This window comes from Ottowia sp. (assembly GCF_016703145.1).
In the GTDB taxonomy this organism is placed as follows: domain Bacteria; phylum Pseudomonadota; class Gammaproteobacteria; order Burkholderiales; family Burkholderiaceae_C; genus Ottowia.
In genome coordinates this window covers 511203-734577 of record NZ_JADJCO010000003.1, presented here as the reverse complement: position 1 = coordinate 734577, position 223375 = coordinate 511203, and the positions used below count along the sequence as shown (strand labels likewise).

Genomic DNA, 223375 nt, shown 5'->3' with positions numbered 1-223375 from the left:
GAAGGTGGCCGGGGGCGTGGTGCACCTGGACAGCGGCGAACTCGCCACCCACGCCACCGACCTGCCGCGCCCGGTCGCCGGGCCGTGCGCGGAAAGCGCGGCCCGATGACGGAAACCCGATCCACCTGCCCCTACTGCGGCGTGGGCTGCGGCGTGGTCATCCAGTCGCAGGGCGGCCGGATCACCGGCGTGCGCGGCGACCCCGACCACCCGGCCAACTTCGGACGGCTGTGCACCAAGGGCTCGACGCTGCACCTCACGGCCACGGCCGAGATCGCGCGCCAGACGCGGTTGCTGCAGCCCCTGCGCCGCGCCGCGCGCGGCGACACGCCGCGGCCGCTGGCGTGGGACGCGGCGCTGGACCTGGCCGCCGACAAGTTCACCCAGGTCGTCCGCGACCACGGCCCCGACGCGGTGGGCTTCTACGTCTCGGGCCAGTTGCTCACCGAGGACTACTACGTCTTCAACAAGCTGGCCAAGGGCCTCATCGGCACCAACAACATCGACACCAACTCGCGCCTGTGCATGAGCAGCGCGGTGGCCGGCTACAAGCAGACGCTGGGCGCCGACGCACCGCCCGCCTGCTACGACGACGTGAACCACACCGACTGCCTGTTCATCATCGGCAGCAACACCGCCTGGGCGCACCCCATCCTGTTCCGCCGCATCGAGGACGCCAAGCGCGCCCGGCCCGGCATGAAGATCATCGTCGTCGATCCGCGCCGCACCGACACCTGCGAGATCGCCGACCTGCACCTGCCGCTGCAGCCCGGCACCGACGTGATGCTGCTCAACGGCATGCTGCACGTGATGCTGCGGGACGGCTGGACACGGCCCGACTACATCGCCGCCCACACCACGGGCTTCGACGCGCTCGCCGCCCGCGTGCGCGACTGCACGCCCGAGCGCGTGGCGCAGGTGTGCGGGCTGCGGGCGTCCGACGTGGTCGAGGCCGCGCGGCTGTTCGCGCGCTCGCCGGCCACGCTCAGCCTGTACTGCATGGGCATGAACCAGTCCTCGCACGGCACGGCCAAGAACGCCGCGCTGATCAACCTGCACCTGGCCACGGCGCAGATCGGCCGCCCGGGCGCCGGGCCGTTCTCGCTCACCGGCCAGCCCAACGCCATGGGCGGGCGCGAGGTGGGCGGCCTGTCGAACCTGCTGCCCGCGCACCGTGACCTGGCCAACCCCGCGCACCGTGCCGAGGTGGCTGCGTTCTGGGGCGTGCCGCAGGTGCCCGCCACGCCCGGCAAAAGCGCCATCGAGATGTTCCGCGCCGCCGCCGACGGCGAGATCAAGGCGCTGTGGATCGCCTGCACCAACCCGGCCCAGTCCATGCCCGACCAGGCCACCGTGCGCCGCGCGCTGCAGCGCGCCGAGCTGGTGGTGGTGCAGGAAGCCTTCGCCACCGCCGCCACTTGCGACTTCGCCGACCTGCTGCTGCCCGCCACCACCTGGGGCGAGAAGGAAGGCACCGTGACCAACAGCGAGCGCCGCATCTCGCGCGTGCGCCCGGCCGTGCCGGCGCCGGGCGAGGCGCGCAACGACTGGGCCATCGGCGTGGCTTTCGCGCGCCGCATGGAAGCTCGGCTCGCCCCCGGCGCGGCCACGCTGTTCTCCTACGCCCACCCCGAGCAGGTGTGGAACGAGCACCGCGCCACCACGCGCGGGCGCGACCTGGACATCACCGGCATGAGCTACGCGATGCTTGAATCCGCCCCCCGGCAATGGCCGCTGCCCGCAGGCGAGGCCACCGGCCGCGCGCGCCTGTACGAAGACGGCGTGTTCCCCACCGCCGACGGCCGCGCCCGCTTCATCGACACGCCGTACGCGCCCGTGGCGGAGCCGCTCGAGCCGCGCTACCCCTTCTCGCTGAACACCGGCCGCCTGCGCGACCAGTGGCACGGCATGAGCCGCACCGGCACGCTGGGCCGCTTGTTCGGCCACGTGCCCGAGCCGGCGGTGCAGATGCACCCGCGGGACATGGCCAGCCGCCAACTGCGCGAGGGCGACCTGGTGCACGTCACCTCGCGCCACGGCAGCCTGATCATCCCCGTCGCGCCGGGCGCGGACCTGGGCCCGTCGCAAGCCTTCATCGCGATGCACTGGGGCCCGGAATTCCTGGGCGGACGCACCAGCACCGGCACGCCCGTGGCGGGCGTGAACGCGCTCACCACGCCCGCGCACTGCCCCGTCTCCAAGCAGCCGGAACTCAAGCATGTGCCCATCAAGATCCTCAAGGCCGAGCTGCCCTGGTCGCTGCTGGCCATGGCCTGGCTGCCCGCCGGCACCGCGCTGGCGCTGCGCGCCGCGCTGCGCCAGCGCGTGGAGGGCCTGCCCTTCGTGAGCTGCGTGCCCTTCGGCGGCGGCGCCGACCCCGTGGGCGTGCTGCTGCGCGCCGCCGCCTACGACCGCCCCGACGACGCGCTGCTGATCGACCTGGAGCGCATGCTGGGCCTGGCCGGCGCCGACACCCTGCGCTACGCCGACGCCCGGCGCGGCCAGCGGCGCACGGTGCGGCTGGAGCGCGACGGCGGCAACGCCACCATCGCGGGCATCCTGATGGCCGGCGACACCCGCGCCGAAAGCTGGATCAAGACCCTGCTGCAGGACCGGCTGCCGGCGCAGAGCTACGGCCGCCGGCTGCTGTCCCCGCAGGCCGCGGCGCCGGCGGGCGTGGCGGCGCGCGGCAAGGTGGTGTGCAGCTGCTTCGGGGTCGGCGAAGCCGCCATCGCCGGCCAGTTGGCCCGCTGCACCGGCGACGGCGGCGAGCGCCTGGCGCAATTGCAGGCGTCCCTGAAATGCGGCACCAACTGCGGCTCGTGCGTGCCCGAACTCAAGCGGCTGGTGCGGACGACCCTGGCCGGGCAGCCGGCCTGATTCCGAGTGTTTTTGGCCTCCAGCCCGCGTCGATAAAAGACTTTTAGCTACATTTTATGTAGCTAAAAGTCCGACGGCCTTCAGCCCAGCACCCGCCGCCGCGCGAAGCGCACCACCGTCACGCCCTCGCGCGCCTGGCGCGTGGAGGGCATCACCAGCACGCAGTCGTCGTAGGGCGTGACCACGGGGTCGCCCTGGCCGGGACCGTCGTGGTGGCCGATGACGGTGCCGGCCTTGTCGATCACTTCCAGCCCGGTGAAGGGCTCGGTGAAGGCCAGCCGCGCGCTGCGCGCGACGGCGGCGCCTTCCACCGTCAGCGCCCACTGGCGCGGCGCGTCGGGCAGGCGCCAGCCGGGCAGCGTGGCGGCCAGCGCGGCGGCGTCCAGGGAGCCGGCCTGCTCCAGGAAGCGCAGGCACATGTCCTGCGCCACGGCGCGGCTGGCCGGGTCGCCGTGGAAGCCGCATTCGAGCAGCAGCGAGCGCACGTCGCCCGCCGCATCGTCGGGCAGGCCGAAGCGGCCGAAGTCGCGCATGCGCACGCCGTCCTGGTGGCCGGCGTCGATGACGACGTGCTCGGGCGTGCGCAGCGCGCGCGCCAGTTCGAGGTTGCGCGGCTGCACGCCGGTCAGCAGCAGCGGGGCCGAGGGCTCGTGCATGGAGTGCAGGTCGAGCAGCCAGTCGGCCTGCTCGACGAAGGGGCGCAGCGCGGCGGCGCGGCGGCGCTCCAGCGAGTCGCCGCTGTCCATGCGCTCCACGCTCCACTGGCGGTTCAGGTCTTGCTCGACGAAGCGCGCGGCGTCGTGGCTGGCGGCGTCGAAGCGGTCGAACGCGGCCAGGTTGCAGAAGGCCAGCGTCAGGCCGCCGGCGGCCGGGCGCAGGCCGGCGTCCAGCAGGCCCTTGAGCGCCCAGGCGCCGCACAGCTCGTTGCCGTGGATCAGCGCGCTGATCATCACGTGGCGGCCGGGCCGGCCCGAGTCGAAGCGCCACACGCCCTCGGTCCCGGTGTTGCCGCCGCGCCAGGCGGCGATGTCGGGCAAGGGCAATTCGAAGGTCAGGGTGTTGTTCATTGCTCGATCTTCGCGAATTGCACGATCTTCTGGTATTTGGCGACCTCGGACTGCAGGAAGCGGGCCAGATCCACGCCCCCGCCGGCCTGCGCCACGACGGAGCCGGAGTCCTCCATCTTCTTGCGGAACTCGGGCGACTTCAGCACCTCGGCCAGCGCGGTCTTGAGCCGGGCGGCGACGGGTTCGGGCAGCTTGGCCGGGCCCAGCAGCGCGAACCAGATGCCGATGTCCATGCCCTTGAGGCGCGGGTCCTCGCCCAGCGCGGGGATGTCGGGCGTCATCGGCGAGCGCTTGGCCTCGGTGGTGCCCAGGGCCACCACCTTGCCGCTCTTGATGTGCGGCAGGCCGCTGGAGAGCACGAAGAGGCCGTACTCCAGGTTGTTGCCCACCAGGTCGGTGGTGAGCGGCGCCACGCCGCGGTAGGGGATGTGGGTCATGAACAGGCCGGCGCGCTCCTTGATCGTCTCGCCGGCCAGGTGCAGCGCGGTGCCGATGCCGGAGCTGCCGTAGCTGTACTTGCCGGGCGCGGCCTTGGCCTTGGCGATGAACTGGTCGACGTTCTTCACGCCCGACGCGGCGGAGGTCACCAGCACCATGGGCTGCGTGGCGATCAGGCCGATGGGGGTGAAGTCCTGGACGTTGTACTTCACGGTCTTGTTGATCAGCCGGGCGATGGCGACCTCGTTGCTGGCGCCGACGAACAGCGTGTAGCCGTCCGGCGCGGCGCTGACGGCCTTCTGCGCGCCGATGGCGCCGCCGGCGCCGCCCACGTTCTCGATCACCACCGGCACGCCGAGCTGCCTGGCCAGCGCCTCGCCCAGCGTGCGGCCGGTGAGGTCGGTGCTGCCGCCGGCCGGGTAGCCGACGATGAGGGAGATGGGCCGGTTGGGGTACGGCGCCTGGGCGTGGGCGGGGGCGGCGCAAAAGGCCAGGGCCATGCCGGCGGCGGCACAGGCCGTGCGGAAGGTGGACGAAGTCATGTCGGTTGGGCTCCTAAAAAAAGACAGTGCGAATGGCGGTGGCAGCGTGATGCAAAGGCCGTGCCACGTCAGCCGCGCGCCGCCTGCAGCGCCGCCCGCGTGGCTTCGGCCGCCGCCCGCGCGGCCTGGGCGAAGTCCGCGCCGCTGCTGGCGTACAGGATGGCGCGCGAGCTGTTGACGATGATGGGACCGCTGTCCGCGCCGGGCAGGCCGGCCTTCACGGTGGCCGCCGCGTCGCCGCCCTGCGCGCCCACGCCGGGGATCAGCAGCGGCAGCGTGGGCGCCAGTTGGCGCACGCGCTCGATCTCCTGCGGGTAGGTGGCGCCCACCACCAGGCCGAGCTGGCCGTTCAGGTTCCACGGCCCCTGCGCCAGGCGGGCGACGTGCTCGTACAGCAGCGGCTGGCCGGGCACGCTGGCCAGGCGCTGGTTCTGCAGGTCGTCGCCGCCGGGGTTGGAGGTGCGGCACAGCAAAAAGGCGCCCTTGCCCTCGTACTGCAGGTAGGGCGCGACCGAATCGAAGCCCATGAAGGGCGACAGCGTGACGGCATCGGCGCCGTAGCGCTCGAAGGCCTCCTTGGCGTATTGCTCGGCAGTCGACCCGATGTCGCCGCGCTTGGCATCCAGGATGATGGGCACGCCGGGCGCCACGGCGCGCATGTGGGCCATCAGCTTTTCCAGCTCGGCCTCGGCGCGGTGGGCGGCGAAGTAGGCGATCTGCGGCTTGAAGGCGATCACCAGGTCGGCCGTGGCCTCGACGATGCGGGCGCAGAAGTCGTGGATGCCAGCGGCATCGCGCGCGATGCCGGCGGGAAAGCGCGCCGGCTCCGGGTCCAGCCCCACGCACAGCATGGAGGCGTTGGCCGCCTCGGCGGCGCGCAGTCGTTCGATGAAAGTCATGGCGGCGATTTTAGGGCGGGCGCCAGCGGCTTTAAGCGTTTTTGGCCCTTTGCCAGCATGGATCAAGCGCAGACAGCTATCAATATAGTAGCGATCCACAACCCTCGGTTGACCGACGCCGCCGTGCGCCCCACCAGCGCCCGGCCGAACCGGGCTTGTGGCGACTCCATCTAGGACGCCGTGGCCGCCTCGGCCTCGCGCGCGGCCGGGTCAGCCGCCAGCTCGGCCGGCAGCCCGGCGAAGGCGCGCAGGGCCTGCGCCATGCGCGAGCGCGCCTCGTTGGCCGTCACGATCATGTCCACCATGGTGTAGGAGGCGTGCATCTGGCCGCGCCCCTGCCACAGCTCCACCGGCACCCCCGCGGCCTCCAGCGCCTGGGCGTAGGCCTGGCCCTCGTCGCGCAGCGGGTCGAACTCGGCGGTGGCGATGAAGGCCGGCGGCAGGCCCTGCAGCTGGCCGCGCAAGGGCGACGCGCGCGGGTCGCCGCGCTGCTCAGGCGGGCAGTAGCTGTCCCAGAACCAGTGCATGAGGGGGCTGGTGAGGAAGTAGCCGTCGGCGTTCTGCGCGTAGGACGGGCGGCTGAAGTCGCCGTCGGTCACCGGGCACGCCAGCAGCTGCCCGGCGATGGCGGGACCGCCGCGGTCGCGCGCCAGCTGGCAGGTGACGGCGGCGACGTTGCCGCCCGCGCTCCAGCCGGCCACCAGCAGCGGGCCGGGGCGCCCGCCCAGCTCGGCCAGGTGCCCGGCGATCCAGCGCGTGGCGGCATGGCCGTCCTCGGCGGCGGCGGGGAACGGGTGCTCCGGCGCGTGGCGGTAGCCCACGCTGACGACCACCATGTCGGCGCGGCGGCACAGGTCGTGGCAGAACGGGTCGTCCGACGCCTCGTCGCCCAGCACCCAGCCGCCGCCGTGGAAGTACACCACCACCGGGTGCGGCCCCGGGGTGGCGGGCCGGTAGAGCCGGTAGCGCAGCGGGCCGTCGGCGCCGGCCAGGCTGCCATCGACCACTTCGCCGATGGGCCGCCCGGCGGGGCGGCCCTGGTTGAGCTGGGCCAGCACGGCGCGCGCGCCGGCGGCGCCCAGGGTCTCCAGCGGCGGCAGGCCGGCTTGCGCCAGCAGGCTCAGCACCATCTGCGCGTCGGGCTGCAGGCGCGCGATCTCGCCGTCGTGGCACTGCTCGGGCCGGCCGGGGCCGGTGAGGCGAAAGCCCAGCAGGCCGTGCTCGACCACCGCGTTGCACAGGCCCCGGTACAGCCCGACGCCGCCGGTGTAGGGCATCACGCCCTGGACCTTGCCGGCCACGTTGGCGCCGGTGTACCAGGTGCCGGCCAGGTGGTGCAGGGTGAGGCCGGTGCATTCGTGCAGGTGGCGCGCCCAGCCGGCCTGCGCGGTGCCGGTGGCCTCACCCAGGTAGCTGCGCGGGCCCTCGGCCCACTCGCCGGCCAGCGTCCGGCCGCCGCGCCCGGTGATGGGGTGCACCGCCAGCATGGCGCCGGTCATGGCGTCGAAGCCGGTGGCGAACACGATGGCGTCCACCTCGACGTGGCGCGCGGCGGTCTGGATGCCGGTGGCGGTGATGCGCTGGATGGGCTCCTGGCTCAGGCTGACCAGCGTGACGTGGGGAAGGTTATAGGTGGCGTAGTAGTGGGTGTCCAGGCACGGGCGCTTGGCGCCGAAGGGCAGGTTCTTGGGCGTCAGGGCGGCGGCGGTGGCCGGGTCTTGCACCGTGGCGCGAATTTTTTCAGCCACCAGTTCGCCCACCAGTGCATTGCCCTCGACATCAAAAACCTGGTCGGCCCACAGCTGGGTGACGTAGCCGACCAGGTCGCCCGCTTCCCACGCCTGCTCGAAGCGCGCGCGGCGCTCGGCGTCGCTCAGCTGCCAGCTGGCGACCGTGAGCGGCGGGTACGGCACGCCGGCCAGCGACCAGCGCGCCTGCTCGCAGTAGGCGTCGCGGCTCTGCTGGCGCGCGGCCAGGCGGCCGGGGTCGGGCGCGCCGTTGCGCGCCGGCAGCGCGTAGCTGGCCGTGCGCTGGAACACCGTCAGCTGCGCGGCCTGCTCGGCGATCAGCGGGATGGCCTGGATGCCCGACGAGCCGGTGCCGATGACGGCCACGCGCTGGCCGCTGAAGTCCACGCCCTCGTGCGGCCAGCGCCCGGTGACGTAGGTAGCGCCCTGGAAGTCGGCCGCGCCGTCGATCTCGGGCGGCTTGGGCGAGGACAGGCAGCCCGTGGCCATGATGTAGTAGCGGCACGAGAGCGGTCCGGCGCTGGTGGCCAGCTGCCAGCGCTCCGCGCCCTCGTCCCAGTGCGCGGCGGTCACGCTGGTGTTGAAGCGGATGCCGGAGCGCAGGTCGTAGCGGTCGGCGACGAAGTTCAGGTAGCGCAGGATCTCGGGCTGCGCGGCGTACTTTTCGGACCATTGCCAGGCGCGGTCCAGCTCGGGGTCGAAGGTGTAGCTGTAGTCCATGGTCTGGATGTCGCAGCGCGCGCCGGGGTAGCGGTTCCAGTACCAGGTGCCGCCCACGCCGTCCGCCGTGTCCACCACCAGGGTGGAGAAGCCCGCCTGCCGCAGCCGGTGCAGCAGGTACAGACCGGAAAAACCGGCACCGACGACGACGACGTCGAACGACGCGCCCGTTTCATTCGCTTCAGCCATGTGTTGTCTCCTTATATCTTTCAAATAATTCAAACTTCAGTGGTCGAAGTGCAGGCAAGCACGTCGATCAGTGAACGGGTTGACTCGCCATTGCGCAGCCTGGGTCTCCTGCGAGCCCGAGCTCGAACCACAGCACAGGGCGCGCGGTGGTGGTCTTTTTGTTCTGCTGCATCCCGAATGGTTGATCGAACACATTTCGTATTCATAAGGCTGGGAGCCGGAGAACTGCTATGAGTGAACCTGTCTACGTGGGTATCGATGTCGCCAAGGCCAGCTTCGAGGTGGCTGCCAGCGGCGAGGCGCAAACCTTGAGTCTGGGCAACGACGAGGCGGGCCACGCCGAGTTGTGCCAGGTGCTGGTACCGCTGGCACCGCGCCTGATCCTGCTGGAGGCCACGGGCGGCCATGAGCGACTGCTGGCGCTTGCGCTGGCTGCGGCGGGCCTGCGCGTTTCGGTCATCAACCCGCGCCAGGCACGCGACTTCGCCCGCTGCACGGGCAAGCTGGCCAAGACCGATCGCATCGACGCGCAGGTGTTGCGCGGCTTCGCCGCCTTGCTGGACGCGCAGGGTCATGAGCCGCGTGCGCTGCTCGATGCGCAGCAGCGCGAACTCACCGCGCTGGTGACGCGCCGACGTCAGTTGGTCGCCATGCTGGTGGCCGAGCGCCAGCGCCTGGCGCTGGCCCATCCGAAGGCCAAGGCCAGCATCCTGGCGATCATGGATGCGATCGCCGCCCAGCTCCACGACGTGGACGGGCAGCTGCGCGAACACGTGCGGGCTCACCACGCTGACCTGGCCAAACTGCTGACCTCCGTCAAAGGCGTTGGCCCCACGACAGCCAGCACGCTCCTGGCGCAGCTGCCTGAACTCGGTCACCTCAACCGCAGGCAGATCACCTCGCTGGTGGGCTTGGCCCCGATGAACCGCGACTCGGGCACCTTGCGCGGGCAGCGTCATATCTTCGGCGGGCGCTCCGACGTGCGTCGCGTGCTCTACGTGGCCGCGCTCGTCGGTACACGCTTCAATCCAGTGCTCAAAGCCTTCTACGCAAAGCTGCTGGTGGCGGGCAAACCCAAGAAGGTCGCCCTCGTGGCCTGCATGCACAAACTGCTGATCATCCTGAACGCCATCGCTCGCACCAAGTCGCCTTGGCGCAACGAGATCGCAGGGATAGCTTGAGTTAGTCATTCAAGATGGTTGCTGTGTTTTTTGCGCGCCATGGCGCGCTGTGTGGAACGCCCGAGGGGCCCCGCCAAGCTATCAGAAGCGCGGCCTCCGCACAACTGCGGCGCGGCCCCGCGCCAGCGCCGGGCCGGCCGCGGGCGACCGAGCGCGGGATAACGGCCCGACAGGCTCCTAAAATGGCCGGCTCCCTTCTCACGCCACCGCCATGCAGCGCCCTACCCTCAAACCCCAGGTTCCCAATTTCTCTTCCGGCCCCTGCGCCAAGCGGCCGGGCTACGACGTCGCCGGGCTCGACTTGTCCGCCCTCGGCCGCTCGCACCGCTCGGCGCTGGGCAAGAAGCTGCTGGGCGCCTGCTGCACCGAGACGGCGCGCCTGCTCGGCCTGCCCGCCGGCTACCGCGTGGCGGTGGTGCCGGCGTCGGACACCGGCGCGGTGGAGATGGCGATGTGGTCGCTGCTGGGCGCGCGCGGCGTGGACATGCTGGCGTGGGAATCGTTCGGCGCCGGCTGGGTGACCGACGTGATGAAGCAGCTCAAGCTGCCGAACGCGCGCAAGCTGGAGGCCGGCTATGGCGAGATCGTCGATTTCAGCCAGGTCAACTTCGACCACGACGTGGTCTTCACCTGGAACGGCACCACCAGCGGCGTGCGCGTGCCCGATGGCGACTGGATCCCCGACGACCGCGCCGGCCTCACCATCTGCGACGCCACCAGCGCCGTCTTCGCCATGGAACTGCCGTGGCACAAGCTGGACGTCATCACCTTCTCGTGGCAGAAGGTGCTGGGCGGCGAAGGCGGCCAGGGCATGCTGATCCTGGGCCCCCGCGCGGTCGAGCGGCTGGAAAGCTACAGCCCGCCCTGGCCGCTGCCCAAGATCTTCCGCATGACCTCGGGCGGCAAGCTGAGCGAGAGCCTGTTCAAGGGCGACACCATCAACACCCCCAGCATGCTGTGCGTGGCCGACTACCTGGACGCGCTGGCCTGGTGCGACGGCCTGGGCGGCGTGCCGGCGCTGATCGCGCGCAGCACGGCCAACCTGAAGGTGATCGAGGACTTCGTCGCCGCCCACCCGTGGATCCACTTCCTGGCCAAGACCGAGGCCACGCGCTCCAACACCAGCGTGTGCCTGACGCTCGACCTGCCCGAGGACAAGGTCAAGGCCCTGGCCAAGCTGCTGGAGAGCGAGGGCGTGGCCCTTGACATCGGCGCCTACAAGGACGCGCCGCCCGGACTGCGCATCTGGTGCGGCGCCACGGTCGAGCAGAGCGACCTGCAGGCGCTGATGCCCTGGCTGGCCTGGGCTTACGAACAAATCAGGGCCTAGCCAGCGCCAACATTGCGCGAGCAGCTATGAAAACAGGAGAGACAAGCGCATGTTCAGGATCAAGACCTACAACCAGATCTCCGTCAAGGGGCTGGAGCGCTTCGCCCGCGACCGCTACGAGGTGGGCAGCGACATCGGCCACCCCGACGCCGTGCTGCTGCGCAGCCACAAGCTGCAGGGCGCGCCGGTGCCGCAGTCGCTGCTGGCCGTGGCGCGCGCCGGTGCCGGCGTCAACAACATCCCGGTGGACGACTACGGCAAGCAGGGCATCGTGGTCTTCAACACGCCCGGCGCCAACGCCAACGCGGTGAAGGAGTTGGTGCTGGCCGGCATGCTGCTGGCCACGCGCGGCATCCTGCCCGGCATCGCCTACGCGCAATCGCTGGCCGGCATGAGCGACTCGGCCGCCATGCACGCGCTGCTCGAAAAAGAAAAAGCGCGCTTCGCCGGCGGCGAACTGCGTGGCAAGACGCTGGGCATCGTCGGCCTGGGCGCCATCGGCTCCATGGTGGCCGACATGGCGCTGGCCATGGGCATGAAGGTGCTGGGCTTCGACCCGGCGCTGTCGATCGACGCTGCCTGGCGCCTGTCCAACGCCGTGCAGCGCATGGAGAACCTGCCCGCCCTGCTGGCGCGCTCCGACTACGTGAGCCTGCACGTGCCCGCGCTGGACGCCACGCGCCACCTCGTCAACGCCGCCGCGCTGGCCGGCATCAAGCCCGGCGCCGTGCTGCTCAACTTCGCGCGCGAGACCATCGTGGACCCCGCCGCCATCGCCCAGGCGCTGGACGGCGGGCGGCTGGGACGCTACGTGTGCGACTTCCCCGAGCCCGGGCTGGCCGCGCACCCCAAGGTCATCGCCACGCCGCACATCGGCGCCAGCACCGAGGAGTCGGAGGAGAACTGCGCCGTGATGGCGGCCGAGCAGCTGATCGACTTCCTGGAGCACGGCCACATCGCCAACAGCGTGAACTACCCCGCCATCCGCATGGACCGCACCCCCGGCGCCGCGCGCATCACCATCGCCAACGACAACGTGGCCGGCGTGCTGGGCCATGTGCTGTCGGTGCTGGCCGAGGCCCAGCTCAACGTCATCGACATGACCAACCGCAGCCGCGGCGAGCTGGCCTTCAACATCATCGACGTGGCCAGCGCGCCGGCGCCCGAGGCGATCGCGGCCATCGCGGGGGTGGCGCATGTGATTCGGGTGCGGGTGGTGTGAGGTGCCTTCTAAAGCCCGTGTCACAAAGAATTGTGATCTGACCCCAATTTTCCTTAACCGGCTTTAGCCGCGAACAGCGCCAGCCTATCATGCAGCCTTTTCTCGCCCATTTCCTTGTAGGAGCCCCCGTGACACCACACCGCGCTGCGCTGCGTCGCCACCTGAGCACCCTGGCCCTGGCCGCCGCGGCCGTGGTGGCTCCCGGCGCGGCCCACGCCGCCACCTTCAGCTACAGCAGCAGCGGCAGCGACCCAGTCGTCCCCATTCCCGATGGAGGAGCAGGATCGAACACACCCGGCACCCAGGTCAGCGCGCCCATCACGGTATCGGGCTTGCCCGGCAACGTGAGTGCCTTGACCGTGAGCATTGACGGCAGCGCTTGCACGGCCAACGAAAACGCCACCACGGTGGGCATTGACCACTCCTGGATAGGCGATCTGGTGATCCAACTGCGTTCGCCAGACGGAACCGTGGTTCCGCTGATCAGCCGGCTTGGCCGCACCGGTGAAGACTTCGGCTACGACGCCAACAACTTCTGCGGGCTGACCCTGGACGATGCCGCCGCCACATCCATTCAATCGGCCCCCGAGGTGGAGCCCATCACAGGCCCCTGGCGGCCCAACTCACCCCTGAGCGCCTTTATGGGCGAAACCGCCAACGGCCAGTGGGAATTGCTGGCACAAGATTTCTCGCGCGGAGACACAGGCAACATCCGTGCCTGGTCCATCCACCTGGATGCAGCCGCACCCGAAGCCGACCTGTCCATCCTCCAATCGCCCACGACCGCCACGGCCACGGTCGGCGGCACGGTGACGTACACGCTGATGGCCCACAACGCTGGCCCGTCCGCCGCCACCGGCGCCACCGTGGCCGACACGCTGCCGGCCGGCTTGACGAACGCCACTTGGACCTGCGCGGGCTCGGGCGGCGGCACCTGCACCGCGTCGGGCAGCGGCGCCGTGGCCGATACGGTGAACCTGCCGGCTGGCGCATCGGTCGTCTACACCGTGACGGCCACCGTGAACGCCACCGGCGCCCTGAGCAACACCGCCACCGTGGCCGCCCCCGCTGGCGTGGTCGATCCGACCCCCGCCAACAACAGCACCGGCGGCACGGTGACGGCCTCGGCCGCCGCGCCACGGCCCGTTCCCTCTCTGTCGGCAGGCGCGCTGGGCCTGCTCGCGGGCCTGCTGATGCTGGGCGCACGGCGCCGCCGCGTGCATTGATGCGTCCAGATCAACGGAAATTTTGATCTGACCCCATTTCTGTCACCATTTCTGTCATCTCGTGGCCAATCCGCGCCTCACGAGACTGCGGTGGGCGCGGTTGAAATCAAGTGATGTTTTTAAAGTTACTCAACATTAGTAATTTAACAAACAACGCTATAATTTTCGCATGAACCCCATTCGCAACCCGTTCGCCCCCGGCGCTGGCACGCCGCCACCGGAACTCGCGGGCCGCGATGCCTTGCGCGAATCGCTGCATGTCGCGCTGGAGCGCGCCCGCCTGGGCCGCCCCGCCAAGAGCGCCATGCTGGTCGGCCTGCGCGGCGTCGGCAAGACCGTGCTGCTGGACCGGGTTCGGGATGATGCGGAAGCCGCCGGCATCCACAGCGTTCGCATTGAAGCGCCCGAAGGCCGCTCACTGCCGGCCCTGCTCGCACCGCAACTCAGGCAGGCGCTGCTGCGGCTGAGCCAAATGGAAGCCGCCAAGGCCTATGCCATCCGCGGGCTGCGCGCGCTGGCGGGCTTCGTGGGCAAACTGAAGCTCACCTACAACGACATCGAGGTGGGTCTGGACTACGACGCCGAACCTGGCCTGGCAGACAACGGCGATCTGGAGCACGACCTGCAAGCACTGATGGAGCAGGTCGGGCTGGCGGCCAAGGCGGCCGGCACGGCGCTGGCCTTGTTCATCGACGAACTCCAGTACGTCGAGGAGGATCAGCTCGCGGCGCTGATCACTTCGCTGCACAGAACCGAACAGCGGCAGTTGCCCGTGGTCTTGGTCGGTGCCGGGCTACCGCAGCTGCGCGGGCGCATGGGCAATGCCAAGTCCTATGCCGAGCGGCTGTTCAGCTTCCCGGAGATCGGCCCGCTCACCGCCGACGCAGCGCGCCTGGCCATCAGTAAGCCGCTGAACGATGAAGGCGTGCGGATCACGGACGAGGCCTTGGCCGAAATCCTGCGGGTGACCCAAGGCTATGCCTATTTCCTGCAAGCCTGGGGCAGCCATACCTGGCTGGCGGCGGCAGGCTCGCCCATCGGGCTCGCGGACGTGCAGTCGGCCTCCACGACCGCCGTTGCCGCACTGGATGAAAGCTTCTTTCGCGTCCGCTTCGACCGCTGCACGCCCAAGGAGAAGAAGTACCTGCGCGCCATGGCGGAACTGGGAGAAGGCCCCCACCGCTCCGGCGACATCGCCGCATGCATGAACGCCAAAGTCTCTTCGCTGGCGCCGACGCGCAGCTCGCTGATCGCCAAAGGCATGGTGTGGAGCCCCAACCATGGCGACACCGCTTTCACGGTACCCATGTTCGATGCATTCATGAAGCGCATCATGCCCGGCGATGACTGGCGATGACGGGCTGGGCCAGTAGGCGCTTGTCACGCGGGCCTTGGAGAAATTTTTATCCGATCCCGTTTCCACTGCCAACCCAAGAAATGTTCTCCGACCTCAATTGCCCCACCAATTTCCCCAGTTCAGGACGAAGCCATGCAGGCAAGGCGCGGGCTGTGGAGCGAAGGGCGTGCGGTGGCACCCTGGGCCTGGCGCAGGGTGCCCGCTGATGATTCCAACCCTGCGCATAAAGAAGATCGACCAGGGCGAGCACCACGGCCAGATCATGGATGACCGCGAGTTGCTGGGTGAAGTTTCAAACAAATAGACAAAAGGAGAGCCCGTGCAAATCTTCGTCAAAACCCTCACAGGCAAGACCATCACCCTAGAGGTTGAGTCAGGCGACACAATCGAGCAGGTCAAGCAGAAGATCCAGGACAAGGAAGGCATCCCGCCAGATCAGCAACATCTCATCTTTGCAGGAAAGCAGCTGGAAGACGGCAGGTCATTATCCGACTACAACATCCAGAAAGAGAGCACCCTGCACTTGGTGCTGCGACTGCCGCCTCCAGAGGCCGCGCCAGAAGCAACGCTAGCACCCGTGCCAGCCATATCACCTATGGGATTGGCCTCGACTGCCCTACTGATTGGGGTTGTGGCCGTGCTGAGGCGTAGGCGGTCTCGCGGGGGCTAGGTTGGTCAGGACGAGAAATGGGGTCAGATGAAATTTCCTCCATGACAGCCAACCTTCACGCCTCTGCAGCCGACTACCGCCAGTGTGGAAATGGTGGAAATGGTGGTGAAAATGGGGTCAGATGAAAATTTTCACCCCTTTGCTTGCTTTACTCATCACGCTGGCGGCAGCGCTTGAGAAGCGGCGCGTCACGCCTTGCACTCGGCCACCCATTGCGCGGGCGTGCGGATCGGCCCTGGCGCGTCGTTGGCGGCGAGCAGGAGGGCATCGCCGGTGACCAGGGTCGATCCGGGGCAGGCGGCCAGGAGATCCCACAGCATTTGATCCTTGGGGTCGGGGGCCTGCCGCGCGCCCGGGGCAGCTTCGACGACGATGGCGTGCTGGGCCAGGTCGGTCAGGATGAGGTCGATATCGGCCTCGGCCAGGCGGTGCCGTGCGCTGATGCGCGGACGCAGCAGCACCGCACGGTATTCGGCCAGCAGCGGTTCGGACAGGGCGAAGGGAAACCGGGCCAGCAGCATGCCATCGAGTACGCGCGCCACGGGCGACTGGTGTGCCTGCGTCAGCAGGGCGGCCACGACGACGTTGGTGTCAACGATGTCGCAGCGCGCGCTCACTGCGCGCGTCGGCGCGCGCGCACCGCATGCTGCTCGTGCAGCGCCAGTTCGACGGCCGGCGCATCGTCCAGCGCGCTGGCGGCGCGCGCGCGCTGCACCAGGGCGATGGCCTGTTCGCGCGGCTTGATGCCGTAGTGATCGAGTGCCGCGTCGATCAGCCGCCCGATGCTGCTGCCGCGTTGGGCCGCGGCTTGCTTGAGCGCGCAGTAGCGCTCCTCGGAGAGGGTGATGGTCAGGCGGCTCATGCGGATGCGGGGTGGAATGATGAATGATGCGATCTTGCACCAAAGCACCATGTCACACAAGCGCCGTGCCGTTGAGGGGGACATGGGGGTCAGATGAAATCTTATTCCCCGCGTGCTTGGCCTGCCGCTGGGTCGCCGGACTGGTGGAAGTCGGCGACGGCGGCGGCTGACGGCAATCACGCCATCCGCTTGCCCCAGGCGGCCATCTGCCGCTGCCAGGCGCGCAGGGCCGGCGCCGGGTGGGCGGCGGTGCTGGCCATCAGCTGGGCCAGCAGGGCCTGCTGTTCGGCGCTGGGCGATTCCGGGAAGACGGGGCGCACGAACACGATCTGGTCAGGCCGCGCGCCCTGGTGGCCACGGGCGGCAAAGCCCAGGCCGGCCAGGGTGTATTGCAGGCAGCCCTGGCGCAGCGCCAGCGGGCGCGGGCCAGCCAGGGTGGGCACGGGCACTTCGTGGCCGGCGATCCAGGCAAAGCCGTCCACCGGCAGTTCGCAGCGCAGGGTGCCGTCGGCATCGACGTGGAAGAAAGGGTGCGCCAGCCATTCGACGTGGATGTCCAGGTCGGCCGGCGGCGCGGCGGCGCCGACGCGCGTACGCGCCACATGCAAGCGCTCGCCGGGGCGCAGGCCGGGCGGAATGCGTACCTGCACGCGCCAGGCGTGCGCGCGGCTGCCACTGCCGGCGCAGGCGGGGCACTCGTGGCGCACCCGGCCGCTGCCGTCGCAGGCGGCGCAAGCCACGATTTCGCCCAGCCAGCCGAAGAAGTTGCGCCGCGTCTGGCGCCCGCTGCCGCCGCAGTGCCGGCAGCGCGCGGGCGTGCCATGCAGGCCGCTGCCGCCGCAATCAGCGCAGCCCAGCGAGGCGCGGCCGCGCAAGGTTTTGACGCAGCCAGCGGCGGCTTCTTCGAGCGTGAGCCGCACGCGCCGGCTGATGGGGCGGTGCGGTGTTTCGGGGCTGGGCCGGGCCGCTGGCGCGGGAGCGGGGGCCTCGGCTTCGGGCGGCGCCGGCGCGGCAAAGGGCTCCCAGTCCACCGGCGGGGCAAAGCCGGCGTCGCGGATGGCGCCGAAGGCGCGGTTGATGCGCTGCATGCGCAGCACCGCCTCGGCGCTGGGGTTGCGGTCGGGGTGCCACTGCGAGGCCAGGCGCCGCCAGGCGGCGCGCACTTCGCGCTCGGTGGCGGCATCGGGCAGGCCCAGTTCGGCGAAGGCGGTGGTCATGGGAGGGGCGTTTGCAAGAACTGAAGTCGGGCGGCAGGTGGAATTGTCCCTGACCTGGCGCCTGCCCCTGGCGGTTGAGAGGAAATATGATCTGACCCCAATTTTCCCTTAATTTCCCCAGCCGTGGTAGTGCAACACGTCCGGTCCACAACGGGGAGATCGGCATTCACATCGGCTAGGTAGATTCGTGAAAATTTTTCTGCCACCTCTCTACTACCGAGAGGTGGACAGACCATTATCTATTCACTTATTGAAAGCTTCTTGCAGGTCCGCCTTACTCGTCACTCCGTTTTGCAACAGCAGCATCAGTAGTATGCGTGCTTTGGGTGCCTTCAAGTCGTCAGCCATCACGGCTCCTGCATCGTAGGTAGTTTTTCCGCCACCTGCGTAGCCGTAGTTCGCCATCACCCGGCCATTCGGAACCCTGGTCGATACAACCACCGGGACGCCCTTTGAAATCGCATATTTGACAGCCTCATACAGGGATTCGTTCATGTTGCCCATGCCTGCGCCTTGAACAACAATTCCCTTGACTCCCCTGTCCACAGCGTTGCGTAGGGCAACGCCATCCGCTCCGCCGTACATGGGGACGATTTCGACGTCAGGCATCTTCTCTGTCCTGATCGGCACATGCTGGCGGCGCACTGGCGCATTTGCGTACATCACCCTGTCCGGGTAAACCTCGCCCAAGAAGCCAAATTCACCTGAATTAAAAGTTTCGACGTTGGCTGTATGAGTCTTGGTGACGTATCTTGCCGAATTGATTTGATTGTTCATTGCCAGCATGACACCTTTGCCCTTCGATGATGGGTCAATCACGATTCGAGTGGCATTCAGCAGGTTCCGCGGCCCATCAAAATCCGGAGCAGACGCGTTGCGCTGAGCACCGATGAGAACGACTGGCTTTTTCACATCGAGCGTGACGTCCAACCAGTATGCTGTTTCCTCCAGCGTGTCCGTTCCATGAGACACGATTACGCCAGACACATCGGCTCTGTCCAGTGCGGTCTGAACCACTTTTGTCAATTGAACCCATCGAGTTGGATTCATGTAGTCCGACGGAACATTGGAGATATTATTCACCTCTATCGTGGCGTATTTGCCAATATCAGGCACAGTAGCCAAAAGGTCATCGCCATTGATCGCTGGCACAGGAGCGTTCTTAATGGGGTCAATTTTCATGGCGATCGTTCCGCCGGTAGCAACGAACGCCACTATAGGCTTTGACTGAGCCCAAACACTTATTGAGCTGATGAGAAGTGCCGTAAAGAGAGTAAGTTGAACGGGTTTGTTGGACATACGTCAGACCTTAAAAATGGTAAAGGGCTGCGCATGATTTATACGCAGTTGGTTGGACCGGTACAACCGGTTGTACCGGTCTCTAAAATGTATCAGGAAATGAGGCGGCTCGAAGGACCAGAATCAAGCAATGGGAAATGGAGGGAAATGGAGGGAAATGGGGTCAGATGAAATATTATTCCTCACGGCATTCCGACAGCCGACTTCCCTCTTCACAGAATGCCTCACACCGAAGGCCCGGCTTGTTTGAAGGAGCGTACCGATGGAAACACAGCAACCGCGCTCCGATAATTATCGAACTGCATTTGTCTTCATCTAACCCCATTTCTCTCCATTTTTCCCCGCGATAGCACACGACCCTCATGGAAGACACCCTCCATCCTGCCGGCCGTAAAGCATCCTCCCCTGGCTTCATCCAGATGGGCGAAGCGCTCCTCACCGACACCAAGCCCCAGCACGCCTCCATCGGCAAGCTGGTGAAGATGTGCCAGGCCTCTCTCCGTGGGGAAAACCTCAGGGTCAGATTAAATTTCCCGCTGGCGTTCATCGAGCGGCAGCGGTAGTCGAGCGGTTGTCCCGGTGTACGCCACCGTCTGCCACCGCGCCCATCTGCATGACCCCGTCCTCGGCATGACTTCAGCAGTCAAAAGTGCCTCAGGCCGGTGCCAGACAAGCGCCAGTAGCTATCAAACTAAAAGCAAAAGACCGAGCGGCGCTGTCGGCGCCGCTACGGACGCTTCGGCAGCGCGAAGGCCATGACGTAGTCGCCGGCCTCCTTGGCGCGGGCGGCGCCGCCGACCGAGACGACGACGTATTGCCGCTGGTCGACGGGGGAGATGTAGCTCATCGGCGTGGCGCTGGAGCCGACGGGCAGCGCGTACTTCCACAGCTCCTCGCCGGTCTCGGCGTCGTAGGCGCGCAGGTAGAAGTCCTGGAAGCCGGCGAAGAACACCAGGCCGCCGGCGGTGGTGGACGTGCCGGCGTAGGTGGGCATGCCCATGACCATGGGCAGGCGGAACTTGATGCCCAGCGGGCCGAGTTCCTTGGCGGTGCCGGCGGGCACTTGCCAGGCGATCTGGCGGCTGTCGAGGTCGATGGCGGTGACGGTGCCCAGGGGCGGCTGCTGGCAGGGCACGCCGAGCGCGGAATACCACACGCCGGTCAGCACGCCGTAGGGCGTGCCTTCCATGGCCGCCAGGCCGTGGCCGTCCGGCGTGGGCGGGCGCACCTTGGCGATGGCCTCGTATTCCGCGCGCGGGATGATGCGGCGCGTGTTCACCAGGCGGATGTCGTTGACGAACAGCCGGCGGTTCTCGGGGTCGTACGAGGCGCTGCCCCAGTTCATGCCGCCCAGGGCGCCGGGGCTGGAGATGCTCCAGTCCAGGCCGGGCTGCGTGAAGTCGCCGTCATAGCGCATCTGCTTGAAGCTGATGCGGCACATCAATTGGTCGAACATCGTCATGCCCCAGGACGAGGCCTCGCTCAGGCGGCCGGCGCCGATGTTGGGCAGGCTGGAATAGGGCTGCGTCGGCGACACGGTGTTCTCCGGGATGGCGCCGTTGGTGGGCACGGGGCGCTCGTCCACCTTGGCGATGGGCTCGCCGCTGCGGCGGTCCAGCGCGAAGATCTGGCCGCGCTTGGTGAAGACCAGCACCGCCGGCACCATCTGCCCCTGGTCGTTCTTCATGTCGAGCAGCGCGGGCTGCGCCGGAATGTCGTAGTCCCACAGGTCGTGGTGGGTGGTCTGGAACGCCCACTTGGGCTTGCCGGTGCCAGCGTCGAGGGCCACCAGCGCGGCGTTGTACTTCAGCGATTCCTTCGGGCGGCCGGCGTTGTAATAGTCGGTGCCGGCGTTGCCCATGGGCGCGTAGATGGTGTCCAGGGCGGGGTCGTAGGCGGCGTGGGTCCACATGTTCGGGGTGCCCAGGGTGTAGCTGTTGCCGTTCACGGGGTCCTTGCCGACCGCGGCGTTGCCCGGGTCCCAGGCCCAGACCAGCGCGCCGCTGCGCACGTCGAAGGCGCGCACCGCGCCGGCGGGCTCGCCGAGCTTCTGGTTGTCGGAGATCCAGCCGCCCACCACGATCTTGTCGCCCGCGACCAGCGGCGCCGAGGTCTGGTAGTAGTAGCCCGGCCCGATCGGGCCCATCTTGTCGCGCAGGTTCACCACGCCCTGGTGGCCGAAGCCGGGGCACAGGGCGCCGGTCTTGGCGTCCAGCGCGAACAGGCGGCCGTCCACGGTGTTGCCGATGATGCGGGCGGCGCAGGCCTGGCCGGCCGGCGCCTGGGCGTCGCGGTGGTAGCCCAGGCCGCGGCAGCGCGCCCAGGCGTAGGTGGTGGCCTTGGCCTCGAACAGCCACTCGCGCTGGCCGGTGGTGGCGTTGATGGCGTGCACCGCGTTCTGGGGCGTGCACGAATACAGCGTGTTGCCGATCTGCAGCGGGGTGTTCTGGTCGGCTGAGTTAGGAATGGTCAGGTCGCGCTCGGTCCTGTAGGTCCAGGCCGGTTGCAGGTCCTTCACGTTGTCGCGGCTGATCTGGGTGAAGGGCGAATACCGCACGCCCAGGGTGTCGCGGCCGTAGGCCGTCCAGTCGAGCGGGGTGTTGTCGGACTTGGCGATCTTGTAGTCGGCGCTTTTCTGATGGGACACCTCGGGCACCGCCATGAAAGCGCGCGCGAAGAAGCCGACGAACGCGACGAGGCCGACGAGGGCCCACACCCCCATGGGTTTCACGGAGGCAAACAGGAGCGCCCCGACGAAGAACAGTCCCAGCGGCACCAGCAGCCGAGGGAAGAGCCCCCAATACGCGGTCCCGACCTCGTGGAAGGACCACGCGATGGTGGCCAGCAACGCCAGCCCCAGCAGGTGGACGGCACGGGTGCTGCTCTTCCACATCGCGATGGCCGACGCGGCATAAACCAGGCCGATCAGCGCGTAATAGAGCGAGCCGCCCATGAGCAGGAGCCGGGCCCCCATCGCAATGAGAAAAATCGCGATGACGGCCAGCACCACGGAAAAGAACTTCCTGGCGAGCATGTTGTTGTCCTTCTATGAAATCCAGCGGTGAATGAGGCGAGACGCTTCGGGCAAGCCCAGCGGCTTCTTGACGCAAGTCAAGCCGAAGCCCCCCGCGATTCTGCCGCGATGGCGAATTTTCGCCAGGCCCCCTACATCCGCCGTCGGATTTCGAATGAAATAGGGGCTTTGATCCGCTCCTGCATTGCGCAGACAGCTATCTTATTTGAAGCGTCAACCCAGCAGGCGCTGCATCGCCTCGCCGTACTTGGCGGCGGTCTGCTCGATCACCTCGGCGGGCAGTGTGGAAATGGTGGTGGAAATGGGGTCGGATGAGACTTGATTCCCATGGCCTGCCGACAGCCGGCTCCCCTCTTCATGGAATGCTCCCACCAAAGGCCCCGGCCTGTTTGAGAAGGAGCGTACAGATGCGAGCATGGAAATGCGGCGCAACTTAGTCAGACGTTGGCGGTTGTCAAGGGGGTGCGGCCACTTCAATGCTTGATACACTTCCTTGCATTCAACACACGGAGATGAAGATGAGGAAGCTGATTGCTGCGGCTGGGGTGGCTGCTTTGCTGGCCGGGTGCACCACTACGACGGGCGTTGTAGATCTGGGTGATGGCGCCTACATGCTGGGCACCCACGGCGGCGTAGGCTGGTCTGGCAGTTCCGTGAAAGCCGATCTCATCAAGGAAGCCCAGGATCGCTGCGCCAAGGAAGGCAAGAAGTTCAGGCTTCTCTCCGACCAGAGTGTGGATGCCTCGATGTCGGTGTACGCGAGCGCGGAAATCAAGTTTCGCTGCGACTGACGCTCAGATGATGACGGCGCCAGCCACGGTGCCAATAGCGCCAATGCCAGCGCCGATCCCTCCCATTTCGCTCGCGTTCGCCGCTGCCTGTTGCTGCGCGATGCTCCCGTAGATATTCCCCGCGCTGGCGTACCCCTGCCGCGCGCCGCCGTAGGCCGCGTCCATCCCGGCGTTGCCGCTGTTGGAAGCACAGCAACTGCACCTTCGCCGCCTCATCGACCACGTCCAGCTCGTGGTACGCGACCTGCCCGCCAGCCCGGGGTTCTACCAGGCGGTGTTCAATGTCCTGGGCATCGAGCTGGGCGGGCAGGAGGACAGCTACTTCTGGGCCGACGAGCTGTTCGTCTCCAGCGCCGACAGCCCCGCCGCCGCGGGCCAGCTCACGGGACGCCACCACCTGGCTTTCCAGGCCCGGGACCGCGCCATGGTGGATGCGTTCCACCAGGCCGCGCTCGCGCATGGCGGCCGCGACAACGGCGCGCCGGGGGAGCGCCCCTACCACCCCGGCTACTACGCGGCCTTCGTCCTCGACCCGGACGGCAACAACATCGAGGCCGTGTTCCACGGCGAGGCACGGCGCAGCGCCGCCTCGGTGGTCGTCACTTTCTGAAGGGCCTCGGCTCGCTGATCGCCAAAGGCATGGCGTGGAGCCCAGCCGTGGCGTTCGATGCGCTCATGAAGCGCCTCGTGCCCGACCTGCCCGATGGCCTCGCCGAACGCAACGCCCCACGCGGGATGAATTCCAGGCCGGCATCGCGGCGCACCGACATCTGCGCAGTGATTTCGAATCAAATCCGCCTTTAGCCAGCGCCAATATTGCATTTTTAGCTATCTTATAAATAGCAAAATGAGGCTGACAAACGGAGGCTGATGAAATCTTCACCCAGCGCATCATCCCCTTGGCCTGCTCAGGTCCGCGCAAAATCGGGGATCCGAAATCGCTTGCCGTAGGCACCCGGGGCCATGCCGGTGGTGCGCTTGAACAGGCGGCGGAAGAACGCCGCTTCCTCGTCGCCCACGCGCCAGCCAATCTCGTCGACAGGGTCGTCGGTGCGCTCCAGCCGGCGCTTGGCATCCTCGACGCGCAACCGTTGGACGTAGGCAATGGGCGCGATGCCTGTGGCCGCGGTGAAGCGCCTGAAGGTGCGCTCGGCGAGCGCTGACCGCCTGATCATCTCGTCCACCGGGCGGGCCACCGAGAAATACGTGGCAAGCCACCGCCGCGCCGCCTCGATCTCGGCGTCGCCATGGTCGCTCTTGCCCTCGAAGGTGATGTAGGGCGCCAGGCCGTCCTGGTGCCACTGCAGCGCGAACAGGCGGACCAGCGCCTGCGCGTCGGTGGCGCCGGCATGGCGCGCGATCAGGTACAGCACCATGTCGTGCCAGGTGGTCGAGGCGCCCGAACTCACCAGGTCCTCGCGCGGGCCCGCGATCACCAGCACCCGCTTGGGATGGATCGTGACGGCCGGGTGGGCCGCCATGAACTGCCGCGCGTAGGCGAAGTGCACGGTGGCATCCTTGCCGTCGAACAAGCCGGTTTCGGCGAGCAGGAAGATGCCGGAGCAGGCCGAGCACAGGACCGCACCGTGATCGTGCATGCGCCGCAGCCACGCCACCAGGCGCGGGTAGCGGCCAGCGTAAGCGCGCGCCCAGACCCTCCGCCAACCCGCCCGCCATCGGCGTGCATCCGCTGGCAAGCGATCTGCCGGTGGCGGCCTCGGCCCTGACACGCGCCAAGGTGCGTGCCCAGGCGATCGCGAACCCGCCCTCGGAAGGCGAGGGTCGGAACCCTATCCGTGGCTCCTGAGCTGAAACTCCGTTTCCCGGCGCCCTCGCCCCGTCCGCGCGAACCACGCCAGCCAGTCGCTGGCCTCGATCACCGGCGTGCCGCGCACGGCGCGCGGCAGCGCCTCGTAGACCAGCACCCGCAACGCCTGCGTGCCGCCGCTGGCCAGGGCGACGGGCGGGGTGAGCAGGCGCTTGGCGTATTCGCTCACGTCCTGGGGCCACAGCCCTTCGATGCCGTCCAGCGCCTGCTCCAGCGCCGGGGTCAGCGCATACACCTCGGCCAGCACGGGCTGCGTGCCATGCAGGCACAGGCCGGGGTACCAGCCCAGGTCGTGCAGGGTGCCGGTCAGCACCGTGGTGCCGACGGGGGCGATGCCGGGCTGCAGGCGGGCGATGTCGTTGACGCCGCCCGCGCGCAGCGTGCCGTAGACGGCCACCCAGCGCGCGCCGCAGGGCTGCCAGGCGGGTGCGGGGCCATCAGGGGCTGTGGTCATGTGCCTGGTGCGCCCGCGGGACGGCGATTGCAAGCAAAAAATGCCGTTTGTCGGCGTGGATATTGCGCAGTCAGCTACACAATAAATAGCATCAGGCCACCAGCCGCTGCATCGCTTCGCGGTACTTGGCCGCCGTCCGGGCGATGACCTCGGCGGGCAGCGCGGGCGCGGGCGGGGTCTTGGGCCAAGCACGGCCAGCCACCTGCGCCTGCTCCAGCCAGTCGCGCAGGAACTGCTTGTCGAAGCTGGGCGGGTTCTGTCCCTCCACGTAGCTTTCGGCCGGCCAGTAGCGCGACGAGTCGGGCGTGAGCACTTCGTCCATCAGCACCAATTGGCCCGCGTCGTCCAGGCCGAACTCGAACTTGGTGTCGGCGATGAGGATGCCCTTGGCGGCGGCGATGGCGGCGGCGCGGGTGTAGAGGGCAACCGCGGTGTCGCGGATCTGCGCGGCCAGCTGCGGGCCGACCAGCTCGACCGTGCGGGCGTAGGTGATGTTCTCGTCGTGCGCGCCGAACTCGGCCTTGGCGGCCGGCGTGTAGATGGGCTGCGGCAGTTTGCTGGCGTTGCGCAGGCCGGCGGGCAGCGGCACCCCGCACACGGATTGGCTTTCCTGGTATTCCTTCCAGCCGCTGCCGGCCAGATAGCCGCGCACCACGGCCTCGATCAGCACCGGCTTGAGGCGCTTGACCAGCATGCTGCGGCCCCTGACCTGCGCCACTTCATCGGGCTGCACCACGCGCTCGGGCGCATCGCCGGTGAGGTGGTTGGGGCAGATGTCCTTCAGTTGCTCGAACCACCACAGCGCCATTTGCGTCAGGATTTCGCCCTTGCCCGGGATGGGTTCGCCCATGATGACGTCGAAGGCGCTGATGCGGTCGCTGGCGACCATCAGCAGGCGGTCGGTGCCCACGGCGTAATTGTCGCGCACCTTGCCGCGCGCGAGCAGCGGCAGGCTGTGCAGGGCCGAGGTGTGGAGGGCGGCGGCGCTCACGGGCGGGCTCAGGTGATGGAGGCCTGGTAGATCGACTCGATCGCCTGGTCGAGCGCGGCGTTGAACTCGGCGTCGCTCTGCTGGGCCGTCAGCCCCTCGGTCAGCGCGCGGCTGAAGCTGGCGATGACGCCGGGATTCTGGGCCAGCAGCGCGTTGGACTCGTCGCGGCTGTAGCCGCCCGACAGCGCCACCACGCGCAGCACGCGCGGGTGCCGCACCAGTTCGGCGTAGAAGCCGGGCACGCTGGGGATGGTGAGCTTGAGCATCACCTTCTGGTCGCCCGTCAGCGCGTCGAGCTGCTTGAGGATGCTGGCTTTCAGCAGCGCCTCGATCGCGGCCTTGTCGGCGGCCTTGATGTTGACCTCGGGCTCGATGATGGGCATCAGGCCGGCGGCCAGGATCTGCTGGCCGACGGCGAACTGCTGCGCCACCACGGCATCGACGCCCTGGGCATTGGCGGCGTTGATGACCGAGCGCATCTTGGTGCCGAAGATGCCCTTGGCCGCGGCGCGCGCCAGCAGCGCGTCCAGTTCGGGCATGGGCTTCATCAGCTGCACGCCGTCGGCCTCGTCGGCCAGGCCCTTGTCCACCTTCAGGAAGGGCACCACCTGCTTCTTCTGCCACAGGTAGTCGGCGGCGGGCAGGCCGTCGAAGGCGCGGTCCATGGTCATCTCGAACAGGATGGCGCCCAGCACGCGGCGGCCGTCGAAGGCCGGGCTGGCGACGATGCGCTGGCGCATGGCGTGCACCAGATCGAACATCTGCGCGTCGCCGCTGTAGGCGGATTCCTCGATGCCGTACAGGCGCAGCGCTTTGGGCGTGCTGCCGCCGCTCTGGTCCAGCGCGGCGATGAAGCCCTGGCCCTGGGCGACCTTGTCCAGTTGTTGCTGATTCACGGGGGGATCCTTTTGTTCGTTGAATGGGGGCCTTGCGCCGGCGCGCGGCGCTTGAAAATCAACCCGTGATTGTAGGATTCGCGGGGCGCCCGGGCGCTGGCGCTCAAGAAACAAAACCGAAGACGGCTGAGCTCATGCGGCCGTCTCCACGGGATTGCGCCCGAAGCCCCAGGCTGGTTTGGCACATGTCGTTCCCGCAGTAACATGCGGCGATTCGTCGTCATTGCCGTGCATGGCCTGCGAGGCTGGGCCCCCGCGGCCGCACCTGTTTTCGCATGATCCGCCGCTTCAGCCCTGCCGTGATTGCCGCGATTTTCCTCGCGGGCACGGTCTCGCACGCGGCAACCCTCATCGTCAACGACCCCACCGACACGGCGACGACCGTCTCGCTGCGCATGGCGATCCAGAGTGTCATGCAGGGCAGCGACGCGAATGCCGCGATCACCGCCAGCCGCAGCGGCGACTATGGCGATGAAGACACCATTCTGTTCTCCGGCATATCGACACTCAGCGTCGACAGCGAACTTCCTGTCCTGCGACGCCCGGTGACCATCGATGGCGGCGTGGGGGTCACCCTGCAAGGCACGGGTAACGGGCGGCTCCTGGCCGTCATCGACCTGCGAGGCACGGCCGCGCGCCCGGTGTCGGTGACGCTCGCCAACCTGGTCCTGCGCGATGGCGGCGCGATCGGCGGCGACGGCGGCGGCGCGGCGGTGCCGGGCGGCGGCGGGCTGGGCGCGGGCGGCGCCTTGTACGTGCACGAGGCCGCCACGGCGGTGTTGCGCAACGTCGTGATGGCCGGCAACCGGGCACGGGGAGGCGCGGGCGGCAACGGCGTGTTCAACGGACGGCCGTTCACCGTGGGCGGCGGCGGCGGGATGGGCGGGCGCGGCGGCGAAGGCATTGCCATCGGCATTTTCGACACCATGACCGGTGGCGGCGGCGGTTTTGGCCGCACGGCGGCAGGAGGCTCGCCGCCGTTCACTGCGGAAGGCAGGCCGGGCCTGCTGCCCGAGGCCTCTGCGGGCGGTACCGGCGCGATGGGCAGTGCGGGCAGCGCCGCCGCCGGCGGTGGCGGCGTCGGCAATCATCTCGGCGGCTCGGGGTATGCGCCTGGCGGTGGTGGAGGAGGTGCCGGCGGCGGCGATGGCAGCTACGAGAGCGAGCTGGATTTCGGCACGGGGGAGCCGGTGGTTTCGGCGGCGGCGGTGGAGGCGGCGACCGGGGCGGTGCCGGCGGCTTCGGTGGCGGTGCCGGCGGCACACTCGGCTTCGGCGGTGCCGGCGGCTTCGGCGGCGGCGCGGGAGCCAGTTGCTCGCGGCCCGGCTTCGGCGGCGGCAGTTCCGGCGGCTTCGGCGCCTCCAGCTGCTCCCCGAGCGGCGCGGGGGGCGGCGCGGGCCTGGGCGGCGGCGTCTTCGTGCACGCCGGCGGTCACCTTCGCGTCGAAGGCTCGCTGGCGGTCTCATCGAACGCGGCGGTGGGCGGCCCGGGAGGCACGTTCACGACCAGCAATTCCGACCCAATCTCTGGGCCTGGCGGCGCCGGCAGCGGGTTCGGCGCCGGATTCTTCCTGCACGGCCCGGTGGGCGCTGGCGCGATCACCTTCGCCCCGGGCCCAGGCGAGGTCCAGGTCGTGGGCGACGTCATTGCCGATCAGGCGGGCTCCGGCGGCATCGGGGACGACGCGCGCGCGTCTGGCATCACCAAGTCGGGCATGGGCACACTCACCTTGACCGCGGACAACACCTACACCGGCGCCACCGATGTGGACGGCGGCACACTGATGGTGATGGGCGCTCAACCGGCTTCGAGCGTGCACCTGACAGGGGGCGCCACACTCGGCGGCACCGGCCGCACTGGCGCCGTGACGGTCGGCGGCGGGGCGACGCTCGCGCCCGGCGCCCCGGAGGGCACGCTGCGCGTCGCGGCGGTGGCACTCGCCGCGGGCACGACGTTCGCCGCCACGCTGGGCGCGACGCCGGCCGCGTCAAGCAAGCTCGCGGCCAGCGGCACGGTAGCGCTCGGCAGCGCGGCTTTGCAACTCATGGGAAGCGGCGGACTGCCGGTCGGCAGTGAGCGCACCCTGATCGAGCAGGGCGGCGCGGATGCCGTGACTGGCACGTTCGCGGGCTTGCCCGAAGGCGCCTCCATCGCGCTCGGCAACCGGCGCTGGCGCGTGAGCTATGCGGGCGGCGACGGCAACGACGTGACGTTGACGGCTGTCGAGGCGGCAGGCACCTCCACGGCCATCGTCTCGCATGCGCCCGATCCCGTGGCGCTGGGCGCCAGCGTCACCGTGGGTGTTTCGGTCTCCCCCATGCAGGCGGACGTCGATACGCCCTCGGGCACGGTCACGGTGAGCGATGGCGAGGCCTCCTGCGCGATCGCTCTGCCCGCCACGTCGTGCGCATTGACGCCCGCCAGCGCGGGCGGGCGCACGCTGGTCGCCACGTACTCCGGCGACGGCCGTTTCGCGGCGAGCACATCGGCTGGCGAGCCCTTGGAGGTGATCGCGGTGGAGCGCGTCTTCAGCGGCACCACGGCCACCGGCACCGGCACCGGCGTTTTCACGGCCAGCTTCACCGGCGGCGGCATGTTCTGCACGCTCGCGTCCGCGGCGCTCCTGCCGGCGCCCCCCGGTGCCGCGCCCGTGCCACCCACCGCGCCCGAGCAGCAGGTCTTCGCGCATGGACTGTTCACGTTCCGCCTCGAAGGCTGCGATGAAGGGGCGAGCGTTGACGTGACGCTCCACTATCCGTCAGTGCTCGCCGCAGGCACGCGCTACTGGAAATACGGCCCGAGCGATGAAGATGCCGCGCCGCATTGGCACGTGTACCCGGCCACCATCGAAGGCAGGACGGTGACGTTCACGGTGCGGGACGGCGGCGCGGGCGACGGCGACGGCATCGCCGACGGAACGATCACCGACCCCGGTGGACCCGCGGTGCCGGCCGGCGGCACGGGCAGCACCGTGCCGGTGCCGGCGCTCGAATCCTGGGTATTGGCGCTGCTCGCGCTGATGATGGCGATGCTCGGCTTGACGAGCGCCCGGCGCGGCCGCCCATAGCGGCTGGTTCCGTTCACCGCGCCTTCGCCGGCAGAGGCTACTCCACCCGGCAGATCTTCAGCATGTTGGTCCCGCCGGGCGCGCCCATGGGTTCGCCGCAGGTAATGGCATAGACGTCGCCCTTGTCCACGATGCCCTGGCGCTTGAGGTGGCCTTCGGCTTGTGTCAGGGCTTCGTCCCGGTGGGCGCTGGTGTCCATGAGCATGGGGCGCACGTTGCGGTACAGCGCCATCTTGCGCTGGGTGCCAATCTTGGGCGTGAGGGCGTAGATGGGGATGCGCACACGATGCCGGCTCATCCAGAGCGCGGTGGAGCCGGAATCGGTGAGCGCCACGATGGCCTTGGCGCCCAGGTGGTAGGCGGTGAAGAGGGCGCCCATGGCGATGGACTGGTCGATGCGCCCGAAGGTCTTGCCGCTGAAGTCGGCGTCCAGCTCGGCCGGGTCGTGCTCCTCGGCGGCCTCGCAGATGGAGGCCATCTCGCGCACGGTCTCCAGCGGGTACTTGCCGGCGGCGGTCTCGGCGCTCAGCATCACGGCGTCGGTGCCGTCGAGCACGGCGTTGGCCACGTCGCTGACCTCGGCGCGGGTGGGCACGGGGTTGGCGATCATGCTTTCCATCATCTGCGTGGCGGTGATGACGACCTTGTCCATGTCGCGCGCCATGCGGATCATCTTCTTCTGCAGCGCGGGCACGGCGGCGTTGCCCACCTCCACCGCCAAGTCGCCGCGGGCGACCATGATGCCGTCGCTGGCGGCCAGGATCCCGGCCAGATTGGGGATGGCCTCGGCGCGCTCGATCTTGGCGATCAGGTAGGGCTTGTGGCGGTGCTCGGAGCCGGCCACGTTGCACAGCTGGCGCGCCATCTCCATGTCGGTGGCGGTCTTCGGAAAGCTCACCGCCACGTAGTCGGCCCGCAGCGCCATGGCGGTCTTGATGTCCTCCATGTCCTTGGCGGTCAGCGCGGGCGCCGTCAGGCCGCCGCCCTGCTTGTTGATGCCCTTGTTGTTGGACAGCTCGCCGCCCACCTTGACGGTGGTGTGCACCGCCTCGCCGCGCACCTGCTGCACGGTGAGCACGATCAGCCCGTCGTTGAGCAGCAGCACGTCGCCCGGCTTCACGTCGCGCGGCAGCTCCTTGTAGTCCAGCCCCACGGCCTGCGCGTCGCCCGGCTCCTGGCGCGCGGCGTCCAGCACGAAGGGCGCGCCGGGCTGCAACTGGACCTTGCCGTCGGCGAACTTGCCGACGCGGATCTTGGGCCCCTGCAGGTCGGCCATGATGGCCACCTCGCGCCCGGCACGCTCGGCCACCTCGCGCACCATGCGCGCGCGCTCGGTGTGGTCGCTGGCCTGGCCGTGGCTGAAGTTCAGCCGCACCACGTTGACGCCGGCGCGCACCATCTCCTCCAGCAGCGCGGGGTCGCTGGAGGCGGGGCCGAGGGTGGCGACGATCTTGGTGGCGCGGTGATTCATGAGGGAGTCCTGGAAGGCGAAACGTTGCGGGGCGGGCGAAAGCCCATTCTGTCACGCCGGCATGCCATCGCCGTGACGGCGGCGCCCGATCACCGGTTTTGAATGAAATCAACCGTTGGCCCGCGCGGATATTTCGTCAGAAGCTATGTTTTTAATAGCATCCTGGGTGCAGCCCGGCGCGTGGCTAGCCGGCCGCCGCGCGCTTTTCAAGGATCTCGAAGGCCGGTAGCGTCTTGCCTTCCAGCACCTCCAGGAAGGCGCCGCCGCCGGTGGAGATGTAGCCCACGTCCTTCTCGATCCCGTACTTGGCGATCGCCGCCAGCGTGTCGCCGCCGCCGGCGATGCTGAAGGCGGGCGACTCGGCGATGGCGCGCGCGATGGTCTCGGTGCCGTGCGCGAAGGCTTCGAACTCGAACACGCCCACCGGCCCGTTCCAGACGATGGTGCCGGCGGCCTTGAGCTGCGCGGCCAGGCGCGCGGCCGTCTCGGGGCCGATGTCCAGGATCAGGTCGTCGGCGGCCACGTCGCCCGCCGCTTTCACCGTGGCGAGCGCGTCGGCCTTGAAGGCCTTGGCCGTCACCACGTCGGTGGGGATGGGCACCTCGGCACCACGCGCCTTCATGGCCTCGATCACCGCCCGGGCCTCGCCCACCAGGCCGGGCTCGGCCAGGCTCTGGCCGATGGGCAGGCCGGCGGCCAGCAGGAAGGTGTTGGCGATGCCGCCACCGACGATGAGTTGATCGACGTTCTTCGCCAAAGACTGCAGGATGGTGAGTTTTGTGCTCACCTTGCTGCCGGCCACGATGGCCACCAGCGGCCGCCTGGGCTGCGCCAGCGCCTGGGTGATGGCGTCGATCTCGGCCGCGAGCAGCGGGCCGGCGCAGGCGATGGGAGCGAACTGCGCGATGCCGTAGGTCGTGCCCTCGGCACGGTGCGCGGTGCCGAAGGCATCGTTCACGTAGATGTCGCAAAGCGCGGCCATCTTGCGCGAAAGCGCTTCATCGCACTTCTTCTCGCCCTTGTTGACGCGGCAGTTCTCCAACAGCACGACCTGGCCGCGCCGCACCTGAACGCCGTCCACCCAGTCCTGCACCAGAGGCACCTCGCACCCCAGCAGCTCGCCGAGGCGACGGGCCACGGGCGCGAGCGAGTCGGCGGGCTTGAACTCGCCTTCCTTGGGGCGGCCCAGATGGCTGGTGACCATGACGGCCGCTCCGGCATCGAGCGCCATGCGGATGCACGGCACGCTGGCGCGGATGCGGGTGTCCTCGGTGATGCGGCCGGCGTCGTCCCGCGGCACGTTGAGGTCGGCGCGGATGAAGACGCGCTGGCCCTGGGCAGCGCCTCGCGCGCACAGGTCGGAAAAGCGGATGACGTTCATGGCAAAAAGACGTGAATTGGCGGAAGAAGCAGCCGGCGGATTGTAGAAGCGCCCTACCAGTTCCAGACCAGGCGCAGCGGCAGGTACACCGCCATGCCGGCGGCGATCGACAGCGGCAGCACCAGGCCGTCGTGCCGGCGCCAGAAGTAGCAGGCCCCGGCCGCCAGCGCGCCCCACGCGCGCGCATCGCGCCAGGGCGCTTCGACCGCGCCGCCGGTGAGCACGATGTCGGGCGCGATCACCGCCGCCAGCGCGGCGATGGGCGCGTACCGCAGGCCGCGCTGCGCCCAGCCGGGCAGGCGCCATTCGCGCTCGGAGATAAAGAAGAAGCCCCGCGTGACGACGCTGATGGCCGTCAGGCCGGCGATGGCCAGCAGCGTCCCGAAGTCGGTTTCATTCATGCATGGCGTCCTTCGGCGGGCTCGCCGTGCCGCCGCTCCAGCATCAGGCACGCGGCGACGGCGATGGTGATGGCGGCGACGATGTTGAGGCGGTACGGCAGCCCGAACACGGCCACCGCCGCGCCGGCGGCGATCAGCGCCGACAGCGCGCGCAGCCGCGTGGTGGCCAGCGAGCAGGCCATGGCCAGCAGGGCCAGCGTGCCGGCGAATTCGAGCCCCCAGCGCGCCGGCAGCGCCGCGCCCATGAAGATGCCCAGCATGCTGAGCGACTGCCACATCACCCAGTTGGCGCAGTTGCCGCCCCACAGGTAGGCCATCTGGGCGCGGCGCTGGTTCTCGGTCTCGGCCGGCCGGGGAAAGCGGCGGGTGTAGAGCACGTAGGTCACGTCGCCCGTGAGGTAGCCGAGGACCAGCCGGCGCGCGCGCGGCAGGAACATGAAGTACTCGCGCAGGTGCAGGCTGAACACGACGAAGCGCAGGTTGACGCAGAAGGCCGTGGCCCAGATGACCCACAGCGGCGCGCCGGCGGCGATGAGCGGGATGGCCGCCAGCTGCGCGCTGCCGGCGAAGACCAGCAGCGACATCAGCACCGCCTCGGTGATGCTCATGCCCGACTTGACCATGGCCACGCCGGTCATGAAGGCCCAGGCGGTGAGGCCGACGGACACGCCCGCCATCTCGCGCGCGCCGACCCAGAACAGCGGGTGGCGCGCGGTGCGGGCGATGGCGTCCACGCGGCGCCCCAGCCACGCGCCGGCGCGGCCGCCCGGCGCCAGGTCGCGCGGCGGCTGGGGCAGGGGCATGTTCATGGCCCGGCTTCCGGCAAGCCCAGGCGCTGGCCGGGCGCGAGCGCGAAGCCGGCCAGGAACTCGCGCGCCGGCAACCGCTTGCCGCCGGGGCGCTGCAGCTCGGTCAGGCGCAGCGCGCCGTCGCCGCAGGACACCAGGACGCCTTGGTCGTCTACAAGCAAAATATGGCCTGAGCCCTTACCAGTATTGCATTGGAAGCTATCAATTTTGGAGAACCAGATCTTGATCACGGTGTCGCCGAGCAGGGTGCTGGCGCCGGGAAAGGGGTCGAAGGCGCGCACGCGCCGCTCGATCACCTGGACCGGCAGCGTCCAGTCGATCACCGCCTCGTGCTTCTCGATCTTGTGCGCGTAGGTCACGCCCTCGGCGGGCTGGGGCGTGGCGGTCAAGGCGCCGCGCGCGGCTCCGGCCAAGGCCTCCACGATCAAGCGCCCGCCCAGCGCGGCCAGCTCGTCGTGCAGCGCGGCGGTGGTGGCGCGCGGGCCGATCGGAAGGCGTTCGGCCAGCAGCATGTCGCCGGTGTCCAGGCCGGCATCCATCTGCATGATGGTCACGCCGGTCGCCGCGTCGCCCGCCTCGATGGCGCGGTGGATGGGCGCGGCGCCGCGCCAGCGCGGCAGCAGGCTGGCGTGGATGTTCAGGCAGCCCAGGCGCGGTAGCGACAGCACCCACTGCGGCAGGATCAGGCCGTAGGCGGCCACCACCATCACGTCGGGCGCGGCGGCTTGCAGCGCGGCCTGGGCGGCGGCCGCGTCCTCGGGATACTTGCCGTCCAGCCGCAGGCTGCGCGGCTGCGCCACGGCGACGCCGCGCGCCTGGGCCAGCTGCTTGACGGGCGAGGCCTGCAGCTTCAGGCCCCGGCCGGCGGGGCGGTCGGGCTGGGTGAGCACCAGCGGGATCTCGTGGCCGGCGTCCAGCAGCGCCTGCAGCGCGGCGCGGGCGAACTCGGGCGTGCCGGCAAAGGCGACTTTCATGGCGGACACAGGAAGAAGAGCGCGTCAGCGCCCGTCGGGTGGATCGGGCGGGTACTCGTCGCCGCTGGAATAGCGCTGCACGACGCCGGCGCGGTCGATGTCGATGTAGAGCAGGCGCGGGTAGGGGCCGTCGAGGTAGCGCCAGACCCAGATCACGCCGTCGAAGCTGTGCACGGCGATGACCTGCGCGGGCCTGCCGTACTCGCGCAGCACGTCCTCGCGCGTCCAGCGGCCGGGCTGGATGCGCCGGGGGAACAGCCCCTCGTTCAGCGCCTGCTCGGCGCGCGCCACGCGCCCCTGGGCGTCGAGGTCGATGTTGACGACGCTCTGGCCGGCCGGCTGCGTCGAGTACTGCAACCGCTCGCCCGCGCTGGCGGCGGCGGAGTAGCGCGCGGTGGGCGTGCCCAGTTGCTGCCGCACCTCGGCCGCGGGCGTGCCGGGGGCGATGCGCTCGGGGTTGACGAAGGCGCAGCCAGCCAGGACGAGGGCGCCGGCAAGGGTGGCCAGGACGGTCCGGACCACTAGGCGCGCTCCCGCTCGCGTTCCTGCACGTCCTGGCGCTCGGCCTTGAGCAGCTTGGTCTTGATGCGGCCGCGCTTGAGCGGCGAAAGGTACTCGACGAACACCTTGCCCATCAGGTGGTCCATCTCGTGCTGGATGCACACGGCCAGCAGGCCGTCGGCGGCGATCTCGCGCGCCTGGCCGTGCTCGTCGAGCGCGCGCACGCGCACCTGGGCGGCGCGCTCCACGCCGTCGTAGATGCCGGGCACCGACAGGCAGCCCTCGTCGCCCTTGACGCGCTCATCGCTGGTCCACAGCAGCTCGGGGTTGACCAGCACCATCGGCGCGTCGCGCTTCTCGGACACGTCGATCACGATCACGCGCTCGTGCACGTCCACCTGCGTGGCGGCCAGGCCGATGCCCTCGGCCTGGCGCATGGTCTGCAGCATGTCGGCCGCCAGCGCGCGGATGCGCTCGTCCACCACCCGCACGGGCTGGGCCACCTTGTGCAGGCGCGGATCGGGATAGCGAAGAATGGGAAGCAAGGCCATGGGCAACGTTGGAAAGATGTGGCTATTTTCGCCATTTTTCGCTGGCGGCGTGGCCAGCCGGGGCCAATAGCGTTGCCGGATCAAGGACTTGAAAGCAGAATACCCGTGCTTTGTCAAGGACGCCGACGCCACGCAGCAAAACAATGAAACGGTTTTTTCCTGGTGCCGCGCGCACCCTGGTCCTGCCCCTCCGCCTGCTGGCCGCCGCCCTGGCCAGCCTGCCCGCGCAGGCGCAGCAGGGCGTCCACAGCCCCGTCACGGCCGAGCAACACGCCACCGCGCAGCAGGTGGCCGAAGCCGGCGTGCCGCTGTCGGCCCTGGCACCCGACGCGCCCGACGGCTACACCGTGCGCCGCGGCGACACCCTGTGGGGCATCTCGGGCCGGTTCCTGCGCTCGCCCTGGCGCTGGCCCGAGCTGTGGGGCATGAACCTGCGGGACATCCGCAACCCGCACCTGATCTACCCCGGCCAGCAGCTCTACCTGGAGCGCGTGGGCGGTCGCGTCTTCCTGCGCGCGCGCCGCGCGGTGGAGGGGCAGCCGGTCGACACCGTGCGCGTGTCGCCGCGCAACCGCGCCGAGGTACTGGGCGCCGGCCCGCTGCCGACGCTGCAGCCGCACCTGATCGAGCCCTTCCTGACCGAGCCACTGGTGGTGGACGACGACACCTTCCAGCGCGCCCCGCGCATCGTGGCCCTGGGCAACCAGGACCGCGTGCTGGCGGTCAAGGGCGACCGCGCCTACGCGCGCGGCCCGGCCGATGCGCCGCTGCTGTCCGGGCCAGGGCGGCCGACCGATTTCCGCGTGTTCCGCACCGCCAAGGCGCTGAAGGACCCGGTGAGCGGCGACATCCTGGGCTACGAGGGTCAGTACGTCGGCCAGGCCTCGTTGGCGCGCGGCGAGAGCGAGTCGGAAGAGGTGGTGGACCAGCGCTTCACCCCGCCGCGCCTGCCAGCCGCCGGCGAGGGGACGCTCAGGCGCCTGCCCGTGCCCGCCACGGTCGACATCGTCGGCAGCAAGGAAGAGGTGCGCGCCGGCGACCGCCTGCTGCCCGAGCCGCCGCGCGAGTACCGCGGCTACGTGCCCCACGCGCCCGAGCAGCCGGTGGACGCGCGCGTGGTCTCGGTGCATGGCAACTCGGTGCGCTACGCCGGCCAGAACCAGGTGGTGGTCATCAACAAGGGGCTGCGCGACGGCGTCCAGAGCGGCCACGTGCTGGCGCTGCTGTCCACCGGCCCGCGCTTGCTAGACAAGACCGGCGAGAAGCGCGAGCTGATCAAGCTCCCCGACGAGCGCAACGGCCTGGCCATGGTGTTCCGGCCCTTCGACCGCGTGTCCTACGTGCTGGTGATGGAAATCACCAATCCCGTCCAGGTGGGCGACAAGCTGGTGAGCCCACGCTGAGGGGCTGGAGGCGCCGCAAGCCATGGAACGCGATGAACTGGCCGCCTGGCTGCGGCTGACCCTGACGCCGGGCGTCGGCAACGACACGGCGCGGCGCCTGCTGGCGGCCTTCGGGTTGCCGCAGGCCATCTTCCAGCAAGGCGGCGCCGCGCTGCGCCAGGTGGTCACCTCCGCCCAGGCCGACGCCCTGGCGCGGGAGCCCGAGGGCCTGCCGGCGCTGCTGCAGGCCACCGGCGACTGGCTGGCGGCGGCCGAAGGCGGACTGGCGCGCCGCATCGCCACCCTGGGCGACAGCGCCTACCCAGCCAGCCTGCTGGCCATCGAGGATCCGCCGCTGATGCTGTACCTGCTGGGACAGGTACAGCTCATCGATTCCGAATCAAATCGGCCTCAAGCCAGCACCAATATTGCGCTGACAGCTATCAATCATGAAGCGAACGGTTGGCCGGCCCGGGCGCTGGCCCTGGTCGGCAGCCGCAGCCCCACGCCGCAAGGACGGCAGAACGCGCAGCAGTTCGCGCAGGCCCTGGGCGCCACGGGGCTGAGCATCGTCTCCGGCCTGGCGCTGGGCGTGGACGGCGCCGCGCACGAGGGCGCGCTGCAGGCCGTCGATGAAGCCGCGCCGCCGCGGCGGCTGGCCACCATCGCCGTGATCGGCACCGGCATCGACCGGGTGTATCCGCGCCAGCACCGCGAACTGGCGCACCGCATCGCGCGCCACGGCCTGATCGTCAGCGAATACCCGCTGGGCACGCCGCCGCTGCCGGCCAACTTCCCCAAGCGCAACCGCCTGATCGCCGGGCTGGCTCAGGGCACGCTGGTGGTCGAGGCGGCGCCGCAGTCCGGCTCGCTCATCACCGCGCGGCTGGCGGCCGAGCAGGGCAAGGAGGTGTTCGCCATCCCTGGCTCCATCCACAACCCGCAATCGCGCGGCTGCCACCAGCTCATCCGCCAGGGCGCCAAGCTGGTGGAAACGGCGCAGGACGTGCTGGAAGAGCTGCGTTGGCCAGCAAAGGTCGCTCCTGAATCAATAGCTGAAAGCGCTTACCCGACGCCGGCTGAGCCCCCAGACGGTCCCCAAACCGCCTTGCTGGAGGCCCTGGGCGCCGATCCCGTGGGGCTGGACGCGCTGATGGCCCGCACCGGCCTGGACACGGCCACGCTGCAGGCCCGGCTGCTGGAGCTGGAGCTGGACGGCCATGTTGGCCGCCTGCCGGGCGGGCTGTTCCAACGGCTGGGACGGGCCTGACTGGCGCGCTGACAAGGGAGCGCTCCGCCATCGGCATGCGCTATATTGACCCCATGTATGAAGTGCTCGTGTATGTCTACGAGAACTATTGGGGCGGTGACCACTGCCCCGGCCGGGAGCAGTTGGCCCACCGGCTCGGCAGCGCCGGCTTCGGCCGCGAGGAGATCCAGCAGGCGCTCACCTGGCTGGACGGCCTGCACAAAGCGGCCCACGGCGTGCGCCTGGAGCCGGTCGTCGGCCCTCCGCACCTGGCACCCGAACAGTTCCCCGCCTGGCCCGCCGCGCCGAACAGCCTGCGCGTGTACCGCCCGGCGGAACTGGAGCACCTGGGCCCGCACGGCATCGCCTGCCTGCGCTTCCTGGAAGACGCGGGCGCGCTGCCGGCCGGGCTGCGCGAGCTGGTGATCGACCGTGCCCTGGTCGTGCCCGAGCCGCCGCTGGCGCTGGACGACCTGAAGATCCTCATCATGATGGTCTACTGGCGCGTGGGCGCCAGCCCGGACCTGCTGGTGCTGGACGAGCTGTGCGACGACGCGGGCCGCCGCGTGGCCCACTGACGGCTACCGCGGCCGCCGCCCCGGCTCGGCGCGCACCCCTCCCTGCCGGACCGCGCCCACCTACACCATCGCGCCAGCGTTGGGATCGTTCGGGTCGCCCTCTTCCCTGCGGCTGGGCTTGACCAGATCCTCGCGCTTGACGCCCAGCCACATCGCGATGGCGGCGGCCACGAACACGGAGGAGTAGATGCCGAACAGGATGCCGATGGTCAACGCCATGGCGAAGTAGTGCAGCGTCTCGCCGCCGAACAGCAGCATCGACACCACCATGATCTGCGTCGAGCCGTGGGTGATGATGGTGCGGCTGATGTTGGCGGTGATGGCGTTGTTGATGATCTCCACCGTGCTCATCTTGCGGTAGCGCCGGAAGTTCTCGCGGATCCGGTCGAAGATCACCACCGACTCGTTCACCGAATAGCCCAGCACCGCCAGCACCGCCGCCAGCACGGAGAGCGAGAACTCCCACTGGAAGAAGGCGAAGAAGCCCAGGATGATCACCACGTCGTGCAGGTTGGCGATGATGCCGGCGACGGCGTACTTCCACTCGAAGCGCATCGACAGGTAGATCATGATGCCGATGATGACGAAGGCCAGGGCCTTCAGCCCGTCGACGGCCAGTTCCTGCCCGACCTGCGGGCCGACGAACTCGGTGCGGCGCAGTGCCACGTCCGCGCTGGCCGTCTTGAGCGCCTGCAGCACGCGCTCGCTCTGCTGGGCCGAGGTCTGCCCCTTCTGCACCGGCAGGCGGATCATCACGTCGCGCGAGGTGCCGAAGTTCTGCACCTGCACGTCGCTGTAGCCCAGCGATGCGATGGTGCCGCGCACCTTGCCGAGGTCGGCCGGCTGGCTGTAGGCCACCTCCATCACCGTACCACCGGTGAACTCCACCGACAGGTGCAGGCCGCGCGTGACGAGGAAGAACACCGCCAGCGCGAAAGTCAGGAACGACACGACATTGAGAATCAGCGCGTGCCGCATGAACGGGATGTCGCGCCGGATCTTGAAGAATTCCATCTTTGGATGCTCCCTTTCAGCGCACGCGGCCGGCGTCGGGCGCCAGGGCCTTCCCGGCCTCCGGCTTCCACACGGTGCCGATCGACACCGACTTGAGTTTCTTCTGGCGTCCGTACCAGAAGTTGACGATGCCGCGGGCGAAGAACACGGCCGAGAACATCGAGGTCAGGATGCCGATGCAGTGCACCACCGCGAAGCCGCGCACCGGCCCCGAGCCGAAGGCCAGCAGCGCCAGGCCGGCGATCAGCGAGGTGACGTTGGAGTCCAGGATGGTCGCCCACGCGCGGTCGAAGCCGGCATGGATGGCGGCTTGCGGCGAAGCACCGCCGCGCAGCTCCTCGCGGATGCGCTCGTTGATCAGCACGTTGGCGTCGATGGCCATGCCCAGCGTCAGTGCCACCGCCGCCATGCCCGGCAGGGTCAGCGTGGCCTGCAGCATCGACAGGATGGCCACCAGCATCAGCAGGTTGAAGGTCAGCGCGATGGCGGAGAACACGCCGAACAGCATGTAGTACAGGCACATGAACGCCGCGATGACCAGGAAGCCCCACATCACGCTGTGGAAACCCTTGTCGATGTTCTCGGCGCCCAGGCTGGGGCCGATGGTGCGCTCCTCGATGATCTCCATCGGCGCCGCCAGCGAGCCGGCGCGCAGCAGCAGCGCCAGGTCGTTGGCCTCGTTCACCGTCATGGAGCCGGAAATCTGGAAGCGCGTGCCCAACTCGGCCTGGATCACGGGGGCGGTCAGCGCCTCGCCCTTGCCCTTCTCGAACAGGATGATGGCCATCCGCTTCTTCAAGTTCTCGCGGCTCGTGTCGCGCATGATGCGGCCGCCCTTGCTGTCCACGGTCAGGTCCACCTTGGGCTGCTGGGTCTGCTGGTCGAAGCCGGGCTGCGCGTCGGTCAGGCTGTCGCCGGTCAGGATGACCTGGCGCTTGACGATGACCGGCGAGCCGTCGCGCAACAGGAATTTCTCGGAGCCGAAAGGCACCGTGCCGCCGCTCATCTCGGCGGCGCGGCCCTCGGCGCTCTCGTCGACCAGACGCATCTCCAGCGTGGCGGTGCGGCCCAGGATGTCCTTGGCCTTGGCCGTGTCCTGCACGCCGGGCAGTTGCACGACCACGCGGTCGGCGCCCTGCTGCTGGATCACCGGCTCGGCCACGCCCAGCTCGTTGACGCGGTTGTGCAGGGTGGTGATGTTCTGCTTGACGGCGTTGTCCTGCACGCGGCGCAGCGCCTCGGGCTTGAAGGTCAGCACCAGGCGATCGCCGGCGCTCTGGCCGGGATTGACCTGCAGGTCGGCGAACTTGTCGGCGACGACGCCGCGTGCCGCCTCCAGCGTGGCCGGGTCGCCGGCGCGGATCTCGATGGCCTGTCCCTCGCGGGCAATGCCGCCGTGGCGCACGTTCTTGTCGCGCAGCGCGACGCGCAGGTCGCCCACCTGCGTGTCCAGGTTCTTGGTCAGCGCCGCGCGCATGTCCACCTGCAGCAGGAAGTGCACGCCACCGCGCAGGTCCAGCCCCAGGTACATGGGCTTGGCGTGCAGCGCGGTCAGCCAGGCGGGCGAGCGCGACACGAGGTTCAGCGCCACGATGTAGCCCGGCTCGGCCGGATCGGGGTTGAGCGCCCGCTCGACCGCGTCCTTGGCCTTGAGCTGGATGTCGGTGGTGTCGAAGCGCGCCCGCACCGAGCCGGCCTCCAGGCCGAGCTGGGTGGGCGTCACGCCGGCGGCCCGCAGCGCCTCCTCCACCCGCGACAGGGTGCCCGCATCGACCCGGGTGGTCACCTTGCCGGCGGACACCTGCACCGCCGGCGCCTCGCCGAAGAAATTGGGCAGGGTGTACATCAGTCCCACCACCAGCGTGATGAGGATGATCGCGTACTTCCAGAGCGGGTAGCGGTTCATGGGGAGGTGCGGGATCGGAGGCGGACGCCGGCCCGGGGACGGGCCGGCGCGGAGGACGGCAGGGCGCGCGGTGCCGGTGCGAGTCGCCGGCTTACTTGATGGTTCCCTTGGGCAGCACCTGCGCCACGGCGCTGCGCTGCACCTGCACCTCGACGCCGGGCGCGATCTGCAGGCCCAGTTGGCCCTCGGACAGCGCGGTCACCCGGCCCAGCAGGCCGCCGGCGGTGACGATCTCGTCGCCCTTGGCCAGGGCGTCGATCATGGTGCGGTGCTGCTTCTGCTTTCTCATCTGCGGGCGGATCATGATGAAGTACAGCACCACGAACATCAGCACCAGCGGCAGCATGCCCATGATCGAGGAGGAGATATCGCCGCCCGCGGCGGCGGCCGGGGCGGTCTGGGCGAAAGCGTTGGAGATGAACACGACGGGACTCCTGAGGAAGGGATGGCGGCAGGCACGCGGCACGCGGCGGGCGCCCGGGCGGGAAGGCGCGCCCGCGATCAGCGGGCACGCGAGGCAACCGCGTATTGTAGTAAGCTGCGGGGCTTCGCCGATTGCTACATATTTAATAGCTGCTGACGCTTACCGGGTGGGCTCTGAAGTTCGATATGACCCCTAAAACCCCGTGCTTGCCCGCTTCGCTGTGGCTGCCGACGTCAAGCAACGGGTGCGCCGTGCGCGGTCATGGCGGCCTCCAGCAGGGGAGCACCGCCCGTGGCCGGCCGGTGCGTTCGGTATTGCATCATTTGTGACTCCCTTGATACAATGCATCAAGCGAGGCTATGTTGCTGACATGGCACGAATTCTCGCCCTCCGTGTCTTTGCGCATCCTGCCGAAAGAGGTCGCCCTCATGCCCATGATCGTTCGCCTGTTCGCGTTTCTCTGCTTGGCGCTGCCAGGCATCACCCTCGCCCAGACGTCCTTCGTCGAGACCCACTCCGGCAATATCGCCAGCGATCCCCAGTATGACCTGTACACCGTTCCGATAACGGCGGGTACCAGTGTCACCAGCACCCTCGTCTGCGACCTGGATGGCGTCTCACGGCCGCTCGATCCGATCCTGTCCGTGTTCTTTCCGGGCAGCGACGCCAGCGACATCGCCAACGCCGATGTCTACGACGACGACGGCTTTGGCACCGACGACAATCCGCTTGGCGTCGATTGCGATGCCTTCGAAAGTTCGCGCGTGATATTCGTCGCCCCGGTCACCGGCAGCTACGTGTTCCGCGCCGACGGTTTCGGATCATCGACGGGGCCGTACACGCTGACCATTCGCGGCACCCCGCCGGCCCCGGCCCCGGTGCCGGCGCTCGGCGTGCCCGCGCTGGTTCTGCTCGCCGCCGGTGTTGGCCTGCTCGCCCGGCGCCGACGCAGGCCTGGCGCCTGACGGCCTCCGCAGCTGCCCCAGCCGCAGTCACCGGCCAGTTCCAAGGCACAACACGATCAAACTGAGCAAACGCCAGGCTCTCGGCTACCGCGATGCCGACTGCTTCTTCCTGAAGATCAAGGCAGCCTTCCGCAGGAATCCGCGGAGCACCTAAATCAGGCCGCCTGCCGGACCACGGGCGCGCCGCCCGGCTGGCGCCACTGGGCCATCAGCGCCTCCCAGCGTTCGCGCGCCGCCTTCAGGTTGCGCTCCTTCACGTGGCCGTAGCCCTTGATCTGCTCCGGGATGCGGGCGACCTCGACGGCAGCCGCGTGGTTGTCGGCCGACAGCGACTTCAGCACTTCCTCCAGGCTGGCGCGGTACTGCTGGATCAGCGCGCGCTCGGCGCGGCGCTCCTCGGTGCGGCCGAAGAAGTCCAGCGGCCCGCCGCGCAGGCCCTTGAGCCGAGCCAGCCACCGGAAGGCGGTCAGCATGCCCGGGCCGTACTTCTTCTTGACCAATTCGCCCTTCTCGTTGCGCTTGGCCGCAAGGGGCGGCGCCAAGTGGTAATTGAGCTTGTACTCGCCCTCGAACTGGGCGCCGATGCGGGCCAGGAAGGCCGGATCGCTGTGCAGCCGGGCCACCTCGTACTCGTCCTTGTAGGCCATCAGCTTGTACAGGTAACGCGCCACCGCCTCGCTCAGACTGGTGCGGCCCAGCCGGCTCTCGGCCTGCTGCACCTGCTCGACGAAGGTCTTGTACTGCTGCGCGTAGGCGGCGTTCTGGTAGGCGGTGAGGAACTCCACGCGGCGGCCGAGCAGCATGTCCAGCGTCTCACGCTTCCTGAACTCGATCACCTGCGCGCCGCCGCTGCCGGCCAGCGCCCCTTTCAGCGCGTTTTCCACGCGCGAGAAGTCGTGCGCCGCCTGGCGGCCCCACTCGAAGGCAGCCTTGTTGTTGTCGACCTGCACGTTGTTCAGCTCCATGGCGCGCAGCAGCGACTCGCGCGCCAGCGGCACCCAGCCTTTCTGCCAGGCGTAGCCCAGCAGCATCGGGTTGACGTAGAGCGTGTCACCCATCAGCCGGCCGGCGACGGCGTCGGCGTCGAAGCTGGCCAGGCCGCGCGGGCCGACGGCGCGCGCGATGTCGGCGGCGCAGCGCTCGGCCGGGTTCTGCCAGCCGCCGTCCGTGACGAAGGCGGCCGTGGGCGTGCCGTGCGAATTGAGCGCCACGTGCGTGCGCCCCTCGCGCATGCGCAGCACCGTCTCCTTGTTGGCGGCGACGATGGGGTCGCAGCCGATGACCAGGTCGGCCGCGGCCATGCTCACGCGCGTGGTGCGGATGTCGTCCTGCGTGGCGCCGATCAGCACGTGGCTCCAGGTCGCGCCGCCCTTCTGCGCCAGGCCGGCGGCGTCCTGCGTGACGATGCCCTTGCCCTCCATGTGCGCGGCCACGCCCAGCAACTGGCCGATGGTGATGACGCCGGTGCCGCCCACGCCCGCCACCACGATGCCCCAGGCGCCGCCGGCCTCGGGCGTGGGCAGCGCGGGCTCGGGCAGCGCGCCCAGCTCGAAGGGCGACACGCCGGACCTGGCCTTGGCCTTCTTCCTGAGCTGCCCGCCCTCCACGGTGATGAAGCTGGGGCAGAAGCCCTTGAGGCAGGACATGTCCTTGTTGCAGCTGCTCTGGTTGATGGTGCGCTTGCGGCCGAACTCGGTCTCCAGCGGCTCCACGGAGAGGCAGTTGCTCTGCACGCTGCAGTCGCCGCAGCCCTCGCACACCAGGTCGTTGATGAGCACGCGCACCGCCGGGTCCGCCATCGTGCCGCGCTTGCGGCGGCGGCGCTTCTCGGTGGCGCAGGTCTGGTCGTAGATGATGACGGTGGTGCCCTTGATCTCGCGGAACGCGCGCTGCACGGCGTCCAGCCGGTCGCGGTGGTGAATCTCGATGCCGTCCGGCAGCCCTTCCTTGCGCGCCTGGTCGTATTTCTCGGGCTCATCGGTAACGATGGTGATCTTGGCCGCGCCCTCGGCGCGCATGTTCTGCGCGATCTGGATCACCGACAGGCCGTCCGGCCGCTCGCCGATGGGCTGGCCGCCGGTCATGGCCACGGCGTCGTTGTAGAGGATCTTGTAGGTGATGTCGGCGCCGGCGGCGATGGCTTGGCGGACCGCCAGCGTGCCGCTGTGGTAGTAGGTGCCGTCGCCCAGGTTGGCGAACACGTGCTTCTCGTGGCTGAAGGGTTGCTGGCCGACCCAGGGCACGCCCTCGCCGCCCATCTGGGTGAAGCCGACCGTGTCGCGGTCCATCCAGATGCTCATGAAGTGGCAGCCGATGCCGGCCATGGCGCGTGAGCCCTCGGGCACGCGGGTGCTGGTGTTGTGCGGGCAGCCGGAGCAGAACCAGGGCATGCGGTCGGCGCCCGAGCCGCTGACATGCAGCGACTGCATGGCGCGGTCGGTGGCGTCCAGCACCGCCAACTGGCGGTCGATGCGCGCCTGCATGCCGCTGTCGATGCCCAGCTTCTTGAGCCGCTGCGCGATGGCGCGCGCGATCAGGGCCGGCGACAGGTCGGCGTTGGCGCGCAGCAGCACGTTGGCCGTGGGGTTGCCCCGCGACCATTCACCACCGGTGTGGTCCGACTCGTCGCCCTCGTGGTACTTGCCCAGCACATTGGGGCGCACATCGGCGCGCCAGTTGTACAGCTCCTCCTTGAGCTGGTATTCGATGACCTGGCGCTTCTCCTCCACCACCAGGATCTCGCGCAGGCCGGTGGCGAACTGGCGCGTGATCTGCGCCTCCAGCGGCCACACCACGTTCACCTTGTGCAGGCGGATGCCGAGCTGGCGGCAGGTGGCGTCGTCCAGGCCCAGGTCCAGCAGCGCCTGGCGGGTGTCGTTGAACGCCTTGCCGCTGGCGATGATGCCGAAGCGGTCGTCGGGCCCGGCGATCACGTTGTAGTTGAGCCGGTTGGCGCGCACGTAGGCCAGCGCCGCGTACCACTTGGTATTGAACAGGCGCTCCTCCTGCGGCAGCGCGGCGTCCGGCCAGCGGATGTGCACGCCGCCCGGCGGCATTTCGAAGTCGGTGGGCAGCGCGATGCGCACCCGCTCGGGGTCGATCAGGGCCGTGGCGCTGGACTCGACGATCTCCTGGATCGTCTTCATGCCCGCCCACACGCCGGCGTAGCGGCTCATGGCGAAGGCGTGCAGGCCCAGGTCCAGGATCTCCTGCACCGTCGAGGGGAAGAACACCGGCAGACCGCAGGCCTTGAAGATGTGGTCGCTCTGGTGCGCGGCGGTGGAGCTCTTGGCCACGTGGTCGTCGCCGGCCACGGCGATCACGCCGCCCCAGGGCGTGGTGCCCGCCATGTTGGCGTGCTTGAAGACGTCGGCCGTGCGGTCCACCCCCGGCCCCTTGCCGTACCAGATGCCGAACACGCCGTCGAATTTGTTGCTGCCCGGCGGCGCGAAGCCGAGCTGCTGCGTGCCCCACAGGGCGGTGGCCGCCAGTTCTTCGTTGACGCCAGGCTGGAACACGATGTTCTGCGCCTGTAGGTACTTCTTGGCCGCCCACAGCGCCTGGTCGTAGCCGCCCAGCGGCGAGCCGCGGTAGCCGCTGACGAAGCCGGCGGTGTTCTTGCCCGCCAGTTGGTCGCGCTGGCGCTGCAGCATGGGCAGCTTGACCAGCGCCTGGATGCCGCTCATGAAGGCGCGGCCGTACTCCAGGCTGTATTTGTCGTCGAGCGTGACGGTTTCGAGCGCCTTGCGGATGTGCTCGGGCAGGGGGGCGTTCATCGTGCGTGTCTCCTGGAAGTTACCGCCTCGTGAGCGGACCAGTGGGGCGGCCCCGCCGGGTGGGCGATGCCGATTCAAGTGTATGCCGCATTCGCGGCACGGGTGGCCGGCGTGGCCCCCGGGCCGCCGGGCCGAGATGTCAAGAAAGCGTCACGCCGCCGTCACGACAGCGCCATGTTCGGCCTCCAGGATGCCGGGGTTCGACCCGTCCATTCAACAAATCGGAACCCACGAGCGATGAACCCCACCCCCGCGTCCGAATACGACGACAACGAGATCCTCAACCCCTCTTCCAACCCGCACATCGACGGCATCCTGGCCGTGCGCCTGAGCCGGCGCGGCGCGCTGCGTGGCGGCGTCGGCGCCGCCACGGCCGCGCTGCTCGGCGGCGCGGGCCTCTCCGCCTGCGGCGGCAGCGACGGCGGCGACGCTTCTCCGCCCGCGCCGGCCCCGGCCGGCTTCAATTTCGCCGCGGTGGCCAAAACCAACGCCGACCAGGTGACCGTGCCCGAGGGCTACCAGATCAGCATCCTGCACGCGCTAGGCGACCCGATGCAGTTCGGCGACGCCTCGTGGCGGGACGACGGCTCGGAGACGGCCGAGTCCTACCAGCGCCGCATCGGCGACGGCCACGACGGCATGGTCTTCTTCGGCCTGGCCGACGACGGCACGTTCGACGCCGCCCGCTCCAACCGCGGGCTGCTGTGCGTCAACCACGAGTACGTGGTCGCCCCCTACGGCCTGCACCCGGCCGGCTCCACCAGGGTGGGCGGCAAGCGCCCCGCCGGCGAGGTGGACAAGGAAATCTTCGCCCACGGCGCCAGCGTGGTGGAAGTGCGCCGCAAGGCCGGCGGCAACGACATGGAGATGGTGCGCGGCTCGCGCTACAACCGCCGCGTGCACTCGGCCACGCCGATGGACGTGGGCGGCCCCGCCGCCGGCAGCGCCCGGCTGGTCACCCGGCTCTCGCCCGACGGCCGCGAAGCCTTCGGCATGAACAACAACTGCGCCTGCGGCTACACGCCCTGGGGCACCTACCTGACCTGCGAGGAAAACTACCTGAACGTGCTCGGCCGCGCGGCGGGCGATGACGCCCGCCGCGGCGCCGAGGACATCGCGGCCTTCAAGCGCTACGGCTTGCCAGAGGGCCGCGCCAACCCCTACGGCTGGGACACGCCCGAGGGCGAGCCCTACCCGCGCTGGAACAGCCAGGCCAGCGGTGCCGCGCCCGCCGACGACTACCGCAACATCTTCAACAGCTTCGGCTGGGTGGTCGAGATCGATCCGTTCCGCCCCGACAGCAAGCCCGTCAAGCGCTCGGCGCTGGGCCGCTTCAACCACGAGGGTGCGTGGCCCGCGCCCGCCCGGGCCGGCGAGCCGATCGTCATCTACTCGGGCGACGACGCCCGCAACGAGTACGTCTACAAGTTCGTGTCCGACGCCCAGTGGGACCCGCGGGACATCAACGGCGGCACGGCCGCGGGCGCCAAGTACCTGGACCAGGGCACGCTCTACGTCGCCAAATTCAACGACGACGGCACCGGCGAATGGCTGGAGCTGGCCCACGGCCAGCACGGGCTGGACGCCTCCAACCCCGTGTACCCGTTCGCCGACCAGGCCGACGTGGTGATGTTCTGCCGCTTGGCCGCCGACTTCCGTGGCGCCACCAAGATGGACCGGCCGGAATGGGGCGGCGTGAACCCGCTGAACCACGAGGTCTACATGACCATGACCAACAACTCGCAGCGCACCGCCGCCAGCCTCGACGCCGCCAATCCGCGCGTGGGCAACGCCAACGGCCACATCGTGCGCTGGCGCGAGGACGGCAGCCAGGCCGCCACCAAGTTCCACTGGGACGTGTTCCTGTTCGGCGCCCGCGAGGACGGCGCGCAAAGCGAGAACCTCTCCGGCCTGACGGCCGCGAACGACTTCTCCAGCCCCGACGGCCTGTACTTCGACCAGCGCAGCGCCGGCGGCGGCCTGCTGTGGATCCAGACCGACGACGGCGCCTACACCGACGTCACCAACTGCATGATGCTGGCCGCCCTCCCCGGCCAGGTGGGCGACGGCGGCACGCTGACCACCAAGGACGGCCAGCCCACCCGCATGGGCGCCAAGCCCACGGATGCCACGGTGCGCCGCTTCCTGGTCGGCCCGTTCGACTGCGAGATCACCGGCGTGACCGTCACGCCGGACGGCAAGACGCTGTTCTTCAACGTGCAGCACCCGGGCGAGGACACGGCCGATTTCGCCACCAGCACCTTCACCAGCCACTGGCCCGGCAGCCAGGCGCCCGCCGGCGACACGGCCCACGCCGGCCACAAGCGCCCGCGCTCGGCCACGGTGGTGGTCACGCGCGCGGACGGCGGCACCATCGGCATCTGACCGCCTTGCGGCGCAGGCCTCGTCACTTCAATATTGATAGCTATCAGCGCAATATCCGCGCCAGCAAAGGCCCGAAAACACTGAAATTCCCGTCCTGACCCGCCGCCCGTCCCGCCCTACACTCGGCCTCCATGCGAAGCATGTGGCGATCGATCGGCCTGAGCGCCGCCGGGCTGGGATGGGCGTGGGGCGCGGCGGCGCAGGCGCTGCCGCCGGAGGTGGCGCAGGCGCTGGCGCGCGCCGGCATTCCCGAAGCCAGCGTGGCCATGGTGGTGGCGCCGCTGCCGCCGCCGCCCGGCGCCGTCGGCCGGGCGGCGGCCCATATCGGCGGCGAGCGCAACCCGGCGCGCCTGTCCTGGCAGGCCGACGCGCCGATGAACCCGGCCTCGGTGATGAAGCTCGTCACCACCTACGCCGCGCTGGATCTGCTGGGGCCGGGCCATTTCTGGAAGACGCGCGTCTTCACCCAGGGCTACGTCGCCCGCGGCGTGCTGCACGGCGACCTGCTGATCAAGGGCAGCGGCGACCCCAAGCTGGTGCGCGAGCGCCTGGCCGACCTGATCGCGGCCATCCGCGACAAGGGCGTGCGCGCCATCGACGGCGACATTCTGCTGGACAACAGCGTGTTCCGCCTGCCGCCGCACGACGCCGCCGCCTTCGACGACGACCCGCTGCGGCCCTACAACGTCGGGCCGGACGGGCTGCTGGTCAACTTCAAGGCGCTGGTCTTCCGCTTCGTGCCCGACGCCGCGCGGCGCCGCGTGCGGGTGGAGAGCGAGCCGCCGATCGCCGGCGTCGAGATTCCCGCCGAGGTGGACGCCGCCACCGGCGCCTGCGGCGACTGGCGCGCGCGCCTGGCGGCCGACTTCAGCGACCCCGGCCGCGTCACCTTCGGCGGCCGCTACGCCCTCGGCTGCGGCGAGCAGCAGTGGGCCGTCGCCCACGTCGATCCGGCCAGCCACGCGCCGCGCGTGATCGAGGCCATGTGGCGCGGCGCCGGCGGCTTTCTGACCGGCCAGGTGAAGTGGCTGGACCGCCCCGCCACCGGCCAGCCGCTGGTGACTGGCTACTCGCTGCCGCTGGCCGACATCGTGGCCGACATCAACAAGCTCTCCAACAACGTGATGGCGCAGCAGCTCTTCCTGACCCTGTCGTCCAGCGGCGACGGGCGCGGCAGCTTCGCCGAGTCGGGCAACGCCCTGCGGCGCTGGTGGCGCCAGCGCTTCGGGCTGCGCGCCACGCCGGTGGTGGACAACGGCTCGGGCCTGTCGCGCGACGGGCGCGCCACCGCCGCGTCGCTGGCCGCGCTGCTGCAGCAGGCGGCGGAGGACCCGCATGCCGCCGTGTTCGAGCAGTCGCTGCCGATCGCCGGCGTGGACGGCACGGCGCGGCGCCTGGCGGCGCGCAGCCCGGAGTCCGAGGCCATCGGCAACGCGCGCCTGAAGACCGGCACGCTGCGCGACGTGGCGGCGGTGGCCGGCTACGCCTGGGGCCGCTCGGGCCAGAAGTACGCCGTGGTCGGCCTCGTCAACCACCCCAACGCGGGCGCCGCGCGGCCGGCGCTGGATCGGCTGATCGAGTGGGCGGTGCGGGACCAGCCTTGAGAAAACGCGAGTTTCAAGCCTTTTTGGCCTGAATCCCGTATGAATACTGCGCTGGTAGCTATATTTTTTGAAGCGAATTGGCCAACTCCACGGCCGACTTCACGTCCATCTTCTCGAACACGCGGGCGCGGTGCACCTCCACCGTGCGCACGCTGATGCCCAGCTCCTCGGCGATCAGCTTGTTAGGCCGACCCTCGGCGATCAGGCGCATCACGTCGCGCTCGCGCTCGGTCAGCTCCCGCACCCGCGCGCGCAGCGCGCGTTGGGCGGCGCGCTGGGCCACGCGCTCGCGCGACAGCGCCAGTGCCTGCTCCACGCGGTCGACCAGGGCGTTGTCGGAGAAGGGCTTCTCGCAGAAGTCGAAGGCGCAGCGCTTGACCGTGTCCACGGCCGTCGGCACGTCGGCGTGGCCGGTGAGGAAGATCACCGGCCACGCCGAGGCGATGCCGCGCTCCAGCAGGCGGTCGAACAGCGCCAACCCGCTCAGGCCGGGCATGCGCACGTCCAGCAGGATGCAGCCGGGGGTGTCGGGCTCGGTCTCGCCCAGCGCCTGCTCGAACGCCGCCGCGCCGGCATAGGCCTCCGACAGCAGCCGGCGCGAGCGCAACAGCCAGGCCATCGCCTCGCGCACGCTGGCGTCGTCGTCGATGATGTAGACGGTGGCATCGCCGCAAGGGGACATGCAGACGATTCTAGAGGCAGGGGCGCGCGGGTACGATGGCAAAATGGCCCGTCCATTCGACCGTGCGGGCCAGCGTCCCCTTGGACAGCCCGGGCGGATGGGTCGCGTTTGTCACCACGCCTTCCAGGAGTTCGAACCGTGCCGCCACCCCCCGTTTGCCCCGCGCCGCGCCGCCCGCTGCTGGCCACGCTGACCTTGAGTCTGATGCTGGCCGCTTGCGGCGGCGGCGATGACGAAGACACACCCGGCCCCACGCCCGCACCGCCGCCCGTCAATACACCCGAGCCTGCTCCCGCGCCTCCGCCCGTCAACACGCCCGAGCCTGCTCCCGCGCCGCCGCCGGTGAACGCGCCCGAACCTGCTCCCGCGCCCCCCGCGCCACCGCCCGTCACTGAACCAGAGCCCGAACCCGACATCGGACCCGGCAGCCTGACGTCGAGCGCCACCGTCAACACCATCAAGGCCAGCGAGATCACCGAAGCCCTGCATTCGCCCGAGAGCAAGGTGCGGGAGGGCATCGCGCCGCGCTACGACGTGACCTCCTACCGCCTGACCTACATGACCACCGACAAGAACGGCATGCCGGTGAAGGCTTCCGGACTGGTCAGCGTGCCCATCAAGCCCGTCGTGGTGGCCAGCCCGGTGCTGAGCTACCAGCACGCCACGACCTTCCACGACGACCAGGCGCCATCCCGCAAGGTCGAGGCGGTGGAGCCGCCGCTGGTGCTGGCCTCGCTGGGCTACATCGTGGTATCGCCCGACTACGTGGGCTTCGGCGCGTCCAAGGGCGTGGAACACCCGTACCTGACCGCCACCCCGGCGGCACGGGCGGTCATCGACATGCTCGCCGCCGCTCAGAAATGGCGGCTGCGGGAAGGCGTGGCCGACAACGGACAGCTCTTCCTGGCCGGCTATTCGGAAGGCGGCTACGCCACCATGGCGGAGCACCGCGTCATTCAGCAGGAAGGCGGCGCGCTGGCGACGCAACTGCAGGCCGCCGTGCCCGGTGGCGGTCCCTACGACGTGCAGGAGACGCTGGACGAGCAATTGAGACGTTTGCCATCTTCCCTGCGCCGATTGCTGGACCCTGGCAATCTGAGCAAGCTCCCCGGCTCGGTGCGTGACGAACTGCGCCGCCTGCTGCTGCGCCAGATGGTGCCGGAAGACGCCGACGTGACCTACCAGACGCTGTTCCTCGACCGCTATCTGGCCGATGACAAGGAAAGCATCGCGCGGGACCACAGCGTGCACCTGGGCTGGGCGCCCGCCGTGCCGGTGTACATGTTCCACGGCCGGGAGGACAAGACGGTGCCTTACTCCGCCGCCCTGTCGGCGCTGCGCAGTTTCGAGGCGGCCGGCGCACGCGGCCATGTGACGCTGACCGACTGCACCACGCCCGAACTCGGCCACCTGGACTGCGTGCCGGAGTACTTCCGCTTCGCCGTGGACCGGATGGGCCGGCTGGCTCAGGGCCTGTAGCGCGCACCACCCCATCCCACGCCGAGGCCAAGGCCCCGCGGAGCGCGCGCTACACCCGCTTCACGCCGGCGGCGCGGACGGCTCCGAGCGTCGGGTAGCCGTTGACCGCCATCAGCAGGTCGGCCTCGGCCAGGATGCACTTCAGCACGTGCGCCGCGCCGTCGGCGCCGTCGAGCACCAGCCCGTAGGCGAAAGGCCGCCCGATCCCGACGGCGCGCGCGCCCAGCGCCAGCGCCTTCACCACGTCGGTGCCGGAGCGCACGCCGGAATCGAACAGCACCGGCACGTCCCCCGCCGCCTGCACGACGTCCGCCAGCATGTCGATCGCCGCGATGCCGCCATTGGCCTGGCGGCCGCCGTGGTTGGAGCAGAAGATGCCGTCCGCGCCGGCATCGACCGCCCGCCGCGCGTCGTCCGGATGGCAGATGCCCTTCAGCACGATGGGCAGGCGGGTGATCGACTTGAGCCAGGCCATGTCGTCCCAGGTCAGCACCTTGCCGAACAGCCGCGCCCACAGGCCGACCGCTTCGGCCAGGTTCTCGGCGACCGGCTTGCCGAGCAGCTTGCGGAAGACGGGGTCGCGGAAGTAGTTGGTCAGTACATGGCCGCGCAACTGCGGGAAGTTGCCCGCGTTCAGGTCACGCGGACGCCAGCCGGTGACCCAGGTGTCGAGCGTGACGACGATGGCCTTGTAGCCCGCCGCCTCGGCGCGGCGGACCAGGCTCTCGGCGAGGTCCTTGTCGCGCGGCGTGTAAAGCTGGAACATCGCGGGCGTGTCGCCCACGGCCTTGGCCACCTCTTCCAGCGGGTCGTTGGCCAGGGTCGAGACCATCATCGGCACGCCGGTGGCGGCCGAGGCCCGCGCCGCGTGCATGTCACCATGGCCGTCGGGGGTGCAGAGGCCGGTGACGCCGATCGGGCTCATGAAAATCGGCGAAGGCAGGCGCAGGCCGAACAGGTCGATGGACAGGTCGCGCTCGCTCGCGTCCACCATCATCCGGGGCACCATGCCCCAGTGCTGGAAGGCGGTCGAATTCGATCGCTGCGTGTGCTCGTCACCGCATCCGCCCTGGACGTAGTCGCGCAAGTAGGGCGGCATGGCGGCGATCGCGCGCTCCTCCAGCAGGGCCGCGTTGACCGGCACCTTGGGCACGATCCCGCGCAGGCCCAAGCCGTAGATCTCGTTCTGATAGTCGCCGTAATGGGGCATGGCGGGTCTCCTTCGGGCGCGGCGGTGCAGTCCGCCGCTTGTCGTTGATGGGTCGGGTGATTCCGATGCCGGCCCGTTTCCCCGGGCGGCCGGGCATCATGATGCCCGAACCGGCGCTGGCCTCGCCCTGCGCGCGGAGCGAGGTCGGGTCAGGGATGGCGGCCGCCCGTCACCGGCTGCTCGGGAAGCTGAACACCGCCCCCTCGCGCACGCCGGCCGAGGGCCAGCGCTGGGTGATGGTCTTGCGCTTGGTGTAGAAGCGCACGGCGTCGGGACCGTAGGCGTGCAGGTCGCCGAACAGGCTGCGCTTCCAGCCGCCGAACGAGTGGTAGGCCACGGGCACAGGCAGGGGCACGTTCACGCCCACCATGCCGACCTGGATGTGGTCGGTAAAGTAGCGTGCGGCTTCGCCGTCGCGGGTGAAGATGCAGGTGCCGTTGCCGTATTCGTGGTCGTCGATGAGCTGCATGCCGTCCTGCAGCGTCGGCACGCGCACGATGCCCAGCACCGGGCCGAAGATTTCCTCCTGGTAGATCGCCATGCCGGGCTTCACGCCGTCGAACAGGCAGGGGCCCAGGAAGTAGCCGCCCTCGTGGCCCGCCACCTTCAGCGCGCGGCCGTCCACCAGCAGCCGGGCGCCCTCGGCCACGCCCTGGTCCACGTAGCCCTTCACCTTGTCGAAATGCGGCTGCGTCACCAGCGGCCCCATGTCGTTGGCGTTGTCGGTGCCGGGGCCGACCTTCATCCTGGCGATCTCGGTCTTCAGGCCGGCGATCATGGCGTCGGCCGTGTCGTCGCCCACGCACACGATCAGCGGCACCGCCATGCAGCGCTCGCCGCACGAGCCGTAGGCCGCGCCCATCATGGCGCTGACGGCGCCCGCGATGTCGGCGTCGGGCATCACGATGGCGTGGTTCTTGGCGCCGCCCAGCGCCTGCACGCGTTTGCCGTGCTTGCAGCCTTCGGCGTAGATGTATTCGGCGATCGGCGTGGAGCCGACGAAGCTCACGGCCTTCACGCGCGGGTCGTGCAGCAGCGTGTCCACCGCCTCCTTGTCGCCGTTGACCACGTTCAGCACGCCCGGCGGCAGGCCGGCCTGCTGCGCCAGCTCGGCGATGAACAGGGCGCTGCTGGGGTCGCGCTCGGACGGCTTCAGGACGAAGGTGTTGCCGCAGGCCACGGCCATCGGCCACATCCACAGCGGCACCATGGCCGGGAAGTTGAACGGCGTGATGCCCGCCGTCACGCCCAGGGCCTGGAACTCGCTCCACGAGTCGATGCCGGGGCCGACGTTGCGGCTGTGTTCGCCCTTGAGCAGCTCGGGCGCGTAGCTGGCGTATTCGACGTTCTCGATGCCGCGCTGCAGCTCGCCGTGCGCGTCGGCCAGCACCTTGCCGTGCTCGGCGGTGATGAGGGCGGCGATCTCGTCGGCGTGCTGCTCCAGCAGCACCTTGAGCTGGCTCATGACACGTGCGCGCTTGAGCGGCGGCGTGGCACGCCAGGCCGGGAAGGCTTTCTCGGCCGACGCGATGGCCTGCTCCACCGTCGCCTTGCCGGCCAGCGCCACGTGCGCGCTGACCTGGCCGGTGGCGGGGTTGAACAGGGCTTGAGTGCGCGCGGTGTCGGCGACGGTCCGGCCGTCGATCAGGTGGCCGACGGTGTGGGTGACGGGTTTGTCGTTCTGCATGGTGTCTTTCAAGAAAAAACAGACTCTAGCCGGCGTGGGTATTGCGGTAATAGCTATCAATAAAATAGCTTACTGAAACTCAGGCCGTCTCCGCCAGCGCGTCGCCCAGCGCGCTCGTCAGGCGGTCGATCTCGGCCGGCTCGGCGGTGAAGGGCGGCGCGAGCTGGATGGTGTCGCCGCCGTAGCGCACGTAGAAGCCCTTCTTCCAGCAGGCCATGGCGATCTCGTAGGGGCGCCGGGCGGCCTCGCCCGGCAGCGGGTCGATGGTGATGCCAGCGGCCAGGCCGTAGCTGCGGATGTCCAGCACGTGCCGCGCGCCTTTCAGCCCGTGCACGGCGGCCTCGAAGTGCGGCGCCAGGGCGCGGGCGCGGCCCACGCCGTCCTCGCGCTGCAGCAGGTCCAGCGCGGCCAGGCCGGCGGCGCAGGCCACGGGGTGGGCGGAGTAGGTGTAGCCGTGCGCGAACTCCAGCATGTAGTCCGGGCCGCCAGCGTCCATGAAGGTGTCGTGGATGGCCTGGCCGGCGATCACCCCGCCCAGTGGCTGCGCGCCGTTGGTGACCTGCTTGGCGAAGGTCATGATGTCGGGCGTGACGCCGAAGGCGTCGGCCCCGGTCATGGCGCCGCAGCGGCCGAAGGCGGTGATGACTTCGTCGAAGATCAGCAGGATGCCGTGTTGGGTGCAGATCTCGCGCAGGCGCTGCAGGTAGCCCACGGGCGGGATCACCACGCCGCCGGAGCCGGAGAACGGCTCGACGATGACGGCGGCGATGCTGCTGGCGTCGTGCAGGGCGATCAGCTCCAGCAGCCGATCGGCGAGCAGCCGGCCGCCCTCGGCCGGCTGGCCCCTGACGAAGCTGCCCAGCGCCGGCTGGGTGTGCGGCAGGTGGTCGGCCTCGATGCCCTGCCCGTACAGCTTGCGGTTGGCCGGCATGCCGCCGACCGAGATGCCGCCGTAGTTGACGCCGTGGTAGCCCTTCTCGCGCCCGATCAGGCGCGTCTTGCCGCCCTGGCCCTTCAGGCGCCAGTAGGCGCGCGCCATCTTCAGCGCGGTGTCGGCGGCCTCGGAGCCGCTGGCGGTGAAGAACACGTAGTCCAGCCCCTGGGGCGTCAGCGCCTTCAGCCGGTTGGCCAACTCGAACGACAGCGGGTGGCCGAACTGGAAGCCGGGCGAGTAGTCGAGCCGGGCGATCTGGCGGCTCACCGCCTCGGTGATCTCGCGCCGGCCGTGGCCCAGGCCGGTGCACCACAGGCCCGAGAGGCCGTCGAAGATCTTGCGGCCCTCGGCGTCGGTGTAGTAGCAGCCGCTGGCCTCCACGATCAGGCGCGGTTCGCGCTTGAACTGGCGGTTGCCGGTGAAGGGCATCCAGTGCGCGTCGAGCCAGGCGGCGTCCTGGCGCGCGGGCTGGTCGGCGGTGTCGGGGACGGCGGTCGCGCTCATGAGGGTCTCCTGCGGTTCCATTCGGAAGAATCCACGATTGTCGGCACCCGCGTTAACCGGTTAAATAAGCAAATATCCAAGTTTGGTTGCCGAATCGTGAAAGCAAGGACCACCCCCCGCCAGCCGCGCGCCCGCGCCGTGCTGGGCCAGCTCAGCGACATGGACCTGCGCCTGCTGCAGGTCTTCAAGGCGGTGGCCGACTGCGGCGGCATGGCGGCGGCGGAGCTGGAGCTGAACATCGGCACCAGCACCGTCAGCCGCCACGTGAAGGACCTGGAGACGCGCCTGGGCCTGGTGCTGTGCCGGCGCGGGCGCGCCGGCTTCGCCCTGACGCCCGAGGGCCAGCGCGTGTACGACGAGACGCTGCGCCTGCTGGCGGCGGTGGACGCCTTCCGCGCCGGGGTGGACGACATCCACGAGCGCATGGGCGGCCGGCTGGCGGTGGCGCTGTTCGACAAGACGGCCAGCAACCCGCGGGCGCGCATCCACCAGGCCATCGCCGGCTTCGGCGAGCAGGCGCCGGACGTGACGCTGGAACTGCACGTGGGCTCGATCCAGGCCATCGAGCGCGGGGTGATGGACGGCAGCTTCGCCGTCGGCGTGATCCCGGCGCACCGCGCCTCGGCCAGCCTGCGCTACGACCGGCTGTTCGGCGAGACCATGCACCTGTACTGCGGCGCCACGCACCCGCTGTTCGGCGCTCCGGGCACGGCGCTGGACTGGGACGGCCTGCGCCGGCGCGGCGACTTCGCCGGGCTGGGCTACCACTCGCCCAACATGGCGCTGGCCCACGCCGAGCGCTTGCCGCGCAAGGCCACGGCGTTCGACCAGGAGGCGATTGCCACGCTGATCCTGTCGGGGCGCTTCCTGGGCTTCCTGCCCGACCACTATGCCGAGCCCTTCGTGCAGCGCGGCCGGATGCAGGCCGTGCAGCCGTCGCGCCTGCGCTACGAATGCGACTTCGTCAGCGTGCTGCGCCGCTCGCCCCAGCCGCCGCGCGCGGCGCTGGCCTTCCACCGCGCACTGTTGCTGGCGCACGGCGCGGGGAAGTGAACCACACGAATTCATGGTCAAAACAGCCTTCAACCAGCGACCGTACTGCGCAAGTAGCTATAAATATTGAAGCTATTTCGCTGCTTCTGGTACCCCGGCTCCCTCCGCGGCGCCCCCCAACAGCAAAAAAAGTCTCACAACAAGCGGCCCCGTCGGGGTTCCCTCGCCTTTGGAGTGTTGACTCTAGGGAAAACCCCTAATATGCAGCCCATGGACACTCAAAACACCTCCCGCCCCGCAGCCCCTGCGCAGGCCGTGAGCCTGCCCGTGGCCTCCTTCACCAACAAATCGACGGCCATCGTGCCGATCCGCGAGATCGGGGCGCGCTACCGCCCGCAGATCGCGCGCCACCTGCTCGACCTCGACGAGCGCGACCGCTACCTGCGCTTCGGCTACCCCGCCACGGACCAGCAGATCAACCGGTACGTGAACTCGCTCAATTTCGAGCGCGACCAAGTCTTCGGCATTTTCAACCGTCAGCTGGAGCTGGTCGCCATGGCCCACCTGGCCTACCCGGCCAACTTCACGCAGGCCGGCTTCGCTGAGTTCGGCGTGTCGGTGTCCAAGCACGTGCGCGGCCGCGGCTACGGCTCGCGCCTGTTCGAGCGCGCCGCCATCCACGCCGTCAACGACGGCATCGCCACGCTCTACATCCACGCGCTGAGCGAGAACACCGCCATGCTGCGCATCGCGCGCGGCGCTGGCGCGGTGATCGAGCGCTCGGGCAGCGAGAGCGACGCCCACGTGAGCCTGCCCGAAGCCACCTTCAAGACCCTGCTGGACGAGCTGCTGGCCGACCAGGTGGGCGAGGTGGACTACTGGATCAAGAGCGAAGCCTCGATGATGCGCAACTTCCTGGCCACCGTGCAGGAAGTGCGCGAGAGCGTGCGCGCCGGAGACCACCGCTCAGGCACTTGAGCCCCCCCTGAGGCGCTGCGCGCCTTCCCCCGAGGGGGACGGCGCCGACGGCCCCTGCTGGCGGGGCTTGCTCCGCAGCCTTTCGACTCTTTTTGATTTGGGCGCGTCATGGCGATGGCGGAGGGAAGTTCCGCTATCCTTGGCAACGCCTGTAACAACCCACGCACATCCCGCGCGTTTTCACCTTGCCTGACCCCCACCCTGCTCGCGCCGGCGAGCGCGAAGACAAGCGCAGCCTGTTCCAGAAGCTGGTCGAATTCATCAAGCCCGGCCCCGACTCGACCGACGAGCTGATCGAAACCCTGGCCGAGGCCGAGGACAAGGCCCTGATCGACGCCGAGAGCCGCGTCATGCTCGAAGGCGTGCTGCGCCTGTCGGACCAGACCGCCGGCGACGCCATGGTCGCCGCCCCGCGCATGGACCTGCTGGACATCGACGCGCCCTATGACGAGCTGCTGCACCAGGTCATCGGCACCGCGCATTCGCGCTTCCCGGTGTACGAGGGCGAGCGCGAAAACATCATCGGCATCCTGCTGGCGAAGGACCTGCTCAAGCTGCAGCGCGCGCCCGAGCTGAACTTCCGCACCCTGCTGCGCCCGGCGGTGTTCATCCCCGAGAGCAAGGGCCTGAACCACCTGCTGCGCGAGTTCCGCGCCACCCGCAACCACCTGGCCATCGTGGTGGACGAGTTCGGCCGCACGGCGGGGCTCATCACCATCGAGGACGTGCTGGAGCAGATCGTCGGCGAAATCGAGGACGAATTCGACATCGAAGCCGACGACGGCGACATCTTCGCCCTGCCCGACCACACCTGGCGCGTGGCCGGCGACACGCCGCTGGAGCGCGTGAACGAATCCTTCGGCGTACAACTGGGCGCCGACCCGGACGGCGACCTGGACGTGGAGTTCGACACCATCGGCGGCCTGATCGCCCACGAGATGGGCCACGTGCCCAGCCGCGGCGAGCGCCACCGCATGGGCGGGCTCGACTTCCAGGTGCTGCACACCAGGGGCGGCGCCGTGCGCTGGTTCAAGGTGTCCCCCTTCCCGCCCGGCGGGGATTGACCGGTCGCGGCAGAACATGGGCCTCGCCCGCTGGCTCGCCTCCCCCCTGACGGCCCTGGCGGCCGGCGTCGCGCAGGCGCTGGCCATCGCCGACCCATGGACCGGCCAGCCGCACGGCTGGCTGCAGGTGCTGAGCCTGGCCGTCCTGGTGGCGCAACTGGTGCAACGCACGCGACGCGAGGTGTCGTGGAGCGCCAGCACCTGGGCCCGCCCCGAGAAGACCGGCACCGCCTGGCGGCGCGGCCTGCTGCTGGGCTGGCTGTTCGGGCTGGGCTGGCTGGCGGGCAGCTTCTGGTGGTTGTTCATCTCCATGCACACCTATGGCGGCCTGAACGCGGCGCTGGCCGTGGCCGCCGTGCTGGCGCTGGCGGGCTTTCTGTCGCTCTACTACGCGCTGGCCTGCGCCGCCTTCATGGCACTGGCGCCGGCGCGCGTGCTGGCCGCCCGCCCCGGCGCGGCGGCGCTGCTGTTCGCGGCCCTGTGGACGCTGGCCGAGCTGGCGCGCGGCAGTTGGTCCACGGGCTTTCCGTGGGGCGCGGGCGGCTACGCGCACGTGGACGGGCCGCTGGCCGCGTATGCCCGCCTGGCCGGTGTCTACGGCGTCGGCTTGCTGGCCGCGTGGCTGGCGGGCGGCCTGGCCCTGCTGCCCCGGCTGATCGAGCGCCGGCGCTGGCTGGCCGTGGGCGCGGCCGCCCTGGCCATGGCCTGGGGCACCGCCGCCCCGCTGATCGCGCCTCAAGGCGACGCGCCGGGCGCACGCATGGACGTGGCGCTGCTGCAGGGCAACATCCCGCAGGACCAGAAGTTCATCCCCGGCACCGGCGTGGCCGACTCGCTGCGCTGGTACGGCGAGCAGTGGCAGGCCAGCCAGGCCACCCTGGTCGTGGCCCCCGAGACCGCCCTGCCCCTGCTCCCCCGCCAGTTGCCCGACGGCTACTGGTCCGCGCTGGCCGGCCGCTTCACCCACGGCGGCCAGGCAGCGCTGCTGGGCGTGCCGCTGGGCGACATGGAGGCGGGCTACACCAATTCCGTCGTCGGCCTGGCGCCCGGCCAGGCAGAACCCTACCGCTACGACAAGCACCACCTGGTGCCCTTCGGCGAATTCATCCCGCCCTTCTTCAGGTGGTTCACGCGGATGATGAACATCCCCCTGGGCGACTTCGCGCGCGGCGCCGTCGGCCAGCCCTCGTTCGCGTGGCAGGGGCAGCGGCTGGCGCCCAACGTTTGCTACGAGGACTTGTTCGGCGAGGAGCTGGCCGCCCGCTTCGCCAACCCGGCCACGGCGCCCACGGCCTTCGTCAACGTCAGCAACATCGCCTGGTTCGGCGACTCGGTGGCCATCGACCAGCACCTCGCGATCAGCCGCATGCGCGCGCTGGAGTTCGAGCGCCCCATGCTGCGCGCCACCAACACCGGCGCCACGGCCATCATCGACCACCGGGGTCGGGTCACCCACCAGCAGCCGCGCCTGACGCGCGGCGTGCTGCTGGGCAGCTTCGAGGGGCGCACCGGCGTGACGCCGTATGCATGGTGGGCGTCGAGGCTGGGGCTGTGGCCGCTGTGGATCCTGGTGGCCGCCGTCGTGCTGGTCTTGGGAGGCATCGTCGCGCCCCGCGCCGCGGCCAAGGATTGACGAAAAAGCAAGGATCGGTCATGCGGGCCAAAGACAAGAACATCGACCTCGAATTCCTGCGCGCCGCTGCGCTGCTGATGATCCTGTTCCAGCACGCCGAGGTCCTCGTGTCCAGCAGCCACCAGCTTTACTGGGACATTCGCCATCATCTCAACCTCTGGGGCAGCGTCGATCTGTTCTTCTGCGTCTCCGGCTTCATCATCACGCGCGGGCTCATCCAGACCTTTCCGCCCGGCCCGGGCGAAGACCGGTATCTGATCTCGCGCCGGCTCGGCTGGAAGAACACGGCCCTGGCCTTTTGGGTCCGACGCGCCTGGCGTCTCTGGCCCTCGGCCTGGCTGTGGATCCTGCTGTCACTGGGCTGTGCCGTCCTGCTGAATCGCTCGGGCGTGTTCGGCAATGTCGGACGCATGGCCTGGGACGCCCTGGCGGCCTTCTTCCACCTGGCCAACTTCCACTGGGCGGGCTGCTACATGCAGGAGTTGGCCACATGCAACATGATGCCCGCGACGTTGTTCGAGGCCCATCTGCCGACCGGCTGGAACCTGGCCGTGTACTGGTCCCTGTCGCTGGAGGAGCAGTTTTACTTCCTGGTGCCGCTGCTGCTGTTCTTCATCCCGAAGCGCTGGATCGCCGCCGCCATCGGGCTCGCTCTGCTGGCCCTGGCCCCGCTCAGCCGGGATCCGCTGGGACTGCTCTGGTTCGTCCGCGTCGATGCCATTCTGGTCGGCATGGCCATCGGTTGGGCCACGCACGTGCTGGAGCAGCGCGGCCGGCGCGCCATGCCCCCTGCGTGGCTGCGCGGGAAATGGCTGATCCAGTTGCTGGCCCTCGGCGTGCTGCTGGCCATCGGTTGGCTGGGCGCGGGAGAACGCGGCGGGCGTGCGGGCACGATCACCGCGATCGCCGCATGCAGCGGGCTGCTGGTGTGGATCGCCAGCTACGACCGGGACCTGCTGATTCCCTCCAACCGCATCGCGCGCGCCTTCTTCGTGTGGATGGGCAACCGCTCGTACTGCCTGTACCTGGTGCACATGGTGGCGTACTTCCTGACCATCGAACTCTGGTTTCGCGCCGGTGGTGCACGTGGCCCCTGGCAGCAGGTGGCCTATTTCGCGACGGCCGCCGTGCTGGTCTCCGCTTTCGCCGAAATCACGGCGCGCTGGGTCGAGACGCCGCTGCGCCGCAAAGGGCATGCGCGCGCTCAACCATGGCTTGCAAGGCGCGGCTCCCAGCCCGATCAGATCCTGCACGCGTGAAGGGCCAGCAGTTTTCCAGCGGATGCGAACGCTGAGGCGAAGCCTCAGCCGGCCTTGCGCCGACGCTGCCGCAGGGCGCCCAGGCCGGCCAGCAGCGCGCTCAGGCCCGCCAGCGCCCAGGACGCATCCACGGGCACGGGAGCCGGCGGCGGCGCCACGCGGCAAGTGGCCGTCAGCGCGAACGTGGCATACAGGCCCATGGGGTCCAACGGGATCTGCTGCGTCCCCTCGTTGCGCACCTGGAAGGCCACGCTGTTCGAGCCTGGCTGAAAGCCCAGGCCGCTGGTGAAGCTGAAGGGCGTCAACCCGCCATACCCTGCGCCAAACGACCCGGCGGCATGCGACACGCCGGTCTGGCCACTGGGCCGAATGACGAGGGCATCCCAGAAGTTGTCCGCGGCCACCTGCCCGTCGATGCGGATGCTGGCGGGATCCACCACGCTGGTGTCCACGAGGATGTTGGCGTTCGACGTGTAGGTGAAGGGCGACGAGGTGTCCGTGTCCATGGGCGGGGAGATCCACTCGCCGACCATGCTGTTGGCCGCCGGATTGAACCAAAAGGCATGAACGACCCCGGTCACGATCCCCACGGCGGGATTGTTTCCTCAGCGCCCTGCGCGGCACGCCGCTTCGACGCCGCGCGCGCTCTCGTAAAATTCGCCGCTTGGCATGGGCGCCGCCGATGCCGTTCATGAATCCCCCGGGCTCCGTCACCCGGTCCCGCGACGGCGCGTTCCCTATGCTCACCTTCCAACAAATCATCCTCCAACTGCAGTCCTACTGGGACGCCCAGGGCTGCGCGCTCTTGCAGCCTTACGACATGGAAGTCGGCGCTGGCACTTCGCATACAGCTACATTTTTGAGAGCAATCGGCCCCGAGCCCTGGAAGGCCGCCTACGTGCAGCCCAGCCGCCGCCCCAAGGACGGCCGCTATGGCGAGAACCCCAACCGCCTGCAGCACTACTACCAGTACCAGGTGGTCCTGAAGCCCGCGCCGGCCAACATCCTGGAGCTGTACCTGGGCTCGCTCGAAGCGCTGGGGTTCGACCTCAAGAAGAACGACATCCGATTTGTCGAAGACGACTGGGAGAACCCCACGCTGGGCGCCTGGGGCCTGGGCTGGGAGGTGTGGCTCAACGGCATGGAGGTGACGCAGTTCACCTACTTCCAGCAGGTCGGCGGCATCGACTGCAAGCCGGCCACGGGCGAAATCACCTACGGCCTGGAGCGGCTGGCGATGTACCTGCAGGGCGTGGACAACGTCTATAACCTGCAGTGGACGGAGAGCTTGACTTATGGCGACGTTTACAAGCAAAACGAAGTGGAGCAGTCCACCTACAACTTCGAGCACAGCGACGCGGACTTCCTCTTCACCGCCTTCAACGCGCACGAGAGGCAGGCCAAATACCTCATGGAACAGCAGCTCGCGCTGCCCGCCTATGAGCAGGTGCTCAAGGCCGCGCACAGCTTCAACCTGCTGGACGCGCGCGGCGCCATCAGCGTGACCGAGCGCGCGGCCTACATCGGCCGCATCCGCAACCTGGCGCGCGCCGTGGCGCAAAGCTACTACGACAGCCGCGAGCGGCTGGGCTTTCCGATGGCGCCGCGCGAGTGGGTGGCCGAGGTCGAGAAGAAAGCGGCGTGAGATCGCCGGACACCATGAGCACACAGAACCTTCTCGTCGAACTGTTCGTCGAAGAGCTGCCGCCCAAGGCGCTGAAGAAGCTGGGCGAGGCCTTCGCCCAGGGCCTGGCCGAGGGCCTGAAGGCCCAGGGCCTGGCGGCGCCCGGGTCGCAGGTCACGCCCTACGCCAGCCCGCGCCGCCTGGCCGCGCACCTCACCCAGGTGGCCAGCCAGGCGGCCGACAAGGCCGTGCGGCACAAGCTGATGCCCGTCAGCGTGGGCCTGGACGCGCAGGGCCAGCCCACGCCCGCGCTGCTCAAGAAGCTGCAGGCCCTGGGCGTCGATGCCGCCGCCGTGCCCCGGCTCACCCGCGCCATGGACGGCAAGGCCGAGGCGCTGTTCCACGACAGCGTGGTGCCCGGCGCCACGCTGGCCGCCGGGCTGCAGAAGGCGCTGCACGACGCCATCGCCAGGCTGCCCATCCCCAAGGTCATGCAATACCAGTTGTTCGAGGGCTGCGCGCTGCCCGGCTGGAGCAGCGTGCAGTTCGTGCGCCCCGCGCACGGGCTGGTGGCCCTGCATGGTGCCGAGGTGGTGAAGGTGGAGGCGCTGGGCCTGACGGCCGGCCGCGCCACGCACGGCCATCGCTTCGAGGCCCGGCAGGACCCGATCCAGATCGCCGACGCCGACGCCTACGCCGGCACGCTGCGCGAGCAGGGCGCGGTGATCGCCAGCTTCGCGGAGCGCCGCGCGGCCATCGAATCTCAGCTAAAAATGGCCGCAGCCCGTTCTGGTACTGGGTTGAAAGCTATCAAAGACGAAGCGCTTCTGGACGAGGTGACGGCCCTGGTCGAGCGCCCCAACGTGCTGGTGTGCGCCTTCGAGCGCGAGTTCCTCGACGTGCCGCAGGAATGTCTGATCCTGACGATGAAGGCCAACCAGAAGTACTTCCCGCTGCTGGACGGCCAGGGCAAGCTGACCCACCAGTTCCTCGTCGTCAGCAACATCAGCCCCGACGACCCCGGCGCCATCGTCACCGGCAACGAGCGCGTGGTGCGCCCGCGCCTGGCCGACGCCAAGTTCTTCTTCGACCAGGACCGCAGGAAGACGCTGGAAAGCCGCGTGCCGCAGTTGGACAAGGTGGTCTATCACAACAAGCTGGGCACGCAGGGCGAGCGCGTGCAGCGCGTGCGCGCCATCGCCAAGGCCATCGCCACCCAACTGGGCGTGGATGCCGCGCAAGTCGATCAAGCCGCGCTGCTGGCCAAGACCGACCTGGTGACCGACATGGTGGGCGAGTTCCCCGAGCTGCAAGGCACCATGGGCCGGTACTACGCCCTGAATGACGGCCTGCCCGAGCCCGTGGCCGACGCCATCGAAGACCACTACAAGCCCCGCTTCGCCGGCGACGAGCTGCCGCGCGGCGACGTGGGCGTGGTGGCGGCGCTGGCCGACAAGCTCGAAACCCTGGTCGGCATGTTCGGCATCGGCAACCTGCCCACCGGCGACAGGGACCCGTTCGCGCTGCGGCGGCATGCGCTGGGGGTGATCCGCATGCTGATCGAAAAGGCGCTGCCGCTCGATCTGCCGGCCATCGTGGCGCAGGCCGCCCAGGCGTTCGGCCCCCTGCTGCCCGACGCCGCGCAATCCAACGCGCAGCTGCTCGCCTTCATCTACGAGCGCGTGGCCGGCAACCTGCGCGAAGGCGGCTACAGCGCCCAAGAGGCCGACGCCGTGATCACCGCCCGCCTGCCCTGGGGCGACATGCCCAAGGCGTTGCATGCCGTGCGCGCCTTCGCGCAACTGCCCGAAGCCCCCGCCCTGGCCGCCGCCAACAAACGCATCGGCAATATCCTCAAGAAGGCCGGCGACGAGGCCCCCGCCACCGATGCCGCCGTGAACCCCGCGCTGCTGCAAGAACCGGCCGAGCAGGCCCTGTACGCCGCCGTGCAAGACGTGGTGCCCCAGGCCAACACCCAATTCGACGCCGGCGACTACACCGCGTCGCTGCAAACCCTGGCCCAGCTGCGCGCGCCGGTGGACGCCTTCTTCGACAGCGTGATGGTCAACGCCGACGACGCAGCCCTCAAGGCCAACCGCCTGGCGCTGCTGTCGCAACTGCACCAGGCCATGAACCGCGTGGCCGACCTGTCGCGCCTGGCGGCCTGACCACCGCCAGCAGGCACCATGGCGCTCGACCACACCCGCATGAAGCTCGTCATCGTCGACCGCGACGGCACGGTCTGCGTCGAGCGCGAGGGCTACCTGCAGACCCCCGACGACTGGGAGCCGCTGCCCGGCGCGCTGGACGCCATCGCCCGGCTCAACCACGCGGGCTGCCATGTGGTCATCGCCGCCAACATGCCGGGCCTGGGGCGCGGGCTGTTCGACGTGGCGGCGCTCAACGCCATCCACGCCAGGATGAACAAGCAGCTGGCCGCCGTCGGCGGCCGGGTCGAGGCGGTGTTCTACTGCCCGCACGCGCCGGACGAGGGCTGCGCCTGCCGCAAGCCGCGGCCGGGGCTGTTCCGCCAGATCGGCGAGCGCTACAAGGTCGACCTGACCCACGTGCACGCCGTGGGCAACAGCCTGCACGACGTGCAGGCCGCCATCGCCGCCGGCTGCGTGCCGCACCTGGTGCTGACCGGGCGCGGCGCGCCGGCCTCGACCGACCCGCTGCCGCCCGAGTTTCCGCCCGGCACGCGGGTGCACGCCGACCTGGCCGCCTTCGCCACCACCTTCATCGCCGAGCTGGAGGCGCAGGCCGAGAACCCGGCGCCCAGCGCCGGCCCCCCGGCTCCGGCGTCACGCTGACCCCCGTCCCTCACGCGCATCCCTTCCCGCCATGAACCTGATCCGCTCCGTGCTGCACCTGCTGTGGATGGGCATCACCGTCATTCCTTGGGCCACCGCGGTGCTCGTCGCCTCGCCCTTCGCCAGCAGCACGCGCCTGTACTGGATGTGCGCCCACTGGCTGGGCGTGGCGGTGGCCGGCGGCAAAGTGCTGCTGGGTATCCGCAACCGCGTCACCGGCATGGAGAACCTGCCCACCGGCGAGAAGGCATCGGCCGTGCTGCTGGTCAAGCACCAGTCCACCTGGGAGACCTTCGCGCTGCCGACGCTGATGCCCCACCCGCTGGCCTACGTGTTCAAGAAGGAGCTGCTGCGCGTGCCCTTCTTCGGCTGGGCCATGGGCCGGCTGGACATGATCCACATCGACCGCGAGCACCGCACCGAGGCGCTGCGCAAGGTGACCGAGCAGGGCCGGCGCCTGCTGGGCCAGGGCGTGTGGGTCATCATGTTTCCCGAAGGCACGCGCATTCCACGCGGCGAGAAGGGCAGCTACCAGAGCAGCGGCGCGCGCCTGGCCATCGACTGCGGCGTGCCGGTGATCCCGATCGCCGTCACCTCGGCGCGCTGCTGGCCGCGCAAGGCCTTCGTCAAGCGGCCGGGCATCGTGGACATCTCGATCGGCCCGCCGCTGGCCACCACCGGCCGCAAGGCGCACGAGGTCACGCGCGAGGTCGAGGCCTGGATCGAGGCCGAGATGCTGCGGCTCGACCCCGAGGCGTACCCGGACGGTCAGGCGCACCGCTCCCGGCTGCGGCCCGGCGGCTGACGCGCCCTGCGGGAAACCGGCGTGCTGCAGCAGCTGCTCGACCTGCTCGGCGGCGGCGCGGCGCCCACCGCCCCCGCCCGGCCTGATTTCAAGCCAAAGCGGCCTCCAGCCGGCACCGGTATTGCGCAGACAGCTCCCAAATTAATAGCTCACGATCCTCCCCTGCCGCTGGCCGACGCACTGGCGCCCGCGCACTTCGCGCACCCGCGCGCCAACCGCCGGATCGCCCTGGGCGGCGTGCACGTGGCCTACGAACTGCGGCGCGGGCGCCGCCGCACCATCGGCTTCACGGTGGGCGCCGACGGCCTGACGGTGAGCGCCCCGCCCTGGGCCGCCGTGCCCGAGGTCGAGGCCGCGCTGCGCCAGAAGGGGCGCTGGGTCGTCGCCAAGCTGGGCGATGCGCGCGAGCGGCAGGCGCGGCTGCAGGCCACCCGCATTGACTGGCGCGACGGCGCCGCCCTGCCCTACCTGGGCCAGCCGCTGGTGCTGCGGATCGACCCGCGCCAGCACCACGGCCCGGCCGGCGCCGTGCTGGCGCCGGACGCGGACGGCAGGCCCGCGCTGCACCTGGGCCTGCCGCACGGCGCCGCGCCCGAGCAACTGCGCGACGTGACCCAGGCCTGGCTGATGCGCCAGGCGCGGCGCCTGTTCACCGAGCGGCTCGACCACTTCGCGCCGCAACTGGGCGTGCGCTGGCAGCGCCTGGGGCTGTCGTCGGCCGGCACGCGCTGGGGCAGCGCCTCGGCCGACGGCTCGATCCGGCTGAACTGGCGGCTGATCCACTTCCGCCAGCCGGTCATCGACTACGTGGTGGTGCACGAACTGGCCCACCTGCGCGAGATGAACCACGGCCCGCGCTTCTGGCAGCACGTGCAGGACGTGCTGCCCGACTACGCCGAGCGGCGCGCCGCGCTCAAGAACGAGCCGGTGCCGCGCTGGTGACGCGGCGCGTTCAGCGCCCCCAGGCCGTGCCGCCGTCCACCACCAAGGTCGAGCCGACCACATAGTCGCCGGCGCGCGAGGCCAGGAAGATGGCCGCGCCGGCCATGTCCTCCAGCTCGCCGATGCGGCCCAGCGGCACGCGTTCGGCGACCTCGTCGGCGTGGTCGCGCGCGCTCTTGTTCATCTCCGACGCGAAGGGGCCGGGGGCGATGGCGCTGACGACGATGCGCTCGGGCGCGAGGTGCAGCGCCATGCGCTTGGTGAGATGGATCAGGCCGGCCTTGCTGGCGGCGTAGGAGTAGGTCTCCCAGGGGTTCACCGAGATGCCGTCGATCGACGCGATGTTGATCACCTTGGCCAGGTGGTCGGTGGCGGCCTTCTTCAGCAGGGGCGTGAGCGCCTGCGTCAGGAAGAAGGGGGTCTTCATGTTCAGGTCGGCGACCTTGTCCCAGCCGCTCTCGGGGAACTCGTCGTAGGGCGCGCCCCAGGCGGCGCCGGCGTTGTTGACCAGGATGTCCAGGCTTGACTCAAGCTGCTGGTAGTCCGCCACCAGTTTCCGGATGCCGTCCAGCGTGGACACGTCGGCCGGCAGCGAGACGCAGGGGCCGATGGCCGACAGCTCCTGGGCCGTGGCGTCGCAGGCCTCGGCCTTGCGCGCGGAGATGTACACGCGCGCGCCGGCGCGCAGGTAGCCCTCGGCGATCATGCGGCCGATGCCGCGCGAGCCGCCGGTGACCAGGGCGGTGCGGCCCTGGAGAGAGAAGAGTTGGCTGATGTTCATGGGGAGCAATCTCCTTGCTACTGAGTTGATAGCTTTTGACGCAACAGGGGTGCGGGTTCTCGGCCTATTTGACTGTGAATCGTTCAGACGGCGCCGAAGCGCCAGACGCCGTCCTCGCCGCGCTCGCGCTTCAGTTGCCCGGCGTACCACAGCCGATGCAGGTGGGCGACGGATTCGCCCAGGGCGAAGGTGGTCTGGTGCAGGTCGAGCGGCCGCTTGAAGAGCACGGGCAGCATGTCGTGGGCCGAGACGGGCCGCGGGCGCGCCGCTTCCAGCACCTCGGCCAGGCGGTCGCGGTGGTGGTCGTGCAGTTGCTGGATGCGCGTGTGCAGGCCGACGAAGGGCTTGCCGTGCGAGGGCAGCACCAGCACGTCGGCCGGCAGGGGCGCGAAGCGGTCGATGGAGTCGAGGAACAGCGTCAGCGCGTCGGCCTCGGGCTCCATCTCGTAGACGCTGACGTTGGTGGAAATGCGCGGCAGCACCATGTCGCCGCTGATCAGGATGTTGCGCGCCTCGCAATGCAGCGCCATGTGCTCGGGCGCGTGGCCGTAGCCGGCGATGCAGCGCCAGGCGTGGCCGCCGATGGCGACCCGCTTGCCGTCCAGCAGGCGCGCGTAGGGACTTGGGCACGGCCGGCACCAGGCCGCGGTAGTAGGCCTTGCGGTTGCGGATCTGCTCCAGCTCGCCCGCGTCCAGCATGCCGTGGCTGTGGAAGTAGTCGGCCAGCCGCTCGCCGCCGAAGCTGTTGACGACTTCGCAGGCGTAGCGGGCGGCCTGGTAGTCGGTGCCGCTGATCCACAGCGGCGCGTCCCAGCGCTCGCACAGCCAGTGCGCCAGGCCGATGTGGTCGGGGTGCATGTGGGTGACGATGACGCGCAGCACGGGCAGGCCGTCCAGCTCGCGGGCGAACACCTGCTCCCACTGGGCGCGCGACTCGGGGCGGTCGATGCAGCAATCCACCACCGTCCAGCCCTCGCGGCCCTGGAAGCGGTCGCGCAGCAGCCACAGGTTGATGTGGTCCAGCGCGAAGGGCAGCGACATGCGCAGCCACTTGACGCCGGGCGCCAGCTCGATGGCGCCTCCGGGGGCGGGCAACTGGTCGCCGCGCGGGTAGTGCAGGGCGCGTTCGAGTTCGGCGGAAAGCGACATGGGCGGGTGCGTGGAAAAGGTGCGATAGGATGGCGCGGTTGACGTGAACGTCAAGCCGCCACGCATTCTAGAGAGGCGGCGCGGTTCGCGCACAGCACCTCTGCGACATCGCCCCATGGCCACCACCACCTACAGCATCAGCGACCTGGCGCGCGAGTTCGACCTCACGCCGCGCGCCATGCGTTTCTACGAGGACATGGGCCTGCTGCAGCCCGCGCGCTCGGGCCCTGGCGGGCGCCAGCGCGTGTACAGCGCGCGCGACCGCGCGCGGCTGAAGCTGACGCTTCGCGCCAAGCGGCTGGGCCTGTCGCTGCACGAGGCCAAGGGGCTGATCGACATGTACGACAGCCCTCGCGACACCGGCCCGCAGTTGCGCCGGTTCCTGCAGGTGCTGGGCCAGCACCGCGCCCAATTGGAGGCGCAGATGGCCGAGCTGCAGGCCACGCTGGGCGAGGTGGCCGGGCACGAGACGGAGGCGCGCGTGCTGCTGGCGCGCATCGAGCGCGCGCCCGCGCGGGCCCTGCAGCCCTGATCGACGTTGCCTGCCATGACCACCACTTCCGACGAATCCGCCCACGACCGCGTGGCCGCCAGCCTGGCGCGCCAGGGCCTGATGCGGCACCTGGGAGCGCAATTGCGGCGCGTGGAGCCCGGGCTGGTCGAGATCTGGCTGCCCTACTCCGACAAGGTGACGCAGCAGCAGGAGGGCTTTCACGGCGGCGCCATGGGCGCGCTGGCCGACATCGCCGGCGGCTACGCCGGGCTGACGGTGGCGCCGACCGGCATGGAGGTGGTCACGGCCGAGTACAAGATCAACTTCCTCGGCAGCCACCAGGGCGGCATGCTGCGGGCCGTGGGACGCGTGGCCAAGCCGGGACGGCGGATCATCGTGACCACGGCCGAGGTCATGCACGTGGACGAAGCCGGCCGCGAGTCGCCCTGCGCGCTGATGCAGCAGACGCTGGTGCCGGTGCCCAGGACCTATTGATTCCGATCCCCCAAGGAGACACGACATGAGCAGCCTGCCGGGCCTGAACTTCCACCTGGGCGAGGACATCGACGCGCTGCGCGAGGCCGTGCGCGCCTTCGCGCAGGCCGAGATCTCGCCGCGCGCGGCCGAGATCGACAAAACCGACCAGTTCCCCATGGACCTGTGGCCCCGGCTGGGCGAGCTGGGCGTGCTGGGCATCACCGCGCCCGAAGCGTACGGCGGCGCCGGCATGGGTTACCTGGCGCACATGATCGCCATGGAGGAGATCAGCCGCGCCAGCGCCTCCGTCGGCCTGTCCTACGGCGCGCACTCCAACCTGTGCGTCAACCAGATCAAGCGCAACGGCAGCGAGGCGCAGAAGACGAGGTACCTGCCCCGGCTGATCAGCGGCGAGCACGTGGGCGCGCTGGCCATGAGCGAGCCAGGGGCGGGCTCCGACGTCATGGGCATGAAGCTCAAGGCGGAGGACAAGGGCGGCTGCTACCTGCTGAACGGCACCAAGATGTGGATCACCAACGGCCCCGACGCCGACACCATGGTGGTCTACGCCAAGACCGAGCCCGAACTGGGCGCGCGCGGCGTCACCGCCTTCATCGTCGAGAAGGGCATGAAGGGCTTTTCCACCGCGCAGAAGCTCGACAAGCTGGGCATGCGCGGCAGCCACACCGGCGAGATGGTGTTCGACGACGTCGAGGTGCCGGCCGAGAACATCCTGGGCGGGCTGAACAACGGCGCCCGGGTGCTGATGAGCGGCCTGGACTACGAGCGCGCCGTGCTGGCCGCCGGCCCCGTCGGCATCATGCAGGCGGTGATGGACGAGGTGGTGCCCTACATCCACGACCGCCGGCAGTTCGGCCAGAGCATCGGCGAGTTCCAGCTCGTCCAGGGCAAGGTGGCCGACATGTACACCGTGCTGCAGGCCGGCCGCGCCTTCCTCTACACCATCGGCAAGAACCTGGACCAACTGGGCGCGGAGCATGTGCGGCAGGTGCGCAAGGACTGCGCCAGCGTCATCCTCTGGTGCGCCGAGCAGGCCACGCGCATGGCCAGCGACGGCATCCAGCTCTTCGGCGGCAACGGCTACATCAACGACTACCCGCTGGGGCGCCTGTGGCGCGACGCCAAGCTGTACGAGATCGGCGCCGGCACCAGCGAGATCCGCCGCATGCTGATCGGGCGTGAACTGTTCGCCGAGACCATGTGACGGCCGGCACGGGCGGGCATGACACGCTCTAATATCGCGCCATGCCTTCCGCCCTCCAGCACCTCATCGACAACAACCGCGTCTGGGCCGACCGGGTGTGGCGGGAGAACCCCGAATTCTTCACCACCCTGGCGCAGCAGCAGTTCCCCAAGTACCTGTGGATCGGCTGCTCCGACAGCCGCGTGCCCGCCAACCAGGTGATCGGTCTGGCGCCGGGCGAGGTGTTCGTGCATCGCAACGTGGCCAACGTGGTGGTGCACTCGGACCTGAACGCGTTGTCGGTCATCCAGTACGCGGTCGATCACCTCCACATCGAGCACATCATGGTCGTCGGCCACTACGGCTGCGGCGGCGTGCTGGCCGCGCTGCACGGCACGCGCGTGGGCCTGGCCGACAACTGGCTGCGCCACGTGCACGACGTGAAGATGCGCCACCGCGGGCGCCTGATGCACCTGTGCCGTCACGATCAGGAAGACGTGCTGTGCGAGATGAACGTGATCGAGCAGGTCGGCAACATCGCCCAGACCACCGTCGTGCAGGATGCCTGGGCGCGCGGCCAGCCGCTGGCCCTGCACGGCTGGTGCTACGGCCTGAGGGACGGGCTGGTCAAGGACCTGGGCGTGACCGTGTCGCAGCCCCACGACGTGGTGGACGTGTACCGCGAGGCCATCAAGCGCTATCCGCGCGAGGGCGCGGGGCCCAACGAGAGATGAGTTGACGGCCATGCCGCTGCGGGCGCTCGACTCCTCCCTGGCCCACGCCATCGCGCAGGCCATGATCGACGGCTTCAACCGCCACTACCGGCTGTTCCGCACCGAGTCGGCGCGCGGCAAGCACCGCTTCGAGACCTGCGACTGGCACGGCCAGCAGCGCGCGCAGCGCGAGCGCATCGAGTTCTACGACCTGCGGGTGCGCGAATGCACGCGGCGGCTGGAGCGCGAGTTCAAGGCCGGCGAGCAGCCGATGGCGGTGTGGCAGCAGGTCAAGCTGCTCTACATCGGCATGCTGGTCGAGCACCAGCAGCCCGAGTTGGCCGAGACCTTCTTCAACTCGGTCACCACCAAGATCCTGCACCGCAGCTACTTCCACAACGACTTCATCTTCGTGCGCCCGGCCATCAGCACCGAGTACATGGAGACCGCCGACCCGCGCGCGCGCCCCACCTTCCGCGCCTTCTACCCCACGCTGGCGGGCCTGGAGGACAGCGTGCGCGAGGTGATCGAGTACTTCGACCTGCGCTGCCGCTTCGAGGACATCGGCCGCGACGCCCGGCGCGTGGCCGACGCCCTGCGGCGCGAGCTGCGGGACACCCGCGAGCGCCCCAACTTCCAGATCCAGGTGCTCTCCAGCCTGTTCTACCGCAACAAGGGCGCGTACCTGGTGGGCAAGATCATCAACGGCTTCCGCGAGGTGCCCTTCGCCCTGCCCATCGTGCACCGCGAGCCGGGCCTGCTGCACGTCGACGCGGTGCTGTTCGGCGAGGAGGACCTGCTGATCCTGTTCTCCTTCTCGCGCGCCTACTTCATGGTGGACATGGCCATCCCCTCGGCCTACGTGCAGTTCCTGCGCAGCCTGATGCCGCGCAAGCCCCGCGCCGAGATCTACAACACCCTGGGCCTGGCCAAGCAGGGCAAGAACCTGTTCTACCGCGACTTCCTGTGGCACCTGCGGCACTCCACCGACCAGTTCCGCATCGCGCCCGGCATCAAGGGCATGGTGATGCTGGTGTTCGACCTGCCGAGCTTTCCCTTCGTCTTCAAGGTCATCAAGGACTTCTACCCCCCGGCCAAGGACACCACGCGCGAGCAGATCCGCGGCAAGTACCAGCTCGTCAAGCACCACGACCGCGTGGGCCGCATGGCCGACACGATGGAGTTCTCCGAGCTGGCCTTCCCGCGCGCGCGCTTCGAGGACGAGCTGGTGGCCGAGATCGAGAAGTTCGCCCCCAGCCAGCTCGAAATCTCCGACCGCGACGGCGACGGCCAGATCGAGGTCATCATCAAGCACGCCTACATCGAGCGGCGCATGACCCCGCTCAACATCTACCTGCAGGAAGCCTTCGACGCCGGCCCCCACGACGCCGCCGCCGCGGCGCAGCTCGAACACGCCGTCATCGAGTACGGCAACGCCATCAAGGACCTGGTGGCCGCCAACATCTTTCCCGGCGACATGCTGTGGAAGAACTTCGGCGTCACGCGCCACGGCAAGGTGGTGTTCTACGACTACGACGAGATCGAGTACGTCACAGACTGCAACTTCCGCCGCGTGCCGCCGCCGCGCAACGAGGAGGACGAGATGTCGGGCGAGATCTGGTATGCGGTCGCCAGAAACGACGTCTTCCCCGAGACCTTCGGCCCCTTCCTGCTGGGCAACCCGCGCGTGCGCGAGGCCTTCATGCGCCACCACGCCGACCTGCTGGACCCGGGGTTCTGGCAGCAGAACAAGGCGCGCATCCAGCGCGGCGAGGTGATCGACTTCTTTCCCTACGGCGTCAACCGGCGCTTCGACGTCAACGGCGGCGTGCGGGGCGCGTCCGAGCTGGTGGACCCGGCCGCCGCCAGCGCCGAGACCCCGGCCGACCTGCCCGACACGCTGGCACCCGCCACCGAGGGCGAGCCGCCGGAGTGATTGCTCCCATTTCAATAGCTTCAGGCGATTATTTGACGCCGGCTACAGCCCTCTTTTACCTGAAACAAGGGAATCCGCCATGACCGACCCCATCGTCATCGTTTCCGCCGCCCGCACCCCCATGGGCAGCTTCCAGGGCGACTTCAGCGCGCTGGCCGCGCACGACCTGGGCGGCGCGGCCATCAAGGCAGCGGTGGAGCGCGCGGGCATCGACCCCGCACGGGTCACCGAAGTGCTGTTCGGCAACTGCCTGATGGCCGGCCAAGGCCAGGCGCCCGCGCGGCAGGCGGCCTTCAAGGGCGGGCTGCCGCAGAGCGCCGGCGCCGTCACCCTCAGCAAGATGTGCGGCTCGGGCATGCGCGCGGCCATGTTCGCGCACGACATGCTCATCGCCGGCAGCCACGACGTGCTGGTGGCCGGCGGCATGGAGAGCATGACGAACGCGCCCTACCTGCTGCAGAAGGCGCGCGGCGGCTACCGGCTGGGCCACGACCGCATCTTCGACCACATGATGCTCGACGGCCTGGAAGACGCCTACGAGGCCGGCCGCAGCATGGGCACCTTCGGCGAGGACTGCGCGGCCAAGTACGGCTTTACCCGCTCCAGCCAAGACGATTTCGCCGTGGCCAGCGTCCAGCGTGCGCAGGCCGCTATCAAGAATGGCGCCTTCAAGGCCGAGATCACCCCCGTCACCGTGAAGGACCGCAAGGGCGAGCGCGTGGTGGACACCGACGAGGGCCCCGGCAAGATCAACGTGGACAAGATTCCCGGCCTCAAGCCCGCCTTCAAGAAGGACGGCACCGTGACCGCCGCCAGCAGCTCCAGCATCAACGACGGCGCCGCCGCGATGGTGCTGATGCGCGCCAGCACGGCGAAAGCGCTGGGCTGCCAGCCGCTGGCGCGCATCGCCAGCCACGCCACGCACGCGCACGCGCCCGAGTGGTTCAGCACCGCCCCCATCGGGACCAGCCAGAAGGCGCTGCACAAAGCCGGCTGGCAGGCGGCCGACGTGGACCTGTGGGAGATCAACGAAGCCTTCGCCGTGGTGCCGATGGCGCTGATGCAAGACCTGAACGTGCCGCACGAAAAGGTCAACGTCAATGGCGGCGCCTGCGCGCTGGGCCATCCGATCGGCGCCAGCGGCGCGCGCATCATGGTCACGCTGATGCATGCGCTGCAGGCGCGCGGCCTGAAGAAAGGGCTGGCCACGCTGTGCATCGGCGGCGGCGAGGCGACGGCGGTGGCGCTGGAAATACTCTGATCAAAAAATTGTTATCTGGCCCCAGTTGTCCTTTCAGGCCGACAGCGAGCCGACGGCGCTTCGCGCCGTCGGTTGGCGGGGCGGTTGAGCTTATGCAAGAGGTTCTCGGGCGGCGACAATCTCTTGGACTGAATGTCGGTTCTCGTGCACCATTACCCCCCGGTCCACAGGGCCAACATCAGGAGACGAGTCATGATCAAGGTCAGTGTGATGTACCCAAACAAGCCTGGCGCCCGCTTCGACCATGCCTACTATCGAGACAAGCACATGCCGCTCGTCAAGGCGCGCATGGGTGACAGCTGCAAGTACTACACGGTGGACAAAGGCTTGGCCGGTGGTGGCCCTGGAGATCCCGCCACGTACATCGGGATGTGCCATATCTTTTGCGACTCTGTCGAGACCTTCCAAGCAGGAATGGGGCCTCATATGCCGGAGATCATGGCCGACATTCCGAACTACACGGACCAGTCACCGATCGTGCAGATCAGCGAGGTTGTCGTCGGTCAGCCTTGAAAGCATGGGAAGGCCCGCGCCCCTGAGTGAAGCCTACCCCCTCGCTCAATCGGAGCGCCACCAGCAGGCCACCAGGCCCGGGCCTGGCGTTCTGCCGTCGTCTCGCCCGGTTAGCTTCGTTAGCCGCAGAGGGGTCGCTTCGTTGGCGTCCCAAGCACAAGTCCCACCTGGAACCGATGATGAGTTGGTCAGATCTCGACCTACTCTCTGGGTAATTGGGGTCAGATGTGAGGTATCCCACGAATTTCCCCCACCCTGCAGCGCGCTGCGAATGCGGTCAAGACAAAGGCGCATGCATGGTGCAATCTTCACGGTGACCAAACCAACGAAGACTGCGGGGATCCATGCATGCCGATCAAGTATTGTGAAATTTTCATCTGACCCCAATTTGCCCTGCTCTTGTACGGCCCCTTCATCGTCGACGGCGAAGCACTGGCGCCGAGCAATGCGGCCTTCGACGCCGATCTGCGCCAGCGCAATGCCGCCTGGGGTCTGCGCACACTGTGCGCGGTCGTCACCGCTGCCGAAGCCGCGGGGCTGCACTGGGTCGATCGCGCACCGATGCCGGCCAACAATCTGTTCTTGCGGCTGCAAGCGCACGCGTAGGGCAACGCCGAATACGTCCAAACGAGGTGGCGCGCCCAGCCTGGGGATGGGATGCGCCGTCCGTCGTCGCACGAGGCGAAGCCGCAGGCTTCCGGCATCTACATGAACGACGCGATGCTGGCGAACGTCTGCAAGCACAGCGTCACGCGATTTCCCTACGAGATCTCCTGGTCAAGGTGATCTCGTGAACACACGCGTCATCGCCGCAAGACATCGGCTGCGGCGGCGCCTTCCAGTCCGGCCGCAATGCGCAGAAAGGTCGTCGCGCGGTGCCGCTTGACCGCATCGGCATGCGGCCATAGCCGTCCTTGCAGCCGCTCGTCGAGCAGTTCCGGCGCGAGGCCGCGCAGGATCGCGATTTCCTCGGCCGCCCGCTCGATCTCGCCGCAGCCGACCCAAGCCAACGTGATGCACCAGTGCGACGGCGGGAAGCGCGGCGCATCGACGATCGAACGCTGTGCGGCATCCACCGCTGCCTGATAGTCGCCGGCGTGGAAGTGTGCCCAGCCGACGCAGCCCAGGTACAGGTGGCGTTCCGGGTCGCGAGGGCTGCGCCGGATCGCTTCGGCCGCGTAGCGCAGGCCGAGCGCCGGATCGCCCGCTCCCGCCTCGTACAACCCGAGCAGGGCCAGCACGAACGAATCGTTGGGGTTCAGTTCGTGCGCGCGCCGGACGTCCGCCAGACCCTCGTGCTGCCGGTCACTGTGCAGCAGCAGCATGCCGCGGTAGAGGTACGCCAGATGGTCGCCTCGGTCGATGGCGATCGCACGCTGCGCCGCGTCCAGACAGCCGGCATGCTCCTGGGCAATCGACGGGGCCGTGTGATTGTAGACCCGGAGCATCTGCGCCATGGCGACGGCCGTCCAGGCCAGCCCACACCGCGAATCGATCGCCAACGCCTCTTTCGCCAACCGAACTCCCTCGGCAAAGCCCGCCGGATCAGTGTCCCGGCCCGCCATCGTCACGTGCCTGTGCGCCCGCAACGCAAGTTCGTAGGCGCCGAGGTGCTGCGTCCGTGCCCTGTGCAGGCGCTCCCACTCGAACGCTTCGAGATGCGGCCAGATCGCGGCGACGATGCTCCGCGTCAATTCCTCCTGCAAGGCGAAGGTGTCGCCGAACGTGCGGTCGTACTTTTCGGCCCAGACATGATTGCCGCTCGACGCGTCGATCAACTGCGCCGTCACCCAAATGCGCTGGCCGGCGCGACGGATGCTGCCCTCGAGCACGTAGCGCACGCCGAGCTCGCGCGCGACGCAACGCACATCGACTGCGTTGCCCCGGTAGGTGAACGAGCTGTTGCGGGCGATCACGAACAGCTGGCGGAAGCGCGACAGCTCGGTGATGATGTCTTCGGTGATGCCGTCGGTGAAGAACTCCTGCTCGGCGTCGCCGCTCAGGTTGGCGAACGGCAAGACAGCGATCGACGGCCGGTCCGGCAGCGGCAACTCGGTGGCCGGCGCCAAGGCTCCCGGCTGCGCAGGCGCGACGGTCGAGGAACCGGCGTTCGCCTCGGCCACGTCCACCGTCAGTCGATACCCGCGTCCGCCGACTGTGGCGACCGCTTCCGGCCCGAGCAGCCTGCGCAGCGCCGACACCTGGACGTTGAGATTGTTGTCCTCGACCACCACGCCGGGCCAGACCTGCCCGATCAGTTCCTGCCGCGAGACGAGCCGGTCGCGACGCTCGATCAGGCACAGCAGCAGGTCGAAGGCCCGCGCGCCGAGCGCGACGGCGTCGGCGCCAGCGAGCACCCGACGCTCGTCGGGGCGAACTTCGAACGGACCGATGACGTAGCAGCGCCCCAAGTTCCCTCCGCTGGCGCCAAAAGAGCCGTCACGCGCCAACCGAAACGGCTCACAAAGATTTATAACAATTCATGCGCGCTTAGACGCGGCTGAGGACAGCGCGCTGCGCCGAGTGTGATAGTAGCATCGTCATCGACGCCGTCGATGCATCGACCGAAAGGACCGTCGCGATGAGCACCTTCACGCTTTCACACGCCGAGCCGGCCCGCCGTCCGGCGCTGCGCCGCCTGGGCCGATCGATCGCCGCGCTCGGCTTTGCTTTTGCATCGCTGGCGCAGGCGCAGACCGAGACCGTGCGCATCGCCGACTACCCCGGCATCGGCAACTTCCTCGCCCGAATCGCGGTGGCACACAAGCTCTGCGACAAGCACGGCATCCGCTGCGAGCCGCGCACGTTTCCCAGCGCTCCGGTGGCCATGCAAACCTTGCTCGCCGGCGACATCGAAGTCGCGTGGACTCCACCCGAGGTGTTCCTGCAGGCCGTGGCGAAGGGCGCGTCGCTGAAGGTCATCGGCAGCGGTGCCACGAGCCCCGTCTTCTTCCTGCTTGCCGGCAACCACCTCGAGACGCCCAACGCCGCCAAGGGCTACCCGGCGGTCATGCGCGACCTCGCCGGCAAGAAGGTCGGCGTGGTGGCACGCGGCTCCAGCTCCGAGTTTCAGCTCATCACCCTGCTGCAGGGCGCCGGCATGAAGGCCGACGACGTGACGATCGTCGCCGTAGGCGCGCCGAACACGGCGCTGCCCGCGCTCACCGGCAAGCAGGTCGACGCAATGATGCTGTTCCAGCCGATGCCCGCGTTCTGCGAGGTATTGAAGGTATGCCGCCTGCTCGTCGATCCGGGCAACGGCGAGGGCCCGCCCGACATCGTCAAGTTGTCGGGCGCCGCGGTGGCGCTGGTCGTGCGCGGCGACTACGCGCAGAAGAAGGCGGCGGCGCTGGACGCGCTCGGCAAGGCCATGCGCGAGGCCGACCAGTGGGCGCACGACCCGGCCAACCTCGAAGCCGTGCGCAAGCTGGCCAACGAGACGTTCAACATCGACGTCCCTCAGGCTGCGGCGGTGGTCGACGCGATGCTCACGCCCAGCCTGCCGAACTACCGCTTCAGCCTCGACCCGAAGGCGCTGCAGCACGCCGCCGAATACCTGCACCGCAGCGGGCAGATCGATCGCGTCGTGGACACGTCCACGCTGCTGGATCTGCGCTGAGCGCGCGACGCCGAAACGTCATGAACCTGACCGAGGTGCGCGCCGCGATCGAAGTCGAGCGAGTGCACCTCGCCTTCGAGGCCGGTGCGGCCGTGCTGTCCGACGTGTCGCTGTCCGTCGACGAAGGCGAGTTCGTGGCGCTCATCGGGCCGAGCGGTTGCGGCAAGACGACGCTGCTCAACCTCTGCGCGGGCCTGCTCACGGCTCCCGCGCGCGGCACGATCCGCGTCGCAGGCGTCGCGCCGCGCGAAGGCAACCCGCAGGTGGCCTACATGCTCGCGCGCGACAGTCTGCTGCCGTGGCTCGACGCCCTCGCCAACGCCGCGTTCGGCATGCGCGTGCGCGGCGCGACGAAGGTCGAAAGCGAACGCCGCGCCCACGCATTGCTCGCCGAAGTGGGCCTTGCCGGCTACGAGCGCCACTACCCGAAGGCGCTGTCGCACGGAATGCGCCAGCGCACCGCGCTGGCGCGCACATTCGCGATCGGCGCGCCGCTGCTGCTCATGGACGAACCCTTCGGCGCGCTCGACGCTCAGACGCGACTGCAATTGCAGGACCTGCTGCTGCGCCTGTGCGAACAGCGTGGGCAGGCAGTGCTCTTCGTCACCCACGATCTCGCCGAGGCCGTGGCGCTGTCGGACCGCGTGCTGGTGATGTCGTCGCGGCCGGGCCGCATCATGGCTGACGTCGCGATCGACCTGCCGCGCCCGCGCTCGATCCGATTGCTGCACAAGGATGCGCGGTTCCACGCGCTGTACGCCTCGCTGTGGTCGCACCTCGAAGCGGGATGGGCGTCATGAAGAGCGATTCCGACGCGAACGCCTTGCCGGCGTTCGACTTTCGTTCTCGCGCAGCCCGGCGTGCTGCGCGCCCGGGCGGCTTGCGCCTCGACGCGCTGTTGCCGCACGCCATCTTCGTCGCGGCGCTGCTCGGCGCCTGGGAGTTGGCCGCTGCGCGCGGGTGGTTCGATCCGATCTTCTTCGGCCGGCCGAGCGGCGTGGCGCGCTACCTTTGGGAGCACGTGCCGACGGCGCGATTCTGGATCGATCTCGGCTGGACGATGGCGGCCGCGCTGATCTCGTTCGTGCTCGGCAGCGCGCTCGCGTTCGGCGTCGGCCTTGCGTTCGTCGCGTGGCCGGCGCTGGAGCGCTTCGCCGAACCCTACTTCAGCGCGCTCAATGCGATGCCGCGCATCGCGCTTGCGCCGCTGTTCATTCTGTGGTTCGGACTCGGGCCCGGCAGCAAGATCGCGGTCGGGTTCTCGGTGGTCTTCTTCGTCGTCGTCTCCAGCACCGTCGCCGGCATCCGTGGCGTGAACGACGATCATCTGACCTTGTGCCGCACGCTCGGCGCGCGCCCGGCCACGGTGTTCTTCCGGGTCACGCTGCCAGGGGCCGTGCCAGTGATCTTCTCCGGTCTGCGGCTGGCACTGGTGTATGCGCTGCTCGTCGTGATCGCCGCCGAGATCATCGCCTCGGACCGCGGCATCGGGCAGAAACTGGCTTACCTGGGCGCGACCTTCAACGTCAACGGCGTCATAGCGCTGGTGCTGGTGCTGGCCGCGCTCGGCGTTGCGATCGTGCGCGTCATGACCTGGCTCGAGCGGCGGTTGCTGCATTGGCAATGAGGATCCTGCCATGGACTATCGGCATATCCGCGTCGAGCCGCTGACGCCGACCGCCGGCGCGCTGATCGGCGGCGTCGAGCTGGCGAGCGAGCGCCGTGACGCGGTCTACGACGAGATCAAGCAGGCGTTGTGGCGCCACGGCGTCGTGTTCATGCGCAGGCAGTCGCTCGACCACGAGAGCTTTGTGCGCCTCGGCGCGGTGTTCGGCGAGATGGAGCAGCACGAGTTCTTTCCGCACGTGCCGGGGTATCCGTGCATTCAGCGCGTCTCGAACCAGGGTGAGGACGAGCCGGGCACCGCCCGCTGGCACACCGACGTGAGCTTTCGCGCCAGGCCCAACCTGGTGTCGATTCTGCGACTCACCGACGTGCCGCCGACGGGCGGCGACACGCTGTGGATGCACGCAGGCGCCGCCTTCGATGCATTGGGGCCCGCGATGCAGCAGATGCTTGCGAGCCTGCAGGCCGAGCACGACCTGCCGTGGCACTTCCGCCGCGTCGGCGCGTACGATCGCCGCGTGCGGGGCGAGGCCGAAGCGGCGGCGCGCGAAGGCCTTGCTGCGCCAAGAATCTCCGCCGCCGGCTACGAGCAGCGCATGATCGAGCAGAGCCCGGCGGTCGTGCACCCGGTGGTGATCACGCACCCGGTGACCGGGCGGCGCGTCCTGTACGTCAACTCGATCTGGACCAAGCGGCTCGTCGGTCTGCACATGGATCTGTCCGAGCACCTGCTGCAGATGCTGTTCGCCTGGCTGCAGCGACCGGAGTTCGCGGTTCGCTTCCGCTGGGAGAAGGACTCGCTCGCGCTGTGGGACAACTGCGCGATGCAACACTACGCGGTGTTCGACTACGCGCCGCACCATCGCGCGGGAGAGCGCCTGACATGCGGCAGCTTCGCGCCCGATTGCGTGCTATAGCCGAAGGCGCCGGCCTGGAGGCCGAGGATTATGAGACATCTGTCAAGCGGAAAATTCTCCTTATTTTCCAATCACTTAGCAAATCACCCAGGCCGCTAGTACATTGACACGTAATTAACGAAACATGAATAGACTCCATTCGTTGCCACTTGGCTCACGAAGGAGTTGTCATGCGCCAGACCGAACTGCACTTGAGCGAGGAGGATCGCTCGGTCATCGAGGAAATTCGCAGCAAGGGTGTTCATTCTTCGCGGGAGGTCAATCGCGCTCATGTGCTGTCATGCCTGGATCGGGGCATCCCGGAGGCCCGGATCATGGCCGTGCTGGGCATCGGTCGCACCGCCGTGTGGCGCACCCGCGCGGCGTATCTGCAAGGTGGGGTCGACCTGGCGGTGTTCGACGTGGCGCGCTCGGGTCGACCTCCGCGGTATGACACCGACGCCCAAGCGCGGGTGACGGCACTGGCCTGCTCGGCGCCTCCCAAGGGCCGGCAGCGCTGGACGATGGTCGAACTCGAACGTGCTGCCCGCCAGGAGCCCGGTCTGGGCACGGTGAGTCGGGAAACCGTGCGACGCATGCTCAAAAAACGACCTCAAGCCCTGGCGCCGACTGATGTGGTGCATCGGGGCGTTGACCGAGGAGTACCGCGCGCGCATGTACAACCTGCTCGAGCTGTATGCGCGGCCGGTGTCCAAGGCCGAACCCGTGATCTGCATCGACGAGAAGAGCTTGCAACTCCTCGGTCACGGTCGCGAGGCGCTGCCCATGGCCTCGCACAGCCCGCTCAAACAGGACTACGAGTACAAGCGCCACGGCACCACCAATCTGTTCGTGGCCGTGGAACCCAAGGCCGGCCAGCGCATCGTCTCGGTCACCGCGCACCGGGGCAAGGTTGACTTCGTGGCCTTCATCGGCGAGCTTCTCACCGGCGCATACGCCCAGGCACGCCGTGTTCATCTGGTGCTGGACAACCTGAACACTCACTTCAGAAAGTGCTTCGACGATGTGCTGGGCCGGCGCGCGGCCGCAAGGCTCTTGCGTCGCGTGCAGTTCCACCACACACCCAAGCACGCGAGTTGGCTGAACATGGCGGAGATCGAGATCGGCATCTTGAGTCGTCAATGCCTGGACCGGCGAATCCCCAACCGCGACCTGCTGCGATCCGAGGTTGATGCTTGGCAGCAGGCGCGCAACGACCAGCGACGAACCATCGAATGGCGGTTCACTCGACAGGATGCGGATCAGAAACTCGCTACGCATTTCGTTCCGAAATTTGCGTGTTGATGTACTAGTGCGCCGACACGGAGATATCGGAACATGAAGCCGCGTCTTTGCGCCCAGGGCGGCGTTGCAAATCCTCGCGATACCGCCCGGTATCGCTGCGGTTTTCGCCTTGCCCTGAACGCAAATCCATCGGTTTCATTTCGTTCCGATATCTCCGTGCCGGCGTACTAGGCTCAATGCGATCCCGCCCGGCCAGCCGCGGGAACAGCCTGAACCACGCCAGCGCCACCAATACCGTGCCCACGCCGCCGGCCACCACCGAGCCCACGGGCCCCAGCAGTGCGGCCGTGGCGCCGGACTCGAACTCGCCCAGCTGGTTGCTGGCGCCGATGAAGATGGAGTTGACGGCGCTCACGCGGCCGCGCATGGCGTCGGGCGTTTCCAGCTGCACCAGGGTCTGGCGGATCACCACGTTCACCATGTCGGCCGCGCCGGACACCGCCAGCGCGCCGCGCAGCAGGCCCAGGCCCCACGGGCCGGCGTGCAGGATCTCCTTGGCGTACAGGGGCAGCAGCGCCACCGCGCCGCCCAGCAGCACGGCGAACAGATCGAGCGACACGGCCCCCAGCACAGGCTTGCGCTGCCAGATGAAGCGCACGCCGGCCAGCAGCGTGGCGGCGGTGACCGGCTCGCGCGGCGGCGTAGCGCAAGCGGGCCGCGAGCAGCGCCGCCACCCCGAACAGCCCCAGGCTGGCGGCGTACACCACGCCCATGCCGGCCACGAACAGCAGGCCGCCTAGCGCCGGGCCGCCGATGATGGCCGCCTGCTGGCCGGCCGAGCTGAAGGCCATCGCGCGCGGCAGCAGCGCGGTGGGCACCAGCAGGGGCGTGAGCGACTGCTGCGCCGGCATCTGGAACGCCCGCACCGCCCCCAGCACCAGCGACAGCCCCAGCAGCAGGGCGCGCGCATCGTGCCCGCCCAGGTGTGCCGCCAGCAGCGCCAGCGCCACCGCGCCCTGCGCCGCCAGGCAGGCGGCCAGGATGCGGCCGCGATGGTGCTGGTCGACCACGTGGCCCGCGTACAGCGCCAGCACCAGCGCGGGCACGGACTGGAACAGCCCCACCAGCCCCAGGTCCCAGGCGCTGGCGGTGAGGTCGTACATGTGCCAGCCGGATGGCCACCATCAGCATCTGCTGCGCCGCCGTGCCCAGCACGCGCGCGCCCCACAGCCGCATGAAGGCGCGTTCGCCGGTGAGGTCGGAAAGACGGCGCGGTGGCTGCGTCATGGGGCGCCCTACCCCACGCGCCGCGTCAACCCGGCCAGCAGCAGCGTGAGGCCGAACGCCGGCAGCGCCGCGCCCCACTGCGGCGCCCATTGCGCGGCGGCGTGGTAGGTGGCGATGCCCAGCAGCCAGATGCCCACGCACGTCCACTGCACCGGCGGCGCCCGCGCCAGCAGCGCGGCGGCATCGCGCCGGCCTGCCAGGCGGCCGACGATGACGCCGAACAGCGGCGTGCACACCGAGCTGAGCAGGATCAGGAACGCCTCCAGGCCGTGCATGGGCAGCACCAGCGCCATGGCGGTGCAGGCCAGCGCGATGCCCACCGCCCAGCGGCCCGGCGGCTGGCGCGGCCGCAGGCTGTGCGCGCCCAGCGCGGCGGAGTAGACGTCGCCGTAGGCGTTGTCCACCTCGTCCAGCAAAATCAACGCCAGCGTCAGCAGGCCGCCCTGCACCAGCAGCACGGCGGCCATCATCTCGGTGCCCGGCATCAGCAGCGCCACCAGCACGCCCAGGCCGTAGCACCAGGCGTTGGCGAGCGCGAAGCCGGCCCAGGTGCCCCAGAAGGCGCCGCGCGCGCCGCGGCCGTGGCGCGCGTAGTCGGCCACCAGCGGCAGCCACGACACGGGCATGGCCACCACCAGGTCCAGCGCCGCCAGCGGCCCCATGCTGCCGTCGCCCGGCCGCGCCCACAGCACGCCCCAGCCCTGCGCGCCGGCCGTGCCCAGCAGCTGCCAGGTCAGCCACAGCAGCGCCAGCGCCACCAGCGGCAGCGCCACGCGCGCGATCAGCCGGCGCACCGTCTGCACCATGGGCAGCAGCATCAGCGCCGCCAGCAGGCCGCCCCAGGCCAGCGTGGCCACGGCCGGCAGCGCGGCCGACGCCCCTGCCCAGCCCAGCCGCTGCACGATGGCGACGGTGGCCTCGCGCATCACCACCAGTTCGAACGCGCCCCAGCCCAGCAGCTGCACGATGTTGAGCAGCACCGGCAGGCGCGCGAAGCGCCCGCCCATCGCGGCGTGCATCAGCCCCGCGCTGGCCAGGCCGCTGGCGCAGCCGATGTAGGCCACCCAGCCCAGCAGCGCCGCGCCCAGCAGCGAGCCGGCGCCGGTCACCCACAGCGCGCCGGCCAGGCCCAGCGCGGGGGCGATCAGCGCGCCCATCTGCAGCACCAGCAGGCCCACGCCCAGGCTGAACCACAGCGCGGCGTGGTTGTGCCAGCCGAACACGCGCTCGGCGGCGGCCACGGGGCGCAGCGCCTGGTTGGTGGTGGGGGTGGTAAGTGCCATCGGCCGGCTCCAGCTGGGAGTGCAAAAGCCACCGGCGGCGGTGGCGCGGCGATTGTACGGACCGCCCGGCGCCGTCCGGCCGGCGCCATGGGCACGGCCGGTTACTACTAATTCAATAGCTTCCGATCCAATATCGACGCTGGACCAAGGCCATTTTTATGCATAACCGGGGCGCCCGCATCCGTCTGCGCGCCCGTCGGGCCGCCCGCAGGCAACCCTGGCTGCTTGCCGATCCCGGGGCGTTCCAGCTTCAGAACGACTCCTTGACCAGCATCAGCCGGATCTTCTCGATGGCACGCGACGGTGCCAGGCCCTTCGGGCAGACCTCGGTGCAATTCATGATCGTGCGGCAGCGAAACAGCCGGTAGGCGCCCTTCAGGTCGTCGAGCCTGTCCCGCGTGGCCCGGTCGCGGCTGTCGGCGATGAAGCGCTCCGCCTGCAGCAGCCCCGCGGGTCCGACGAATTTCTCTGGATTCCACCAGGACGACGGGCATTGGCTGGTGCAGCAGCCGCACAGGATGCACTCGTACAGGCCGTCGAGCTTGTCGCGGTCCTCCGGCGACTGCAGGCGCTCCTTCTCGGGCGCTGGCTCGGCGTTGATGCAGGTACGGCTTGATCGAGTGGTACTGCTTGAAGAAGCGGGTCATGTCCACCACCAGGTCGCGAATGACCGGGAAGCTCGGCAGCGGCCGCAGCCGCACCGGCTCTTTCAAGCCGCGCACCGGCGTGATGCACGCCAGCCCGTTGCGACCGTTGATGTTCATCGCATCGGAGCCGCACACGCCTTCGCGGCAGGACTTGCGAAACGTCAGCGTGTTGTCCATCGCCTTGATGCGCAGGATGACGTCCAGCAGCATGATCTCGCCAGGCTGCGGCTCGATCTCGTAGTCCTGCATGCACGGCTTCTCGTCGTGTTCGGGATTGAAGCGGAAGATCGAGAATTTCATGAAGAACCTCTCAGCCGTGACCCAACCAGACGATGCGGATAAACCAGACGCCGAGCGTCGCCAGGGCCAAGGCGAGCAGCCCGAGCAGGGACAAGCGAAGGGCGGCCGGCCGGACGTAGTCCAGGATCACGTCCCGAAGCCCCACCCACGCATGCGCCAGCAGCGCGGCGCCAAAGACCGAGGCGCTGACGCCGATGGCGGGGCTCATCACCCAGTCGCGCCACGCCGCGTAGGAGCGCGGCGGATCGACCAGAAAGTGCGCGAGCAGGAACACGATGAAGAACAGCATGTAGACCGCGCTGACGCGCTGGACCATCCACGCGCGCAAGCCGCTCATGCCTCGACTCCCAGCAGCACCCCCGCGGCCAGCAGCGCGACCGCAAGCCCGGCGCCGTTCACGGCCCATGCGCTGCGCCGAGCGACCGGGAGGCGCGAGCCCAGGTCGATGTCGCTCAGCAGGTGCCGCACGCCAGCCAGCAGGTGATGCGTCAGTGCCCACACGAACACAATCGCGCCGGCCTTGATCATTGGCTCGGCCAACAGGTTTTGCGCCCGCGCGTACGACGACGGATCTCGCAGCGAGAGCGCTAGGAGGTAGATGCTGAAGGGAATGCCGAGCGCCAGGAGAACGCCGCTGATTCGATGCGCAATCGACGTCACCGCACCCACCGGCATCCCGATCCGGGCCAGATTGAAGAAGACGGCGCGCCGCATGGCGAACGAACTCGGGCGGCTACGCGCCGTGCAGAAGGACGGTCACGAGCACCGAGGCGTCTTCGATGGCTTCGAGCGCGTGGAGCACGCCGCCCGCCAGGCAAACCAGATCGCCTGCGCGCATCGTCTGGACCTTGTCCGCGGTGAAAGCGATGCAACCTTCCAGGCATTGCACCGTGACTTCACCGTCCACGCGGTGCGCGGGCATGGCCTTGCCGGCCGGCAGGATCATCCGAAAGACTTCCAGATGCTCTGACTTGTAGAGCGTCCGTGTCGTCGTGGCCGCAAGCTTGCCGCCGAGTGGACGAACGTCGATCAGCTCGCCCGACAGTGCGTGGTGAATGGCCATGATTCCTCCATCGATGCAGGCATTCGTCTGGCATCACTGGCCCAGCGTAGAGGCGACCTGGCAATGGGTCTGTCTGATACCGCACAGACCTCGGGTTGCCATCGATTTCGGCTCAGGCCGCCATGCGCCGGCAGCGGCCCCAGGGTACTCAGGCGCTCACTGCTTGCCGATCTCGGTCAGCAGCCGTGTGATGAGGTACAGCCACGGAAATTTGCGGCAATTGGGGTCAGATGGTCGGCAATTAGGGGCAGATGATAGTTTTATTCGACCACCCCGCCCTCGCCGCGCCCGCCGCGCCCACCGTCCTCGTGCCGCCGGTGCGGGGATGACCCCTGCGTGCGCGGGCAGGGATGGCGGGCCGGGTGCTGATCGTCAGGTGCTTTCCTTGACCACGCGCCCGTTGAGCGGCTGCAGCGGCCGCGCATTGGCGTTGTACAACTGGCGGAACGCCTTGATCTGCTGCGCGCCCAGCTTCACGGGCTCCTTGAGCACCATCCACTGCACGCCTTCGGAGCATGGCGGCGTGGTCAGCGACCCGGCAAAGCTGTAGTAGCCCTTGCTGGCGGGCAGCAAGGCGCTGGCGTCCACGGCTAGGCCATCGACCGTCAGCTTCTCGCCGGGGCGCGGCAGGTGCGCAAAGATGGGCGCCCACGCGGCATGGGTCTTGCCGGGCTGGATCAGCACCGCCACCACGCCCGTCCCACCGTCCTCGCCCTTGTGCACGAAGTGCGCCACCATGGCCGCGCGCTTGCCGCCAATGGCTTCTTCGCTGGGGGTGTGTAAGTGGAACTGCTGCAGTTCCATGGCCTTGCCATTGACCACCAGCTTGCTGCCGGCCGGCATGCTGACCTGCACCGTGTGGCCGTTGTTGATCAGCGTGGGCGCCCCAGGCGTGTACTGGAACTCCAGCGCGGGCAGGGCTTCCTTCACGGTCTTGCGGATGTCGATGGGGCTTTGCGCCGCGCCGCGCGCGCACGCTTCAAAGCCCGCCTCCAGCTCGCCCCAATGCGCGGCGCCGTGCTGGCCCTTGTAGCCCCAGTGCGGGTGGGCTTCTTGCGCGCCCACGCCGGTGACGGCGCACAGCGCCAGGGCGGCCAGGGCGGTGTGTCGAATCAATGGTTGGTGTTTCATGGCTTGATTGAATAAAGACAGTTGAGGAACGAGGCCCCCCAATTCTGATCAAGCGGACCGCCACGCGGCAAAAAAATCGCGCAAGGGCCTGGCGCCGTATCGAGCCAGCCACGGTGCCCATGTGCAGGATTGAGGCCCCGCGTCGTGGTGGCCGACAGCTTCGAGATCGGCACCGCGCCCGCGCAGCGCGCCTTCGCGCACGCGCGATGGCGCCTGCTGGCGGGCCGCGCGCCCGGGGCGAAATATGGATCGGCCGTCCTGCGTGAAGGAACGGCTCTGAAGAAGTAGCCGCCCTACGCGCATCGGCGGGGGCGGCGCGGCGTGCTTACTGCTTGCCGATCTCGGTCAGCAGCCGCGTGACGAGGTACAGCCGCGGCACGATGGTGTCGACCGCCACGTATTCGTCCTTGGCGTGCGCGCCCCAGCCGCCGAAGCCCAGGCTCTCCAGGACCACGGCGCGGCCCGAGCGCGCGGCGTAGGCCGCGTCGGTGCCGCCGCCGACCATCGGGGTCAGGCCCAGCTCGCGGTCGATCTCCTTGTAGATCGCCTGCGCCTTCGCCGCCAGCGCGCGGCCCTTCTCGTTGGCCACGAAGGGCGGGCGGTTGGTCACCAGCGTGAAGGTGGTTTCGGTGTCGGGGATGAGCCGGCCGCTTTTGATCTTCTGCTGCACCGCTGCCTCCAGCAGCTTGTCGGCGCCGGGCTTCGTGATGCGCACGTCGCCGGTGGCGGTGGCCTTGGCGGGAATCTGGTTGAAGGGGCCGCTGGCGCTCGCGTTGGTCCAATTGAGCGTGACGCCGGGGATGTCCTTGGCCAGGTCCTTGGTCTGCAGCATCTGGTGCGACAGCTCGTACAGCGCGTTGCGGCCCTCGTCGGGGGCATTGCCGGCGTGCGAGGCGCGGCCTTTCACCTCCATCTTCGGCTCGGCGATGCCGGCGGTGCCCATCGTCAGCGGCTCGCCCTTGAGGATCGAGCTGTCGGCGGTGAACTCGAACGACAGCGCGTAGTCCTGCTGGTCGCCCAGGGCGGCGATGATTTCGCCCGAGCCCTGCGAGCCGGCCTCTTCGTCGGGGTTGACCATGACGGTGAGGGTGTCGTAGTCGCGCCAGCCGGCGTCCTTGAGGATCTGCAGCGACATCAGCATGCACTCCAGCCCGCCCTTGTCGTCGATGATCCCGGGACCGTAGACGCGGTTGCCCTCGATCTTGAACGGCTGCGTGGCCAGGATGCCGGGCAGGTACACGGTGTCCATGTGCCCCTGCAGCATGATCTTGCGCTTGCCGGTGCCCTTGAGCGTGCCGATCAGGATGTCGGCGCCGGTGCCGGACGTGGCCTTGCGCCGTTCGGTCTTGAAGCCCAGCGCGTGCAGGCGCTTTTCCAGCAGGTCGGCCATCTTCAGCAGCCCGTCAATCTGCGTGCCGCCCGATTCGATGAGCACCATCTCCTTGAGGTGCTCGATCACCGCCGGCTGCGCCTTCTGGGCGGCCGCGAGCAGCTTGGCGTCGGGGGCGGCCTGCGCCGCGCCCCCGGCGAACGCCAGGCCACAGGCCAGCGCGAGAGGGCGAATCAGGCCAAGGCGGCGGAAAGAAGAGGTACGCATTCAATGTCTCCTGGGTGGTTGTGGAAGGGATCGGCGCCCAGCATAGCGTCTGCCGATGGCACCGGACTGGCGGTTCGGCGACAAGCACATCAGCCCCCCAGCGAAATCGCGCACCCTGGAGAGGCCTCGAGCACGTGCCCAACGGCCCGCTCCGGGGTCCACTGCCCGCCGACACGGGCCTTGTGGCAAGCTAGCGCCTGTTCAGCGCCATCGCGCCGGAGATCACCATGAACACCGTCCTGCTCCTCGGCGCCTCGCGCGGCATCGGCCTGGAACTGGCGCGGCAGTACGCGGCCAGCGGCGACCGCGTGATCGCCACCGCGCGCGCGCCCGAAGGCATGTCGCGCCTGGAGGCGCTGGGCGCCCAGGCGCTGCGCCTGGACGTGACCGAGCCGGCCAGCGTCGGCGCGCTGGCCGGGCAGCTCGATGGCCAAAGGATCGACATCGCCATCTACGTGGCCGGCGTCACCAGCCGTGGCGATGCCAGCGCGCCGCCTGCGCGGCCGGCCTTCGATGCGGTCATGCACGCCAACGTGCTGGGCGCCATGCAGGTCATTGCCCACCTGGGGCCGGCCGTGGCCGCCGCGGGCGGGCGCATGGGCTTCGTCTCCAGCGCCATGGGCCGCATCGCCACGGCGGACGACAGCCACGCCTGGGTGTACCGGGCGAGCAAGGCGGCGCTGAACATGGCGGTGGTGGCGGCGCAGTCCACCTACCCCGGCGCCATCATGGTGTGCCTGCACCCCGGCTGGGTGCAAACCGGCATGGGCGGGGCGCGGGCGCCCCTCGCGGTGCCCGAGAGCTGCGCCGGCCTGAGACGGGTGATGGCCGGCCTGACGCCCGCGGACCGGGGCACGTTCATCCAATACGACGGCCAACGGCTGGACACCTGGTGACCCCATGCTGCTGACCCCCGACCAGGAAATGATCCGCGATGCCGTGCGCAGTTTCGCGCAGGAGCAGTTGTGGCCCCACGCCGCGCGCTGGGACAGGGAGCACGTCTTCCCCCAGGAGGCGCACCAGGGCCTGGCCGCGCTGGGCTGCTACGGCGTGTGCGTGCCGCAGGAGCACGGCGGCGCCGGGCTGGACCATCTGTCGCTGGCGCTGGTGCTGGAGGAAATCGCCGCCGGCGACGGCGGCACCAGCACGCCCGTCAGCGTCACCAACTGCCCCTACAACGCCATCCTGATGCGCTACGGCACCGAGGCCCAAAAGGCAACGTGGCTGGCCCCCGCCGCGCGCGGTGAGATGCTGGGCGCCTTCGCGCTGACCGAGCCGCACGCGGGCTCCGACGCCGCCAGCCTGCGCACCACGGCCGTGCTGGGCGGGGACGGGTATGTGCTGAACGGCGTCAAGCAGTTCATCACCAGCGGCCAGAACGGCCACGCGGCCATCGTCATCGCGGTGACCGACCGGGGCGCCGGCAAGCGCGGCATGAGCGCCTTCATCGTGCCCACGCACCGCCTGGGCAACGCCGGCTGGCGGGTGGCGCGGCTGGAGGACAAGCTGGGCCAGCACAGCAGCGACACGGCGCAGATCGTGCTGGACGACTGCCGGGTGCCGGCCGAGAACCTGATCGGCGCCGAAGGCGAGGGCTACCGCATCGCCCTGTCCGCGCTGGAGGGCGGGCGCATCGGCATCGCCGCGCAGAGCGTGGGCATGGCGCGCTCGGCGATGGAGGTGGCGCTGGCCTATGCCAAGGAGCGTACGAGTTTCGGCGCGCCGATCTTCCAGCACCAGGCGGTGGGCTTCCGGCTGGCCGAGTGCGCCACGCGGCTGGAGGCGGCGCGCCAGCTCGTCTGGCACGCCGCCGCCCTGCGCGACGCCGGCCGGCCCTGCCTGAAGGAAGCCGCCATGGCCAAGCTGTTCGCCTCCGAAACCGCCGAGGCCGTGTGCTCGGCCGCGATCCAGACGCTGGGCGGCAGCGGCGTGGTGAGCGACTTCCCCGTCGAGCGCATCTACCGCGACGTGCGCGTGTGCCAGATCTACGAGGGCACGAGCGATGTGCAGAAGATCATCATCCAGCGGGCGCTGTGACCGGCGCGCGGAGGTGGCTTCATGGATCATTTAAGCCTATAGTCGGCGTCTGCGTTGCGCCAACAGCTATCAAGAAAATAGCAACATGAAGATCATCATCATCGGCGCCGGCCGCGTGGGGGAGAGCGTGGCCGAAACCCTGGTGTCAGAGGCCAACGACATCACGGTGGTCGACCCCGACGCGCAGCGCCTGCGCGTGCTGGAAGAGCGCCTGGAGCTGCGCGGCGTGGCCGGCAACGGCATCCTGCCCTCGGTGCTGCGCCACGCGGGCGCCGAGGACTGCGACCTGCTCATCGCCTGCATGGCGCTGGACGAATCCAACCTGGTGGCCTGCAAGATCGCGCACGACTTGTTCAGCATCCCGACCACCATCGCGCGGCTGCGCTCGTCGGAGTTCCAGCAGAACGGCCTGCTGGGCAAGGAAGGCTTCTCGGTGGACCGCATGATCTGCCCCGAGGAGACCGTCACGCGCTATATCCGGCAGCTCATCGACTACCCCGAGGCGCTGCAGGTGGTGCGCTTCTCGCAGGGCGAGGCGCACCTGGCGGTGGTGCGCGTGGCCGAGGGCAGCCGGCTGGCCGACCACAGCATCGCCGAGTTCCGCGAGCAGAACCCGGACGTGCCCATGCGCATCGTCGCCGTGTACCGGCAGGACGCCGAGCTGCCCTGCGCGGCCGGCACGCGCGTGCAGGCAGGCGACGAGATCTTCGTGCTGGTCGGCCGCGAGAGCCTGCGCGCCGCGCTGCACGCCATCGGCAACCCCGACCGCCAGGTGCGCCGCGTGATGATCGCCGGCGGCGGCCGCGTCGGCCTGCGCCTGGCGCGCGGGCTGATCGGCCAGTGCCAGGTGAAGATCATCGAGGCCTTCCGCAGCCGCTGCGACTTCCTGGCCGCCGAGCTGCCGCCCGACGTGCTGGTGCTGGAGGGCGACGGCGCCGACGAGGAACTGCTGGTGTCCGAGAACGTGCGCGACATGGACCTGTTCATCTCCCTGACCAGCGACGACGAGGACAACATCATGGCCGCCATGCTGGCCAAGCGCCTGGGTGCGCGCCGCGTGATGGCGCTGATCAACCGGCGCGCCTACGCCGACATGCTGCAAGGCAGCACCATCGACATCGCCATCTCGCCGGCGCACGCCGTCATCGGCGAGCTGCTGATGCACGTGCGCCGCGGCGCCGTGGCGGCGGTGCACAGCCTGCGGCGCGGCGCGGCCGAGGCGCTGGAGGGCGTGGCGCGCGGCGACGCCGCCAGCTCGTACCTGGTGGGCAAGCGCATCGAGCAGATCAAGCTGCCGGCCGGCGCGCGCGTGGGCGCCATCGTGCGCGGCGAGGGCGACGCCGCCCACACCCTGGTGCCGCACCACGACACGGTGATCGAGGCCGAGGACCACGTCATCATCTTCCTGCCGCACAAGCGCATGGTGCGCGAGGTGGAGAAGCTGTTCCAGGTGCGCGCCACTTTCTTCTGATGAAACGCTTCGCCGCCGCCTTCCTCGTCCTGTCGTGGGTGATCATGGGCTTCTCCTTCACCCTGCTGGTGCCCATGGCGTGGGACTGGTTCGGCGAGGGCGGGCGCAACGTGCGCGCCTGGGCCTGGTGCTTCGCCTTCACCCTGTCCACCGGCGCCTGGCTGTGGTGCCGCACGCGCCACAGCGCGCGCGAGCCGACGGTGCGCGACGGCTTCCTGCTGGTCAACCTGGTGTGGACCGTGCTGCCCGCCTACGCGGCCCTGCCGCTGCTGTTCGTGGTGCCGGGCATCGGCTGGACGGACGCCTACTTCGAGGCCATGAGCGGCCTCACCGCCACCGGCGCCACCACGCTGGCCGGGCTGGATCTGCTGGCGCCCTCGGTCAACATCTGGCGCTGCTTCCTGCAGCTCATCGGCGGGCTGGGCATCATGCTGCTGGCGGTGGCCATCCTGCCCTTCCTGGGCCTGGGCGGCACGCAGCTCTACAAGGCCGAGACGCCCGGCCCCATGAAGGACACGCGCCTGACCCCGCGCGTGGCCGAGACGGCGCGCGGCCTGTGGGTGGTGTACTTCACGCTGTCGGGGGCCTGCCTGGTGGCCTACCGCATCGGCGGCATGAGCTGGGCCGACGCCTTCATGCACATGTGCACCACGGTCGGCCTGGGCGGGCTGTCCTCCCACGACCAGAGCTTCGGCTACTGGGCCTCGCCGCAGCTCGAATGGACGGCGGTGCTGTTCATGGCGCTGGCGGGCATCAACTTCACGCGCTACTTCATGCTGTGGCGCCACCGCTCGCTGGCACCGCTGTCGCGCGACGCCGAGGTGCGCGCCTACGCCAGCGTGCTGCTGGCGGCCGTCGCGGTGGTCACGGTGATGCTGCTGGCCGAGCGGGTGTACGGCGACTTTCCCACCGCCGTGCGGCAGGCCGCGTTCCAGGTGGTGTCGGTGGCCACCACCACCGGCTTCGCCACCACGGACTACCTGCTGTGGCCGTCGTTCGTGCCGGTGCTGCTGCTGTTCCTGGGCTGCTTCGTGTCCTGCGCCGGCTCCACCGGCGGCGGCATCAAGCTGGTGCGCATGCTGGTGCTGATCAAGCTGGCGCGGCGCGAACTGGTGCGCATCATCCACCCGCGCGTGGTGCACCCGGTCACGCTGGACGGCGCCGCCGTGCCGCGCGACGTGATCGGCGCCGTGATGGCCTTCATGCTGATCTACGGCGGCGTCACCGTCGGGCTGACGATGGTGCTGCTGGCCTCGGGCATGGACGTGGTGACCGCCTTCACCGCCGTCATCGGCTGCGTCAACAACATCGGCCCCGGCATGGGCCAGGTCGGCCCGGCGGGCAACTTCGGCGCGCTGACCGACTTCCAGATCTGGGTCTGCTCGCTGGCCATGCTGCTGGGCCGGCTGGAGCTGCTGTCGGTGCTGGTGCTGCTGACGCCGCAGTTCTGGCGGCGGTAGGCCGTTCAGATCGCCGATGGCCTCTGTTAGCTATGTATTCAATATCCATAATGGTTACAGGCCAAAAACACTCGAAAACGCTCGAATGCCACGGCGGGCGGCTCGCCGGCCCGCTGACAGGGCAGCGCGCAGATGCGCCAGGGTGCGCAAGCGCTTTACTCGGCCTTGAGGCCCAGGCGCTTCACCAGTGCCGTCTCCGTCTGGATGGCGACGCGCAACTGCTCGGCGAAGGCGGCTGGCGAGGCGCTGGCTTCCAGCACGCCGCCGAGCTTGGTGATCATCGCCGTCATCTCCGGTGACCGCACGGCGCCGACCAGTGCCTCATGCAGCCGGGCCACCACCGCGTCGGGGGTCTTGGCCGGCACGACCAGGCCACCCCAGGCGTCGAAGCTGTAGCCCTTGACGCCGGCTTCGGCCACCGTGGGCACGTCGGGCAGAAAGGCGAGCCGCGCCGTGCCAGTGGTGGACAGCGCGCGCAGCTTGCCGGAACTCAGGTGCGGCAAGGCCAGCGCCGGCAGCGCGAACGCAAAGTCGATGTCGGCGCTCAGCAGGCCGGTGACGGCCTCTGGCAGCGACTTGAACGGGACGTGGGTGGCCGGCAGGCCACCGGGCACGCGCTCACTGAGCAGCTCGAAGGCCAGATGCGGTGGCGACGCGACCCCGCCAGAGCCATAGTTGAGCTTGCCCGGGTGCGCCTTGATCACCGCGATCAGCTCGGCCTGCGTCTTGTAGGGCGAGCTGCCCGGCACCAGCAGCAGGTTCGGCCCCGCGCTGATCTTGGTGACCGGCTTGAACTGCGCGAGCAGATCGACGCGCTGCGTGAGCGCCTGCATGGTGACCTGGCCGGAGGTCAGGTACAGCAGGTTGGCGCCATCGGCCGGCGCCCTGGCCACGGCCTGGATGGCGATCAGCCCCGTGGCGCCGACCTTGTTGTCGACCACCACGGCGGTCTTCAGGCGCGGCCCCAGGGCCTCGCCCAGCTTGCGGGCCATGATGTCGACGGCGCCCCCGGCCGAAAACGGCACGGTGATGCGGGTGATGGCGGGCCAGGGCGCGTCGGGCGGCTGCGACCACGCCCGCGTGGGCAGCGCCAGCGCGGCGGAGAGGGCGCTGCCTTGCAGGAGCAGCGCGCGGCGGTTCAATGCGTTCATGGTGTTTCCTTGATGAGCGGCGGAGGTTTCAGGCGGATTCGCGCTGGATGAAGTCGGCCGCGCGCTCCCCCACCACGATGGCGATCGCGTTGGTGTTGGTGCTGGCGATGGTGGGCATCACCGAGGCGTCGGCGACGCGCAGGGCGGTGATGCCGTGCACGCGCAGCTGGGGGTCCACCACCGACTGCGCGGCGTCGCTGCCGATGCGGCAAGTGCCCAGCGGGTGGTAGGCGGTGGCGCCGGTGGCGCGCAGGTACGCCACCAAGTGCTCGTCGCTGGCCGCCTTGGGGCCGGGGCGCACTTCCTCCCCGCCCAAGCGGGCGAGCGGGCCGGTCTGGGCGATGCGGCGCGACAGCTTGAGCGCCCGCAGGCAGGCGTCCAGGTCGTCCGGATGCGTGAAGTGGCACGAGAACATCGTCGGGTCGGCGGCCGGGTCGGCATTGGCGATGTGGCTGGTGCCGCGCGAGCGCGGCCGGATCTGGAACGAGGCCAGGGTGATACCCGGGAATTCGTCCAGCGCCATCTTGCCGGCGCCGCGGTTGTTGGCCGTGGACACCTGCTGCACCTGCAGCTTCAGCTCGGCATGCGCGCCGCCCGGCTGCATGGGCGCGAAGGTCTGCGCCGTGATCGAGTTGCTGCTGAGCGGCCCCTTGCGCGTGGCCAGCCAGCCCAGGCCCAGCTTCGCCTGGCCGAGCGGCGAGCTGAGCCGCTGGTTCCAGCTCACCTCCGGCTTGGAGCGGTAGACGATGGGGCTGTAGACGTGCTCGCTCAGGTTTTCGCCCACCATCCGCAGCTCGTGCACCAGCGGCACGCCAGCGGCGGCCAGCACCTCGCGACGCCCGATGCCCGACAGCTCCAGCAGCTGCGGCGAGTTGAAGGCGCCGCCGCACAGGATCACCTCGCGCCGCGCCTTGAACTTGCCTTCGCGGCCCTCGATGCGCGCCGCCACGCCGACCGCGCGCTTGCCCTCCAGCAGCACGCGCTGCACCAGCGCGCCGGTCTTGAGCGTCAGGTTGGGGCGTTCCAACGCATCGTCCAGATAGGCCATGCGGGTGTTGCAGCGCACGCCGCGGCGGGTGTTGAACTGCAGGTAGCTGCCGCCCAGGCCGCGCGCGTTGTAGTCGGCCACGCGCGGCGCGATGCCCGCCTGCTGCGCCGAATCCAGGAAGGCGTCGGGCAGCGCATCGACGGGCTGGAACTCGGTGACCGTGACGGGCCCCTGGCGCCCGCGCGACGCATCGTCGCCGCCGGCGAAGCGCTCGATCTTCTTGAACCAGGGCAGCAGGTCGGCGTAGGCCCAGCCGGGGCAGCCGTCCTCGGCCCACAGGTCGTACTCGCGCGGCGTGCCGTGCACCCAGATCATGCCGTTGACGGTGGACGAGCCGCCCACCACCCAGCCGCGCGGCCAGTAGATGCCGCGGCCGTTCATCTGCGGGTCGGGCTGGGTGTGGAAGGAGCGCGTGACCTTGCCCTGCGCCAGCACGAACCCCACGCCCAGCGGGATGCGCGTCCACAGGTTGGTGTCGGGCGGGCCGGCTTCCAACAGCAGCACGGACAATTGCGCGCGCTCGGTCAGCCGGGCGGCCAGCGCCGCGCCGGCCGAGCCGGCGCCGACGATGATGTAGTCGAACTCGTTGCGTTCAGGGGTCATGGCTCGCCTTCGTCGGGGGTCAGGATTGCAGCGCCGCCTTCAGCGTTCGCACGGCGTGGCGCATGCGGACGAACTGAAAGGGCGGCAGCAACGGCTGCGGCGTTTCGGCGCCCACGCGGGCGGGGTCGCGCGCCAGCGCCAGCTCGATCAGGGTGGCGCCGGTGCGCGCCAGCAGGCCGGGCAGGGCGGCGGCCAGCTGGCCCGCGTCGCCGATGCGCTCGGCATGCGCGTAGCCGGCGGCCAGGGCCATGGCCGCGAAGTCGCAGGCGGGGTCGGCGCCGGCCGTGGGCAGGTTGCGCAGGCCGTTGAACTGCACGCCGTTGGCGCACACGAAATGGAGCAGGCGCGCCGGGCGGTTGTGCGCCACGGTCACCAGGCTGCCCAGTTCCATCAGCAGGCTGGCGTCGCCATCGACGACGATGACGGGCAGGTCGGGGCGGGCCAGCGCCAGCCCCAGGCCCAGGCCGGCGGCGCCGCCCATGAGCGGCACCGAGTCGATGCGGCGCTCGGTCTCGCCGAGGGCGTCGAACGCGAACTGGGCCGACATGGTCGCCACCAGCGGCGCCTGTGGGCAGATGTTTTTGCGCGCCGCGGCAATGGCGGCGCAGGCTTGACCGATGTGCATGGTGCGCTTTCCGTGTGGGGTCAGTTCCAGGTGAGGTGGCGGTCGATCAGGACCACCGCGCCGGTTTCCTCGGCGTGGGCATGCGCGAGCGCCTGCGCGATGCCGGCGGCATCGGCGTCGTCGGCCACCTTCCAGTAGCGCAGGCCCAGCGTCTCGATCACGGGCTCCAGCAGCCGCACCATGCTGCGGCTGGACGCGCGCGTGGGCTGGCCGATGTTCTCGATCTCGCGGCCGAACTGGCCGACCAGGAACACCACCGGCACCCCGGCGTCGATGCAGGTCGCGCGCAGGGTGTTCAGGCACTTGTAGAAGCCCTGGTTCTGCACCAGCACCACCGGCTTGGCGCCGCCGACGTACAGGCCGGCGGCCACCGTGAGCGCCTGGTCCTCGCTGCAGGCGTACACCTGCGCGATGCCGGCGTCCGCCGCGGCCAGTTGCGCATGCAGGGCGAACTGCACGAAATCGGGCACGGTGACCACGTGCGTCACGCCCGCGGCGCGCAGCGCCCGCAGCACGGCGGAGGCGCTGGCGCCGCCCGGCGGGTTGGGCGCGGGGACCATCAGGGGGTTGGGTGAAGTCATGCGTTTCCTAGGGCATCAAAAAGGACGAACTGGCACAATGCCGCGCGACAGGTCGCTCGACTCAGGAAAGAGGTTCGCGGAACATGCCGGCCCATCGCCCAGCCATGGACATGCAGACCAGCGGCAGACTGCTCGCGGCCGCGCTGCTGAAGCAGTCGCTGGGTTTTCGCGACTGCGAACCCGAGGCGCGCCAGGCGCTGACGGAGGCGGGGCACGTGCAGCCCCTGGCCAAGGGGCAGACGCTGCTGCGGCGCGGAGACCCCTTCGAACACCTGCTGGTGGTGGTCGAGGGCGCCGTCGAATCCAGCGTGCTGCACCAGGACGGCCGGCGGCATTTGCTGGCCTTCCTGGGGCCGGGCGACATCGCCGCCACGGTGAGCCTGTGGGATGGCCTGCCCCACCTGAGCGACCTGATCGCCCGCGAAACGGCGACCCGCGTACTGCTGGTGCGGGGGCCGGCCTTTCGCGCGCTGCGCGACCGCTTTGCGTCGCTGGCGCGGGCGCTGGAACTGCAGATGGCCTATCGCTCCCGGCTCATCTACGAACGGCTGCTGGTGGACACCACCATGACCCTGGATGTCCGGCTGGCGCGCCAGCTGCACCTGCAGGCGATCACCAGCGGCCGCCCTCAGCCCGACGGCGTCGCGCTGACCTTGCAGATGTCCCAGGCCGACATTGGCGACTGGCTGGGCGTGAGCCGGCAGCGCGCCAATTTCGCCGTGCAGCAACTCAAGCGCGACGGCTTGATCGCACTGCACTACGCCAGCCTGACCATCATCGACCCGCCGGGTCTGGCCGAGCGGGCGGGCCTTGGCCTGATGCCGAAGCCTGCGGGTTCCTGAAGGGTGGTTGGCATTCACAGGCAGCGATGCTAGGAAGCCTGCCTGGCGCGAACTGCCTGAAACTTGACAGAGCCCCGAATCGCCGGCCCCACCAGGGAAAACACGCAGTCAGGCGTTGTGGGCCGCCGCGCGCATGGCGGCCTGCACGGCCGCTTCGTCGAGGTTCATGGGCGTGTGAGGCGCCTGCGCGCCCGGCTCGATACGCACCCCCTCGATGCGGCCGCTGTAGCGGAACACGCCGCGGCCGGCATAGCGCGGGCTGATGGCCTCACGCCGGTTCAGCCCCACGGTCAGGCCGCCCGACGGCACGCGCACCATGGTGGGCGACAGGTCCACCGCCGCGTGGCAGCGCCGGCTGTTGAGGCTGACGTCGGCCTCGCCCCGGCGCTCGCCCAGGGCGCGGTAGTCGAGCAGGAATTCCTGCGCGCCGGGCTGCAGATCGATCGGGGCCAGCTCGGTCGGGCTGTACCACCACTGGTAGACGAAATGCAGTTGCCCGCGCTCGACGAACAGGCTGATGCCGCAGAAGCGGTCGCCGATCGCCAGCACCACGCCCTCGTCACCCGGCTGCCAGTCGAAGCGGGCCCGCAAGGTGTAAGCGCGGTCCGCGATGAGCGGGCTCACCACGGTGTTGGGCACCCAGCGCACCTGCGGCGCGAAATCGCGCGGCGTGCCCGACTGCGCGAGTTCGTGCGGTGGCACGGTGACCGCCCGGATGTCGTCGCGGTTGTCCAGCGGATAGACGTAGTTCGCGCTGGCGTCTTCCTCGAACTCGGCCACCAGCCGGGCCACGGTGTCGGGGTGGCGCGCGGCCAGGTCCTCGATCTCGGCGGGGTCGTTCTCCAGGTCGAACAGCATCCAGTTGTCCAGCTGGATCGGCTGGCGCGGCGCCTGCAGCGAGACGATCTTCCAGCGCCCGCTGATGTAGCCGCGGTTGGCCTGCAGCTCGTAGTACTGGCGCTCACGCTGCCGGGGCGCGGCGGCGTCGCCGAACATGGCCGCGAAGCTGCGCCCGTCCAGCGCGCGCGTGCGCAGCCCGCGAAAGGTGTCGGGGTAGGCGCCGCCGGTCACCCCCAGCACGGTGGGCAGCAGGTCGGTGACGTGCACCCACTGGCGCCGCAGCGCGCCGGCGTCCGCCAGGCCCTGGGGCCAGTGCGCGATCAGCGGCACGCGGATGCCGCCGGCCATGGGGGTGCGCTTGTAGTAGCGGTAGGGCGTGTTGCTCACCTGCGTCCAGCCGCTGGGGTAGGCGGCGTAGGTGTCGTTGCCGCCCATGCGGCCCTGCGCCAGCAACTGGGCAACGACGGCCGGATCCTCCGGCAGGCCCGAGCGGCGCCCCTGCAGATTGACCACGCCTTCCGGACCGCCGACGGAATTGGCGCCGTTGTCGGAGGTGATGAGGATCAGCGTGTTGTCCCACTGGCCGCTCTGGCGCAGGAAGTCCAGCACGCGGCCGACGTTCTGGTCGGCGTTGTCAATCAGCGCCGCGTAGACCTCCATGTGCGTCGCGAACAGCTTCTGCTGGTCCTCGCCCAGCGTCTCCCAGGCGGGCACGCCGGGGTTGCGCGGTGAAAAGCCGGCGTTGTCCTCGGTCAGCCCCATGGCGCGCTGGCGCTCGAAGCGCTCGCGGCGCAGCGCGTCCCAGCCGGCCTGGTAGCGGCCGCGGTAGCGCGCCAGGTCGGCCGGCTTGGCCTGCAGCGGCGTGTGCGGCGTCTGGTAGGCCAGGTACAGAAAGAAGGGCTTGTCGGGCGCGCAGGCCTGCTGCTCGGCCAGCCAGGACACGGCGCGGCCGGTGTAGTCGTCCGGCGCGAAATAGTCCGGCGGGAACTGGTCGGCCGCGGCCGGCTGGTTGCCCTCGAGCATGCGGTCCGGCTGGAAATAGCTGGTTTCCGCGCCCAGGAAGCCATAGAAGCGGTCGAACCCGCGCTGCAGGGGCCACGAGCTGATGTCGCCGCCCGGCTGCGCGTTGGCGTCGTAGGTGTTGTGCCACTTGCCCGCCGCGAAGGTGGCGTAGCCCTGCGCGCGCAGCAGCTCGGCCATGGTGGGGGCGTCCTTGCTCATCTCGCCCTTGTAGCCGGGGTAGCCGGGGTCGTTGTGGGTCAGCCAGCCGCAGCCCACGCTGTGCGGGTTCTTGCCCGTGAGCAGCGCGGCGCGCGCCGGCGTGCACATGGGCACCGTGGTGTAGCCGGTGAAGCGCAGCCCCCCGGCGGCCAGGCGGTCGATATTCGGGGTGTGGATCTCGCCGCCGAAACAGCCGAAGTCGGAAAAGCCCAGGTCGTCGAACAGGATGACCACCACGTTGGGGCTGCCTGCCGGCGGGCGCCGCGGCGCGCGCCAATGCGGTAGGGACTCGCCCAGCGTGCGGCCGATGCGGCCCTCGAACCCCGCGCCCGGATCGCCCTCGCCCGCAGGCATCGCCGTCTTCGACATCGCTGACCTCTCGCTGTGTTGTGTGCGTCGGCGACGGTAGCAAACAGGACGGGGCGCTGAGTGTCCGGCATTGGACACTTTGGGAATCTCCACGGGTGCATGCCGCCGACGCGGCAGCCCGATTCAGATGCTACTTAATTTGCAGCAGACAAGTCAATATCCACGCTGGCTAGCGCCTCAAATACCTGCCAATACCCGTTCCACGCCCAGGCCCAACGCCAGGATGTCGCGGTCGGTGCCGCCTCGGCCGGCCAGCGTCAGCCCGACCGGCGCCTCGCCGTCCTCGTGGCAGGGCAGCGACAGCGCGCAGCCGTCGAGGAAGTTGATGAACGCGGGGTTGCGCAGGATCAGCGCGTTGGCCGCCGAGTACGCCTCGTCGTGCGGCGGCGCCAGCGCGTCGATGCGCGGCGCGATGCAGGGCACGGTGGGCATCAACAGCGCGTCGAAGCCGGCGATGCGCGCCTCGACCTGGGCGATCCAGCGCCGGCGCGCGGCCAGCAGCTCGACGTAGTCGGCCGCGCCCATGCGCTCGCCGCCGCGCAGGCGGCTGGCCACGCGCGGGTCGTAGGCGTCGCCGGCGCGCGCCAGCAGCGCGCGGTGCCAGGCCCAGGCCTCGGCGGCGGGCAGCGTGCCGCGCGCATGCAGCGGCGCGAACTCGGCGAACTCGGGCACGGCGATGCGGGCCACGCGCGCGCCAGCGGCCGACAGCCGCGCCAGGGCGCGCTCGAAAGCGGCCGCCACGGCGGCGTCCAGGTCGTCCAGCACCACGGTCTCGGGCACGGCCAGCCGCGCGCCCTGCAGGTCGCGCGCGGGCGGCGGCACGGCCGGCTCGCCGGCCAGCACGGCGTCGGCGATGGCGCAGCAGCGCACGCTGGCGGCCAGCGGGCCGACGGAGTCGAGCGAGGTGGACAGCGGCAGCGCGCCCGCCAGCGGCACGCGCCGCTGCGTGGGCTTGAAGCCCGCGAGCCCGCACAGCGCCGAGGGGACGCGCACCGAGCCGCCGGTGTCCGAACCGAGGGCCAGCACCGCCATGCCGTCGGTCACCGACACCGCCGCGCCGCTGCTGGAGCCGCCGGGGATGCGCCCGCCACCGACGCGGTCCCACGGGTTGCGCGGCGTGCCGTGATGCGGGTTGAGGCCCAGGCCGGAGAAGGCGAACTCGGTCATGTTGGTGCGCCCGACGATCACCGCGCCGGCGGCGATGAGGCGGTCGATGACGGGGGCGTTGCGCGCGGCCGGCGCGGCGTCCTTCAGCACGACGGAGCCGGCGGTGGTGACCTGGCCGGCGACGTCGAACAGGTCCTTGATGGAGACCGGCAGGCCTTCCAGCGGGGAGCGCACGATGCCGGCGGCGCGCAGGGCGTCGGAGGCGGCGGCCAGGGCGCGGGCGCGCCCGGCGTCCAGCAGGGTGAACACGCGCGCGCCCTCGCCCGCCGGGTCCTGCGCGCGCGCCAGGGCGGCCTCGGTGAGCGCGGTGGCGCTGGTGCGCCCGGCGGCCAAGTGCTCGATGGTGGGCAGTGCAGTCATATTTTGATAGCTGTTGGCGCAATATCCATGGGGGCTACAGGCCAATTCCGTTCAGAAAATCAGCGTTGCAGCTTGAAGACCGCCGTGCTGGCCCGAGCGTTGGGCAGCCAGCGCACTTCGCGTCCGCCTTCGAGGCCGAAGGCGTCGAGCACCTTCAGGCCGTTCTTGCGCGCCAGCGCCTCGAAGTCCTTGTAGGTGCCGACGCGGATGTTGGGCGTGTCGTACCACTGATAGGGCAGGCGGCGGGTGACGGGCATGCGCCCGCGCGCCACGGAGAGGCGGTTGGGCCAGTGCGCGAAGTTGGGGAAGGCGACGATGCCGGTGCGGCCGACGCGCGCGGTCTCGCGCAGCATGACCTCGGCATTGCGCAGGTGCTGCAGGGTGTCGATCTGCAGCACCACGTCGAAGCTCTGGTCCTGGAACGCGGCCAGCCCCTGGTGCAGGTTGAGCTGCAAGACGTTGATGCCGCGCCGCACGCAGGCCAGCACATTGGCGTCGTCGATCTCGATGCCGTAGCCGGTGCAGCGCCGCTCGCGCCGCAGCAGCTCCAGCAGGGCGCCGTCGCCGCAGCCCAGGTCGAGCACGTGCGCGCCCTCGGGCACCAGGCGGGCGATGCTGCGCATGACGGCCTGGTCGCTCATCGCACGGCCTCCTTGAAACTATCAAAGTAGGAGCGCACGACACCCAGGTAGCGCGGGTCTTCGAGCAGAAAGGCGTCGTGCCCGTGGGGCGCGTCGATCTCGGCGTAGCTGACGTCGCGGCGGTTTTCGAGCAGCGCCTTGACGACCTCGCGCGAGCGCGCGGGCGGGAAGCGCCAGTCGGTGGTGAAGCTGACCAGCAGGAAGCGCGCCCGGGTGGCCGCCAGCGCGCGCGTCAGGTCGCCCTGGAAGGCGCGCGCCGGGTCGAAGTAGTCGAGCGCGCGGGTGATCAGGAGGTAGGTGTTGGCGTCGAAGTAGTCGCTGAACTTGTCGCCCTGGTGGCGCAGGTAGCTCTCGATCTGGAACTCGACGTCCTGGGTGCTGTACTTCAGGTCGATGCCTTCCCGGAGCTGCCGGCCGAACTTCTCGTTCATCACGTCGTCGCTCAGGTACGTGATGTGGCCGATCATGCGCGCGATGCGCAGGCCGCGCTTGGGGATGACGCCGTGGCGGTAGAAGTGGCCGCCGTGGAAGTCCGGGTCGGTGACGATGGCGCGGCGCGCCACCTCGTTGAAGGCGATGTTCTCGGCCGACAGGTTGGGCGCGCTGGCCACCACCACGGCGTGGCGCACGCGGTCGGGGTACTGCATCGTCCAGCTCAGCGCCTGCATGCCGCCCAGGCTGCCGCCCATGACGGCGGCGAGCCGCCGAATGCCCAGCGCGTCCAGCAGGCGGGCCTGGGCATCGACCCAGTCCTCCACGGTGACGACCGGGAAGTCGGCGCCGTAGACCTCGCCCGTGGCCGGGTTGCGGTGCATCGGCCCGGTGGAGCCGAAGCACGAGCCCAGGTTGTTGACGCCGATGACGAAGAAGCGGTCGGTGTCCACCGGCTTGCCGGGGCCGATCATGTTGTCCCACCAGCCTTCGCTCCTGTCCTGGCCCGAGTACACGCCGGCCACGTGGTGCGAGGCGTTGAGGGCGTGACAGATCAGCACCGCGTTGTCGCGGGCGGCGTTGAGCTGGCCGTAGGTCTCGTAGGTCAGCTCGTAGTCCCGGATCGACGCGCCGCTGCGCAGCGGCAGCGGCGCCTCGGAATGCAGGACCTGCGGCGTGGCAATGATCGACATGGCAACAAAAAACCCGGCTCGCCAAAGAGGCGGATGCCGGGTGGTGCGCGGGTGTCCGTCTTTAGCTGAATTTGTTAGAGCGCCCGCAAGCAGGAAAGCAAATCGGCGCTGGCGGACCAGTATAGCGCGCCGGTCAGGCGCGGCCACCTCACAGCGCCCACAGGCCCAGGCCGGCGAAAACCAGCGCCGAGACCCGGTGCACCACGCGGATCGGCACCCTCTTGACCAGCTGGTCGCCGAACCACACCGCAGGCGCGTTGGCGATCATCATGCCCAGCGTGGTGCCGGCCACCACGGCGGCCCCATGGCTGGTACTGCGCGGCCAGCGCCACGGTGGCGATCTGGGTCTTATCGCCCATCTCGGCCAGGGTGACGATGCCGGTGGAAAGGGAGAAAGGCTTCCATGCCGATGCGCCAGGGCGGCGCCGCATTCGTGAATTCAGGAGTTCTTTTTGGCTTTCAACCCTCGCCAGTCCATCTCCTATAGCTATCTTAATAGCAGCAAACGATGCCCAAGGAGGCCGCGCCGAGCGGCGGCCGATTGGAGGGGCGGGGTTGCCGGGCCTGCCCGGGCGGCGCCGAGGGAACGCAATAACCTGCCAACTCTATCGGGAATTATCCCGATGCTTGACTGCCGCAGTTATCGCGCATAATTGCGCGGGTGTGCGCCTTGCACACCCCATGTGGTCTTGCGGTGAACACAGTCAGTTTCCCTTCGTTGCCAGCGCAGCGCAGCTTCGTCGAAGGCGTTTTGCGGACTCCATCGCTTTTCATTTGTCATTAAGGAGTCCCTTTCAAATGGGCAACAAACTTTACGTCGGCAATCTGCCGTATTCGGTGCGCGACAGCGATTTGGCGCAGGCCTTCGGCCAGTTCGGCGCGGTCACCAGCGCCAAGGTCATGATGGAGCGCGATACCGGCCGCTCCAAGGGCTTTGGCTTCGTCGAGATGGGCAGCGATGCCGAGGCGCAAGCCGCCATCACCGGCATGAACGGCCAGTCGCTCGGCGGCCGCAACGTGGTCGTCAACGAGGCCCGTCCGATGGAAGCGCGCCCGCCGCGCTCCGGCGGCGGTGGCTACGGTGGTGGCGGTGGCGGCTACGGCGGCGGCGGTGGCGGTGGTTATGGCGGCGGCGGTGGCGGCGGCTACGGCGGCGGCGGCGGCGGTGGCCGTCGTGAAGGCGGCGGTGGTGGCTACGGCGGCGGCGGTGGTCGCCGCGAAGGTGGCGGCTACGGCGGCGGCGGCGACAGCGGCTTCCGCAGCCCCTACGGCTCCGGCCCGCGCGGCGGTGGTCGCCGCGACGGCGGTGGCGGCAGCGGGGGTGGCTACGGCGGCGGCGGCGGCGACGACTATTGATCCCGTCCCGCGTCCGCCTCAGGGGCGGACGTGCCGCGACACACCAGCAGAAGGCTCCCTCGGGAGCCTTTTTCGTCGCTGGGCCGCTCAAAGAGCAGTCTCTTCGGAAAGCAGCGCACCCAAGCGCAGCGGGGACCGGCCGCAGCGCGCTTCAGCGCCCGTGCTGCCGGGCCTTGCGCGGGCGCCCGGCCAGCAGGCGGTCGAACAGCGCGTTGGGCAGCACCCGCAGCAGCTTGGCGACCACGCCCATCTGCCACGGGATCACGCGGTAGCTGGCGCCCGCGCCGATGGCCTGGAACGCCCGCTCGGCGAACGCCGGCGCCGGCATCAGGAAAGGCATCGCATAGCGGTTGCCGCGCGTGAGCGGCGTGTTGATGTAGCCCGGCACCAGGGTCACCACCCGCACGCCGCTGCCGCGCAGCTCGCCGCGCAGGCTTTCGCAGTAGCTCACCACGCCGGCCTTGCTGGCGCAGTAGGCACCGTGGCCCGGCAGGCCGCGGATGGCCGCCACGCTGGCGATGCCGACCAGCGCGCCGCTGCCGCGCTGGCGCATGGGCCCGATGAAGGGGTGGAAGGTGGCCGCCAGGCCCAGGTTGTTGGTGGCCAAGGTGCGCGCCATGACGTCGAGATCGTCCCGCTCGGCGCTGTCCATGCCGATGCTGATGCCGGCGTTGGCGACCACCACGTCGGGCACACCCTGGTCCGCCAGGCAAGCCCGGCCAGCGGCGACGATGCGGTCGATGGACGCCACATCGGCGCCGTACACCCGCCAGCGGTCAGCCGGCCAGCCCTGCGCCGCCGCCCAGGCGCTCAGTTCAGCCTCGCGCCGGGCCACCAGGGCCAGGCGCCAGCCCGCGGCGGCGTAGCGCTGCGCCAACGCCTGGCCGATGCCGCTGGAGGCCCCGGTGATGAAGGCCAGGCCGCTCACGACATCACCGCTTCGGCTGCAGGACGCCGCGCACGCGCCCCCGCAGGTGGGCCACGCCGGTCTTGTCGTCGTAGTCGAACTGGTCGCCGGTGAAGCGGTCGGGGCCGCGCAGCAGTTCCACCGGCTGGTCGGAACTGACGCGCTCGTCCTGGGTGAAGGCATGCAGGTATTCGCCGCGGAACTCCATGCGCGGCAGGGCGCCGCCGCCGGGCTTGGCCACGGCGTCGCGCACCACGCGCGCGTCGCCGTAGAGCTGGACCTCGGAGCCGTCGCCGTTGGACACCGCGCGCCGCGCCGTCGCCACGGTGGGCAGGCCGCGCTCGTCGTAGGAGCGCATGCGCGGCGCCTGGACCTCCAGCGTGTCGGTGTCCGGGTAGTGGTGGCCTTCCACGCCGGTCAGCTCGGACTTCAGCCGGCCGGTGGGGTCGAAGCTGCGCACCGAGAACTGGCGCATGTGGTAGTCGGGCTCGTGCAGCACGGGGCGCTCGCCATCCTGTCCCGGCAACTCGGGCGCGCTGCGCACCAGCCACCAGGTGCCGAGCGCGAACAGCATCATCAGCAGCGCCGGCAGCCAGGACGAAAGCTGGTCCCGGCCGTAGCGCCACCAGCGCGCGGTGTTCAAGGTGCCGGCCCCAGGTGCTGCTCCAGCAGCCGGCGGTAGTGGCCGCCGGCCACCAGCAGCAGGTCGCAGAACTCGCGCGCCGCGCCCGCGCCGCCGGCCAGGACGGTGACGTAGCCGGCCAGGGCGCGCGCCTCGGCATGCGCGTTGGCCGGCGCGCAGGCGAAGGCGGCATGGCGCAGCAGCGGCAGGTCGGGCCAGTCGTCGCCGATGGCGGCGGCCTGCGTCCAGTCGGCGCCCAGCTCGTGCAGCAGCGCCTGGGCGGCGGGCACCTTGTCCTCGGTGCCCAGGCGCAGGTGGGTCACGCCCAGGGCCGCCAGGCGGGCACGCAGCGCGGGCGAGTCGCGGCCGGAGATGACGGCGGGCGTGATGCCGGCACGTGCCAGCAGCTTCAGGCCGTGGCCGTCGAGGGTGTGGAAGCGCTTGAGCGCCTCGCCGCCCTCGCCGTAGTACAGGCCGCCGTCGGTCAGCACGCCGTCCACGTCGAAAAAGGCCACGCGGATGCCCTGCGCGCGCAGCAGCACCTCGGGCGGCCAGGTGAGTGCCGCTCGGCCGCCCGAAGGGGGTCCAACGTTTTCCGGCGACATCAGATCACCTTCGCCCGCATCAGGTCGTTGGTGTTGAGGGCACCGACCAGCCGATCAGCCTCGTCCAGCACCAGCAGCACCGTGACGCGGCCCTTCTCCATCTGCTCGGCGGCCACGGCGGCCAGCGCGTCCTGGCGGATGGTGCGCGGGCCGGCGTGCATCACGTCGCGCGCGACGAGCGTGCGCAGGTCGCGCCCGGTTTCCACCAGCCGGCGCAGGTCGCCGTCGGTGAAGATGCCGAGCACGCGGCCGTCGGCATCGGCGACGGCGGAGGCACCCAGCCCCTTGCGCGTCATCTCGCGCATCAGCGTGCTGAAGGTGGCCTCGGGGCCGACGCGCGGCACGTCCTCGCCGCTGCGCATGATGTCCATCACGCGCGTGAGCAGGCGCCGCCCCAGGGCGCCGCCGGGGTGCGAGCGGGCGAAGTCCTCGGCCTTGAAGCCGCGCGCGTCCAGCAGCGCCACGGCCAGCGCGTCGCCCAGCGCCAGCTGCGCGGTGGTGCTGGCGGTGGGCGCCAGGTTGAGCGGGCAGGCCTCCTTCTCGACGCCGCTGTCCAGCACCACGTCGGCGCAGCGCGCCAGGGTGGACTGGGCGCCGCCGGTCATGGCCACCAGCGGCGCGCCCAGGCGCTTGACCAGCGGCACGATGGCGGTCAGCTCCTCGCTCTCGCCGCTGTTGGAGATGGCCAGCACCACGTCCACCGGCTTGATCATGCCCAGGTCGCCGTGGCTGGCCTCGGCGGGGTGCACGAACAGGGCGGGCGTGCCGGTGGAGGCCAGCGTGGCGGCGATCTTGCGGCCGACGTGGCCGCTCTTGCCCATGCCCATCACCACCACGCGGCCGGTGACGCCGAGCATCAGCGCCACGGCGCGCGCGAACCCGTCGCCCAGCCTGCGCTTGAGGCCCAGCACGGCGGCGGCCTCGATGTCGAGCGTCTCATGGGCCAGCCGCAGGGCCTGGGCGGGGTCGAAACTCATGCGCCGGATTCTATCGACCGGCACCCGGCGGGCCGCTCGGCTAGCATGGCGCATGGGTTCCCTGGAGTTGACGCTGCTGTACCTGACGGCCGCCGTGATCGGCGTCTCGGCGTGCCGCTGGCTCAAGCTGCCGGCCATCCTGGGCTACCTGGTGGTGGGCGTGATGATGGAGCCCCACACCCTGGGCCTGGCCTTCGGGCAGGACGCGGACAGCATCAAGCACCTGGCCGAGTACGGCGTGGTGTTCCTGATGTTCGTGATCGGGCTGGAATTCAACCTGCCCAAGCTGCGCGCCATGCGGCGCCACGTGTTCGGCCTGGGGCTGGCGCAGGTGGTGCTGACGCTGCTGATCGTGACGCTGGGCTCGCTGCTGCTGGCGTGGCTGGCGCCCGCCGCGTGGCGGATGGGCTGGCAGACCGCGCTGGCGCTGGGCGGCGCCATGGCGATGAGCAGCACCGCCATCGTGGTGAAGATGATGGCCGACCGGCTGGAGCTGGAGTCCGAGCACGGCCAGCGCGTGATGGGCGTGCTGCTGCTGCAGGACCTGGCGGTGGTGCCGCTGCTGGTGCTGGTGCCGGCGCTGGGCTCGGCGCCCGAGGCGCTGCTGGCCGCGCTGGCCCTGGCCGCCCTGAAGGCCGCCGCGCTGATCACCCTGCTGCTGTGGGGCGGCCCACGCGTGATGCGCTGGTGGCTGACCCTGGTGGCGCGGCGCAAGAGCGAGGAGCTGTTCGTGCTCAACCTGCTGCTGCTGACCCTGGGGCTGGCGTGGCTGACCGAGCACGCGGGCCTGAGCCTGGCGCTGGGCGCCTTCATCTGCGGCGTGCTGATCTCCGAGACCGAGTTCAAGCTGCAGGTGGAGTCGGAGATCCGCCCTTTCCACGACGTGCTGCTGGGCCTGTTCTTCATCACCATCGGCATGCTGCTGGACTGGCGGCAGGTGGCGCTGCAGTGGCCGCTGGTGCTGGCGCTGCTGGCGGGACCGGTGCTGTTCAAGCTGGCGCTGATCACCGCCCTGGCGCGGGCGCTGGGCGCCAGCGGCGGCGTGGCGCTGCGCACCGGGCTGTACCTGGCGCAGGCGGGCGAGTTCGGCTTCGTGCTGCTCACGCTGAGCCGGCGCGAGGGGCTGCTGACGCCGGAGCTGTTCCACCCCATCCTGGCGGCGATGGTGCTGTCGATGCTGGCCACGCCCTTCATCATCATGGCCAGCAACCGCATCGTGCTGCGGCTGGTGTCCAGCGAGTGGCTGCAGCAGTCGCTGCAGATGACCTCCATCGCGCGCCAGTCCCTCAACACCAGCGGCCACGTGCTGATCTGCGGCTACGGCCGCAGCGGCCAGGCCATGGCCCGCCTGCTGGAGCGCGAGGGCATCGCCACCATCGCGCTGGACCTGGACCCCGACCGCGTGCGCCAGGCCCGCGCCGCCGGCCAGGCGGTGGCCTTCGGCGACGCGGCCAAGCCGCAGAACCTCGCCGCCGCCGGCCTGGCCCGCGCCAGCGCCGTTGCCCTGACCTACCTGGACCCCGGCAGCGTCCTGAAGACGCTGGCCGCCATCCGCGCCCAGGCGCCGCAGGTGCCCGTGATCGTGCGCACCCAGACCGACCGCGACCTGGAGCGCCTGCGCGCCGCCGGCGCCACCGAGGTCGTGCCCGAGTCGCAGGAAGGCTCGCTGATGCTGGCCAGCCATGCGCTGGCCCTGGTGGGCGTGCCGATGCGGCGCGTGATCCGCATCGCGCAGCAGCAGCGCGAGGAACGCTACGGCCTGCTGCGCGGCTTCTTCCACGGCGCCGACGACGCCAGCGAGGACGAGCTGCAGGCCGAGCGCCTGGCCACCGTCACCGTGCCGCCCAGCGCCGCCGGCCGCCGCCTGGCCGATGCGCTGGCCGGCGCGGGCGAGGTGCGCGCCATCAGCCTGCGCCGCGCCCGGGGCGGCCACGCCGCGGCGCGGGACGACACGGTGCTGGAAGGCGGCGAGACGCTGGTGCTCTCCGGCAAGGCCGAAGCCCTGGCGCGCGCCGAGCGGGCGCTGTCGGCATGAGCCGCCGGGCCGCTCCCAAGGCGAATACCAAGGCGCGCGGCACAATGGCACCGTCCCCCGGACCCCCTTCACCCACGCCCATGACCACCCCCCTGTCCGTCACCGACTACCTGCGCCAGCACATCCGCACCGTGCCCGACTGGCCGGCCCCGGGCGTGCAGTTCCGCGACATCACGCCGCTGCTGCAGAACCCGCGCGTGTTCCGCGTGCTGATCGACGCCTTCGTGCACCGCTACATGGCGCCCGAGCTGCGCCCCGACGTGGTGGCCGGGCTGGACGCGCGCGGCTTCATCATCGGCTCGGTGGTGGCCTACGAGCTGGGCGTGGGCTTCGTGCCCATCCGCAAGAAGGGCAAGCTGCCCTTCACCACGGTGGAAGAAACCTACGAGCTGGAATACGGCAGCGCCACCGTCGAGCTGCACACCGACGCCGTCAAATCCGGCGACCGGGTGCTGCTGATCGACGACCTGATCGCCACCGGCGGCACCATGATGGCGGGCCGGCGGCTGCTGGAAAAGCAGGGCGCCATCGTGACCGAGGGCGCCGCCATCGTCGATCTGCCCGAACTCGGCGGCTCGGCGCGGCTGCGGGCATCGGGGCTGGCGCTGTTCACGCTGGTGGGGTTCGAGGGACACTGAGCCGGCGCATCGCGCTGCGCTCTGAAATTGAGAGCTACTGACCGACTATCCATACCGGCCAGAGATCAATTTCCTATGCAAAGAGGCGCTGTCCACAAGCTCTGACGGCGAGCGCCGACTCAGAGACATAAGCTGTTGATTTATATGGACATAATTGCCAATCTCTCTGAAAATCTCTAATTTCTCTTTGAAATTCTCTCTGTCTTTCGCCAGCAAGGGGCCGTATCAGAACCCATATTCCCGATCACTCCCTGGCAGCGAAGCTTGGTTAACAGGCTGCTGACCTTGTTGGACTTTTGCTTGTCATCCAGCGCATCGCTCAGCTTGCCCATCAACAGCTTGTTGATCTCCGCGCGGTTCGCCTGCCCGAACTTATCCAAATAGTCGGTCAACAGCTTGGCGTAGAAGGCATCGTCCTGCGCCCGGGTGCGAATGTAGTCAGCCTTGCTCGCCGTCGCCTCGGCCACGGTGGCCGACACGTGGTAGTTGGGCTTGCGGCCTTCGATCAAGCCACCGCGCCGCAGGCGGGCTGCGGCCTCGTCCGGGATGGGCAGCTTCTTCTGCACACGATCCAGCGCCAGCACATCCGCCAACGGTAAATCGGTCTTCTGAATTAACAGGCGGCTGTAAGCCGGATCGACCACACCGCCATAAATCGTCAGCTTGACCGCGCCAGGGTCGCTCAGGTCGTAGTCCGGCAGGGGGAAGTAGCGCCGAGCCTGCCCCGCGTAGATCGAATGGATGACTTTGCGGTTTTCTTCGCCCCGCGTGTTGGTGCTGGGGTGGCGCACCTTGTGCTCGATCAGGCGTTTGAGTTCGGCGAGCTTGGCATCGCGCGATGCATCGACAGCTTGGGCCGCATCGGCCAGCAGCGAAAGCTGTTGCTTATCGGTGGCCAGATCGGCCAGCCAGGCGGCCACGTCCATATGCTCCATGCGGTACTTGAGCTTGGCTCCCGCCTGGAAGGCCTGGGCCAGTTCTTCGTCTTCTTCGGTTGGTTCCACGAAGAAATCAGGCTGGATGTCTTCCGCCGTCTCGGCTTGATGTTGCAGGAACGGCTTGAGCCGTTCTTCCAGATCTTCGATCTTGCCGACGGTGCGCTCCATGGTGATGGCGAAGGCGCGCACAGAGCTTTCCAGGCGCTTGAGGAAGTTCACCTTCATCATGCCGATCAGGAACTTCTCCCGGTTTTCCTGGCTGAAATTCTGGACGCGGTGGTCTTCGTATTGCGCCTTGAACGCTTCCAGCACGTACTTGGACGGCTTGAAGATGGAAAGCTGGTAATTGTCGATCTCGTCGTTCAACTTGTCGTAGGAGAGAAAGCGTAAGCGGCTGGCGATCCCCTCTTGACGCTGGCAAGACTGAGCGCAGAAGTCCTCAAGCGGCAGGCATCCAGCGGTGCGGCAACAGTTCGTCGATGCGGTGGTTGGGGTGCGAGAGCAGCCGCTCGAGCACATCCTTGAGGTAAGCCCATGGATCGTGCCCATGCAACTTGGCCGAGTGCACCAGACTCATGACCTTGGCCGCACGCTGGCCGGCCAGTTCACTGCCGGCGAACCACCATGCCTTCCTGCCCATCGCCCAGGGGCGCATGAGGGTTCTCGATATGGTTGTTGTCGATGCTTACCGCGCCATCGTGCAGGAATCGCCCCAATGCCTGCCAACGTCTGAGGCTGTAGTCCAGCGCCGCAGCGATGCCGCTGCCGTCGGGCACGCGTGCGCGCTCCAGGCATAACCAAGCGTGCAATTCGTCCCTAAGCGGCTGGGCATGCTGCTGCCGGTGCGCCAGCCGCTCAGCATTCGTCTTTCCACGCGCCTGGGGTCTCGACGCGGTACAGCCACGCGATGCGCTGCAGGGCTTGCTCGGCCACGGGGCTGGTGTGGGCCTTGGCCAGTTCATCGAACTTGCGCCGCGCATGTGCCAGGCATCCCGCCTCGATACAACCCTGGCGTTTGAACACGGCGTCGTAGCCTGCGTAATCGTCGCAACTGAGCGTGCCCCCCCATTGGGACAGGAAGTCGGCTGGGTATCTGGAGCCCCGACCTCGGCAGAAGTCGTAGATGACACCCGGCATCGCGTCATGCTCGCCTCTGGCATAAGCCCGCACATAGGCCTTGACGGTCTTGCCCGCCCCGGGATCGGGCATCCGCACCGGTATCTCGTCGGCGTGCAGCACCGCAGCGCCCAGCACGAAGGCGCGGTGCGCCTCGTACAGGGGCATCAAGCTGGCGCTGGCCGCGCCGGACCAGGCCGCCAGCGTGGAGCGCGGCGTGTGCACGCCCGAGCGGGCGTTGATCTGCTCTTGCCGGTAATACGGCAGGTGGTCCACGAAGCGGCTGACCAGCGTGTGCGCGAGCAACCCGGCCGTGGGCTGGCCCTTGTCGATGATCTGCGGCAGCACGCTCTCCTGCACGAGGCTGCCTTCGCCCTTGCGCAGGCAGCACTTGCAAACCCACTTGCCGCGGATGTGGCGGTGCACGAAGAACTCCGCCGGCACGATGTCCAGCCGCTCCGAGACGTCCTCGCCGATGCGCGTCATGGGCTGGCCGCAGCCGAAGGATGGGCACAAGGTGCTTTCGGGTTCGTGGCGATGCTCGACACGGCGCAGGTGTTCGGGCAGCGCCTGGCGACGCGGCTTGCGCGGGGCCTGTCCGTCGGCTGGCGGTGCCGATGCCTGGCTACCCTTGCCCTGCAGGGCATGGAGCTGGGCCTCCAGGCTGGCTTGATCCTCGGCCAGTGTCTCCTCGAATAACTGGCGCTGCTCGGCGTTCATGGCCTCGGTCCTGGCGCCGAACCTCCAGGCCTTCAGCCGCGCCAGCTCGAACGTGATGCGCTCGATCCTGGCGTCCTTGAACTTGAGCGCCTGCGCCTGCTGGGCGATCTGCTGGTCGCGCGCGTCGATCTGCCTCGTTTGCTCGGCCATGTGCGCAAGCATCTGCTCGGCGAGCCGGGCCATCGCAGCAGGGTCCAGGGCACGCAGGTCCTGGGCCTTGAGTGCGTGCAGATCGAGCATGTCTTGATTGTGGAATGCCGACCACTACAACGCCATCGGACATTCTCGGATTGCCTTGCCTGCGGCTCACATCCGCGTGATGGTCTTGAGTTGCTCCAGGCGTTGCCAAGGCAGCCCCAGCACCAAGGCGTCGAACTGTTCGCGCGTGAGCGTGATGCAAGAGGCGCCCGCCGCACCTTGACGCGGCCACACGAAGCCGCCCAGGTGCAGGCGCCGCGTGGCGCACCATACGCCGAAGCCGTCGTGCACCACCAGCTTGATGCGGTTGGCCCGGACGTTGGCGAAGAGATAGCCGTGGTGTGCGTGGGCGGCGCCAAAGACCTGGACCACGCGCGCAAGCAGGCTGGTGTTGTTGCGGAAGTTGTGCGATTCGTCGATGACGATCAGGTCGAAGTTGCCCCAGTTGAGCGTTGCCAGGTCAATGCCATCGACGCGGCCGCTGTCACGCGACAGGTCAGTGTGCGAGAGCACGGTGTAAGCGAAGCGATCCTTGAGAAATGGATTCAGTTCGCTGTTGTTCTGGGCGAGATAGACCGTCCAGTTGTCACGTAGCTTCTTGGGGCACAGCACCAGCACGCGGTGGTTGCGCAGCTCGTGGTACTTGATGACGGCCAGCGCCGAGTAGCTCTTGCCCAGACCCACGCTGTCGGCCAAGATGCAGCCGTTGTGCTGGTTGATCTTGTGGATGGCGCCTTTGACGCCGTCTTTCTGGAAGTCAAACAAAGCCTTCCAGATCTCGGTGTCGATGATGGCGGTCTGGTCGAATAGCGCAGCATCGGCTTCCTGCCCGGACAGGAAGCGCTCGAACACGTGATAGAGCGTTTTGAAGTAGACGAACTCTGGCGCATGATCGACGTAAAGCTGCTCCAGGTAGCGTAGAACATCGGCCTTGACATCGGCGACCAGTTTTTCGTCGCCCCAGATTTCATCGAACCATTGTTTGAGGTCCGCCCTGTCGCGGTCGCCATCGACAATGAGGTTTAGTTCTATGTTGGGTGTGTCGGACAGGCCTAGTACATTGACACGTAATTAACGAAACATGAATAGACTCCATTCGTTGCCACTTGGCTCACGAAGGAGTTGTCATGCGCCAGACCGAACTGCACTTGAGCGAGGAGGATCGCTCGGTCATCGAGGAAATTCGCAGCAAGGGTGTTCATTCTTCGCGGGAGGTCAATCGCGCTCATGTGCTGTCATGCCTGGATCGGGGCATCCCGGAGGCCCGGATCATGGCCGTGCTGGGCATCGGTCGCACCGCCGTGTGGCGCACCCGCGCGGCGTATCTGCAAGGTGGGGTCGACCTGGCGGTGTTCGACGTGGCGCGCTCGGGTCGACCTCCGCGGTATGACACCGACGCCCAAGCGCGGGTGACGGCACTGGCCTGCTCGGCGCCTCCCAAGGGCCGGCAGCGCTGGACGATGGTCGAACTCGAACGTGCTGCCCGCCAGGAGCCCGGTCTGGGCACGGTGAGTCGGGAAACCGTGCGACGCATGCTCAAAAACGACCTCAAGCCCTGGCGCCGACTGATGTGGTGCATCGGGGCGTTGACCGAGGAGTACCGCGCGCGCATGTACAACCTGCTCGAGCTGTATGCGCGGCCGGTGTCCAAGGCCGAACCCGTGATCTGCATCGACGAGAAGAGCTTTGCAACTCCTCGGTCACGGTCGCGAGGCGCTGCCCATGGCCTCGCACAGCCCGCTCAAACAGGACTACGAGTACAAGCGCCACGGCACCACCAATCTGTTCGTGGCCGTGGAACCCAAGGCCGGCCAGCGCATCGTCTCGGTCACCGCGCACCGGGGCAAGGTTGACTTCGTGGCCTTCATCGGCGAGCTTCTCACCGGCGCATACGCCCAGGCACGCCGTGTTCATCTGGTGCTGGACAACCTGAACACTCACTTCAGAAAGTGCTTCGACGATGTGCTGGGCCGGCGCGCGGCCGCAAGGCTCTTGCGTCGCGTGCAGTTCCACCACACACCCAAGCACGCGAGTTGGCTGAACATGGCGGAGATCGAGATCGGCATCTTGAGTCGTCAATGCCTGGACCGGCGAATCCCCAACCGCGACCTGCTGCGATCCGAGGTTGATGCTTGGCAGCAGGCGCGCAACGACCAGCGACGAACCATCGAATGGCGGTTCACTCGACAGGATGCGGATCAGAAACTCGCTACGCATTTCGTTCCGAAATTTGCGTGTTGATGTACTAGTGGCATGGCTGCGTCTTGCCAGTCGATGTAAAGGTCCAGCCCGTGCTCCCGCAAGTAGGCTTGGAGACCCAAAGCTAGTTCACGGTCATGGTGGCTATGACAGAGAAATGCGGTCCTTTGGCTCGCCCGCTTAACAACGCCCGCCTGCACGCCAGAGCGCCGAGCTGCGTTTCGTAGATTGGCTTGGTCAATTGGCACCTATGGTTCCTCTCGGTAAGCCTCCGGATCAAGGAGGGGACGTTGGTAGGGGAGAAGGTCGTTAGGCATCTTCTATGAAAAACGAACTTCCATAGATTTCGCAACTTTTGCCTCGCCGTTTCGCGTCTTATGCCTCGCTCTACACCGCCCTGTTGAGCGTTTCATAAGATGCGACACCGCCCACTTATGAATCAACAACTTACGCGTTCCCGCGAAGCATAAGCTGCGAAAGTTGCAGCCATAAGGTGCGAAACCGCTACCGGCTGCGCGGTCATGGGCAAATGCCGGCGGAGAAGATGTGCGGGGAGGCCCATGGCGAGGTGCATTGTTCAGGCGTAGTGCTCAGCACACACCAATGTTGCTGCAGTTTATAGCGAGAAAGCCGCTTTATTTGGAACCAGTTCTGTCAGTCCGGGCAGAGCTGCGTCGTGCCGGGAACCCTGTAGTTCGAGGTCCTGCCGCTTGCGCGCCAGTTCATCGTCGGTGGCCAGACGATCCACGTCGCGCTCCAGCCCGAGGACACGCAATCGTGGCGTCGCCTTTTCCAACCGACGCAGCGTCTCGCGCGACACCCCAGACCTTTGCTGAACAGCTCGCCTTCCACCGTCGACGCTTGCGAACTAGCCGTAGCTCCCAGTGTGGGGAGTTGCTTGGCAATTACGCCACATTGAATAACACCATCATTACACCATGTGTAAAGATGGTGTTGACTAATGCAGAACTCTTGGATAGACTTTCGAGATGGAAGTTGAGTTTGACGATGACGACTTAGACCGCCTCGAGACCGATCCGCAATTCACGGCAGGCCACGCGCAAGAGGTCGTTCGGGCGTACCGAAAACGGATGCAGCAGATTCGCGCTGCTCGGGACGAGCGCGACTTCATGCAGCTGAAGTCGCTTCACTTCGAGAAGCTGAAGGCAGACCGGCAAGGTCAGCATTCGGTGCGGCTCAATCTGCAGTGGCGCCTGATCCTGGAAATCCGCGGCGCCCATCCCTGCAAGGTCGTTGGAATCGTCGAAATCGTTGACTACCACTAGAAGTTTTGGAGAACCTATGAACGCACGTGTACCCGCCGAAGTGTTCCCGCCTGGCGAGTTCCTGCGAGAGGAACTGGAGGCGCGGAGCTGGACCCAGCAGGAGCTGGCAGACATCCTGGACCGCCCGCCGCGTCTTATCAGCGAACTCATTGCTGGCAAGCGGGCCATCACCCCGGAGACCGCCAAGGGTCTCGGCGAAGCCTTTGGCACTTCGCCCGACTACTGGATGAACCTGGAGAGCCAGTACCAGCTCTCCAAGGTAACCGTGCCCAACGACCACGTGGCCCGCAAAGCGCGCCTGTACACCCAGTTCCCCGTGCGCGAAATGCTCCGCCGTGGGTGGGTCCGCACCAGCGAGAGTGTTGAGGTGTTGGAGCAGCGCTTCTGCGAGTTCTTCAACATCGCGGACGTCTCGAGCGTCCCGGAACTGAGCCACGCCGCGAAGAAAACGCATGCCATGACAGACACCACGCCGTTGCAGCTTGCGTGGCTGTTTCGGGTGCGGGCCATCGCGAATCAACAAGTGGTGCCAACGTACTCGAAGGCGAAGTTGCTCGCGGCCATTGAAGCGCTACGCAAGCTCATCCTGTCGCCTGAAGAGGTGCGACATGCGCCACGCATCCTTGCCGAAACGGGTGTGCGGCTGGTTTTCGTCGAATCGCTTGCAGGGTCAAAGATGGACGGGGCGTGCTTCTGGCTGGACGACGCCAAGCCCGTTATCGGCATGACGCTGCGGTTCGACCGCATCGACAACTTCTGGTTCGTGCTTCGCCACGAAATCGAGCACGTCCTGCGCGAAGACGGCAAGGCCGAGAACCGTCCGGTCATCGACACCGATGTGGGTGGTGACTCGAAGGAGGAGCTTCCGGAGTGCGAGCGCCTGGCCAACGCCGCCGGAGCTGACTTCTGCGTGCCCTCGGTCGAACTTGACGACTTCATCGCCCGGGTGCAACCGTACTTCTCCGAAGAGCGCGTGCTGCGGTTTGCGCAGCGTATTCAGGTCCACCCAGGATTGGTCGTCGGGCAACTACAACGTCGCCTCGGCCGACATGACTTTCTGCGCAAGCACCAAGTGAAGGTGCGTTCGTTCGTGCTGCCGTCGGCTGACGTCGACGGCTGGGGATCGTTTACCGAGTAACTGTTGTCATTGGAGGTTCACATGTCTGCGTACGGGAATCAGGTCAAGGCATACATCGAGCGCTACCAATCCGAGGTCGGGGGCGACGGAATGCTCGATCCTCACGCGGTGGCTGAGTGGGCCTACAAGCATGGCCTTCACAAGCCGAGCATTCGCACGGTCGTCGATGCAATTGCCTCGGACATCTCGCAATACTTCCGCGAGGAATACCGAACCAGCGAAGATGGGCAGAGCTACCGTGCCAAGCATGCCGTCCGCGTCAAGAAGGGCGAGCGCACCATGTCGCTGTGGGCGGACATGGATGACGACAAGGCCCCGCGCTCTCACTTCGTCCGGTCGTTCTCTCAGCGGCGCCAGCAGATCGTCGGCGACTGTTTCCAGCTCAAGACTGATGTGGACGTCTACAACGGCAAGAACCAGAGCAAAGACCCCATCCAGGTGCCGCTCAACTTCACGCTGGACGTGGAGGAGCTGCAGTTGCCGCTCAAAGGTCGGAAAGCCGCCTGAAATCCCCGCCCTGTCGGTGAATAGAAGAAGGTCTCCACATGCCCATCGCCGCTGCGATTCAAGCCCGCCGCTTGCTTCACTTCACCTACGACGGGTTCCGGCGCACCGTTGAACCCCATACGTATGGCACCGACCGCAAAGGTCACAAGGCACTACGGGCCTACCAAGTGGGCGGAGGAAGCGAGTCCGGCGAGTTCGTCGGATGGAAGCTCTTCCATGTCCACGAGATGCATGGCATCAGCGCCGCGCCGCAGGCCTTTCATGGACCGCGCCCGAACTACAAGCGGGGTGACCAAGCTTTTGCCCGTATCGAAGCCCAGCTTTGACGGACCGATCCGGCAGTTCCGGCTTAAGGCGGCCCACCGCAGGAAGTTCTGCCTGACCATCGTTCAAGTCACGCACCATGCACGGCTTCGAAGCGCACCTTCCAGGTCCCGTCGTACCCGTCGGTGAACTGGACTGTCCTGAACCCAGCCGCCTGCGCCTTCTCGACGATGCCGGACTTGCTCAGGTCATTGGCGGTGATGGGCGCACCCTGGTGCCTCTCATCAACGACAGCACCTCCGAAATCACCCCGGCGTACAGCTACGAAGAGGCCGCAGCCTTGCTGGCCGAGGCGGCTGAGGAAGGCGTGGACGTGGCCTCCGAAACCCTGCGCCGCGACGTGCTGAATCGGTCAGTGGAGCGGGCGCCCAAGGGCCGCAAGGGGCGTAAAGACCAAAGCGGACGTGCGCCAGCCAACAAGGCTGCCAAATCCAAGGAAACCGCCACACAAGCCCGGCGGCACGCCGCTGTCGAGCGGAGCGCCAACAACCCGCTGCCGCCTCGCTTTCCAACCCTGGGTCATCCGCCGCTCGGGTCGCCACAACCGAGTTCGATGGCGTGGTCGGTATCGAGGACGTCGACAGCTGGGAGGACCTGCGCTACGTGCGCCTGGGTGACGCAGCCCACCATGGCCAGATGACGGTGCCCACGCTGCGCCGCGCCATCGCTGCTGGCCAGGTCCAGTACCGCACGCGCCGGCTCGGCACCAAGGGCAAAATGTACGAGGTGCTGCGCACCGATCTGGACCGCATCGTCGCCGTGCGGCAGGGATGGATGACGGAGGCCGCGGCCAGCAAGGCACTGGACGTGCCGCCGAAGGTGCTGGCCAACATGGCGGACGCCGGCCTGGTCGAGGCGGACTACGGCTGGGTGAAGGACGTGCTCAAGGGCGGTCCGATCCGCGTCAGCGCGGTGGAGCAGGTGCAGGCGAAGCTGCTGGCGAACGTTGCTGCATCCGCGGCCGCCGGCGAACGCATCGCCTTCCGGGACCTGACCAGCCGGCGCCTGGGTGACAACACGGCCATCCAGACGCTGATGCGTGCCATCCAGATCGGTGAAGTCCAGGCGCAGGAGCCTGCCGCCACGGTGGGTGCACTGCAGTACCTGCTGTCCGACGTGCGGCGGTTCTTTGGCACTCCGCTGCTGGAGGCCGGGCTGTCGGTGAACCAATTGGCCAAGCTGACGGGCTGGAAGCACGAGAGCATCGACCACTGGATCGAGCAGGGGCTGCTGAAGTCCTATTCCATCATGTTGCGCGGCCAGCCGTGCCGCGTCGTGATGCCGGCCCAGCTCCTGGAGTTCACCCGCACCTACATGCCGGTCAACGACCTGGCCAAGCTCGTCGGGCAGCGCGCCTGGAATCTGACGAAGCAGTTGACGCCCATCGGCGTCATCTCCGGCAGAACCAATGCGGTTGGCTGGCAGCGAGGTGCGTTGGTCCGGCTCTCAGACGTTGCAGCCATGGCATTCAAGGCGGCCAACCTCGGAACGCTTCGGGCGCGTGGAGTGCGGGGACGCCCCCCGGCAGAACCTGATGGCGCCGCAACCGCTGGAGGTATGCCATGAACGAAGTCGAGTTGGGACAAGCCCTGAAGCGTCTGCTCGACGAACGAGGCATCTCCGAGTGAAAGCTATCCCGGCAGGCGAACGTGAAGATCGAGCTGGTTGCTGCGGCACTGAAGGGTTCGGGGAGTGTCCCTTTGACGGCATGGTGCCGATTGGCCTTTGCACTACGGGCCGAGGTCACGCTGAGTCCCGCGCTAAGCCAGGCCAGGGTCGTCGGTCCCGTTGAGACCGTCGTCGACCGCGCACTGCTGGCGCTCCAGGAGCGGGCAGGCGTTGAAGACACCCCGCGTCAACAGCCGTCAGGTGATGGCGTTGGCGCATTCGTTTCCGGTCATCGCGCGCTCCTGGATCGGCTGGAGGAGTTCGCGCGGACGCCGGCCTTCGCGCGCCTACAGGCTACCGTAAGCACCTGCGGCGCGGGCGAGTCGGCCGCCTGGCTCGCCGGCTGGCTGATTCAACCTGCCGTCGGATTGGGCGGTTTGCCAATCGACATCGTTCTCGAGCCAGGTGGCCTGGACCGGGTAAACGAACAGCTCCAAAGAATCATGCTCAATCCTGGGGGGCTACGTGATTGATCCGGAGACCCAACAGTCATGCCCCATCATCTTCCTGGATATGGATGATGTCGTCGTCCTGAGCCGGACTTCGGCATTCGACAAGCGCCGCGTCCATGAATTGGCGCCGGATGTTTGCCGACAGCTGATCCACCCACCGGCGGGGCAGGCGCTTACGGAGTTGCTGCAAGCGTTGCCTGCCAAGATCGTCGTCACGTCCCATTGGGTGCGGTTCACGTCCCGCGCCGCCTTCGAGAGACTTCTGCGCCTGGCGGGCTATGAGCAGGTTGCCCTGTCGCTTCACGACGCCTGGAGCGCACCGCGAGGTCCGGCGGCCATCAGGGTGGAAGTCATCGACGCCTGGCTTGCGGAACACCATCGCGACGAACCGTACTGTGTCCTCGACGATGAGGCCAGCGGCGCGAGCCTCGTCGGGTCAGCCCACGACAGGGCGGGTCGGGTGCTGCTTTGCCGTGTGGGTGTCGGGCTCCACCGCGGGCACCTACCCTTCATCCACAAGGCCCTGACAACGCCTTGCCCGTGATGTCATGGCCATGGCGGTGAACGCGGCCCATTGCGTGCCGCCCTATACCGGGAAAGTTGGGGCCCTCGCGCACGCCGCCTTGATGAGACTGCCACGACCGGCACCCGCCCTGCCACACGCACCTGAGATGCTCTTCCTCGACACCGAATTCCGCAAGGCCGCAGACGATGGCGAACTCCTGAGCATTGGCATCGTCGGAGATTCGTGCGAGTTCTACGCGGAGCTGGACGAACACGGGGTGGCCTCCGTTCTCAGGGGGCATCGACGCAACCGTTTCCTGCAGCAAGAGGTACTACCCCAGTTCGGGCGCGTTTCCGGATCGCGGCACACCCTCGACGGAATGGCGCAAGCCGCGGCCCGCTGGCTGGCATCCCGGGATGGCCTCATGCATCTGCATGAACGAGCTCATCCGGCGCCGACCACCCACCTGAAGCAGGTGCGTGTACAAAAACCGTCGAGCGCAGGACTCGTAGAGCCCGACCGCATCTGAACTGAAGCGTGGTGTGCCAGAGAAGACGACTGGAATGAGCGCTTCGTCGGGAGCCGGAGGCATGACGGTAGTCGGCGTCACGGGCCGCTGATTGACTGGTCCGATTCGATCTAGGAACGGCGACAGCGGCCTAGCTCGACCGTTCGCCGCAGCGGTGGCCCCGTAGAACGCCAGACGATTTCGGGCGCGGGACATCGCGACGTAGAACAGGCACTCCTGCTCTTCGTTGTGGGCCGCCCTTGCAACTTCCTCGGCGCTTCCTTGCCCACCGGCGACCATGCCCGCCGGTGGCGGGCATTTCGATGTCCGAAGTGACCCTGGGATCGAGTCCTTGTTGACGCCGGCAATGTGGACCGCTGGAAACTCCAGCCCCTTCGAGCCGTGGATCGTCATCAGGCGGACTGCGTCGATACCCTGCGTTGCCGCAGGCAGTTGCCTCAGGTCTCTGTCGTCTCTGAGGCGCAGCAGCCTCCTCACGCGGTCGGAAAGCCGCTGGATCGGGAGGCCCTGGCCGCTTGGCTGAACCCGAACGAAGTTCATGAACTGCCAGATCGCAATGCCCTGGGCCTGCTCCGGCACGTTGGTCGAAGCAGAGATGCGTGCTGCCTGCCTGGTCCGATCCAACAGAAGAGTCGCCAGCACGGTCCAAGGCTGCGACATCGCATCGAAGCCAGCAAGGGCCGCATGGAGGGAGGACAGTGCCGCTTGCCCCGCAGCCGTCACCTCAGCGGGGGCGCCCAGTCGCCAAGCACCCGGCTCCGCGTTGGTGCCTCGCAGATGCTCAAAGACGCGAACTGCGTCCTCCAAACTCATCGTGAATTCCGGCCAGCAAGCGGTCCGGATCAGCCCCATCGCGCGCCGGTCAACGAGGAGCGTCAGCACGGCAACGAGGTCCTTCACCTCCGGCCGCTCAAACAGGCTGCCCAGGAAGAGCACCGGAATGCCTGCGCGCTCGAGTTCCCGTCCGACATCAGACAGCCGGTCATTCCCGCGGCATAGGACGGCCTGGTCGCGATACCGGTATCCTTCTGCGCGGAGCTCTTCAATGCCATCAGCGATAGCCGCCGTGAGCAAAGGCGTGATGCCCACCGTGATGACCTCAGGTAGCTTGCCACCAGGGCCTCGATCCGCTTCGAGCGCCTTCTCGCCATCCGCTGCAGACATGCCAGTGGCAAAAGTCGAAAAGGCATGGACCACTTCCTTGGTGGAGCGGTAGTTGACCTCCAGGCTGTCGCGTACCGCGCCAGGGAAATCCTCGCGTCCGAAGCGGGACATGTTGAACGACGAGGCACCGCGGAACCGGTAAATGGATTGCTTGGCGTCTCCCACCACCCACAGGTTGACGCCCGATGGCTTCAGCGCCGCCAGGAGCCGCACGCTGCTGCGGTTCACGTCCTGGTACTCGTCAACCAGGATGTGGTCATAGTCGCTCTGAAGCTGAGCTCGAATTGCCTCATCGCTCTCCAGCAGCAGCACCGGGCGCATGACTAGATCACCGAAGTCCACACACCGGGAGACTGCCTTCAGCTCCTCGTAACGCGCGTAGACCTTGGCGACCTCCGCTGCCTTCTCTGCTGCTTCCACCGCGCCCGGGTCGGTCGCTGCCATACGCATAGCTGTGGCCAGCACCTGATACCCCGCGGCATCAACAACCTCATCCTTTGCGCGTGACACCGCGGTCAAGATTTCAGCAGCGGTTTGCGATGGATCGTAGAGGTTGCGGTAATGGTTCAGGCCGAGCCGAGGGAACTCGTTCTCAAGAAGCTCCACGGCCTCGGTTCGATCCATCAGGCGGGGATCGGCCGGGAGGCCGCACCGGTCATTGAATCGCCGCAGGATGTCCAGGCCGAAGCTATGGAAGGTTCCGATGCAGAGTGCTGCGGCGTCCTTCGGCCGTTTCAACGCGATCCGCTCGGTCATCTCTCCAGCGGCCTTGTTCGAGAAGGTCAGGAGAAGGATGCGCCGTGGGTCAACGCCTTCATCCATCAAGCTTTCAACGCGTGCAACGAGCGTGCGGGTCTTCCCAGTTCCAGGCCCGGCCTGAAGTAGGAATGCCGCGCCACGATGCTGCGCCGCGTCCCGCTGCTTGTCGTTAAGAGGAATTCCAACGGAGTCGGCCTCAGCGACGACCGGAATGGCTGGCAGGAGCAGCGCATCGAGCATCTGCTGCGCAACGACTTCGAATGGAGCACCTAGCCGTCCTGCAATGTCAGAACAGGTTTGGCCCTGAGCCACATGCAGGTCGACGATCCGAGGCCTCGGTAGGAGAAGCTCTCTGGCAAAGAGGTCCATTTGGACTTCTCGACGCTGTCGGCGGCTGTAATCGACGACCCGGTCCATCCCGACGGGAGCGGCTTCCGAGGTGCGGGCCGGGTCGATGTGGGTCGCTGGTCCAGACGTCTCTTCTCCATCGCCCAGTTCGGCGTGCCCGATTTCGTGCGCAACCAGGAATGCTTGGTCGAAATGTGAACCTTCGGTCTCATGGATGATGAGAGGAAGGTCCGGGTCAAAGGAGGCTCGGCCGCCATCGAGCAGCGCGGCACCGGGAGCGCAGGTCTCGACGGCGATCCCGAGGTCGTTCGCTATGCCAACAGCGAACTCGTACGGGGACCATGGGTTGCGCCCGCGCTGGACGGCCTCATCGTGCAGTCGCCGAGCGCGCTGCCGAGCAAGCTCTATCGGGTCCATGACTACTCCTCAAGGAGTAGGTTCGAAATGCTCTGTTCGTCGACGCCAGCGTCTTGCAATACCCTCTCGAACGACACTTTCTCAGGAACTGCTGGCTTGACGGTCGACTTCCTTGCACGAGCTAGGGGAGCCTCGGGAGGAAGAGCGAGGTACGAGAGCAGTGTTTCGGTCGATGTCTGCAGCGCCTCAGCCATTTTCGCCAGAACGCGCCGGGGCAAGGTTGCGACCTCTATCCGACGCTCTCGGAACGCAAGGCCGACCTGCATAGGCAAGGACAGCACTTTGATGGCGTCGGCAAACGCCTTTGCTGGGGCAGCTTGCAGAGACTGAAGAGTTGCCGTGTTCTCCCGGAGGCGCGCCATACCCGCGGCGGCAAGGTCGAACTCAGCGGCGCCGGGCGGGGCATCATCGTCGAACTCCCGTGTCAACTCCATGGACAGGTCTATCAGGGCCAAGGAATGCTCAGGGTACTGGGTGAGGTATCGCTGCAGAACACTGGTTCCTGGCTCGAAGTCCATGGCGAGCGCTCTCAGGACATCATCTGCGGTGATTTGTGGTTGCTTAGCCATCACTTCTTCCCCTTGCGCTCAAGGCGCAGCTTCAGGGACGCAAAGGCCTTGTCGCGATGCGTGCGGACGGTCTTCTCCGATTTCCCCAGGACTTTGCTAATTGACTCGACCGAGGGGTCGTTGGACTCAATGGGAATGTCTTGGCGCCACATAACGACGATCCTCCGTTGGAACTCAGGTAGGCTGTCAATCGCCTCGTCAAGGAGGAGCCGGTAATCTTTTTTGTCGAGTTCGTCGGCGTCGAACGGGTTGTTGTGTCCGACGGCTGATTCGACCTGGGCGGAGACCTCGCCATCCTCGGTCTCAATTTCAGCAGTCCGGTTCTCCTGCTTCCAGTGTCGGTCGTTCGCATCCCGACGATCCGCCGCGACCGCGCTGTTGAAGTTGACCTCGTAGTAGTCGAGGCGGTCGTCGTATTGGTTCCGGTCGCTGAGCAGCAGGTCAACGAAGTGGTCGCGGACGGCCTCGCGGATGTTCATCCTGGTCATCGAGACCGTTTTGCCGTCGGCGTTGGCGACTGAGGGAACTCGGCGGGCCACACGGAGTAGAAGCTTCTCGGTCAGTTTCTCGCGGTGGGCGCCGGAGGCCGCGTTGCGCACGAAGTACAGCAGCGCTTCGGGGGAGACGTATCCGGGGTCGCTGACCTGCCATAGGTCAGCACGACGCTCCAGTTCTGCGGCACTGATTCCAGCGAGGGCTTGAATCTCGGTCTCTACCTTGTCTCGTCTGAAGTAAGGCGTGCCGTCGAGCTTGTGCTTACGGAGGGGGCGCGCCATGACCATCCCTCAGGCCTTACCCGTCAAAGGACGTGCTATCGACAAAAAGGTGTTCATAGTTTTCGCAACTTATGGTTCGCCGTTTCGCGTCTTATGCCTCGCTCTACAGCCCTCAGGCGTCGATGTTCACCGCCCGCAGCGCATTGGCCTCGATGAAGTCCCGCCGCGGCTCCACTTCGTCGCCCATCAGCGTGGTGAACACGTGGTCGGCCTCGATGGCGTCGTCGATCTGCACGCGCAGCAGGCGCCGCACGGTCGGGTCCATGGTGGTTTCCCACAGCTGCTCGGGGTTCATCTCGCCCAGGCCCTTGTAGCGCTGGCGCGTGGTGGTGCGCTCGGCCTCGGCGATGAGCCAGGCCATGGCCTCGCGGAAGCTGGCGACGCGCTCCTCGCGCTGGCGCTCGCCTTCGCCGCGCGTGACCTTGGCGCCGTCGCCCAGCAGGCCCTTGAAGGTGTGCGCCGCCTCGGCCAGGGCGGCGTAGTCGGCGCCGTGCACGAAGTCCTGCGTGATGACGCTGCTCTTGATGTTGCCGTGGTGCCGGCGGCTCAGGCGCAGCACGGGCTTGTCGGTGCGGGCGTCGAATTCGCTGGCGACTTCCGGGGCGCTGCCGTTGGCTTGCTGCTCGTGCAGGCGCCGCTGCAGGGCGATGGCGCTGGCCTCGGCTGCCTCGACGGTGTCCAGGTCGAGCGCCACGCCGCCGGCGATGGCGCGCAGCGCCTCGGCGTCCATGAAGCCGGACAGGCGCTCGATCACGCCCTCGGCCAGCTGGTGCTTGCGCGCCAGCTCGGCCAGGGTGTCGCCGCTGAACTGCCGCGTCGCCTCGCCGCCGGTGTGCACCGTGGCGTCCTTCAGCGCGACGCGCAGCAGGAAGGTGTCGAGCGCGGCGCCGTCCTTCAGGTACAGCTCTTCCTTGCCGGCCTTGACCTTGTACAGCGGCGGCTGGGCGATGTAGATGTGTCCGCGCTCGACCAGCTCGGCCATCTGGCGGTAGAAGAAGGTCAGCAGCAGGGTGCGGATGTGGGCGCCGTCCACGTCCGCGTCGGTCATGATGATGATGCGGTGGTAGCGCAGCTTGTCGATGTTGAAGTCGTCGGCGCCGCTGCGGCCGGAGTCGGCGGCGGTCTTGCCGATGCCGGTGCCCAGGGCGGTGATGAGGGTGACGATTTCGTTGCTGGTCAGCAGCTTTTCGTAGCGCGCGCGCTCGACGTTCAGGATCTTGCCGCGCAGCGGCAGGATGGCCTGGAACTTGCGATCGCGCCCCTGCTTGGCCGAGCCGCCGGCGGAGTCGCCCTCGACGATGTATATCTCGCACAGCGCTGGGTCCTTCTCCTGGCAGTCGGCCAGCTTGCCGGGCAAACCGAAGCCGTCGAGCACGCCCTTGCGGCGCGTCATCTCGCGCGCCTTGCGCGCGGCCTCGCGCGCGCGGGCGGCCTCGACGATCTTGCCGCAGAGGATCTTGGCGTCGTTCGGGCGCTCTTCCAGGTAGTCGGTCAGCGTTTTGGCGACGATGTCCTCGACCGGCGCGCGCACCTCGCTGGAGACCAGCTTGTCCTTGGTTTGGCTGCTGAACTTGGGCTCGGGCACCTTCACGCTCAGCACGCAGGTCAGGCCCTCGCGCATGTCATCGCCGCTGACTTCGACCTTGGCCTTTTTGGCCAGTTCGTTCTGCTCGATGTACTTGCCGATCACGCGTGTCATCGCCGCGCGCAGGCCCGTCAGGTGCGTGCCGCCGTCGCGCTGCGGGATGTTGTTGGTGAAGCACAGCACCTGCTCGTTGTAGCCGTCGTTCCACTGCATGGCCACCTCGACGCCGATCTCGGTGCCGGCGATGCCGCCGTAGCTGTCGGCCGGGCGCGTGCCCGTGGCGTGGAAGGCGTTGGGGTGCAGCACGCGCTTGCCGGTGTTGATGAAGTTGACGAAGCCCTTCACCCCGCCGGCGCCGGAGAAGTCGTCCTCTTTCCCGCTGCGCTCGTCGATCAGGCGGATGCGCACGCCGTTGTTCAGGAAGCTCAGCTCGCGCAGCCGCTTGCTCAGGATCTCGTAGTGGAACTCGCTGTTTTCCTTGAAGATCTCGGTGTCGGGCAGGAAGCGCACCTCGGTGCCGCGCTTCTCGGTGTCGCCGGTGATGCGCATCGGCGACACAAGGACAAGGCCCGAGGTGCCTTGTTGTTCCGTCGTTATTCTGTTCTGCACGAAGCCGCGGCAGAACTCCAGCTCGTGCTTCTTGCCCTCGCGCCGCACCGTCAGGCGCAGCGAGCTGGACAGCGCGTTCACGCAGCTCACGCCCACGCCGTGCAGGCCGCCCGAGACCTTGTAGCTGTTCTGGTTGAACTTGCCGCCGGCGTGCAGCTCGGTCAGCGCGATCTCGGCGGCCGAGCGCTTGGGCTCGTGCTTGTCGTCCATCTTCACGCCGGTGGGGATGCCGCGCCCGTTGTCCACCACGCTGACGGAGTTGTCGGTGTGGATAGTGACGACGATGTCGTCGCAGTAGCCCGCCAGCGCCTCGTCGATGGAGTTGTCCACCACCTCGAACACCAGGTGGTGCAGGCCGGTGCCGTCGCTGGTGTCGCCGATGTACATGCCCGGGCGCTTGCGCACCGCCTCCAGGCCTTCCAGGATCTGGATGGCGCCCTCGCCGTAGCCGCCTTCGCCGCTCGGGCTGTCCGGGCGCGGGGTATCGGGGGTCTGGCTGGAATCGGTCATCACTTCTCTTTCGCTCTTTTGAAGGCCAAAACCCGCCAGGGCTGGCGGGTTTGTTGCGCTGACAGCTCCTGAAAAAGGAGCGCCGTCAGATGCGCATCGGCATCACCACATACTTGAACTCGGCGTTGTCGGGCAGGGTCAGCAGCGCCGAGCTGTTGGCGTCCTGCAGCTCGATGCGGATCATTTCCTCCTGGCTCATGTTGGCCAGGGCGTCGATCAGGTAGGTGACGTTGAAGCCGATCTCGATCGGGTCGCCGTCGTAGTCGATGTCGAGCTCGTCCACGGCTTCTTCCTGCTCGGCATTGCTGGAGGCGATGCGCAGGGTGCCGGGCTCGAAGTTGAGGCGCACGCCCTTGAACTTGTCGCTGGTCAGGATCGCGGTGCGCTGCAGGCTGGCCAGCAGCGGCGCGCGGCCGAGGGTGACGCCGTTCTGGTGGTTCTTGGGGATCACGCGGTTGTAGTCGGGGAACTTGCCCTCGACCAGCTTGGTGACGAACTCCATGCCGCCGAAGCTGAACTTGGCCTGGTTGCCGGCGAACTGCATCTCGATCATCGGCGCCTCCTGCCCCTCGGGCGCGGTGGCGTCGGACAGCAGGCGCTGCAGCTCGATCACGGTCTTGCGCGGCAGGATGACCTCCTGCTTGGGCACCTCGACTTGAAGCGTGGCGCTGGAGAACGCCAGGCGGTGGCCGTCGGTGGCCACGAGCGAGAGCTGCCGGCCCTCGGCCACGAACAGGATGCCGTTGAGGTAATAGCGGATGTCGTGCACCGCCATGGCGAAGGCCACCTGGTCGAGCAGGCTCTTCAGCGTCTTCTGCGGCACCTGGAAGGCGGGGCCGAAGCTGGGCGATTCCTGCACCAGGGGGAAGTCCTCGGCCGGCAGGGTTTGCAGCGTGAACTTGCTCTTGCCGCCCTTGAGGATGAGCTTGGACTGCTGCGACTCCAGGCTGACGACCTGGTCGGCCGGCATGGTGCGCAGGATGTCGATCAGCTTGCGCGCGCCGACGGTGGTGCTGAAGCCGGCCGCGTCGCCGCCCAGCTCGGCGGCGGTGCGGATCTGGATTTCGAGGTCGCTGGTGGTGAGCTGCGTGGCCTCGCCCGCCTTGCGGATCAGCACGTTGGCCAGCACCGGCAGGGTGTGGCGCCGCTCCACGATGCCCGACACGGACTGAAGCGCCGCCAGCAGCCTGTCTTGGGTGGTCTTCAGAACGATCATGTCTTCCTCTTGTTCCTCGTCGTGATGATGGGACGGCGGCCGGCGGCGGCGAACCCTGTATTGTCGCCGGTTTTACCGGCGGCCCCGCTGGGCGCGGGGCATCGCCGGCGTCATCCCTTCAGGGTCTGTTCGAGCACGTGCAACTGCTGGTTCAGCTCGGTCAACTGCTGGCGCTCGCCCGCGATCTTGCGCACCGCGTGCAGCACGGTGGTGTGGTCGCGGCCGCCGAACAATTCGCCGATCTCGGGCAGGCTCTTCTGCGTCAGCTCCTTGGCCAGGTACATGGCGATCTGGCGCGGCCGGGCGATGGAGGCCGGCCGCTTCTTGCTGTACATGTCGGCCACCTTGATCTTGTAGTAGTCCGCCACCGTTTTCTGGATGTTCTCCACGCTGATCTGCCGGTTCTGGATCGACAGCAGGTCGCGCAGCGCTTCGCGCGCGAGCTGGATGGACACGTCCTTCTGGTTGAAGCGCGAATAAGCCAGGATCTTGCGCAGCGCGCCTTCGAGCTCACGCACGTTGGAGCGCACGTTCTTGGCCACGAAGAAGGCCACTTCTTCGGGCATCTCCGCGCTTTCGGCGTGCGCCTTGTTCATCAGGATCGCCACGCGCATCTCCAGCTCGGGCGGCTCGATCGCGACCGTCAGGCCGGAGTCGAAGCGCGACACCAGCCGCTCGTGGATGTCCGTCAGGCCCTTGGGGTAGGTGTCGCTCGTCATCACGATGTGCGACTTCTTCGCCAGCAGGGCCTCGAAGGCGTTGAAGAACTCCTCCTGCGTGCGGTCCTTGTTGGCGAAGAACTGCACGTCGTCGATCAGCAGCAGGTCGAGCGAGTGGTAGCGCTCCTTGAACTCGTCGAAGGTCTTGCGCTGGTAGGCCTTGACCACATCCGAGACGAACTGCTCGGCATGGATGTAGAGAACCTTGGCGTCCGGCCGGTCGGCCAGCAGCTTGTTGCCCACCGCGTGCATCAGGTGCGTCTTGCCCAGGCCGACGCCGCCGTAGATGAACAGCGGGTTGTACAGCCGCCCCGGCGCGCCCGCCACGTGCAGGGCGGCGGCGCGCGCCATGCGGTTGGCCGAGCCCTCGACCAGGGCCTCGAAGGTCAGGCCGGTGTTCAGGCGGCTGCGGTGGGCGCCTGGCGCGGGTTCTTCGGCGGGAGGGCGCGCGTCCTGGGGTTCGGCCGCTTCGGCCGCCCCAGAAAGTGGCTTGGAAACGTCGGAAACCCCTGATTTCGTGGGCGATGACCGAGGAGCAAGCGCTAACTCTAGTTGAATCGGCTGACCATGCAGTTTCTCCAGGATGGCGACGATGCGTGCCGCGTACTGCGCGCGCACCCAGTCCAGCTTGAAGCGGTTGGCCACCAGCACGGTCAAGCGGGAGAAATCAGGCGCCACCTGGGCCGACAAGGGCTTGATCCAGGTGTTGAATTGCTGCTCAGGCAGTTCCTGCGCCAGCACATCCAGGCAGGCGGGCCAAAGGGTCGGACCCGTCTCGGATGCCGGGTGGGCCGCGAGCTGTTCTTGCATGAAGGGGGAGTTGGCTTGTGGATAAATTCCCGGCACCGGGTCGCTGCATTGTACGGGCCGGCCACGTTGTCCACAAACCGCGGCGCTCTTCCCGGCGGCGTGTCGAACTGCCCGGTGCGGGCCGCGGATTGGAGCGTTGGCGAATATTTGCGATAATGCGGGGTTTTCCTTGGCGGCGGGATGGATGCCCGCTGCGCGGATGGCGGGGCGGCCCCTGGCGGATTGCCCGTGACCCCATGCCGCACCGGGGCGGCGCCAAGCCGGCCCAGGAACCACTCCACGGCACACAGAGATTCAACCTCCAAAGGACGATTTGTCATGAAACGCACCTACCAGCCCTCGAAGACGCGCCGTGCGCGCACGCACGGCTTCCTGGTCCGCATGAAGACGCGCGGCGGCCGCGCGGTCATCAAGGCGCGCCGCGCCAAGGGCCGCAAGCGCCTGGCGGTCTGATTTCCTTGCGGCGGATGCGCGCGCGATGGGTGAGCCGCTGGCGTCTGCCTGGCCGGGTTTGAGCGCGCGCGCATGCAGCGTCTGCGCACGCGAGCCCAGTTCCAGGCGCTGCTGGCCCGCCCGCCGGTGGCGCGCACGGCCCATTTCGTCTTGCACCGGCTGCCCTTGCCGACGCCGGACGACCCTGCGGCTGACGGCCTGTTCAAGCCCGGCGACGTGGCCTGGCTGGGCGCCATGGCGCCCAAGCGCTGGGCGCGCCGCGCCGTGACGCGCAACGCCATCCGCCGGCAGGTCTACGCCGTGGGTGAAAGCGCCCTGTCTCCGCTGGCCACCGGCGCTCGCCTGGTGCGGCTGCGGGCCGCGTTCGCGCCGGCGCAGTTTCCCAGCGCCTCCTCGGCGGCGCTGCGGCGCGCGGTGCGCGCCGAGCTGATTCAACTGTTCGCGCGGGAGCCGGCATGATCCGGGCCGCGCTGATCGCCATCGTCCGGGCCTACCGGCTGCTGCTGTCACCCTGGCTGGGCTCGGCCTGCCGCTTCGAGCCGACCTGCTCGCGCTACGCCATCGAGGCGCTGGAGCGGCATGGCGCGGCCATGGGCAGCTACCTCACGCTGCGCCGGCTGGCGCGCTGCCAGCCCTGGTGCGCGGGCGGCTGCGATCCGGTGCCCGCGGCCCGGCCCCGTCTTTTCACCCGCCTGCCGGGCCTGGCCGCCGAGCCGCCCGCCAAGACTTCCGAGCCGACATGAACGACATCCGACGCACCATCCTCTGGGTGATCTTTGCCTTCTCGCTGGTCATGCTGTGGGACCAGTGGCAGGTGCACAACGGCCGCAAGGCCACCTTCTTCCCCAGCGCCTCGGCGCCGGCCGCCACACCCAGCGCGCCGGCTTCGGCGGCGGCGCCAAGCGCCACGGCGGCCGCCGCCGCGCCCGGGCGCCTTGCCGGCGCTGCCCGCCGGCGGGCCGATCCCCGGGGCGCCCGACGCGGCCGCGATCCCGCGCGAGCGCATCGAGGTCACGACCGACGTGCTCAAGCTGGTGTTCGACACCGAGGGCGGCTCGGTGATCCGCAGCGAATTTCTCAGGCACCACGAGCAGGGGCACGCGGACCGCCCCTTCGTGCTGCTCGACACCAGCGCCGACCGCGTCTACCAGGCGCAGTCGGGCTTGATCGGGGGCCCGTTCCCCAACCACAAGGCGGCGATGAAGTTCAGCGGCGAGCGGCAACTGGCCGACGGCACGAACGAGCTGGTGCTGCGCTTCGAGTCGCCCGAGATGGGCGGCGTGCGGCTGGTCAAAACCTACACGCTCAAGCGCGGCGCCTACGTCGTGGACGTCCGGCACGAGGTCATCAACGCCGGCGGCCAGGCCGTCAACCCACAGCTCTACGTGCAATTGGTGCGCGATGGCAACAAGCCGGCGGGCGAATCGTCGTTCTACTCCACCTTCACCGGTCCGGCCTTCTACACCGAGGCCAAGAAGTTCCAGAAGGTCGATTTCTCCGACATCGAGAAGGGCAAGGCCGATTTCGTCACCGCCTCGCCGGACGGCTGGGTGGCCATGGTGCAGCACTACTTCGCCAGCGCCTGGCTGCTGCCCACCGGCACCGCGCACGACAACTTCGCGCGCAAGGTGGACAGCAACCTGTACGCCGCCGGCATGATCGCGCCCGTGGGCGAGGTGGCGCCGGGCGCCAGCCGCGCCGTGGCCACGCGCCTGTTCGTCGGCCCGCAGGAAGAAAAGATGCTGGAAGGCGTCGCCCCCGGCCTGGAGCTGGTCAAGGACTACGGCTGGCTCACCATCCTGTCCAAGCCGCTGTACTGGCTGCTCGACCAGTTGCACGGCTTCATCGGCAACTGGGGCTGGGCGATCGTCGCGCTGGTGGTGCTGCTGAAGATCGCCTTCTACTGGCTCAACGCCAAGGCCTACGCCAGCATGGCCAAGATGAAGGCCATCAGCCCCAAGGTCACGGCCCTGCGCGAGCGCCTGAAGGACAGCCCGCAGCAGATGCAGATGGAGATGATGCGCATCTACCGCGAGGAGAAGGTCAACCCCATGGGCGGCTGCCTGCCCATCATGATCCAGATCCCCGTGTTCATCGCGCTGTACTGGGTGCTGCTGTCGTCGGTGGAGATGCGCGGCGCGCCCTGGATCCTGTGGATCAAGGACTTGTCGGTGCGCGACCCGTACTTCATCCTGCCCGTCGTCATGACCATGAGCACGTTGCTTCAGACGGCCCTGAATCCCGCGCCGCCGGATCCCATGCAGGCCAAGCTGATGTGGTTCATGCCGCTGGCGTTCAGCGTGATGTTCTTCTTCTTCCCCGCTGGCCTGGTGCTGTACTGGATCACCAACAACATCCTGTCCATCGCGCAGCAGTGGATCATCAACACCCGCATGGGCGTGCCGCCGCAGTTCAACCTGCCCAAGTTCTCCTGACGGCGCGAAATCCTGGATGACCCCAAAACCCCGGCCTGCGCGCCGGGGTTTTTTCTTCTCGGGGCGATGCTTCGGTCCGGTGGACGAGGGCTGCGCCGCGGCCATCTTCTATGATCAGCGGCCCGCACGGTCAGGACAGCAGCCCGGCCGGCGGCCAGGCCCGCCAGCCCCCGCCGGCGAGGCGCCGACAAAAGCAACATCACCAGTGAGACAAACCATGAGCAATATCTTCGACGGCCTCCGCGTCATCGACTGCAGCAGCTTCATCGCCGCGCCCGGTGCCGCGACGGTGCTGTCCGACTTCGGTGCCGACGTGATCAAGATCGAGCCGCCCGGCGTCGGCGACGCCGGCCGCAACCTGTCGCGCCTGCCTGGCAACCCCAAGACCGACCAGTCCTACGGCTGGCTGCTGGACAACCGCAACAAGCGCGGCATGGTGATCGACCTGACCCAGCCCGACGGTCAGGCCGTGCTGCACCGGCTGGCCAGCCAGGCGGACGTGTTCATCACCAACTACCCGCTGGCCGTGCGCAAAAAGCTCAAACTGGGCTACGAGCAGCTCGCCCCGCTGAACGAGCGGATGGTGTACGCCTCCTTCACCGGCTACGGCGAGCGCGGCGCCGAAGCCTCCAAGCCCGGCTTCGACATGACCGCCTACTGGGCCCGCTCCGGCCTCATGGATGGCTGCCGTCCGGACGCCGGCCTGCCGCCCGCGCGCGCGCTCACCGGCATGGGCGACCATCCGTCGGCGCTGGGGCTGTTCGGCGCCATCATGGTCGGGCTGTACCAGCGCGAGCGCACCGGGCGCGGCTCGGAGGTGGGCTCCTCGCTCATCGCCAACGGCTTCTGGGCCAACGGCTTCAACGTGCAGGCCGCGCTGTGCGGGGCCACCTTCTACGCCCGGCCGCCGCGCGAGCAACTGTTCAACGCACTCACCGCCTACTACCGCTGCCGCGACGGCAAGTGGCTGATCCTGACCCTGCTCAACGAAGAGCGCCACTGGCCCGTGCTGACCAAGTGCCTGGGCCGCGAGGTGCTGGTCGACGACCCCCGTTTCGCCAAGCAGGCCGACCGCTTCAAGCACTCCCACGCGCTGATCGCCGAGTTGGACGCCGCTTTCGCCACGCGCGATCGCGCCGAGTGGCGGCAAATCCTGAATGCGGCCGGGCTGGTGTTCGAGATCGTCGCCAGCGCCGAGGACACCGCCACCGACCAGCAGGCCATCGACGCCGGGGTGCTGGTGCCGTTCGAGAACGACACCCTGATGACCGTGGACAGCCCGCTGCACGTGGCCGGCGTTGCCAAGGTGAAGCCGCGCAAGGCGCCCGACGTGGGCCAGCACACCGATGAAGTCCTGCGCGAGGCGGGCTACGACGCCGCCGAGATCGCCCGCCTGCGCGACGGCAAGGCGGTGGCTTGACCCACTCTCGGTGCGTCTCGTTTGCTATATAAAGAATAGCTATTGGCGCAATGAGTACGTGGGCTAAAGGCCGATTTCATTGAAAATTTCCACCCCTGCGAGGGTGGGCGCCGGCGGCTAGGGCCGGCCCGTCAGATTCCCAGCGCGCCCAGATCCACGCGCCCGTCCTTCACCGGCGGGCACCAGAAGTAGGCGCCCGTCACCGGCCGCGTGAAGGTGAAGAGACCGTCCGTCACGCCGTCTTCCACGCCCATCATGCGGCGCCACTGCATCTCGAAGGCGTCCAGCGAGTGGCCGAAGCCGACGAACATGGTGCCGCCGCGCAGGCCCTCGCCCCAGGCCATGTTGCGCCGCAGGATGTGCGCGTCGGTCTTGAAGCTGTCCTGGTCCGTGCGCTTGACGTGCGACGACGCCGGCGCATCCTTGTACTCGCTGTTGTCGGCGTGGTGGCGGCCGATCACGTCGTCCATGCGGCCGGCCGCCTGCTGCGCGGCCAGGCGGGCGAAGTCGTGCCGCCATTGCTGCACGGCAACGAAGCTAGCCCCCCGCGCGTCAATGGCGGCCGCGACGGCTTTGTCGCCCTCGGGGTTCTCGGTGCCGTCCTCGTAGCTCGACAGGTCGCGGTTGACCGCCCCGCCGTGGCGGAAGCCGTCCGCGCAGGCCTGCAGCGCGAAAGCCGGCGCCAAAACCTTGGCCACCTGCTGCGCGCGCAGCAGCAAGTCGCCCCGGTCGTCGCCGCGCAGCCAGCACCACAGCGCCCCCGGCGTGGCCGGCGCATCCACGCCCGGCGCGGCGATCTGAGGGAAGTCGCGCAGCCCTGCCACCGGCCGGCCCAGCGCCACCGCCAGCGTCTGTCCCACGCCCAGCACCAGCGCCCGGCCGTCGGCCAGCGGCGCCAGGGCGCGCAGCGCGGCGGGCGCCTGCGTCACATCGAACAGGGTGAAGCTGAGGTAGCACGCCAGCGGCGGCGTGGTTTGCAGGATGGCGGCTTGGCAGTGGTCGGCGGCGAGCATGGGCAGGGCCTCGTGGCTTGTTGGGGGGTACGGAAAGCGTCGAACAGTGGGAATGATAGGGCGCAAGCTACCATCCCCCGCCATGCCCATCCCGCCGCCCCGCTCCACGCCCGATCCGATCGCCGCCATCGCCACCGCGCCCGGGCGCGGCGCGGTGGGCATCGTGCGCGTGTCCGGGCCCGACCTGCGCGCGCTGGCCCAGGCCCTGTGCGGGCGCGTGCTGGCGCCGCGCGAGGCCAGCTACGGCCCCTTTCTGGACGAAGGCGGCGCGCCCATCGACCAGGGCCTGGCCCTCCACTTCCCGGCACCGCGCTCGTACACCGGCGAGGACGTTCTGGAGCTGCAGGCGCACGGCGGCCCGGTGGTGCTGCAGTTGCTGCTGGCGCGCTGCCTGCAGGCCGCCGCCGAGGTCGATCCGGCCGCCGGCCTGCCGCGCCTGCCCCGCCTGCGCCTGGCGCGGCCGGGCGAATTCACCGAGCGTGCGTTTTTGAACGGCAAGCTGGACCTGGCGCAGGCCGAGGCCGTGGCCGACCTGATCGACGCCAGCACCGCCGCCGCCGCGCGCTCAGCCAGCCGGTCGCTGGCGGGCGAGTTCTCGCGCGCGGTGCACGCGCTGCGCGATGGCCTCGTTCACCTGCGCATGCTGATCGAGGCCACGCTGGACTTTCCTGAAGAAGAAATCGACGTTCTGTCGGCGCACGATGTGCGCGGACAGCTATCAAACTTGCAGCAATCCCTGGCCGGCGTGCAGGCGCGCGCGCGCCAGGGCGCGCTGCTGCGCGAGGGCATCAAGGTGGTCATCGCCGGCCAGCCCAACGCTGGCAAGAGCAGCCTGCTGAACGCGCTGGCGGGCGCCGAGCTGGCCATCGTCACCCCCATCGCCGGCACCACGCGCGACGTGGTGCAGCAGACCATCCAGATCGACGGCGTGCCGCTGCACGTGCTCGACACCGCCGGCCTGCGCGAGAGCGGCGACGAGGTGGAGCGCATCGGCATCGCGCGTGCCTGGGACCACATCGAAAGCGCCGACGCCGTGCTGTGGCTGCACGACCTCACGCGCCGCGATGCGCCGGACTACATCGCGGCGGAAAGCGTGATCGAACGCAAGCTGCCCGCCGCGGTGCCCGTGCTGCACCTGTGGAACAAGCACGACGCCGCGCCCGGCGCCGCCGTGCCGCCTGACGGCCTGCTGCTGTCCGCGCGCACCGGCGAAGGCCTGAACGAGTTGCGCCAGCGCCTGCTGCATCTGGCCGGCTGGCAGGGCGGCGCGGGCGAGGGCTTGTTTCTGGCGCGCGAACGCCACCTGCAGGCACTGGCCCAGGCCGCCGGCCACCTGCACGATGCCGGCGCCCACCTCCAAGGCCCCGCGCTCGACCTGCTGGCCGAGGAGCTGCGCCTGGCGCAGAACGCGCTGGGCGCGATCACCGGCGAGTTCACGGCCGATGACCTGCTGGGGGTCATCTTTGCGCGCTTCTGCATCGGCAAATGAGTTGGCATCCATGTCCCGTCTGCTGGCCTTGATGGTCGTCGGCGATGACAAGCCGACCGGCCGATCAAGTCAACGGCAAAGGCGTGTGCGAAGTGGCGCCGCACCAATCAATCGGGTGAGAAATGAGTACTCAAAGAAACATCATTAGCCACGGCATTCGCGACAATCACACCCGTGGCAAGGTCGCCGACTTTCTCGCCGAGAAGATGGCTGTAGGCAGCCACCTCTCCGTGGTGTCGGCCTACTTCACCATCTACGCCTACGATGTGCTGCCCAGCCAGCTTGACCAGATCGACCATCTGAACTTCTTGTTCGGCGAGCCCCGCTTCATCGCTTCGCTTGATCCGGAGAAGACCGACAAGAAAGCCTTCAAGATCGAAGATGAAGGCCTGGAGTTGGCCAATCGCCTGCAACAGAAGGAAATCGCTCGTCGTTGCGCTGAATGGCTGCGCGACAAGGTCGATATCCGCTCGGTACGCCAGGCTAATCTCTTGCACGGCAAGCTGTACCACATTGACGATGGCCGACGTGAACACGCCCTGCTGGGTAGTTCCAACTTCACCCGGCGTGGACTAGTACATCAACACGCAAATTTCGGAACGAAATGCGTAGCGAGTTTCTGATCCGCATCCTGTCGAGTGAACCGCCATTCGATGGTTCGTCGCTGGTCGTTGCGCGCCTGCTGCCAAGCATCAACCTCGGATCGCAGCAGGTCGCGGTTGGGGATTCGCCGGTCCAGGCATTGACGACTCAAGATGCCGATCTCGATCTCCGCCATGTTCAGCCAACTCGCGTGCTTGGGTGTGTGGTGGAACTGCACGCGACGCAAGAGCCTTGCGGCCGCGCGCCGGCCCAGCACATCGTCGAAGCACTTTCTGAAGTGAGTGTTCAGGTTGTCCAGCACCAGATGAACACGGCGTGCCTGGGCGTATGCGCCGGTGAGAAGCTCGCCGATGAAGGCCACGAAGTCAACCTTGCCCCGGTGCGCGGTGACCGAGACGATGCGCTGGCCGGCCTTGGGTTCCACGGCCACGAACAGATTGGTGGTGCCGTGGCGCTTGTACTCGTAGTCCTGTTTGAGCGGGCTGTGCGAGGCCATGGGCAGCGCCTCGCGACCGTGACCGAGGAGTTGCAAGCTCTTCTCGTCGATGCAGATCACGGGTTCGGCCTTGGACACCGGCCGCGCATACAGCTCGAGCAGGTTGTACATGCGCGCGCGGTACTCCTCGGTCAACGCCCCGATGCACCACATCAGTCGGCGCCAGGGCTTGAGGTCGTTTTTTTGAGCATGCGTCGCACGGTTTCCCGACTCACCGTGCCCAGACCGGGCTCCTGGCGGGCAGCACGTTCGAGTTCGACCATCGTCCAGCGCTGCCGGCCCTTGGGAGGCGCCGAGCAGGCCAGTGCCGTCACCCGCGCTTGGGCGTCGGTGTCATACGCCGGAGGTCGACCCGAGCGCGCCACGTCGAACACCGCCAGGTCGACCCCACCTTGCAGATACGCCGCGCGGGTGCGCCACACGGCGGTGCGACCGATGCCCAGCACGGCCATGATCCGGGCCTCCGGGATGCCCCGATCCAGGCATGACAGCACATGAGCGCGATTGACCTCCCGCGAAGAATGAACACCCTTGCTGCGAATTTCCTCGATGACCGAGCGATCCTCCTCGCTCAAGTGCAGTTCGGTCTGGCGCATGACAACTCCTTCGTGAGCCAAGTGGCAACGAATGGAGTCTATTCATGTTTCGTTAATTACGTGTCAATGTACTAGAGCCGAATGCGGAAACCGCGAACAAGCTGCGTCAGCGAATCGTGAACTGTGAGTGGTTCCTATTCCTCGCAACGGGCAATTCCATGGCGTCACGTTGGTGTCCTTGGGAACTCGGCTACGCAGACGGAAAGAAGCCCAACGAGAAGATTGCCATCGTGCCAACCCGTGATGGCCAGGCAACCCACGGTAACGAATGCCTGCAGCTCTACCGCAGGATAGAGGTGGACAACGCTGGAGGCCTTGGCATCTTCAATCCCAACACCACGTCCGGCTACAAGGTCAACAGCATCTAGCTCCCGCCATGCCCGCGCCTCTCTACCAGTGCTTGATTTTCGGTAAACCATCGCCGGAGCAATTCGCGACCCTGAGCGCCACCATCGGCAAGTCGATGGAGAACTTCGGCCTCAAGCCTGGCGAGCACTTCGCCATCACGGAGGGCTACGGCGATCACTTCGTAGAGACAGCTCCGGCGGTAGCGATGTTCTTCGGCGCCGTAGGTGCAACGCTTGCTGAGCACCCCAACCTCGTGCGTCTGAGCATCCCGGTCGTCCCGCTCGTGAGCAGTCTGAACAACGTCAGCGCTGAGTTGCCGGAATGCCTTCGGCCCATCAACGCCATGGCTCTCGCACCCGGCGACTCCAGCCTTGCCAAACCCGTCGGAGCGGCGCTTCAGTGCCTCGGCCTGTTGCCTGCCCAGCGTCGTGTCTTCGTAAGCTATCGACGCAACGAATCCCGCGACGCCGCTGTCCAGCTATTTGAAGAACTGTCCGCCCGGCAGTTCGATGTTTTTCTGGACACCCACTCGGTCGGCCGTCGCGACGGACTTCCAGTCCATGTTGTGGCGCCGGCTACCCAGCGCATGTTGTCTTCTGCTTGAGCGACGAGTCTTGTGATCGTCTCAGGAGCAGCGCCTCTCTTCTGCCCAGCATCCGCCAGCAAGACTTTGTGTACGGGCCCCAGGCCTCCCACCATGTGCAGGCAATCAGTGAGATAGCTGGCCAGGAATCTATCTCCGACCAGTCGAGATCCGGTCTGAGCTACGGCATGCAGCACTTTGTGCTCTGGCGATGTTCCCAGCGGACGGTCGTGCAGTTCGGGCATGGTTGGTACGAGTAGATTGGGTAGAGCTATCGTACCTTTGACCATGCCTTTCGATGAGAGCAGGGGAGCTATCGCGCCCGAGCCAGACACGCCATGCGGCTGTCCTGGACTTTGATGGCGTAGCAGCGATCCCGTGATCCTTTGATTTCCGCCGGACACTGGTTGCGGTTGTCATCATCCTTGATGCGGTAGCAATTTCCAGGGTCCCGCTTGACCTGCGCCAGACAGTACGCCCGCTTGTCCGCATCCTTGATCGCGTAGCACTCTGAGGTGCCTGCCATGGCCTCCCCCATCCAGGCCGTGACGACCATGCAGAGCGGCACGAGGAGGCTACTTCTCGCCCCGCTCCGGCTCATGCGCCCACCTCCGGACTGCCATCCATGGCCCGCGATGGCTGACTGAGGGCCACATGGACGGTATGGTTTGGCTGAGATAGCTGTGCCCTGCGCACCGATGGCTTGGGTGACCGCCAACGGCATTCGTGCCGTTGTCCAGGACACGCGCTTCCAGGGCGCGCAGATCGACGTGCGCTTCGCTGGCACGCTGCGCGACGACCAGGAGGTCGCGGCGGAGGCGACACTGCAGTACGACACCGGCGTCCTCTGCGCACCGACCGCCTTCGGCAAGACCGTCACGGCTGCGGCGGTGATTGCCAGGCGCGGCGTGAACACCCTGGTTCTGGTCCATCGCACGGAACTGCTGACGCAGTGGCAGGAACGGCTGCTGAGTTTCCTTGCCGCCGACAAGAACGTGATTGGCCGGATTGGTGGTGGCAAGTCCAAGCCCACCGGGAAAATCGACATCGCGGTGATGCAGTCTCTGGCAAGGAACGAAGAACTCAGCGCGCTGCTCGACAACTATGGCCAGGTCATCGTCGACGAGTGCCATCACATCGGAGCCGTATCGTTTGACTTGCTGCTGCGACGGGCCAAGGCGAAGTACGTCCTCGGCCTCACCGCGACCCCGTGCGTCGCGATGGCCAGCACCCCATCATCTTCATGCAGTGCGGGCCGATCCGGCACACGGCCCAGAGGCCGGACAGCGCGCCACAACGGATGGAGGTCCATCCGATTCGCGTGGCAGGGTCTCTTGAGGTTCCAGGTGACGCGGGAATTCAGGACATCTTCACCAGCCTCGTGAACGACGTGCGCCGAACGCGGGAAATTGTTGATGCGGTCCTTGAGTGCTACGGCCAGGGGCGCAAGATTCTGGTCCTGACGGAACGCACAGATCACATTGCCACCCTTGCTGACGCCTTTCGGAAGATTGCGCCTCGCATCTTCATCCTGCACGGTCGCATGTCGCGAAAGGAACGCATGGCGACCACGGCCGAACTGGACCAATTGCCGCCGACTGCTGCCAGGATTCTGCTCGCATCAGGGAAGCTGGTCGGGGAAGGTTTTGACCACCCAGCGCTGGACACACTGGCTTTGGCCATGCCGGTGTCATGGAGGGGAACGTTGCAGCAGTACGCCGGCCGGCTGCACCGGGAACACAGCGCAAAAACCGATGTCCGCATTCTGGATTTCGTCGGTACGGGTCACCCGGCGCTCCACCGCATGTGGGAGAAAAGGCTGCGGGGCTACAGCGCGATGGGCTACTCCATCGCACCGAGGCTTCTCTGACACCAAGCCTGAGGTGACCACGCCGTATCGACCCAGATTCTTTCGGGCGAGAACTTGGGCCGTCGGAATAACTGCCTGCAAATAGTGCCCATTTGGAGGTATAAATAGCCTACCTTCATAGGCGGCGCGAGTGTGAAGTTCCAGTGCGCCACCGATATGTACCGGCACGTGACTCTTCTCAGTTCTTGAAGGGTCCCTGTGCCCGGGTAGCGATTTCGCAGCTTACGCCTGCAAATTTCGCACCTTATGCCTACCGCGGGCAGCTAAGTCGTTGATTCATATGATGGAACTTTCGCGTCTTATGCCTTGCTCAACAGGCGGGCGCGGGCGCCGCCGCGCGGTGGCGCCCGAGAGCGGCGTTTTCAGGTCTTTTTGGCTGTTTGCCGGCGTCCCTGCTGCGCCTGCAGCTATAAAAAAGAAGCGTCCTCAACCTGAGGGCAGCGTCACGGCACACGCATTGCCATGCAGGACCTCACCACGCCAGCTCATCCCATTGCTGCGCCACGAAGGCCGCCCGCTCGCCCGTGTGCACCACGGGATCGCGCCGGGGTGACTGGTCGCCCTCGGGCGTGGCCATGATGGACAGGCTGGCCGCGAGCCTGGCGAAGCCGCGCTCGGCCTGCGCGACGTTGCCCGCCTCGTAGCGACTGCCGCCGCCCAGTTCCAGCATGAACGCGGGGATGCCCCGCGCCAGGCACTGGTAGTCCAGCGCGCCGGCGATGTTGCCCGGCAGCTCGCCCTTGCCGCCCACGTCCATGCGGCAGGCCACGTTGGGCTCGAACAGGCTGATGAACCTGAGCATCTGCTCCTCGGGCATCGGACTGTCGGGATGCACCTTGTAGACCGCGTACACGCGCGATTCGAACAGCGCGTTCATGGTGTGCAGGTTGATGAGGAAGTCCGCCGTGCCCTCGATCTCCTGCATCAGCGCATGCGCCAGCCGCTCGGACATCAGGCCGTTGGCGTTGCCGGGATAGGTTTGGTCGAGGTCCAGGTCGTCATGGGGGTTGCGCTTGCGCCCCGGTCGCCTCGCCGATCTGCTGCGCGTACAGCCGGCCGACCATGTCCACGCCGCCGCCCGCCGGGAACGGCACCGTGACCGTGACCGGCTTTTCCGGATAGGCGGCCTGCGCCAGCGGGGCCGTGCCGGCATACAGGGCGGTGGCGCACAGCAGGGCAACGATGGTTGTGGCGGTACGGTTGAGCATGGTTTCTTCCTTGTGAAGCGGTGACCCTAGAAACGGCAGTTGACCGCTTGTCACCCTCGGGAAAGTCGCGTGAGCATTGACCTCGACGGCTTCGATGACCTTCACCTTTCGGGTGAGAGCGCTACGCACCCGCCAGCACCGCGCTCGCCGCGCCATGCGGCGTTGCTCCTCCTTGCGCACAACACTGCGCCGCGTCGTCTCCTTGCAGGGCGCGGGCCGTCCAGAGGCCGGCCCCGTTCACGCCGTCCACAGGCGCGCAGGCGCCTGTGGAGCCGCGGCGTTCACCCTTGCCTGCCACGCCAATCACGGCACTGGCGGGCGCGTTCAACTGCCGTTTCTAGGGTGACGTGCCGGACGGAGCCTCAATCGAGGCACCCGAATGCCTGATCGAGATCGGCAATCAGGTCGCGCGGATCCTCCAGGCCGATGTGCAGCCGCACCACCGGCCCCCGGGCGCTCCAGTCGGTGACGCTGCGCGCCTGCGTCATGTGCGCGGAGGTCACCAGGCTTTCGTAGCCGCCCCAGGAGGCGCCGAGCCCGAACAGTTGCAGGCCGTCGATCAGCCGGTCCACGGTCTCGGGCGCGGTGCCGGGCGCAAGCTCGAAGGAGACGAGGCCGTTCGTCCCTTCGCAGTCGCGCCGCCACAGGGCATGGCCGGGGTGGGCCGGCAGCGCGGGGCAGAACACGGTGCGCACCGCAGGGTGCGCCTCGAGCCAGTGCGCGACCTGCAGCGCGTGCTCCTCGTGCATGCGCAGCCGCGCCGACAGAGAGCGCAGGCCGCGCAGCACGAGCCAGGCGTCGTCGGGACTGACGGTCATGCCGAACGCGTCGCAACGCTCGGCCAGCGGCTCCCAGGCGTCGCGCGTGGTGGCCACCGTGCCCATCATCACGTCCGAATGGCCCGAGAGGTACTTGGTCGCGGCCATGATCGACACGTCGGCACCCAGCGCCAGCGGCCGGTATTGCACGCCCGAGCCCCAGGTGCTGTCCACGACGACCAGGGCGCCACGCGCGTGGGCCATGGCCGCGAGCGCGGGCAGGTCGCACATCTCGTAGACCAGCGAGCCCGGGCACTCGGCATAGAGCATGCGGGTGTTGGGGCGCATCTTGGCCTCGGCGTCGCTGCCGTCGGCCGCGAAGAAGGTGTATTCGATGCCGTAGGGCCGCAGGAACTGCTGCGCCAGATGGCGCACGGGCTGGTAGGCGCTATCGGTCACCAGCACGTGGTCGCCGGGCTTCAGGTAGCTCAGCAGCGCCATGCCGATGGCCGCCAGGCCGGTGGGAAGCAGCCGGGTGCGGTGGGCACCCTCGAGTTCGCTCACGGCGTCTTCCAGCGCGAAGGCGGTCGGCGTGCCGCGCGCGCCGTAGCTGAACACGCGCTCGTGCGATCGGAGCCCACGCATCTCGCGCTGCTGCGCCGTGTCGGCGAACAGCACCGTGCTGGCCCGGACGATGGGCGGGTTGACCGCCGTGCCGCCCGTGTAGGCCGGCGCCTTGCCGCTGTGCAGCAGCCGCGTCTTGAAATTCAGGGACGAGGACACGGAGGTGTCGGATTCGGACATGGGTGGCGCGCTCCCCGGATCAGGCGCCGGCATTGGCCGGCAGCTGGAACGACGCCAGCTCCTGCGCGTCGAGCTGGCCGACCAGGCCGGTTTCCCAGGCCAGGTAGCGGCGCGCGGCCTCCTTGTTGCCGTCGTGCCGGTCGTGCACGAAGAAGAGGTGGTCGATGCATTCCGCGTCGCTGGGCGACTCCGGTGTCGCCACCTCCGCCCCGCCCGCCGACCGCCAGGCGGCCATGCCGCCGTCCAGCAGCAGCAGCGGCGGGTGCGCCGGCCGGCATTCCGCCATGGCCCAGGCGGCCAGCGCGGGCTCGTCGGCGATCAGCACGATCTGGCGCGTCTCGCCCGCGAGGTCGCTCGCCAGGCGGGGCCGGTTGGACCAGCGCGCGCCCGCGATGTGGCCGGCGCGGTAGGCCAGGCCGGGGCGCAGGTCCACGAGGGCGACGTCGCCGCGCGCGAGCCGGGCCGCGAGGTCGGCCGCGGCCACCGGGGCCAGGGGCGGCGGCACGGGGGCGGCGGGCGCCTGCAGCGCCAGGCCGCTGGCCAGGCCGCCTTCCAGGACGCAGGCGTCGTGCCCCATCTGGCGCAGCCAGCTCGCCACCGTGGGGGCGCGCACGCCATCGTCGTCGAACAGCACCAGCCGGGCGCCGCGCACGCCCACATATTGGTCGAAAGCCTGCATCAACTGCCCGCCGGGCGTGTGCTGCGCGCCGGGCAGGCTGCCCTGCGCGAACTCCTCCGGGGTGCGCACGTCGCACAGGAAGAGCGTGCGCTGTTCGTCCGCGGCCCAGGCGCGCACGGTGGCGGCGCTCACGGCCGCCACGCCGAAGCGCGCGGCCAGTTGCCGCGCGGCGTCCTTCAGGGCCAGGCTGCCGGAGCCGTCGGGGTAGCGCCGGGTGCCGCCGTGCTCCAGCCCCTGGTCGGCGAGGAACCAGCCCTGCGTGCCGTTCTCCAGGGCGTAGACGGGGTTGGGGATGCCCAGGTTGATCAGCGTCTGCGCGCCGATGATCGAACGGGTGCGGCCGGCGCAGTTGATGACGATGGGCGTGGTGTCGTCGGGCACCAGGGACCGCACGCGGTACGCCAGCTCGCCGTTCGGGCAGCAGGTGGCGGTGGGGATGTTCATCTTCCTGAACTCGGGGACAGGGCGCCCGTCCAGCACCACGACCGGCGCGGGCCCCGCGATCATGGCCGCCAGTTGCGGCGCGCTCACCCGGGGCGTGCCGTAGGTGTGCTCCGCCAGTTCGCCGAACGTCTTGGACGGCAGGTTCACCCCCGCGAACAGCACGTACCCCGCGGCCTGCCAGCCCGGCGCGCCGCCATCCAGCACGCCGACGCGGTGATAGCCCAGGGCCGCCAGCCGGTCCGCCGCGCGCCAGGCCACGCCGTCACCCGGCGCCCCGCCGTCGTCGTACACCACCACCCGGACGTCCCGCCGGGGCACCAGACGCCGCACGTCGAGCTCCAGCCGGCTGTAGGGCAGGGGCGTGGCGTAGAACAGGTGGGCTTCGCCGTACTGGCCGTGTTCGCGCACGTCGAGCAGGGCGACTTCCTGGCCGTCGTGCAGCCAGGACTTGAGCAGGGAGGGAGCGATGCGTTCGATCATCATGAAGGACTGAAGGGCGGGGTCGGGAACGGAGCGCCGGCCCCGCGGGGGGCGGAGCCTCGGGACGGGGGACGGTCAGCGCCGGGTCTGCACGCCGATGCCCATGGTCTGGCAAGTGCCCTTGTCCAGGTCGTAGCCGGTGCGCTCGGTCAGCGTCTCCAGCGCGCGGCCGTACATGTGCAGGTGGCGGATGACCTGCTCGCCCTCGATCTGCACCGAATGGATGTCCTCCGGCATGAGAGCGATGCCATGGCCCGGCTCCACCAGGACGTGGGCGGTTTCGCGCAGCGTGCCCCGGCCGGCGACCGACCCGTCGTCCGTGCGCTCGTACACGCGGTTGACCTCGGTGCCCTCCACCGCCGCGATGCACGCCCAGGTGGTGTGGTTGTGCGGCACGATGCGCTTGCCGGGGCGCATCACGTTCAGATAGAGCGCGTAGCTCTGGTCCGCGTCCTCCGCGATCAGGTAGCGGGCCTGGTGCTCGCCCGGCTCGGGCGGCGGGAAGTCGGCGGCCTGCCAGAACTCGGGCTGGGCGGCGATCGCCTCCAGCGAGGCCAGCACGTCGGCCAGCGCGGGACGCGTCGGCGCCGCCTCGCCGAGAGCGCTTTTCATCTGCGCGATGGCCGATGCGACGGCCTGGGTGCGTTGTTCGGTCACGGTGCTCAATGGAGTCTCCTGGTTTCGGTGCCTGCGTGGGAAGGGGGCTGCGAAGTTCGCTGTGCCACTCTAGCGCGCGCCCCGGCGGCAGACAACACCGCGCCAGCAGAAAAATCATCAGTATCATTAATGGATGAACACCCTCGACCTGGAACTGCTGCGGTCCTTGGTGGCGATCGTGAGCCACGACAGTTTCGCGGCGGCGGCGGTGCAACTGGGGCGCACCCAGTCCGCCGTGACGCAGCAGATGCAGCGCCTGGAGGAGCAGATCGGGCACCCGCTGTTCGAGAAGCGGGGGCGCCAGAAGCGCCTGACGGAGCATGGCGAGCGGCTGCTGGTCTACGCGCACCACATGCTGGCCGTCAACGACGAGGCCTTGCGCCACCTCAAACAGGGGCGGCTGGAAGGCACCCTGCGCATCGGCGCGCCGCACGACGTGGCCGACACCATGCTGCCGCCCCTGCTGATGGAAGTGGTGCGCAGCTCGCCCATGGTGCAGCTGGACGTCCACGTGGGGCGCAGCCCGTTCCTGATGGAATCGCTCAAGCGAGGAGAGATCGACATGGCGATCTCCAATCGGCTCGATGCCGAGCTGGACAGCGTGGTGCTGCGCACGTCGCCCACCGTGTGGCTGTGCGGGTCCACCTACGTGCACGACCCGGCGCGGCCCCTCCCCATGATCATGGCCGACGGCCCGAGCATCTTCCGGCGCCTCGCGCAGGAGGCGCTCGACGCCGCTGGCGTGGCCTGGATGACGCGCTACACCTCCAGCAGCCTGATCGGCATCCGCGCCGCGCTGCGCGCCGGCCTGGGGGTGACCGCGCGCGGCGTGGAGCAGCTCGACAGCGAGATGCGCGTGCTGGGCGCGGCGGAGGGGCTGCCGCCCCTGCCGCCTCTGGTGTACCGGCTCTACGTGCGCAGCCGCGTGGTCAACCCTTTGACGCGCCAAGTCTTCGACCGCATCAGAAGCCGCTTCCATTGACCGGCCCCGATACCGGGCTTCCCGCACCCCGCCGGTGCGGCGCCGCACCGTGGCGGCGCGGCGCGCCCTGCCGTGGGACGGCCGCCGCGAATCCATCAGAAATCCTTATCGGATTTCGTTCGAAAGTGGCTCGACCCGTCGCGGCTTGACTGACATCATGACTGCTCGCGAGGGTTGACGCGCCGCCATGGCGCCACGGCCCGGACGTGTGATTCCGGGCGTGTGAACGGTTCTTCGGGACCCTTTCGCGGCGGCATGCCCTGCCGCCCGCCAGCCCCCGGAGTTCTTCAACCGATCCACAGGAGTCTTCCCATGCGCCGCGCTTCCGTTTCCCGAACGCCCCTTCGCCACGCCGCTTGCCTGATCCTGGGCCTGGCCAGCGCCCTGACCGTCCATGCCCAGGCCTTGCCGAAGGCCGGGGACTTTCCCAGCCAGCCCCTCCACATGGTGTCGCCCTTTCCTCCGGGCGGCGGCAACGACTTCCACATGCGCCTGGTCAGCAACGAACTGGCGGCGGTCACCGGGCAGCCGGCGGTGGCCGAGAACAAGGGCGGCGCCGGCGGCAACATCGGCGCGAGGTACGTCGCCGACGGCAAGGCCGACGGCTACACCGTCCTGACCTCGCAGGTTTCGATCATGGCGGTGAACCCTACCCTGTACCGGACGGCCGGTTTCGACCCCGTCAAGAGCTTCGTGCCGATCACCCAGATCAACGCGGCGCCGCTGGCCATCGTGGTGGCCGCGAATTCGCCGCTCAAGACCATGGCCGACCTGCGCGCGCAAGCCCAGGCCCAGCCCGGACGCATGACCTACGCCACCCCCGGCAACGGCACGCTGTCGCACCTGGTCGGCGTGGTGCTGGAGAAGGATGGCGGGATCGACCTCACGCACGTGCCGTACCGCGGCGCGGGCCCGGCGCTGGCCGACCTGATCGGCGGCCAGGTCGGCCTGATGATCACCTCCACCTCCTCCGTGGCGGGGCACATCCAGCAGGGCATGGTGCGCGCGCTGGCGGTCACCAGCCCGCGCCGCGTCGGCGTGTTCAAGAGCGTGCCCATGCTGGAGGAGCTGGGCCTGAAGAACATGGTCTACGAGGACTGGTACGGCTTCTTCGCCCCGGCCGGCACGCCGCCCGAGCGCGTGGCCTACCTCAACCGCGCCATCACCAAGGTGCTCAAAAGCCCCGCCGTCGAGAAGAAGATCCTCGACGCCGGCGGCGAACTGGTGGCCGGCACGTCCGAGGCGCTGGCGGCGCAGCTCAAGCAGGACATCGAGCGCTGGTCGCGCGTGGTCAAGCTCTCCGGCGCGGTGATCGATTGAGGCCCGCGCGGCTGGAACATCCATGAATACCGCGACCGCCCCGCTCTCGCCGCCGCCGGACGCGCGGGGCCTGCCCGCGCTGCGCGGGCTCCTGCCCGGCGTCATGGTGTGCGTGGTGATCGCGCTGTCGGCCGCCTTCCTGTCCGAGCACTATGGCGGGCCGCGGCTGCTGTACGCCCTGCTCATCGGGCTGGCCTTCCACTTCCTCTCGGAGCTGCCGCGCGTCGGCGCGGGCATCGAGTTCTGCGGCCGCACGCTGCTGCGGGCCGGCGTCGCGCTGCTGGGGGTGCGCATCACGGTGGACCAGGTCACCCAGCTGGGCTGGGGGACGGCCCTGCTCGTCGTCGCCGCCGTGGCCCTGACGCTGTTCTTCGGCATCGCGCTGGCGCGCCTGCTGGGCCGCGCGCCGACGGAGGGCGTGATCACCGGCGCGGCGGTCGGCATCTGCGGCGCGTCGGCCGCCATGGCGGTGTCCGCCGTGCTGCCGTCCACGCCGGCCAACCAGCGCTTCACCCTCATGGCCGTGGTGGGCGTGACGGTGCTCTCGACCCTGGCCATGATCTTCTACCCCTTCGCCCTGAGCCTGGCCGGCCTGACGCCGGACCAGTCGGGCATCGTGCTGGGCGGGACGATCCACGACGTCGCCCAGGTGGTCGCGGCGGGCATGCTGCTCGGCCAGCACGCGGGCGACACGGCCACGGTGGTCAAGCTCTTCCGCATCATGCTGCTGGTGCCCGTCGTGCTGGCGGTCTCCGTCACCTACCGGCACCAGAGAAGCGCCGCCGCGAGCGGCCCGCGGCACGACGCGCCCAAGCCGGCGCCCCTCATTCCCGGCTTCCTGCTGGTCTTTGCCGGGCTGGTGGTGCTGTCCAGCCTGCATGTGTTCAGCCCGCCCTGGATGGCGGCGGCCAGCGCGGCGTCGGGTTGGATGCTGGTGGTGGCGATCGGCGCGGCCGGCGTCAAGACCAGCATCAAGGCCCTGGCCAACCTGGGCTGGCAGCCCGTGGTGATGCTGGTGGCCGAAACCGCGTTCATCGCCCTGGCCGTGCTGCTGGGCGTGATGCTGTGACCACCCCCAGGCTCCACACGCTTCGCGTTGTTCCACCGCCTGCGACCCGGCAAAGCCGGGCCGCGGCGGTTGCTGGCGTGGCTTGCTCCGCAGCCGTCGGATTCCTGGGGTTTCAGGCGCCGCGGGCCATGCGGCGCCTGGAGCAAAGGCGCTCAGGCCGGCGCGCCGGCGTCCACCTCCAGCGCCAGGCACAGGTCCTGCCACGCCTTGGCCTTCTCAGGCAGCGCGCGCAGCAGGTAGGCGGGGTGGTAGGTGACGATGACGGGCACGCCCTCGTAGTGGTGCACGCGCCCGCGCAGGCGGCCGATGGGATCGGTGGTCTTCAACAGCGACTGCACGGCGAAGCGCCCCATGGCCAGGATGAGCCGGGGCTTCACCAGCGCGACCTGGCGGCGCAGGTAGGGCTCGCACTGCGCCACTTCGTCGGGCTGCGGGTTGCGGTTGCCGGGCGGGCGGCATTTGAGGACGTTGGCGATGTAGACGCCCCGGCTGCCCGCCTCTTCAGGGCCTTTTAGCCCTTCAGCCGTCACCCCGCTTGCGCCGACAGCTATTGGATCAGGAGCAACGCCGGCCTGCCGCGACCGCCCGACGGCGGCCAGCATGTTGTCCAGCAGCCGGCCGGCCTGGCCGACGAAGGGCTGGCCCTGGCGGTCCTCGTTCTCGCCCGGCGCCTCGCCGACGATCATCCAGCCGGCCTGGCGGCTGCCGACGCCGAAGACGGTGTTGGTGCGTCCGGCGCACAGGCCGCAGGCCCGGCAGCCAGCGACGGCGGCTTCGAGCGCAGGCCAGTCCATGGCCTCGATGCCCTCGGGGCGCGCGCCCAGGGCGGCGCCGGCGGCCGGCGCGGCGACCGGCGCGGCGGGACGGAGGACAGGCGGCGGAGGCGGCGATGCTTCCTTCGGTTTTTCAATACGTTTTTCGACTTCAGCCAGCGCCGGCATTAAGCTTTCAGCTATCAAATTAGCAGCATCCGGCGCACGCGCGCGCGCCGTCGGCGGCGCCCACACCTTGATGCCCATCTCGGCCAGCATGGCGCGCTGGCGGCTGTCAAGTTCCACGGTCATGGGGTCGGAGGCTCCAGCCGCAGGCTCATGACCACCGCGTCCTCGCGCTCGCCGTGGAGGGCGGGATAGTAGCCCTTGCGCAGGCCGACGCGCACGAAGCCGCGGCGCAGGTACACCTGCTGGGCGCGCGTGTTGCCCTGGCGCACTTCGAGCCACAGCCAGTCGGCGCGCTGGCCGCGCGACCACAGGGCCAGCGCGTCGAGCATGACCAGCGCCCAGCCCTGGCGCTGGTGCGCGGGCGCGACGGTGATGTTGAGCAGGTGCACTTCCTGGTAGCCGGCCATGGCGACGAAGTAGCCCAGCAGCGTGTCGCCCGCCAGCAGGCACTGCGCCTCGTGGCCGGCGGCGAAGGTGTCGAGGAAGTTGCGGCGCGACCAGGGGTGGCTGTAGGCGCTCTGCTCGATGGCGAGCACGGCGTCCAGCCGCTCGGGCGCCATGGGCTCGAAGCGCGCCTCGACGGCGGCATCGAAGGTCAGGCCGGTCGGCGGCGGGGTCAGGACGGCGCTCATGGCGGCAAGAACGGGCGGGTGGCGGGCGGGGTCAGCGCGCGGTAGCGCGCTCGGCCGTAGTTTGCGCCACTTTGTCGCGCACGTAGAGCGGCAGCGCCTGCTCGGCCGGCACGGCCCGGCCGGCGGCGAGCAGCGCCGGGGCCAGGCTGAGCAGCGCGGCGGCGCTGGGGACGGCCGGCAGGCGCGGCAGCGCCCGCAGCGGCCCGGGCAGGCGCTCGCCGTGGGCGGCAAAGGCGTTGCCGGCCAGCGCCCAGCCCGCGCCCGCCAGGGGCGCCAGCGCCTCGGGCGCGCAGACCACGGTGTCGCCCTGCGCGGCCCAGCCGGCGCCGGCGGCCCAGGCCCAGGGCGCGGCGTAGACCTGGTCCATGCGCGCGTCCAGCAGCGCCAGCACGCGCGTGGCGCCGTGGGCCAGGCGCGCGTCCTCGGCCACGGCCAGCAGGGTGTCGACGGGCAGCACCGGCACGCCGGCGCCGAAGGCCAGCCCCTGCGCCACCGAGCAGGCCGTGCGCAGCCCGGTGAACGAGCCCGGCCCGCGCCCGAACACGATGGCGCGCAGGCCGCCCAGCGCCAGTCCGGCGTCGGCCAGCAGCGCCAGCACGGCCGGGATCAGCGCCGCCGACGCCTGCGCGCCGCCCGCGCCCTCGTGCGTCCACCGCCGGCCATCGCGCTGCACGGCGATGGACAGGCGCTCGGTGCTGGTGTCGAAGGCGAGCAGGTTCACGAGGCCCGGCTTTCGAGATGACTTTGGCCGCCAGCCCGCACGGGGATTGGGCTATCAGCTATTTTTCGAGGAGCACCCGCACGCACCCCGAACAGGATGCCCGCCGTCACCAGCACCAGCCCGGCGACCAGGTTCCAGCCCAGCGGCTCGCCCAGCAGCGCCACCGCGGCCAGCGCCGACAGCCCCGGCACCAGCGCGGTGATCATGGTCGAGCGCACCGGCCCGAAGGCGCGCACCATGGCCACGAAGCTGATGCCCGAGATGGCCACCGACCCCACGCCCTGGAACAGCGCCTGGAAGGCGATCTCGCCCCAGGGCGCCTGCGCCAGCCGCGTCGGCAGCAGGCCCGACCCGGCCAGCAGCGCGAACAGCGGCACGTAGGTCAGGAACGCGAAGGCGGTGACGGCGATGGTGGCGCGCACCGCGTCCAGCTGGAACCGGCGCGCCAGCACGCTGTAGACGGACCAGCTGAAGGCCGCCAGCATGAAGATCACGTCGCCCTTCCACACCTGGCCGCCGCCGAAGGCGCCCAGCAGGCTGGCGCCGCCCACCGTCAGGTCGCCCGCCACGATGCACGCCAGCCCCAGCGCCCGCGCCGGCGTGATGCGGTCGCCCAGCACCAGCGCCGCCAGCAGCGCCGTCCACAGCGGCAGGCTGCCCGGCATCAGCACCGAGGCGTGCGCCGCCGGCGCGAAGAAGAAGCCCGCGTAGCACAGCCCCGCGTACAACAGCCCGCCGAACAGGCCCGCCAGCACCGTCTGCCGCAGCGGCAAGGGCGAGAGCCCGCCCAGCGACGCGCTGCCCCGCGCCGGCCCGCCCGGCCGCGTCAGCCACAGGCCCCAGGGCAGCAGCACGGCGGAAGCGCCCAGGATGCGCAGCAGCGCGATGTCGAACGGCAGCAGCACATGCCCGGCCGAGGCGCGGCCGATGACGATGAAACCGGTCCAGATGGCCACCGTGACAACGGCCGCCGAGATGCCGACCGCACGGGGAGAGGAGGGCAGGGGGCGATTATCGCGCCGGGTCCGATGCCCTGCAGCCGGGGCCGGGATAGGCATCGAACAGGCCCTAAACCGGCATGGAGCAAGCACGGCCAGCTATTGATTTCATACCAGGACAGGGGCACCTACCCCGGCCCGGGCGGCCCGTCGCCGGTGTGGATGTTGGTTTCCACTGGCGCGTCGGGGTTGAAGGGCGGCCGGTTGCGCGGGCCGGGGCGGGGGGCGGCGCGCACGGGCGCGTCGGCGGCGTCGGGGACGGCGGCGCGTTGGCAGTACACGGGCTCGGGGATGTTGGTGTAGTCCAGCCGCGCCAGGCGCTGGCCGACGCCGAGGCCGAACTCGGCCCTGACCGTGGCGTCGGCGTACAGCAGCCGGTCTGGCGCGCCGGCCGCGCGCTCCAGCACGGCGTGGCCGCGCTGGCCCTCGACCAGGGCCATGTCCTGGTACAGCCGCGCCTCGAAACTCAGATCCGACGGGCAGCGGTAGGCCAGGCGCGGCGCGTCCAGCATGGCGGCGCAGCCGGGCAGCAGGGCCAGGACAGGCAGCATGAAAATTGCTTTTCTGATAGCTGTTCGCGCAGCATCCGCGCGGGCCATGGCCATTTTTGGCTCCAAACGTATGAACCCGTTCACCGGGGCCACAGCACCCACAGCTTGAGCGGCTGCTTCATGCGCCCGGCGAAGTCGCCGGCCTCGGCGCCCCAGCCGGCGAAGTAGTCGGCGCGCACGGCGCCGGTGATGGCGCTGCCGGTGTCCTGCGCCAGCACCAGGCGCTGCAGGCTGGCGACGGGGCCCTGCGAGGCCAGCCAGACGGGCGTGCCGTAGGGGATGCTCTGCGGATCGACGGCGATGGAGCGGCCAGGCGTCAGCGCCACGCCCTGCGCGCCGCGCGGGCCGAACTGCGCGTCCAGCGGCGACAGCGCCTCCTCGCGGAAGAAGACCATGCGCGGATTGCTCCACAGGAACTCCTGCACGCGCCGCGGGTTGACGGCCAGCCAGGCCTTGATGCCGGGCCAGGTGGCGTCGCTGATGAGGCTCTGACCCATCAGCCAGCCGCCGGGGCTGCGGTAGGGCTGGTCGTTGGTGGCGGCGAAGGCCAGGCGCACCAGGCGCTGGCGGCCGTCGGCCTCGGTCACGCGCAGGCGGCCGGAGCCCTGGATCTGCAGGATCAGCGCGTCCACCGGGTCGGCCAGCCAGGCGATCTCGTGGCCGGCGAGCTGGGCGCGCGCCTCGGGCAGGGTGTCCATCTCCTGCCGCGTGTACCAGGGCTTGCGCTGGCCCAGCGTCGGCGGCGGGCGGTACAGCGGCGCGCCGGTGCCGGCGGGCGGCTGGCGCGTGGCCTCGTACAGGGGCTCGAAATAGCTGGTCAGCAGGCCGTCGCCACCGGGCGCGCCGGCGCCGGCCAGGGGCTCGACGCGGTAGGGCTGCAGGCGCAGGCGCATCCACTGGCGCTGCTCCCCGGGCGTGGCCAGGGACAGGCGGCGCACCTCGCTGCACAGGCGGGCGAAGGCGGCAGCGGGGCGCTCGCAGCTTTTCAGCCAGGCGTTCCAGGCCTCGTGGGTGGCGTCCTGCTCGAAGCCGGGCAGGTCGGCCCAGCGCACCGGCACCCAGCGGCTGCGCGGGCGCTGCAGGGCGGGGCCGAGCGGGACGGTGTCGGCGACGTCGCCCAGGGGCGGCAGGGGAGATTCGGTGGACGGGGGCGTGGCCGGTGGGGAGGGGGACTGGACGGCGCAACTGGCCAGCATTCCTACAATGGCCGCTGCGCAAAGAAACCGTGATGCTCGCTTCATGACCCTGATTCTGCTGGAAGCGCTGGGCGCCCTGCTGCTGCTGCTGCTGATCGTGTGGTGGACCATGTTCGCGGGCCGCCGCAAGGGCGAGCTGCCGCCGCACCGGCGCGAGGGCGCGGACGAGCACGGCGCCGACCAAGCCCCGCCGCCGGAGCGCTGAGCGGCGCCCGGTTTCAAGCCGAATCAGCCGCTGGCCAGCGTGGGTATTGCGCCTATCGCTATCTTTTTTGAATCATCGTCCGCGCGGCCAACGCGCGTCAGATCAGCGCCGCCAGCGCCTCGCCCAGCTCGGTGGTGCTGGCCTGCCCGCCCAGGTCGCGCGTGCGCGGGCCCTGCGCCAGCACCTGCTCGATGGCGCGCACGATGGCGTCGTGCGCCGCCTGCTCGCCCAAAAATTGCAGCATCAGCGCCGCCGACCAGACCATGGCGATGGGGTTGGCGATGTTCTGGCCGTAGATGTCGGGCGCCGAGCCGTGCACGGGCTCGAACAGGCTGGGGAATTTGCGCTCGGGGTTCAGGTTGGCCGAGGGCGCCAGGCCGATGGTACCGGTGGTGGCCGGGCCCAGGTCGCTCAGGATGTCGCCGAACAGGTTGGTGGCGGCCACCACGTCGAAGCGGCCGGGCTGCAGCACGAAGCGCGCGGTCAGGATGTCGATGTGCTGCTTGTCCAGCGTCACTTCGGGGTAGCCCTGGGCCACGGCGTCGGCGCGCGCGTCCCACCAAGGCATGCTGAGGGCGATGCCGTTGCTCTTGGTGGCCAGGGTGACGTGCTTGCGCGGGCGGCTCTGCGCCAGGTCGAAGGCGAACTTCAGCAGGCGCTCGGCGCCGTGGCGCGAGAAGACCGATTCCTGGATGACGATCTCGCGCTCGGTGCCTTCGTACATCACGCCGCCGAGCGCGGTGTATTCGCCCTCGGTGTTCTCGCGCACCACCACGTAGTCGATGTCGCCGGGCTGGCGGCCGGCCAGCGGGCAGGGCACGCCCTCGAACAGGCGCACCGGGCGCAGGTTGATGTACTGGTCGAACTCGCGCCGGAACTTCAGCAGGCTGCCCCACAGCGACACGTGGTCGGGCACGGTGGCGGGCCAGCCGACGGCGCCGAAGAGGATGGCGTCCATGCCCTGCAGTTGCGCCTTCCAGTCGGCCGGCATCATGTCGCCGTGCTGCAGGTAGTAGTCGCAACTGGCCCAGTCGATGGGGGTGAACTCCAGCGCGAAGCCGAATCTGGCGCTGGCCGCCTCCAGCGCGCGCAGCGCCTCGGGCATGACTTCCTTGCCGATGCCGTCGCCGGGGATGGCGGCCACTTTGTAGGTCTTGCTCATGTCTCGTCTTTCTCCAGGTCAATAAGCCGATGCACCGGCCGCCATCATCGCGGCGTCGGTGCCCAGTCCGAAGTCGCCGGCCAGCTTTCGCGCGGCCTGCACCATCAGCGTCACCTCGATGCCGACGGCGACGAAGGTGGCGCCCAGTTCCAGGTAGCGGCGGGCCAGCGACGCGTCGCCCGTCAGGGTGCCGGCCGCCTTGCCGCTGGCGACGATGGTGCGGATGGCGCCCTCGATCGCGGCCTGCACCTCGGGGTGGCCGGGGTTGCCGCGGTGGCCCATCGACGCGGCCAGGTCGGCCGGACCGATGAACACGCCGTCCACGCCATCGACGGCGCAGATGGCCTCCAGGTTGTCCATGGCGGTGCGCGTTTCGGCCTGCACCAGCAGGCAGATTTCGCCGTTGGCCAGGTCCACGTAGCCGCGCCGCGCGCCCCAGCGTGCGGCGCGCGCCGCGCCCGCGCCGACGCCGCGCACGCCCTCGGGCGGGTAGCGGGTGGCGGCGACCAGGGCGCGCGCCTGGCTTGGCGTGTCCACCATCGGCACCAGCAGGTTCCGCACGCCGATGTCCAGCAACTGCTTGATGAGCGCGGTGTCGCCGGTGACGGCGCGCACCACCGGCTGGCCCGGGTAGGGCGCCACCGCCTGCAGGTGGGCCAGCGTGCTGCGCAGGTCATTGGGCGCGTGCTCGCCGTCGATCAGCAGCCATTGGAAGCCGGCCGTGGCGCAGGCCTCGGCGGCGTAGGGGTGCGCCATGGACAGCCACAGGCCGATCTGCGGCCTCCGCGCGGCGAGGGCTTGCTTGAAAGGATTGTTCATGGCGGTGTTTCCGTGTTCAGTCGAGTTGGCCCTGGCACACGTACTTGGTGTGCAGGTAGTCGTCCAGCCCGTGCGTGGAGCCTTCGCGGCCGTAGCCCGACTCCTTGACGCCGCCGAAGGGCGCGGCCTCGGCCGCCAGCGCGCCCTCGTTGACGCCGACGATGCCCGACTCCAGCGCGTCGGCCACGCGCCAGATGCGGCGCGCGTCCCGGCTGTAGAAGTAGGCGGCCAGGCCGAAGGGCGTGTCGTTGGCGGCGGCGATCACTTCATCCTCGCCGTCGAACACGGTGAGCGGCGCGACGGGGCCGAAGGTCTCTTCGCAGGCGCAGGCCATGGTGGCGTCGGCGCCGGCCAGCACGGTGGGGGCGTAGTAGGTGGGGCCCAGTTCGGGCAGGCGCCGGCCCCCGGTGAGCACCTTCGCGCCCCGGGCCACGGCGTCCTGCGCGTGGCGCTCGATCTTCTCGACCGCGCGGTCGTTGATCATGGGGCCGATCTGCGAGGCCGGGTCGCTGGCCGGGCCGACCTGGAGCGCGGCCACGCGCGCGGCGAGCTTTTGCGCGAAGTCGTCGAACACGGCCCGCTGCACGAACACGCGGTTGGGGCACACGCAGGTCTGGCCGCCGTTGCGGAACTTGGCGGCCATGAGGCCTTCGACCGCCGCATCCACGTCGGCATCGTCGAACACGATGAAAGGCGCGTTGCCGCCGAGTTCGAGCGAGAGTTTCTTCAGCGTGTCGGCAGAACGGCGCGCCAGGTGCTTGCCGACAGGCGTCGATCCCGTGAAGGTGATCTTGCGCACGCGCGGGTCGTCCAGCCACACATCCACCACCTCGGGCGTCTTCTCGCGCGAGGCGGTGACGATGTTGAGCACGCCGGGCGGCACGCCCGCCTCGTGCGCCAGCAGCACCAGGGCCAGCGAGGTCAGCGGCGTGTCCTCGGCCGGCTTGCAGACCACGGTGCAGCCGGCGGCCAGCGCGGGCGCGATCTTGCGCGCGATCATCGCGGCGGGGAAGTTCCACGGCGTGATGGCGGCCACCACGCCCACCGGCTCGCGCAGCGCGAACATGCGCCGGCCCGGCACGGGCGCGGGGATGATCTCGCCGTTCATGCGCGTGGCTTCTTCGCCGAACCATTCGATGTAGCTGGCGGCATAGGCCACCTCGCCCTTGCCCTCGGCCAGCGGCTTGCCCTGCTCGCGGCTGATGAGCTTGCCCAGGTCGTCCTGGTGGGCCAGCACCAGGTCGTTCCAGCGCTTGATGATGGCGGCGCGCTGCTTGGCGGGCACCTTGCGCCAGGTGGCGAACGCGGCGTGCGCGGCGTCCAGCGCGGCGCGGGCCTCGGCGGCGCCGGAGTCGGGCACTTCGGTGATGGCGGCGCCGGTGGCCGGGTCGGTGACGGCCAGGCGCGCGGCGGGCGCGTCGCACCAGCGGCCGGCGATGAAGTTGGCGCTGCGCAGCAGGTCGGGGCGGGTCAGGGCGAGTGGCATGGAATATGAATCAAATAGGGTTCCAGCCGGCGTGTGATATGCGCCAGCAGCTATTGTTTTTGAAGTTTCAGCTGACGATGCCCATGTGCCAGGGCACGAATTCGTGGTCGCCCAGGCCGAGCTGTTCGCTCTTGCTTTTCTCGCCCGAGGCCACGCGCAGGATGTGCTCGAAGATGCGCTCGCCCATCTGGTCTATGGTCAGCTCGCCGTCCACGACGACGCCGCAGTTGATGTCCATGTCTTCCTCCAGCCGGGTGAACATGGGCGTGTTGCTGGCCAGCTTGACGGTGGGCGCGGGCTTGCTGCCGAACATGGAGCCGCGCCCGGTGGTGAAGCAGATCAGGTTGGCGCCGCTGGCAATCTGCCCGGTGGTGGCCACCGGGTCGTAGCCGGGCGAGTCCATGAACACGAAGCCGCTTTGCGTGATCGGCTCGGCGTACTCGTACACCGCCTGCAGCGGCGTGGTGCCGCCCTTCATGGCCGAGCCGAGCGACTTCTCAAAGATGTTGGCCAGCCCGCCGGCCTGGTTGCCGGGGCCGACCACGCCGTTGAACTGGCCGTTGTGGCCGCGCGTGTAGTCCTCCCACCAGGCCAGCCGGTCGAGCAGCTTCTGGCCCACCTCGGGCGTGACGGCGCGCCGGGTGAGCATGAATTCCACGCCGTGGATCTCGGGCGTCTCCGACAGGATGGCCGTGCCGCCGTGGCGCACCAGGATGTCCATGGCCGCGCCCAGCGCGGGGTTGGCCGTGATGCCGGAGAAGCCGTCCGAGCCGCCGCATTCCAGACCGATCTTGAGGTGGCTGGCCGGCACCGGCACGCGCCGCGCGTCGTTGGCGGCCGGCAGCATCGCCTCGATGGCGCGGATGCCCTCGGCGATGGTGGCGCGGGTGCCGCCGGTGTCCTGCATCACGTAGGTGCGCAGCCGCTCGCCCGGCGCCAGGCCCTGCGAGGCCACCAAGTCGGCCACCTGGTTGCGCTCGCAGCCCAGGCCGACGATCAGCACGGCCGCCAGGTTGGGGTGGTTGGCGTAGCCGGCGATGGTGCGGCGCAGCACGTCGAAGTGCTCGCTGGGCGAGGACATGCCGCAGCCGCTGGTCTGGGCGAAGGCCACCACGCCGTCCACGTTGGGGTAGGCCGCCAGCCGCTCGGGCGTGAAGTGCGCGGCGATGTTCTTGATCACCGTGGCCGAGCAGTTGACCGAGGAAATGAGGCCGATGAAGTTGCGCGTGGCCACGCGCCCGTCCGGCCGCACGATGCCCATGAAGGTGGCGCGCTGGCCTTCCGGCACGTAGTCGATCGGCCGCACGTCCTGGCAGAACGCCGGGTCGCGGTCGAAGTCGATCAGCTCCAGGTTGTGCGAATGCACGTGCTCGCCCGGCTCGATGTCGCGCAGGGCGGCGCCGATCACGGTGTCGTATTTCTTGATCGGCTCGCCCTTGGGGATGCGGCGCGCGGCGATCTTGTGGCCGGCCGGCACCTGGGCGCGCATGCGCAGGCCGAATTCGGGCAGTTCCTGGCCGATGCCGATCGGCTGGCGCGCCACCAGCACGTTGTCGTTGGCGTGCAGGCGGATCAGGGGCGAGCGGGTCGCGGTGTCCATGCCATGGGCTCCTGGAATTGAGACGCGAAGTATGAGGGGCGGTCAGCTCTTGGCCATCAGTTCCTTGAGCTTGAGCCGCTCGATCAACTCCGTCTCCTTGCGGTAGGTGGCCTCGACGTAGCGGGCGTATTCCGGGCTGTCCTGGTACATCAGCGGCGCGTCGATCTTGGCGCAGGCATTGGCGAATTCAGGGCTGGCCGCCGCCACCTTGAACGCCGCGCGCAGCCTGTCCAGCACCGCGGGTTCGAGCCCCCTGGGCGCGCCGATGCCGTTGGGCGCGTCCACCACGACGTTGAAGCCCGACTCCTTGAGCGTGGGCACGTCCTTGAATTCCTTGGTGCGCTGCTCGCCCCAGGTGGCCAGCAGCCGCAGCTTGCCGTCGCGCACGTGCGGCGCCCAGGAGCTGGAATCGACCAGCACCTGCACGTGCCCGCCCAGCACGGCGGCCAGCGCGTCGGCGCCGCCCTTGAAGGGGATGTGGTTCATCTTCACGCCCGCGGCCAGCAAAAACTCTTCCCAGCCCACGTGCGTGGCGCCGCCCACGCCGGCGCTGGCGTAGGTGATCGTGTCGGGATGGGCCTTGGCGTCGGCCACCAGGTCCTGCAGCGTCTTCCAGGGCGCGCCCGGCGGCACGACCGTGCCGAAGGTCTGTCCGGAGACGCGCGCGATGTAGGTCAGCTCCTTGAGCGGATCGAGCTTGACCGAGCCGAGCTGCGAGAAGCGCGTGACCGAGATCGGGATCTGCCCGACGGTGTAGCCGTCCGGCCGGGCGTTGGCCATGGCGCGCAGGCCCAGCATGCCGGCCGCGCCGGCGCGGTTCTCCACGGCGATGGCCTGGCCCAACTCCTTGCCGGCGGCCTGGCACAGCGCGCGCATGGTCACATCGGCCGTGCCGCCGGCCGACCAGGGGCAGATGAAGATGAGGGGGCGCTCGGGATAGCCGGCGGCCCGCAGGCCGGGGGCATGGAGCGACGCGGCGGCGGCGAGGCTGGTGAAGGTGAACTGACGGCGGCTCAGACGCATGGCTTGTCTCCTTATATCTTTCAAATAATTCAAACTTCAGTGGTCGAAGTGCAGGCAAGCACGTCGATCAGTGAACGGGTTGACTCGCCATTGCGCAGCCTGGGTCTCCTGCGAGCCCGAGCTCGAACCACAGCACAGGGCGCGCGGTGGTGGTCTTTTTGTTCTGCTGCATCCCGAATGGTTGATCGAACACATTTCGTATTCATAAGGCTGGGAGCCGGAGAACTGCTATGAGTGAACCTGTCTACGTGGGTATCGATGTCGCCAAGGCCAGCTTCGAGGTGGCTGCCAGCGGCGAGGCGCAAACCTTGAGTCTGGGCAACGACGAGGCGGGCCACGCCGAGTTGTGCCAGGTGCTGGTACCGCTGGCACCGCGCCTGATCCTGCTGGAGGCCACGGGCGGCCATGAGCGACTGCTGGCGCTTGCGCTGGCTGCGGCGGGCCTGCGCGTTTCGGTCATCAACCCGCGCCAGGCACGCGACTTCGCCCGCTGCACGGGCAAGCTGGCCAAGACCGATCGCATCGACGCGCAGGTGTTGCGCGGCTTCGCCGCCTTGCTGGACGCGCAGGGTCATGAGCCGCGTGCGCTGCTCGATGCGCAGCAGCGCGAACTCACCGCGCTGGTGACGCGCCGACGTCAGTTGGTCGCCATGCTGGTGGCCGAGCGCCAGCGCCTGGCGCTGGCCCATCCGAAGGCCAAGGCCAGCATCCTGGCGATCATGGATGCGATCGCCGCCCAGCTCCACGACGTGGACGGGCAGCTGCGCGAACACGTGCGGGCTCACCACGCTGACCTGGCCAAACTGCTGACCTCCGTCAAAGGCGTTGGCCCCACGACAGCCAGCACGCTCCTGGCGCAGCTGCCTGAACTCGGTCACCTCAACCGCAGGCAGATCACCTCGCTGGTGGGCTTGGCCCCGATGAACCGCGACTCGGGCACCTTGCGCGGGCAGCGTCATATCTTCGGCGGGCGCTCCGACGTGCGTCGCGTGCTCTACGTGGCCGCGCTCGTCGGTACACGCTTCAATCCAGTGCTCAAAGCCTTCTACGCAAAGCTGCTGGTGGCGGGCAAACCCAAGAAGGTCGCCCTCGTGGCCTGCATGCACAAACTGCTGATCATCCTGAACGCCATCGCTCGCACCAAGTCGCCTTGGCGCAACGAGATCGCAGGGATAGCTTGAGTTAGTCATTCAAGATGGTTGCTGTGATGGGCTAGCGACGAGCGGGATTATTCGATCTATGCTCATTACAATCTATTGAAACTTTGGACTCTCCAGTTTCCATTTTTTCATGGTGAATCCATGAGCCAGATCGATCGCGTCCTGCGCTCCAACCTGAGGCTGCGGCACCTGCAGTTGCTGGTGGCCCTGGACCGGTTCCGCCAACTGGGCCGGGCCGCCGACTTCCTGGCGCTGACGCAGCCGGCGGTCTCGAAGATGCTGGCCGAGGTCGAACGCCTGTACGGCGTGGCGCTGTTCACCCGGTCCAGCCGCGGCACCGAGCCGACGCCCGCCGGCGAGGTGGTGGTGCGCTTCGCGCGATCGGTGCTGTCCGACCACGCCCGCACGCGCGACGAGGTGACGGCCGTGGCCAGCGGCGCGGTCGGCCGGGTGGCCGTGGGGACCATGGTGGTGGCGTTTCCGGTGCTGGTCTCCGGCGCCATCGAGCGGCTCAAGGCCGCGTCGCCCCGGGCCACGGTGCTGGTCGAGGAAGGCGACCTGACGCGCCTGCTGCCGCGGCTGCGCGTGGGCGAGCTCGACCTGTTCGTGGGCCGGCTGGAGCCGGCCTACGCCGCCCCCGACCTCGACACCGAAGCGCTGCTGCACGACGGCATGTGCATCGTGTGCCACCCGGAGCACCCATTGGCGCAGCAGGCCAAGCCCGGCTGGGACGAACTGGCCCGCCAGCCGTGGGTGGTGCCGCCGCCCTGGGCGTCCTCGCGGGTCAAGCTCATCCAGACCTTCTACCGGCACCGGCTCGATCCACCGACCGACATCGTGGAGTCGGCCTCTTTCCTGGTCACCTTCGACGCCATCCGCCGGCATCGGGCCATCGGGTTCCTGGCCCGCATGGTGGCGCGGCACTTCGAGCGCGACGGCCTGCTCAGGATCCTGCCGGTCAAGGTGGCGATCGAGCTGCCTCCGGTGGGCATCATCGCCATGCGGTCCAGGCCGCGAACGCCGACCTGCGAGCAGATGATCGAGGCGCTCCGAGGCGCGGCGCGGCAGCACCTGAGCGGCGCGCCGTCCTGAACGTTCGCCTTGGACGACCCGGCAAAAAAAACGGCCCCGCAGGGCCGGCTCGCTGCAGGCGCGCGCCTACCAGCGGCCCTTCAGCTTGGTGTAGACGTTTTCCGCGTAGTTGTCGCTGACGAACTTGCGCTGCGCCTCGGGGGTGAAGTGCAGGTCGTCGGCGAACAGGTAGCGGTTGTAGTCGGGGCTCTTGACGGTGCCGGTGGTGCAGCTCAGCGCGGTGGGCGTGGTGCACACGGGCGTGGTGGCGTTGTTCACCGAAAAGTTTCCCGGCTTGCTGGCGATGAAGTTGTAGAACACGGCCGCGTCGAAATACAGCACGGTGTCGCCCAGGCCGGCAATGGAAACCTTGAGCCCGTCGTTGTTGAAGGTGTCGCTCAGCCGGGTCATCGGCCCGCCCTCGTCGATGCCCTCGGGCGCCGACAGGCCCTGCGAGCGGGACCACGGCGAGATGCTCAGGTTGTACACGCCGGTGACCACCACGTGCTTGGCCCCGGCGTTGACCAGGCGCCGCACCTGGTCGGCCAGCGCCACGCCGTGGGCCTTGACGGCGGCGGTGGTGGCGTCGGAGATGCCGGTGGCGGCGACGGCGGCAACGATGTCGCTCATGCCGCCGTTGACGAACACGACGTCGTCGTTCTCGAAGGTGACGTCCGCCAGCAACTGGTCGATCTGCTGCGCCACGCTGGGCGATGCGAGGCCGCTGGTGGTGTCGGCGCTGTCGATGCGCGCGAAAGCCTGCGCGTAGCCGGTGCCGCCGCTGGCTGCGGGGGTGACGGTGAGGCCGTAGCGCGCGGCCAGTTGCTGGATCCAGGTGAGCGAACCGTCGTTGACGGTGGCCACGGCGCCGGTCTGCCCGACGTCGGAAAAGCCGTCGCCGACGACGTAGAAGTGCTTGGGCTGGATGGCCGAGACCACCGAGCCGGAGCCGCAGCCGGCCAGGGCGACGGCGGCGCCCGCGCCGGCCAGGGCGAGGAAGCCACGGCGAGTGGATGCGAGTTTCATGAACAGGATCTCCGGAAGAATTGACGGGTAGTGTAGTCACCCGCTGGCGGCGGCGCGTTGCAAACGGTCGCGCACGCCGTCCCAGGCGGGGCCGGCCGGCGGCGCCTCGACCCAGATCAGCCGCGCGCCGGCGTCGTCGAAGCCGCGCAGCACGGCGAAGAGCTGCTGGGCGGCCGCGTCGGCGTCGTCCGGCATGCGGCGCAGCAGCAGGTGGCTGGAGGCGCTCTGGAGCGGCGCGCGCGCCCAGACGGCGATGTGCCGGGCGTCCGCGCCCAGCAGCTCGAGCGCGGTGCGCAGCTCGGCCGCGCCCATCAGGCGCAGCCGGGCGCGCGGCGCGTAGTGGCCCAGCAGGGTGCCGGGCGCCCGCGGGTCGGGCGCGGCCAGCTCTTCCTTCAGGCGCAGGCGTTGGCCGGCGGCGCGCTCGATGCCGGCGCGCGCGAGCTGGCCGGGGCGCAGCAGCACCGGCGCGCCGCGCGTGCAGTCGACGATGGTGGACTCGATGCCGACGGCGCAGGGGCCGCCGTCGAGCACCAGGAGGTCGTCGCCGAATTCGGCCGCCACGTGCTGCGCGGTGGTGGGGCTGACGCGGCCGAAGCGGTTGGCGCTGGGCGCCGCCAGCCCGTGCACGCCGCGCGCGGCGCAGGCCGCCAGCAGCGCCTGCGCGACCGGGTGCGCCGGGCAGCGCAGGCCGATGGTGGCGTGGCCGCCGGCGGCGCCGGCGGCGCCGGCGGCGCCGGCGGCGCCGGCGCGGCAGGATCAGGGTCAGCGGGCCGGGCCAGAAGGCATCGATGAGCTGGCGCGCAAAGGGCGGCACCTCGCTGGCGAAGGCGCCCACGGCGCTGGCGCTGGCGACATGCACGATCAGCGGGTGGTCGGCGGGCCGGCCCTTGGCGGCGAAGATCTGGCGCACGGCGGCGTCGCTGCCGGCGTCGGCGGCCAGGCCGTACACGGTCTCGGTGGGCAGGCCGACGAGCTGGCCGGCCGCCAGCGCATCGGCGGCGCGGGCGACGTGCCCGGGCGCGTGGCCGTCCAGGATCATGGTCAGAACGGCTCGATGCCCAGCAGGGCCGCCGCCCGCAGGGCGTTGCCGCGCGCGGTTTCGGCGCTGGCGCCGGTGAAGGTGAGGTGGCCCATCTTGCGCCCGCGCCGCGCCTCGGTCTTGCCGTACAGGTGCAGGTGCGCGCCGGGCAGGGCCAGCACCTCGCGCCAGGGCAGCGCGCGCGGCGCGCCGTGGGCGTCGAACCACAGGTCGCCCAGCAGGTTGAGCATGACGGCGGCGCTGTGCTGGCGCGGCGGCGCCAGCGGCAGGCCGGCCAGCGCGCGCACCTGCAGGTCGAACTGCGAGGCGTCGCAGGCGTCCACGGTGTAGTGGCCGCTGTTGTGCGGGCGCGGCGCCATCTCGTTGACGACCAGCTCGCCGCTGTCCAGCACGAAGTACTCGACGCACAGAACGCCGACGTAGTCCAGCTCGTTCGCTATTTTTATAGTAGCTGCTTGCGCAATATCGGCGCTGGCTGCGGGCACATTTCCTTCAAAAACCTCGGTCACGGCCAGGATGCCGCCGCGGTGCAGGTTGCGCTGCACCGGCAGGCTGACGACCTGCCCGTCGCGCCCGCGCGCGACGATGACGGAGCATTCGCAGGCCAGCGGCAGCATCTTCTCCAGCACGCAGGCGACACGGCCCATCGACGCCCAGGCGGCGGCCAGCTCGTCCCGCGTGGCCACGCGCGCCTGGCCCTTGCCGTCGTAGCCGAGGCGCGCGGTCTTCAGGATGCCGGGCAGCAGGCCCGCGGGCACGTCGGCCAGGTCGGCCTCGCGCTCGATCACGGCATGGGGTGCGGGAGCGACGCCGCCGCTGGCGGCGCAGCGGGCGAAGTGGGCCTTCTCGCGGATGCGGTCCTGCGCGATGGCCACGGCCTCGGCGGCGGGCGCCACGGGGCGGGTGCGCGCCAGCTCGGCCAGCGCCTCGGCCGGCACGTTCTCGAACTCGGTGGTGATGGCCAGCGCGCACGCGGCCAGCTCGCGCAGGCCGTCGGCGTCGCGGTAGCCGGTGGCGATCTGGTGGTGGCTGACGCGGCCGGCGGGGCTGGCCGGGTCGGGATCGAGCACCACGGTGTCGTAGCCCAGTGCCTGCGCCGCGTGCACGAACATGCGCCCGAGCTGGCCGCCGCCCAGCACGCCCAGGGTGGCCGGGCGGCCGTCGATGACGGTGCCCGGGAGGATGACCGAGGTCATGGCGTGGCCGCCGGGGGCAGCGCCATGGCGCGCGCGGCGGCGGTCTGGTCGGCGCGGAAGGCTTCGAGCCGCTGGCGCAGCGCCGCGTCCGTGGCGGCGAGCATCGCCACGGCGAAGAGCGCCGCGTTCGCCGCGCCGGCCGCGCCGATGGCGAAGGTGGCCACGGGCACGCCCTTGGGCATCTGCACGATGCTGTGCAGCGAATCGACGCCCTGCAGGTGGCGCGAGGCCACCGGCACGCCCAGCACCGGCACCACGGTCTTGGCCGCCAGCATGCCCGGCAGGTGCGCCGCGCCGCCGGCCCCCGCGCTGATGGCGCGCAGGCCGCGCGGCTGCGTCTGCTCGGCGTAGGCGAACATGTCGTCGGGCATGCGGTGCGCCGAGACCACGCGGGCCTCGTGCGCGATGCCGAACTGCTGCAGGATCTGGACGGCGTGCTGCAGGGTATCCCAGTCGGAGCTGGACCCCATCACCACGCCCACGAGGGGGTTCGTCATGTCGCTATTGCACAATGGGCGGCTGTTTTTCTCCGATTTTGCCCGCACAAGTCCGCCCATGATCGATATCACCGTTCAAAACTTCGAAACCGAAGTCATCGCCGCCTCGATGCACACCCCGGTGCTGGTGGACTTCTGGGCGCCCTGGTGCGGGCCCTGCAAGACGCTGGGGCCGCTGCTGGAGAAGCTGGAGGCCGAGTACGCCGGCCGCTTCAAGCTGGTCAAGATCGACTCCGACCAGGAGCAGCAACTGGCCGCCGCCTTCGGCATCCGCAGCATCCCCACCTGCATGTTGCTGAAGAACGGCCAGCCGGTGGACGGCTTCATGGGCGCCCTGCCCGAGGGGCAGTTGCGCCAGTTCCTCGACCAGCACGTCCCCGGCGAAGGCGCGCTGCAGGCCGAAACCGAGGCGAGCGAGGCCGAGGCCCTGCTCGAAGCCGGCGACACCGAGGCGGCGGCGGCCAAGCTGGCCGATGCGCTGGCCCAGGATCCCGGCAACGACGACCTGCGCGCCGACTACGCGCGCCTGCTGATCGCCACCGGCGCCTTCGAGGAAGCCGCCGCCCTGCTGGACGAACCCCTGAAGCGCGAGCCGCGCCCGCTGCGCTTCGACGCACTGCGCCGCTGGCTGGACGCGCTGGAGTTCGTGCAGCGCGACGAGCGCGGCGACTGGGCCATCGAGCAGTTCGACGCCCGCATCGCCGAGAACAAGCGCGACTTCGACACCCGCTTCGCCAAGGCCCGGGCGCTGATGGCCGAGGGCCAGTGGACCGCCGCGATGGACGAGCTGCTGGAAATCATCATGCGCGACCGCAAATGGAACGACGAGGCGGCGCGCAAGACCTACGTCGCCATCCTGGAGCTGCTCACCCCGCCGCCGCCCAAGCCCGGCGCCGGTGCCGAGGGCAAGAGCGCTGGCGGCATCGAGCTGACCGGCAAGGCCGCCGCGCAGGAAGACCCGCAGGCGGCGCTGCTGTCGGGGTATCGGCGGAAGCTGTCGATGGCGTTGAACTGAGCGAATTTGCTTCGCCTTGACAGGTGGCTTGCATGATCCGCGTCAGCCCGGGAGCCTTGAAGCCATTTGCCAGCAAGGACATCTGGCGGGACGCCCGATGCCGCCGTGACCATGCCGCGATTCCGTCGATTTCGATTTTTTTCGAACGGCCACTTGATCGAGAGGCCATCAAGGCGGCCTTTCCCTTCACGACCCGATCCACCACGCCTCGGGGTCACGACAACACACGTCAAGGCTGCTGAGCAGCGAGGGATTGTGACCCATGGATAGCCAGCTCAGATCACACAAAGCTGCATACTTCTCCGAGTGCCGCCTCGACGTGCGCGTGGCGGCGGCAATAAGCAGACGGCGTTGATCTGAACAGCATCAGAGTGCTGCGGATGGCTGTCTGGCGGCTTCGCTCAACAAGCGCCCAATATTTTGACGCTGAACAATATAGAGGTTGCGATATATGGCGGATTTGGTCTTGATGTATTGGCCTTTGAGCGCATCGAGCACTACCAGGTTACCGAGAGCCTTGTCTGCTCCGCGCAGGGAAAGCGGTGCCCGAGCAAGATCAACGCCTATTTCTGCTTCGGTTCGCATGACTTCAAGCAATACCGAGACCAGACGCTCAATCAGGAAAATCTTCATCGAATAGCTGACGGTCTGACGATGCGTTGTTGCCGTGTTCAGGCGCTGCGCCAAGATAGAATCGCCCGTCTCACACAATGCGAAGATCTGCTCAGTCAACTCCAACCATCGCTTCCAGAATCTGAACTTCGCCACAAAGTAATTACTGAAAATGATACGAGTCTGATCTTGCACCATCTCCATCAAATCCAGGTCGACAGCTAAGTAGCGCAAGGCATCCTGTGATATTTGAAGAAATCCAGGGTGATATTCTTCACCCTGATGGAAGCTATTTGGGTATAATGCATTAAAGTCAAAATATGGCGAAAAGCTAATGACATCAGATTTCGAATTTGCGAGGCACGCATCGACCTGAACACTTGATAGTCTGGTCTTATCTGAAAATCTTGGCGAGAAGAAGCCCAAATAATCTTCATCATCAAAATTCCCATCAAGCAGGGTACTTCTAATTGGCCAATATTCATACCAATCAGGTCGCTCTGGTTTGATATTTTTTAATGGAATGAACCCGGGATCCAATTGGATCTTCGTCTGTTCATCGTAAAATATCTGATAAATAAATACTCGATGCCGTCGCCCAATGGGCGCAAGGTCAATCTCTTGGAGCATAACCGTGCCAATGAACCTAGATCAGATTATTGAAAAAAACAAGCTACTGGGCAGAGGATACCATCCAGATGGTCAGCCACGCGCGCTCACCGCCCAGGAATTTTTTGAGATCTCCCATGAGGCCGGATGGAATCAATTCAATCCAGAATATCGCCAACTTTTTGAGCATTTTGCTTATTGGGTACGAATTAATTTAAATATTCTCAGCTCTTTAGAAATCGGTGCCGGTCCAGGTTATTTCTTGTATTGCCTGAATCGACTGGGCATCAATGCAAAAGGAGTGGACGGCAATGCATACAGTCGAGCCCTATTTCAGAAATGCCATCCAGAGTATGCTCAGCAGTACGAATTGGATCCGCTTTTCACAGGCAATTATGCTCGCACAGATACATTATTCAGCATAGAAGTGTTTGAACACATCGACGATGCAGGCCTTGACGCCATCATGAAAAAGGTGCGTGAAGACGTCGTGCCTCGCTGTATCGTTTTCTCATCTACACCGCATACTGATCCACATCCAAATTGGGACATGCAATGGGGACACATTAATATCAAACAGCCTGAACAGTGGGACAATTTTTTTGCAGGCTATGGATTCGAAAGGCAGGTTAACCTGAAGCCACCCATCACGGAGTGGGCCGCAATTTATCGGAACACTCGCATGGGTCATACCTGACCTTCTCAAATCAATGCGTCATTGATGAGTGATTGCACGGAAGTACCAGCCCATGCAGGGGAACGCTTGATTAGAGAAAGCAATTGACCAGAAAATATGCTTTGTCGTAAAAAATCAATCTTAATGACACCAAATTTCTTGAACACGAAATCCCACATGAAATGAGTCGGATTCAAGTGATCACTCCTATTGAGACGAATCATGACCTCATTTTGCTCTTCGGGAATATTGAATACAACTTCACTCTGAACAATAGCACGCATGATTGCCAATGCCTTTTCACCCTGTGTTGGTTTATATAAAGACTGGGGTGAATATCCTGATTTCATAAAATATTGAGACATACCAATCTCATATTTCTGAATCACCTGCTCTCGATCCGAAATGGGTTCCATGGCACTCCACCAATTTCTCATTGCATTTGAATTGATAAAGTCTTCCCCCTCAAATATTACGCAATAAGATTGGACATGAATGGCAAATTCTCTGGAAATTGTTAACCCAATAATACCTCTACCTACGGGTCGCCCAAAGATCGAAAGCGCCAGCAGCGCCGGATTGGCAATCACTATGGAGCTATTGATGATGAGCAGCCGCTTCCATGGTTTCGCACTGGAAAGCGCATCAATTCCAACCTTATAGGACCAAAAGTCGTAGCCGAAATTCTCACGCAAAATGACCTTGCAGTGTTTTTCGAGCAGTTCCTTGCCGTCATCTGACAATCCTGTCGACACAAGAACAATGTGCGGCGTGACATGTGATTTCACGTAAATCACAAAATCAATCAAATGACGCGCCACTCTTCCAGCGGGATGGAAATGGGCGATCACAACTGCCGTATTGTCATCCCTGGACAGCGAATGGTTCTGCAGGCTGCTATGAGGTAAATTCATCGGCTTTAAAAGCTCAGAATGCGACATTGATCATCGATGCGTCCGACTCAAATTGACTTGCTTCCCACGAAGCCTACGAGCTGCGCCAGTGCCACATATTCCGAAACAGGCACTTCCTCGGCCCGCCGCTGCACGTCGAACTCACCGCCGAAGCCCCGCCCCGCCAGCCACCGCCCCAGCGTGTGGCGCAGCAGCTTGCGGCGCTGGCTGAAGGCGACCTGCACCAGTGCGGAGAAGGCGTCCACGCCGAGCGGCGCGAACTCGGCGCGCGGCACCATGCGCACCACCGCGCTGTCCACCCTGGGCGGCGGGTCGAACGATTCGGGCGGCACGAAGAGCACGTCCTCCATCGCGTAGCGCCACTGCAGCATGACCGACAGGCGCCCATAGTCGGCCGTGGCGGGCGACGCGACCATGCGGTCGATCACCTCTTTCTGCAGCATGAAGTGCTGGTCCTCGATGCCGCCGGCAAAAGGCAGCAAGTGGAACAGGATGGGGGTGGAGATGTTGTACGGCAGGTTGCCGCATACTCTCAATTTGATAGCTGTCGGCGCAATGGGGATGCGGGCAAAGTCCACTTTCAGCACATCGGATTCGATCACGTCGAGCTGCGGGTGCGCGCGCAGCCGCGCGGCCAGGTCGCGGTCGAGTTCGATCACCGCGAGGCGCCCCAGGCGCTCGGCCAGCGGCTGCGTCAGCGCCGCCAGGCCGGGGCCGATCTCGACCATCGCCTGCCCGGGCCGCGGATCGATGGCGCGCACGATGGCGTCGATGACGGCCGGGTCGGTCAGGAAGTGCTGGCCGAACCGCTTGCGCGCAATGTGCTTCATGCCTTGCGGCGGGCTTCAGTTGCGGTATTCGACATAGGCGCGCCCACGCACCTCGCGCGCCCAGGTCTCGAAGGCTTCCTGCGCCTTGCGCTCGCGCAGCATGTTGCGCGCCAACTGGCGCTGCTCGGCGCCGGTCAGCACTTCCTCGCGCCGGCCCTCGACGCGGATCAGGTGCATGCCGAAGCGCGTGACCACGGGGTCGCTGACCTGGCCGGCGTCCAGGTTGTTCATGGCCTGCTCGAACTCGGGCACGAACTGGCCGGGGCCGGCCCAGCCCAGCTCGCCGCCGTCGGCGGCGCTGCCGTCCTGCGAGTGTTCGCGCGCCAGCGCCTCGAAGCTGGCCTGGCCGGACTGGATGCGGCGCTTGAAGTCGGCCAGCCGCTCGCGCGCCACCTGCGGGCTTTGCGACGGGCCGGTCTTGAGCAGGATGTGGCTGACGCGGGTCTGCGGGATCTTGACCTCGGGCAGGTCGTTGCTGACCTTGCGCTCCAGCAGCTTGAGGACGTGGAAGCCCGCGTCGGACTTGACCGGCCCCGCCACCTCGCCCACGCGCAGGCCTCGCGTGCCCTGCACGAACAGGTCGGGGTAGCGGTCGGCCGGCCGCAGGCCCAGCACGCCGCCGTCGCGGCCGCGGTTGTTGGCGTCGGACGTCTCGGCGGCCAGCTTGGTGAAGTCCTCGCCGCCGCGCGCGCGCCGTGCCACGTCCTCGGCCCGCGCCTGCAGGCGGGCGACCTCCGCGGCGCCGCTGCCCTCGGGCACGGCCACCAGGATCATCGCCAGGTTGATCTCGGGCACGCCGGCGCGGGCGCCGGTCTGCTCGCGGATGAAGGCCTCGACCTCGGCGTCGGTCACGCGCAGCTTGGGCTCGATCTCGCGCTCGCGCAGGCGCGCCAGCAGCACCTGGTTGCGCACGTCGTCGCGGAAGTCGTTGACGATGAGGCCCTCTTGCTCGATGCGGCGGTGCAGGGCCTCGACCGTGGGCAACTGGTTCTGGCGCGCGATGGCCAGCTCGGCCTGCGCCAGGGCGGCGTCATCGACCTTCAGCCCGATCTCGCGCGCGTACTGCAGCTGGGCGCGCTCGGCGATCAGGCGCTCCAGCATCTCCTTGCCCAGCTCGGCGGCGGGCGGCGGCGCCATGCCGCGCTCGGCCAGCTGGCGCTGGGCGCGCGCCGTGCGGGCGCGCACCTCGTTGCGGGTGACCGGCTCGGTGTTGACCACGGCGACGATGTAGTCGGCCTCGCGCGGCGCGGCGCTGGCCGCGGGCGGCGGCGCGGCGGGTGCAGGCGCCGGCGCGGCCGCCGCCGCCGCCGCCGCGGGCACGGGGGTCTTGGGCGGGGTTTTCGAGGCCGGCGCCTTCTTGCGCGCCGCCGGCTTGGTCGATTTGGACGGCTGGGTCTTGGCGGGCGCGCGCTGGGCGGCGCCGGCCGGCGCCGTGCCCTGGCCGTGGGCCGGCCAAGCCAGGGCGCACAGCAGGGGCAGCAGGGCCCAGGCGGCGCGGGGGCGGTGCGGGGTCTTACTCATAGTCGGTGAACCGGCTCGGTGGGGTGACTTCCTCCCGCAGCATCTGGTAGCGCGGGATGTTGTTGCGCAGCGTGCGCAGCGGGTTGGTGCCGATGCGCGACAGGCCGATGAATTCCAGCTGGAACATGACGCGCTTGGTGGACGAGGTGAGACCGCTTTGCAGCTTCTCGAACACGACCCGCCCGATCCAGCAGCCGGCATCGTATTCCAGGCCCACGATGGCGTCGACCAGCTTGCTGTCGCGCAGGCTGTAGTTCAGGCGGCCGACGCCGTACCAGCGCCCGTTGCAACTGCCGCCGCCGCCCGAGCGCGTGGTGCCCAACTCGCCGCGGCGGCCGGCGAGATCGCCCAGGGGCCACTGCCAGCCGATGTCCAGGTGCTCGCTCTTCAGGTCGCGCTGGTGGCGATAGGCGGCGCTCACGGTGCGGAAGGGCCCCGGCGAATAGCGCGCGTGGATGGTGGTGCGGGTGGAGCGCCGGGTGTCGGGGTTGTACTGCACCACGGTGTCGAAGGCCCAGCGCGGGTCCCAGTTGATGGAGGCGCCCAGCATCACGTCCGACAGGCCGCGGCTGGTGGGCGCGCCGCCCGGCAGGGTGACCTGCTGCGCCGAGAAGCGGTAGCGCTGCGCCATCGACAGCCGCAGGGCCTCGGCGCCGGTGTCGGGGTCGAGCAAACGGCTGGTGAGGCCGGCGGTGACCAAGTTGTTGTCCACGATGCGGTCGTGGCCGGCGAAGGCGTTTTCCGACCAGATGGTGGCGAAGTTGAAGTCGTAGGCGCCCGAGTCGTAGTTGGGCAGCCGGCTCTGGTCACGGTAGGGCGTGTACACGTACATCAGCCGCGGCTCCAACGTCTGCGTGAAGGCGCGGCCGAAGTAGCTGGCCTCGCGCTCGAACACCAGGCCGCTGTCGAGGCTGAAGGTGGGCAGCACGCGGCCGGCCGAGGTGGCGCCGTCGGCCAGCGGGCGGTCGAACTGGTAGCCGCTGGCGTGCAGTTGCAGCTTGGGCGTGAGAAAGCCCCAGGGCCGCAGCCAGGGCCGCGCCACCTGCGCGTGCACGAAGCTGCGCTCGGCGTTGGGCTGCCCGGTCCAGAAGCTGTCGGCGCGAAAGCGCGTGAAGTCGGCATCGACCGAGTAGTCGAAGCCGCGGTCGTTGATGCGCGCCCAGCGCCCGGCCACCTGCGGCAGGCGGTCGTAGGGCGGGACGATGGGCGCGGCGACGTCCTGCAGCGTCTGCCACTTGAGCGCGCGCACGCTGGCGGAAAAATTCCCGCGCGACCAGCTCAGCGCGCCGTCGTTGGCCAGCAGGCGCGTGGTGAGCGCCTGCCCGCGCGTGAGCGACATCCCGCGCCGGTTGAAGTCGCGCCAGTAGTCGTTGTCGCTCACGCGGTTGAGGTTGAGCGCCAGGCCCACCGCGCCGATGCTTTCCACCCCCGTGTCGTGGGAACCGTTGTGGCGCGCGAACATGCCCCAGCGGTTGCGGCGGCGCAGCCGGTCGTCGAGCATGACGTTGGCGTTGACGCGCCCCTGGTAGTTGTCCTCCAGGTAGCGGAACTCGCCCGCCACGTCGACCCCGCGGCGCGACATGAGCGTGGGCATGATGGTCGCGTCGCGGTTGGGCGCGATGTTCCAGTAGTAGGGCGCGGACAGCTCCAGCCCGCTCTTGTTGTCCAGCCCGAGGGTGGGCGGCAGCCAGCCGGACTTGCGCCGCTCGCTCAGCCCGAAGCTCATCGACGGCACCGGCAGGATGGGCACGCCCTTGAACTCCAGCACCGCGCCCTCGGCGCGGCCGGTGTCGTCCTCGCGGTCGAGTTCCAGCTTGTCGGCGCGCAGGATCCAGTCGGGCACCCAGTCCGGCCCCGGCCGCTCGCAGGTGGTGTAGTCGCCGTGGCGCACGGTGGCGCGGTCGCGGTCGAGCAGGTCGATGCGCTCGGCCTGGCCGTGCGCGCCGGTGGCCAGGAAGCGATAGGTGGGCTGCAGGAAGAAGCCCTCGAACGAGTCCACCTGGATCTGCCCCTCGGTGGCGGTGTAGCGGTCGCCCTCGGCGTTGACCCGCACGCCGCCCTCGACCCGGGCGACGTCGGTGCCCTGGTCGAAGGTCAGCCGGTCGCCCTGCACCGTCAGGCCGGGGCGGCGCAGCTCGGCGTGGCCCTCGATCACCGTCTCCAGCTCGGCGCGGCCGGTGATGCGGTCGCCATGGACGATGGACGGCGGCGCGGCGGTCTTCGGCACCGCCTCCGCCAACCGGGGCGTGGCGCGCAGCTGCAAGGGCTCGTGCGGCGGCGCCGCGCCGGTCTGCGCCAGCGCGGCGCCAGCCATGAGCGCCAGCACGCCCAGGGCGACCGGGCGCAGCGCCGGCCGCCGCCGGGGGGGGCGCACGCGAGGGATGGGGGATGAGGAAGAGGGGGCCTGCACAGCGAATGGGTCGGGTGGCGACGCCGGGGCGCGCTCTAGAATCGATTATCCATGAGCGACACCTCCCCCACCGCGGCGCCGCCGTCCCCCACCGCCGCGGCCGCCGATCCCCCCGCCTGGACCGATTCCGCGCGCGAGCACGCCTTCACGGCCTGGCTGGGCCGCGTCGCCGACGCGCACGGGCTGCGGCCCGCCAGCCTGCGCGTGGCGTCGGCCGACGCCAGCTTCCGGCGCTACTTCCGCATCGACGCCGTGGACGGCGGCACCCGCATCGTCATGGACGCGCCGCCGGCGCACGAGGACTGCGCGCCCTTCGTCCACGTCGCCGGCCTGATGCGGGGCGCCGGGCTGAACGTGCCGCGGGTGCTGGACTGGGACCGGCCCCAGGGTTTCATGCTGCTGACCGACCTGGGTGCCAGCACCATGATGGCGCTGATCGACCCCGAGCGGCCCGAGGCCAGCCGGCCGCGCTACCTGCAGGCGGTGGACGCGCTGCTGGCCTGGCAGCAGGCCTCGCGCCCGGGCGTGCTGCCGCCCTACGACGAAGCGCTGCTGCGGCGCGAGCTGCAGCTCTTTCCCGACTGGTACCTGGCGCGGCACTGCGGCGTGGCCATCGAGGGCGCGCCGCACGAGACGCTGGACAAGACCTTCGGCCTGATCGTGGCGCGCAACCTGGCCGCGCCCATGGTCTACGTGCACCGCGACTTCATGCCGCGCAATCTGATGGTGGGCCCGGCGGATGGGCCGCTGGGCGTGCTGGACTTCCAGGACGCCGTCCACGGCCCGGTGACCTACGACATCGCCAGCCTGATGCGCGACGCCTTCCTGAGTTGGGATGAGGAGTTCGTGCTGGACATCACCGTGCGCTACTGGGAGCGCGCGCGCAAGCTGGGCCTGATGGACCACGAGGACTGGCATCAGGACTTCGGCAGCTTCTGGCGCGCGGTGGAGTGGATGGGCCTGCAGCGGCACCTGAAGGTGGCCGGCATCTTCGCCCGCCTGACGCTGCGCGACGGCAAGCCGCGCTACCTGCAGGACACGCCGCGGTTCATCGCCTACATCCGCCACACCGCCAGCCGCTACCGCGAACTGGCGCCGCTGCTGCGGCTGGTGGACGAGGTCGAGGGCAGCGCAGCCAGCAGCGGCTGGGCCTTCGGGCGGTTGTAGGCGCGTTTTCAAGCCAAATTGGCCTCCAGCCACTACCCGTATTGCGCCGACAGCTATATATTTAGTAGCATTTGCAGCCCGCGCTAAGCGCTCGACGCCGAACGCTCGACCTTCAAGAGCCGCAGCCCATTCGCCACCACGATCAAGCTGGCGCCCATGTCGGCGAACACCGCCATCCACATGGTGGCGCCCGCGCCCAGCGCCAGCACCAGGAACACCGCCTTGATGCCCAGCGCCAGGGCGATGTTCTGCCACAGCACGCCGTGCACGCGGCGCGACAGGCGCACCAGCTCGGGCAGGCGGCGCAGGTCGTCGTTCATCACCACCACGTCGGCCGCCTCCATCGCGGTGCCGGTGCCGGCCGCGCCCATGGCCACGCCCAGATCGGCGCTGGCCAGCGCGGGCGCGTCGTTGATGCCGTCGCCCACCATGGCCGTGGGGCCGTGGCGCGCGCGCAGCTCGGCGATGCGGCGCAGCTTGTCCTGCGGCAGCAGCTCGCCCTGCGCCTCGTCCACGCCCGCCGCCCGCGCCACGGCCTGCGCGGCCGCCTGGTGGTCGCCCGACAGCATGGCGGTGGCGATGCCCAGGGCCTTGAGCTGCGCCAGGGCCTCGGGCGCGTGGGGCTTGAGCGTGTCGGCCACCGCCAGCAGCGCCAGCACCTCGTCGTCCGTGGCCAGCAGCGACACGCTGCGCCCGGCGGCCTGGTGCGGCGCCAGACGCGCGGCCAGCCACTCGCCGGCCAGGCCCTGCGCCTGGGCCGCGCGCCAGTTGATGAGCTGCAGGCGCCGGCCGCCGATGCGCGCCTCGACGCCGCTGCCGGGCCGGTCGGCGAAGCCCTCGCACGCGCCGGGCTGCACGCCCCGCGCGGCCAGCCCCTGGGCGATGGCGCGCGACACCGGGTGGTCGGAGCCGGCCGCCAGCGTGGCGGCCCAGCCCCTCACCGCCTCCGCGGGCCAGGCGTCGCCCAGCACCTCGTCGGCCACCAGCACGGGCCGGCCGACGGTGAGCGTGCCGGTCTTGTCCAGCGCCACGGCCTTGAGGAGGCGCGCGCGCTCCAGGTGCGCGCCGCCCTTGACCAGCACGCCGCGCCGCGCCGCCTGCGCCAGCGCGCTGACCAGGGTCACCGGCGTGGCGATGACCAGCGCGCACGGGCAGGCGATGACCAGCAGCACCAGGGCCTTGTAGGCGGCGGCCAGCCACGGCCAGCCCGCCAGCCACGGCCCCAGCACGGCCACGCCCAGCGCCAGCGCGAACACCGCCGGCGTGTAGACGGCGGCGAAGCGGTCGATGAAGGCCTGCGTGGGCGCGCGGCTGGCCTGCGCCTGCTCCACGGCGTGGATGATGCGCGCCAGCTGCGTGTCGCGCGCCCCGGCGGTCACGCGCAGGCTGAGCACGCCGGTCTGGTTCAGCGTGCCGGCGTACACGGCATCGCCCACGCCCTTGTCCACCGGCAGGCTCTCGCCGGTGACGGGCGACTGGTCGACGGCGCCGTGCCCCTCGGTCACCACGCCGTCCAGCGCCAGGCGCGCGCCGGGCTTGACGCGCACCACGGCGCCCACCGGCACCTGGGCGGCGGGCACCTCGCGCCAGCGGCCGCCCTCCTCTTGCAACTCCACCGTGTCGGGCGCCATGCGCAGCAGCTCGCCGATGGCGCCGCGCGCGCGGTCCACGGCGCGCGCCTCCAGGTGCTCGGCCAGCGCGTACAGCGCCATCACCATCGCCGCCTCGGGCCACTGGCCGATGGCGAAGGCCCCGGTCACGGCCACCGCCATCAGCGCGCTGATGTTCAGGCGCCCGCGCCGCAGCGACTGCACGCCCTTCCAGTAGGTGGACAGGCCCGACAGCCCCACCGCCGCCACCGCCAGCGCCATGCCCAGCGGCGCCCAGCCGGCGGGCAGGAAGGCGTGCGCCAGCTCGGCGCCCAGCGCCAGCAGCAAGGCGCCGACGATGCGCGGCAGGCCCGGCGCCAGCAGCAGGCCGCGCCCATGGGGAGCCTGCGCGCCGTGATCGTGGGGGTGGCCGTGGCCGTGCGCGTGGTCGTGGTCGTGCGCCGGCCCCGCATCGCTGGCAGGCGCGAAGCCGGCGGCGCGCAGGCGCTGCTCGACCTCCGGCAGACTGCCCGGCGTGACCTCCACGTGCAGCTCGCGCGCCGCCAGGCGAAAGCGCAGGCCGCGCAAGCCGGCGACCTCGCGCAAGGCGTGGCGGATCTCGCTCTCCTCGGCCGCGCAGTCCATGTTGGGGATGCGGTAAACCGCCTGTTCAAACTTGCTCGCAGTGTTCATGGGGCCATTGGAAACCCTGGAGTCACTCCAAGGTCAAGGGGCTACCATCACGGCATGAGGATCAGCGACCTGGCCCAGGCCACCGGCACCCCGGCCGACACCATCCGCTACTACGAGCGCGAGGGCCTGTTGCCCGCTCCCGCGCGCGGCGGCAACAACTACCGCGTCTACGGCGCCGAACACGCCGAGCGGCTGGCCTTCATCCGGCAGGCGCGCGGGCTGGACATGTCGCTCGACGAGATCCGCACCCTGCTGCGCTGGCAAGGCGAGCCCGGCGCCGACTGCGGCGCGGTGAACGCCCTGCTGGACGCGCACATCGGCCACATCGCCACCCGCATCCGCGAGCTGCGCGCGCTGGAAAAGCAACTGAAGGCCCTGCGCGCGCAATGCCGCCAGGCCAGTGACACGGCGCACTGCGGCATCCTGGCGGGGCTCGGCGCCCCTGCCGCGCCCGCCCCCGCGCCGTCACGGCGCCACCATGTGGCCGGCGCGCATGGCCGTCGATAGCCCACCCGCATCCCGAAGACCCGCCACGGGCGCGTCGGGACGGGCGACCCCTATTGAAGACGCTCCTGCCAGTACGCCGTCAGCGGCGTGTCGCGCTTGGCCGGAACCCGCTCGTTCAGTATGTGCCGGGCCAGTGCCCGCTCGTCGCCCCGCAGGGCCGCATCGACGAGCGTCCAGGTCAGCAGATCGCGCTGGGCGTGGCTGCCGCCGAATTCGTGCGCGTGATCCCGCACGTGCAGCAGTTCGCGCGCCGCCTCCGCATACCGCGCGGCGCCATAGTGGCCCAGCGCGTGCCGCAGGGGCAGGCCCACTCTTTCGGCCATGGACCGCTGGGTGACGGCCGCCGGTGCCGCCGCGCGGGAATGCGGGAGCGGCGCGCTGGCGCCCAGTGCGGCCAGCACCGCGTGCACGTCGTTGAAGGCGTAGAACCCGTCCGCGTCCTCCACCGCCTCCCAGGCCGCGTGAAGCTGCCGGAATCGGTCGCCGACATCCACGCCGAGCAGCTTGAGCCGCCAGAGGACGGCCGTTCCATCGACGCGTTGCAGCGCGGTGTCGGTGGCCGTGGCGAGGTGGGCGTCGAACGTCTGGAGCGCTCCCCTGGTGTCCATGTCTTCCAACTGGAAGAGCGCCGCGTGAAACCAGTTGTGGAAGGCAAACCCGTTGTCGATCGCCCAATCGGCGTGGCGCCCGGCCAGCCAACGGGCACCTTCGCCGTGGCGGCCCTGCATCTCCAGCACGTGGGCCACCGCATGCACGGCCCACGGGTCGCGGCGATGGATGTCCAGCGCCCGGCGACCCGCGTCCTCGGCCTCGGCATAGTGGCCGGACTCCTCGAGCCCGAACGCATGCATGCCCAGCACGTAGCCGTGCAGCGGCATGCCGGGCCGCCACGCCGGCAGCACGCGCTGCGGCCGCCGCTTGAGGTTGAGGGCGTCGCCCTGGTAGAAGTCGAAGAGGTGCGCGAACAGCAGGGCCGCGGCATCGGTCGGGTGTTCGACGAGGATGCCCTCCCAGAGCCGGCAGGCGGACGCCCAGTCCCCCTCGACGGCGGCTTGCGCCGCCGCCGCGTGGGCGCGCTCGCGCGGCGGGGCGCTGCCCAGCAAGTCCTGCGCGCCGGCCAGGGCATCGGCCGCCAGCCGCGCCATGCCGCGTTCCGCGAAGGTCATGTACAGCGACGCCAGCAGGACGCGGGGGTAGGCCCATGAAGGCGCCAGCGCGCTCGCCCGCTCCAGCATCGCGACGGGATCGCCGAAGTACGACAGCATGGATTCCAGCGCCGATTCGACCTGATCGATGGCATCGCGCGTCGGGCTCCCCGTGGCCAGGCCGCGCGGATCCTTGAGCGTGTGGCGGGGGGCGCCCGCCTCGTTGATGAAATAGCCCATGATGATCTCCTTGGAGGTTGGAATGCCCGATCATCCTGGCGGCGCGCGTCCTACACTGAGGTCTGAACTGCAAGGAAACGGACATTTCTGCCATGTCGCCGCCCATCGAGGTCGCCCTGCTGGCGCTGCCCCAGTCCACGGCGGCCACGCTCTTCGGGATTTACGACATCCTGGCCAGTGTGCGCCGCGACTGGAGCCTCGTCCATGGCGAAGCCCCTCAGGCGTCACCCTTCCGACCATTGATCGTCAGCCCCGACGGGCAACCCCTCGACGCGACCAACGGGGTGCGGATCACGCCGCACCGCGGCTTTGGGGATTGCGGGAACCCCGCGGTGGTGATCGTGGCCGATCTGATGGTGGCGCCGGACGAAGCCGGGGAAGGCTTCGAGGCGTCGATCGAGTGGCTCCTCGAATGCCATCGATCCGGGGCCATGCTGGCATCGGCCTGCTCCGGGGCGATTCTGCTCGCCCGCACGGGCTTGCTCGACGGCCGGGAAGCCACGTCTCACTGGGCCTACTGCGACCACCTCCAGCGCCTGCATCCCAGGACGCGCTGGCATGCGGACCGGGGGCTGGTGGCCACGGGCCCCGCGAACCGCATCCTGATGGCGGGCAGCGGTGTCTCGTGGCACATGCTGGCGCTGGCCCTCGTGGCACGCCACGCCGGGCCCGAGGAGGCCATGCGGGTGGCGCGGATCAACCTCATGGACCTCCAGGCGGCGAGTCCGCTGGCCTACGCGTCGCTCACGCACGGAGGGCACGCGGCGGATCCCGCGATCGAGCGGGCGCAGCGCTGGGCCTCGCAGAACTACGCCTGCACCGACGCCCCCGTGGCCGAGATGGCGCGCACCTCGGGGATGACCGAAAGAACCTTCAAGCGGCGTTTCGCGGCGGCCACCGGCATGGCACCCCTGGAGTACATCCACCACGTTCGCCTGGAAGAGGCCAAGCACCTTCTGGAATCAGGCGACACCGCCGTCGAGGCCATCGCCTTCGACGTGGGCTACAGCGACAACAGCTTCTTCACGCGCCTGTTCAAGCGCAAGGTCGGCATGACGCCTGCCAGGTACCGGCAGCGCTTCGGCACGCTGGCGCGCGAAATCGCGGCGAGCGCGGGCGCCGGCGACCCGGGCTGAGTGCGGGGGCGCGGCCGCCGCGAGCCACTACCATTGCCGCCTTCCACGGACCGGACGAACGAAGGAGCGAGTCCATGAGCCTGTTGAACTGGCAGGAAAAACCGATGGCCACCCTGGCCGATGGCGGCGTGATCGCGCCCGACGAACGCCTGCCCTGGCCGCAGACCGCCGTGATGGGCGTGCAGCACGTGGTGGCCATGTTCGGCGCCACCGTGCTGGCACCGATCCTGATGGGGTTCGACCCCAACCTGGCGATCCTCATGAGCGGCATCGGCACGCTCATCTTCTACGTCGTCACCGGCGGCAAGGTGCCCAGCTACCTGGGCTCGTCCTTCGCCTTCATCGGCGTGGTGATCGCCGCCACCGGCTACGCGGGCCCGGGGCCCAACCCGAACATTGGCGTGGCGCTGGGCGGCATCATCGCCTGCGGGCTGCTCTACGCGCTGATCGGCGCGGTGGTGCAGGCCGTCGGCACCGGCTGGGTCGAGCGGCTGATGCCGCCGGTGGTGACCGGCGCGGTGGTGGCGGTGATCGGCCTCAACCTGGCGGCCATCCCCATCAAGAACATGGCGGCCAGCAACTTCGACAGCTGGATGCAGGCGCTCACCTTCGTCTGCGTGGCGGCGGTGGCGGTGTTCACGCGCGGCATGGTGCAGCGGCTGCTGATCCTGGTCGGCCTGGCGCTGGCCACGCTGGCGTACCTGCTGCTGGCCAACGGCCTGGAGCTGGGCAAGCCAATGGACTTCTCGGGCATCGCCGGCGCGGCCTGGTTCGGCTGGCCGGCCTTGCGCGCGCCGGTGTTCCAAGCCGGCGCCCTGCTGCTGATCGCGCCGGTGGTGCTGATCCTGGTGGCCGAGAACCTGGGCCACCTGAAGGCGGTGACGGCCATGACCGGGCGCGACCTGGACCCGTACATCGGCCGCGCCTTCATCGGCGACGGCCTGGCCACCATGGTGAGCGGCGCCGCCGGCGGCACCGGCGTCACCACCTACGCCGAGAACATCGGCGTCATGGCCGCCACGCGCATCTACTCCACCGCCGTGTTCGTGGCCGCCGCGTGCGTGGCGCTGGTGCTGGGCTTCAGCCCCAAGTTCGGCGCGCTGATCCAGGCCATTCCGCTGCCGGTGATGGGCGGCGTCAGCATCGTCGTGTTCGGCCTCATCGCCGTGGCCGGCGCGCGCATCTGGGTGGACAACAAGGTCGATTTCTCGCACAACGCCAACCTGCTCACCGCCGCCATCACGCTCATCCTGGGCACGGGCGACTTCACGCTCAAGTTCGGCGGCTTCGCGCTCGGCGGCATCGGCACCGCCACCTTTGGCGCGGTGCTGCTGCATGCGCTGCTGCGGCGGGGCACCTGAGCGAGGCCGCTGCAAAAGGGCTTTGACAGACCACTATCCTTACCTTAAAGTAAGGAAACAGGAGCCCACACCATGACCACCGCCACGCTCACCTCCAAGGGCCAGATCACCATCCCGGCCGATGTACGCAACGAACTCAAGGTCGATGCCGGCGATCGCGTCGAGTTCGTGCAGATCGCGCCAGGGCGCTACGAATTCGTGGCCGCTACCCGCGAGGTCACCGAGCTCAAGGGCATGTTCGGCAAGCCCCCGAAAGCGGTTTCCATCGAGGCGATGAACGCGGCCATCGCCCAGCGCGGGGCGGCCGCCCGATGACCGGGCTCGACACCAACGTGCTGGTGCGCTACATCATGCAGGACGATCCTCGGCAGTCGCCCATGGCAACCCAGTTGATAGAGTCGCTGGACAGCGCCAATCCCGGCTACATCGCCCTGGTGTCCGTGGTCGAGCTGTACTGGGTGCTGACCGCGTGCTTCAAGCTGACCGACGAGCAGGTGCGGCAGGCGCTTGAAGTGCTGCTGCGCACCAAGCAACTCGTGGTGGAACAGGCCGACCAGGTGCTGCGGGCGCTGCGCGTGTTCGCGGGCGGCAAGGCCGATTTCGCCGACTGCCTGATAGAACGCTCGGCCGCGGGCGCCGGCTGCCCGCGAACCATGACCTTCGACGTCGGCGCGGCCAGGCATGCCGGCATGACGCTGATCGCCTGAACCGCCGCCGCCGTCGTCGCACCTTCTCTCAACCCCTGTCACTGGACCTTCAAATCATGAAACGCATGCACCTCGCCCTTGCCTCGACCCTGCTCGCCGGCCTGGCCGCCTGCACCACCACGCCGCCCGACAGCGCGGTGCCCGTGCAGCGCGCGCAGGCCGTGCTGCGCGCCACCACCACCGCGCAGCCGGTGGCCGGCCAGCCGGTGGCGGGCGTGCTGTATTTCGACGAGATGAAGGACGGCAGCGTGCGCGTGTCCGGCACGGTGCGCAACCTGAAGGCCGGCAGCCAGACCGGCTTTCACATCCACGAAAAAGGCGTGTGCGAAGGCGACGGCACCAGCGCCGGCGGCCACTTCAACCCCGGCGGCACGGCGCACGGCATGCCCGGCCACGGCCACGCGGGCGACATGCCCATGCTGCAGGCCGACGCCACCGGCACCGCCCGCGTGCAATACACCACCCAAGGCATCGCCCTGAGCGGCCCGAACAGCATCATCGGCCGCGCCGTCATCGTGCACCGCGACGCCGACGACTACCAGACCCAGCCCACCGGCAACGCCGGGCCGCGGCTGGCCTGTGCGGTGATCGAGACACGCGGCTGATCGACCAAGATAGCGTTGCGCCCGCCGCGCAGGATCAACCAGCAGGGGTTGAATACATGGAGCGCACGTCGTGAACCCGCATCTGCCCATCACACCTGAAGAACAAGCCCGGCTCGTCATGGAAGCCGTCGCCGTGCTGCACGCACGTGGCTACGGTTTGCTCAAGCTCTACTGCTACATCAAAGAAGGGTTGGGACAATGGCGGCACTGGGTGCTGGCCTCGGACGCGTTTCCCGAAAACATAGGCTTATGGGACGGGGTACAGGTTCGTGGCTCCATCCCAGGACGGCCTGCGTTTGATGGGCGCACTGCGGAAGAGGTTGCCAATTCCATTCTTGCCAACCGGCCGGAACTGCTGGAAGCGGGGCGTGGCGAAGACGGTATCTATGTTCGCTGGTATCGAAACATGCTGGTCGCCTACCCGGACGGGATCCTGGAAATGGAGTCACCATGGGAAGCAAGCATCCTTGGCCGTGGTGAGATACCTTTGCCTGCCCTCAAGGCATGGATGGCTCCACGCCACCAACCGGAAGTGAGCAATATTCCTGAAAAACCCTCACCGTTCGCCCGACTAATTGCCTTGGAGCGACGAATCAAGGGTCGTGATAGCCAATCCTGATTGAACGGGTGAAAAGAATGCGCCAGCAATTCGAAGATTACTTGAAGGCCAAAGGGCTGGCTGAAAACACGATCCGCTCACGAATATCAAACTGCAAAAGGGTAGAAGAATACGAAGGAAACTTGGATCGGTTGTTCGATGACGATGAGTTGAGAGATTTGGAACGGAGGCTGAGCTACACCAGAGACGATCAAGGCGCCGGCAGGCCGCTCAACCACAAGATTCCTATAGATGGTGATGAATACACCGGATCGGCGAGCCTGAAGGCGAGCGTGAGACTCTATAGGGCATTTAGAAACTATCAGAACGAGGGCTCGCCGCCTGTAACGCCCATTGGGGCGACCCACCAAACATCCAAGAAGCTCCTACACAGCAAGTCGCTTCAATGGCCAGTATGGCCGCAGCCCCAGCCCGATGAGGAGCTTGCGCTGGCAAGAATCGTGGCCCGGTATGCGCGATTCCTTCGGCCGGAGATCGTGCAAGCCATCGTCGAAGACAACGAAAAGCACCGCGCCATATGGTCCGAAGCACTTGCACAGCGCAAGATCGACCCAAACGCCTACCTCTGGCCACGATCAGCTTGCGCGTTCCCTGGTGTGCGTCGCTATGCAGGCAGCACGGAAATCGCCATCTTCCGCAAGAGAACCGAAGGAATCATCACTAACGCGCTCGCGCTTGATGACAACGACTATCCCAAGCAAATCTGGGCGCACACGCTCATAGGCAAGAAGTTTCCCAAACATGGGCCTCACGGCTACGCACTCGCCCACCTCGCCGATCACAAGACCCACAAGAACAAGGCCGAATCCGACTTCCACGCCGTCGACGGCGCAAACAAGACGGAGTTGCATGGCCTCTATACCTCGGCGGCCAATGCCGCTTTCGTGCCTGTGGCGACGATCAAGCCAACAGATCATTCAATCCGGCTGCGCAACCTCCTGAAGCGGCGTGCAGCCGATCTATACGGAGCGTTTTGCGAGCCACTACCCGCGTGGCTGTCGATCCCACAGGTAGAAGACGGTGACTGGAGCCTCGAATGCTTCGACTGGGCCGAAACGGTCGGTGACCCGGCGTTGATTCCGGCTTTTCTCAATTTTCGGGCCGGCCGGATGCAGGCGTTGATCGCAGCGCCGCCACCCGATGTTGAAGCCCAAACGCCTTGATGCCGCCGTCTACCGCAAACGTTGACTGTGTTAATGAGTTCGGCGATCGTTTGCCACCGCTGCCTTGTGAGTCGCCTCACTCGTGCGCCTATTCAGAAGCAGCCTGCGCCAGCCGCTCGCTGCGCCAATACACATCGTCACCGCCGTTCACGCGATTCAGCACGCGCGCCAGCACGAACAGCAGGTCGGAGAGGCGGTTGAGGTAGCGGCGCGGCGCGGGGCGCACGTTGGCGTCCTGCTCGCCCAGCGCCACCACGGCGCGTTCGGCACGGCGGGCCACGGTGCGGCACACGTGGGCCTGCGCGGCGGCGCGGGTGCCGGCGGGCAGGATGAATTCCTGCAGCCGCGGCAGGCGCGCGTTGTACGCCTGCAGCGCGGCGTCGAGCTGCGCCAGCGCGTCGTCCTTCAGCAGCGCGAAGCCCGGGATGGACAGCTCGCCGCCCAGGTTGAACAGCTGGTGCTGGACGTCGATCAGCAGTTGGCGCACGTCGTCCGGCATGTCCTCGCACAGCAGCAGGCCGATGTGGCTGTTCAGCTCGTCCACGTCGCCCATGGCGTGCGGGCGGCCGCTGGCCTTGGACACGCGGGTGTTGTCGCCCAGGCCGGTGGTGCCGTCGTCGCCGGTGCGGGTGGCGATCTGGGTGAGGCGCTGGCCCATGGTCTATTTACTCACTTTTTGCTAGCGGACTGCGCAATGTTGACGCCGGCCCGCAGCCCCAAAAGGTATGAATCGACGCCAAAGCCGCAGATCTGCCCCGTGGCGATGCCGGCGATGTACGAGTGGTGCCGGAACGCCTCGCGCGCGTGGATGTTGGACATGTGCACTTCGACGATGGGGCACTTCAGGATCGCCAGCGCGTCGCGGATGGCGAGGCTGGTGTGCGTCCAGGCGCCGGCGTTGATGACCACCGCGTCCACCGCATCGCGGTGCGCCTGGTGGATGCGCTCGCACATCGCGCCCTCATGGTTGGTCTGGAAGCACTCCACCTGCACGCCCAGCTCGCCCGCCAGCGCGTGCAGCGCGGCGTCGATGTCGGCCAGCGTGGCCGTGCCGTACTGCGCCGGGTCGCGCTGGCCGAACATGTTGAGGTTGACGCCGTGCAGGACGAGGAGGTTCATCGGCAACATTGTGGATCACGCCAGCGGCACCGTCAGCCGCGCCAATGCCGCGCGCGTGTCGGGCCGCACGCCGCGCCACCAGGCGAAGGCTTCGGCGGCCTGCTCGACCAGCATGCCCACGCCGTCGGCCACCTGCGCCGCGCCGGCCTGCTGGGCGGCGCGCAAAAACGGCGTCAGGCCCTTGCCATACACCATGTCGTAGGCCAGCGCGCCGGGCGCGAAGGCACTGGCCGGCACGGGCGGCGCCGCCCCCGACAGGCTGGCGGAGGTGGCGTTGATGACCACGTCGAAGGCGCCCTGCAACGCATCAAAGCCGCCGCCATTCAGCGGGCAGGCGCCGGCATGCGGCGCCAGTTCAGCCGCCAGCGCGGCGGCCTTGTCCGCCGTGCGGTTGGCCACCACGATGCGCGCGGCGCCGGCGCGCGCCAGCGGCAGCAGCGCGCCGCGCGTGGCGCCGCCCGCGCCCAGCACCAGCACGGCCTGCCCTTGCAGGGGCCGGCGCAGGTTGACTTCGATGTCGCGCACCAGGCCGATGCCGTCGAAGTTGCGCGCCTCGATGCGCCCGCCGTCGAAGCGCAGCGCGTTGGCGGCGCCGGCCAGGCGCGCGTCGTCGCTGGCCGCGTCGGCCGCCTGCAGGGCCGCCAGCTTGAAGGGCAGCGTGACGTTCAGGCCGCGCCCGCCGGCGGCGCGGAAGGCGGCCAGCGCACGCGCGAAGCCATCGGCGCCGGCGCCGCCGTCGATGGCTTCGTAGACCATGTCCTGCCCCGCCGCCTGCGCGAACAGGCCGTGGATGAGGGGGGATTTGCTGTGGGCGATGGGGTGGCCGATGACGGCGTAACGGTCGGGCATGCGGGCGATGTTAGGGCATGGCTCCGCGCTGCAGGCTGCCGCGCCGGCAAGAATCAAGTCTTTTTGGCCGTTTGCCAGCGTGGATATTGGCTGTACTGCTACTCTTGATATAGCAACCGGTTTCTGCGCACCGCTGCGCGCGGCCGGCGCGTAAACTGGCCCGATTCACGCCCTGCAGGAGACTTCGAATGAACGCGCCCACCCCCGCCGCCCAGCTTACGCCGCAGCTGCAGCCGCGCGACGTGCCGGCCGCGCTGCTGGAGGCGCTGGCCGCGCGCTTCGGCGCGCAGTTCTCGGCCGCGCTGGCGGTGCGCACGCAGCACGGGCGCGACGAGTCGGCCTTCACCACCGTGCCGCCGCCGGCCGCCGTGGTGTTCGCCGAAAGCACGCAGGACGTGCAGGACGCGGTGCGGCTGTGCGCGCAATTCAAGGCGCCGGTCATCCCCTACGGCGTCGGCTCGTCGCTGGAAGGGCACCTGCTGGCGGTGCAGGGCGGCATCAGCCTGGACGTGTCGCGCATGAACCGGGTGCTGGCCACCAACGCCGAGGACCTGACGGTGACGGTGCAGCCGGGCGTGACGCGCAAGCAGCTGAACGACGAGATCAAGAGCACCGGCCTGTTCTTCCCCATCGACCCCGGCGCCGACGCCAGCATCGGCGGCATGGCGGCCACGCGCGCCAGCGGCACCAACGCCGTGCGCTACGGCACCATGCGCGAGAACGTGCTGGCGCTGGAAGTGGTCACGGCCAGCGGCGAGGTCATCCGCACCGGCACGCGCGCCCGCAAGAGCAGCGCCGGCTACGACCTGACGCGCCTGTTCGTCGGCAGCGAGGGCACGCTGGGCGTGATGACCGAGGTCACGCTGCGCATCTACCCGCTGCCCGAGGCGATTTCGGCCGCCGTGTGCTCGTTCCCGACCATCGCCGACGCGGTGAACACGGTGATCCAGATCATCCAGCTGGGCGTGCCGATCGCGCGCGTGGAGCTGCTCGACGCGCGCACCGTGAAGATGGTCAACACGCACAGCAAGCTCAGCCTGCCCGAGCAGCACATGCTGCTGATGGAGTTCCACGGCACGCCGGCCGGCGTGCAGGAGCAGGCCGAGACCGTGCAGGCCATCGCCGGCGACCACGCCGGCCTGGGCTTTGAATGGGCCGCGCAGCCCGAGGACCGCACCCGCCTGTGGACGGCGCGGCACAACGCCTATTTCGCCGCCATCCAGAGCCGGCCCGGCTGCCGCGCCATCAGCACCGACACCTGCGTGCCCATCAGCCGCCTGGCCGACTGCCTGCTGGACTCGGTGGCCGAGGCCGACGCCAGCGGCATCCCCTACTTCCTGGTCGGCCACGTGGGCGACGGCAACTTCCACTTCGGCTACCTGATCGACCCCGACGACGCGGCCGAGCGCGCCCTGGCCGAGCGGCTCAACCACCAGCTCGTGGCCCGCGCCCTGTCGATGAACGGCACCTGCAGCGGCGAGCACGGCGTGGGGCTGCACAAGATGGGTTTTCTGCGCGACGAGGCCGGCGCTGGCGCTGTGGCCATGATGCGCACCCTCAAGCGGGCGTTGGACCCGGACGGCATCATGAATCCGGGCAAGGTGTTCGCGCAGGAGTAAGCCGGCTCCCAGTTTGACGAAAAAGAGCCCGGCCGTGCGGTACGGCCGGGCTCTTTTCCGGGTGCTGGCGCGGTTACTTCTTGCGCGCCGGCGTCTTCTGAGGCGCGTTCTGCGGCGTGTAGGTCTGCGACGGCGCGGCGCCGCCGTCCACGCCCAGGCGGCCGCCGCCGCCCAGGCCCTGGCCCTGCACGCTTTGCGCGCGGTAGTTGCGCAGCGAGCGCACCATCTGGTTGAAGGCGTCCATGAAGGCGGCGGCGATCACCTTGCCCTGCGGCGTGTTGGTGTAGCCGCCCAGGCCGGCGCCAGCGCGTCCGCCGGCCAGGCCGCCGAACAGGTTCATGTCGGTCTTGGAGGCGCTGCCCTCCGACGCCGCCACCTGCACGCCCGAGCGGTTGTCCACCAGGGTCAGCAGCGCGCTGGCCTGGCGGGTCTGCATGCTGCCGCCGATGGCGGCCACGGCGCGCCCGCGCCCGCCGCCGATCAGGCCGCCCAGCAAGCCGCCGACGCCGCCGGCATCGTCGGCGGAAAAGACGATCTCGGGCGACATGCCGTAGTCGGACGCGACCATCTGCCCGCGCCCGAAGTTGCTGCCGCCGCGCATTTCGCCCGACTGCATCAGCTCGCGCTCGCGGCTCATGGCGCGCATGCCGGCGCCGCCGCGCTCGACGACGACGAAGCAGTTGGACTGCTGCACCAGCAGGCGCAGCAGGTTGGCGGTGGGCGGCAGGCGGTATTCGTTGCGCAGGATGGTGTACCAGCCGGCGTCCTGGTTCTCGACCAGCGAGACGGTGCCCAGGGGCGAGGCGCATTTCTCCAGCTGGCCGCTCTCGCCGCTGGTGGCGGCGCCGGCGGCGCTGCCGGTGGCGACGGTCTTGGCGTCGGGGCTGCCCATCTTCATGCTGGTGGTTTCGCAGCCGGCCAGCAGCACGGCGGCGGTGGCGGCCGCCAGGACGGCCAGTTTCCTCTTCGACATCGGGTCGCTCCAGTGGGTTGACGTTTGAAAAAGTCGCAAATGATACGCCCACTCACCAACCCGGCACCCCCTTCCGACGAGGGATGCCGGGCGGCGCGCTCAGGGCGCCGAAACCGCGTGCGGGCACGGATCGGCCGTGCAGGCCAGCACGTCGATGCGCGCCGGCGGCAGGTTGGCCAGCACGTGCTCGCTGCCCAGGCGCCGCAGGCCCGCGCCCTGCCAGGGCGAAGGCCCGCGCAGCGCGTAGGTGAACTGCAGCAGCCGCCCATGCGGCGCCAGCACCTGCGCGCCCGCGTGCAGGATGCGCTGGCGCGCCGGCGCGGGAATCGACCGCAGCGGCAGGCCCGACACCACGAAATCCACCGGCAGCGGCTCGCCCGCCGCGTCCACCGGCAGCAGGCGCTTGTCGCGCGCCAGCGCCACGTCGGCGGCGTCGCCGTGGATCACCTGCACCCTCGGAAAGCGCTGCTTGAGGTGCGCCGCCAACGCCTGCGACTGCTCGAAGACCACCAGCCGCTCCGGCGCCACGCCCCGCGCCAGCAGCGCCGCCGTGATGGCGCCCGTGCCGCCGCCCAGCTCCACCACCAGCCCGCCCAGGGCCGGGTCCACCAGCGCCGCCATGCGCGCCGCCAGCCGTGGCGAGCTGGCGCAGACCGCCCCCATCATGCCCGGCCGCACCATCAGCTCGCGCAGAAACAGCGACTGCGGCGACTGCGTCACCACGCGGCGCACCGCCCGCCGCATGCGCGCCACGCGCCCGTAGGCGGCGCGCACCGCCCGCGGGGGCCGCAGGGGGCGGATGCCGGGGATTTGTCGCATGAGGTTCTCGAGGGCGGAATGTGGCAGACGCGCAGCTTATACCGTTTCGGTGCTGGAACCGCCAGGCGGCCGGCCACCCTGGCCACCCGAAAAAAAACCTGCCCCGGTCGGGGCAGGCCATTCATCCGAGGGCAGAGGGTGCGTACCCCCTGCGAACACGCCTCAACTCACATCAGGCTGCGCAGGCGGACCAGCCAGGCCAGCGCGGTCAGCAGGGCCGTCAGCAGCATCAGGCCCCACTCGGTCATCGTGGGCACCGGGGTCACCTGCTGGGGCGGTGGCGGCGGCGGCGCGTCCGGCTCCCGGATGGGATCCCGGTCGGTGGCGGTGCACGACGCACTCGGCACGGGGGCGGTGCCGCAATTGCCGCCGCCCGTCACCGTCGCCGTGTTCTCGGCATCGGTGTCCGGCGAGCCCGTCACCGTGGCCGTCACCCTGTAGCTGACGCTACCGCCGCCGGCCGCCACCGTGATGCCCGTGCAACCGCCCAGGTTGCAGCTTCCAGCCACCGAACCGTCGCTGGCGGTGTTGGTGCTGATATCGGTGATGTTCAGGCCGAGGGACACGTCGGTCCAACTGACGTTGGTCGCTGCCGCCGCGCCGGTGTTGGTGATCGTCACCGTATAGATGGTGTCGGCGCCTGGCGCGACAGAGTCGGCGTTGTTGGTCTTGGTCACCACCAGGTTCGATGTCACCACAATCTCAGCCTGGATTTTGGCTTGCAGCGTGGGGGTGAAGTCTTCCCAGCTTTCGGCAATCGTCACAAACCCATCACCTGCCCCGACTGCGTTGGCTGGTTGCGGTTGGGCAATGCTGTTCAATTCGGCCTCGTTGATCAAATCTCCGACGCCAATCAGGTTGATAGCATGGACTTCTTTGGCGCTAAAAGCATTGGCGGCGGTAATTACAGGATTCACGCCCTCGTTGTTTTCTCCATCCGTACTGACGTCGATGATCCTTTTTGCGCCCGGATTGTTGGCGCTGAACGTGCCTATACATCTAAGGATCGCATCGCCTATGGCTGTTTGGCCATTGAAGGGACGAGTGGCATACAGAGCGTCCAGTGTGCTTTTCAGTGCGCCACCATTGCCCGCCGTGGCTGCGGTTATATCGGTCAAGCCAAGAGAAACCAGCGTGTCCGTCGAAAAAGTAACAATCGAGACAGCCACAGTCCCGTCCTGCGGAACGATGGTGGGATCCAGCAGCGCGTTGCGATAGGCGTCGATCTGCAACTGCCATTCAGTATCGTCGATGGTGCCAGACGAATCGATCGCCAGACACAATTCGATTGGTGCCGCCTGCGCGGCAGGCACCATGGCGAACGCCCCCGCCAGCCCCAGCAGGCATGCCGATGCAGCTTTGACCATGCTTTTGATGTGCTTACTCATTGCTCTCCTCGCTTTCTTCAAGAAAAAATGCAGGAACCTGGCAGCCGCTCCACGCCGACCCCCCGGCTGTCGAGGGTGAAGACTTCAATCAATCCATGCCGACTCTCGAGCAGAGTTCTTTGTATCATTTCAACACCCGGTTGTAAAGCAATGCAGCTTTCTGGCCGGGTGCGGCCGGAGGACGATGAGGATCAGGGGCGGCGCGGCGGCGGGGCAGGGGGCCGCGAGCGCCCCCTGCCGGCACGCCTCCAGCTCACACCAGGCTGCGCCGGTGGATCAGCCAGGCCAGCGCGGTCAGCAGGGCCGTCAGCAGCATCAGGCCCCACTCGGTCATCGTGGGCACCGGGGTCACGGCCACCACCGGCGGCGCCTCGATGGGATCGTCGTCGGTGGAGGTACACGGATCCACCGGCTCAGCGGCGCGGGTCTCCGGCGCTTGCGAGTCCACTGTCGAGCCGCAACTGCCACCCGTCACCGTCGCCGTGTTCACGGCATGGGCGCCCACGTCGCCCGTCACCTTGGCCGTCACCTTGTAGCGGACGCTTCCGCCATTGGCCGCCACCGTGATGCCCGTGCAGCCAGCCGGGGCCGGCGCCGTGCTGCAGCTTCCAGCCACCGAGCCGTCGCTGACGATGTCGGGACTGATCGCGGTCACCTCCAGACCGGTGGACGTGTCATCCCATTGGATGCCGGTCGCCGCCAGTGGGCCGTTGTTGACGATGGTCACGGTATAGGTGACGGTGGCGCCTTTCGTCACCGAGCTGGCGCTGTTGGTCTTGGTCACCACCAGGTTTGACGTCTCCAGCGGGTTGGTGATGCTGCCTTGCGCGCCGGTGGCGATTTCGCCCTCCGGCGGCGTGGTTGTCTCGGGCTTCCAACCGTGGTTGGCCGGGGCCGGAGCCTTGCTGGTTTCCGCCAGGGTCGAGCAGGTCACGCCCTCCGGCACCTGCACCGTCGTGGAACCCGCGGTGGCCGTGCCCTCCAGCTTCACAATGCCTGTGTAATCCACCCCACCGCAGGTCAGTTTGAAGCCATAGTCGCCCGGCGCGCCGGCGGCCGGCGCTCCCGTCACCGTCTTGGTGATTTTCACGTCAATCTTCTTGCGCGTGTTGGTGAAGGTGCATGTCACCGCGCCGTCCGGCATCGTGAATTCGCCGCTGGTGGTGCCACTCACGCTGGTCACGCCGGTGCAGGTCAGCGCGGAGGTGTAGTGGGCCAGCGACGTGCCCTCACCCGCTGTCTCGCTCACGCTCACGGTGCTGCCCACCGGCACGGCAACGTCTCCGGTGTTGTCGTTGTGGCTGGCGTTGGCCTTCTTCGTCTCGTTGTTGATCAGCAGGTTGAATTTGCCACCGTCATCGGTCGGAGACAGCGCCTTGATCACCTTCACGGTGTTGGTCTTGCGCGTGTTGGTGAAGATGCAGGTCACGTCCTTGTCGGGCATGGTGAAAGTGCCGCCAATGCCAGTGCCGCTCACGCTTACGTCGCCGCATGACAGTTGAGACGCGTAGTTGTCCAACGAGGTGTTGTTGCCTGTTTCGCCCACGCTCACCTGGCTGCCCGCCGCTACGGCAATAGCGCCGGAACCGTCGTGACCGACGTTGGAAGCCTGTACCGCGCCGTTGATCAGCAGATTGAACTTGCCGCCATCCGTGGTCGGCGACAGCGCTTTCTTCACCGTGATGGTCCGGCTGTTCAACGCCAGCGTGTTGGTGATGGCCAGCTCCAATTGACCGCCAGCAGGCATGGCAGCCGTGGGGCCGGCGCTCGGAAGCTCCGCTTCCACCCAGTGGTGGTTGGCGGGCGCGTTGGCTCGACCGGTCTCGCTGACGGAGCAGGTGGCGCCTGCCGGAATGGGAGAGAACACCGCCTGACCCGAGGCCTGGTTGGCGGGAACGGTCACCGATCCGTTCTGATTGCCGGAGGTGCAAGTTACCGTCACGGGAAACGCCATGGAGGCCGGCGATGTGCCGCCCGCGATGTGCTTGGTCACGATCAGCTTGCCGGGATTCGGATCCAACGGGTTGCGGATGGTGCCAGTGATACTGCCACCTGACGTCATGGCCTCCTGGGACGGCTGGTCGTAGGTGACTGGCCCCCAGGTGTAATTCGCCGGTGCAGCAGGTCGAACTCCCTCGGTCATCTGACAGTTGGTGGACAGCACGGGAATGGGCACATCCACGGAGCCCTGGGACTGGTTCGCAGGCACGGTCACCGTGCCGTTGTAGGTGCCGGATGGCGTTTGGCAGGTTACGCTGAATGGGAAATCCATGGCGCCGTGTGTCGCCGGACCACCCACCAGATTCTTCGTCACGGTCAGCTTGCCCACCGGCTTGGGCGTGTTGGTGATCGTGCAGATCAGCTTGTCCGATCCCGACATCGCAGCAGACCAGACGCCCGGGGTGCCTGTGAGGGTCGGGTTAAAGGTGCCGGCTCCGTTCTTCTGGCACGAAATCTCCGTGTTGTATGCCGCCAGCCGCCCGTTGCTCATCACGTCGCGGAGATAGTACGTGGCAGGTGTCGTCACCAGGACGGACGCGGTGGCTTGCCCCGCACCCGTGTCGGAGCCCGAGGTCGTGTCTTGTTTGAGCGTGGTCCCCCCCGTCGCGGCCGTGGCGATCTGCACCGTGAACTGGTCGGCAGGAATGGCGCGGCCGGCCACGGTCTTGTTCAGCGTGATGGACGGCTCGGTGTTGGTGATCGAGGTGGTGCATGCGTTCGGTTCCGTGGTCGGCGCCGATGTCGATGGATCGAACAACCGCTCTGCAGGAATGAACTCCGTAACCGGACCCGGCCTGGTCCACTTCAGGCGCAGGAAGCTTCTGCCGTTGGTGTTGTTCCAGTACACACGGATCAAGGCACAACTGTTGGCTTGGGCGGTGTACGTGCCCAAGGTACTGACGGTGCCGGAAGCGGTGCTGCTACCGTCGGCATTGTCGTCCGAGGTATAGCTGTCCAACTTGCCCACCGGGATGTCGTAGAGGGCATTGTGATAATTGGGGCTGCTGTAGAAGCTTGACATGTCGACCTGCACCTGATCGTCATGGGTCACTCGCAGCGTGTAATTTCCTGCCGTCGGGAAGTGAAGGCGCGCATAGACCACCCGGCCCATCTTGCGGCGCGCGCAAGCCGGCGAATTGACATTGCCGGCCTCGATACCGGGGGCGCCGGTTGCGTTCGCATTGCAGAGGGTGTACGACGCAGGAGTGGCCGGCACCCCCGGAGCGAAGTTGATGTTGGTGCCCGTACCAGTCTCCACCGCCTTGTTGGGATCCCCCGCCAGTGTCTGCAGGTCATTCAAAGGGGTGAACTGGTTGGGAGAGGCGGGCTCTGGCCCATTTGTGTAGTAGTAAGTGGGATCCGCTCCCGGATTCACTTCTTCCGCGAGAGGGTTCCCTGAGGAGTTGTTGAAATACGTCCCGCGATAGTCCTCCCAGAGGATGGCCGCGCTGGCCTGAGAGGCCAGCGCCAGGGCGGCCAGCAGGCCAGCCCCCAAGGCCAGGCTCGGCGGCCTCAAATCCGAAGTGCAACACCCCCTGCTGTAAGGTGTTCACATGCCATCCGCCTCCCGATACGAACAACTCCAACCCGAAGACCGCATGACGATCGCGAGCATGCGCCAGCAAGGGCAAAGCGTGCGCGCGATGGCCCGCACGCTGGGGCGATCGCCATCGACGATCAGCCGCGAGCTGGCGCGCAACACGGGCGCTGACGCGGCCTACGGCTCGCACCGCGCACAGCTGTCCTGCCAGGCGCGCCGGCGTGCTGCCCGCCCTCTTGCCAAACTGTCTTCTGACAGCCTGTCCTGGAGCCTGGTGGATGACCCTGTTGGACTGGAAGTGGTCGCCCCAGCAGATTGCCGCTACCCTCAAGCGCACCTTTCCCAACGAGGCCGCGCGCCACGTGTCCCACGAAACCATCTACACCGCCATCTATGCCCAGCCTCGGGCGAACTGCGCCGCCAGCTCATCGCCTGCCTGCGCCAGGGCCGTGGCACACGGTTGCCGCGCAGCCGTGGCACCGACCGGCGTGGCCAGATCCCCGAGATGGTCAGCATCCATGTGCGCCCACCGGAGATCGAGGATCGCGTGATGCCCGGCCACCGGGAAGGCGACTTCATCAAAGGGGCGGGCAACAAGTCCTCCGTGGGCGTGCTGGTGGAGCGCTCCAGCCGCCTGGTGCTGCTGGCCAAGATGGACGATGCCACGGCCAGCTCGGCGCTGGCCGGTTTCACGGCCAAGCTCAACGCGATTGCCGATCCGATGCGCAAGAGCTTCACCTACGACCAGGGCAAGGAGATGAGCTACCACCGGCAACTGGCCGCCGCCACGGGCGTGCAGGTCTACTTCGCGACCCCACAGCCCCTGGCAGCGCGGCACCTGCGAGAACACCAACGGGCTGCTGCGCCAGTACCCGCCCAAGGGCACTGACCTGAGCGTGCACAGCCAGGACGAACTGGACGCCATCGCCGACAGCTTGAACAGCAGACCTCGCGCAACCCATGGCTTCAACACCCCGCTGGCCGTCTTCTCACACCTGCTGGCCATGGCTCAGCAGGCTCCAGTTCTCGCTCAATAACCACGTGTTGCGCTTCGGTCTTGAAACCGCCCTCGTTTGGGCCAGCCGGCCGCTGCGCGCGGGCTGATCGGTCGTCGACGACGGGGATTTCGATCGATTCATGTTTTCTCCTGAGCGGGGGGTCGACGCACTTTTCTTTGGTCCATGCGCATGAGACGAACTACCGGACGCATATCGACACGATTTGCAGGCATGGTGTGGCGTCAACCGCTTTCACGCATGTCTCGGTGCACTGCTGCACAAACCCGCGTCCGCCTGAATGCGCGGTCGGTTGTATCATTCTCATACTTGAGTATCAAGTACCACTTTAATACTCGCGCCCGGCCAAACTAAATACCCGCACGACTTGGGTTTTCGGGATCGTGGAGTGAGGGACGCGGAGACTTGCCACCAGACGATGCAGGCTGTGGGGTAGCGCCTGTGGTGGGGCGTGCAACCCGGCGTTCTAGGAGGAAAAAGAGGGAACGCCACTGGTGAGGATGCAGGCCGTGGCGTAGTGCCAGGTCGCACGCCGGAGGAATGTCTCCCGGCGATCCCCCGTGCTGGACATGGATTCCGGCCTCGGATCGTGATCTCAGTCTGTCTAGAAAATAATACTAAAATAGTATTTATTGGATTTAGATAATTGAAACAAGATGAAATATATATTTTCATGAATGTTATTTAATATAACACTTAAGTGTCATTTAATTGATTTTTAATCATTTAGATTTAATATTTATACGAGGTGGCAGGTACAAGCTTGGAGCGTGTCGTGAGCTCATCCGTTCGGCCACTCCCGAGCAAGGCCCTTGGACAGCATGAGCATCGTGAAGATCAGGAAATGCAGGCCAACCAGCACGTGGGGCAGGCCCCCTGCTCGTGGTCGCGGCCCAGCCCCCGAGAGCGTGCCAACCCGCCGAAGCCGGGAAGAAATTTTGATCTGACCCCGAAGTTTCCCAGCGATCAGCCCGCCCAGCCGGTGCACCGACCAAGGTGCGGCGTCAGCGCCCCCGCAGGCGCTCGATGAGGCCGTTCAGCTCGTCCAGCGACCCGAACTGGATGGCCAGTTCGCCGGCCTGCGCGGCGCCGCCGGGCCGGCGGGTCTTCTTCTTGACGCGCACTTCGACCTGCGCCATGAACAGGTCGGACAGCTCCTCCTCCACGCGGCGCACGTCGCCCGGCTTGTCGCCGCCGACGGCGGGCTTGCGCGGCGCGGTGAGGCTGAACTCGGCCGACAGCCGGCGGGCCAGGGCCTCGGCCTCGCGCACGGACAGCTTGCGGGCGGCGACCTGGTTGGCGGCGGTGATCTGCGCGGCGCCGTCGAGGGCGAGCAGCGCGCGGGCGTGGCCCATGTCGATGTCGCCGGCCATCAGCATGGTCTGCACGGGGTGGGTGAGCTGCAGCAGGCGCAGCAGGTTGCTGGCGGCCGAGCGGCTGCGGCCGACGGCCTGGGCGGCCTGCTCGTGCGTGAGGCCGAACTCGTCGGTCAGGCGCTTGAGGCCCTGGGCTTCTTCGAGGGGGTTGAGGTCTTCGCGCTGGATGTTCTCGATCAGCGCCATGGCGGCGGCAGCCTCGTCGGGCACGTCGCGCACCAGCACGGGCACGCTCGTCCAGCCCGGCCAGCCGGGCGGCGCGGAAGCGCCGCTCACCGGCGATGATCTCGTAGATTGCTCCTGAATCAGGAGCTTCTGACGCAGTATCCACGCCGATTGAAGCTGTTTTTGACCCCAAACGCCGCACCAGGATGGGCTGCATGATGCCCTGCGACTTGATGCTTTCGGCCAGCTCGTAGAGCGCGCCCTCGTCCATGCGGGTGCGCGGCTGGTACTGGCCGGGGACCATGGCGCCCAGCGCCAGCATCATCGGCGTGCCGGCGGGGGTGGCGGCGGCGTCGGGCGCGGGGGTGCTGGGGCCGAGCAGCGCGTCGAGGCCGCGGCCGAGGCCCTTGGGTTTCTTGGTGACCATGGTGTGTGGAGTCCTGTGTGGGCCGGCGGTCAAAAGGTCAGACCTCGTCGTCGGCGTAGCCGGCTTCGCGTTGGTGGTGGATGCGCAGCACGCGCACGGTGTGATGTGGCCTGTCCCAATGGTAGAGGGCCAGGTAGCCGCTCTGGCCGCAGGCCGACGCCGGGCTGGTGCGTGAGGATCTGCAGGGCATCCAGGATGAACGGCATCATCTGGTGGGCCTGCGGATCGCCGGGATGCCACAGGAAGTCCTCCAGCCTCACCAGATCGATGTGGGCCTGGGGGCTGAAGCGCAGCCACAGCGTCGCGCCGCTCGCCGGAGTGCCCTCGCCCTCGGCCACGGTGCAGGTTTGCCTGGAACGGCTCGGCACGGCGTTCATAGCACCTTCTTGGGCACCAGCGCCGCAGGCCTGGGCGCGCGGCCAGCACGGTACTCGGCCATCTGGGCGAAATAGGTCTTGACCTCGTCCCAGTCGTGGCCGAGGCCGGTAGCTTCCATCTCGTCCAAAGCCTCCCGCGCATCGCGGTGGAACTCCTCACGCAGGCGCGCGCGCTCGGCTTCCTTCCGCAGCACGCCGACCATGTAGGCGTGCGGACTGGTGCCCGCGGCGCGGGCGGCCTCGTCGATCTCGCGCTTGACGCTGGCGGGCAGCTTCAGGCTGGTGGGGACGGTTTTCTCGGCTTGCATGGGCACCCCTCACGGGTAGTCAGGATGGACTACCGATCAAGTCTAGCAGCAGCCGATGCCCTTCGGGCCAGTCGCCGAGGCCGGAGTCGGCGTTGACGTGGCCCCGCGCACCCAGCGGATGGAACACCGCGCCCCAGCCGGCGGCCAGGCGGCGGGCGGACGGGAGGCTACCGTAGGGGTCGTCGCTGCTGGCGACCAGCACGCTGGCGAACGGCAGGCGCTGGCGCGCGGGCGGCGCCCAACTGGGGAGGGCCTGGCGGATGTCGTCCCGCTCGATGTCGGGCGGCGCCACCAGCAGCGCGCCGGCCACGCGGTGGGCGTGGCGCGAGTGCGCGGCCCACCACGCGGCCAGCAGGCAGCCCAGGCTGTGGGCGGCCAGCAGCACGGGGGCGCCCTCGCCCTGCGCCAGCACCACGTCTTCGAGCCGCGCGGTCCAGTCGCCGCGCAGCGGGCGCAGCCAGTCGTGCTGCTCGACGCGCAGGTGGCCGTGCAGGGCTTCCCAGCGGCTTTGCCAGTGGCCGGGGCCGCTGCCTTGCCAGCCGGGCAGGGTCAGGACGCGCACGCCGGATATTCCTGTTTTAATAGCTTCTGGCGTAATATCCATGCGGGCTTGAGGCCGATTTGACTGCTGAAACCGCCCTGTTCAGCCGCGCACGCCGCGATCGACCAGCTCCTGCGCGAAGGCGATGAACGCCTTGCTGCCCTTGGCCGACGGGTCGAACAACAGGCCGGGCAGGCCGTAGCTGGGCGCCTCGGCCAGGCGCACGTTGCGCGGGATCAGGGTGTCAAACACCTTGTTGCCGTAGTGGGCCTTGAGCTGCTCGCTGACCTGCTGCTGCAGCGTGATGCGCGAGTCGAACATGACGCGCAGCAGGCCGATGAGGCGCAGGTCGCGGTTCAGGTTGGCGTGCACCTGCTTGATGGTGTTGGTCAGGTCGGTCAGGCCCTCCAGCGCGAAGTACTCGCACTGCATCGGCACGATCACGCCCTGCGCGGCGCACAGGCCGTTGAGGGTGAGCATGCTCAGGGACGGCGGACAGTCGACCAGCACGAAGTCGTAGTCGGCGGCGACGGCGGCCAGCGCGTCCTTCAGGCGGCGCTCGCGGCGCTGCTCGGCCACCAGCTCGACCTCGGCGCCGGCCAGCTCGCGGTTGGCGCCCAGCACGGCGTAGGCGGCGCCGGCCTCCTTCAGCTTCTCGGGCACGGTAACGGCCTCGGCCACGGTGGCGGATTCCAGCAGCACGTCGTACACCGACAGCGCCATCGCCCGCTTGTCCACGCCCGAGCCCATGGTGGCGTTGCCCTGCGGGTCCAGGTCGACCAGCAGCACGCGCTGACCGATGCGGGCCAGGCCGGCGGCCAGGTTGACGGCGGTGGTCGTCTTGCCCACGCCTCCCTTTTGGTTGGCGATGCAGAAGATCTGGGCCATGCGTGTGGAGTCCGGTTTACTTGGTGAGGGCCAGGCGCACGCCGAAGCCGATCAGGAACATGCCCGCCAGCTTGTTGAGCGCGGAGGTCAGGCGGGCATTGGCCCGCAGGCGTTCGGCCAGCAGGTGCGTGAGCAGGATCGCGCCCGCGCCATAGGCCAGGGTGAGCACCGCCACCGTGAGCGCCATGGCGCCAAAGGTCAGCAGGCCAGGCCGGCGCGACGGATCGACGAACAGCGGAAAGAACGCCATGTAGAAGACGATGGCCTTGGGGTTGAGCAGCGTGATGAAGAAGGCCTGCCGGGCATAGTGGCGCGGCTCGACCCTCAGCACCGGCGCCTGCCCCGGTTTGGCCAGCACCATGCGCGCGCCCAGCCAGGCCAGGTAGGCCGCGCCCAGCCACTGCACCGTCGCGAACGCCGCCGGGTAGGCCTTGAGCAGCGCCGCCACCCCGGCCACGGCGCACCACATCAGGATCTGGTCGGCCGCGATGAGGCCGAAGGTGGCGCCCAACCCCCCGCGCACCCCGCCCTGCGCGGTGCTGGACACCAGCGCCAAGTTGCCGGGGCCGGGAATGGCGAGAAACAGCAGGATGGCGGCGACGAAGGCGGGGTAATCGGTGATGCCGAGCATGGACATGAGGGCGAAAGGCCAGGGTCGAGTTTAAGTGACCCGACGCCCCGGCCAGCGGTGATCAACCGCCGTTTTCAGGCGGCGTCAGGCGCGGCGCAGCCAGAGCAGGCAGCGGTCCGCGTCCAGCCCGGGCACCTGGAGATGTTCCACGTGAAACACCTGCACCGACGGCGGCAGGGCCGCGATCTCGTCGTCGGGGCGCTTGCCCTTCATCGCCATCCACACGCCTTGCTCCGCCAAGGCGCCGGCCGACCAGTGCACGAAGTCGGGCAGGGAGGCAAAGGCGCGGGAAGCGATGACGTCGAAACGCTGAGTCACGGATTCCACCCGTGCGTGCAGGCCGCGCAGATTCGGCAAGCCCAGCGTGCCCGCCGCCTGCTGCACGAAGGACGCCTTCTTGGCCACCGCGTCCACGCAGGTCACGCTGATCTCGGGGCAGCAGATGGCGATCACCACGCCCGGCAGCCCGCCGCCGCTGCCCACGTCGAGCAGCCGGGCGGGCTGCCCCTGGGTGTGCCGGCACAGCGGCGCGATGACGGCCAGGCTGTCCAGCAGATGGTGCGTGAGCATGTCGGCCGGGTCGCGCACGGCCGTCAGGTTGTAGACCCGGTTCCACTTGGCCAGCAGGTCCAGGTACGCCAGCAGTTTGGTGACGACCGCCTCGTCCAAGGCCAGGCCCAAGTCGGCCGCGCCCTGGTGCAGGCGCGGCGCCCTGTCGGCGGCCGTCATGCCGCCTTCGCGCCGGGCGTGGCCTGGAACTCCTTGAAGCCGCCCTTCTTCAGGTGGATCAACAGCAAGGACACGGCGGCCGGCGTGACGCCGGAGATGCGCGAGGCCTGACCCAGGGTGTCAGGCCGGTGCTTCTGCAGCTTCTGCCGCACTTCGATCGACAGTGCGGGAATCTGCAGGTAGTCCAGTTCGGACGGCAACCGAAGGTTCTCGTAGTACGCCGCGCGCTCCACCTCGCTGCGCTGGCGGTCGATGTAGCCGGCGTATTTGGCGGCGATCTCCACCTGCTCGATCACCGGGCCGTACAGCTCGCCCAATGTTTCACGTGAAACAGGCGTGGGCGCGCCCTTCTCCGCGACCGCAGCCGGCGCATGCCTGCCGCCGTCCATGCCCATGAGCGCGTCGTAGCGCACGTCCGGGCGGCGCAGCAGGTCGAACAGGTTGTGCTCGTGCTCGATGGCCTTGCCCAGCACGCGCGCGCTTTCCTCGGCGGGCAGGTTTCGCGGGTGGATCCAGGTGCTCTTGAGGCGCTCTGTTTCACGTGAAACAGCGTCGCGCTTGCGGCTGAAGGCGTCCCAGCGTGCGTCGTCCACCAAGCCCAGGCGGCGGCCGGCTTCGGTCAGGCGCATGTCGGCGTTGTCCTCGCGCAGTTGCAGGCGGTATTCGGCGCGGCTGGTGAACATGCGGTAGGGCTCGGTCACGCCCTTGGTGATGAGGTCGTCCACCAGCACGCCCAGATAGGCCTCGTCGCGGCCCGGCAGCCATGCGGCTTCGCCCCGGCACTGCAGCGCGGCGTTGATGCCGGCGAACAAGCCCTGCGCCGCCGCCTCCTCGTAGCCGGTGGTGCCGTTGATCTGGCCGGCGAAGAACAGGCCCTGGATGGCCTTGGTCTCGAAGCTGGCCTTCAGCCCGCGCGGGTCGAAGTAGTCGTACTCGATCGCGTAGCCGGGCCGCAGGATGTGGGCGTTCTCCAGCCCCGGCATCGAGCGCACCAGCGCCAGCTGGATGTCGAACGGCAGGCTGGTGGAGATGCCGTTGGGGTACACCTCGTGCGTGTCCAGGCCCTCGGGCTCCAGGAAGATCTGGTGGCTGTCCTTGTCGGCGAAGCGGTTCACCTTGTCTTCCACGCTGGGGCAGTAGCGCGGCCCCACACCCTCGATGCGGCCGGTGAACATGGGGCTGCGCTCGAAACCCGAGCGGATGATCTCGTGCGTGCGCGCGTTGGTGTGCGTGACCCAGCACGGCACCTGGCGCGGGTGCATGTCGGCCCGGCCCATGAAGCTGAACACCGGCACCGGGTCCAGGTCGCCCGGCTGCTCCTCGCATTGGCTGAAGTCGATGCTGCGCCCGTCCAGGCGCGGCGGCGTGCCGGTTTTCAGGCGGCCCTGCGGCAGCTTCAGCTCCTTCAGGCGGGCCGAGAGCGACACCGCCGGCGGGTCGCCCGCGCGGCCGGCCGCGTAGTTGTCCAGCCCAACATGGATGCGTCCGTCCAGGAAGGTGCCCGCCGTCAGCACCACCGTGCGCGCGCGGAAGGCGATGCCCACCTGCGTGATGGCGCCGGCCACGCGGTCGCCCTCCAGCAGCAGGTCGTCCACGGCCTGCTGGAACAGCCACAGGTTGGGCTGGTTCTCCAGCCCGCGGCGGATGGCGGCCTTGTAGCGCACGCGGTCGGCCTGCGCGCGCGTGGCGCGCACCGCCGGCCCCTTGCTGCCGTTGAGAATGCGGAACTGGATGCCGCCCTCGTCCGTGGCCAGTGCCATGGCGCCGCCCAGCGCATCGACCTCCTTCACCAGGTGGCCCTTGCCGATGCCGCCGATGCTGGGGTTGCAGCTCATCTGGCCCAGCGTCTCGATGTTGTGGGTCAGCAGCAGCGTGCGCGCGCCCATGCGCGCGGACGCCAGCGCCGCCTCGGTGCCGGCATGGCCGCCGCCGACGACGATGACGTCGAAATGCTGCGGATGGGTGTAGGTGTGGGACGCCACGGGTGGTCCTCGCGCGGGAAAAGCTGCTTATTTTAAAGGCAAACCCTCTTTTTGTCCCTGTCCAGCCTACACCCGATGCTATTGATTCAGGAGCTGATGGCGCCGCTCCCATGCGCCTGCTATGCTGGCCGTGCGGCCGCGCCGCCCGGGCGCATCCGCTCCGACGAGAGAAAGAGGAGAGACCCCATGGCCCGTTCCGCCCGCACGCCCGGCAAGGCCGCCCCCGCCGCCACTCCCACCCACGCCCTGCCTTCCTACCTGGACCCCGCCCACCTGGGCCCCTGGGGCATCTACCTGCAGCAGGTGGACCGCGTCACGCCCTACCTGGGGCCGCTGGCGCGCTGGGTCGAGACCCTCAAGCGCCCCAAGCGCGCGCTGATCGTGGACGTGCCGATCGAGCTGGACAACGGCACCATCGCCCACTTCGAGGGCTACCGCGTGCAGCACAACACCTCGCGCGGCCCCGGCAAGGGCGGCGTGCGCTTCCACCAGGACGTGACGCTGTCCGAGGTGATGGCCCTGTCGGCCTGGATGTCGGTCAAGAACGCCGCCGTCAACGTGCCCTACGGCGGCGCCAAGGGCGGCGTGCGGGTCGATCCGCGCACCCTCTCCCGGGGCGAACTGGAACGCATGACGCGCCGCTACACCAGCGAGATCGGCATCATCATCGGCCCCACCAAGGACATCCCCGCGCCCGACGTCAACACCAACGAGAAGGTGATGGCCTGGATGATGGACACCTACTCCATGAACGAGGGTCAGACCGCCACCGGCGTGGTCACCGGCAAGCCCATCGCCCTGGGCGGCTCGCTGGGCCGGCGCGAGGCCACCGGGCGTGGCGTGTTCACCGTCGGCACCGAGGCGGCGGCGCAGATCGGCCTGAAGATCGAGGGCGCGCGCGTGGCCGTGCAGGGCTTCGGCAACGTGGGCGGCATCGCGGCCAGGCTGTTCGCCGAGGCCGGCGCCCTCGTCGTCGCCGTGCAGGACCACACCGGCGGCATCGCCCGCGACAAGGGGCTGGACGTGCCCCGGCTGCTGGAGCACGTGGCCCAGACCGGCGGCGTGGCCGGTTTCAAGGGCAGCGACACGCTCAAGCCCGGCGAGTTCTGGGGCTGCAAGTGCGACATCCTCATCCCCGCCGCGCTGGAAGGCCAGATCACGCGGGACAACGCCGGCCGCATCAAGGCCAGGATGGTCATCGAGGGCGCCAACGGCCCCACCACCCCCGAGGCCGACGACATCCTGCAGGACAAGGGCGTGCTGGTGGTGCCGGACGTCATCGCCAACGCCGGCGGCGTGACGGTGAGCTACTTCGAATGGGTGCAGGACTTCTCCAGCTTCTTCTGGAGCGAGGACGAGATCAACCAGCGCCTGGTGCGCATCATGAAGGAGGCCTTCACCGGCATCTGGCAGGTGGCGCAAGAGCACAAGGTGAGCCTGCGCACGGCCACCTTCATCGTGGCCTGCCGCCGCATCCTGCTGGCGCGCGACCTGCGCGGGCTGTACCCCTGACCCGGCGGGCGCGGGGCCGGGTCACACCGTTACAACCCCAACATGGCAGACGCCCATGTAACAGCGAAAGCCGTCAGACTGGCCGTGTGTTCAACCCGACCCATGAGGTTTTCCCCATGACCCAGCGACTCCTGCGCAGCGTGCCCGTCGCCATCCTGATGACCACCGCCCTGGCCTGGAACCTGCCGGCCACCGCCCAGACCACGACCGGCAGCGGCGTGCCGATGAGCGCCTCGTCCGGTGCCACCCCGGCGCCGGCGCCCGCCCGGCCGGCCCAATCCACCCCGGCCACGGGTGGCGCGGCCACCGGTGGCAGCGGCCTGCCCGCCGACTTCTCGCCCGCCATGCCGGCCAGCGCTGCCTCGGCCGCCCCGCGCGGCGGCGGATACGGCCCCAGCACCAGCCCCAAGACCCCGGGCGGCAGCAAGCCCTGACGCGGGTGCCGGGCGGCGGTGAGCGCCGTTCGTTTGCTTGAAAAGCGACACCCCCCGGCCTGATGGCCGGGATTTTCATTGGCCTGCCGGAAAAGGACGGAATCGATTCAAATCGACCTCCAGCCCTTACCCAATATACGCTTTCAGCTATATATTTAATAGCTAACCGGGACATGGGATATCAGCCCCCGCGCTTCTCCTCCACCACCTTCGGCGCCGCGCGGCCGCGCGCCGGGGGCGCGGCCGCGTCGGCCTGGGGCGGCACGCAGCGGGCAGCGCCACTCTGGGCGCGCAGGGTGCCCAGCAGGGTGGAGATGTGGTCCAGCACCGGCGGCGGCAGGGGCTGCCTGAACTCGAAGTCCAGCCGCTCGATCTCGGCCGCCAGGTAGCGGCAGGCGGCGGCGCGCTGGCTGGGGTCGGTGGTGGCACTGAAAGGCGCGGGGCGCGCCACCAGCGCCGGCACGCCGTCGCCGGCCGAACCGCTGACGCCGTTGGGGTCCAGCCCGGTCGCGGGGGCCGCATCGGCGCTGGCGCCCTCCGGGCAGGGCTGGTTGGTGTAGGTGACGTGGCCGCCCGACACGCACTTGTGGATGGCCTCGCCCGACACGGCGGGCGCGGATGCCGGCGCGGCGCCCTCGGCAACGGCGCTGCGCTGCGCGACGTCGCGGTTCAGCCACTGGTAGGCCTGGTAGCCGCCCACGACCAGCAGCAGCAGCGCGGCGGCGATGAGGACCCAGCGCAGGTGGCCGTACTCGGCGTCGGGCTCGGGCGGCAGCAGCGGCCGGTGGGAAGGGTCAGCGGTGTCGGGGGTCATGGCCGTCCTCGGGGGCGCGGAACGGCCATGATACGGGCACGGGGCCGCCCGCCGCCAGCGCGGCGGCCAGCGCCTGCCGCTGCCGCCCGGACGCGCCGCGCACCTGCCCGGCCACCCAGCGCTGCCGGTCCACGTCGCCGCGCGCCCAGGCGGCGGCTTCGCGCCGGGGTTGCGCAGCAAGGCGGCCAGGGTGACGGCCTGCCCGGCCGACAGGCGCCGCGCCGGTATGCCGAAGTAGTGGCGCGCGGCGGCGTCGGCGCCACAGACGAGACGGCCGCCGGCCGTCTCGCCCCAGGGCGCGGTGTTCAGGTAGAGCTGCAGGATGCGCGCCTTGCCCAGCGTCCGCTCCATCTCCACGGCGTAGAGCAGCTCGCGCAGCTTGCGCGCCAGGCTGCGCTCGCCGCCGGCCACCATCAGCTTGGCGAGCTGCTGGGTGATCGTGCTGCCGCCGCGCCGGACGGCGCCATGCCGCTGGTTGGCGGCCAGCGCGGCCAGCAGTTCGGGCAGGTCGTAGCCGGGGTGCTCGAAGAAGCGCTGGTCCTCGGCCGCGAGCACGGCCCGCGCCAGCCAGCCGCGCGCGTCGTGCACCCGGTGCGGGCCGCAGGACGAGCGCGCGTGCGCCCACTCGCCCGTGCCCAGGCCCTGCACCGACAAGCCTTCCAGCACGGGCGCGAGCTGCAGCGTGCGCTCGGGCAGCCGCAGCTCGGCGGCGAAGGCCAGCGTGCCCTCGATGCGCGCCGTGCGCGACTCGGGCAGGCCGGGCGCCAGCAAGGTCAGCCAGTCGCGCACCGGCGCGGGCGGCGCCTGCAGGGCGACCCGCCAGCCCGCGCCGTGGCGATGCGCCTGCCAGCGGGCGCCGATCACGGCGTCCTCGCCGCCCTGCGCAACGGCCAGCAGCACGGTTCCGCGCAGGTGCTGCACGTCCGCCCGCGACAGGGCGATCCGCGCCGCCGGCACGGCCAGGCTGGCCTGACCCAGCGCGCCCTCGGGCAGCGGCAGGGTGCAGGGCTCGCAGTGCAGCGTCAGCACGGCGTCGGGCCCTTCCTGGCCGGGGGCGGCCCAGCCCAGCGTGACGGGGCCCAGGCGCGTGCGCAGGCGCAGGCCGTGCAGGCGCTCGCCGATCCACGGCGTGGTGGCCAGCCACACCAGTTGCGGCACGCTGGCCTGCAGCCTGAAGGGGCCGCGCCCGATCCCGGTGGCCCATTCGCCGGTCTGCGGCATCAGCGCGATGCGCAGCAGCGCCCATAGCGCCGCCAGCAGCACCGTCAGCGTGGCGGCGACGAGGGCCAGGGCGCGCAGCGCGCGGCGGCGCCACCGGTTACTGCGTTTTTGATAGCTTCTGGCGCAATATCCATGCGGGCTTTCCGCCGTTTTCATGCTTCATCTCCCCGCAGCGGACGTGTCACCGTCACCGCCCGCCACGGCCCGCGCGATCGGCCCAGCACCGCCGCCCAGTACCAGGCCGAGGTGTCGGCGAAGCGCTGGCCGCTGGCGTCCTCGATCCGCTCGCACACGCGCAGGGCCACGCCGTCCTTGCGGACGGTGAAGCAGCGCTGCACCGCGCCATCGTCCGCCGCGGTGCGCTCCAGTTGCTCGCCCTCGATGCGGTAGCCCAGGCCCCGATAGCAGTCGGCGGCCGGGTGCAGCAGGCGCGTGGGCCGGGCAACGTCGCGCAGCACGACGATCTGGCGCCCGTCGGTCAGGCGCGCGATGCGGCCCGGAAAGCGCTCGGCGAAGCGCCGCTCCACGGCCGACAGCGCCAGCGGGCGCACCGGCCGGCCGTCCCAGGTGGCGGGCAGCTCGTCGGCCCAGTCGGCCTCGGGCGAGCGGTCGGCCGAGGCCGACGGCAGCGCACCCCACGGCGCGCAGGCCAGCATGGCGGCGCCGAACAGCGCCTTGCCCAGCACCCGGTTCTGGAAGGAATTGAGTGAAATCATGCTTCAGCCCGCACGGGTATTGCACCAGCAGCTCTCTTATCAATAGCTCCCTGGCGCCCCATCCACGCCGCGACGGCGCCGCACACGGCCGCCAGCGCCAGCAGGCCGATGCCCTCGTGCAGGCCGGACGCCACCGCGCGGCCCGTGGCCTCCAGCGCCACCAGCACGGTGTTGCGCGCCACGTTGCCTGCCAGCACCAGCGCGCCGACCAGCGGCAGCCGCAGCGCGACGGCGCGGTCGCCCAGGCCCCGCGCCAGCGCCACGGCGCAGGCGCAGAAGTAGCCCGCCCAGGCCATCTGCACGCCCGAGCACGGCGCATCGACGATGACCAGGTGGCCGCCCACGTTCAGGCTGCTGCCCTCGCGCAGCACGTCGAACCACGGCGCCAGCAGCCAGCGGCTGGCCTCGGCCGTGACCACGCGCAGCGGGTAGCCGGCGTAGAACTGCAGCGACGCGATCAGCGGCAGCGCCAGCAGCGCCAGGCCCAGCACCGGCAGCGCGGCAATGGCGCGGGGCGGGGCGCGCCGCGGAGCACCGTCCCGGGCTACCAGGGCGCTGCTCCGGCCGGCCGGGAGAAAGGCCAGCAGGCCGCAGGCCCAGGCGCCGATGGCGACCGCGCTGGCCACCAGCGGCGTGGCCTGCGCGCGCAGCGGCGTGGCGGCCACGGTGCCGGCCACGGCCAGCGCCAGCCAGGGCAGGCGCGGGGCGGCGCGCAGTTGGCCGCGCACCGCCACCCCCAGCGCGGTGAGCGCGCCGAGCGCCAGCAGCCCGAGCGGGTCGTCCGAGCCATCGGCCAGCCGCGCCGCCATCCAGCGCCAGGTGGGCCAGAGCGCGGCGGTCAGCAGCGCCAGCCAGCACGCGGCGGGGGCGCGGTCGATGCGCAGCGCCGCGCGCCGCGTGGGCGGGTGGCGCAGGAGCCAGGGGATCGCCATGGCCGCCTCACGCGGTGAAGGTGCCGCGCCGCCGGCGCATGCGCCGCGCCGCCAGCACGGCCAGCACCACCGCCATGGCCGCCCAGGCGGCGGGCTCCGGCGTGCTGGACACGGCGGCGCCCAGGGCGCTGGCTTCGCCGACGGCCAGGTCGGTCACGCCCTCGGGCATCGGGCTGGGCTGGTCGGCCGTGGCCGACCGGCCGCCGGGGTGGCGCACCACCTTGTCCACGGCGATGAAGCTGGTGTAGAGCGTCAGCAGGCCATGGTCCAGCCCCAGGCGGGTGATGGCGGCCCGCTGCGCGTCGCCGCCGGTGAGCGCCTCCTCGTCCGACAGCGCGGCGATGCGGTGGCGCGCCCACAGGTGGCGCAGGGCGCTGGCGCCTTCTTGCGGCAGGGTGATCGGCAGCTCCTGCCTGTAGGGGCCTTGCGCCGCGCGGCCTTCGACGACCAGCCGCGGCTGCGCGCCCGCGGCCGGCACGGTGCCCCCCGAGAGGGTCAACCCGCCTTGGGACGGCCCGGCGGCGGGTTCGCGCCACTTGCCGAACACGATCACCGGGCGCTCGGCCAGCACGTCGGGCAATTGCGGCGGCTCGACGTCGTACACCTCGATGCCTTCGAAGCGCGCCTGCACGCTGGTCAGCACGGGCGAGGCGATGAGCTGGCGAAAGCGCGCGGCGTGGGCCGGCGCGTCCCGCGGGCGGGTGATGACGAAGGGCTCGCCCATGCCGGCGCGCGCCAGCCCCTCCATCAGGTGGCGGTTGACGGACGAGCCGATGCCGAAGGCGAACACGTTGGCCTGCCCCAGGTGCCGGCGCACCAGGGCGAAGGCCTCGCTCTCGACGGTGACGTAGCCGTCGGTCACCACCACCACGGTGCGCGCCAGGTCGGCGGGCTTGGGCTCGGCGTAGACGCGGCGCAGCGCGGGCAGCAGCTCGGTCGAGCCGCCGCCGCCCATCCGCTCGATGGTGCGCATGGCCGCCTCGACGTTGGCCGGCGTGGCCGGCACCGACCGCGGCGCCAGGAAGCGGTTGGACCCGGAGAACAGCAGCACGTTGAAGGTGTCGCCGGCCTTCAGGCCGCCCAGCAGCTCGCGCATCAGCGCCTTGGCGGTGTCGAGTGGAAAGCCGTGCATCGACCCGGAGATGTCCACCACGAACACGTAGTCGCGCGGGTTGATGCGCGCCGCCGGCACGGCCTGCGGCGGCTGCACCATGGCGAGGAAGAAGTTCTCCTTCTCGCCGCGCTGCATCAGCACGCCGGACTGGATGGCCCCGCCCGCCAGCCGATAGTCGAGGATGAAGTCGCGGTTGTCGCTCTGCGCCGTGCCCCGGCTGGACGCATCGGCCAGCCGCACGCTGGCGCGGCGGGCGGCGGCGCCGGCGTCCATCCGCGTGTCGATGGCGTGGCTGGGCGAGCGCAGCTCCTGGATGCCCACCGGGCTGTCCAGGTCCACCGTCAGGTTGAACGCGCTGGCGCCGGGCTGGCCGGCGCGCAGCACCGGCTGGGCAGGAAAGGCTTGCGCGTGCGCGGCGGCGCGGTCGGGGGCGGCGGCGTCCGGCGCGGGAGCGCGGGGAGATGCGTACCTCGGCCCGACCACGGTCGGGAAGACGAACCGGTACTTGCCGCCCTCGGGCACCAGCAACTCGTTGTAGCGCAGCTCCACCTGCACCTCGTCGCCGGGCAGGACGTGGGCCACGTTCATCTGGAACACGTTGGGCCGGTGCTGCTCCAGCAGCGCGGCGGTCTGGCCCGCGCGCCTGGCCGCGTCGTACTCGATGCGCGCCTGCTGCTTCTCGCGAATCCGCGCCACCACCAGGCGGTCGGCAATGCGCACGTTGAGGCCGTTGACCGCCGCGCGGGTGGAGCCGGGAAAGACGTACCGGGCCTCGATCGGCACCGTGCCCTCGTTGCGATAGCGCTGCGTCACCACCACGTCGGCGATGACGCCGCTGACGCGCACCCGCACGTCGGTGCGCTTGAGCGGCAGCGCGTCCACGCCGGGCTGCGCGCCCTGGACGAAGAAGTACGGGCTCTCGGCCCTGTCCGCGTCCTGGGCGCGCGCCGCCGGCGCCAGCAGCGCCAGGCTGGCCAGCAGCGCGCACCAGGCGCCGCGCCGCGGGCACGGCGCGGCGTGCCAGCCCCGGTCGGGGAAAGGGCGCGGCGGCGCGGCGAGGGTATCGGGCAGAGAGGCAGAAGGCATGGCGGGGCTCCTTGGTTGGCGGGGTGATGGCATGCGGCGCCGGCCTGGGCGCGGCCACCGCATGGCGCCGACTGTGCTCACCGTGCTGGAAGCGCCGATGAAGCCCGCGAGAACCCCATGCGCCGTGTGTGAAGCGCGGGTGAAAAATCCGTGAAGCGGTGCGTGCGCCGCCGCGCCACGCCCGTCTTGTTTTGAAAATCGATGAATTAAGACATATCACCAGTTGACTTGGATGGCAGACGATGGGTAGGATGAATGCATCTAAATCTGAGTAGTCATCATTTCCCAATAACTCGGCGCATACAGAAAAAGGAGGGATCAAATGACAGTTCAAGTCCTGAACCCGGACGGCATCTTCAAGCCCGACTCTTACTTCCAAGCTAGCATTTCCACGGGCACAAGGGTCGTCTGTCTTTCGGGACAAGTAGCATTGGACGAGAGCGGACATCTCGTTGGGCATGGCAATCTTGCAAAACAGTCGGAGCAGGTGTACCGCAATGTGTTTCATGCCCTTGAAGCCGTTGGCGCCACGTTCGCTGACGTGGCAAACTAACGGTGTACGTACCCAACTGGTCGCCTGACAAGATGGAGCATGTCGTTTCCGGCGCTGTTCAAGCGGCACAGGATCTCGGTTTCGATCCGCGCCGTCCAATCACCCTTATTGGGGTCTCGTCACTTTCAACCCCTGACCTGTTGATCGAGGTTGAAGCAATGGCGGTGCTGCCATAATGACGCTTAACACATTATTCAAACGTTAGATAATTGAAGGAATATCTTGGCCATTCTCGCTCCCCAAGCCATCAACCAAGCATTCGCCGACGCATACAACAGCGGCGACGTCCATCAGCTCTTGAAGCTCTATGAGCCCGGCGCGGTTCTTGCACCTCAGCCATCGCAACGCGCCCATGGACTGAAGGACATAGAGCAGTCGCTGCGCGGGCTTCTCTCACTGGGCGGAACCATGCAATCCGTCAACCAGTACTGCATTCAATCCGGAGGCATTGCCCTGCTGCAGGCCGAGTGGACGATTTCAACGGAGAAGGACGGCGCACCGCTCATCATGTCGTCAAGAACGGCGGAGGTCGTCAGGCAGCAGGCCGATGGATCATGGCTTTACCTCATCGACCATGCGTTCGCGAACGATGACCGAATCGCCTGACACGGAAACCCCTTGAACCTTTCGACCATCGAGATCAAGGCATTCGTTCCGCGCGCGATCTGGCCGCGCCGATAGCGCCTTCCGCTCCCAGGTGACGCCAGCCCCCGTCCTGCTCAGGAGGAGCCTGGCCGACGGGCACCTGCCGCCGTTTCTCCTCCCTCACAGCGCCGGCAGCCGCAGCACCGCCAGCGCGCCCCGGCGCGACCGGTCGAGATCGAAGCCCGGCTCCTGCCGCGGATGGGCGTTGGCCAGGGTGACGCCGCCTTGGTGCAGCACGGCGATCTCGCGCACGAAGGCCAGGCCCAGGCCGGTGCTTTTCTTGTGCGTGCGCGGCCGCGCCAGCGAGAAGAACTTGTCGAACACCTTGTCCTGCGCGAAGGCCGGCACGCCGGGGCCGTGGTCGCGCACCCGGACCAGCGCCCAGCGGCCCTCGCGCGCGAGGGTGAGCACGATGTCCGCCCCGTCGCCTTCGGCGCCGCCAGGGGTGGAGAAGTCCACCGCGTTGTCCAGCAGGTTGCCCACCGCGCGCCGCAGCAGGAAGGGGTCGCCCTCCACCGCCACGTCGTCCAGCACGGTGACCTCGATGCGCAGGCCGGGCGCCCGGGCGCGGGCGCCGGTGGCCAGCTCGTGCAGCAGCGGCGCCAGGGGCACGCGCTGCTGCTCGCGCAGCAGGCGCCGGCTCTCCAGCGCGGACAGCTCCATCATGCGTTCCACCACGTCCTGCAGCCGCTGCGATTCGCGCGCGATGTTGGCGGCGAACCTGCGCCCCTGCTCGGGCGGCAGGCCGGGCTCCTGCAGCAGCTCGGCGGCGGCGCGCACGGCGGAGATGGGGCTCTTCAGCTCGTGCGCGAGCTGCCGCACGTAGTCCTGCACGTAGTTGCGCCCGGCGATGGCGTCGCGCGCCTCCTGCAGCGCCGCGCGCGACTGCGCCCGCAGCGCGCGCCAGGCGCGGCGCGGGCTGAAGCGGCGGCGCCCGCGCTCGTCGTGCCACCACGCGGTGCCGAGGGCGGCCAGCAGGTCGGTGGTGATGCCCAGCGGCCGCATCAGCAAAAAAGAGAGCAGCACCGCCAGCAGCAGCACCGACAGCGCGGACATCAGGCCCACGTAGAGAATGTTGCCGCGCGCGGCGGCGACGAACTGGCCGAAGCTTTGCACCGGCTTGCCGAGCGAGACCACGCCGACGATCTCGCCCTCCCAGCGGATGGGCGCGGCCACATACATGACGGTGCTGCCGGGGTCGCTGGCCACGTCGCGCGTGGTGCGCGCGCCGTACTCGCCGCGCAGGGTGTTGCGCACGTCGCGCCAGCCGGCGTAGTCCTGCCCCAGGTGGCGGCCGGTGGAGTCGTACACCACCTGGCCGTGGCGGTTGGTGACGTAGGCGCGCAGCTCGACGCGGGTCTTGTGCAGTTGGTAGACCTGGGCCGAGAAGCGCCGCGCGTACACGTCGCGGAAGATGGCGGCGATGCGGTCGGTGGGCAACGCGCCCTGCTCCACCTCCTGCTCGATCACGGTGGCCATGAGCTGCGCGGTCTCGATCAGCCCCTCCTCGGCCGACTCGCGGTAGCGCGGGTCCAGGTCGGCCAGCAGCTGGTACAGCAGCGCCGCCATGCCGAGGGCGTAGACGGCCAGCAAGGCCAGCAGGATGCGGGTGCGGCGGCTCACTCGTTCAGCGCGTAGCCCACGCCGCGCAGGGTGCGGATCGGGTCGTCGCCCGGCCGCACGGCGCGCAGCTTGGCGCGCAGGGTCTTGACGTGGGCGTCGACGGTGCGGTCGAAGCTCTCGGCCCGCTCGTCCCACACGCGCGCCAGCAGTTCGCCGCGCGTGAACACGCGGCCGGGGCGCTGGATCAGCGTGGCCAGCAGGCCGTATTCGTAGCGTGCCAGGTCCAGCCGCTGGCCGTGGTAGCGGATCAGGCGGCGCTCGGCGTCCAGCTCGAAGGGGCCGTGGCGGGTGGGCCGGGTTGCTTCATTTTCAATAGCTGTCGGCGCAGTATCCAAGCGGGCTGATGTCGGTTTTTCCTTGGAATCCGCTGCGTTTTCCGCCGCCTCCCCGCGCTGGCTGCGGCGCAGGATGGTGCGCACGCGCGCCACCAGCTCGCGCGGCGAGAAGGGCTTGGCCACGTAGTCGTCGGCGCCCAGCTCCAGGCCGACGACGCGGTCGATCTCGGCCGAGCGCGCGGTGAGAAAGAGCATGGGCACCCGCTTGCCGCCGGGCAGCGCCTGGAGCTGCCGGAACAGCTCG

Annotated in this window: 207 protein-coding genes and 10 pseudogenes (2 of these 217 only partly in view); 100 read left to right on the top strand and 117 right to left on the bottom strand. The window is 68.9% G+C overall.

The window, feature by feature from the left end; translation table 11 throughout:
• Together nirD and IPG65_RS07110 are read left to right on the top strand one after the other, a co-directional pair.
• A protein-coding gene (nirD, locus tag IPG65_RS07115; protein ID WP_293188541.1) for a nitrite reductase small subunit NirD crosses the window boundary here: on the top strand, positions 1 to 109 show its final stretch. The gene continues 275 nt to the left of window position 1, outside the view; only the last 109 of its 384 coding nucleotides appear in the window; the start codon falls outside the window, past its left edge; the stop codon is at positions 107 to 109.
• Positions 106 to 2880, top strand: coding sequence for a nitrate reductase (locus tag IPG65_RS07110; protein WP_293188540.1), 2775 nt, complete (start codon positions 106 to 108; stop codon positions 2878 to 2880). Before nirD ends, IPG65_RS07110 begins: the two co-directional genes overlap by 4 nt.
• A gap of 80 nt (positions 2881 to 2960) precedes the next feature.
• Here the strand turns inward: IPG65_RS07110 and IPG65_RS07105 are convergent, their stop codons facing one another.
• The 4 genes from IPG65_RS07105 to IPG65_RS07090 all read right to left on the bottom strand — a co-directional run bounded on the left by IPG65_RS07105 (position 2961) and on the right by IPG65_RS07090 (position 8483).
• Positions 2961 to 3947, bottom strand: a complete 987-nt coding sequence (locus IPG65_RS07105) for a succinylglutamate desuccinylase/aspartoacylase family protein (protein WP_293188539.1) — start codon at positions 3945 to 3947, stop codon at positions 2961 to 2963.
• Positions 3944 to 4927, bottom strand: a complete 984-nt coding sequence (locus IPG65_RS07100; protein WP_293188538.1) for a tripartite tricarboxylate transporter substrate binding protein — start codon at positions 4925 to 4927, stop codon at positions 3944 to 3946. Before IPG65_RS07100 ends, IPG65_RS07105 begins: the two co-directional genes overlap by 4 nt.
• A 68-nt stretch (positions 4928 to 4995) precedes the next feature.
• Positions 4996 to 5826, bottom strand: coding sequence for an orotidine-5'-phosphate decarboxylase (pyrF, locus tag IPG65_RS07095; protein ID WP_293188537.1), 831 nt, complete (start codon positions 5824 to 5826; stop codon positions 4996 to 4998).
• A gap of 170 nt (positions 5827 to 5996) precedes the next feature.
• The gene (locus IPG65_RS07090) at positions 5997 to 8483 is read right to left on the bottom strand and encodes an alpha/beta hydrolase fold domain-containing protein (RefSeq protein ID WP_293188536.1); all 2487 of its coding nucleotides are present in this window, start codon (positions 8481 to 8483) and stop codon (positions 5997 to 5999) included.
• A gap of 230 nt (positions 8484 to 8713) precedes the next feature.
• On the opposite strand from IPG65_RS07090, the gene IPG65_RS07085 reads away from it, so the two are divergent.
• The 6 genes from IPG65_RS07085 (at position 8714) to IPG65_RS07060 (ending at position 15469) form a co-directional block, all read left to right on the top strand.
• Entirely contained in the window at positions 8714 to 9664 is a 951-nt protein-coding gene (locus tag IPG65_RS07085; RefSeq protein ID WP_293188396.1) for an IS110 family transposase, read from the top strand.
• 211 nt (positions 9665 to 9875) lie between these two features.
• A complete protein-coding gene (locus tag IPG65_RS07080; protein WP_293188535.1) occupies positions 9876 to 10994 on the top strand; it encodes a phosphoserine transaminase in 1119 nt (372 codons plus the stop codon).
• Between the two features lie 49 nt (positions 10995 to 11043).
• Positions 11044 to 12216 (top strand): 3-phosphoglycerate dehydrogenase family protein, encoded by a 1173-nt coding sequence (locus tag IPG65_RS07075; protein WP_293188534.1) that lies wholly within the window; start codon positions 11044 to 11046, stop codon positions 12214 to 12216.
• A gap of 128 nt (positions 12217 to 12344) precedes the next feature.
• On the top strand, positions 12345 to 13442 hold the full coding sequence (locus IPG65_RS07070; RefSeq protein WP_293188533.1) for a proprotein convertase P-domain-containing protein: 1098 nt from the start codon (positions 12345 to 12347) through the stop codon (positions 13440 to 13442).
• A 169-nt stretch (positions 13443 to 13611) separates the two neighbouring features.
• Complete coding sequence (locus tag IPG65_RS07065; RefSeq protein ID WP_293188532.1) at positions 13612 to 14799, top strand: ATP-binding protein; 1188 nt, start codon at positions 13612 to 13614, stop codon at positions 14797 to 14799.
• A gap of 319 nt (positions 14800 to 15118) precedes the next feature.
• Positions 15119 to 15469: a ubiquitin-like protein gene (locus IPG65_RS07060; protein WP_293188531.1), complete on the top strand. Its 351-nt coding sequence runs from the start codon at positions 15119 to 15121 to the stop codon at positions 15467 to 15469.
• 188 nt (positions 15470 to 15657) lie between these two features.
• Here the strand turns inward: IPG65_RS07060 and IPG65_RS07055 are convergent, their stop codons facing one another.
• From IPG65_RS07055 to IPG65_RS07040, 4 genes are all read right to left on the bottom strand, one after another.
• A complete protein-coding gene (locus IPG65_RS07055; protein ID WP_293188530.1) occupies positions 15658 to 16086 on the bottom strand; it encodes a putative toxin-antitoxin system toxin component, PIN family in 429 nt (142 codons plus the stop codon).
• Positions 16083 to 16331 carry a CopG family transcriptional regulator gene (locus IPG65_RS07050; RefSeq protein WP_293188529.1) on the bottom strand — a complete coding sequence of 83 codons (249 nt, stop codon included), beginning with the start codon at positions 16329 to 16331 and terminating at the stop codon, positions 16083 to 16085. The genes IPG65_RS07055 and IPG65_RS07050 overlap by 4 nt, the downstream gene beginning before the upstream one ends.
• Positions 16332 to 16507: 176 nt before the next feature.
• Positions 16508 to 17548 (bottom strand): DnaJ C-terminal domain-containing protein, encoded by a 1041-nt coding sequence (locus IPG65_RS07045; protein ID WP_293188528.1) that lies wholly within the window; start codon positions 17546 to 17548, stop codon positions 16508 to 16510.
• Between the two features lie 243 nt (positions 17549 to 17791).
• Positions 17792 to 18847, bottom strand: coding sequence for an asparaginase (locus IPG65_RS07040; RefSeq protein ID WP_293188527.1), 1056 nt, complete (start codon positions 18845 to 18847; stop codon positions 17792 to 17794).
• A gap of 362 nt (positions 18848 to 19209) precedes the next feature.
• Between IPG65_RS07040 and IPG65_RS07035 the strand changes: the two genes are divergently transcribed.
• Positions 19210 to 19410, top strand: a complete 201-nt coding sequence (locus IPG65_RS07035; protein WP_293188526.1) for a hypothetical protein — start codon at positions 19210 to 19212, stop codon at positions 19408 to 19410.
• 164 nt (positions 19411 to 19574) lie between these two features.
• Here IPG65_RS07035 and IPG65_RS07030 read toward each other — a convergent pair whose 3' ends face one another.
• Entirely contained in the window at positions 19575 to 21881 is a 2307-nt protein-coding gene (locus IPG65_RS07030) for a membrane-bound PQQ-dependent dehydrogenase, glucose/quinate/shikimate family (protein ID WP_293188525.1), read from the bottom strand.
• 213 nt (positions 21882 to 22094) lie between these two features.
• On the bottom strand, positions 22095 to 22370 hold the full coding sequence (locus tag IPG65_RS07025; RefSeq protein WP_293188524.1) for a hypothetical protein: 276 nt from the start codon (positions 22368 to 22370) through the stop codon (positions 22095 to 22097).
• Positions 22371 to 22399: 29 nt separating this feature from the next.
• On the opposite strand from IPG65_RS07025, the gene IPG65_RS07020 reads away from it, so the two are divergent.
• Positions 22400 to 22672 (top strand): hypothetical protein, encoded by a 273-nt coding sequence (locus tag IPG65_RS07020; RefSeq protein ID WP_293188523.1) that lies wholly within the window; start codon positions 22400 to 22402, stop codon positions 22670 to 22672.
• A 3-nt stretch (positions 22673 to 22675) separates the two neighbouring features.
• Here IPG65_RS07020 and IPG65_RS07015 read toward each other — a convergent pair whose 3' ends face one another.
• Positions 22676 to 22837, bottom strand: coding sequence for a hypothetical protein (locus tag IPG65_RS07015; protein WP_293188522.1), 162 nt, complete (start codon positions 22835 to 22837; stop codon positions 22676 to 22678).
• A gap of 16 nt (positions 22838 to 22853) precedes the next feature.
• Between IPG65_RS07015 and IPG65_RS07010 the strand changes: the two genes are divergently transcribed.
• Both IPG65_RS07010 and IPG65_RS07005 read left to right on the top strand, forming a co-directional pair.
• On the top strand, positions 22854 to 23282 hold the full coding sequence (locus IPG65_RS07010) for a VOC family protein (RefSeq protein WP_293188521.1): 429 nt from the start codon (positions 22854 to 22856) through the stop codon (positions 23280 to 23282).
• Between the two features lie 47 nt (positions 23283 to 23329).
• Positions 23330 to 23476, top strand: a complete 147-nt coding sequence (locus IPG65_RS07005) for a hypothetical protein (protein WP_293188520.1) — start codon at positions 23330 to 23332, stop codon at positions 23474 to 23476.
• A gap of 104 nt (positions 23477 to 23580) precedes the next feature.
• Here the strand turns inward: IPG65_RS07005 and IPG65_RS07000 are convergent, their stop codons facing one another.
• The 4 genes from IPG65_RS07000 to IPG65_RS06985 form a co-directional block, all read right to left on the bottom strand.
• The gene (locus IPG65_RS07000; protein ID WP_293188519.1) at positions 23581 to 24288 is read right to left on the bottom strand and encodes a helix-turn-helix domain-containing protein; all 708 of its coding nucleotides are present in this window, start codon (positions 24286 to 24288) and stop codon (positions 23581 to 23583) included.
• A gap of 174 nt (positions 24289 to 24462) precedes the next feature.
• Complete coding sequence (locus IPG65_RS06995) at positions 24463 to 24954, bottom strand: gamma-glutamylcyclotransferase (protein ID WP_293188518.1); 492 nt, start codon at positions 24952 to 24954, stop codon at positions 24463 to 24465.
• 91 nt (positions 24955 to 25045) lie between these two features.
• Complete coding sequence (locus IPG65_RS06990; protein ID WP_293189985.1) at positions 25046 to 25957, bottom strand: phosphoribosylaminoimidazolesuccinocarboxamide synthase; 912 nt, start codon at positions 25955 to 25957, stop codon at positions 25046 to 25048.
• Positions 25954 to 26841: a fructose bisphosphate aldolase gene (locus IPG65_RS06985; protein ID WP_293188517.1), complete on the bottom strand. Its 888-nt coding sequence runs from the start codon at positions 26839 to 26841 to the stop codon at positions 25954 to 25956. The genes IPG65_RS06990 and IPG65_RS06985 overlap by 4 nt, the downstream gene beginning before the upstream one ends.
• Positions 26842 to 27116: 275 nt before the next feature.
• Between IPG65_RS06985 and IPG65_RS06980 the strand changes: the two genes are divergently transcribed.
• Together IPG65_RS06980 and IPG65_RS06975 are read left to right on the top strand one after the other, a co-directional pair.
• Positions 27117 to 28574, top strand: a complete 1458-nt coding sequence (locus tag IPG65_RS06980) for a hypothetical protein (protein WP_293188516.1) — start codon at positions 27117 to 27119, stop codon at positions 28572 to 28574.
• Positions 28475 to 29908, top strand: a complete 1434-nt coding sequence (locus IPG65_RS06975) for a choice-of-anchor U domain-containing protein (protein WP_293188515.1) — start codon at positions 28475 to 28477, stop codon at positions 29906 to 29908. The genes IPG65_RS06980 and IPG65_RS06975 overlap by 100 nt, the downstream gene beginning before the upstream one ends.
• 37 nt (positions 29909 to 29945) lie before the next feature.
• Here IPG65_RS06975 and pyk read toward each other — a convergent pair whose 3' ends face one another.
• The 7 genes from pyk to def all read right to left on the bottom strand — a co-directional run bounded on the left by pyk (position 29946) and on the right by def (position 35996).
• Positions 29946 to 31379, bottom strand: coding sequence for a pyruvate kinase (gene pyk / locus IPG65_RS06970; protein WP_293188514.1), 1434 nt, complete (start codon positions 31377 to 31379; stop codon positions 29946 to 29948).
• A gap of 184 nt (positions 31380 to 31563) precedes the next feature.
• The gene (locus tag IPG65_RS06965; RefSeq protein ID WP_293188513.1) at positions 31564 to 32760 is read right to left on the bottom strand and encodes a phosphoglycerate kinase; all 1197 of its coding nucleotides are present in this window, start codon (positions 32758 to 32760) and stop codon (positions 31564 to 31566) included.
• Positions 32761 to 32813: 53 nt separating this feature from the next.
• Complete coding sequence (locus tag IPG65_RS06960) at positions 32814 to 33161, bottom strand: AzlD domain-containing protein (RefSeq protein ID WP_293188512.1); 348 nt, start codon at positions 33159 to 33161, stop codon at positions 32814 to 32816.
• Positions 33158 to 33838 (bottom strand): AzlC family ABC transporter permease, encoded by a 681-nt coding sequence (locus tag IPG65_RS06955; protein ID WP_293189983.1) that lies wholly within the window; start codon positions 33836 to 33838, stop codon positions 33158 to 33160. Before IPG65_RS06955 ends, IPG65_RS06960 begins: the two co-directional genes overlap by 4 nt.
• Positions 33839 to 33966: 128 nt before the next feature.
• The gene (fmt, locus tag IPG65_RS06950; protein WP_293188511.1) at positions 33967 to 34944 is read right to left on the bottom strand and encodes a methionyl-tRNA formyltransferase; all 978 of its coding nucleotides are present in this window, start codon (positions 34942 to 34944) and stop codon (positions 33967 to 33969) included.
• 24 nt (positions 34945 to 34968) lie between these two features.
• Entirely contained in the window at positions 34969 to 35466 is a 498-nt protein-coding gene (locus IPG65_RS06945; protein WP_293188510.1) for a hypothetical protein, read from the bottom strand.
• On the bottom strand, positions 35466 to 35996 hold the full coding sequence (def, locus tag IPG65_RS06940) for a peptide deformylase (RefSeq protein ID WP_293188509.1): 531 nt from the start codon (positions 35994 to 35996) through the stop codon (positions 35466 to 35468). Before def ends, IPG65_RS06945 begins: the two co-directional genes overlap by 1 nt.
• 143 nt (positions 35997 to 36139) lie before the next feature.
• Between def and IPG65_RS06935 the strand changes: the two genes are divergently transcribed.
• From IPG65_RS06935 to IPG65_RS06925, 3 genes are read left to right on the top strand one after another with little or no spacing between them, the layout of a single operon-like run.
• Complete coding sequence (locus IPG65_RS06935; RefSeq protein ID WP_293188508.1) at positions 36140 to 37399, top strand: LysM peptidoglycan-binding domain-containing protein; 1260 nt, start codon at positions 36140 to 36142, stop codon at positions 37397 to 37399.
• 22 nt (positions 37400 to 37421) lie between these two features.
• Positions 37422 to 38648: a DNA-processing protein DprA gene (gene dprA, locus IPG65_RS06930; protein ID WP_293188507.1), complete on the top strand. Its 1227-nt coding sequence runs from the start codon at positions 37422 to 37424 to the stop codon at positions 38646 to 38648.
• 53 nt (positions 38649 to 38701) lie between these two features.
• Positions 38702 to 39205: a DUF494 family protein gene (locus tag IPG65_RS06925; RefSeq protein WP_293188506.1), complete on the top strand. Its 504-nt coding sequence runs from the start codon at positions 38702 to 38704 to the stop codon at positions 39203 to 39205.
• A gap of 60 nt (positions 39206 to 39265) precedes the next feature.
• On the opposite strand, the gene secF is transcribed toward IPG65_RS06925, so the two are convergent.
• The 3 genes from secF to yajC all read right to left on the bottom strand — a co-directional run bounded on the left by secF (position 39266) and on the right by yajC (position 42549).
• Entirely contained in the window at positions 39266 to 40219 is a 954-nt protein-coding gene (secF, locus tag IPG65_RS06920) for a protein translocase subunit SecF (RefSeq protein WP_293188505.1), read from the bottom strand.
• Between the two features lie 16 nt (positions 40220 to 40235).
• Positions 40236 to 42125: a protein translocase subunit SecD gene (gene secD, locus IPG65_RS06915; RefSeq protein ID WP_293188504.1), complete on the bottom strand. Its 1890-nt coding sequence runs from the start codon at positions 42123 to 42125 to the stop codon at positions 40236 to 40238.
• A gap of 91 nt (positions 42126 to 42216) precedes the next feature.
• Positions 42217 to 42549, bottom strand: coding sequence for a preprotein translocase subunit YajC (gene yajC, locus IPG65_RS06910; protein ID WP_293188503.1), 333 nt, complete (start codon positions 42547 to 42549; stop codon positions 42217 to 42219).
• Between the two features lie 392 nt (positions 42550 to 42941).
• Here yajC and IPG65_RS06905 point away from each other — a divergent pair, with 392 nt between their 5' ends.
• Complete coding sequence (locus tag IPG65_RS06905) at positions 42942 to 43514, top strand: hypothetical protein (protein WP_293188502.1); 573 nt, start codon at positions 42942 to 42944, stop codon at positions 43512 to 43514.
• A gap of 155 nt (positions 43515 to 43669) precedes the next feature.
• On the opposite strand, the gene IPG65_RS06900 is transcribed toward IPG65_RS06905, so the two are convergent.
• Positions 43670 to 47290 carry an indolepyruvate ferredoxin oxidoreductase family protein gene (locus IPG65_RS06900; RefSeq protein WP_293188501.1) on the bottom strand — a complete coding sequence of 1207 codons (3621 nt, stop codon included), beginning with the start codon at positions 47288 to 47290 and terminating at the stop codon, positions 43670 to 43672.
• A 237-nt stretch (positions 47291 to 47527) separates the two neighbouring features.
• Between IPG65_RS06900 and IPG65_RS06895 the strand changes: the two genes are divergently transcribed.
• The gene (locus tag IPG65_RS06895) at positions 47528 to 49675 is read left to right on the top strand and encodes a PhoX family phosphatase (protein WP_293188500.1); all 2148 of its coding nucleotides are present in this window, start codon (positions 47528 to 47530) and stop codon (positions 49673 to 49675) included.
• Positions 49676 to 49806: 131 nt separating this feature from the next.
• Positions 49807 to 51279 carry a D-alanyl-D-alanine carboxypeptidase/D-alanyl-D-alanine-endopeptidase gene (gene dacB, locus IPG65_RS06890; protein ID WP_293188499.1) on the top strand — a complete coding sequence of 491 codons (1473 nt, stop codon included), beginning with the start codon at positions 49807 to 49809 and terminating at the stop codon, positions 51277 to 51279.
• Positions 51280 to 51337: 58 nt separating this feature from the next.
• On the opposite strand, the gene IPG65_RS06885 is transcribed toward dacB, so the two are convergent.
• Positions 51338 to 51961, bottom strand: a complete 624-nt coding sequence (locus IPG65_RS06885; protein WP_293188498.1) for a response regulator — start codon at positions 51959 to 51961, stop codon at positions 51338 to 51340.
• A gap of 138 nt (positions 51962 to 52099) precedes the next feature.
• Between IPG65_RS06885 and IPG65_RS06880 the strand changes: the two genes are divergently transcribed.
• A complete protein-coding gene (locus tag IPG65_RS06880) occupies positions 52100 to 53440 on the top strand; it encodes a lipase family protein (RefSeq protein WP_293188497.1) in 1341 nt (446 codons plus the stop codon).
• A 49-nt stretch (positions 53441 to 53489) separates the two neighbouring features.
• On the opposite strand, the gene IPG65_RS06875 is transcribed toward IPG65_RS06880, so the two are convergent.
• The 3 genes from IPG65_RS06875 to IPG65_RS06865 all read right to left on the bottom strand — a co-directional run bounded on the left by IPG65_RS06875 (position 53490) and on the right by IPG65_RS06865 (position 57775).
• Entirely contained in the window at positions 53490 to 54650 is a 1161-nt protein-coding gene (locus IPG65_RS06875; protein ID WP_293188496.1) for an alpha-hydroxy-acid oxidizing protein, read from the bottom strand.
• A 169-nt stretch (positions 54651 to 54819) separates the two neighbouring features.
• Positions 54820 to 56337 (bottom strand): CoA-acylating methylmalonate-semialdehyde dehydrogenase, encoded by a 1518-nt coding sequence (locus tag IPG65_RS06870; RefSeq protein ID WP_293188495.1) that lies wholly within the window; start codon positions 56335 to 56337, stop codon positions 54820 to 54822.
• A 79-nt stretch (positions 56338 to 56416) separates the two neighbouring features.
• A complete protein-coding gene (locus tag IPG65_RS06865; RefSeq protein WP_293188494.1) occupies positions 56417 to 57775 on the bottom strand; it encodes an aspartate aminotransferase family protein in 1359 nt (452 codons plus the stop codon).
• A gap of 159 nt (positions 57776 to 57934) precedes the next feature.
• Here IPG65_RS06865 and IPG65_RS06860 point away from each other — a divergent pair, with 159 nt between their 5' ends.
• The 5 genes from IPG65_RS06860 (at position 57935) to IPG65_RS06840 (ending at position 63702) form a co-directional block, all read left to right on the top strand.
• Entirely contained in the window at positions 57935 to 58828 is an 894-nt protein-coding gene (locus IPG65_RS06860) for a LysR family transcriptional regulator (protein ID WP_293189981.1), read from the top strand.
• 210 nt (positions 58829 to 59038) lie between these two features.
• Positions 59039 to 59746, top strand: coding sequence for a GNAT family N-acetyltransferase (locus IPG65_RS06855; protein WP_293188493.1), 708 nt, complete (start codon positions 59039 to 59041; stop codon positions 59744 to 59746).
• Between the two features lie 185 nt (positions 59747 to 59931).
• Positions 59932 to 60810: a transporter associated domain-containing protein gene (locus tag IPG65_RS06850; protein WP_293188492.1), complete on the top strand. Its 879-nt coding sequence runs from the start codon at positions 59932 to 59934 to the stop codon at positions 60808 to 60810.
• A gap of 16 nt (positions 60811 to 60826) precedes the next feature.
• A complete protein-coding gene (gene lnt / locus IPG65_RS06845) occupies positions 60827 to 62443 on the top strand; it encodes an apolipoprotein N-acyltransferase (RefSeq protein ID WP_293188491.1) in 1617 nt (538 codons plus the stop codon).
• Positions 62338 to 63702: an acyltransferase gene (locus IPG65_RS06840; protein ID WP_293188490.1), complete on the top strand. Its 1365-nt coding sequence runs from the start codon at positions 62338 to 62340 to the stop codon at positions 63700 to 63702. The genes lnt and IPG65_RS06840 overlap by 106 nt, the downstream gene beginning before the upstream one ends.
• Before the next feature lie 44 nt (positions 63703 to 63746).
• On the opposite strand, the gene IPG65_RS06835 is transcribed toward IPG65_RS06840, so the two are convergent.
• Positions 63747 to 64292, bottom strand: coding sequence for a hypothetical protein (locus tag IPG65_RS06835; protein ID WP_293188489.1), 546 nt, complete (start codon positions 64290 to 64292; stop codon positions 63747 to 63749).
• A gap of 149 nt (positions 64293 to 64441) precedes the next feature.
• Here IPG65_RS06835 and glyQ point away from each other — a divergent pair, with 149 nt between their 5' ends.
• Genes glyQ through IPG65_RS06810 form a run of 5 tightly spaced genes read left to right on the top strand, consistent with a single transcriptional unit; the run spans position 64442 to position 69886 of the window.
• On the top strand, positions 64442 to 65347 hold the full coding sequence (gene glyQ / locus IPG65_RS06830; protein WP_293188488.1) for a glycine--tRNA ligase subunit alpha: 906 nt from the start codon (positions 64442 to 64444) through the stop codon (positions 65345 to 65347).
• 14 nt (positions 65348 to 65361) lie between these two features.
• The gene (gene glyS, locus IPG65_RS06825) at positions 65362 to 67494 is read left to right on the top strand and encodes a glycine--tRNA ligase subunit beta (protein ID WP_293188487.1); all 2133 of its coding nucleotides are present in this window, start codon (positions 65362 to 65364) and stop codon (positions 67492 to 67494) included.
• A gap of 18 nt (positions 67495 to 67512) precedes the next feature.
• Positions 67513 to 68139 carry a D-glycero-beta-D-manno-heptose 1,7-bisphosphate 7-phosphatase gene (gene gmhB, locus IPG65_RS06820; protein WP_293188486.1) on the top strand — a complete coding sequence of 209 codons (627 nt, stop codon included), beginning with the start codon at positions 67513 to 67515 and terminating at the stop codon, positions 68137 to 68139.
• Positions 68140 to 68170: 31 nt separating this feature from the next.
• Positions 68171 to 68944: a 1-acyl-sn-glycerol-3-phosphate acyltransferase gene (locus IPG65_RS06815; RefSeq protein WP_293188485.1), complete on the top strand. Its 774-nt coding sequence runs from the start codon at positions 68171 to 68173 to the stop codon at positions 68942 to 68944.
• 21 nt (positions 68945 to 68965) lie between these two features.
• Positions 68966 to 69886, top strand: a complete 921-nt coding sequence (locus IPG65_RS06810) for a SprT family zinc-dependent metalloprotease (RefSeq protein ID WP_293188484.1) — start codon at positions 68966 to 68968, stop codon at positions 69884 to 69886.
• 10 nt (positions 69887 to 69896) lie between these two features.
• Here IPG65_RS06810 and IPG65_RS06805 read toward each other — a convergent pair whose 3' ends face one another.
• Positions 69897 to 70667, bottom strand: coding sequence for an SDR family oxidoreductase (locus tag IPG65_RS06805; RefSeq protein WP_293188483.1), 771 nt, complete (start codon positions 70665 to 70667; stop codon positions 69897 to 69899).
• Between the two features lie 83 nt (positions 70668 to 70750).
• Positions 70751 to 71816, bottom strand: a pseudogene (locus tag IPG65_RS06800) (MBL fold metallo-hydrolase).
• 115 nt (positions 71817 to 71931) lie between these two features.
• On the opposite strand from IPG65_RS06800, the gene IPG65_RS06795 reads away from it, so the two are divergent.
• The 8 genes from IPG65_RS06795 (at position 71932) to IPG65_RS06760 (ending at position 79019) form a co-directional block, all read left to right on the top strand.
• Complete coding sequence (locus IPG65_RS06795; RefSeq protein ID WP_293188482.1) at positions 71932 to 72348, top strand: MerR family DNA-binding transcriptional regulator; 417 nt, start codon at positions 71932 to 71934, stop codon at positions 72346 to 72348.
• 15 nt (positions 72349 to 72363) lie between these two features.
• On the top strand, positions 72364 to 72804 hold the full coding sequence (locus IPG65_RS06790; protein ID WP_293188481.1) for a PaaI family thioesterase: 441 nt from the start codon (positions 72364 to 72366) through the stop codon (positions 72802 to 72804).
• A 25-nt stretch (positions 72805 to 72829) separates the two neighbouring features.
• Positions 72830 to 74011, top strand: coding sequence for an isovaleryl-CoA dehydrogenase (locus IPG65_RS06785; RefSeq protein WP_293188480.1), 1182 nt, complete (start codon positions 72830 to 72832; stop codon positions 74009 to 74011).
• Between the two features lie 41 nt (positions 74012 to 74052).
• The gene (gene can, locus IPG65_RS06780; protein ID WP_293188479.1) at positions 74053 to 74724 is read left to right on the top strand and encodes a carbonate dehydratase; all 672 of its coding nucleotides are present in this window, start codon (positions 74053 to 74055) and stop codon (positions 74722 to 74724) included.
• Positions 74725 to 74734: 10 nt separating this feature from the next.
• Positions 74735 to 76639 (top strand): bifunctional isocitrate dehydrogenase kinase/phosphatase, encoded by a 1905-nt coding sequence (gene aceK / locus IPG65_RS06775; protein ID WP_293189979.1) that lies wholly within the window; start codon positions 74735 to 74737, stop codon positions 76637 to 76639.
• A gap of 79 nt (positions 76640 to 76718) precedes the next feature.
• Entirely contained in the window at positions 76719 to 77900 is a 1182-nt protein-coding gene (locus tag IPG65_RS06770) for an acetyl-CoA C-acyltransferase (protein ID WP_293188478.1), read from the top strand.
• A gap of 192 nt (positions 77901 to 78092) precedes the next feature.
• Positions 78093 to 78413 carry an EthD family reductase gene (locus IPG65_RS06765; protein ID WP_293188477.1) on the top strand — a complete coding sequence of 107 codons (321 nt, stop codon included), beginning with the start codon at positions 78093 to 78095 and terminating at the stop codon, positions 78411 to 78413.
• Positions 78414 to 78812: 399 nt separating this feature from the next.
• Positions 78813 to 79019 carry a DUF938 domain-containing protein gene (locus IPG65_RS06760; RefSeq protein ID WP_293188476.1) on the top strand — a complete coding sequence of 69 codons (207 nt, stop codon included), beginning with the start codon at positions 78813 to 78815 and terminating at the stop codon, positions 79017 to 79019.
• Positions 79020 to 79216: 197 nt separating this feature from the next.
• On the opposite strand, the gene IPG65_RS06755 is transcribed toward IPG65_RS06760, so the two are convergent.
• Positions 79217 to 80824, bottom strand: a complete 1608-nt coding sequence (locus IPG65_RS06755) for a winged helix-turn-helix domain-containing tetratricopeptide repeat protein (protein ID WP_293188475.1) — start codon at positions 80822 to 80824, stop codon at positions 79217 to 79219.
• Positions 80825 to 80994: 170 nt separating this feature from the next.
• On the opposite strand from IPG65_RS06755, the gene IPG65_RS06750 reads away from it, so the two are divergent.
• The 6 genes and pseudogenes from IPG65_RS06750 (at position 80995) to IPG65_RS06725 (ending at position 85859) form a co-directional block, all read left to right on the top strand.
• Positions 80995 to 82032, top strand: coding sequence for an ABC transporter substrate-binding protein (locus IPG65_RS06750; protein WP_293188474.1), 1038 nt, complete (start codon positions 80995 to 80997; stop codon positions 82030 to 82032).
• 20 nt (positions 82033 to 82052) lie between these two features.
• Positions 82053 to 82832 (top strand): ABC transporter ATP-binding protein, encoded by a 780-nt coding sequence (locus tag IPG65_RS06745; protein ID WP_293188473.1) that lies wholly within the window; start codon positions 82053 to 82055, stop codon positions 82830 to 82832.
• Positions 82829 to 83659, top strand: coding sequence for an ABC transporter permease (locus IPG65_RS06740; protein ID WP_293188472.1), 831 nt, complete (start codon positions 82829 to 82831; stop codon positions 83657 to 83659). The genes IPG65_RS06745 and IPG65_RS06740 overlap by 4 nt, the downstream gene beginning before the upstream one ends.
• 10 nt (positions 83660 to 83669) lie before the next feature.
• Positions 83670 to 84575: a TauD/TfdA family dioxygenase gene (locus IPG65_RS06735; protein WP_293188471.1), complete on the top strand. Its 906-nt coding sequence runs from the start codon at positions 83670 to 83672 to the stop codon at positions 84573 to 84575.
• Positions 84576 to 84745: 170 nt separating this feature from the next.
• Positions 84746 to 85096 (top strand): annotated as a pseudogene (locus IPG65_RS06730) (helix-turn-helix domain-containing protein); the annotation flags it as partial.
• Positions 85097 to 85187: 91 nt separating this feature from the next.
• The gene (locus IPG65_RS06725) at positions 85188 to 85859 is read left to right on the top strand and encodes an IS630 family transposase (RefSeq protein ID WP_293187856.1); all 672 of its coding nucleotides are present in this window, start codon (positions 85188 to 85190) and stop codon (positions 85857 to 85859) included.
• 175 nt (positions 85860 to 86034) lie between these two features.
• Here the strand turns inward: IPG65_RS06725 and IPG65_RS06720 are convergent.
• The 7 genes and pseudogenes from IPG65_RS06720 to IPG65_RS06690 all read right to left on the bottom strand — a co-directional run.
• Positions 86035 to 87035: pseudogene (locus IPG65_RS06720) on the bottom strand (MFS transporter); the annotation flags it as partial.
• A 59-nt stretch (positions 87036 to 87094) separates the two neighbouring features.
• Complete coding sequence (locus tag IPG65_RS06715; protein WP_293188470.1) at positions 87095 to 88369, bottom strand: cytosine permease; 1275 nt, start codon at positions 88367 to 88369, stop codon at positions 87095 to 87097.
• Between the two features lie 250 nt (positions 88370 to 88619).
• Positions 88620 to 89316 (bottom strand): annotated as a pseudogene (locus IPG65_RS06710) (succinate dehydrogenase iron-sulfur subunit).
• Between the two features lie 10 nt (positions 89317 to 89326).
• Positions 89327 to 89653, bottom strand: a complete 327-nt coding sequence (gene sdhD / locus IPG65_RS06705; protein WP_293188469.1) for a succinate dehydrogenase, hydrophobic membrane anchor protein — start codon at positions 89651 to 89653, stop codon at positions 89327 to 89329.
• Positions 89650 to 90030, bottom strand: a complete 381-nt coding sequence (gene sdhC, locus IPG65_RS06700; protein WP_293188468.1) for a succinate dehydrogenase, cytochrome b556 subunit — start codon at positions 90028 to 90030, stop codon at positions 89650 to 89652. Before sdhC ends, sdhD begins: the two co-directional genes overlap by 4 nt.
• A 19-nt stretch (positions 90031 to 90049) precedes the next feature.
• Entirely contained in the window at positions 90050 to 90379 is a 330-nt protein-coding gene (locus tag IPG65_RS06695) for a cupin domain-containing protein (RefSeq protein ID WP_293188467.1), read from the bottom strand.
• Between the two features lie 372 nt (positions 90380 to 90751).
• A complete protein-coding gene (locus tag IPG65_RS06690) occupies positions 90752 to 91510 on the bottom strand; it encodes a carbonic anhydrase (RefSeq protein ID WP_293188466.1) in 759 nt (252 codons plus the stop codon).
• Positions 91511 to 91654: 144 nt separating this feature from the next.
• Between IPG65_RS06690 and IPG65_RS06685 the strand changes: the two genes are divergently transcribed.
• Positions 91655 to 91798 (top strand): hypothetical protein, encoded by a 144-nt coding sequence (locus tag IPG65_RS06685; RefSeq protein WP_293188465.1) that lies wholly within the window; start codon positions 91655 to 91657, stop codon positions 91796 to 91798.
• Between the two features lie 37 nt (positions 91799 to 91835).
• Here the strand turns inward: IPG65_RS06685 and IPG65_RS06680 are convergent, their stop codons facing one another.
• Entirely contained in the window at positions 91836 to 93107 is a 1272-nt protein-coding gene (locus IPG65_RS06680) for a glutamate carboxypeptidase (protein WP_293188464.1), read from the bottom strand.
• Between the two features lie 227 nt (positions 93108 to 93334).
• On the opposite strand from IPG65_RS06680, the gene IPG65_RS06675 reads away from it, so the two are divergent.
• The 4 genes from IPG65_RS06675 to IPG65_RS06660 all read left to right on the top strand — a co-directional run bounded on the left by IPG65_RS06675 (position 93335) and on the right by IPG65_RS06660 (position 98075).
• Positions 93335 to 94003, top strand: a complete 669-nt coding sequence (locus IPG65_RS06675; protein ID WP_293188463.1) for an SDR family oxidoreductase — start codon at positions 93335 to 93337, stop codon at positions 94001 to 94003.
• A gap of 4 nt (positions 94004 to 94007) precedes the next feature.
• The gene (locus IPG65_RS06670) at positions 94008 to 95144 is read left to right on the top strand and encodes an acyl-CoA dehydrogenase family protein (protein WP_293188462.1); all 1137 of its coding nucleotides are present in this window, start codon (positions 94008 to 94010) and stop codon (positions 95142 to 95144) included.
• A gap of 85 nt (positions 95145 to 95229) precedes the next feature.
• The gene (trkA, locus tag IPG65_RS06665; RefSeq protein ID WP_293188461.1) at positions 95230 to 96615 is read left to right on the top strand and encodes a Trk system potassium transporter TrkA; all 1386 of its coding nucleotides are present in this window, start codon (positions 95230 to 95232) and stop codon (positions 96613 to 96615) included.
• Positions 96615 to 98075, top strand: coding sequence for a potassium transporter TrkG (locus IPG65_RS06660; RefSeq protein ID WP_293188460.1), 1461 nt, complete (start codon positions 96615 to 96617; stop codon positions 98073 to 98075). The genes trkA and IPG65_RS06660 overlap by 1 nt, the downstream gene beginning before the upstream one ends.
• Positions 98076 to 98230: 155 nt before the next feature.
• Here IPG65_RS06660 and IPG65_RS06655 read toward each other — a convergent pair whose 3' ends face one another.
• Genes IPG65_RS06655 through IPG65_RS06640 form a run of 4 tightly spaced genes read right to left on the bottom strand, consistent with a single transcriptional unit; the run spans position 98231 to position 102083 of the window.
• Positions 98231 to 99226, bottom strand: coding sequence for a tripartite tricarboxylate transporter substrate binding protein (locus tag IPG65_RS06655; RefSeq protein ID WP_293188459.1), 996 nt, complete (start codon positions 99224 to 99226; stop codon positions 98231 to 98233).
• Positions 99227 to 99254: 28 nt separating this feature from the next.
• Positions 99255 to 100877, bottom strand: a complete 1623-nt coding sequence (locus tag IPG65_RS06650; protein WP_293188458.1) for a GMC family oxidoreductase N-terminal domain-containing protein — start codon at positions 100875 to 100877, stop codon at positions 99255 to 99257.
• Positions 100878 to 100896: 19 nt separating this feature from the next.
• A complete protein-coding gene (locus IPG65_RS06645; protein ID WP_293188457.1) occupies positions 100897 to 101502 on the bottom strand; it encodes a thiamine pyrophosphate-dependent enzyme in 606 nt (201 codons plus the stop codon).
• A 20-nt stretch (positions 101503 to 101522) separates the two neighbouring features.
• A complete protein-coding gene (locus tag IPG65_RS06640; RefSeq protein WP_293188456.1) occupies positions 101523 to 102083 on the bottom strand; it encodes a thiamine pyrophosphate-binding protein in 561 nt (186 codons plus the stop codon).
• A gap of 104 nt (positions 102084 to 102187) precedes the next feature.
• On the opposite strand from IPG65_RS06640, the gene IPG65_RS06635 reads away from it, so the two are divergent.
• On the top strand, positions 102188 to 102925 hold the full coding sequence (locus IPG65_RS06635) for a Crp/Fnr family transcriptional regulator (protein WP_293188455.1): 738 nt from the start codon (positions 102188 to 102190) through the stop codon (positions 102923 to 102925).
• A gap of 108 nt (positions 102926 to 103033) precedes the next feature.
• On the opposite strand, the gene IPG65_RS06630 is transcribed toward IPG65_RS06635, so the two are convergent.
• The 5 genes and pseudogenes from IPG65_RS06630 to IPG65_RS06610 all read right to left on the bottom strand — a co-directional run.
• Entirely contained in the window at positions 103034 to 105355 is a 2322-nt protein-coding gene (locus IPG65_RS06630; protein ID WP_293188454.1) for an arylsulfatase, read from the bottom strand.
• Positions 105356 to 105532: 177 nt separating this feature from the next.
• Positions 105533 to 106882: an amidase gene (locus IPG65_RS06625; protein WP_293188453.1), complete on the bottom strand. Its 1350-nt coding sequence runs from the start codon at positions 106880 to 106882 to the stop codon at positions 105533 to 105535.
• Between the two features lie 59 nt (positions 106883 to 106941).
• Positions 106942 to 107523 (bottom strand): methionine biosynthesis protein MetW, encoded by a 582-nt coding sequence (gene metW / locus IPG65_RS06620; RefSeq protein ID WP_293188452.1) that lies wholly within the window; start codon positions 107521 to 107523, stop codon positions 106942 to 106944.
• On the bottom strand, positions 107520 to 108647 hold the full coding sequence (locus tag IPG65_RS06615) for a homoserine O-acetyltransferase (RefSeq protein WP_293188451.1): 1128 nt from the start codon (positions 108645 to 108647) through the stop codon (positions 107520 to 107522). Before IPG65_RS06615 ends, metW begins: the two co-directional genes overlap by 4 nt.
• Positions 108648 to 108795: 148 nt before the next feature.
• Positions 108796 to 109015: pseudogene (locus tag IPG65_RS06610) on the bottom strand (TMEM165/GDT1 family protein); the annotation flags it as partial.
• Between the two features lie 430 nt (positions 109016 to 109445).
• On the opposite strand from IPG65_RS06610, the gene IPG65_RS06605 reads away from it, so the two are divergent.
• Positions 109446 to 110003: an RNA-binding protein gene (locus tag IPG65_RS06605; RefSeq protein ID WP_293188450.1), complete on the top strand. Its 558-nt coding sequence runs from the start codon at positions 109446 to 109448 to the stop codon at positions 110001 to 110003.
• A gap of 151 nt (positions 110004 to 110154) precedes the next feature.
• Here the strand turns inward: IPG65_RS06605 and IPG65_RS06600 are convergent, their stop codons facing one another.
• From IPG65_RS06600 to IPG65_RS06585, 4 genes are read right to left on the bottom strand one after another with little or no spacing between them, the layout of a single operon-like run.
• Positions 110155 to 110931, bottom strand: coding sequence for an SDR family oxidoreductase (locus IPG65_RS06600; protein WP_293188449.1), 777 nt, complete (start codon positions 110929 to 110931; stop codon positions 110155 to 110157).
• Positions 110932 to 110935: 4 nt separating this feature from the next.
• Positions 110936 to 111553, bottom strand: a complete 618-nt coding sequence (gene lptC, locus IPG65_RS06595; RefSeq protein WP_293188448.1) for an LPS export ABC transporter periplasmic protein LptC — start codon at positions 111551 to 111553, stop codon at positions 110936 to 110938.
• Positions 111550 to 112137, bottom strand: a complete 588-nt coding sequence (locus tag IPG65_RS06590; RefSeq protein ID WP_293188447.1) for an HAD hydrolase family protein — start codon at positions 112135 to 112137, stop codon at positions 111550 to 111552. The genes lptC and IPG65_RS06590 overlap by 4 nt, the downstream gene beginning before the upstream one ends.
• Positions 112137 to 113114, bottom strand: a complete 978-nt coding sequence (locus tag IPG65_RS06585) for a KpsF/GutQ family sugar-phosphate isomerase (RefSeq protein WP_293188446.1) — start codon at positions 113112 to 113114, stop codon at positions 112137 to 112139. Before IPG65_RS06585 ends, IPG65_RS06590 begins: the two co-directional genes overlap by 1 nt.
• A 52-nt stretch (positions 113115 to 113166) precedes the next feature.
• On the opposite strand from IPG65_RS06585, the gene IPG65_RS06580 reads away from it, so the two are divergent.
• Together IPG65_RS06580 and IPG65_RS06575 are read left to right on the top strand one after the other, a co-directional pair.
• Positions 113167 to 115149 (top strand): cation:proton antiporter, encoded by a 1983-nt coding sequence (locus tag IPG65_RS06580; RefSeq protein WP_293188445.1) that lies wholly within the window; start codon positions 113167 to 113169, stop codon positions 115147 to 115149.
• 80 nt (positions 115150 to 115229) lie between these two features.
• Entirely contained in the window at positions 115230 to 115787 is a 558-nt protein-coding gene (locus IPG65_RS06575; protein WP_293188444.1) for an adenine phosphoribosyltransferase, read from the top strand.
• Between the two features lie 176 nt (positions 115788 to 115963).
• Here IPG65_RS06575 and IPG65_RS06570 read toward each other — a convergent pair whose 3' ends face one another.
• The 3 genes and pseudogenes from IPG65_RS06570 to tnpB form a co-directional block, all read right to left on the bottom strand.
• Complete coding sequence (locus IPG65_RS06570) at positions 115964 to 117091, bottom strand: hypothetical protein (protein ID WP_293188443.1); 1128 nt, start codon at positions 117089 to 117091, stop codon at positions 115964 to 115966.
• 73 nt (positions 117092 to 117164) lie between these two features.
• Positions 117165 to 118744, bottom strand: a pseudogene (locus IPG65_RS06565) (IS66 family transposase).
• A 123-nt stretch (positions 118745 to 118867) separates the two neighbouring features.
• Entirely contained in the window at positions 118868 to 119611 is a 744-nt protein-coding gene (gene tnpB, locus IPG65_RS06560; protein ID WP_293188442.1) for an IS66 family insertion sequence element accessory protein TnpB, read from the bottom strand.
• 275 nt (positions 119612 to 119886) lie between these two features.
• Here tnpB and IPG65_RS06555 point away from each other — a divergent pair.
• Positions 119887 to 120237 (top strand): annotated as a pseudogene (locus tag IPG65_RS06555) (helix-turn-helix domain-containing protein); the annotation flags it as partial.
• 244 nt (positions 120238 to 120481) lie between these two features.
• Entirely contained in the window at positions 120482 to 121000 is a 519-nt protein-coding gene (locus IPG65_RS06550) for an IS630 family transposase (RefSeq protein WP_293188441.1), read from the top strand.
• 574 nt (positions 121001 to 121574) lie between these two features.
• On the opposite strand, the gene IPG65_RS06545 is transcribed toward IPG65_RS06550, so the two are convergent.
• A complete protein-coding gene (locus IPG65_RS06545; protein ID WP_293188440.1) occupies positions 121575 to 121778 on the bottom strand; it encodes a hypothetical protein in 204 nt (67 codons plus the stop codon).
• A 169-nt stretch (positions 121779 to 121947) separates the two neighbouring features.
• Here IPG65_RS06545 and IPG65_RS06540 point away from each other — a divergent pair, with 169 nt between their 5' ends.
• From IPG65_RS06540 to IPG65_RS06505, 8 genes are all read left to right on the top strand, one after another.
• A complete protein-coding gene (locus IPG65_RS06540) occupies positions 121948 to 122244 on the top strand; it encodes a type II toxin-antitoxin system RelE/ParE family toxin (protein ID WP_293188439.1) in 297 nt (98 codons plus the stop codon).
• A 16-nt stretch (positions 122245 to 122260) separates the two neighbouring features.
• On the top strand, positions 122261 to 123382 hold the full coding sequence (locus IPG65_RS06535; RefSeq protein WP_293188438.1) for a HigA family addiction module antitoxin: 1122 nt from the start codon (positions 122261 to 122263) through the stop codon (positions 123380 to 123382).
• A 21-nt stretch (positions 123383 to 123403) separates the two neighbouring features.
• Positions 123404 to 123889: a hypothetical protein gene (locus tag IPG65_RS06530; RefSeq protein ID WP_293188437.1), complete on the top strand. Its 486-nt coding sequence runs from the start codon at positions 123404 to 123406 to the stop codon at positions 123887 to 123889.
• Positions 123890 to 123927: 38 nt separating this feature from the next.
• Complete coding sequence (locus tag IPG65_RS06525; protein ID WP_293188436.1) at positions 123928 to 124215, top strand: hypothetical protein; 288 nt, start codon at positions 123928 to 123930, stop codon at positions 124213 to 124215.
• 77 nt (positions 124216 to 124292) lie between these two features.
• The gene (locus IPG65_RS06520) at positions 124293 to 124853 is read left to right on the top strand and encodes a hypothetical protein (protein WP_293188435.1); all 561 of its coding nucleotides are present in this window, start codon (positions 124293 to 124295) and stop codon (positions 124851 to 124853) included.
• Positions 124772 to 125779 carry a hypothetical protein gene (locus IPG65_RS06515; protein ID WP_293188434.1) on the top strand — a complete coding sequence of 336 codons (1008 nt, stop codon included), beginning with the start codon at positions 124772 to 124774 and terminating at the stop codon, positions 125777 to 125779. The genes IPG65_RS06520 and IPG65_RS06515 overlap by 82 nt, the downstream gene beginning before the upstream one ends.
• A gap of 83 nt (positions 125780 to 125862) precedes the next feature.
• The gene (locus tag IPG65_RS06510) at positions 125863 to 126354 is read left to right on the top strand and encodes an antitoxin Xre/MbcA/ParS toxin-binding domain-containing protein (RefSeq protein WP_293188433.1); all 492 of its coding nucleotides are present in this window, start codon (positions 125863 to 125865) and stop codon (positions 126352 to 126354) included.
• Positions 126347 to 126877 (top strand): HAD domain-containing protein, encoded by a 531-nt coding sequence (locus IPG65_RS06505; protein ID WP_293188432.1) that lies wholly within the window; start codon positions 126347 to 126349, stop codon positions 126875 to 126877. Before IPG65_RS06510 ends, IPG65_RS06505 begins: the two co-directional genes overlap by 8 nt.
• Positions 126878 to 127169: 292 nt before the next feature.
• Here the strand turns inward: IPG65_RS06505 and IPG65_RS06500 are convergent, their stop codons facing one another.
• From IPG65_RS06500 to dnaA, 6 genes are all read right to left on the bottom strand, one after another.
• Complete coding sequence (locus IPG65_RS06500) at positions 127170 to 130055, bottom strand: UvrD-helicase domain-containing protein (RefSeq protein WP_293188431.1); 2886 nt, start codon at positions 130053 to 130055, stop codon at positions 127170 to 127172.
• A 2-nt stretch (positions 130056 to 130057) separates the two neighbouring features.
• On the bottom strand, positions 130058 to 130624 hold the full coding sequence (locus IPG65_RS06495) for a hypothetical protein (protein ID WP_293188430.1): 567 nt from the start codon (positions 130622 to 130624) through the stop codon (positions 130058 to 130060).
• Positions 130624 to 131400, bottom strand: coding sequence for a sigma-70 family RNA polymerase sigma factor (locus tag IPG65_RS06490; RefSeq protein ID WP_293188429.1), 777 nt, complete (start codon positions 131398 to 131400; stop codon positions 130624 to 130626). The genes IPG65_RS06495 and IPG65_RS06490 overlap by 1 nt, the downstream gene beginning before the upstream one ends.
• 112 nt (positions 131401 to 131512) lie before the next feature.
• Positions 131513 to 134104, bottom strand: a complete 2592-nt coding sequence (gene gyrB, locus IPG65_RS06485; RefSeq protein WP_293188428.1) for a DNA topoisomerase (ATP-hydrolyzing) subunit B — start codon at positions 134102 to 134104, stop codon at positions 131513 to 131515.
• An 85-nt stretch (positions 134105 to 134189) separates the two neighbouring features.
• Complete coding sequence (gene dnaN, locus IPG65_RS06480) at positions 134190 to 135320, bottom strand: DNA polymerase III subunit beta (protein WP_293188427.1); 1131 nt, start codon at positions 135318 to 135320, stop codon at positions 134190 to 134192.
• A gap of 110 nt (positions 135321 to 135430) precedes the next feature.
• Entirely contained in the window at positions 135431 to 136849 is a 1419-nt protein-coding gene (gene dnaA / locus IPG65_RS06475; protein ID WP_293188426.1) for a chromosomal replication initiator protein DnaA, read from the bottom strand.
• Positions 136850 to 137167: 318 nt separating this feature from the next.
• On the opposite strand from dnaA, the gene rpmH reads away from it, so the two are divergent.
• The 5 genes and pseudogenes from rpmH to IPG65_RS06450 all read left to right on the top strand — a co-directional run bounded on the left by rpmH (position 137168) and on the right by IPG65_RS06450 (position 141157).
• Positions 137168 to 137302, top strand: coding sequence for a 50S ribosomal protein L34 (gene rpmH, locus IPG65_RS06470; protein ID WP_124223019.1), 135 nt, complete (start codon positions 137168 to 137170; stop codon positions 137300 to 137302).
• Between the two features lie 72 nt (positions 137303 to 137374).
• Positions 137375 to 137761: a ribonuclease P protein component gene (locus tag IPG65_RS06465; RefSeq protein ID WP_293188425.1), complete on the top strand. Its 387-nt coding sequence runs from the start codon at positions 137375 to 137377 to the stop codon at positions 137759 to 137761.
• The gene (gene yidD / locus IPG65_RS06460; RefSeq protein ID WP_293188424.1) at positions 137758 to 138045 is read left to right on the top strand and encodes a membrane protein insertion efficiency factor YidD; all 288 of its coding nucleotides are present in this window, start codon (positions 137758 to 137760) and stop codon (positions 138043 to 138045) included. Before IPG65_RS06465 ends, yidD begins: the two co-directional genes overlap by 4 nt.
• Positions 138042 to 139737, top strand: a pseudogene (gene yidC / locus IPG65_RS06455) (membrane protein insertase YidC). The gene yidD and the pseudogene yidC overlap by 4 nt, the downstream one beginning before the upstream one ends.
• A 217-nt stretch (positions 139738 to 139954) precedes the next feature.
• Positions 139955 to 141157 carry a CoA transferase gene (locus IPG65_RS06450; RefSeq protein ID WP_293188423.1) on the top strand — a complete coding sequence of 401 codons (1203 nt, stop codon included), beginning with the start codon at positions 139955 to 139957 and terminating at the stop codon, positions 141155 to 141157.
• Between the two features lie 131 nt (positions 141158 to 141288).
• Here IPG65_RS06450 and IPG65_RS06445 read toward each other — a convergent pair whose 3' ends face one another.
• Positions 141289 to 142170, bottom strand: coding sequence for a Dyp-type peroxidase (locus IPG65_RS06445; protein WP_293188422.1), 882 nt, complete (start codon positions 142168 to 142170; stop codon positions 141289 to 141291).
• An 82-nt stretch (positions 142171 to 142252) separates the two neighbouring features.
• Between IPG65_RS06445 and mnmE the strand changes: the two genes are divergently transcribed.
• Entirely contained in the window at positions 142253 to 143659 is a 1407-nt protein-coding gene (gene mnmE, locus IPG65_RS06440) for a tRNA uridine-5-carboxymethylaminomethyl(34) synthesis GTPase MnmE (protein ID WP_293188421.1), read from the top strand.
• A 122-nt stretch (positions 143660 to 143781) separates the two neighbouring features.
• Complete coding sequence (locus IPG65_RS06435; protein WP_293188420.1) at positions 143782 to 144282, top strand: phospholipase D-like domain-containing protein; 501 nt, start codon at positions 143782 to 143784, stop codon at positions 144280 to 144282.
• Here the strand turns inward: IPG65_RS06435 and IPG65_RS06430 are convergent.
• The gene (locus IPG65_RS06430; RefSeq protein ID WP_293187856.1) at positions 144240 to 144911 is read right to left on the bottom strand and encodes an IS630 family transposase; all 672 of its coding nucleotides are present in this window, start codon (positions 144909 to 144911) and stop codon (positions 144240 to 144242) included. The two genes, IPG65_RS06435 and IPG65_RS06430, sit on opposite strands and share 43 nt — an antisense overlap.
• Entirely contained in the window at positions 144911 to 145354 is a 444-nt protein-coding gene (locus tag IPG65_RS06425; RefSeq protein ID WP_293188419.1) for a helix-turn-helix domain-containing protein, read from the bottom strand. The genes IPG65_RS06430 and IPG65_RS06425 overlap by 1 nt, the downstream gene beginning before the upstream one ends.
• A gap of 158 nt (positions 145355 to 145512) precedes the next feature.
• On the opposite strand from IPG65_RS06425, the gene IPG65_RS06420 reads away from it, so the two are divergent.
• Together IPG65_RS06420 and IPG65_RS06415 are read left to right on the top strand one after the other, a co-directional pair.
• Positions 145513 to 145722: a hypothetical protein gene (locus IPG65_RS06420; RefSeq protein WP_293188418.1), complete on the top strand. Its 210-nt coding sequence runs from the start codon at positions 145513 to 145515 to the stop codon at positions 145720 to 145722.
• A gap of 8 nt (positions 145723 to 145730) precedes the next feature.
• Positions 145731 to 146306 carry a hypothetical protein gene (locus IPG65_RS06415; protein ID WP_293188417.1) on the top strand — a complete coding sequence of 192 codons (576 nt, stop codon included), beginning with the start codon at positions 145731 to 145733 and terminating at the stop codon, positions 146304 to 146306.
• Between the two features lie 292 nt (positions 146307 to 146598).
• On the opposite strand, the gene IPG65_RS06410 is transcribed toward IPG65_RS06415, so the two are convergent.
• Entirely contained in the window at positions 146599 to 146841 is a 243-nt protein-coding gene (locus IPG65_RS06410; protein ID WP_293188416.1) for a hypothetical protein, read from the bottom strand.
• A gap of 151 nt (positions 146842 to 146992) precedes the next feature.
• Here IPG65_RS06410 and IPG65_RS06405 point away from each other — a divergent pair, with 151 nt between their 5' ends.
• The gene (locus tag IPG65_RS06405; RefSeq protein WP_293188415.1) at positions 146993 to 147670 is read left to right on the top strand and encodes a DEAD/DEAH box helicase family protein; all 678 of its coding nucleotides are present in this window, start codon (positions 146993 to 146995) and stop codon (positions 147668 to 147670) included.
• A complete protein-coding gene (locus IPG65_RS06400; protein WP_293188414.1) occupies positions 147667 to 148155 on the top strand; it encodes a helicase-related protein in 489 nt (162 codons plus the stop codon). Before IPG65_RS06405 ends, IPG65_RS06400 begins: the two co-directional genes overlap by 4 nt.
• 472 nt (positions 148156 to 148627) lie before the next feature.
• On the opposite strand, the gene IPG65_RS06395 is transcribed toward IPG65_RS06400, so the two are convergent.
• The 5 genes from IPG65_RS06395 to IPG65_RS06375 form a co-directional block, all read right to left on the bottom strand.
• Positions 148628 to 149149: a succinylglutamate desuccinylase/aspartoacylase family protein gene (locus IPG65_RS06395; RefSeq protein WP_293189977.1), complete on the bottom strand. Its 522-nt coding sequence runs from the start codon at positions 149147 to 149149 to the stop codon at positions 148628 to 148630.
• Positions 149150 to 149153: 4 nt separating this feature from the next.
• Positions 149154 to 149363 carry a hypothetical protein gene (locus IPG65_RS06390; RefSeq protein WP_293188413.1) on the bottom strand — a complete coding sequence of 70 codons (210 nt, stop codon included), beginning with the start codon at positions 149361 to 149363 and terminating at the stop codon, positions 149154 to 149156.
• 362 nt (positions 149364 to 149725) lie between these two features.
• Positions 149726 to 150925, bottom strand: a complete 1200-nt coding sequence (gene metC / locus IPG65_RS06385) for a cystathionine beta-lyase (RefSeq protein WP_293188412.1) — start codon at positions 150923 to 150925, stop codon at positions 149726 to 149728.
• Positions 150926 to 150944: 19 nt separating this feature from the next.
• On the bottom strand, positions 150945 to 152528 hold the full coding sequence (locus IPG65_RS06380; RefSeq protein WP_293189975.1) for a rhodanese-like domain-containing protein: 1584 nt from the start codon (positions 152526 to 152528) through the stop codon (positions 150945 to 150947).
• A 75-nt stretch (positions 152529 to 152603) separates the two neighbouring features.
• Positions 152604 to 153194: a cysteine dioxygenase family protein gene (locus tag IPG65_RS06375; protein WP_293188411.1), complete on the bottom strand. Its 591-nt coding sequence runs from the start codon at positions 153192 to 153194 to the stop codon at positions 152604 to 152606.
• Positions 153195 to 153318: 124 nt separating this feature from the next.
• On the opposite strand from IPG65_RS06375, the gene IPG65_RS06370 reads away from it, so the two are divergent.
• From IPG65_RS06370 to IPG65_RS06360, 3 genes are all read left to right on the top strand, one after another.
• Complete coding sequence (locus IPG65_RS06370; protein ID WP_293188410.1) at positions 153319 to 154167, top strand: LysR substrate-binding domain-containing protein; 849 nt, start codon at positions 153319 to 153321, stop codon at positions 154165 to 154167.
• Positions 154168 to 154479: 312 nt separating this feature from the next.
• On the top strand, positions 154480 to 155487 hold the full coding sequence (locus IPG65_RS06365) for a tripartite tricarboxylate transporter substrate binding protein (RefSeq protein WP_293188409.1): 1008 nt from the start codon (positions 154480 to 154482) through the stop codon (positions 155485 to 155487).
• 22 nt (positions 155488 to 155509) lie between these two features.
• A complete protein-coding gene (locus IPG65_RS06360) occupies positions 155510 to 156556 on the top strand; it encodes a putative sulfate exporter family transporter (protein ID WP_293188408.1) in 1047 nt (348 codons plus the stop codon).
• 152 nt (positions 156557 to 156708) lie between these two features.
• Here the strand turns inward: IPG65_RS06360 and IPG65_RS06355 are convergent, their stop codons facing one another.
• The 6 genes from IPG65_RS06355 to IPG65_RS06330 all read right to left on the bottom strand — a co-directional run bounded on the left by IPG65_RS06355 (position 156709) and on the right by IPG65_RS06330 (position 161706).
• The gene (locus IPG65_RS06355; protein ID WP_293188407.1) at positions 156709 to 157620 is read right to left on the bottom strand and encodes a uracil-DNA glycosylase; all 912 of its coding nucleotides are present in this window, start codon (positions 157618 to 157620) and stop codon (positions 156709 to 156711) included.
• Entirely contained in the window at positions 157617 to 158129 is a 513-nt protein-coding gene (rimI, locus tag IPG65_RS06350) for a ribosomal protein S18-alanine N-acetyltransferase (protein WP_293188406.1), read from the bottom strand. The genes IPG65_RS06355 and rimI overlap by 4 nt, the downstream gene beginning before the upstream one ends.
• A gap of 31 nt (positions 158130 to 158160) precedes the next feature.
• A complete protein-coding gene (gene tsaB / locus IPG65_RS06345) occupies positions 158161 to 158850 on the bottom strand; it encodes a tRNA (adenosine(37)-N6)-threonylcarbamoyltransferase complex dimerization subunit type 1 TsaB (protein ID WP_293188405.1) in 690 nt (229 codons plus the stop codon).
• Positions 158847 to 159854, bottom strand: coding sequence for a DMT family transporter (locus tag IPG65_RS06340; protein ID WP_293189973.1), 1008 nt, complete (start codon positions 159852 to 159854; stop codon positions 158847 to 158849). Before IPG65_RS06340 ends, tsaB begins: the two co-directional genes overlap by 4 nt.
• 122 nt (positions 159855 to 159976) lie before the next feature.
• Positions 159977 to 160399, bottom strand: coding sequence for a hypothetical protein (locus IPG65_RS06335; protein WP_293188404.1), 423 nt, complete (start codon positions 160397 to 160399; stop codon positions 159977 to 159979).
• An 80-nt stretch (positions 160400 to 160479) separates the two neighbouring features.
• Positions 160480 to 161706, bottom strand: a complete 1227-nt coding sequence (locus IPG65_RS06330; RefSeq protein WP_293188403.1) for an MltA domain-containing protein — start codon at positions 161704 to 161706, stop codon at positions 160480 to 160482.
• On the opposite strand from IPG65_RS06330, the gene IPG65_RS06325 reads away from it, so the two are divergent.
• Positions 161639 to 161800 carry a hypothetical protein gene (locus IPG65_RS06325; RefSeq protein ID WP_293188402.1) on the top strand — a complete coding sequence of 54 codons (162 nt, stop codon included), beginning with the start codon at positions 161639 to 161641 and terminating at the stop codon, positions 161798 to 161800. The two genes, IPG65_RS06330 and IPG65_RS06325, sit on opposite strands and share 68 nt — an antisense overlap.
• Before the next feature lie 97 nt (positions 161801 to 161897).
• Here IPG65_RS06325 and IPG65_RS06320 read toward each other — a convergent pair whose 3' ends face one another.
• The 5 genes from IPG65_RS06320 to IPG65_RS06300 all read right to left on the bottom strand — a co-directional run bounded on the left by IPG65_RS06320 (position 161898) and on the right by IPG65_RS06300 (position 167890).
• Positions 161898 to 162962, bottom strand: a complete 1065-nt coding sequence (locus IPG65_RS06320) for a tartrate dehydrogenase (RefSeq protein ID WP_293188401.1) — start codon at positions 162960 to 162962, stop codon at positions 161898 to 161900.
• Positions 162963 to 162980: 18 nt separating this feature from the next.
• Complete coding sequence (gene hpaI / locus IPG65_RS06315) at positions 162981 to 163781, bottom strand: 4-hydroxy-2-oxoheptanedioate aldolase (protein WP_293188400.1); 801 nt, start codon at positions 163779 to 163781, stop codon at positions 162981 to 162983.
• 16 nt (positions 163782 to 163797) lie between these two features.
• Positions 163798 to 165267, bottom strand: coding sequence for an NAD-dependent succinate-semialdehyde dehydrogenase (locus IPG65_RS06310; protein WP_293188399.1), 1470 nt, complete (start codon positions 165265 to 165267; stop codon positions 163798 to 163800).
• A gap of 67 nt (positions 165268 to 165334) precedes the next feature.
• Positions 165335 to 166867: a UxaA family hydrolase gene (locus tag IPG65_RS06305; RefSeq protein ID WP_293188398.1), complete on the bottom strand. Its 1533-nt coding sequence runs from the start codon at positions 166865 to 166867 to the stop codon at positions 165335 to 165337.
• A 42-nt stretch (positions 166868 to 166909) separates the two neighbouring features.
• On the bottom strand, positions 166910 to 167890 hold the full coding sequence (locus IPG65_RS06300) for a tripartite tricarboxylate transporter substrate binding protein (RefSeq protein WP_293188397.1): 981 nt from the start codon (positions 167888 to 167890) through the stop codon (positions 166910 to 166912).
• A gap of 230 nt (positions 167891 to 168120) precedes the next feature.
• On the opposite strand from IPG65_RS06300, the gene IPG65_RS06295 reads away from it, so the two are divergent.
• Positions 168121 to 169071 carry an IS110 family transposase gene (locus tag IPG65_RS06295; protein WP_293188396.1) on the top strand — a complete coding sequence of 317 codons (951 nt, stop codon included), beginning with the start codon at positions 168121 to 168123 and terminating at the stop codon, positions 169069 to 169071.
• Positions 169072 to 169191: 120 nt separating this feature from the next.
• Complete coding sequence (locus IPG65_RS06290; protein ID WP_293188395.1) at positions 169192 to 170142, top strand: LysR substrate-binding domain-containing protein; 951 nt, start codon at positions 169192 to 169194, stop codon at positions 170140 to 170142.
• A 66-nt stretch (positions 170143 to 170208) separates the two neighbouring features.
• Here IPG65_RS06290 and IPG65_RS06285 read toward each other — a convergent pair whose 3' ends face one another.
• The 4 genes and pseudogenes from IPG65_RS06285 to purE all read right to left on the bottom strand — a co-directional run bounded on the left by IPG65_RS06285 (position 170209) and on the right by purE (position 173879).
• Complete coding sequence (locus IPG65_RS06285) at positions 170209 to 171147, bottom strand: SGNH/GDSL hydrolase family protein (protein ID WP_293188394.1); 939 nt, start codon at positions 171145 to 171147, stop codon at positions 170209 to 170211.
• 36 nt (positions 171148 to 171183) lie between these two features.
• A pseudogene (locus IPG65_RS06280) lies at positions 171184 to 172186 on the bottom strand (L-threonylcarbamoyladenylate synthase).
• Between the two features lie 2 nt (positions 172187 to 172188).
• Positions 172189 to 173382: a 5-(carboxyamino)imidazole ribonucleotide synthase gene (locus IPG65_RS06275; RefSeq protein WP_293188393.1), complete on the bottom strand. Its 1194-nt coding sequence runs from the start codon at positions 173380 to 173382 to the stop codon at positions 172189 to 172191.
• Complete coding sequence (gene purE / locus IPG65_RS06270) at positions 173379 to 173879, bottom strand: 5-(carboxyamino)imidazole ribonucleotide mutase (protein WP_293188392.1); 501 nt, start codon at positions 173877 to 173879, stop codon at positions 173379 to 173381. The genes IPG65_RS06275 and purE overlap by 4 nt, the downstream gene beginning before the upstream one ends.
• A 58-nt stretch (positions 173880 to 173937) precedes the next feature.
• Here purE and trxA point away from each other — a divergent pair, with 58 nt between their 5' ends.
• Positions 173938 to 174894 carry a thioredoxin gene (trxA, locus tag IPG65_RS06265; RefSeq protein WP_293188391.1) on the top strand — a complete coding sequence of 319 codons (957 nt, stop codon included), beginning with the start codon at positions 173938 to 173940 and terminating at the stop codon, positions 174892 to 174894.
• A 366-nt stretch (positions 174895 to 175260) separates the two neighbouring features.
• On the opposite strand, the gene IPG65_RS06260 is transcribed toward trxA, so the two are convergent.
• Positions 175261 to 176136, bottom strand: a complete 876-nt coding sequence (locus tag IPG65_RS06260) for a hypothetical protein (protein WP_293188390.1) — start codon at positions 176134 to 176136, stop codon at positions 175261 to 175263.
• Between the two features lie 10 nt (positions 176137 to 176146).
• Here IPG65_RS06260 and IPG65_RS06255 point away from each other — a divergent pair, with 10 nt between their 5' ends.
• Positions 176147 to 176812: a methyltransferase domain-containing protein gene (locus tag IPG65_RS06255; RefSeq protein ID WP_293189971.1), complete on the top strand. Its 666-nt coding sequence runs from the start codon at positions 176147 to 176149 to the stop codon at positions 176810 to 176812.
• Positions 176813 to 176817: 5 nt separating this feature from the next.
• On the opposite strand, the gene IPG65_RS06250 is transcribed toward IPG65_RS06255, so the two are convergent.
• From IPG65_RS06250 to IPG65_RS06235, 4 genes are read right to left on the bottom strand one after another with little or no spacing between them, the layout of a single operon-like run.
• The gene (locus tag IPG65_RS06250) at positions 176818 to 177732 is read right to left on the bottom strand and encodes a rhamnan synthesis F family protein (protein WP_293188389.1); all 915 of its coding nucleotides are present in this window, start codon (positions 177730 to 177732) and stop codon (positions 176818 to 176820) included.
• A 20-nt stretch (positions 177733 to 177752) separates the two neighbouring features.
• Positions 177753 to 178535, bottom strand: a complete 783-nt coding sequence (gene rsmA / locus IPG65_RS06245; protein WP_293188388.1) for a 16S rRNA (adenine(1518)-N(6)/adenine(1519)-N(6))-dimethyltransferase RsmA — start codon at positions 178533 to 178535, stop codon at positions 177753 to 177755.
• 15 nt (positions 178536 to 178550) lie between these two features.
• Positions 178551 to 180056, bottom strand: coding sequence for a peptidylprolyl isomerase (locus IPG65_RS06240; RefSeq protein WP_293188387.1), 1506 nt, complete (start codon positions 180054 to 180056; stop codon positions 178551 to 178553).
• Positions 180049 to 182430 (bottom strand): LPS-assembly protein LptD, encoded by a 2382-nt coding sequence (locus IPG65_RS06235; protein WP_293188386.1) that lies wholly within the window; start codon positions 182428 to 182430, stop codon positions 180049 to 180051. Before IPG65_RS06235 ends, IPG65_RS06240 begins: the two co-directional genes overlap by 8 nt.
• A gap of 87 nt (positions 182431 to 182517) precedes the next feature.
• Between IPG65_RS06235 and IPG65_RS06230 the strand changes: the two genes are divergently transcribed.
• The gene (locus tag IPG65_RS06230) at positions 182518 to 183633 is read left to right on the top strand and encodes a phosphotransferase (RefSeq protein WP_293188385.1); all 1116 of its coding nucleotides are present in this window, start codon (positions 182518 to 182520) and stop codon (positions 183631 to 183633) included.
• Between the two features lie 83 nt (positions 183634 to 183716).
• Here the strand turns inward: IPG65_RS06230 and IPG65_RS06225 are convergent, their stop codons facing one another.
• The gene (locus IPG65_RS06225) at positions 183717 to 185915 is read right to left on the bottom strand and encodes a cation-translocating P-type ATPase (RefSeq protein WP_293188384.1); all 2199 of its coding nucleotides are present in this window, start codon (positions 185913 to 185915) and stop codon (positions 183717 to 183719) included.
• Between the two features lie 54 nt (positions 185916 to 185969).
• Here IPG65_RS06225 and cadR point away from each other — a divergent pair, with 54 nt between their 5' ends.
• Positions 185970 to 186422: a Cd(II)/Pb(II)-responsive transcriptional regulator gene (cadR, locus tag IPG65_RS06220; protein ID WP_293188383.1), complete on the top strand. Its 453-nt coding sequence runs from the start codon at positions 185970 to 185972 to the stop codon at positions 186420 to 186422.
• A gap of 50 nt (positions 186423 to 186472) precedes the next feature.
• Here the strand turns inward: cadR and IPG65_RS06215 are convergent, their stop codons facing one another.
• Positions 186473 to 187807 carry a tetratricopeptide repeat protein gene (locus IPG65_RS06215; RefSeq protein WP_293188382.1) on the bottom strand — a complete coding sequence of 445 codons (1335 nt, stop codon included), beginning with the start codon at positions 187805 to 187807 and terminating at the stop codon, positions 186473 to 186475.
• A 92-nt stretch (positions 187808 to 187899) separates the two neighbouring features.
• Between IPG65_RS06215 and IPG65_RS06210 the strand changes: the two genes are divergently transcribed.
• The 7 genes from IPG65_RS06210 to IPG65_RS06180 all read left to right on the top strand — a co-directional run bounded on the left by IPG65_RS06210 (position 187900) and on the right by IPG65_RS06180 (position 193398).
• Complete coding sequence (locus IPG65_RS06210) at positions 187900 to 188943, top strand: helix-turn-helix domain-containing protein (protein WP_293188381.1); 1044 nt, start codon at positions 187900 to 187902, stop codon at positions 188941 to 188943.
• A gap of 74 nt (positions 188944 to 189017) precedes the next feature.
• On the top strand, positions 189018 to 190304 hold the full coding sequence (locus IPG65_RS06205; RefSeq protein WP_293188380.1) for a solute carrier family 23 protein: 1287 nt from the start codon (positions 189018 to 189020) through the stop codon (positions 190302 to 190304).
• Positions 190305 to 190376: 72 nt separating this feature from the next.
• Positions 190377 to 190619 (top strand): AbrB/MazE/SpoVT family DNA-binding domain-containing protein, encoded by a 243-nt coding sequence (locus IPG65_RS06200; RefSeq protein WP_293188379.1) that lies wholly within the window; start codon positions 190377 to 190379, stop codon positions 190617 to 190619.
• Positions 190616 to 191011 (top strand): PIN domain-containing protein, encoded by a 396-nt coding sequence (locus IPG65_RS06195; RefSeq protein WP_293188378.1) that lies wholly within the window; start codon positions 190616 to 190618, stop codon positions 191009 to 191011. Before IPG65_RS06200 ends, IPG65_RS06195 begins: the two co-directional genes overlap by 4 nt.
• 56 nt (positions 191012 to 191067) lie before the next feature.
• Positions 191068 to 191616, top strand: a complete 549-nt coding sequence (locus IPG65_RS06190) for a superoxide dismutase family protein (RefSeq protein WP_293188377.1) — start codon at positions 191068 to 191070, stop codon at positions 191614 to 191616.
• A 70-nt stretch (positions 191617 to 191686) separates the two neighbouring features.
• Positions 191687 to 192235, top strand: coding sequence for a hypothetical protein (locus tag IPG65_RS06185; RefSeq protein ID WP_293188376.1), 549 nt, complete (start codon positions 191687 to 191689; stop codon positions 192233 to 192235).
• Between the two features lie 17 nt (positions 192236 to 192252).
• Positions 192253 to 193398 (top strand): hypothetical protein, encoded by a 1146-nt coding sequence (locus IPG65_RS06180; protein ID WP_293188375.1) that lies wholly within the window; start codon positions 192253 to 192255, stop codon positions 193396 to 193398.
• An 88-nt stretch (positions 193399 to 193486) separates the two neighbouring features.
• Here IPG65_RS06180 and IPG65_RS06175 read toward each other — a convergent pair whose 3' ends face one another.
• The 3 genes from IPG65_RS06175 to aroE are packed head-to-tail and all read right to left on the bottom strand — an operon-like array spanning position 193487 to position 195366.
• Complete coding sequence (locus IPG65_RS06175; protein ID WP_293188374.1) at positions 193487 to 194056, bottom strand: cob(I)yrinic acid a,c-diamide adenosyltransferase; 570 nt, start codon at positions 194054 to 194056, stop codon at positions 193487 to 193489.
• An 11-nt stretch (positions 194057 to 194067) separates the two neighbouring features.
• On the bottom strand, positions 194068 to 194517 hold the full coding sequence (aroQ, locus tag IPG65_RS06170) for a type II 3-dehydroquinate dehydratase (protein ID WP_293188373.1): 450 nt from the start codon (positions 194515 to 194517) through the stop codon (positions 194068 to 194070).
• A gap of 15 nt (positions 194518 to 194532) precedes the next feature.
• Complete coding sequence (gene aroE / locus IPG65_RS06165) at positions 194533 to 195366, bottom strand: shikimate dehydrogenase (protein ID WP_293188372.1); 834 nt, start codon at positions 195364 to 195366, stop codon at positions 194533 to 194535.
• Positions 195367 to 195554: 188 nt separating this feature from the next.
• Here aroE and IPG65_RS06160 point away from each other — a divergent pair, with 188 nt between their 5' ends.
• Positions 195555 to 196985, top strand: coding sequence for an FAD-linked oxidase C-terminal domain-containing protein (locus tag IPG65_RS06160; RefSeq protein ID WP_293188371.1), 1431 nt, complete (start codon positions 195555 to 195557; stop codon positions 196983 to 196985).
• A gap of 73 nt (positions 196986 to 197058) precedes the next feature.
• On the opposite strand, the gene IPG65_RS06155 is transcribed toward IPG65_RS06160, so the two are convergent.
• From IPG65_RS06155 to IPG65_RS06140, 4 genes are all read right to left on the bottom strand, one after another.
• On the bottom strand, positions 197059 to 197958 hold the full coding sequence (locus IPG65_RS06155) for a peptidoglycan-binding protein (RefSeq protein ID WP_293188370.1): 900 nt from the start codon (positions 197956 to 197958) through the stop codon (positions 197059 to 197061).
• Positions 197959 to 198057: 99 nt separating this feature from the next.
• On the bottom strand, positions 198058 to 198777 hold the full coding sequence (locus tag IPG65_RS06150) for a methyltransferase domain-containing protein (protein ID WP_366820189.1): 720 nt from the start codon (positions 198775 to 198777) through the stop codon (positions 198058 to 198060).
• Positions 198778 to 198944: 167 nt separating this feature from the next.
• Positions 198945 to 200165: a DUF1194 domain-containing protein gene (locus IPG65_RS06145; RefSeq protein WP_293188369.1), complete on the bottom strand. Its 1221-nt coding sequence runs from the start codon at positions 200163 to 200165 to the stop codon at positions 198945 to 198947.
• Positions 200166 to 200418: 253 nt separating this feature from the next.
• Complete coding sequence (locus IPG65_RS06140) at positions 200419 to 203661, bottom strand: DUF5979 domain-containing protein (RefSeq protein WP_293188368.1); 3243 nt, start codon at positions 203659 to 203661, stop codon at positions 200419 to 200421.
• A 103-nt stretch (positions 203662 to 203764) separates the two neighbouring features.
• Here IPG65_RS06140 and IPG65_RS06135 point away from each other — a divergent pair, with 103 nt between their 5' ends.
• Entirely contained in the window at positions 203765 to 204595 is an 831-nt protein-coding gene (locus IPG65_RS06135; RefSeq protein WP_293188367.1) for an IS30 family transposase, read from the top strand.
• A 7-nt stretch (positions 204596 to 204602) separates the two neighbouring features.
• Positions 204603 to 204743, top strand: coding sequence for a hypothetical protein (locus IPG65_RS06130; protein ID WP_293188366.1), 141 nt, complete (start codon positions 204603 to 204605; stop codon positions 204741 to 204743).
• 983 nt (positions 204744 to 205726) lie between these two features.
• Here IPG65_RS06130 and IPG65_RS06125 read toward each other — a convergent pair.
• From IPG65_RS06125 to mnmG, 8 genes and pseudogenes are all read right to left on the bottom strand, one after another.
• Positions 205727 to 206690: pseudogene (locus tag IPG65_RS06125) on the bottom strand (ParB/RepB/Spo0J family partition protein).
• Between the two features lie 37 nt (positions 206691 to 206727).
• A complete protein-coding gene (locus tag IPG65_RS06120) occupies positions 206728 to 206880 on the bottom strand; it encodes a hypothetical protein (RefSeq protein WP_293188365.1) in 153 nt (50 codons plus the stop codon).
• A gap of 183 nt (positions 206881 to 207063) precedes the next feature.
• A complete protein-coding gene (locus tag IPG65_RS06115) occupies positions 207064 to 207375 on the bottom strand; it encodes a hypothetical protein (RefSeq protein WP_293188364.1) in 312 nt (103 codons plus the stop codon).
• 19 nt (positions 207376 to 207394) lie between these two features.
• A complete protein-coding gene (locus IPG65_RS06110; RefSeq protein ID WP_293189967.1) occupies positions 207395 to 207946 on the bottom strand; it encodes an alpha/beta hydrolase in 552 nt (183 codons plus the stop codon).
• A gap of 72 nt (positions 207947 to 208018) precedes the next feature.
• Positions 208019 to 208804: a ParA family protein gene (locus tag IPG65_RS06105; RefSeq protein ID WP_293188363.1), complete on the bottom strand. Its 786-nt coding sequence runs from the start codon at positions 208802 to 208804 to the stop codon at positions 208019 to 208021.
• A 16-nt stretch (positions 208805 to 208820) separates the two neighbouring features.
• Positions 208821 to 209435 (bottom strand): LysE family transporter, encoded by a 615-nt coding sequence (locus IPG65_RS06100; RefSeq protein WP_293189965.1) that lies wholly within the window; start codon positions 209433 to 209435, stop codon positions 208821 to 208823.
• An 84-nt stretch (positions 209436 to 209519) separates the two neighbouring features.
• Positions 209520 to 210164: a 16S rRNA (guanine(527)-N(7))-methyltransferase RsmG gene (rsmG, locus tag IPG65_RS06095; RefSeq protein ID WP_293188362.1), complete on the bottom strand. Its 645-nt coding sequence runs from the start codon at positions 210162 to 210164 to the stop codon at positions 209520 to 209522.
• Complete coding sequence (gene mnmG / locus IPG65_RS06090; protein WP_293188361.1) at positions 210161 to 212146, bottom strand: tRNA uridine-5-carboxymethylaminomethyl(34) synthesis enzyme MnmG; 1986 nt, start codon at positions 212144 to 212146, stop codon at positions 210161 to 210163. The genes rsmG and mnmG overlap by 4 nt, the downstream gene beginning before the upstream one ends.
• Positions 212147 to 212332: 186 nt before the next feature.
• Here mnmG and IPG65_RS06085 point away from each other — a divergent pair, with 186 nt between their 5' ends.
• A complete protein-coding gene (locus IPG65_RS06085; protein WP_293188360.1) occupies positions 212333 to 213658 on the top strand; it encodes a Glu/Leu/Phe/Val dehydrogenase in 1326 nt (441 codons plus the stop codon).
• Positions 213659 to 213774: 116 nt separating this feature from the next.
• The gene (locus IPG65_RS06080; protein WP_293188359.1) at positions 213775 to 214092 is read left to right on the top strand and encodes a hypothetical protein; all 318 of its coding nucleotides are present in this window, start codon (positions 213775 to 213777) and stop codon (positions 214090 to 214092) included.
• 181 nt (positions 214093 to 214273) lie between these two features.
• Here IPG65_RS06080 and IPG65_RS06075 read toward each other — a convergent pair whose 3' ends face one another.
• The 4 genes from IPG65_RS06075 to IPG65_RS06060 are packed head-to-tail and all read right to left on the bottom strand — an operon-like array spanning position 214274 to position 219975.
• The gene (locus IPG65_RS06075) at positions 214274 to 216283 is read right to left on the bottom strand and encodes a biosynthetic peptidoglycan transglycosylase (RefSeq protein WP_293188358.1); all 2010 of its coding nucleotides are present in this window, start codon (positions 216281 to 216283) and stop codon (positions 214274 to 214276) included.
• Positions 216280 to 216843, bottom strand: a complete 564-nt coding sequence (locus IPG65_RS06070; RefSeq protein WP_293188357.1) for a hypothetical protein — start codon at positions 216841 to 216843, stop codon at positions 216280 to 216282. Before IPG65_RS06070 ends, IPG65_RS06075 begins: the two co-directional genes overlap by 4 nt.
• Complete coding sequence (xrtQ, locus tag IPG65_RS06065; RefSeq protein ID WP_293188356.1) at positions 216840 to 217775, bottom strand: exosortase Q; 936 nt, start codon at positions 217773 to 217775, stop codon at positions 216840 to 216842. Before xrtQ ends, IPG65_RS06070 begins: the two co-directional genes overlap by 4 nt.
• Positions 217776 to 217782: 7 nt before the next feature.
• Positions 217783 to 219975, bottom strand: coding sequence for a VIT and VWA domain-containing protein (locus IPG65_RS06060; RefSeq protein WP_293188355.1), 2193 nt, complete (start codon positions 219973 to 219975; stop codon positions 217783 to 217785).
• Between the two features lie 322 nt (positions 219976 to 220297).
• Between IPG65_RS06060 and IPG65_RS06055 the strand changes: the two genes are divergently transcribed.
• From IPG65_RS06055 to IPG65_RS06045, 3 genes are read left to right on the top strand one after another with little or no spacing between them, the layout of a single operon-like run.
• Positions 220298 to 220528, top strand: coding sequence for a Rid family hydrolase (locus IPG65_RS06055; protein WP_293188354.1), 231 nt, complete (start codon positions 220298 to 220300; stop codon positions 220526 to 220528).
• A 2-nt stretch (positions 220529 to 220530) separates the two neighbouring features.
• Positions 220531 to 220704 carry a hypothetical protein gene (locus IPG65_RS06050; RefSeq protein WP_293188353.1) on the top strand — a complete coding sequence of 58 codons (174 nt, stop codon included), beginning with the start codon at positions 220531 to 220533 and terminating at the stop codon, positions 220702 to 220704.
• Positions 220705 to 220750: 46 nt separating this feature from the next.
• Positions 220751 to 221134, top strand: coding sequence for a DUF4440 domain-containing protein (locus IPG65_RS06045; RefSeq protein ID WP_293188352.1), 384 nt, complete (start codon positions 220751 to 220753; stop codon positions 221132 to 221134).
• Positions 221135 to 221293: 159 nt separating this feature from the next.
• Here the strand turns inward: IPG65_RS06045 and creC are convergent, their stop codons facing one another.
• Together creC and creB are read right to left on the bottom strand one after the other, a co-directional pair.
• Complete coding sequence (gene creC, locus IPG65_RS06040; protein ID WP_293188351.1) at positions 221294 to 222796, bottom strand: two-component system sensor histidine kinase CreC; 1503 nt, start codon at positions 222794 to 222796, stop codon at positions 221294 to 221296.
• Positions 222793 to 223375 carry the 3' portion of a two-component system response regulator CreB gene (gene creB / locus IPG65_RS06035; RefSeq protein ID WP_293188350.1) on the bottom strand. The gene runs 215 nt beyond the window's last position, so only the last 583 of its 798 coding nucleotides appear in the window; its start codon lies beyond the right edge, outside the window; the stop codon is at positions 222793 to 222795. Before creB ends, creC begins: the two co-directional genes overlap by 4 nt.

What these genes read in the sequence shown, in the direction of transcription:
- IPG65_RS07110 (WP_293188540.1), top strand. Translation starts at nt 106, where the DNA reads ATGACGGAAACCCGATCCACCTGCCCCTACTGCGGCGTGGGCTGCGGC.
- IPG65_RS07105 (WP_293188539.1), bottom strand. Translation starts at nt 3,947, where the DNA reads ATGAACAACACCCTGACCTTCGAATTGCCCTTGCCCGACATCGCCGCC.
- IPG65_RS07100 (WP_293188538.1), bottom strand. Translation starts at nt 4,927, where the DNA reads ATGACTTCGTCCACCTTCCGCACGGCCTGTGCCGCCGCCGGCATGGCC.
- pyrF (WP_293188537.1), bottom strand. Translation starts at nt 5,826, where the DNA reads ATGACTTTCATCGAACGACTGCGCGCCGCCGAGGCGGCCAACGCCTCC.
- IPG65_RS07090 (WP_293188536.1), bottom strand. Translation starts at nt 8,483, where the DNA reads ATGGCTGAAGCGAATGAAACGGGCGCGTCGTTCGACGTCGTCGTCGTC.
- IPG65_RS07085 (WP_293188396.1), top strand. Translation starts at nt 8,714, where the DNA reads ATGAGTGAACCTGTCTACGTGGGTATCGATGTCGCCAAGGCCAGCTTC.
- IPG65_RS07080 (WP_293188535.1), top strand. Translation starts at nt 9,876, where the DNA reads ATGCAGCGCCCTACCCTCAAACCCCAGGTTCCCAATTTCTCTTCCGGC.
- IPG65_RS07075 (WP_293188534.1), top strand. Translation starts at nt 11,044, where the DNA reads ATGTTCAGGATCAAGACCTACAACCAGATCTCCGTCAAGGGGCTGGAG.
- IPG65_RS07065 (WP_293188532.1), top strand. Translation starts at nt 13,612, where the DNA reads ATGAACCCCATTCGCAACCCGTTCGCCCCCGGCGCTGGCACGCCGCCA.
- IPG65_RS07050 (WP_293188529.1), bottom strand. Translation starts at nt 16,331, where the DNA reads ATGAGCCGCCTGACCATCACCCTCTCCGAGGAGCGCTACTGCGCGCTC.
- IPG65_RS07045 (WP_293188528.1), bottom strand. Translation starts at nt 17,548, where the DNA reads ATGACCACCGCCTTCGCCGAACTGGGCCTGCCCGATGCCGCCACCGAG.
- IPG65_RS07040 (WP_293188527.1), bottom strand. Translation starts at nt 18,847, where the DNA reads ATGTCCAACAAACCCGTTCAACTTACTCTCTTTACGGCACTTCTCATC.
- IPG65_RS07035 (WP_293188526.1), top strand. Translation starts at nt 19,210, where the DNA reads ATGGAAGACACCCTCCATCCTGCCGGCCGTAAAGCATCCTCCCCTGGC.
- IPG65_RS07030 (WP_293188525.1), bottom strand. Translation starts at nt 21,881, where the DNA reads ATGCTCGCCAGGAAGTTCTTTTCCGTGGTGCTGGCCGTCATCGCGATT.
- IPG65_RS07020 (WP_293188523.1), top strand. Translation starts at nt 22,400, where the DNA reads ATGAGGAAGCTGATTGCTGCGGCTGGGGTGGCTGCTTTGCTGGCCGGG.
- IPG65_RS07015 (WP_293188522.1), bottom strand. Translation starts at nt 22,837, where the DNA reads ATGGACGCGGCCTACGGCGGCGCGCGGCAGGGGTACGCCAGCGCGGGG.
- IPG65_RS06995 (WP_293188518.1), bottom strand. Translation starts at nt 24,954, where the DNA reads ATGACCACAGCCCCTGATGGCCCCGCACCCGCCTGGCAGCCCTGCGGC.
- IPG65_RS06980 (WP_293188516.1), top strand. Translation starts at nt 27,117, where the DNA reads ATGATCCGCCGCTTCAGCCCTGCCGTGATTGCCGCGATTTTCCTCGCG.
- pyk (WP_293188514.1), bottom strand. Translation starts at nt 31,379, where the DNA reads ATGAATCACCGCGCCACCAAGATCGTCGCCACCCTCGGCCCCGCCTCC.
- IPG65_RS06965 (WP_293188513.1), bottom strand. Translation starts at nt 32,760, where the DNA reads ATGAACGTCATCCGCTTTTCCGACCTGTGCGCGCGAGGCGCTGCCCAG.
- IPG65_RS06960 (WP_293188512.1), bottom strand. Translation starts at nt 33,161, where the DNA reads ATGAATGAAACCGACTTCGGGACGCTGCTGGCCATCGCCGGCCTGACG.
- IPG65_RS06955 (WP_293189983.1), bottom strand. Translation starts at nt 33,838, where the DNA reads ATGGCGGGCGTGTCCGTCGGCCTCACCGCCTGGGCCTTCATGACCGGC.
- fmt (WP_293188511.1), bottom strand. Translation starts at nt 34,944, where the DNA reads ATGAAAGTCGCCTTTGCCGGCACGCCCGAGTTCGCCCGCGCCGCGCTG.
- def (WP_293188509.1), bottom strand. Translation starts at nt 35,996, where the DNA reads ATGGCCTTGCTTCCCATTCTTCGCTATCCCGATCCGCGCCTGCACAAG.
- IPG65_RS06935 (WP_293188508.1), top strand. Translation starts at nt 36,140, where the DNA reads ATGAAACGGTTTTTTCCTGGTGCCGCGCGCACCCTGGTCCTGCCCCTC.
- dprA (WP_293188507.1), top strand. Translation starts at nt 37,422, where the DNA reads ATGGAACGCGATGAACTGGCCGCCTGGCTGCGGCTGACCCTGACGCCG.
- IPG65_RS06925 (WP_293188506.1), top strand. Translation starts at nt 38,702, where the DNA reads ATGTATGAAGTGCTCGTGTATGTCTACGAGAACTATTGGGGCGGTGAC.
- secF (WP_293188505.1), bottom strand. Translation starts at nt 40,219, where the DNA reads ATGGAATTCTTCAAGATCCGGCGCGACATCCCGTTCATGCGGCACGCG.
- secD (WP_293188504.1), bottom strand. Translation starts at nt 42,125, where the DNA reads ATGAACCGCTACCCGCTCTGGAAGTACGCGATCATCCTCATCACGCTG.
- IPG65_RS06900 (WP_293188501.1), bottom strand. Translation starts at nt 47,290, where the DNA reads ATGAACGCCCCCCTGCCCGAGCACATCCGCAAGGCGCTCGAAACCGTC.
- IPG65_RS06895 (WP_293188500.1), top strand. Translation starts at nt 47,528, where the DNA reads ATGAACCCCACCCCCGCGTCCGAATACGACGACAACGAGATCCTCAAC.
- dacB (WP_293188499.1), top strand. Translation starts at nt 49,807, where the DNA reads ATGCGAAGCATGTGGCGATCGATCGGCCTGAGCGCCGCCGGGCTGGGA.
- IPG65_RS06885 (WP_293188498.1), bottom strand. Translation starts at nt 51,961, where the DNA reads ATGTCCCCTTGCGGCGATGCCACCGTCTACATCATCGACGACGACGCC.
- IPG65_RS06875 (WP_293188496.1), bottom strand. Translation starts at nt 54,650, where the DNA reads ATGCCCCATTACGGCGACTATCAGAACGAGATCTACGGCTTGGGCCTG.
- IPG65_RS06870 (WP_293188495.1), bottom strand. Translation starts at nt 56,337, where the DNA reads ATGCAGAACGACAAACCCGTCACCCACACCGTCGGCCACCTGATCGAC.
- IPG65_RS06865 (WP_293188494.1), bottom strand. Translation starts at nt 57,775, where the DNA reads ATGAGCGCGACCGCCGTCCCCGACACCGCCGACCAGCCCGCGCGCCAG.
- IPG65_RS06860 (WP_293189981.1), top strand. Translation starts at nt 57,935, where the DNA reads ATGGACCTGCGCCTGCTGCAGGTCTTCAAGGCGGTGGCCGACTGCGGC.
- IPG65_RS06855 (WP_293188493.1), top strand. Translation starts at nt 59,039, where the DNA reads ATGGACACTCAAAACACCTCCCGCCCCGCAGCCCCTGCGCAGGCCGTG.
- lnt (WP_293188491.1), top strand. Translation starts at nt 60,827, where the DNA reads ATGGGCCTCGCCCGCTGGCTCGCCTCCCCCCTGACGGCCCTGGCGGCC.
- IPG65_RS06840 (WP_293188490.1), top strand. Translation starts at nt 62,338, where the DNA reads ATGGTGGGCGTCGAGGCTGGGGCTGTGGCCGCTGTGGATCCTGGTGGC.
- glyQ (WP_293188488.1), top strand. Translation starts at nt 64,442, where the DNA reads ATGCTCACCTTCCAACAAATCATCCTCCAACTGCAGTCCTACTGGGAC.
- glyS (WP_293188487.1), top strand. Translation starts at nt 65,362, where the DNA reads ATGAGCACACAGAACCTTCTCGTCGAACTGTTCGTCGAAGAGCTGCCG.
- gmhB (WP_293188486.1), top strand. Translation starts at nt 67,513, where the DNA reads ATGGCGCTCGACCACACCCGCATGAAGCTCGTCATCGTCGACCGCGAC.
- IPG65_RS06815 (WP_293188485.1), top strand. Translation starts at nt 68,171, where the DNA reads ATGAACCTGATCCGCTCCGTGCTGCACCTGCTGTGGATGGGCATCACC.
- IPG65_RS06805 (WP_293188483.1), bottom strand. Translation starts at nt 70,667, where the DNA reads ATGAACATCAGCCAACTCTTCTCTCTCCAGGGCCGCACCGCCCTGGTC.
- IPG65_RS06795 (WP_293188482.1), top strand. Translation starts at nt 71,932, where the DNA reads ATGGCCACCACCACCTACAGCATCAGCGACCTGGCGCGCGAGTTCGAC.
- IPG65_RS06790 (WP_293188481.1), top strand. Translation starts at nt 72,364, where the DNA reads ATGACCACCACTTCCGACGAATCCGCCCACGACCGCGTGGCCGCCAGC.
- IPG65_RS06785 (WP_293188480.1), top strand. Translation starts at nt 72,830, where the DNA reads ATGAGCAGCCTGCCGGGCCTGAACTTCCACCTGGGCGAGGACATCGAC.
- can (WP_293188479.1), top strand. Translation starts at nt 74,053, where the DNA reads ATGCCTTCCGCCCTCCAGCACCTCATCGACAACAACCGCGTCTGGGCC.
- aceK (WP_293189979.1), top strand. Translation starts at nt 74,735, where the DNA reads ATGCCGCTGCGGGCGCTCGACTCCTCCCTGGCCCACGCCATCGCGCAG.
- IPG65_RS06770 (WP_293188478.1), top strand. Translation starts at nt 76,719, where the DNA reads ATGACCGACCCCATCGTCATCGTTTCCGCCGCCCGCACCCCCATGGGC.
- IPG65_RS06765 (WP_293188477.1), top strand. Translation starts at nt 78,093, where the DNA reads ATGATCAAGGTCAGTGTGATGTACCCAAACAAGCCTGGCGCCCGCTTC.
- IPG65_RS06750 (WP_293188474.1), top strand. Translation starts at nt 80,995, where the DNA reads ATGAGCACCTTCACGCTTTCACACGCCGAGCCGGCCCGCCGTCCGGCG.
- IPG65_RS06745 (WP_293188473.1), top strand. Translation starts at nt 82,053, where the DNA reads ATGAACCTGACCGAGGTGCGCGCCGCGATCGAAGTCGAGCGAGTGCAC.
- IPG65_RS06740 (WP_293188472.1), top strand. Translation starts at nt 82,829, where the DNA reads ATGAAGAGCGATTCCGACGCGAACGCCTTGCCGGCGTTCGACTTTCGT.
- IPG65_RS06735 (WP_293188471.1), top strand. Translation starts at nt 83,670, where the DNA reads ATGGACTATCGGCATATCCGCGTCGAGCCGCTGACGCCGACCGCCGGC.
- IPG65_RS06725 (WP_293187856.1), top strand. Translation starts at nt 85,188, where the DNA reads ATGTGGTGCATCGGGGCGTTGACCGAGGAGTACCGCGCGCGCATGTAC.
- IPG65_RS06715 (WP_293188470.1), bottom strand. Translation starts at nt 88,369, where the DNA reads ATGGCACTTACCACCCCCACCACCAACCAGGCGCTGCGCCCCGTGGCC.
- sdhD (WP_293188469.1), bottom strand. Translation starts at nt 89,653, where the DNA reads ATGAGCGGCTTGCGCGCGTGGATGGTCCAGCGCGTCAGCGCGGTCTAC.
- sdhC (WP_293188468.1), bottom strand. Translation starts at nt 90,030, where the DNA reads ATGCGGCGCGCCGTCTTCTTCAATCTGGCCCGGATCGGGATGCCGGTG.
- IPG65_RS06695 (WP_293188467.1), bottom strand. Translation starts at nt 90,379, where the DNA reads ATGGCCATTCACCACGCACTGTCGGGCGAGCTGATCGACGTTCGTCCA.
- IPG65_RS06690 (WP_293188466.1), bottom strand. Translation starts at nt 91,510, where the DNA reads ATGAAACACCAACCATTGATTCGACACACCGCCCTGGCCGCCCTGGCG.
- IPG65_RS06680 (WP_293188464.1), bottom strand. Translation starts at nt 93,107, where the DNA reads ATGCGTACCTCTTCTTTCCGCCGCCTTGGCCTGATTCGCCCTCTCGCG.
- IPG65_RS06675 (WP_293188463.1), top strand. Translation starts at nt 93,335, where the DNA reads ATGAACACCGTCCTGCTCCTCGGCGCCTCGCGCGGCATCGGCCTGGAA.
- IPG65_RS06670 (WP_293188462.1), top strand. Translation starts at nt 94,008, where the DNA reads ATGCTGCTGACCCCCGACCAGGAAATGATCCGCGATGCCGTGCGCAGT.
- trkA (WP_293188461.1), top strand. Translation starts at nt 95,230, where the DNA reads ATGAAGATCATCATCATCGGCGCCGGCCGCGTGGGGGAGAGCGTGGCC.
- IPG65_RS06660 (WP_293188460.1), top strand. Translation starts at nt 96,615, where the DNA reads ATGAAACGCTTCGCCGCCGCCTTCCTCGTCCTGTCGTGGGTGATCATG.
- IPG65_RS06655 (WP_293188459.1), bottom strand. Translation starts at nt 99,226, where the DNA reads ATGAACGCATTGAACCGCCGCGCGCTGCTCCTGCAAGGCAGCGCCCTC.
- IPG65_RS06650 (WP_293188458.1), bottom strand. Translation starts at nt 100,877, where the DNA reads ATGACCCCTGAACGCAACGAGTTCGACTACATCATCGTCGGCGCCGGC.
- IPG65_RS06645 (WP_293188457.1), bottom strand. Translation starts at nt 101,502, where the DNA reads ATGCACATCGGTCAAGCCTGCGCCGCCATTGCCGCGGCGCGCAAAAAC.
- IPG65_RS06640 (WP_293188456.1), bottom strand. Translation starts at nt 102,083, where the DNA reads ATGACTTCACCCAACCCCCTGATGGTCCCCGCGCCCAACCCGCCGGGC.
- IPG65_RS06635 (WP_293188455.1), top strand. Translation starts at nt 102,188, where the DNA reads ATGGACATGCAGACCAGCGGCAGACTGCTCGCGGCCGCGCTGCTGAAG.
- IPG65_RS06630 (WP_293188454.1), bottom strand. Translation starts at nt 105,355, where the DNA reads ATGTCGAAGACGGCGATGCCTGCGGGCGAGGGCGATCCGGGCGCGGGG.
- IPG65_RS06625 (WP_293188453.1), bottom strand. Translation starts at nt 106,882, where the DNA reads ATGACTGCACTGCCCACCATCGAGCACTTGGCCGCCGGGCGCACCAGC.
- metW (WP_293188452.1), bottom strand. Translation starts at nt 107,523, where the DNA reads ATGAGCGACCAGGCCGTCATGCGCAGCATCGCCCGCCTGGTGCCCGAG.
- IPG65_RS06615 (WP_293188451.1), bottom strand. Translation starts at nt 108,647, where the DNA reads ATGTCGATCATTGCCACGCCGCAGGTCCTGCATTCCGAGGCGCCGCTG.
- IPG65_RS06605 (WP_293188450.1), top strand. Translation starts at nt 109,446, where the DNA reads ATGGGCAACAAACTTTACGTCGGCAATCTGCCGTATTCGGTGCGCGAC.
- IPG65_RS06590 (WP_293188447.1), bottom strand. Translation starts at nt 112,137, where the DNA reads ATGTCGCCGGAAAACGTTGGACCCCCTTCGGGCGGCCGAGCGGCACTC.
- IPG65_RS06585 (WP_293188446.1), bottom strand. Translation starts at nt 113,114, where the DNA reads ATGAGTTTCGACCCCGCCCAGGCCCTGCGGCTGGCCCATGAGACGCTC.
- IPG65_RS06580 (WP_293188445.1), top strand. Translation starts at nt 113,167, where the DNA reads ATGGGTTCCCTGGAGTTGACGCTGCTGTACCTGACGGCCGCCGTGATC.
- IPG65_RS06575 (WP_293188444.1), top strand. Translation starts at nt 115,230, where the DNA reads ATGACCACCCCCCTGTCCGTCACCGACTACCTGCGCCAGCACATCCGC.
- IPG65_RS06550 (WP_293188441.1), top strand. Translation starts at nt 120,482, where the DNA reads ATGGCCTCGCACAGCCCGCTCAAACAGGACTACGAGTACAAGCGCCAC.
- IPG65_RS06540 (WP_293188439.1), top strand. Translation starts at nt 121,948, where the DNA reads ATGGAAGTTGAGTTTGACGATGACGACTTAGACCGCCTCGAGACCGAT.
- IPG65_RS06535 (WP_293188438.1), top strand. Translation starts at nt 122,261, where the DNA reads ATGAACGCACGTGTACCCGCCGAAGTGTTCCCGCCTGGCGAGTTCCTG.
- IPG65_RS06530 (WP_293188437.1), top strand. Translation starts at nt 123,404, where the DNA reads ATGTCTGCGTACGGGAATCAGGTCAAGGCATACATCGAGCGCTACCAA.
- IPG65_RS06525 (WP_293188436.1), top strand. Translation starts at nt 123,928, where the DNA reads ATGCCCATCGCCGCTGCGATTCAAGCCCGCCGCTTGCTTCACTTCACC.
- IPG65_RS06520 (WP_293188435.1), top strand. Translation starts at nt 124,293, where the DNA reads ATGCACGGCTTCGAAGCGCACCTTCCAGGTCCCGTCGTACCCGTCGGT.
- IPG65_RS06500 (WP_293188431.1), bottom strand. Translation starts at nt 130,055, where the DNA reads ATGGACCCGATAGAGCTTGCTCGGCAGCGCGCTCGGCGACTGCACGAT.
- IPG65_RS06495 (WP_293188430.1), bottom strand. Translation starts at nt 130,624, where the DNA reads ATGGCTAAGCAACCACAAATCACCGCAGATGATGTCCTGAGAGCGCTC.
- IPG65_RS06490 (WP_293188429.1), bottom strand. Translation starts at nt 131,400, where the DNA reads ATGGCGCGCCCCCTCCGTAAGCACAAGCTCGACGGCACGCCTTACTTC.
- gyrB (WP_293188428.1), bottom strand. Translation starts at nt 134,104, where the DNA reads ATGACCGATTCCAGCCAGACCCCCGATACCCCGCGCCCGGACAGCCCG.
- dnaN (WP_293188427.1), bottom strand. Translation starts at nt 135,320, where the DNA reads ATGATCGTTCTGAAGACCACCCAAGACAGGCTGCTGGCGGCGCTTCAG.
- dnaA (WP_293188426.1), bottom strand. Translation starts at nt 136,849, where the DNA reads ATGCAAGAACAGCTCGCGGCCCACCCGGCATCCGAGACGGGTCCGACC.
- rpmH (WP_124223019.1), top strand. Translation starts at nt 137,168, where the DNA reads ATGAAACGCACCTACCAGCCCTCGAAGACGCGCCGTGCGCGCACGCAC.
- IPG65_RS06465 (WP_293188425.1), top strand. Translation starts at nt 137,375, where the DNA reads ATGCAGCGTCTGCGCACGCGAGCCCAGTTCCAGGCGCTGCTGGCCCGC.
- yidD (WP_293188424.1), top strand. Translation starts at nt 137,758, where the DNA reads ATGATCCGGGCCGCGCTGATCGCCATCGTCCGGGCCTACCGGCTGCTG.
- IPG65_RS06450 (WP_293188423.1), top strand. Translation starts at nt 139,955, where the DNA reads ATGAGCAATATCTTCGACGGCCTCCGCGTCATCGACTGCAGCAGCTTC.
- IPG65_RS06445 (WP_293188422.1), bottom strand. Translation starts at nt 142,170, where the DNA reads ATGCTCGCCGCCGACCACTGCCAAGCCGCCATCCTGCAAACCACGCCG.
- mnmE (WP_293188421.1), top strand. Translation starts at nt 142,253, where the DNA reads ATGCCCATCCCGCCGCCCCGCTCCACGCCCGATCCGATCGCCGCCATC.
- IPG65_RS06435 (WP_293188420.1), top strand. Translation starts at nt 143,782, where the DNA reads ATGAGTACTCAAAGAAACATCATTAGCCACGGCATTCGCGACAATCAC.
- IPG65_RS06430 (WP_293187856.1), bottom strand. Translation starts at nt 144,911, where the DNA reads ATGTGGTGCATCGGGGCGTTGACCGAGGAGTACCGCGCGCGCATGTAC.
- IPG65_RS06425 (WP_293188419.1), bottom strand. Translation starts at nt 145,354, where the DNA reads ATGCGCCAGACCGAACTGCACTTGAGCGAGGAGGATCGCTCGGTCATC.
- IPG65_RS06420 (WP_293188418.1), top strand. Translation starts at nt 145,513, where the DNA reads ATGGCGTCACGTTGGTGTCCTTGGGAACTCGGCTACGCAGACGGAAAG.
- IPG65_RS06415 (WP_293188417.1), top strand. Translation starts at nt 145,731, where the DNA reads ATGCCCGCGCCTCTCTACCAGTGCTTGATTTTCGGTAAACCATCGCCG.
- IPG65_RS06410 (WP_293188416.1), bottom strand. Translation starts at nt 146,841, where the DNA reads ATGGTCGTCACGGCCTGGATGGGGGAGGCCATGGCAGGCACCTCAGAG.
- IPG65_RS06390 (WP_293188413.1), bottom strand. Translation starts at nt 149,363, where the DNA reads ATGCTCAACCGTACCGCCACAACCATCGTTGCCCTGCTGTGCGCCACC.
- metC (WP_293188412.1), bottom strand. Translation starts at nt 150,925, where the DNA reads ATGTCCGAATCCGACACCTCCGTGTCCTCGTCCCTGAATTTCAAGACG.
- IPG65_RS06380 (WP_293189975.1), bottom strand. Translation starts at nt 152,528, where the DNA reads ATGATCGAACGCATCGCTCCCTCCCTGCTCAAGTCCTGGCTGCACGAC.
- IPG65_RS06370 (WP_293188410.1), top strand. Translation starts at nt 153,319, where the DNA reads ATGAACACCCTCGACCTGGAACTGCTGCGGTCCTTGGTGGCGATCGTG.
- IPG65_RS06365 (WP_293188409.1), top strand. Translation starts at nt 154,480, where the DNA reads ATGCGCCGCGCTTCCGTTTCCCGAACGCCCCTTCGCCACGCCGCTTGC.
- IPG65_RS06360 (WP_293188408.1), top strand. Translation starts at nt 155,510, where the DNA reads ATGAATACCGCGACCGCCCCGCTCTCGCCGCCGCCGGACGCGCGGGGC.
- IPG65_RS06355 (WP_293188407.1), bottom strand. Translation starts at nt 157,620, where the DNA reads ATGACCGTGGAACTTGACAGCCGCCAGCGCGCCATGCTGGCCGAGATG.
- rimI (WP_293188406.1), bottom strand. Translation starts at nt 158,129, where the DNA reads ATGAGCGCCGTCCTGACCCCGCCGCCGACCGGCCTGACCTTCGATGCC.
- IPG65_RS06335 (WP_293188404.1), bottom strand. Translation starts at nt 160,399, where the DNA reads ATGCTGCCTGTCCTGGCCCTGCTGCCCGGCTGCGCCGCCATGCTGGAC.
- IPG65_RS06325 (WP_293188402.1), top strand. Translation starts at nt 161,639, where the DNA reads ATGACCCTGATTCTGCTGGAAGCGCTGGGCGCCCTGCTGCTGCTGCTG.
- IPG65_RS06330 (WP_293188403.1), bottom strand. Translation starts at nt 161,706, where the DNA reads ATGGTCCACCACACGATCAGCAGCAGCAGCAGCAGGGCGCCCAGCGCT.
- IPG65_RS06320 (WP_293188401.1), bottom strand. Translation starts at nt 162,962, where the DNA reads ATGAGCAAGACCTACAAAGTGGCCGCCATCCCCGGCGACGGCATCGGC.
- hpaI (WP_293188400.1), bottom strand. Translation starts at nt 163,781, where the DNA reads ATGAACAATCCTTTCAAGCAAGCCCTCGCCGCGCGGAGGCCGCAGATC.
- IPG65_RS06310 (WP_293188399.1), bottom strand. Translation starts at nt 165,267, where the DNA reads ATGCCACTCGCCCTGACCCGCCCCGACCTGCTGCGCAGCGCCAACTTC.
- IPG65_RS06305 (WP_293188398.1), bottom strand. Translation starts at nt 166,867, where the DNA reads ATGGACACCGCGACCCGCTCGCCCCTGATCCGCCTGCACGCCAACGAC.
- IPG65_RS06300 (WP_293188397.1), bottom strand. Translation starts at nt 167,890, where the DNA reads ATGCGTCTGAGCCGCCGTCAGTTCACCTTCACCAGCCTCGCCGCCGCC.
- IPG65_RS06295 (WP_293188396.1), top strand. Translation starts at nt 168,121, where the DNA reads ATGAGTGAACCTGTCTACGTGGGTATCGATGTCGCCAAGGCCAGCTTC.
- IPG65_RS06290 (WP_293188395.1), top strand. Translation starts at nt 169,192, where the DNA reads ATGAGCCAGATCGATCGCGTCCTGCGCTCCAACCTGAGGCTGCGGCAC.
- IPG65_RS06285 (WP_293188394.1), bottom strand. Translation starts at nt 171,147, where the DNA reads ATGAAACTCGCATCCACTCGCCGTGGCTTCCTCGCCCTGGCCGGCGCG.
- IPG65_RS06275 (WP_293188393.1), bottom strand. Translation starts at nt 173,382, where the DNA reads ATGACCTCGGTCATCCTCCCGGGCACCGTCATCGACGGCCGCCCGGCC.
- purE (WP_293188392.1), bottom strand. Translation starts at nt 173,879, where the DNA reads ATGACGAACCCCCTCGTGGGCGTGGTGATGGGGTCCAGCTCCGACTGG.
- trxA (WP_293188391.1), top strand. Translation starts at nt 173,938, where the DNA reads ATGATCGATATCACCGTTCAAAACTTCGAAACCGAAGTCATCGCCGCC.
- IPG65_RS06260 (WP_293188390.1), bottom strand. Translation starts at nt 176,136, where the DNA reads ATGCTCCAAGAGATTGACCTTGCGCCCATTGGGCGACGGCATCGAGTA.
- IPG65_RS06255 (WP_293189971.1), top strand. Translation starts at nt 176,147, where the DNA reads ATGAACCTAGATCAGATTATTGAAAAAAACAAGCTACTGGGCAGAGGA.
- IPG65_RS06250 (WP_293188389.1), bottom strand. Translation starts at nt 177,732, where the DNA reads ATGTCGCATTCTGAGCTTTTAAAGCCGATGAATTTACCTCATAGCAGC.
- rsmA (WP_293188388.1), bottom strand. Translation starts at nt 178,535, where the DNA reads ATGAAGCACATTGCGCGCAAGCGGTTCGGCCAGCACTTCCTGACCGAC.
- IPG65_RS06240 (WP_293188387.1), bottom strand. Translation starts at nt 180,056, where the DNA reads ATGAGTAAGACCCCGCACCGCCCCCGCGCCGCCTGGGCCCTGCTGCCC.
- IPG65_RS06230 (WP_293188385.1), top strand. Translation starts at nt 182,518, where the DNA reads ATGAGCGACACCTCCCCCACCGCGGCGCCGCCGTCCCCCACCGCCGCG.
- IPG65_RS06225 (WP_293188384.1), bottom strand. Translation starts at nt 185,915, where the DNA reads ATGAACACTGCGAGCAAGTTTGAACAGGCGGTTTACCGCATCCCCAAC.
- cadR (WP_293188383.1), top strand. Translation starts at nt 185,970, where the DNA reads ATGAGGATCAGCGACCTGGCCCAGGCCACCGGCACCCCGGCCGACACC.
- IPG65_RS06215 (WP_293188382.1), bottom strand. Translation starts at nt 187,807, where the DNA reads ATGGGCTATTTCATCAACGAGGCGGGCGCCCCCCGCCACACGCTCAAG.
- IPG65_RS06210 (WP_293188381.1), top strand. Translation starts at nt 187,900, where the DNA reads ATGTCGCCGCCCATCGAGGTCGCCCTGCTGGCGCTGCCCCAGTCCACG.
- IPG65_RS06205 (WP_293188380.1), top strand. Translation starts at nt 189,018, where the DNA reads ATGAGCCTGTTGAACTGGCAGGAAAAACCGATGGCCACCCTGGCCGAT.
- IPG65_RS06200 (WP_293188379.1), top strand. Translation starts at nt 190,377, where the DNA reads ATGACCACCGCCACGCTCACCTCCAAGGGCCAGATCACCATCCCGGCC.
- IPG65_RS06195 (WP_293188378.1), top strand. Translation starts at nt 190,616, where the DNA reads ATGACCGGGCTCGACACCAACGTGCTGGTGCGCTACATCATGCAGGAC.
- IPG65_RS06190 (WP_293188377.1), top strand. Translation starts at nt 191,068, where the DNA reads ATGAAACGCATGCACCTCGCCCTTGCCTCGACCCTGCTCGCCGGCCTG.
- IPG65_RS06180 (WP_293188375.1), top strand. Translation starts at nt 192,253, where the DNA reads ATGCGCCAGCAATTCGAAGATTACTTGAAGGCCAAAGGGCTGGCTGAA.
- IPG65_RS06175 (WP_293188374.1), bottom strand. Translation starts at nt 194,056, where the DNA reads ATGGGCCAGCGCCTCACCCAGATCGCCACCCGCACCGGCGACGACGGC.
- aroQ (WP_293188373.1), bottom strand. Translation starts at nt 194,517, where the DNA reads ATGAACCTCCTCGTCCTGCACGGCGTCAACCTCAACATGTTCGGCCAG.
- aroE (WP_293188372.1), bottom strand. Translation starts at nt 195,366, where the DNA reads ATGCCCGACCGTTACGCCGTCATCGGCCACCCCATCGCCCACAGCAAA.
- IPG65_RS06160 (WP_293188371.1), top strand. Translation starts at nt 195,555, where the DNA reads ATGAACGCGCCCACCCCCGCCGCCCAGCTTACGCCGCAGCTGCAGCCG.
- IPG65_RS06155 (WP_293188370.1), bottom strand. Translation starts at nt 197,958, where the DNA reads ATGTCGAAGAGGAAACTGGCCGTCCTGGCGGCCGCCACCGCCGCCGTG.
- IPG65_RS06150 (WP_366820189.1), bottom strand. Translation starts at nt 198,777, where the DNA reads ATGCGACAAATCCCCGGCATCCGCCCCCTGCGGCCCCCGCGGGCGGTG.
- IPG65_RS06145 (WP_293188369.1), bottom strand. Translation starts at nt 200,165, where the DNA reads ATGAGTAAGCACATCAAAAGCATGGTCAAAGCTGCATCGGCATGCCTG.
- IPG65_RS06135 (WP_293188367.1), top strand. Translation starts at nt 203,765, where the DNA reads ATGACGATCGCGAGCATGCGCCAGCAAGGGCAAAGCGTGCGCGCGATG.
- IPG65_RS06120 (WP_293188365.1), bottom strand. Translation starts at nt 206,880, where the DNA reads ATGCCCTGCAGATCCTCACGCACCAGCCCGGCGTCGGCCTGCGGCCAG.
- IPG65_RS06115 (WP_293188364.1), bottom strand. Translation starts at nt 207,375, where the DNA reads ATGCAAGCCGAGAAAACCGTCCCCACCAGCCTGAAGCTGCCCGCCAGC.
- IPG65_RS06105 (WP_293188363.1), bottom strand. Translation starts at nt 208,804, where the DNA reads ATGGCCCAGATCTTCTGCATCGCCAACCAAAAGGGAGGCGTGGGCAAG.
- IPG65_RS06100 (WP_293189965.1), bottom strand. Translation starts at nt 209,435, where the DNA reads ATGCTCGGCATCACCGATTACCCCGCCTTCGTCGCCGCCATCCTGCTG.
- rsmG (WP_293188362.1), bottom strand. Translation starts at nt 210,164, where the DNA reads ATGACGGCCGCCGACAGGGCGCCGCGCCTGCACCAGGGCGCGGCCGAC.
- IPG65_RS06085 (WP_293188360.1), top strand. Translation starts at nt 212,333, where the DNA reads ATGGCCCGTTCCGCCCGCACGCCCGGCAAGGCCGCCCCCGCCGCCACT.
- IPG65_RS06080 (WP_293188359.1), top strand. Translation starts at nt 213,775, where the DNA reads ATGACCCAGCGACTCCTGCGCAGCGTGCCCGTCGCCATCCTGATGACC.
- IPG65_RS06075 (WP_293188358.1), bottom strand. Translation starts at nt 216,283, where the DNA reads ATGAAAACGGCGGAAAGCCCGCATGGATATTGCGCCAGAAGCTATCAA.
- IPG65_RS06070 (WP_293188357.1), bottom strand. Translation starts at nt 216,843, where the DNA reads ATGATTTCACTCAATTCCTTCCAGAACCGGGTGCTGGGCAAGGCGCTG.
- xrtQ (WP_293188356.1), bottom strand. Translation starts at nt 217,775, where the DNA reads ATGGCGATCCCCTGGCTCCTGCGCCACCCGCCCACGCGGCGCGCGGCG.
- IPG65_RS06060 (WP_293188355.1), bottom strand. Translation starts at nt 219,975, where the DNA reads ATGCCTTCTGCCTCTCTGCCCGATACCCTCGCCGCGCCGCCGCGCCCT.
- IPG65_RS06055 (WP_293188354.1), top strand. Translation starts at nt 220,298, where the DNA reads ATGACAGTTCAAGTCCTGAACCCGGACGGCATCTTCAAGCCCGACTCT.